Annotated in this window: 156 protein-coding genes, 1 tRNA gene and 1 riboswitch (1 of these 158 running past the window's edge); of the genes, 87 read left to right on the plus strand and 70 right to left on the minus strand. The window is 56.0% G+C overall.

The window, feature by feature from the left end:
* A protein-coding gene (gene nifM / locus OUO13_RS10605; RefSeq protein WP_283173860.1) for a nitrogen fixation protein NifM crosses the window boundary here: on the plus strand, window positions 1-663 show its 3' portion. 237 nt of this gene lie to the left of the window's left edge; the window shows 663 of its 900 coding nt (coding positions 238-900); its start codon lies beyond the left edge, outside the window; the stop codon is at window positions 661-663.
* A gap of 24 nt (window positions 664-687) precedes the next feature.
* A complete protein-coding gene (clpX, locus tag OUO13_RS10610) occupies window positions 688-2,016 on the plus strand; it encodes an ATP-dependent Clp protease ATP-binding subunit ClpX (RefSeq protein ID WP_283173861.1) in 1,329 nt (442 codons plus the stop codon).
* 119 nt (window positions 2,017-2,135) lie between these two features.
* Here the strand turns inward: clpX and OUO13_RS10615 are convergent, their stop codons facing one another.
* Complete coding sequence (locus OUO13_RS10615; protein ID WP_283173862.1) at window positions 2,136-3,089, minus strand: IS30 family transposase; 954 nt, start codon at window positions 3,087-3,089, stop codon at window positions 2,136-2,138.
* Window positions 3,090-3,261: 172 nt separating this feature from the next.
* Here OUO13_RS10615 and OUO13_RS10620 point away from each other — a divergent pair, with 172 nt between their 5' ends.
* Window positions 3,262-4,185, plus strand: a complete 924-nt coding sequence (locus OUO13_RS10620) for a helix-turn-helix domain-containing protein (RefSeq protein WP_283173863.1) — start codon at window positions 3,262-3,264, stop codon at window positions 4,183-4,185.
* Between the two features lie 56 nt (window positions 4,186-4,241).
* On the opposite strand, the gene OUO13_RS10625 is transcribed toward OUO13_RS10620, so the two are convergent.
* The 8 genes from OUO13_RS10625 to OUO13_RS10660 all read right to left on the minus strand — a co-directional run bounded on the left by OUO13_RS10625 (window position 4,242) and on the right by OUO13_RS10660 (window position 12,478).
* Window positions 4,242-5,210, minus strand: a complete 969-nt coding sequence (locus OUO13_RS10625) for a hypothetical protein (protein WP_283173864.1) — start codon at window positions 5,208-5,210, stop codon at window positions 4,242-4,244.
* A gap of 283 nt (window positions 5,211-5,493) precedes the next feature.
* Window positions 5,494-5,856 (minus strand): NIPSNAP family protein, encoded by a 363-nt coding sequence (locus OUO13_RS10630; RefSeq protein WP_283173865.1) that lies wholly within the window; start codon window positions 5,854-5,856, stop codon window positions 5,494-5,496.
* On the minus strand, window positions 5,837-7,582 hold the full coding sequence (locus tag OUO13_RS10635; protein WP_283173866.1) for an FAD-dependent oxidoreductase: 1,746 nt from the start codon (window positions 7,580-7,582) through the stop codon (window positions 5,837-5,839). Before OUO13_RS10635 ends, OUO13_RS10630 begins: the two co-directional genes overlap by 20 nt.
* A 17-nt stretch (window positions 7,583-7,599) precedes the next feature.
* Window positions 7,600-8,415 carry an SDR family NAD(P)-dependent oxidoreductase gene (locus OUO13_RS10640; RefSeq protein WP_283173867.1) on the minus strand — a complete coding sequence of 272 codons (816 nt, stop codon included), beginning with the start codon at window positions 8,413-8,415 and terminating at the stop codon, window positions 7,600-7,602.
* Between the two features lie 128 nt (window positions 8,416-8,543).
* Window positions 8,544-9,836 (minus strand): TRAP transporter large permease, encoded by a 1,293-nt coding sequence (locus OUO13_RS10645; RefSeq protein ID WP_283173868.1) that lies wholly within the window; start codon window positions 9,834-9,836, stop codon window positions 8,544-8,546.
* Entirely contained in the window at window positions 9,833-10,351 is a 519-nt protein-coding gene (locus OUO13_RS10650) for a TRAP transporter small permease (RefSeq protein WP_283173869.1), read from the minus strand. The genes OUO13_RS10645 and OUO13_RS10650 overlap by 4 nt, the downstream gene beginning before the upstream one ends.
* A gap of 123 nt (window positions 10,352-10,474) precedes the next feature.
* Window positions 10,475-11,509, minus strand: a complete 1,035-nt coding sequence (locus OUO13_RS10655) for a TRAP transporter substrate-binding protein (protein ID WP_283173870.1) — start codon at window positions 11,507-11,509, stop codon at window positions 10,475-10,477.
* A gap of 426 nt (window positions 11,510-11,935) precedes the next feature.
* On the minus strand, window positions 11,936-12,478 hold the full coding sequence (locus OUO13_RS10660) for a flavodoxin (RefSeq protein ID WP_283173871.1): 543 nt from the start codon (window positions 12,476-12,478) through the stop codon (window positions 11,936-11,938).
* 482 nt (window positions 12,479-12,960) lie between these two features.
* On the opposite strand from OUO13_RS10660, the gene OUO13_RS10665 reads away from it, so the two are divergent.
* Together OUO13_RS10665 and parC are read left to right on the plus strand one after the other, a co-directional pair.
* On the plus strand, window positions 12,961-14,841 hold the full coding sequence (locus OUO13_RS10665) for a putative bifunctional diguanylate cyclase/phosphodiesterase (protein WP_283173872.1): 1,881 nt from the start codon (window positions 12,961-12,963) through the stop codon (window positions 14,839-14,841).
* Between the two features lie 123 nt (window positions 14,842-14,964).
* Window positions 14,965-17,220 (plus strand): DNA topoisomerase IV subunit A, encoded by a 2,256-nt coding sequence (parC, locus tag OUO13_RS10670; RefSeq protein WP_283173873.1) that lies wholly within the window; start codon window positions 14,965-14,967, stop codon window positions 17,218-17,220.
* A 48-nt stretch (window positions 17,221-17,268) separates the two neighbouring features.
* Here parC and OUO13_RS10675 read toward each other — a convergent pair whose 3' ends face one another.
* Entirely contained in the window at window positions 17,269-19,269 is a 2,001-nt protein-coding gene (locus OUO13_RS10675; protein ID WP_283173874.1) for a sensor domain-containing diguanylate cyclase, read from the minus strand.
* A gap of 86 nt (window positions 19,270-19,355) precedes the next feature.
* Window positions 19,356-19,937, minus strand: a complete 582-nt coding sequence (gene rsmD / locus OUO13_RS10680; RefSeq protein WP_283173875.1) for a 16S rRNA (guanine(966)-N(2))-methyltransferase RsmD — start codon at window positions 19,935-19,937, stop codon at window positions 19,356-19,358.
* Between the two features lie 233 nt (window positions 19,938-20,170).
* On the opposite strand from rsmD, the gene ftsY reads away from it, so the two are divergent.
* The 4 genes from ftsY to rpoH all read left to right on the plus strand — a co-directional run bounded on the left by ftsY (window position 20,171) and on the right by rpoH (window position 24,198).
* Complete coding sequence (gene ftsY / locus OUO13_RS10685) at window positions 20,171-21,442, plus strand: signal recognition particle-docking protein FtsY (protein ID WP_283173876.1); 1,272 nt, start codon at window positions 20,171-20,173, stop codon at window positions 21,440-21,442.
* Between the two features lie 11 nt (window positions 21,443-21,453).
* On the plus strand, window positions 21,454-22,122 hold the full coding sequence (gene ftsE, locus OUO13_RS10690; RefSeq protein ID WP_283174011.1) for a cell division ATP-binding protein FtsE: 669 nt from the start codon (window positions 21,454-21,456) through the stop codon (window positions 22,120-22,122).
* A complete protein-coding gene (gene ftsX / locus OUO13_RS10695) occupies window positions 22,112-23,152 on the plus strand; it encodes a permease-like cell division protein FtsX (protein ID WP_283173877.1) in 1,041 nt (346 codons plus the stop codon). Before ftsE ends, ftsX begins: the two co-directional genes overlap by 11 nt.
* 176 nt (window positions 23,153-23,328) lie before the next feature.
* The gene (gene rpoH, locus OUO13_RS10700) at window positions 23,329-24,198 is read left to right on the plus strand and encodes an RNA polymerase sigma factor RpoH (protein ID WP_283173878.1); all 870 of its coding nucleotides are present in this window, start codon (window positions 23,329-23,331) and stop codon (window positions 24,196-24,198) included.
* 527 nt (window positions 24,199-24,725) lie between these two features.
* Here rpoH and rho read toward each other — a convergent pair.
* Window positions 24,726-25,991 (minus strand): transcription termination factor Rho, encoded by a 1,266-nt coding sequence (gene rho, locus OUO13_RS10705; protein WP_283173879.1) that lies wholly within the window; start codon window positions 25,989-25,991, stop codon window positions 24,726-24,728.
* Between the two features lie 261 nt (window positions 25,992-26,252).
* Window positions 26,253-26,579, minus strand: a complete 327-nt coding sequence (trxA, locus tag OUO13_RS10710) for a thioredoxin TrxA (RefSeq protein ID WP_283173880.1) — start codon at window positions 26,577-26,579, stop codon at window positions 26,253-26,255.
* Window positions 26,580-26,735: 156 nt separating this feature from the next.
* On the opposite strand from trxA, the gene ppx reads away from it, so the two are divergent.
* Window positions 26,736-28,241: an exopolyphosphatase gene (gene ppx / locus OUO13_RS10715; RefSeq protein WP_283173881.1), complete on the plus strand. Its 1,506-nt coding sequence runs from the start codon at window positions 26,736-26,738 to the stop codon at window positions 28,239-28,241.
* 452 nt (window positions 28,242-28,693) lie between these two features.
* Here the strand turns inward: ppx and htpX are convergent, their stop codons facing one another.
* The gene (gene htpX, locus OUO13_RS10720) at window positions 28,694-29,587 is read right to left on the minus strand and encodes a protease HtpX (RefSeq protein ID WP_283173882.1); all 894 of its coding nucleotides are present in this window, start codon (window positions 29,585-29,587) and stop codon (window positions 28,694-28,696) included.
* 252 nt (window positions 29,588-29,839) lie between these two features.
* A riboswitch (TPP riboswitch) is annotated at window positions 29,840-29,940 on the plus strand.
* Between the two features lie 89 nt (window positions 29,941-30,029).
* Here htpX and OUO13_RS10725 point away from each other — a divergent pair.
* Genes OUO13_RS10725 through OUO13_RS10740 form a run of 4 tightly spaced genes read left to right on the plus strand, consistent with a single transcriptional unit; the run spans window position 30,030 to window position 34,064 of the window.
* Window positions 30,030-32,180, plus strand: a complete 2,151-nt coding sequence (locus OUO13_RS10725) for a TonB-dependent receptor (protein ID WP_283173883.1) — start codon at window positions 30,030-30,032, stop codon at window positions 32,178-32,180.
* A gap of 57 nt (window positions 32,181-32,237) precedes the next feature.
* A complete protein-coding gene (locus OUO13_RS10730; protein WP_283173884.1) occupies window positions 32,238-32,507 on the plus strand; it encodes a hypothetical protein in 270 nt (89 codons plus the stop codon).
* Window positions 32,500-33,156, plus strand: coding sequence for a nicotinamide riboside transporter PnuC (gene pnuC, locus OUO13_RS10735; protein WP_283173885.1), 657 nt, complete (start codon window positions 32,500-32,502; stop codon window positions 33,154-33,156). Before OUO13_RS10730 ends, pnuC begins: the two co-directional genes overlap by 8 nt.
* A complete protein-coding gene (locus OUO13_RS10740) occupies window positions 33,141-34,064 on the plus strand; it encodes a phosphotransferase (RefSeq protein ID WP_283173886.1) in 924 nt (307 codons plus the stop codon). The genes pnuC and OUO13_RS10740 overlap by 16 nt, the downstream gene beginning before the upstream one ends.
* On the opposite strand, the gene OUO13_RS10745 is transcribed toward OUO13_RS10740, so the two are convergent.
* Together OUO13_RS10745 and OUO13_RS10750 are read right to left on the minus strand one after the other, a co-directional pair.
* Window positions 34,039-35,013 carry a homoserine kinase gene (locus OUO13_RS10745; RefSeq protein ID WP_283173887.1) on the minus strand — a complete coding sequence of 325 codons (975 nt, stop codon included), beginning with the start codon at window positions 35,011-35,013 and terminating at the stop codon, window positions 34,039-34,041. The genes OUO13_RS10740 and OUO13_RS10745 overlap by 26 nt on opposite strands.
* 6 nt (window positions 35,014-35,019) lie before the next feature.
* Window positions 35,020-35,313, minus strand: coding sequence for a DUF2782 domain-containing protein (locus OUO13_RS10750; RefSeq protein WP_283173888.1), 294 nt, complete (start codon window positions 35,311-35,313; stop codon window positions 35,020-35,022).
* Between the two features lie 129 nt (window positions 35,314-35,442).
* Between OUO13_RS10750 and polA the strand changes: the two genes are divergently transcribed.
* The 7 genes from polA to OUO13_RS10785 all read left to right on the plus strand — a co-directional run bounded on the left by polA (window position 35,443) and on the right by OUO13_RS10785 (window position 44,494).
* Entirely contained in the window at window positions 35,443-38,250 is a 2,808-nt protein-coding gene (gene polA, locus OUO13_RS10755; protein ID WP_283173889.1) for a DNA polymerase I, read from the plus strand.
* 182 nt (window positions 38,251-38,432) lie between these two features.
* Complete coding sequence (locus tag OUO13_RS10760; RefSeq protein WP_283173890.1) at window positions 38,433-39,737, plus strand: DEAD/DEAH box helicase; 1,305 nt, start codon at window positions 38,433-38,435, stop codon at window positions 39,735-39,737.
* On the plus strand, window positions 39,668-41,218 hold the full coding sequence (locus OUO13_RS10765) for a helicase-related protein (protein WP_283173891.1): 1,551 nt from the start codon (window positions 39,668-39,670) through the stop codon (window positions 41,216-41,218). Before OUO13_RS10760 ends, OUO13_RS10765 begins: the two co-directional genes overlap by 70 nt.
* Window positions 41,219-41,282: 64 nt before the next feature.
* A complete protein-coding gene (locus OUO13_RS10770; RefSeq protein WP_283173892.1) occupies window positions 41,283-42,563 on the plus strand; it encodes an RNA-binding domain-containing protein in 1,281 nt (426 codons plus the stop codon).
* Window positions 42,560-43,957, plus strand: coding sequence for a DUF6880 family protein (locus OUO13_RS10775; RefSeq protein ID WP_283173893.1), 1,398 nt, complete (start codon window positions 42,560-42,562; stop codon window positions 43,955-43,957). Before OUO13_RS10770 ends, OUO13_RS10775 begins: the two co-directional genes overlap by 4 nt.
* 188 nt (window positions 43,958-44,145) lie before the next feature.
* Window positions 44,146-44,328 (plus strand): hypothetical protein, encoded by a 183-nt coding sequence (locus OUO13_RS10780; protein WP_283173894.1) that lies wholly within the window; start codon window positions 44,146-44,148, stop codon window positions 44,326-44,328.
* Window positions 44,312-44,494: a restriction endonuclease gene (locus OUO13_RS10785; RefSeq protein WP_283173895.1), complete on the plus strand. Its 183-nt coding sequence runs from the start codon at window positions 44,312-44,314 to the stop codon at window positions 44,492-44,494. The genes OUO13_RS10780 and OUO13_RS10785 overlap by 17 nt, the downstream gene beginning before the upstream one ends.
* Window positions 44,495-44,843: 349 nt before the next feature.
* Here the strand turns inward: OUO13_RS10785 and yihA are convergent, their stop codons facing one another.
* Window positions 44,844-45,542: a ribosome biogenesis GTP-binding protein YihA/YsxC gene (yihA, locus tag OUO13_RS10790; RefSeq protein WP_283173896.1), complete on the minus strand. Its 699-nt coding sequence runs from the start codon at window positions 45,540-45,542 to the stop codon at window positions 44,844-44,846.
* A 174-nt stretch (window positions 45,543-45,716) separates the two neighbouring features.
* Here yihA and OUO13_RS10795 point away from each other — a divergent pair, with 174 nt between their 5' ends.
* The 11 genes from OUO13_RS10795 (at window position 45,717) to OUO13_RS10845 (ending at window position 62,383) form a co-directional block, all read left to right on the plus strand.
* Window positions 45,717-46,019: a c-type cytochrome gene (locus tag OUO13_RS10795; protein WP_283173897.1), complete on the plus strand. Its 303-nt coding sequence runs from the start codon at window positions 45,717-45,719 to the stop codon at window positions 46,017-46,019.
* A gap of 45 nt (window positions 46,020-46,064) precedes the next feature.
* Window positions 46,065-46,667 (plus strand): c-type cytochrome, encoded by a 603-nt coding sequence (locus tag OUO13_RS10800; RefSeq protein ID WP_283173898.1) that lies wholly within the window; start codon window positions 46,065-46,067, stop codon window positions 46,665-46,667.
* Between the two features lie 181 nt (window positions 46,668-46,848).
* Window positions 46,849-47,481 (plus strand): thiol:disulfide interchange protein DsbA/DsbL, encoded by a 633-nt coding sequence (locus OUO13_RS10805; protein WP_283173899.1) that lies wholly within the window; start codon window positions 46,849-46,851, stop codon window positions 47,479-47,481.
* 177 nt (window positions 47,482-47,658) lie between these two features.
* Window positions 47,659-49,314 carry a GGDEF domain-containing protein gene (locus tag OUO13_RS10810; protein WP_283173900.1) on the plus strand — a complete coding sequence of 552 codons (1,656 nt, stop codon included), beginning with the start codon at window positions 47,659-47,661 and terminating at the stop codon, window positions 49,312-49,314.
* A gap of 83 nt (window positions 49,315-49,397) precedes the next feature.
* A complete protein-coding gene (locus OUO13_RS10815) occupies window positions 49,398-50,201 on the plus strand; it encodes a DeoR/GlpR family DNA-binding transcription regulator (RefSeq protein WP_283173901.1) in 804 nt (267 codons plus the stop codon).
* A 13-nt stretch (window positions 50,202-50,214) separates the two neighbouring features.
* Entirely contained in the window at window positions 50,215-52,029 is a 1,815-nt protein-coding gene (gene glmS / locus OUO13_RS10820) for a glutamine--fructose-6-phosphate transaminase (isomerizing) (protein WP_283173902.1), read from the plus strand.
* Window positions 52,030-52,128: 99 nt separating this feature from the next.
* Entirely contained in the window at window positions 52,129-54,906 is a 2,778-nt protein-coding gene (locus tag OUO13_RS10825; RefSeq protein ID WP_283173903.1) for a type I restriction-modification system subunit M, read from the plus strand.
* Window positions 54,906-56,165 (plus strand): restriction endonuclease subunit S, encoded by a 1,260-nt coding sequence (locus OUO13_RS10830; protein ID WP_283174012.1) that lies wholly within the window; start codon window positions 54,906-54,908, stop codon window positions 56,163-56,165. The genes OUO13_RS10825 and OUO13_RS10830 overlap by 1 nt, the downstream gene beginning before the upstream one ends.
* A complete protein-coding gene (locus OUO13_RS10835) occupies window positions 56,165-58,432 on the plus strand; it encodes an RNA-binding domain-containing protein (RefSeq protein ID WP_283173904.1) in 2,268 nt (755 codons plus the stop codon). The genes OUO13_RS10830 and OUO13_RS10835 overlap by 1 nt, the downstream gene beginning before the upstream one ends.
* Entirely contained in the window at window positions 58,425-61,679 is a 3,255-nt protein-coding gene (locus OUO13_RS10840; RefSeq protein ID WP_283173905.1) for a type I restriction endonuclease subunit R, read from the plus strand. The genes OUO13_RS10835 and OUO13_RS10840 overlap by 8 nt, the downstream gene beginning before the upstream one ends.
* Window positions 61,676-62,383: a M48 family metallopeptidase gene (locus OUO13_RS10845; RefSeq protein ID WP_283173906.1), complete on the plus strand. Its 708-nt coding sequence runs from the start codon at window positions 61,676-61,678 to the stop codon at window positions 62,381-62,383. The genes OUO13_RS10840 and OUO13_RS10845 overlap by 4 nt, the downstream gene beginning before the upstream one ends.
* Before the next feature lie 12 nt (window positions 62,384-62,395).
* Here the strand turns inward: OUO13_RS10845 and OUO13_RS10850 are convergent, their stop codons facing one another.
* Window positions 62,396-62,569 (minus strand): hypothetical protein, encoded by a 174-nt coding sequence (locus OUO13_RS10850; protein WP_283173907.1) that lies wholly within the window; start codon window positions 62,567-62,569, stop codon window positions 62,396-62,398.
* 136 nt (window positions 62,570-62,705) lie between these two features.
* Between OUO13_RS10850 and OUO13_RS10855 the strand changes: the two genes are divergently transcribed.
* The gene (locus tag OUO13_RS10855; protein WP_283173908.1) at window positions 62,706-63,956 is read left to right on the plus strand and encodes a DUF3500 domain-containing protein; all 1,251 of its coding nucleotides are present in this window, start codon (window positions 62,706-62,708) and stop codon (window positions 63,954-63,956) included.
* Window positions 63,957-64,069: 113 nt separating this feature from the next.
* Here OUO13_RS10855 and OUO13_RS10860 read toward each other — a convergent pair whose 3' ends face one another.
* Window positions 64,070-64,498 (minus strand): PACE efflux transporter, encoded by a 429-nt coding sequence (locus OUO13_RS10860; protein WP_283173909.1) that lies wholly within the window; start codon window positions 64,496-64,498, stop codon window positions 64,070-64,072.
* A gap of 98 nt (window positions 64,499-64,596) precedes the next feature.
* Here OUO13_RS10860 and OUO13_RS10865 point away from each other — a divergent pair, with 98 nt between their 5' ends.
* On the plus strand, window positions 64,597-65,535 hold the full coding sequence (locus tag OUO13_RS10865; RefSeq protein ID WP_283173910.1) for a LysR family transcriptional regulator: 939 nt from the start codon (window positions 64,597-64,599) through the stop codon (window positions 65,533-65,535).
* Window positions 65,536-65,597: 62 nt separating this feature from the next.
* Window positions 65,598-70,013, plus strand: coding sequence for a PAS domain-containing hybrid sensor histidine kinase/response regulator (locus tag OUO13_RS10870; RefSeq protein ID WP_283173911.1), 4,416 nt, complete (start codon window positions 65,598-65,600; stop codon window positions 70,011-70,013).
* A gap of 27 nt (window positions 70,014-70,040) precedes the next feature.
* Here the strand turns inward: OUO13_RS10870 and OUO13_RS10875 are convergent, their stop codons facing one another.
* Window positions 70,041-72,767 (minus strand): S8 family peptidase, encoded by a 2,727-nt coding sequence (locus OUO13_RS10875; protein WP_283173912.1) that lies wholly within the window; start codon window positions 72,765-72,767, stop codon window positions 70,041-70,043.
* Window positions 72,768-72,959: 192 nt separating this feature from the next.
* On the opposite strand from OUO13_RS10875, the gene OUO13_RS10880 reads away from it, so the two are divergent.
* The 5 genes from OUO13_RS10880 (at window position 72,960) to OUO13_RS10900 (ending at window position 78,638) form a co-directional block, all read left to right on the plus strand.
* Complete coding sequence (locus OUO13_RS10880; RefSeq protein WP_283173913.1) at window positions 72,960-74,498, plus strand: YifB family Mg chelatase-like AAA ATPase; 1,539 nt, start codon at window positions 72,960-72,962, stop codon at window positions 74,496-74,498.
* Window positions 74,499-74,561: 63 nt separating this feature from the next.
* Window positions 74,562-74,756, plus strand: coding sequence for a hypothetical protein (locus tag OUO13_RS10885; RefSeq protein WP_283173914.1), 195 nt, complete (start codon window positions 74,562-74,564; stop codon window positions 74,754-74,756).
* Between the two features lie 68 nt (window positions 74,757-74,824).
* Window positions 74,825-76,855, plus strand: coding sequence for a DNA helicase Rep (rep, locus tag OUO13_RS10890; RefSeq protein ID WP_283173915.1), 2,031 nt, complete (start codon window positions 74,825-74,827; stop codon window positions 76,853-76,855).
* 121 nt (window positions 76,856-76,976) lie between these two features.
* Window positions 76,977-77,579, plus strand: a complete 603-nt coding sequence (locus OUO13_RS10895; protein ID WP_283173916.1) for a chalcone isomerase family protein — start codon at window positions 76,977-76,979, stop codon at window positions 77,577-77,579.
* Between the two features lie 156 nt (window positions 77,580-77,735).
* Entirely contained in the window at window positions 77,736-78,638 is a 903-nt protein-coding gene (locus tag OUO13_RS10900) for a hypothetical protein (RefSeq protein ID WP_283173917.1), read from the plus strand.
* 437 nt (window positions 78,639-79,075) lie between these two features.
* Here the strand turns inward: OUO13_RS10900 and OUO13_RS10905 are convergent, their stop codons facing one another.
* Window positions 79,076-79,351 (minus strand): accessory factor UbiK family protein, encoded by a 276-nt coding sequence (locus OUO13_RS10905; RefSeq protein WP_283173918.1) that lies wholly within the window; start codon window positions 79,349-79,351, stop codon window positions 79,076-79,078.
* Between the two features lie 315 nt (window positions 79,352-79,666).
* Here OUO13_RS10905 and OUO13_RS10910 point away from each other — a divergent pair, with 315 nt between their 5' ends.
* The 3 genes from OUO13_RS10910 (at window position 79,667) to OUO13_RS10920 (ending at window position 82,068) form a co-directional block, all read left to right on the plus strand.
* On the plus strand, window positions 79,667-80,338 hold the full coding sequence (locus OUO13_RS10910; protein ID WP_283173919.1) for a TorF family putative porin: 672 nt from the start codon (window positions 79,667-79,669) through the stop codon (window positions 80,336-80,338).
* A gap of 72 nt (window positions 80,339-80,410) precedes the next feature.
* Window positions 80,411-80,749, plus strand: coding sequence for a P-II family nitrogen regulator (glnK, locus tag OUO13_RS10915; RefSeq protein WP_283173920.1), 339 nt, complete (start codon window positions 80,411-80,413; stop codon window positions 80,747-80,749).
* Between the two features lie 50 nt (window positions 80,750-80,799).
* Window positions 80,800-82,068 (plus strand): ammonium transporter, encoded by a 1,269-nt coding sequence (locus OUO13_RS10920; protein ID WP_283173921.1) that lies wholly within the window; start codon window positions 80,800-80,802, stop codon window positions 82,066-82,068.
* Between the two features lie 108 nt (window positions 82,069-82,176).
* Here the strand turns inward: OUO13_RS10920 and OUO13_RS10925 are convergent, their stop codons facing one another.
* The gene (locus tag OUO13_RS10925) at window positions 82,177-82,368 is read right to left on the minus strand and encodes a PA3496 family putative envelope integrity protein (protein ID WP_283173922.1); all 192 of its coding nucleotides are present in this window, start codon (window positions 82,366-82,368) and stop codon (window positions 82,177-82,179) included.
* A 70-nt stretch (window positions 82,369-82,438) separates the two neighbouring features.
* A complete protein-coding gene (locus tag OUO13_RS10930) occupies window positions 82,439-83,338 on the minus strand; it encodes a MurR/RpiR family transcriptional regulator (protein WP_283173923.1) in 900 nt (299 codons plus the stop codon).
* A 113-nt stretch (window positions 83,339-83,451) separates the two neighbouring features.
* Here OUO13_RS10930 and uvrD point away from each other — a divergent pair, with 113 nt between their 5' ends.
* The gene (gene uvrD / locus OUO13_RS10935; RefSeq protein WP_283173924.1) at window positions 83,452-85,644 is read left to right on the plus strand and encodes a DNA helicase II; all 2,193 of its coding nucleotides are present in this window, start codon (window positions 83,452-83,454) and stop codon (window positions 85,642-85,644) included.
* An 18-nt stretch (window positions 85,645-85,662) separates the two neighbouring features.
* On the opposite strand, the gene OUO13_RS10940 is transcribed toward uvrD, so the two are convergent.
* Window positions 85,663-86,064, minus strand: a complete 402-nt coding sequence (locus OUO13_RS10940; protein ID WP_283173925.1) for an acyl-CoA thioesterase — start codon at window positions 86,062-86,064, stop codon at window positions 85,663-85,665.
* Window positions 86,065-86,367: 303 nt separating this feature from the next.
* Here OUO13_RS10940 and OUO13_RS10945 point away from each other — a divergent pair, with 303 nt between their 5' ends.
* The 8 genes from OUO13_RS10945 to OUO13_RS10980 all read left to right on the plus strand — a co-directional run bounded on the left by OUO13_RS10945 (window position 86,368) and on the right by OUO13_RS10980 (window position 94,086).
* Window positions 86,368-87,405, plus strand: coding sequence for a substrate-binding domain-containing protein (locus OUO13_RS10945; protein WP_283173926.1), 1,038 nt, complete (start codon window positions 86,368-86,370; stop codon window positions 87,403-87,405).
* A gap of 119 nt (window positions 87,406-87,524) precedes the next feature.
* Window positions 87,525-88,898, plus strand: a complete 1,374-nt coding sequence (pstC, locus tag OUO13_RS10950; RefSeq protein WP_283173927.1) for a phosphate ABC transporter permease subunit PstC — start codon at window positions 87,525-87,527, stop codon at window positions 88,896-88,898.
* Window positions 88,891-90,168, plus strand: a complete 1,278-nt coding sequence (gene pstA / locus OUO13_RS10955) for a phosphate ABC transporter permease PstA (protein ID WP_283173928.1) — start codon at window positions 88,891-88,893, stop codon at window positions 90,166-90,168. Before pstC ends, pstA begins: the two co-directional genes overlap by 8 nt.
* Before the next feature lie 51 nt (window positions 90,169-90,219).
* Window positions 90,220-91,023: a phosphate ABC transporter ATP-binding protein PstB gene (gene pstB / locus OUO13_RS10960; RefSeq protein ID WP_283173929.1), complete on the plus strand. Its 804-nt coding sequence runs from the start codon at window positions 90,220-90,222 to the stop codon at window positions 91,021-91,023.
* 16 nt (window positions 91,024-91,039) lie between these two features.
* The gene (gene phoU / locus OUO13_RS10965) at window positions 91,040-91,768 is read left to right on the plus strand and encodes a phosphate signaling complex protein PhoU (protein ID WP_283173930.1); all 729 of its coding nucleotides are present in this window, start codon (window positions 91,040-91,042) and stop codon (window positions 91,766-91,768) included.
* Window positions 91,769-91,839: 71 nt separating this feature from the next.
* Window positions 91,840-91,915 (plus strand) — tRNA-Thr (locus OUO13_RS10970).
* A 470-nt stretch (window positions 91,916-92,385) separates the two neighbouring features.
* Window positions 92,386-92,700, plus strand: coding sequence for a DUF3392 family protein (locus OUO13_RS10975; protein WP_283173931.1), 315 nt, complete (start codon window positions 92,386-92,388; stop codon window positions 92,698-92,700).
* A gap of 1,239 nt (window positions 92,701-93,939) precedes the next feature.
* Window positions 93,940-94,086 (plus strand): hypothetical protein, encoded by a 147-nt coding sequence (locus tag OUO13_RS10980; protein WP_283173932.1) that lies wholly within the window; start codon window positions 93,940-93,942, stop codon window positions 94,084-94,086.
* Window positions 94,087-94,389: 303 nt separating this feature from the next.
* Here OUO13_RS10980 and trmH read toward each other — a convergent pair whose 3' ends face one another.
* Window positions 94,390-95,091: a tRNA (guanosine(18)-2'-O)-methyltransferase TrmH gene (gene trmH, locus OUO13_RS10985; protein ID WP_283173933.1), complete on the minus strand. Its 702-nt coding sequence runs from the start codon at window positions 95,089-95,091 to the stop codon at window positions 94,390-94,392.
* 80 nt (window positions 95,092-95,171) lie between these two features.
* Between trmH and cysZ the strand changes: the two genes are divergently transcribed.
* Together cysZ and OUO13_RS10995 are read left to right on the plus strand one after the other, a co-directional pair.
* Window positions 95,172-95,891, plus strand: a complete 720-nt coding sequence (gene cysZ / locus OUO13_RS10990) for a sulfate transporter CysZ (RefSeq protein WP_283173934.1) — start codon at window positions 95,172-95,174, stop codon at window positions 95,889-95,891.
* Between the two features lie 102 nt (window positions 95,892-95,993).
* Window positions 95,994-96,893, plus strand: a complete 900-nt coding sequence (locus tag OUO13_RS10995) for a response regulator (protein ID WP_283173935.1) — start codon at window positions 95,994-95,996, stop codon at window positions 96,891-96,893.
* On the opposite strand, the gene phoR is transcribed toward OUO13_RS10995, so the two are convergent.
* From phoR to OUO13_RS11015, 4 genes are all read right to left on the minus strand, one after another.
* Entirely contained in the window at window positions 96,871-98,172 is a 1,302-nt protein-coding gene (gene phoR, locus OUO13_RS11000) for a phosphate regulon sensor histidine kinase PhoR (RefSeq protein ID WP_283173936.1), read from the minus strand. The genes OUO13_RS10995 and phoR overlap by 23 nt on opposite strands.
* 4 nt (window positions 98,173-98,176) lie before the next feature.
* A complete protein-coding gene (gene phoB, locus OUO13_RS11005) occupies window positions 98,177-98,875 on the minus strand; it encodes a phosphate regulon transcriptional regulator PhoB (RefSeq protein ID WP_283173937.1) in 699 nt (232 codons plus the stop codon).
* 114 nt (window positions 98,876-98,989) lie between these two features.
* A complete protein-coding gene (gene ubiA / locus OUO13_RS11010) occupies window positions 98,990-99,874 on the minus strand; it encodes a 4-hydroxybenzoate octaprenyltransferase (RefSeq protein WP_283173938.1) in 885 nt (294 codons plus the stop codon).
* Window positions 99,875-99,876: 2 nt separating this feature from the next.
* Complete coding sequence (locus tag OUO13_RS11015; protein ID WP_283173939.1) at window positions 99,877-100,458, minus strand: chorismate--pyruvate lyase family protein; 582 nt, start codon at window positions 100,456-100,458, stop codon at window positions 99,877-99,879.
* Between the two features lie 152 nt (window positions 100,459-100,610).
* Between OUO13_RS11015 and OUO13_RS11020 the strand changes: the two genes are divergently transcribed.
* The 3 genes from OUO13_RS11020 to OUO13_RS11030 all read left to right on the plus strand — a co-directional run bounded on the left by OUO13_RS11020 (window position 100,611) and on the right by OUO13_RS11030 (window position 101,749).
* The gene (locus OUO13_RS11020) at window positions 100,611-100,775 is read left to right on the plus strand and encodes a rubredoxin (protein ID WP_283173940.1); all 165 of its coding nucleotides are present in this window, start codon (window positions 100,611-100,613) and stop codon (window positions 100,773-100,775) included.
* Window positions 100,776-100,912: 137 nt separating this feature from the next.
* Window positions 100,913-101,185, plus strand: coding sequence for an HU family DNA-binding protein (locus tag OUO13_RS11025; RefSeq protein WP_283173941.1), 273 nt, complete (start codon window positions 100,913-100,915; stop codon window positions 101,183-101,185).
* On the plus strand, window positions 101,186-101,749 hold the full coding sequence (locus OUO13_RS11030) for a DUF1415 domain-containing protein (protein WP_283173942.1): 564 nt from the start codon (window positions 101,186-101,188) through the stop codon (window positions 101,747-101,749).
* A gap of 112 nt (window positions 101,750-101,861) precedes the next feature.
* Here the strand turns inward: OUO13_RS11030 and OUO13_RS11035 are convergent, their stop codons facing one another.
* The 3 genes from OUO13_RS11035 to OUO13_RS11045 form a co-directional block, all read right to left on the minus strand.
* Entirely contained in the window at window positions 101,862-103,169 is a 1,308-nt protein-coding gene (locus OUO13_RS11035; RefSeq protein ID WP_283173943.1) for an HDOD domain-containing protein, read from the minus strand.
* Window positions 103,170-103,344: 175 nt separating this feature from the next.
* Entirely contained in the window at window positions 103,345-105,444 is a 2,100-nt protein-coding gene (gene recG, locus OUO13_RS11040) for an ATP-dependent DNA helicase RecG (RefSeq protein ID WP_283173944.1), read from the minus strand.
* Window positions 105,426-106,325 carry a hydrogen peroxide-inducible genes activator gene (locus tag OUO13_RS11045; RefSeq protein WP_283173945.1) on the minus strand — a complete coding sequence of 300 codons (900 nt, stop codon included), beginning with the start codon at window positions 106,323-106,325 and terminating at the stop codon, window positions 105,426-105,428. Before OUO13_RS11045 ends, recG begins: the two co-directional genes overlap by 19 nt.
* A 206-nt stretch (window positions 106,326-106,531) precedes the next feature.
* Here OUO13_RS11045 and OUO13_RS11050 point away from each other — a divergent pair, with 206 nt between their 5' ends.
* Window positions 106,532-107,383, plus strand: coding sequence for an SDR family oxidoreductase (locus tag OUO13_RS11050; RefSeq protein ID WP_283173946.1), 852 nt, complete (start codon window positions 106,532-106,534; stop codon window positions 107,381-107,383).
* Between the two features lie 80 nt (window positions 107,384-107,463).
* On the opposite strand, the gene OUO13_RS11055 is transcribed toward OUO13_RS11050, so the two are convergent.
* From OUO13_RS11055 to rpoZ, 3 genes are read right to left on the minus strand one after another with little or no spacing between them, the layout of a single operon-like run.
* Window positions 107,464-107,844 carry a RidA family protein gene (locus OUO13_RS11055; protein ID WP_283173947.1) on the minus strand — a complete coding sequence of 127 codons (381 nt, stop codon included), beginning with the start codon at window positions 107,842-107,844 and terminating at the stop codon, window positions 107,464-107,466.
* Between the two features lie 20 nt (window positions 107,845-107,864).
* Window positions 107,865-109,976 (minus strand): bifunctional GTP diphosphokinase/guanosine-3',5'-bis pyrophosphate 3'-pyrophosphohydrolase, encoded by a 2,112-nt coding sequence (gene spoT / locus OUO13_RS11060; RefSeq protein WP_283173948.1) that lies wholly within the window; start codon window positions 109,974-109,976, stop codon window positions 107,865-107,867.
* 31 nt (window positions 109,977-110,007) lie between these two features.
* The gene (rpoZ, locus tag OUO13_RS11065) at window positions 110,008-110,235 is read right to left on the minus strand and encodes a DNA-directed RNA polymerase subunit omega (RefSeq protein WP_283173949.1); all 228 of its coding nucleotides are present in this window, start codon (window positions 110,233-110,235) and stop codon (window positions 110,008-110,010) included.
* A gap of 309 nt (window positions 110,236-110,544) precedes the next feature.
* On the opposite strand from rpoZ, the gene OUO13_RS11070 reads away from it, so the two are divergent.
* Window positions 110,545-111,384, plus strand: a complete 840-nt coding sequence (locus OUO13_RS11070; protein WP_283173950.1) for a dioxygenase family protein — start codon at window positions 110,545-110,547, stop codon at window positions 111,382-111,384.
* 76 nt (window positions 111,385-111,460) lie between these two features.
* On the opposite strand, the gene gmk is transcribed toward OUO13_RS11070, so the two are convergent.
* From gmk to OUO13_RS11090, 4 genes are all read right to left on the minus strand, one after another.
* Window positions 111,461-112,075 carry a guanylate kinase gene (gene gmk, locus OUO13_RS11075; RefSeq protein ID WP_283173951.1) on the minus strand — a complete coding sequence of 205 codons (615 nt, stop codon included), beginning with the start codon at window positions 112,073-112,075 and terminating at the stop codon, window positions 111,461-111,463.
* A gap of 64 nt (window positions 112,076-112,139) precedes the next feature.
* On the minus strand, window positions 112,140-113,033 hold the full coding sequence (locus tag OUO13_RS11080; RefSeq protein ID WP_283173952.1) for an AEC family transporter: 894 nt from the start codon (window positions 113,031-113,033) through the stop codon (window positions 112,140-112,142).
* A gap of 91 nt (window positions 113,034-113,124) precedes the next feature.
* Window positions 113,125-113,700, minus strand: a complete 576-nt coding sequence (locus OUO13_RS11085; protein WP_283173953.1) for a glutathione S-transferase family protein — start codon at window positions 113,698-113,700, stop codon at window positions 113,125-113,127.
* A gap of 152 nt (window positions 113,701-113,852) precedes the next feature.
* Window positions 113,853-114,710, minus strand: a complete 858-nt coding sequence (locus OUO13_RS11090; RefSeq protein ID WP_283173954.1) for an SDR family oxidoreductase — start codon at window positions 114,708-114,710, stop codon at window positions 113,853-113,855.
* A gap of 95 nt (window positions 114,711-114,805) precedes the next feature.
* Between OUO13_RS11090 and OUO13_RS11095 the strand changes: the two genes are divergently transcribed.
* Window positions 114,806-115,237: a winged helix-turn-helix transcriptional regulator gene (locus OUO13_RS11095; protein WP_346429351.1), complete on the plus strand. Its 432-nt coding sequence runs from the start codon at window positions 114,806-114,808 to the stop codon at window positions 115,235-115,237.
* A gap of 75 nt (window positions 115,238-115,312) precedes the next feature.
* On the opposite strand, the gene OUO13_RS11100 is transcribed toward OUO13_RS11095, so the two are convergent.
* On the minus strand, window positions 115,313-116,137 hold the full coding sequence (locus OUO13_RS11100) for a helix-turn-helix domain-containing protein (RefSeq protein ID WP_283173955.1): 825 nt from the start codon (window positions 116,135-116,137) through the stop codon (window positions 115,313-115,315).
* 246 nt (window positions 116,138-116,383) lie between these two features.
* Here OUO13_RS11100 and OUO13_RS11105 point away from each other — a divergent pair, with 246 nt between their 5' ends.
* The 4 genes from OUO13_RS11105 to OUO13_RS11120 all read left to right on the plus strand — a co-directional run bounded on the left by OUO13_RS11105 (window position 116,384) and on the right by OUO13_RS11120 (window position 121,754).
* Window positions 116,384-117,841 carry an alanine/glycine:cation symporter family protein gene (locus OUO13_RS11105; protein WP_283173956.1) on the plus strand — a complete coding sequence of 486 codons (1,458 nt, stop codon included), beginning with the start codon at window positions 116,384-116,386 and terminating at the stop codon, window positions 117,839-117,841.
* 206 nt (window positions 117,842-118,047) lie between these two features.
* Window positions 118,048-119,463 (plus strand): aspartate ammonia-lyase, encoded by a 1,416-nt coding sequence (locus OUO13_RS11110; protein ID WP_283173957.1) that lies wholly within the window; start codon window positions 118,048-118,050, stop codon window positions 119,461-119,463.
* Window positions 119,460-120,479, plus strand: a complete 1,020-nt coding sequence (gene ansA, locus OUO13_RS11115) for an asparaginase (RefSeq protein ID WP_283173958.1) — start codon at window positions 119,460-119,462, stop codon at window positions 120,477-120,479. The genes OUO13_RS11110 and ansA overlap by 4 nt, the downstream gene beginning before the upstream one ends.
* Window positions 120,480-120,827: 348 nt before the next feature.
* Complete coding sequence (locus tag OUO13_RS11120; RefSeq protein ID WP_283173959.1) at window positions 120,828-121,754, plus strand: porin; 927 nt, start codon at window positions 120,828-120,830, stop codon at window positions 121,752-121,754.
* Between the two features lie 48 nt (window positions 121,755-121,802).
* Here the strand turns inward: OUO13_RS11120 and OUO13_RS11125 are convergent, their stop codons facing one another.
* Entirely contained in the window at window positions 121,803-122,687 is an 885-nt protein-coding gene (locus tag OUO13_RS11125) for an EamA family transporter (protein ID WP_283173960.1), read from the minus strand.
* A 332-nt stretch (window positions 122,688-123,019) separates the two neighbouring features.
* On the opposite strand from OUO13_RS11125, the gene OUO13_RS11130 reads away from it, so the two are divergent.
* Genes OUO13_RS11130 through OUO13_RS11140 form a run of 3 tightly spaced genes read left to right on the plus strand, consistent with a single transcriptional unit; the run spans window position 123,020 to window position 128,845 of the window.
* Complete coding sequence (locus OUO13_RS11130; RefSeq protein ID WP_283173961.1) at window positions 123,020-124,213, plus strand: efflux RND transporter periplasmic adaptor subunit; 1,194 nt, start codon at window positions 123,020-123,022, stop codon at window positions 124,211-124,213.
* Window positions 124,214-124,215: 2 nt separating this feature from the next.
* Complete coding sequence (locus tag OUO13_RS11135) at window positions 124,216-127,365, plus strand: efflux RND transporter permease subunit (RefSeq protein ID WP_283173962.1); 3,150 nt, start codon at window positions 124,216-124,218, stop codon at window positions 127,363-127,365.
* 1 nt (window position 127,366) lies between these two features.
* Window positions 127,367-128,845 carry an efflux transporter outer membrane subunit gene (locus OUO13_RS11140; RefSeq protein ID WP_283173963.1) on the plus strand — a complete coding sequence of 493 codons (1,479 nt, stop codon included), beginning with the start codon at window positions 127,367-127,369 and terminating at the stop codon, window positions 128,843-128,845.
* An 86-nt stretch (window positions 128,846-128,931) separates the two neighbouring features.
* Here OUO13_RS11140 and OUO13_RS11145 read toward each other — a convergent pair whose 3' ends face one another.
* Window positions 128,932-129,504, minus strand: a complete 573-nt coding sequence (locus OUO13_RS11145) for a flavin reductase family protein (RefSeq protein ID WP_283173964.1) — start codon at window positions 129,502-129,504, stop codon at window positions 128,932-128,934.
* Window positions 129,505-129,609: 105 nt separating this feature from the next.
* Window positions 129,610-130,803, minus strand: a complete 1,194-nt coding sequence (locus OUO13_RS11150; RefSeq protein WP_283173965.1) for an MFS transporter — start codon at window positions 130,801-130,803, stop codon at window positions 129,610-129,612.
* A gap of 273 nt (window positions 130,804-131,076) precedes the next feature.
* Between OUO13_RS11150 and OUO13_RS11155 the strand changes: the two genes are divergently transcribed.
* Window positions 131,077-132,192, plus strand: a complete 1,116-nt coding sequence (locus OUO13_RS11155) for an SGNH/GDSL hydrolase family protein (RefSeq protein ID WP_283173966.1) — start codon at window positions 131,077-131,079, stop codon at window positions 132,190-132,192.
* A gap of 174 nt (window positions 132,193-132,366) precedes the next feature.
* On the opposite strand, the gene OUO13_RS11160 is transcribed toward OUO13_RS11155, so the two are convergent.
* On the minus strand, window positions 132,367-133,242 hold the full coding sequence (locus OUO13_RS11160; RefSeq protein ID WP_283173967.1) for a YicC/YloC family endoribonuclease: 876 nt from the start codon (window positions 133,240-133,242) through the stop codon (window positions 132,367-132,369).
* A gap of 128 nt (window positions 133,243-133,370) precedes the next feature.
* Between OUO13_RS11160 and rph the strand changes: the two genes are divergently transcribed.
* Complete coding sequence (rph, locus tag OUO13_RS11165) at window positions 133,371-134,087, plus strand: ribonuclease PH (protein WP_283173968.1); 717 nt, start codon at window positions 133,371-133,373, stop codon at window positions 134,085-134,087.
* 61 nt (window positions 134,088-134,148) lie between these two features.
* Here the strand turns inward: rph and OUO13_RS11170 are convergent, their stop codons facing one another.
* Window positions 134,149-134,925, minus strand: coding sequence for an exodeoxyribonuclease III (locus OUO13_RS11170; RefSeq protein WP_283173969.1), 777 nt, complete (start codon window positions 134,923-134,925; stop codon window positions 134,149-134,151).
* 199 nt (window positions 134,926-135,124) lie between these two features.
* On the opposite strand from OUO13_RS11170, the gene pyrE reads away from it, so the two are divergent.
* Together pyrE and OUO13_RS11180 are read left to right on the plus strand one after the other, a co-directional pair.
* On the plus strand, window positions 135,125-135,772 hold the full coding sequence (pyrE, locus tag OUO13_RS11175) for an orotate phosphoribosyltransferase (protein WP_283173970.1): 648 nt from the start codon (window positions 135,125-135,127) through the stop codon (window positions 135,770-135,772).
* Window positions 135,772-136,497, plus strand: coding sequence for a hypothetical protein (locus OUO13_RS11180; RefSeq protein WP_283173971.1), 726 nt, complete (start codon window positions 135,772-135,774; stop codon window positions 136,495-136,497). Before pyrE ends, OUO13_RS11180 begins: the two co-directional genes overlap by 1 nt.
* A 25-nt stretch (window positions 136,498-136,522) precedes the next feature.
* Here the strand turns inward: OUO13_RS11180 and slmA are convergent, their stop codons facing one another.
* The 4 genes from slmA to coaBC form a co-directional block, all read right to left on the minus strand.
* Window positions 136,523-137,128: a nucleoid occlusion factor SlmA gene (slmA, locus tag OUO13_RS11185; protein WP_283173972.1), complete on the minus strand. Its 606-nt coding sequence runs from the start codon at window positions 137,126-137,128 to the stop codon at window positions 136,523-136,525.
* 16 nt (window positions 137,129-137,144) lie between these two features.
* Window positions 137,145-138,047, minus strand: a complete 903-nt coding sequence (gene argB / locus OUO13_RS11190) for an acetylglutamate kinase (RefSeq protein WP_283173973.1) — start codon at window positions 138,045-138,047, stop codon at window positions 137,145-137,147.
* Between the two features lie 129 nt (window positions 138,048-138,176).
* Complete coding sequence (dut, locus tag OUO13_RS11195; protein WP_283173974.1) at window positions 138,177-138,632, minus strand: dUTP diphosphatase; 456 nt, start codon at window positions 138,630-138,632, stop codon at window positions 138,177-138,179.
* A 1-nt stretch (window position 138,633) separates the two neighbouring features.
* Entirely contained in the window at window positions 138,634-139,851 is a 1,218-nt protein-coding gene (gene coaBC / locus OUO13_RS11200; RefSeq protein WP_283173975.1) for a bifunctional phosphopantothenoylcysteine decarboxylase/phosphopantothenate--cysteine ligase CoaBC, read from the minus strand.
* Window positions 139,852-139,955: 104 nt separating this feature from the next.
* On the opposite strand from coaBC, the gene radC reads away from it, so the two are divergent.
* The 5 genes from radC to OUO13_RS11225 all read left to right on the plus strand — a co-directional run bounded on the left by radC (window position 139,956) and on the right by OUO13_RS11225 (window position 143,122).
* A complete protein-coding gene (radC, locus tag OUO13_RS11205) occupies window positions 139,956-140,630 on the plus strand; it encodes a RadC family protein (protein ID WP_283173976.1) in 675 nt (224 codons plus the stop codon).
* A gap of 200 nt (window positions 140,631-140,830) precedes the next feature.
* Window positions 140,831-141,067: a 50S ribosomal protein L28 gene (gene rpmB / locus OUO13_RS11210; RefSeq protein ID WP_283173977.1), complete on the plus strand. Its 237-nt coding sequence runs from the start codon at window positions 140,831-140,833 to the stop codon at window positions 141,065-141,067.
* A gap of 12 nt (window positions 141,068-141,079) precedes the next feature.
* Window positions 141,080-141,238, plus strand: coding sequence for a 50S ribosomal protein L33 (gene rpmG / locus OUO13_RS11215; protein ID WP_283173978.1), 159 nt, complete (start codon window positions 141,080-141,082; stop codon window positions 141,236-141,238).
* Between the two features lie 124 nt (window positions 141,239-141,362).
* Window positions 141,363-142,187: a bifunctional DNA-formamidopyrimidine glycosylase/DNA-(apurinic or apyrimidinic site) lyase gene (mutM, locus tag OUO13_RS11220; RefSeq protein ID WP_283173979.1), complete on the plus strand. Its 825-nt coding sequence runs from the start codon at window positions 141,363-141,365 to the stop codon at window positions 142,185-142,187.
* 119 nt (window positions 142,188-142,306) lie between these two features.
* Entirely contained in the window at window positions 142,307-143,122 is an 816-nt protein-coding gene (locus OUO13_RS11225; RefSeq protein WP_283173980.1) for an outer membrane beta-barrel protein, read from the plus strand.
* A gap of 73 nt (window positions 143,123-143,195) precedes the next feature.
* Here OUO13_RS11225 and ggt read toward each other — a convergent pair whose 3' ends face one another.
* The 3 genes from ggt to coaD form a co-directional block, all read right to left on the minus strand.
* A complete protein-coding gene (ggt, locus tag OUO13_RS11230; protein WP_283173981.1) occupies window positions 143,196-144,941 on the minus strand; it encodes a gamma-glutamyltransferase in 1,746 nt (581 codons plus the stop codon).
* A gap of 109 nt (window positions 144,942-145,050) precedes the next feature.
* A complete protein-coding gene (locus tag OUO13_RS11235; RefSeq protein WP_283173982.1) occupies window positions 145,051-145,308 on the minus strand; it encodes a YfhL family 4Fe-4S dicluster ferredoxin in 258 nt (85 codons plus the stop codon).
* Between the two features lie 61 nt (window positions 145,309-145,369).
* The gene (gene coaD / locus OUO13_RS11240; protein ID WP_283173983.1) at window positions 145,370-145,873 is read right to left on the minus strand and encodes a pantetheine-phosphate adenylyltransferase; all 504 of its coding nucleotides are present in this window, start codon (window positions 145,871-145,873) and stop codon (window positions 145,370-145,372) included.
* Between the two features lie 116 nt (window positions 145,874-145,989).
* Here coaD and OUO13_RS11245 point away from each other — a divergent pair, with 116 nt between their 5' ends.
* Window positions 145,990-147,078 carry a DUF3080 family protein gene (locus OUO13_RS11245; RefSeq protein ID WP_283173984.1) on the plus strand — a complete coding sequence of 363 codons (1,089 nt, stop codon included), beginning with the start codon at window positions 145,990-145,992 and terminating at the stop codon, window positions 147,076-147,078.
* Here the strand turns inward: OUO13_RS11245 and OUO13_RS11250 are convergent.
* From OUO13_RS11250 to OUO13_RS11265, 4 genes are read right to left on the minus strand one after another with little or no spacing between them, the layout of a single operon-like run.
* Complete coding sequence (locus tag OUO13_RS11250; RefSeq protein ID WP_283173985.1) at window positions 147,075-149,015, minus strand: M48 family metallopeptidase; 1,941 nt, start codon at window positions 149,013-149,015, stop codon at window positions 147,075-147,077. The genes OUO13_RS11245 and OUO13_RS11250 overlap by 4 nt on opposite strands.
* 29 nt (window positions 149,016-149,044) lie before the next feature.
* Window positions 149,045-149,641 (minus strand): LemA family protein, encoded by a 597-nt coding sequence (locus OUO13_RS11255; RefSeq protein ID WP_283173986.1) that lies wholly within the window; start codon window positions 149,639-149,641, stop codon window positions 149,045-149,047.
* Window positions 149,642-149,674: 33 nt separating this feature from the next.
* Window positions 149,675-149,998, minus strand: coding sequence for a YdbL family probable chaperone protein (locus OUO13_RS11260; RefSeq protein WP_283173987.1), 324 nt, complete (start codon window positions 149,996-149,998; stop codon window positions 149,675-149,677).
* A 9-nt stretch (window positions 149,999-150,007) separates the two neighbouring features.
* Entirely contained in the window at window positions 150,008-150,214 is a 207-nt protein-coding gene (locus OUO13_RS11265) for a YnbE family lipoprotein (protein ID WP_428982333.1), read from the minus strand.
* 143 nt (window positions 150,215-150,357) lie between these two features.
* On the opposite strand from OUO13_RS11265, the gene OUO13_RS11270 reads away from it, so the two are divergent.
* Window positions 150,358-151,092, plus strand: coding sequence for a substrate-binding periplasmic protein (locus tag OUO13_RS11270; protein ID WP_283173988.1), 735 nt, complete (start codon window positions 150,358-150,360; stop codon window positions 151,090-151,092).
* Between the two features lie 149 nt (window positions 151,093-151,241).
* The gene (locus tag OUO13_RS11275) at window positions 151,242-151,640 is read left to right on the plus strand and encodes a c-type cytochrome (protein WP_283173989.1); all 399 of its coding nucleotides are present in this window, start codon (window positions 151,242-151,244) and stop codon (window positions 151,638-151,640) included.
* A 505-nt stretch (window positions 151,641-152,145) separates the two neighbouring features.
* Here OUO13_RS11275 and speE read toward each other — a convergent pair.
* Window positions 152,146-153,018, minus strand: a complete 873-nt coding sequence (speE, locus tag OUO13_RS11280) for a polyamine aminopropyltransferase (RefSeq protein WP_283173990.1) — start codon at window positions 153,016-153,018, stop codon at window positions 152,146-152,148.
* Between the two features lie 196 nt (window positions 153,019-153,214).
* On the opposite strand from speE, the gene speA reads away from it, so the two are divergent.
* Both speA and OUO13_RS11290 read left to right on the plus strand, forming a co-directional pair.
* Entirely contained in the window at window positions 153,215-155,119 is a 1,905-nt protein-coding gene (gene speA / locus OUO13_RS11285) for a biosynthetic arginine decarboxylase (protein WP_283173991.1), read from the plus strand.
* 211 nt (window positions 155,120-155,330) lie between these two features.
* The gene (locus OUO13_RS11290; protein WP_283173992.1) at window positions 155,331-155,621 is read left to right on the plus strand and encodes a hypothetical protein; all 291 of its coding nucleotides are present in this window, start codon (window positions 155,331-155,333) and stop codon (window positions 155,619-155,621) included.
* Between the two features lie 18 nt (window positions 155,622-155,639).
* Here OUO13_RS11290 and OUO13_RS11295 read toward each other — a convergent pair whose 3' ends face one another.
* The 13 genes from OUO13_RS11295 to gshB all read right to left on the minus strand — a co-directional run bounded on the left by OUO13_RS11295 (window position 155,640) and on the right by gshB (window position 168,035).
* Window positions 155,640-156,362: an HAD family hydrolase gene (locus OUO13_RS11295; protein ID WP_283173993.1), complete on the minus strand. Its 723-nt coding sequence runs from the start codon at window positions 156,360-156,362 to the stop codon at window positions 155,640-155,642.
* 19 nt (window positions 156,363-156,381) lie between these two features.
* The gene (locus OUO13_RS11300; protein ID WP_283173994.1) at window positions 156,382-157,056 is read right to left on the minus strand and encodes a DUF484 family protein; all 675 of its coding nucleotides are present in this window, start codon (window positions 157,054-157,056) and stop codon (window positions 156,382-156,384) included.
* A gap of 25 nt (window positions 157,057-157,081) precedes the next feature.
* Complete coding sequence (gene dapF / locus OUO13_RS11305; RefSeq protein WP_283173995.1) at window positions 157,082-157,915, minus strand: diaminopimelate epimerase; 834 nt, start codon at window positions 157,913-157,915, stop codon at window positions 157,082-157,084.
* A 5-nt stretch (window positions 157,916-157,920) separates the two neighbouring features.
* Window positions 157,921-159,171 carry a diaminopimelate decarboxylase gene (gene lysA / locus OUO13_RS11310; protein WP_283173996.1) on the minus strand — a complete coding sequence of 417 codons (1,251 nt, stop codon included), beginning with the start codon at window positions 159,169-159,171 and terminating at the stop codon, window positions 157,921-157,923.
* Window positions 159,172-159,321 (minus strand): LPS translocon maturation chaperone LptM, encoded by a 150-nt coding sequence (gene lptM / locus OUO13_RS20060; protein ID WP_428982334.1) that lies wholly within the window; start codon window positions 159,319-159,321, stop codon window positions 159,172-159,174.
* Window positions 159,322-159,367: 46 nt separating this feature from the next.
* The gene (locus OUO13_RS11315) at window positions 159,368-162,163 is read right to left on the minus strand and encodes a class I adenylate cyclase (RefSeq protein WP_283173997.1); all 2,796 of its coding nucleotides are present in this window, start codon (window positions 162,161-162,163) and stop codon (window positions 159,368-159,370) included.
* A gap of 81 nt (window positions 162,164-162,244) precedes the next feature.
* Complete coding sequence (locus OUO13_RS11320) at window positions 162,245-163,513, minus strand: dihydroorotase (protein ID WP_283173998.1); 1,269 nt, start codon at window positions 163,511-163,513, stop codon at window positions 162,245-162,247.
* Window positions 163,510-164,523, minus strand: coding sequence for an aspartate carbamoyltransferase catalytic subunit (locus OUO13_RS11325; protein WP_283173999.1), 1,014 nt, complete (start codon window positions 164,521-164,523; stop codon window positions 163,510-163,512). Before OUO13_RS11325 ends, OUO13_RS11320 begins: the two co-directional genes overlap by 4 nt.
* A gap of 44 nt (window positions 164,524-164,567) precedes the next feature.
* Window positions 164,568-165,062, minus strand: a complete 495-nt coding sequence (gene pyrR, locus OUO13_RS11330) for a bifunctional pyr operon transcriptional regulator/uracil phosphoribosyltransferase PyrR (protein WP_283174000.1) — start codon at window positions 165,060-165,062, stop codon at window positions 164,568-164,570.
* A 4-nt stretch (window positions 165,063-165,066) separates the two neighbouring features.
* On the minus strand, window positions 165,067-165,540 hold the full coding sequence (gene ruvX, locus OUO13_RS11335; RefSeq protein ID WP_283174001.1) for a Holliday junction resolvase RuvX: 474 nt from the start codon (window positions 165,538-165,540) through the stop codon (window positions 165,067-165,069).
* Window positions 165,540-166,097: a YqgE/AlgH family protein gene (locus OUO13_RS11340; protein ID WP_283174002.1), complete on the minus strand. Its 558-nt coding sequence runs from the start codon at window positions 166,095-166,097 to the stop codon at window positions 165,540-165,542. The genes ruvX and OUO13_RS11340 overlap by 1 nt, the downstream gene beginning before the upstream one ends.
* Window positions 166,097-166,978: an energy transducer TonB gene (locus tag OUO13_RS11345; protein WP_283174003.1), complete on the minus strand. Its 882-nt coding sequence runs from the start codon at window positions 166,976-166,978 to the stop codon at window positions 166,097-166,099. Before OUO13_RS11345 ends, OUO13_RS11340 begins: the two co-directional genes overlap by 1 nt.
* A gap of 109 nt (window positions 166,979-167,087) precedes the next feature.
* Window positions 167,088-168,035, minus strand: a complete 948-nt coding sequence (gene gshB, locus OUO13_RS11350) for a glutathione synthase (protein ID WP_283174004.1) — start codon at window positions 168,033-168,035, stop codon at window positions 167,088-167,090.
* 191 nt (window positions 168,036-168,226) lie between these two features.
* Here gshB and pilG point away from each other — a divergent pair, with 191 nt between their 5' ends.
* From pilG to OUO13_RS11380, 6 genes are all read left to right on the plus strand, one after another.
* Window positions 168,227-168,610 (plus strand): twitching motility response regulator PilG, encoded by a 384-nt coding sequence (gene pilG, locus OUO13_RS11355; RefSeq protein WP_283174005.1) that lies wholly within the window; start codon window positions 168,227-168,229, stop codon window positions 168,608-168,610.
* Window positions 168,611-168,646: 36 nt separating this feature from the next.
* The gene (gene pilH, locus OUO13_RS11360; RefSeq protein ID WP_283174006.1) at window positions 168,647-169,012 is read left to right on the plus strand and encodes a twitching motility response regulator PilH; all 366 of its coding nucleotides are present in this window, start codon (window positions 168,647-168,649) and stop codon (window positions 169,010-169,012) included.
* Between the two features lie 3 nt (window positions 169,013-169,015).
* Window positions 169,016-169,540, plus strand: coding sequence for a chemotaxis protein CheW (locus tag OUO13_RS11365; RefSeq protein WP_283174007.1), 525 nt, complete (start codon window positions 169,016-169,018; stop codon window positions 169,538-169,540).
* 69 nt (window positions 169,541-169,609) lie between these two features.
* Window positions 169,610-171,658 (plus strand): methyl-accepting chemotaxis protein, encoded by a 2,049-nt coding sequence (locus tag OUO13_RS11370; RefSeq protein ID WP_283174008.1) that lies wholly within the window; start codon window positions 169,610-169,612, stop codon window positions 171,656-171,658.
* Between the two features lie 33 nt (window positions 171,659-171,691).
* Window positions 171,692-172,582, plus strand: a complete 891-nt coding sequence (locus OUO13_RS11375; protein WP_283174009.1) for a CheR family methyltransferase — start codon at window positions 171,692-171,694, stop codon at window positions 172,580-172,582.
* A partial coding sequence (locus tag OUO13_RS11380; RefSeq protein ID WP_283174010.1) for an Hpt domain-containing protein occupies window positions 172,579-176,864 on the plus strand: 4,286 nt, incomplete at its 3' end. The genes OUO13_RS11375 and OUO13_RS11380, both read left to right, overlap by 4 nt.

A 176,864-nucleotide genomic window follows, 5' to 3' on the forward strand; every position in this document is an offset into this window, starting at 1 on the left:
ATTTGCCGCCGTTACGACAGTGTGACCGAGTTTCACGCGGCACTGGCCAGCCAGCAGCTGGAAGAAGCTGACTTGCGCCGGGTGCTTGATCGTGACTTGCGTATGCAGGCGGTGCTGGAGCTGGTGGGCAGTCGCGCTGCCGCAGTCGATGAAACCGAAGCACGGCTGTTTTATTACCTGCATCCGGAGCAGTTTGTTCGCCCGGAAATCCGCACTGCCCGCCATATCCTGATTACCGTTAACGACGACTACGCCGAAAACCGTGCGGATGCCGCCCTCAAGCGTATTCAACAGATTGGCCAACGCCTGCGCAAACACCCGGAGCGGTTTGCCGAGCAGGCCCTGAAACACTCCGAATGCCCCACCAGCCTCAACGGTGGCCTGCTGGGCGATGTGCGCCGTGGCACCCTGTTTCCGGAACTGGAAACCCGTCTGTTCCGTATGGCGGCGGGCGAGATCAGTGAGCCGGTGGCCAGTGAAATGGGCTGGCATCTGCTGTTGTGCGAAGCGATCCAGACGGAAGAACAGCTATCGCTGACCAGCGTCTTGCCACAACTGCTGGAACAGCTGCAGGAACGCCAGCGCAACAAGACCCGCAAAGAATGGCTGCAGGCTCGCATGGCGGCCAGCCAGACCAGACAGCCCAGTGACACGATCGCCTGATCGGATACCAAGGAGAGAGACATCATGTGCAGCGCTTCTGCCAATCCCTGCTGTTCCTTCTGCGGAGTCGAGAAAACTCCGGAAATGCCGCTGATTGCCGGTAACAACGGCCATATCTGTGAGCAGTGTGTAAAACTTGCCTATCAGGTGGTGCACAGCTGGGGGCAACGCAGCGTCAAGGTTCAGCCGGAGTTAAAAACCCCGGCAGCGATCAAGGCCTTTCTGGATGACTACATCATTGGTCAGGACGACGCCAAACGCACCCTGTCGGTGGCGGTATTCAACCACTACCTGCGCCTGTTGAATCAGGGCAAGGGAGATACCCGTCTGGGCCTGGCCAATGACCCGGAAGCGGTTGAGCTGGAGAAATCCAACGTGCTGATGGCGGGGCCATCCGGCACTGGCAAAACCCTGCTGGTGAAAACCCTGGCGCGGATTATCGGTGTGCCGTTTGTGGTCGGTGATGCCACCACCCTGACCCAGGCCGGTTACGTGGGTGAAGACGTTGATACCCTGCTCAAGCGTCTGGTGGATGCCGCCGAAGGTGACGTGCAGCTGGCGCAGTGGGGCATTGTGTACATCGACGAAATCGACAAGCTCGCCAAAAAAGGCGCGGGTGGTGCCAGCGTACGGGACATTTCTGGCGAAGGTGTGCAGCAGGCATTGCTGAAAATGGTGGAAGGTTCGGAAGTGAAAGTGCAACGCTCCGGCCGCCGCGAGGGCGGTGACGATGCCGTCATCAACACCTGGAATATCCTGTTTATTGTGGGCGGCGCGTTCCCCGGCCTCACCGAGCTTATTGGTGGTCGCCTGCGTCCGAAAAAAACCGGTATCGGTTTCAGCGCTGCCCTGAACGACGATCAGCACCCGTCCAGCGCGCGTCTGCTGGAAGCCCTGCAACCGGATGACTTGCAGGCGTATGGCCTGATTCCGGAATTTATTGGCCGCTTTCCGATTATCACCTTCCTGCAGGATCTCGATGTCGCCAGCCTCAAACGGATTCTGACCGAACCCCGTAATGCCCTGACCCGCCAGTATCGGCAGCTGTTTGCGTTCCAGAATGTTGAGCTGGAGTTCAGCGACGAAGCCCTGACCCTGATTGCCGAAGAAGCCGTCAAACGTGGCACCGGCGCTCGCGGCCTGCGTTCGATTATGGAAAACCTGCTGCAAAACACCATGTTCGACTTGCCGGGCCGGCCTGAACTCAGCGCTTGCCGGGTGCATGTTCAGGAACAGGAAGACGGCCCACGGCTGGTGGTTGAGGAGGTGCTGGTAGCACTGGCGGGGGAGTCGGGTGATGTGCCGATGAGTATCAGCCCGGCGTTGTCGGAGCGGCTGGGCAGCGAAGCCTGACAGGGAGCCCTGACCTACATTCACGCTGTTGGTGCAAAGATGTCATCCGGGCTTGCCCCGGAATGACACGTCCATTGGTACTATTTGGTACTATTTGGTACTATGATTTCACATTCATCCTAGATGTCCAACATAAGTGACACACGCTCTTTGGCTAAAAACTCGTACGGACTCCAGTAACCCAGTGCCTTTCTTGGGCGACAATTGATCCTGAACTCCAGTTCCTTGATAGCCTTGGTTGTCAGCTTGCTAATCTCGCTGCCTTTTGGCAAGTATCGGCGTAACAATCCGTTGGTATTTTCATTCAACCCTCGCTGCCACGAATGATATGGCTTGGCAAAGTAGCACTTTGCTCCCAGCTTCCTCGCAATACCTTCATGGCCTGCAAATTCACCACCATTATCAAAGGTGATGGTCTGGCACAGGCTCTGATAGGGGTTCAGCAGTTTGATGATGGCACGACTGACCGAGAGCTTGGTTTTACGTGGCACTCTCGCCACCAGAAACAGCTTGCTCACACGCTCCACCAACGTCACCAGATAACCATCCGGTGCATGAACAGTGTCCGCTTCCCAGTGGCCCATTTCGATCTTGAGATCAACGGAGGCAGGCCGTTCATCAATATCAACCCGATTAGGGATCAGGTGAGCTCCAGCAGTGTCTCCAGGGCGCTTACGATAGCGCTTGCCAGATCGAGGGAGACGGCTCTGCTGACCCTTGGCATGAACCCAGCGATAGATTGTTTGAAGACCGATGACGTGCTCACCTTGTTCCAGCTTAAACCGGTTGGCTATTTGCTCGGGAGAGAGATCCAGGCTCAGCAACCAGTCTATCTGTTGCCAGAGCGGCCGACTTTTTACTGAAAACTTGTGTGCGGTCACCCGGCACTTAATTGCTCGCTGTTGTGCATCGCAAGCCCGGTAGTCTGAGTCTGAACGTTTAAGCTCTCTGGAAATGGTTTTGTTGGAACGATTGAGTCGAGCAGCAATCTTCCGTGCAGACCAATTCAGTTCATGTAGTGCCTGAATCTGATATCGTTCATCCAGAGTCAGTTGGTTGTAGTGGTTGCCCATAGGTCACCCAGGCTGTTTGTGTGAGAGCTCATAGCCTACGGCCAACTGGCTCTCTTCATTAACACCTGTGTGTCACTTGTTCTGGGAATCTAGGCATCACTTCTATTGCGCTCTGTAGCCCTTCATAATTTCGGATAATATAAGTGCACCTGAAACCAATAATAAAAAGCCAATGTCCACTATTCCCAAATATGCCCTTTACGGTGAGAATCCAGAGCAGCGCTGGGCGCAGTCATTACATTACGAGCGTATCGCCCGCCGGGCCCGCCATTATCAATGGAAAATCCATCTGCATCAGCACGAAACCCTGATTCAGGTGTTATACGTTGAGGAGAAACACGGCACGGTGCATATGAACGGCCAGGCCATCGAGTTCTGCGCGCCCTGTTTTATTATTATTCCGGCCCATGTGGTTCATGGTTTCGATTTTGCGCCGGATATCGACGGTTATGTGATTACCGCTCTGCAGTCGCCACTGGAGTCTTCGTTAAAAATTACCGCCGCCGGTGCCCTTTCCATTTTTTCCCGTGGCGGTGTTATTGATGCCCGTTCCACCGAGCGTTTTTTTACCGAATGTGCCAGCCTGTTCGATATGATCAGTCGCGAGGCATTAACCACCTCGCTGTATAACGCCTCATCCGCCAATCTGCTGCTGTCGGCACTGCTGGTGAAATTATCGCGTCTGCAACAGACCGAAGAACTACCGCAGAAAAACGCGCAGAGTTCCCGCAAGACTGAACAGATCGAACGTTTTCGTCTGCTGGTACGCAAATCCCTCGGCACGCTGGTCAGCGTCGAACGCTACGCGTCGGAAATTGGTATCACCGCCAGCCAGTTGCGGCGGGTCTGTCAGGAGGTGCTGGGGGAGTCGCCGCTGAATATCATCAACGCCGAGATTATCCATTCCGCCCAGCGCGATCTGGCTTTTTCGACCATGACAGTGCAGGAGATTGCCTATTCCCTGGGCTTTGATGACCCGGCCTATTTCTCGCGCTTTTACCGCAATAAAACGGGCCAGACTCCTTCGGAGTTCCGCGAGCAGGTGCAGCTGCAATTGGAACACAGTCGTCCGGAGGCTGGCCAAGATCCACTCTGACCCTGACAGGACCAGTCAGAGTGGATTGAGAGCGCGGAAACCGCGCTGCCGGACGATCAGAAGCTGTATTTCGCCATCAGCTCGATTTGCTGACGATCCTTGAAAGAATTGCTGGTATCCGTCGGGTCGAGATCCCGCTTGCGCCATTCCAGACCGGCTTCCATGCCCTTGAACAGGGTATGAATCAGGTTGGCGTGGATAGAACGGTAGGAGGTATCGGCGGCGTCATCGACCTGCACGCTGGTCCACTTCACCGAACTGCGCCAATCAGCAGCCCAGACGTGGCGATACGACAGGTTCCAGCCTTTCTGGGCAACCTTGTCGCCATTCTCGACATCCGCACCGACACCGGTGAAAACGGCCAGACCGTGACCGGCATGGGCGTTGAAGCGGAGGTCATCCTGACCCAGCATCACCTTGGCAGCAACGCCAATCCCGGTGCCGTTTTCGTCGTTTTCCATCTGCCGGGAGCTGACCAGCAGGTTGAGCTGGGTGCCACCATCAAGGCTGAAACGATGGCCAATGGCCATATCAGGATATTCGGCATTGACGTTGGCCGGGTTCTGCAGCGAAATCCGGGTACCACCAAATTCCTGATGCACCAGGGTGGTACGGAAGGATGCCGCCGCCAGACTGCCGACATCGCCAGAGAAGTCGAGCAGGTCCGAGCCGATCACCCCCAGAAACTGGCCGGTCCAGTACTGGCCCATGGTGGTGTTATCCACCTTGACGTAGGTGTGGCGCATACGCCAGGCGCCGTTGGTGCCGTAAAAGTCACCCTCAATAAAGCCCTTGACCTGGTGCCCTTCCACCTCGGACAGCAGGGTAAAATTGAAACGGCTCTGGCGGCTGGTGGCAGCAAAACTGGCGCTGCCGACTTCGGGCTGGGTTGATACTGCCTCGGTCTTGATATAACCACCAAACGCCAGACGGGTGCCGTTATATTCACCCAGATCCAGTGCCAGTGCCGGAATCGTCAAAACCGAAAGCGCAGACAGAGCTGCCATACGGGAAAACAGTTTCATATGGTTTTTTCCTCTTGTTTTTATGCCGGTTTACCGGTTTTTTTGTTATTACAGCGGTCGTTACACTGCATAATGGCAAGCCCCGATCCTTCCGGTATATGTCACCGGAATACCAGCAGCTGCCGATATTGCGAACCTGCGCGTTATCAAATCGCCCTGCTATATTGGCAACCGATATACCGAATAATGGCAGTAGTAATCCTTGACAGACGGTTGATTACCGCTACCACATCGCTATTTATTCGACGTATATAGTTGCAGGGTGAGTCGATCAGTCCTGTATTCAGAGTGTCCTTAATTGCCCGTTGTCGGCCATACCTTCAACCCAGCGATTGAGGTCGCCCGCCGGTCGCACCAGTGAATTCTGCTGGGCCACAATATAGTCACCGGATGCTGCCAGATAGGCCGGAAAATCCGGATGACCATCACGGGCGGCACTGCGCTGCTCATAATCGGCCAGCGAGGCATATCCCCACAGGTGCACAAACTGGTTGATATCGCCAACGCTGGTGACATAACAGCCAAGCGGATGGCCCAGCGTCTGTTTCAGTACCGGCATGGCGAGGCGATCAAATACCTCAATAAACGCCTGCATCTTGCGCGGTTTGATGGTGTAGATCCGGACATCAACCAGCGGCATGGTCATGAGACACCTCCCCGACCGGCTCTGGTAAATCGGCAATGCCACCGATATGACGGCCAGTGATGTAACCAAAGGTCATGATCGGCCCTAGGGTAATGCCAGCCCCCGGATAATTGCCGCCCATCATGCTGCGCCGGTCGTTGCCGACCGCATACAGGCCCGGCACCGGCGCCTGGTTATTGGCCAGCACCTCACCGTAAACACTGGTACGAATGCCATCGAAGGTGCCAAGATCCCCCATCAACACCTTGACCGCGTAATACGGCCCCTTGCGCACCGGTGCCACGCACGGATTGGGGCGATTTTCCGGATCCGCCAGATAGCGGTTGAAACTGGTGGTGCCACGCCCGAACTGCTGATCCTGGCCTTCACTCGCACCGACGTTGTACTCACGCACCGTCTGTTCCAGCGTCGCCGCATCGGCGCCAATGGCGGCCGCCAGCTGGGCCAGGGTCTGACCGCGTTTGAGGTAGCCATTACGCAGGAACGGAGTAATCGGCATCGGTGCCGGTTTGACAAAACCAAGCCCGTATTTGCGCAATGCGGTCTGGTCGCAGATCAGCCACATCCAGGTGTCCTTGCCACGACGACTGGTGCGAATCATGTCGACACCGACATCGTGGTAGGAATTCGATTCATTGCAGAAGCGCTGACCGTCCGGTGTGACACCGATAATGCCGGGTTTGTAGCGGTCCAGCAGATGCGGAAAAACCGCCGTCTGGCCGCCCTGGGTTGGCACCAGTGACACCGGCATCCAGGCCGCCGCCTCCTTGAACACACAGTCAACCCGCACGCCCAGTTGTTCCACCATGCGGGCGCCGTCACCGGTATTGGTGGCCGGTACCGGCGAATGGTGTTCGCCACCGGCGCGCAGGTGCGGATAGGTACTGGCGAGACGCTGAACATCGTGGGAGAAACCACCGCAGGCCAGCACCACCGCACGGCTGGCGACAATATCCCGCTCACTGCCGTTGACCTTGACCCGCGCCCCGGTGACCCGGCCATTCTGCTCCAGCAGGCGCACCACCGGCGTCGAGGTAAAAATCGGAATCCCCAGATCCAGCGCTGATTTCGCCAGCCGTGCCGCCAGGGCATTGCCACTGGTGACGTTGGTGCCACGTCCGTATAACAGCAACTCCTTGATATGCACCCCCAGACGCTTGACCACGTACAGGAATGAGGTCAGCGAGCGGGTCGCGTTAAAGAAGTGTTTGAGATCCGCATTCGACGAATTGAACATCATGCCGATAAAGGTGATGGTCTTTAACGGCGGCCGCATCCGCTTCATGTCCTCACCCAGCTCTCGAATATCGTAAGGCGCCGCCAGAATCGAACGACCGATATCAACACCGCCAGGGGCATCCGGGTGATAGTCCGGATACAGGGTCGGCACAAAGGCAACGCGGGTATGGTCCTCGAAAAACTCCACCATCTCCGGCCCCTTGGCCAGAAACGCCTCTACCTGACGGGCGTCATAAAACTCGCCGGTCTCGTGGCGCAGATACTGGCGGGCCTTGTCTATGCTGTCGTCGGGTGCCTGCTTGCGACCGTGGCGATTGCCCGGTATCCACAACACCCCGCCTGAAAAGGCCGTGGTGCCACCAAATACCGCGTCTTTCTCAACCACAACGACATTCAGTCCCAGTCGACGGGCGGTAATGGCGGTGGCCAGACCACCGGCACCGGCACCGATCACCAGCAGGTCACAATTGCCTGGAAGTTCACTCATATTGTTCTCCTTGCTGCTCAGGCTTTGGCACTGAAACCGGGACGCGGAATCAGGTGCATCAGCATGTTGTCGAGGCCACCATCCACCACCAGCTCGGTGCCATTGATATAGGATGAGCGTTCGGAGAGTAAAAACAGCGCGGCGTTGGCGATATCCTCAGGGCGACCGATACGACCGCAGGCGGTCATCTGTTCACGGGCTTCGGTAATACCGGGATGGGCGTAGAAGGGTTCTGACAAGGCGGTACGGATCATGCCCGGACAGATCACATTGCTGCGAATCCGCTGCGCTGCCAGCTCCACGGCCAACTGCCGCGACAGCAGCGTGACCCCGGCCTTGCTGGCGCTGTAGGCACCGCTGCGTGTTTGTGGCATCAGCGCCGCCACCGAGGCGATAAACACCAGCGACGCCGCCCCGGCCTGGGTCATCAGAGGCACCAGCGCACGGGCACACATCAGCGAACCGGTGAGGTTGACCTGCAACACCCGGTTCCAGTCATCCAGACTGACCTCCAGCAGCGGCCCGGCCCGCAAAATACCGGCGCAGTTCACCAGCCCGTCGAGCTGACCAAAACGCCCGGCAATGGCAGCAGCAGCACTGGCCACTGACGCTTCATCGCCAATATCACAGCCCAGCACCAGGCTGCGCTCGCGGGCAGTCTCCGCCTCGACCAGGCTCTGGCAACCGTCGGTATTGAGATCCAGCAGTGCCACCCGCGCCCCTGCCTGCAACAGCTGACGGGCGACTGCCGCGCCGATACCGCTACCGGCACCGGTCACGGCATAGGTGCCGGACGCCAGCCCCAGCCACTCGATCTTGTGTACATCACTCATGATTATTCCTCTTGATATGCCTTTGGCGGCCGCACGAATCCGGCACGCCTGTTGGAATGCACGACATTTTTTATCAGTGATTATGGATACCGGCCGTCAGGGCCGAATATATCCGGATTAAATACGGATCAGCGCGATAACATGCCCAGCGCCAATACCGGAAACATGACCAGCAACGCCAGCCGGACAATATCCGACAGCACAAACGGAAATACCCCCCGGAATATCCGTCCGACCGGCACATCCGGCAGCATGGATTTGATAACAAATACGTTAATACCCACCGGAGGGGTAATCAGCCCGACCTCAACGGTAATCACCGCCACAATACCGAACCAGACCGGATCAAAACCGGCATCCAGGATGACCGGCAATACCACCGGAATGGTCAGCAGCAACATGGCCAGACTGTCCATCACGCAGCCCAGAATCACAAACAGCCCAAGCACCATAAACAGCACGGCATACGGCGGCAGCCCGAGTCCGCCCACCCACTCGGCCAGGAAAAACGACACCCGCGACACCGACAGGAAATAACCGAAGATCTCGGCCCCGATGATCATGAAAAAGATCATGGCCGACAGCGACAGGGTTTCTTCCAGTGCCTCCATAAAACCGGGCAGACGGACGCCCCGGAACAAGGCGATCCAGAAGGTGATAAAGGCACCCACCGCCGCCGCTTCGGTCGGGGTAAAAATACCGCTGTAGATGCCCCCGATAATCAGGGCAAACACCCCCATAAAGGGCATCACACCGCGCAGGCCACGCAATTTTTCGCCCCAGCTGGTCGGTGTACCCGGTTGTGCCAGATGCGGATAGAAATACACCAGCAAGGCGATGGTGACACAGTACAGCAACAGCCCGACCAGCCCCGGAATCAGACCGGCCATAAACATCTCACCGACCGACTGCTCGGTAATCAGGGCATACAGCAACAGCGCAATACTGGGCGGAATCATGATGCCGAGGGTGCCACCGGCGGCCAGCGTACCGGTCGCCAGGGAGTCGGCGTAACCATGCTTGCGCATTTCCGGCAGCGCCACTTTCGACATGCTGGCAGCGGTCGCTACCGACGAGCCGGAGATGGCCGAAAACACACCACAGGACACCACCGCTGCCAGCGCCATGCCACCGCGCCAGCCACCAAACAGGGTGCGGGCAGCGTTGAACAGCTCACTGGACATATTGGCCTTGGAGGCCAGAATCCCCATCAGGATAAACATCGGAATCGGGCTGTAACTGTAGTTACTGAGCACCTCGAACGGACCCGCCTCGAGAATGGCCACCGCCGGTTCAAACGCGACGATCAGACCAAACCCCAGCAAACCGGTGGCCGCCATCGCCAACGAAATCGGACAGCGCAAGGCAATAAATACCAGCATCGCCGCCATACACAGCAGCCCCAGCAATGGCGCACTCATACATGCACCTCCTGATGGTGTTCACGATGACGCAGCAGACGGATACCGGCCAGCACCGCTTGCAGCGCCACCATCACCAGAATCAGCGCCGCCGGACCATACAGCCACTCCAGTGGCCACTGCAGATCCTGGGTTTTTTCGGCATTCAGGCGCGCCATTTCAGCAGCATCGGTAAAACGCCAGCACAGCAAGGCCGCCAGACCACCAAACAGCACCAGATAGATACCATCGAGAATATCCCGATAACGGCTGTTCATGGCCGCCGTAAAGATATCCACAATAATCTGGCCTTTATCCACGGCATGGGGAAACGCCAGCAACATGGCAAACATCAGGCCAAAACGGACCATTTCGATACCACCGGAAAAGGTCATATCAATGGCGCCATCGCTGATACCAAACAGCCAGCGCAACGTTACGTCAGCGCAGATAATCAGCATAATCACAACCAGTATCAGGGCCGCCAGCCGGTACATCAGTAAGGATATATATCCGGGTATTTCTGCAATATTCATTTGAATTCACTCCCGATATGGGCGACCACGCCAAAACCATTCCTGCCAGCCCGAAGGCAGCATAAATCACAAGGTTTGACGGGGTCGCGGGATCAGTTCAGGGAAATAGAACGGTCGCCGGTATCAGGACTCACAACGGTCCGACACCTGCAGGGCATGCTGGTAGATTTCACCCACCTTGATGCCCTTGCTCTCCAGCTCAGTGGCGTAATGTTTGACGGCAGCATCGACCACCGGTTTCCAGGCCGGATTTTCCACCCCGCCTTCAACGGTATGGATTTCGTGACCGAGGGCGCGCGCCTGCTCAACCCCGTTGATATCCAGCACATCGTAGGCAGCACCGAGCTTGCGAGACCACTCGACGCCGGAGTTACGGTCAATCACGGCCTTGAGATCGGCCGGCAGGCGCTGGTAGGTGCGGGAGTTCATGGTGGCAACAAAGGCCAGAGAATAGAGTCCGATTTCCGTGTGTTTATCGGCCAGCTCGTTCAGCCGGAACGACGTCATCGCCTCCCACGGCAACGCCACACCATTGATCACCCCACGCGACATGGCGCCGTACATTTCCGGTGCCGCCAGCCCCACGGGTTCGGCGCCCAGCCCTTTCAGCAGCTCACCGGCAACCACGGTCGGCCGCCGGATCATCATGCCTGCAACATCGTGCGGCTCCTTGACCAGTTTGCCTTTGGTGTGAATATGTCCAGGGCCATGGGTGAACATGAACAGCACATGGGCATCGTCGTATTCGCCCTTGAAAGTACCTTCCTGATACAGATTCTGGACCACACAGGAACCCTGCTCACCGGTCTGGACAATACCCGGCAGCTCGACAATCTGGGTGATCGGAAAACGGTTGGCGGTATAACCCTGAATCGACACCCCGACATCGGCAATACCCTTCACCACCGAATCATAGGTCTGCACCGCTTTGGCCAGAGTCTGGGCCGGGTACATTTCGACACGGATACGACCGTTGGAATCGGCCTCAACCTGTTTGGCCCAGGAATCCAGGGTTTTGGCAATACCTGAAGTTGCAGGCCAGAAATGGGCAAAACGCAAATTAACTTCCGCTGCCGTCGCCGCTGAGGACCAGCCAAAGGACGAAACCGACAACACCGAAGCAACCACGACCGACAGTTTTTTTATTGTACTTTTCATATGAGACCCCGCGCCCGATGGCCAGCCACCGGGACACTCTGATTATTATTCTGAAGCCCTGAAAACCGGGGCAGCCTTTTCGAGCACTCGAAAAACCCCATGAATACTGGACCAACGGAGACTGCTCACCAACATCAGCAACAAGTAGCGTCGGGCAGTACGGCTAATCTAGAGCCAGACAGCCAATAGCAAAATTCACAAACTACGCGTTCAACAGGATTTTTCGCGCATGGCTTGTTTTGATAACGATAACAGCTGGAAGAGATGCAACAGAACAGGCCAGCGAAAACTGGATAAAAGCCAGAGCGGGGCGGGAGATTGCTATGAGAGGGGCTTTGGCGGTTTCGGGAATACACTCTCACCGGCAAACACTGAATATCCGGCATTCAAAAATGAATGGCCGGTTTCCCGGCCCTTCAGGATAACTCAGGCGGGCAGTTTGAGGTCGGCGGCAATCATTTTGAGCCAGACGTCAAGGCGTTCTTCGGTCTGGCCGGACTGGTTGTCGAGGTCGAGGGCGAGGCCGACGAATTTGCCGTTACGGACGGCTTTGGATTCGTTGAACTCGTACCCTTCGATTGGCCAGGCGCCCACACAACGAGCGCCGCGTTCGCTGAAGAAATCGTACAGTTCGCCCATGCCATCCAGAAACTCGTCCGGATAACCGACCTGGTCGCCTAGTCCAAAAATTGCAACTGTTTTGCCCGTAAAATCCATGTCTTCGATTTTGGGTAGAAATTCTTCCCAGCTTTCTGCCTCACAGTCGGCAGACAGGCCGGGAAGTTCGCCTTCTCCGAGAGTAGGAGTGCCAATCAGCAGATAATCGTATGCCGCAAAGGCTTCCGCCTCGGTACGATTCACATTAAGCGGTGCGTCCATGATCTCGTCGTCGAACTTCTTCTTGATCATTTTGGCGACCTTGCGGGTTTTGCCGGTGTTGCTGCCGAAGAATAAACCAACCTGGGCCATGGCTAACTCCTTGTGATGGATTCAGAAACAAAAGCGGGAAAGACGCCGGTTAAACGACCAGTCTGTCATTACTCCCCGTGTGTAATCTGCTTTTGCACGTGCCATGCCACAATCTGACCGCATTGATCACTTATAAGTATCTGATTTATTTGTTATTTTGAGATTCGTTAAAAATATTTGTCGGTGATGCAACAAGCGCTGTCGCGGTGCCGGTGGCTTTCTGTGCGGAATACGACAGAAATCATGAGTTGTTGCGGATTTTCACAGTAAGGTGACCGCCATGTGCGCCACTCTCTGGTTATGTGTGCAAAATAGACACAAGAGTCGTAGGTTTAACCGGTTATTTTTGTCAAGATTCAGCATTCCTGTTACATAAGTTAACAAATAGCGCGTTAATATAAATGCCACATCTGTTCGCACATCAGGTCGTTTTGTTCCGATAGCTGAATACCCAACTGCAATACCCGTTGAAAGGAATCTGTATGACCAACTCTGTGTTTGCTGCCCGTCAGCGCTCCTGGTCGGGGGTTGCCCTGGTTTTATCCGGGTTGTTAGCTATTGCTTTATTGATACCCTCTACGCGCTTTCAGGCCTGGCATGCCTGGTGGCTACATCCGGTGCCAGCGTTCTGGATTCTGGTTGCGCTGCTGCCAGCACTGGTGTTGCTGGTGATCCTTATTTCCCATCGTTATTACGCTCTGCGCGACCGTGAACGGCTGGCACTGCTGGATAACATCGTGGATTCCATGCCGGATGTGGTGTTTCTGAAAGATCTGGATGGTGTTTACTGCATTGCCAACCAGCGTGCTCGCACCGGGACGGGCATTGATCCACTGAACAAAACCGATTTTGAACTGTTCGAGCCCGATGTTGCTCGTCGTCACCGCGATGTTGATCTGGAGACCATTCGTCTTGGCAAAGGTCATCGCAATGAGGAATGGGTCAGCACTCGAGATGGCAAAAAACTGCTGCTGGAGACCAGTAAAACGCCACTGTACAACGCTATGGGCCGTTGTATAGGTGTTCTGGGGGTCAGTCGCGATATCACCGAATTGCGCAAGGCCCAGAACAATCTGGAGCATATTGCTCATCACGACGCTCTCACCGGGCTCGCCAACCGTACCCTGCTAAGCAAGAAATTCGATTTTGCCTTGCGCCTGGCCCGTCGTCGCGATGAGCCGTTAGCGGTAATTTTCTTCGATCTTGATCGCTTCAAGGACATCAACGACACCCTTGGCCACGACGTGGGCGACCTGTTGTTGCAGGAAGTGGCGCTGCGTCTGCGTCGTAATCTGCGCGACTCCGACCTCTGTGCCCGTCTGGGGGGCGATGAATTTATTCTGGTGTTGCCAGGCTCGGGTGAACGAGAAGAATTGCAACGCAAGGCCAATCAGCTGCTGCGTGCAGTGTCGCGCCCGTATGAGATCAAGGGCCATGTGCTTACCGTGTTTGCCAGCGCCGGTATCAGTATCTTCCCGGAAGACGGCCGTGATGTTGAAACCCTGATCCGCCATGCCGACGCCGCCTTGCATCAGGCCAAGGAAAACGGCCGCAACGGCTTCTTCTTTTATGAGCGTTCCCTCACCGATAGCCTCTATTCCCGTATGACGCTGGAGCAGGACCTGCGCCACGCCCTGGAGCAACGTCAGTTCACCATGGTATATCAGCCGCAGTTCCGTCTTGGTGAGGCACGTCCGCGGCGTGTCGAGGCTCTGATGCGCTGGCACCATCCACGTCGTGGCAATATTTCACCGCTGGAATTTATCGCCATTGCTGAAACCACCGGCATGATCATCGAGATTGGTGAATGGGCGATGGAAACCGCCTGCCGTCAGTTCCTGACCTGGCGTCAGCAGAACGTGCGACTCGACAAGATTGCGATCAACGTGTCAGCCATCCAGATCAACTCCGGCTTTGCCGACCGGGTGTTGCTGCTGTTGAAGGAGCTCGATTTTGATCCGCGCAGTCTGGAGCTGGAAATCACCGAAACCGCCATGATGAGTGGCATCATCGAAGTGAACCGCCAGATCAACCAGTTGCGCGCTCACGGTGTTGAGTTCTCCATTGATGACTTCGGCACCGGTTATTCATCGCTCAGCAAGATCAAGTCGATGCCGGTCTCGTTGCTGAAAATCGACCAGTCGTTTGTGCGCGACATCAACGACGACATCAACGACTACGAAATCGCCCGTGCGGTGATCCTGATGGCCAAGAGTCTGGGTCTGACCGTGGTGGCGGAAGGGGTTGAGAATCAGGCCCAGGAAAGCACCCTGCAGCGACTCGGTTGTGACTGGGTGCAGGGTTATCTGTACGGCATGCCTCTGACCGGCGAAGCGTTTGTGGAAACCTATCGACAGAGCTGAGTGCAAACACACGCCCGTCGCCGCTACTTCCCCTGCGACCAACTGATTTGGGTGCAGTGATTGTCCTGATGGTGTGAGTCAGTCACAATCGCTGCAACTTCAAAGCAGACATATCCGAATTCCATGACGCAAATCCGTTACAGCGACGATGGTGTAGAACGCCAGACGTTGCGCCAGTACACCGAAAGCGCCTATCTCAACTACTCCATGTACGTGATTCTCGACCGTGCCTTGCCGCATATCGGCGACGGTCTGAAGCCGGTTCAGCGTCGTATTGTGTACGCCATGAGTGAGCTGGGTTTGCGTTCCACCGCCAAGTACAAGAAGTCTGCGCGTACCGTCGGTGACGTTCTGGGTAAATACCACCCGCACGGTGACAGTGCCTGTTACGAAGCTATGGTGCTGATGGCTCAGCCGTTTTCGTACCGTTATCCACTGGTGGACGGTCAGGGGAACTGGGGTGCGCCGGATGATCCGAAATCCTTCGCTGCTATGCGTTATACCGAATCCCGCCTGTCGGCGTTTGCCGATGTGTTGCTGGGTGAACTGGCACAGGGCACCGTCGATTGGCAGCCAAACTTCGACGGCACCATGGATGAACCGGCGACGCTGCCGGCGCGTTTGCCACATGTGCTGATCAACGGCACTACCGGTATTGCTGTAGGTATGGCCACCGATATTCCACCGCACAACGTGCGTGAACTGGCCAGTGCCTGTATTCATTTGCTCGATAATCCGGACGCAACTCTGGGGGAATTGTGCCAGCTGGTGCCGGGCCCGGATTATCCGACCGATGCCGAAATCATCACCCCACGTGACGAAATGCGCCGCATGTATGAGTCCGGCAAGGGCTCAATCAAGATGCGTGCCGTGTACAGCGTCGAAGACGGTGAGATCGTGATTACCGCACTGCCACACCAGACCTCCGGTGCGCGGGTGCTGGAGCAGATTGCGGCGCAGATGCAGGCCAAAAAACTGCCTCTGGTAACCGACCTGCGTGACGAGTCCGACCACGAAAACCCGACCCGTCTGGTGGTGGTGCCGAAGTCTGGCCGTGTGGATGTGGAAGCGGTGATGGCGCACCTGTTCGCCACTACCGATCTTGAGCGCAACTACCGTGTGAACATGAACGTGATTGGTCTGGATGGTCGTCCACAGGTGAAAAACCTGCACACCATGCTGACCGAATGGCTGACCTACCGTACTGCAACGGTACGTCGCCGCTTGCAGTTCCGTCTCGACAAGGTGCTGGCGCGCCTGCATATCCTCGAAGGTTTGCTGGTAGCTTTCCTCAATATTGACGAGGTGATTGCCATCATCCGTCATGAGGAAGAGCCGAAGCTGGAGCTGATGAAGCGTTTTGGTTTGAGTGAAACCCAGGCCGAAGCCATCCTCGAACTCAAGCTGCGCCACCTGGCCCGTCTGGAAGAGATGAAAATCCGTGGTGAGCAGGACGAGCTGGAAAAAGAGCGTGATTTTCTGGAGAAAACCCTCGGCTCCGAGCGCCGCCTGAAAACCCTGATCAAAAAAGAAATCAGCGCCGATGCTGAACAGTACGGTGATGATCGTCGTTCGCCGCTGGTGACCCGTTCCGAAGCGCGCGCCATGACCGAAGCCGACCTGGTCAGTAACGAGCCAGTGACCGTGATCCTGTCGCAGAAAGGCTGGATTCGTTCGGCCAAGGGCCACGATATTGATCCGGAAAAACTCAGCTACAAGTCGGGCGACGGCTTCCTGCAAGCCCTGCCGGGCAAAAGCAGTGAACAACTGGTGCTGCTCGATGACACTGGCCGCAGTTACAGCCTTGCTACTCATACCCTGCCGTCGGCACGAGGGCAGGGTGAACCACTGACAGGCCGCCTGAACCCGCCTGCTGGTGCCTCGTTTGTGCAGATGGTAATGGGTCAGGATGCCGACCAGTATCTGCTCTGTAGTGATGCCGGTTACGGTTTTGTCAGTACGCTCGGCGATATGCAAAGCAAGAACAAGGCAGGCAAGACCCTTATCAGCCTGCCGGACTTCGCGAAGGTGTTACCGCCGCTGAAAGTACCGGCGCTGGACGATCTGTGGCTGGCAGTGGCCAGCAACGATGGTCGCCTGCTGGTATTCCCGCTGGCGGATGTGCCGCGACTGGCCAAGGGCAAGGGCAACAAGCTGATGGCCATCAACACGGCCACGTCTGCCGAGCGTGAAGAATATCTGGTGGCAGCGGTGGTGTTCTCGGCGGCCGACACTCTGCTGGTGCATGCTGGCAAACGCCATCTGAAGCTGCGTCTGACCGATCTTGAGCACTATCAGGGTGAGCGTGGTCGTCGTGGCAACAAACTGCCACGCGGTTTCCAGAACGTTGAACGGATTGAAATCAGCAACGCTGAGTAATATTCGGCTCAGATAGGCAGGGCCGCCGGATCGGAATGATCCGGTGGCTCAGGCCAGATTCCCCAGATCTTCATCCATCCGGAACATGACCACCTGATTACGCCCGCTGTTTTTGGCGGTATAAAGGGCGGTATCGGCCTGGCAGGTTATAACATCGACTGACACCGTTTGGCGCAGTGGACTGATCGCAATCCCGGCGCTGATCGACATACGGATTTCCAACCCCTCGTGCTGTAACGGTGTGCCGCTGATATCGGCACGTAGTCGGTCGACATGTTCGTGTATCGATTGCAGATTGGCATCTGGGAAAATCAGGGCAAACTCTTCACCGCCGTATCGAGCGATACAGTCGCTGCTGCGCTGACACAGGCGTGACAGTTGATTGGCGATCCAGCGCAGGCATATGTCTCCTACCGGGTGTCCCCAAGTGTCATTCACCTGTTTGAAGTGGTCGATATCCACCAGAACCAGCGCCAGCCGATTGTTGTTGCGCCGCGCCCGCTGTAATTCCCGCTCCATATGCAGATCAAAATATCGGCGGTTGGCGACACCGGTCAGGGCGTCGGTGACGCTGAGATTGGCCAGTTCGCGGTTGGCTTGTTCGAGGCTGCGGGTCAGCTGTTGCAATTCACGAGTACGTTCACTGACCTTGAGTTCAAGCTCGCGTTTGGCCGTCTGTTCGATCTCCAGCATCCGCGCCTGGGCATTCAGTGCTGCCTCCCGTTTTTCACCAATTTCTATTTGTAGTTGGTAAGCCTGTTCGAGCGCGCTATCGCGTTTTGTGCGGTCTTCGTTGATGCGGGCTGCCAGCGCCACTGCCAGCAGGATACTTTCGGTCACGAATCCAACAATCACCGAATACTGCGTCAGTGTTGTATAGGGCAGGTACCCCTTGAGGCTTATCAGGGAAATAAAGGTGGTTACAATCAGAGTGATCCAGGCCACCATAAAATAGGTCGCGGCGATGATCCGACGGCGGATCAGCGTTGCAGTCATCACTAATGAAGCCAGTAATGACACCAGCGCCAGTAGATCAACGATACGAGCACTGAAGTCGAAGCCGACCAACAGTAACAGCAGGTTGAGACTCCATACCATTACAAACAGGTCATTGGTATTGAGCCAAAAATGGCTGTGCTGGCGCAAGTCGAGAAAATAACGGACAAACAGTGTTGCAAACAAAAAGCAGGCGTTGATACCAATATCGTATGCATGTCGCGACCACCAGTCGTGCCCGCCCCAGATCATATAATGGCCAATACCGGTGACGGCCAGCAGGTACAGCAGTACCGAGGCCATATAACAGCAGTAGAAGAAATAACTACGATCGCGGGTAAACAGGGTGACGGCAACGTTGTAGAAAAACAACGCCATAATCATTCCCAACGCCAGTACATAAAATGCCAGGTTGGACAACTGATAACGATTGAAGTCTTCTTCCGGCCACAGGTACAGGGGGGCAAATAGCAAATGGCTGGATTGTACTTGTAACAACACATCTCCGTGGCTCTGGGCATCAATCACTACGGGGAACAAAATCGTGCTGTTATTCATAAATAGTTGTTCTGGTGGTACGGAAACACCTGCCTGGTAATGGGCAACATCGGTTACCTGGTGGCTGTATGAGGACTCACTATTGGCGCGAAATGCCTGATAAAAATCAACCCGATAGAGGTTGTTCCAGCGTACTTCCAGTAACCAGGTCTGGCGCGTTGGCTGTGGGTTAAAAAATCGTAAACGCACCCATACCTGTTCATGACTATTACCAAAACTCAGGCTGGGGGTTTGAGGGGTTTGCCAGTTCATAAAGACTTCGTTATTGAAGATTTGCAGTGCTGATGTGCTCTCTTCAAACGAATACTGGACCTGGCTGGGGAGGATTGTGATCATTCCAGGCTGATTAACAGCAAAGGTCTGATTGGCCGTCGGAATATCCGGTAGCCCATCTTCCGGATGCTCTTCCGGATGCATTACCAAGGCCTGTACCTGCAGCACGCTTGTCAGCAACAACAGTAGCAGTGTTACGCTCAGGGCAGAGGGTCGGGTCACAGGATCAGCCTCTGTTCGGGACTCCTGATAGCATAGCCCTTTTGCTGTAATGTTAAATCCTCACCGACGGTTGGTCGGAATACAGATCACTTTTCGGTATCTGTGCCTGGTACTTTTGTTTCCTGTACTTCAAACAGGCGGAAACAGAATTCCTTGGTGGTCTTGTTCTTGCGTTCGTACCAGTTGGCCGGGATCACCAGGGTCAGCGCTGTTTCATGTTCCATATAGACGACGGCACCCGGCAGCAGGGTCAGCTGGTCAATCGCGGGTTGCAACAGGCCGCAGTTGAAGGGGGGGTCGAGAAACACCAGATCCCAGGGTTGTGGATGCTGGGCCAGCCAGTGCAGGGCATCACCAGCCCAGACCTGGGCATTACGCGCTTGCAGGGTTTGAAGGTTTTCCCGCAGCTGCAGGGCCGCTTTCGGGTGTTTCTCGAGGAATACCACCTCACGTGCCCCTCGTGACAGGGCTTCGATGCCCAGCGCACCGCTGCCGGCGAAGGTATCCAGCACACGTGCACCTTCGACGTCGAACTGTAACCAGTTGAACAGGGTTTCACGAACCCGGTCGAGGGTCGGACGCAGGCCGTCGATGTCGGGAAAACGTAACCGGCGGGAACGCCACTGGCCACCAATAATGCGCAACTGTTGGGAAGGTAGTTTGCTCAACGGAACACTCGTTTACTGCTGAAATCGCGATTTCGTCGAATGGTAGGGAAGCTGTATCGGAATGTCGAATCTTCCTGCACAGACTGTCCTGTTCCGACAGATAAAAAACCCGATGGCGTTCGAATGGTGGTAGCATACCGCGGTTTCGGAAAACCGGCCGTTTTGTACGGTAGTTTGACCGGATTTTCAGCCGTTCAGGACAATCTACACCATCCAAGCTGACAGAATTTATCATGTTCGATTTTTTCAAACGCAAGAAAAAAGCGGCCGCCGAAGCCGCCGCCGCGGAAGCTGCTGCCAAGGCAGCCGAAACCGCTGCTGCTGCTGAGCAACCGCAAGCGGATAACAGTGCTGCGGAAGAAGCCGCCGCCGCAGAAGCCGCCGCCGCAGAAGCCGCCGCCGCAGAAGCCGCCGCCGCAGAAGCCGCTGCCGCCGCAGAAGCCGCTGCCGCCGCAGAAGCCGCCGCCGCTGCAGAAGCTGCTGCCGCCGCAGAAGCTGCCGCTGCCGCAGAAGCTGCCGCTGCCGCAGAAGCTGCTGCCGCTGCCAAACCTCGTGTCGAAGAGCAGAAAAAACCGGGCCTGTTTGCCCGTATCCGCGCTGGCCTGAGCCGCACTCGCAGCAGCCTGACCGATGGTCTGGCCAACCTGCTGCTGGGTAAAAAGGTTATCGACGATGACCTGATGGAAGAACTCGAAACCCAGCTGATCATGGCCGACGTGGGGGCCGAAGCCACCGCTGCCATCATGGCGCGTCTGACCGAACGCGTCAGCCGCAAGGAGCTGGGTGATTCCGACGCACTGTACAAGGCCCTGATCGAAGAGCTGAAACAGAGCCTTGATGCCGTTCAGCAGCCGCTGGTGCTGCCAAAAGACAAAAAGCCTTACGTTATCCTGATGGTGGGTATCAACGGTGTGGGTAAAACCACCACCATTGGCAAACTGGCTCGTCAGTTCCAGCTGCAAGGCAAGAGCGTGATGCTGGCCGCTGGTGATACCTTCCGTGCCGCAGCGGTTGAGCAGCTGCAGGTCTGGGGTGAGCGTAACAAGGTGCCAGTGATTGCCCAGCACACTGGTGCGGATTCTGCGTCCGTACTGTTCGACGCCCTGCAGGCCGCGAAGTCTCGTGGTGTGGATGTTCTGATTGCCGATACCGCCGGTCGTCTGCATACCAAGGACAACCTGATGCAGGAGCTGGAAAAAGTGGTGCGGGTGATGAAAAAACTCGACCCGGAAGCGCCACATGAAGTCATGCTGGTGCTGGATGCCGGCACTGGCCAGAACGCCATCAACCAGGCGCGCCAGTTCCAGCAGATTGTCGGTGTAACCGGTCTGACCCTGACCAAACTCGATGGCACCGCCAAAGGTGGTGTGATTTTCGCTCTGGCCAAACAATTTGGTCTGCCAGTGCGCTACATTGGTGTAGGTGAGGGTATCGAAGATCTGCGTCCATTCAACGCCGACGAATTCATCCGTGCCCTGTTTCAGCGAGATACCCAGGGAGACTGATTACGGTGAGTATGGTGCGCTTCGACCAGGTTGCGAAACGTTATTCCGGTGGCAAGGAAGCCCTGGCTGGCGTCAGCTTCGAGCTGGAGCGCGGCGAAATGGCCTTTCTCACCGGCCATAGCGGGGCGGGTAAAAGTACGCTTCTGAAGCTGATGATGCTGATGGAGCGACCGTCCCGTGGCCAGATCTTTGTGGATGGCCAGAATCTCAACCGCCTGACCCCTTCCCAGATTCCTTACCATCGCCGCAAGATCGGTGTGGTATTCCAGAATCACCAGTTGCTGTTTGACCGCACGGTCTACGACAACGTTGCCTTGCCACTCCTGATTGCCGGTTATAACCATATGGACTGTGCCCGCCGTGTGCGTGCGGCGCTGGATTCCGTGGGTTTGTTGGGCCTTGAAGGCCGCAAACCGGTGGAGCTGTCTGGCGGTGAACAACAACGCGTGGGGATTGCCCGTGCGGTGGTCAATAAACCGGCACTGTTACTGGCCGACGAACCAACCGGTAACCTCGATCCTGATCTCTCCGAAGAAATCATGGATCTGTTTATGCGCTTCCAGCAGGTTGGTGTAACCGTACTGATTGCCACGCACGATATCAGCCTGATTGAGAGTATGAACAAACGGCGCCTGATTCTGGAGCACGGCATGATTCTGGAAGATCGCCATGTCTTCTAATCGTCGTAACGACCCGCGCGCGCAAGTCGGTGCATCACTGGCAGAACGTCCGGCAGAGACCCGCTCCCGTCCGGAAAGTGGCCCCGGTGCCTTGCAGCAGCACATCGGCTTCAAGGACAAGCTGGTTGCCGGATTCCTGCATCACCAGATGGTGGCGGTGGAAACCCTGTTGCAGCTGCTTGCGCATCCGGCTTCCAGCCTGATGACCTGGCTGGTGATTGCCATTGCAGTGACCTTGCCCGGAGCATTGTGGATGTCGGTCAGCAACGTTGAACAGCTGAGTGGCAGCATTCGCGAATCGGGTCGTATCACCCTTTATCTGAATGACACTGCGTCCAACGAGCAAGGTCGGCAACTGGCAGCTACGCTGGAACGGCTGGAAACCATCGACGAAGTCATTTTTATCAGCCATGAACAGGCGCTGGAGAACTTCCGACGTACCAGTGGTATGGCAGACGCGCTGGACCTTCTGCCAGGCAACCCGTTGCCGGTGACCTTGGTTGTACAGCCAGCCAGCTCCCTTGATGCGACCTCCATTCGGAGCTTGAGCGAACGCTTGCGTGAGTATCCGGATGTAGCGGCGGCGCAGCTGGATATGGCCTGGCTGGAACGTCTGCGCGCCTGGCTGGTGTTGGTGCAGCGTATGGTCTGGGTGCTGGGTGGTCTGCTGGCGCTGGCGATTCTGCTGGTGGTAGGGAATACCATCCGGCTGGCGATTGCAGCTCGGGTGGATGAAATCCGGGTCAGCAAACTGGTGGGTGCTACCAACGCCTGGGTGCGTCGTCCTTTCCTTTATACAGGTCTGTGGTACGGCCTCGTGGGCGGCCTGATGGCCTGGCTGATGCTGATTGTACTGTGGCTGTTGCTAAAACAACCGGCCGCTGATCTGGCCAGCCGTTATGGCTCCGGTTTTGAGCTGGCCGCACTGGAACCGGCAGCGGCCATGGTGTTGCTGATTGGCTCCATGCTGCTTGGCTGGGCCGGTGCATGGTGGTCAGTGAGCCATCATCTGGATGAAATTGAACCCTGATCAAGGTTTTTTTGCCTTCACTGTTTCATTATCGGTGTAAATAGGGAACCAGTGTGGCGCTTGGAAGTCTGAGCTTACGAGTGCTACACTGCATCGCAGCGTTTAACCTGTACAAGGTTTATTCAGCTGTTGATGCAATCGAAAACGTGAGATTTCATCTCTGGAGTGTTAGTTAAATGAGTAAAGGTTTGCTGGCCGTTAATGCCTTGTCTCCTGGTGCCAACCTCGAGGCGTACATTTCGACGGTTAATGCGATTCCTGTGCTGACTGTCGATGAAGAGCGCGAGCTGGCTGATCGTCTTCACTATCAGGAAGACCTCGAAGCTGCCCGCCGTCTGGTTATGGCGCATTTGCGGTTTGTGGTTCATATCGCCCGCAGTTACTCCGGTTACGGCCTGAATCAGGCGGATCTGATCCAGGAAGGTAACGTTGGCCTGATGAAGGCCGTCAAGCGCTTCAACCCGGAAGTGGGTGTGCGTCTGGTCTCCTTCGCGGTGCACTGGATCAAGGCCGAGATTCACGAATATATCCTGCGCAACTGGCGTATCGTCAAAGTGGCGACCACCAAATCCCAGCGCAAACTCTTCTTTAATCTGCGCAGCCAGAAAAAACGCCTGGGCTGGTTGAGTCTGGACGAAGCCAATTCCATCGCCAACGATCTGGGTGTTGAAACCCGTACCGTGTTCGAGATGGAAGGCCGTCTGCATGCTCATGATGCCGCGTTTGATGCCGGTGTGGATGACGATGACGAAACCGCCAGTCATGCGCCGGCGTATTACCTCGAAGACAAGAGCGCCGACCCTGCCTTGCAGGTTGAAACCGACAACTTCGAATCGGATGCCAGTGAGCGTCTGAGCAGCGCGCTCGACAAGCTGGACGACCGCAGCCGTGCGATTCTGCAGCAGCGCTGGCTGAATGAAGAAAAAGCCACTCTGCATGAGCTGGCGGCGATTTATAACGTGTCGGCGGAGCGTATCCGTCAGCTCGAGAAAAACGCCATGAAGAAGCTGAAAGATGCCATGGGCGGGGCGCTGGTTCCGGCATGAGCCGACCGTTGTCAGCCTGTGAATAAAAACCACCTTCGGGTGGTTTTTTTATGGGCGTTTGGTCGCGCTGCGATCAGATCGCTCGTGTTTCCATGCTCCCGCGTGGGAATGTCAGGCGCTGCTTTTCTGTCTACGCGGCTTGTTAACTGGCAACGCTGAATGCCCTGCCTGGGGGACCTTGTCCCCCGGCCGGGCGGCCGTCCCCCTGCTTTTGCCCGCTGGGCTCGTGACTCCGGGTTTCACACACAAGGCCGGTTCGACCCCGACCCGATGGCACGTCCCTGTGCCAACGGGTCTGGCGGGGCATCCATGCCCCGGCCGGGTCGGGCCTTGGTGCTCACCCCGGCTCGCCCAATGGGCATTTGGCAGCCAGCTGCGCTGGGTGGCGTTGTGCTGGAGGTTTGGTGCTGAATAGATGCTGCTCGCCCGACGCCCGACGCCCGACGCCCGACGCCCGACGCCCGACGTCACAAACAAAAAAGCCGCTCATCAGAGCGGCTTTCTGTTGTTGCAAGAAGACTGATAAATCAGTTCTTGCCACCACGCATGGAGTCGAAGAACTCATCGTTGGTCTTGGTCTGACGCAGTTTGTCGAGCAGGAACTCGATACCCTGTACGTCTTCCATTTCAGACAGCAGACGACGCAGGATCCACAGACGCTGCATAGCAGCTTCATCAAACAGCATGTCTTCACGACGGGTGCCGGAACGACGGATGTTGATGGCCGGGTAAATACGCTTCTCGGCAATCTTGCGATCCAGGTGCAGTTCCTGGTTACCGGTACCCTTGAACTCTTCGTAGATAACCTCGTCCATTTTGGAGCCGGTATCCACCAGAGCGGTAGCGATAATGGTCAGGGAGCCGCCTTCTTCAACGTTACGGGCAGAACCAAAGAAACGTTTTGGTTTTTCCAGAGCGTTGGCGTCCACACCACCGGTCAGTACCTTGCCGGATGACGGGATAACGGTGTTGTAAGCACGGGCCAGACGAGTGATGGAGTCGAGCAGGATCACCACGTCGCGCTTGTGTTCAACCAGACGTTTGGCTTTTTCGATAACCATTTCGGCTACCTGAACGTGACGGGCTGGTGGTTCGTCGAAGGTCGACGCAACCACTTCACCACGCACGGAGCGTTTCATCTCGGTTACTTCTTCCGGACGTTCGTCGATCAGCAGTACGATCAGGTCGCTTTCCGGATTGTTGCGGGTAATAGACTGCGCAATGGTTTGCAGCAGCATGGTTTTACCGGCTTTTGGAGGCGCTACGATCAGACCGCGCTGGCCTTTGCCGATTGGGGCAATCAGGTCGAGAACACGGGAGGAGAGGTCTTCGGTGGAACCGTTACCGGCTTCGAGTACAAAGCGCTGGTCCGGGAACAGAGGGGTAAGGTTTTCGAAGAGAATTTTGGATTTTGCGTTTTCTGGTTTGTCGTCGTTGATGTCAGCGACTTTCAGCATCGCAAAATAACGCTCGCCGTCTTTAGGAGGGCGAATCTTGCCGGAAATCTTGTCACCCTTGCGCAGGTTGAAACGACGGATCTGGCTCGGTGAAACGTAGATATCGTCAGGGCCGGCAAGGTAAGAGCTGTTGGCGCTGCGCAGGAAGCCGAAACCATCCTGCAGGATTTCCAATACACCGTCTCCATAGATATCTTCGCCGCTTTTCGCGTGGTGCTTGAGAATTGCGAAGATGATGTCCTGTTTACGGGTACGGCTTACGTTCTCGACATTCATCTCTTTGGCAATTTCAAGGAGCTCGGGAACGGACTTCAGTTTCAGGTCGGAAAGATTCATAGGAGAACTTGTTGCGTTATTTGGATGATATTGGGGCGGAAGCTTGATGAGGCATCAAGGAGAGAAGTGCGATGGAGACCCAAGGCGTAAAGGCACTATAGACCCAATGATTGGGGGTGTCCAGCCATTACAGAATCGGCTGTTACAATTTATGTCAAGCTTTGAAATGCCTTGAGGCAGATCAATAATTAAACAGCATTTGCTCAGCAGTCGTGCTGCTGGTGGGTAGAGGGCCGACATTCATCGACCCCCGACGAGCAATTACAGAGCCTGCTGAATAAACGCAGTCAGTTCAGATTTGCTCATGGCGCCAATCTTGGTGGCTTCTACCTGGCCGTTACGGAACAGCATCAGAGTCGGGATGCTGCGGATACCGTATTTAGGAGCGGTCGCTTCGTTGTTGTCGATGTTCAGCTTGGCGATTTTCAGCTGGCCTTCGAATTCTGCAGCGATTTGCTCCAGAACCGGGGCGATCATTTTGCACGGACCGCACCATTCAGCCCAGAAGTCCACCAGCACTGGCAGGTCGCTGCCCAGTACGTCGGTTTCAAAAGAGTCGTCACTAACTGTCAGAATGAGATCGCTCATGTTTTCCCCTGGTTGGATTCAAGCAATTGATCTTCATTGTACGCTGACGAGAAGGGGAATCAATCGCCCGGCTCGTCCAATATCTACTGGACGGACGCGCTTGTGCGCTGCATATTCCGGTTATAGCTGAAAAAAACGATACGCGGGACAAGTATTATGACAGACACCTCTGCCCCGGCTGGCGACCTGATTGCCGCCGTTGATCTGGGCTCCAACAGCTTCCATATGGTGGTAGCGCGCGAGTTTCTGGGCGAATTCCGAATCCTTGAACGTCGTGGTCAAAAGGTCCAGTTAGCCGCTGGACTGGATGATAAGTTCCAATTATCTGAAGAAGCCCAACAGCGTGGTCTGGAGTGTTTGCGCGAGTTTGGCCAACGTCTGCAGGGGATGGACCCGCGTCGTGTCAGTGTGCTGGCGACCAACGCCTTGCGTGCTGCGCGTAACCGCCAGGAATTTATCGACCGTGCCGAAGAAGCGCTGGGTTATCCCATCGAAGTCATTGCCGGTCGTGAAGAAGCCCGCCTGATTTATCTGGGTGTAGCCCACACGCTGGCCGATGACCTTGGCAAACGCCTGGTAGTGGATATTGGCGGTGGTAGCACCGAGTTCATTATTGGTGAGCGTTTCGAGCCGAAGGCGCTGGAAAGCCTGCACATGGGCTGTGTGTCCTACACCAAACGTTTCTTTCCGGATGGTCGTATTACTGAAGCGGCATTTGAAGATGCGGTAGCGGCGGCTCGTCAGGAACTGCTGAATATCGAAACCGACTATAAAAAGCTGGGCTGGCAAAACGTGGTAGGGTCGTCCGGCACTATTCGTGCGGTGGAACAGACCCTGTCGGCGTATGGCTGGCTGAGTGATGGCATTACGGCTTCTGCCCTGAAAAAGCTGCGCAAGCAGACTCTGCAATTTGCCACCCTCGATGACGTTAACCTGCCGGGCGTGAAGTTCGAACGCCGTCAGGTGTTTATTGGTGGCTTGGCTATTCTGGTGGCGGTGTTTGATACCTTCGGTATCGAGAACATGGTCTATTCCGATGGTGCCCTGCGTGAAGGTGCACTATGGGATCTGGTCGGTCGTTCCGACCACGAAGACGTACGCCAGCGCACCGTGCAGTCGTTAAAAGAACGTTTCTTTGTGGATCAGGAACAGGCCGAACTGGTACGCACCACGGCGCTGGAACTGTTTGAACAGGTGCGTGGCAGCTGGGGTCTGGATGAAAACTTTGCCGGTTGGCTCGGCTGGGCGGCTGAATTGCACGAAGTTGGTCTGAGCCTCTCGCATACCGGTTTCCACAAACACGGCGGTTATCTGCTGCAGCATGCCGATATGCTCGGTTTTACCCGTCAGGGCCAGGCCAAGCTGGCGGCCATGGTACGTTGCCATCGTCGCAAGTTGGCAGTAACGGAATTTGCCCGTATCACCAGCAGTCGTCGTCAGCAGATTCTGCATATTACCCGTCTGTTGCGTCTGGCGGTGGTGCTGAACCACAGCCGTGGCGCACATCCGGTGCCAACACCCGCGGCCCGGGTTCAGGGTGATGAACTGATTCTGAACCTGCCGGAAGGCTGGCTGGAAGCGCACCCGCTGACGGCTCGTGACTTGCAGATTGAAGTGCAGTTCCAGCGTGATGCCGGTATGGCGCTGACCATTGCCGGTTAAGCCTGCGGCTTGACGGTTACCGAAGCAAAAACCGGCTGTGGCTTAATGGTTAAGCAGCGGATTGCTGCACGATTTCCATGGCTTGTTAATTGGCACAGCCGGATGCCCTCTTGGGGGACCTTGTCCCCCGGCCGGGCGGGCCTCCCCCTGCTTTTGCCCGACTGGGCTCGTTTTCCCGAAATTCCCCGACAACGGCTTTTCGACCCCGGCCCGATGGCACATCCCTGTGCCAACGGGCCTTGCGGGGCATCCATGCCCCGGCCGGGTCGGCCGTTGCGGTGAATCCCGGCTCGCCCAGATGGGCATGGCGCAGCCAGCTGCGCTGGGCCAGTTCGGTAATCCATCCATGATGGGGCTATCGCTGCGAGAATGTATCGAGTACATCGTTGTATGCCCGGCATTCTCATGGGCATAAAAAAACCGGCTTGCGCCGGTTTTTTTATCACTGCGGTTTACACACCATAACGACGCTTCAGGGCTTCGATACGGGTTGGCAGTGGTGGGTGGGAAGCAAACAGGGCCGACATCTTGCCTTCGCCACCGATACCAAACGCCACCAGTTCACCATTCAGCTCAGAAGGCTGGTCGTAGGTTTGCTGCAGACGGGCAAGAGCGTTGATCATGGCTTGCGGGTTAACCAGATCAGCACCGGCCTGGTCGGCACGGAATTCACGGTAGCGACTGAACCAGGCCACAATCATGGAGGCCAGGAAGCCCAGAATGATTTCAGCGATAAAGCTGGTCACGTAGTAGGCGATACCTGGGCCGGTGTAGCCTTCTTCGCTGTTGCTGGACAGGGCGCGGTCAACGGCGTTACCGATGATGCGGGCGAAGAACATCACAAAGGCGTTTACCACACCCTGAATCAGACTCAGGGTGATCATATCACCGTTGGCAACGTGGCCAATTTCGTGGCCCAGCACCGCTTTGACTTCTTCACGTTCCATACGCTGCAGCAGGCCGGTGGATACTGCCACCAGAGCGTTGTTGCGGTTCCAGCCGGTCGCAAAGGCGTTTGGCTGGGCAGAGGCAAAAATCGCCACTTCCGGCATACCGATACCGGCTTTGTCAGCCAGCTCTTTGACGGTGCTCAGCAGCCATTGTTCGCCAGCGTTGTGTGGCGTTTCGATCATTTGCAGACCCATGGTCTTTTTCGCCATCCATTTGGACAGGAACAGCGAAACCAGCGAGCCAGCCATACCGAACACCAGGCAGAATGCCATCAGGTTACCGAGGTGCATGCCTTGAGAGTTCATGTAACTGCCAACCCCCAGCAGGGACAGCGTAATGCTGGCGACCAGCATGACCGCCAGGTTAGTGGCCAGAAACAGGATGATGCGCATCATGAAAGGATTCTCCTTGAATTCGTCAGGCGCTTTTTCTTTATCTACAGACAACAAGATTGAGCAATTTACTCAGTTTTTCAAGGTTCAATCCGATGGTTACCGGGTAACCTGCGACGTTTTACCGCAGGTTGTCAGTGTCAATCTGTGCCGGAGTTGATCCGTGTGTCTCAGAATCCAGCCTTTGAGCCTTGACAGATATATCCGACCAAAGTTCTCGGCCATTGGTTGTATAGAAAATATCCGTATAATAGCGGTCGTCCCAGGGGGTGGCCCAACAGGCCTGAGATGCGCAGCGCGAACCCCTCGAACCTGATCCGGTTAGTACCGGCGTAGGAATGGGCGAGAGCGGCACCTTGAAATAGCCGTCCCTCCGAATCCGGGTCTGGCATCACCAGACCTCTACGCAGTCGCCGGGTCTCCTTTGCAGTTAATGAGGAAACCCATGATCCACACCCGCAAGCCCCTTTTTCTGGCGTTGATGGCCGCATCCGCTCTGGTGCAGGCTGAGTCAGCCGCTGATTCCGCTATTGAAGAAGTCGTGGTTACCGCCGATTTTCGTCAGACCGATGTTCAATCCATTCCGGAAGCCACCAGTGTGGTCGGTGCCGATGTGATCGAGCAGCGTTCTGCTGACAACCTCGAAAACGTGCTGGCTCTGGCGCCGAACGTGAACTTTGCCTCTGGCGCATCCCGTGGTCGTTATATCCAGATTCGTGGTATCGGTGAGCGCAGCCAGTTTGTGGATCCGGTGAACCCGTCGGTGGGCCTGCGTATTGATGATATCGATATGACAGGTCTGGGCGGCGCTGCCACCCTGTTTGACGTACAACAGGTTGAAGTACTGCGTGGCCCACAAGGCACCCGTTTTGGTGCCAACTCGCTGGCCGGTATGATCAATATCGAAAGCAACGCGCCAACCGCTGAATCGGAAGGGTATGTGACCGGCAAGATCGGCAACTACAACACCCGTCAGGCCGGTCTGGCTGTAGGTGGTGCGCTGGCTGATGATCTGCAGGGCCGTATTGCGGTATCGAAAAACGTCTCCGACGGCTACATGCACAACACTTACCTGAACCGCGATGACACCAACAATATTGATGAAGGTGTGATTCGTGGCCGTCTGCACTACGACGCCAACGACCGTAACCAGCTCGACCTGACCCTGCTGCACATTCGTGTGGATAACGGTTACGACGGTTTCTCGCTGGATAACACTCGCACCACCTATTCCAACCAGCCGGGCCAGGACAAGCAGAAAACCACTGCCGCTGCGCTGACCTGGACGTCCGAAGTCAGTGACGCTGCCGATCTGCGCGTGCTGATGTCGGGCAGTCATTCCGATACCGATTATGGTTATGACGAAGACTGGGCTTACGGTGAATACATCTGGATGGATGACTCCGTCACCTACACCCCGGACCCATGTGATACCACTCAGGGGGCCTGTCTGGCCGATGCTGATGGTTACAGCTCTACCGACCAGTATCTGCGTGATCACGACCGTCGTGAGCTGGATGTGCGCCTGACCTCGGCTGAAGCCGGGCGCATCTTCAACAACAGCACCGACTGGGTGGTGGGCGTTTACCACATGCGTCGTGATGAAGACATGACCCGTTATTACACCTGGATTGATGGTCCGTTCAGCAGCCAGCTGGATACTGAATCACAGGCGTTTTACGGCGAGTTGTCATTCCAGGCGACCGATGATCTGGTGCTGACCGGTGGTCTGCGTACCGAACGTTGGGAAACCGGCTATGTCGACAGCAATGGCATTCGCAACGACCGCAGCGAAGACCTCTGGGGTGGCAAACTCACCGCCGAGCTGCTGCTCAGTGATGCCCACATGACCTATGGCTCGGTCGCCCGTGGTTACAAGGCCGGTGGTGTGAACACCGACCCGGATATCAGCGAAAGCCACCGTACCTTTGATACGGAATACAACAACGCCTATGAAGTGGGCCTGAAATCCAGCCTGCTGGATGACACCCTGCAAACCCGTGTCGCGGTGTTCTATATCCGTCGTCTCGACCAGCAGGTGAAAACCTCCTATGCGGTTGCCAACGGTCAGGGTGGTTTTACTTTCCAGGATTACCTCGACAACGCCGCGTCCGGAAAAAACCAGGGTGTTGAGCTGGAATCCAGCTGGGATCTTAACGAGCAGCTGAACTGGACCTTCAGTGGCGGTTATCTGAAAACTGAATACACCGATTACCAGTACACAACGGATGATGGTGTGGTCGATATGACTGGCCGCGCCCAGGCTCATGCACCGGAATACAGCTTTGCCAACGCCCTGACCTGGGCGGTGCTGGAACGTGTCAGCCTGACGCTGGAAAACGAAGCCAAGGACAGCTTCTACTTCTCCGATAGCCACAATGAAAAATCCCGCGCCTATGTGTTGTGGCACGCCCGTGTTGCTTACACCAATGGCCCATGGCAAACCGCCCTCTACGGTCGCAACCTCTCCGATGTGGATTACGAAGTGCGTGGTTTCCACTTCGGCAACGACCCGCGTGACGGTTACACCAACCAGCGTTGGGTGCAGTACGGCGATCCACGTCTGATTGGCCTGGAAGCCAAATACTCGTTCTGATCCTTCTTATCTGTGCCGGCCATCAGGGGATGGCCGGTCTGAACTCTGGAGCCTGTTATGGAACTTTCGGTAGAAATCAGCAAATACCCGCTGGCGGACGAATACAAACCTGCCATCAAGGACTTCATTGAGCGCCTGCAGCAGGTCGAAGGCCTGAGTGTGGTGTGTAACACCATGAGCACCCAGGTGTTTGGTGACTATGATCTGGTCATGAGCACCCTGGCCGCAGAAATGAAGCGTTCGTATGAAAACTGGGGCAAAGCCATTTTTGTCTACAAGATGATTCCCGGTGTGAATCTTGATCCGGCCCTGAATCCTCATGGCTGATCAGTCCGTTGTACTGGAGGCCGTGCAAGCGGCCTGGCAGGCCATGAGTGTGGCCGAAATCATTGCGGTGGCGCTGGGTCTGGCTTACCTGCTACTGGCGATGCGTCAGAACAACGCCTGCTGGTATGCCGCCTTTGGCAGTACTGCGATATTCAGCTGGCTGTTCTGGGACGTCAGCCTGGTGATGGAATCTGCCCTGAATGTCTATTATCTGGCGATGGCGGTTTACGGCTGGTGGGCCTGGCGTCATGGGCAGGACAGCGAACATGTAAGCCCGTTGCCGATCACTCGCTGGAGCTGGCATCAGCATCTGCTGGCCATGACCGCGATGATAGGCCTGACGGTGTGTAGCGGCTGGTTGCTGGAACAATTCACCGGTGCCGCGCGTCCGTGGCTCGACTCTTTCACCACCTGGGGTGCCGTGATTACCACCTGGATGGTAACCCGCAAGATCCTCGAGAACTGGTTATACTGGCTGGTAATTGATAGCGCCGCGATTGTGTTATACGTCGATCGTGAGTTATACCTGACCGCTGTCTTGATGGCACTTTACGTAATATTGGCAATTACAGGATGGTTTTTGTGGCTGGCCGAGTATCGGCAGCAGCAGAACAACGAGTCGCAGGAGCGCATTTGGCAACAAGCCTGAGTTGGCTGGATACCGTCTGGCGAAGTTTTATCTCCCGGGAGGGGCCCAGTATCAAACCGATTCTTTCCCAGTGGCAGCAGTGGGGGCTGTGCTCCCTGCCACCGGAAACCCATTCCTTGCTGCCGATGACGGGTGGCCTGACCAACCGTTGCTGGCTGTTACACCTCGACTCCGGTGAGTTTGTGCTGCGAGTCAGCGCTGCCAACCGCCGTGAACTGGCGATTGATCGTGAACAGGAGTTCCGCATCCAGCAGCGTGCTGCACATCATGGTCTGGCGCCTGCGATCCGTTTTCGCGCCAGCAACGACGAATACTGGATCATGGAACACGTGCGTGGGCGTCATCTGGCAGGGCCGCCACCGGTCGATGATCTGCCCGATGTCGCCAGTGCTATTCGCCAGCTGCACCAGCTGCCGTGGGGTTCTGACCTGCCGGAAATCTCAATCGCCGAAAAAGCCGCGCATTACTGGCAGGGTATTCAGAAGCGCTGGCCGGAAGATGACTGGAGCCGTTTACAACAGCCCTTGCAGGAAATGCTGGCGGCGGCACCCGGCCGGGAACGTTCGATCTGCCATATGGACCCCAACCCCAATAACTGGCGCAAGTCAGCTGCTGGTTGGCGTTTGCTCGATTGGGAATATGCGGGGATTGGCCATCCGTTATGGGACATCGCCAGTTTCAGTCTGATGGGGGAGTTGCCAACCACCCGCGAACGTTACTGGTGTCAGCTGAATCATGTGGATCAGCAGGGCACCGCGTGGATGCGGGCCCGGCTGCAAATGACCTATCTGAACGAACTCTGGTTCGGCGTGCAGGAGCTGCACAACCGCCAGCGTTTCCTCGACAGCATGAACCGTCTGATCGAAGACAGCCGGCTGCTGGTCAGTCGCGAGAATCCTGACGTCTGAGCTGCAGCTTGTGGCGCAGTTCGGCGGGGTCCTTGCTGATGGCCATTTGGCCACTGTTACCCGGCTGTAACTGCTGGGCCTGATGTTGGCGGGTTAACAGGCGGCTGAGCCAGAAGCGCAGTGCGGCGGCCCGCAGAGCGTTATGCCAGTGGGCCTGTTCCAGCGCGTTAAACGGGCGAACCGACTGATAACCGGCTAACAGGGCTTCACGTTCGGCCACTCGCCACTCGCCAGTCTTTTCACAACACCAGTCATTGGCGGTAATCGCCAGATCATAGATCCAGGCATCCTGACAGGCGTTGTACAAATCCAGAATTGCGCCCAGTACCGGCTGCTCACCTTGCTGATCAAACAAGGCGTTATCGTGGAACATGTCGCCATGAATCCAGCCGTGTGGCAGTTGTAACCACTCACTGCGAATGGCCTGCTGATGGGCCAGTTCGTCGGCCAGCAGGGCCTGCTCGTCAGCGCTGATCTGGCTGCTGACCTGGGCTGGCATCTGCAACCACCAGTCGTAACCACGATTGTTCGGACGCTCCAGCAGCAGGCTGGTGCCCGCCAGATGTAACTGCGCCAGCGCCGCACCAATGGCATGGCAATGGGCAAGAGCCGGACGTTCGACATGATCACCGGGCAGGCGATGGCAAATAATTGCCGGTTTCCCGGCCATTTCATGCAGCCATTGGCCACTGCGGTCGGCCAGAGGGCAGGGCACCGGCACCGGGCCGGTGTCGCCCAGATGGCGGGCGAACGCGACAAATTGTTCAACTTCTGCCGCCGGATGGTGCTCGAACAGGGTCAGTACCAGCTGTTCCTGATCGGTGGTGACAAAATAGTTGGTGTTTTCGATACCGGCGGTAATGCCGCGGTATTCAACCAGCTGACCCAGTTCAAACCGGGCCAGCAGTTCGACCACTTCTGTGGCGCTCAGACTGGTGTAAACCGACATTCACAATTACCAGCGGAAAATAACCCAGGACGGTACAACAATGTCCGGGTTGTCCTTGCGCATGAATTCAGTGCCTTCCGGGTTCGCTGGCACCAGGTAGTAGGTTGGGCCTTTTTTCGGCACAACCTTGATTTCCACCAGTTCGCCGTTGATGCGGAACTCGTAGAAGGTGTTATCGCCATCGTTACGGATGGTCACGGTTTCGCCGGTGATGTCTTCAGCCTGAACGGCTGGCACCAGCAGGGTGGTACTGCCCAGCGCCAGCAACAGGCTGGCAACCAGTACTCGGGAAGTCTTCATGCTAGACTGCGCCTCATTCACAAAATTTACCGAACCACTGCATGTCCGGCTCCGGAGCATTGTACGCCGCTGGCGCCCAATCCCCCAGTCTTCCGGCTATCCGGCATGCCCTGTCGCAAGGAATTCTCTATGGCCAGGCCCGTCGTCCTGATTGATGGCTCTTCGTATCTGTTCCGGGCGTTCCATGCCCTGCCGCCGCTGACCAACCCGTCCGGCCTGCACACCAATGCCATCAAGGGTGTGATCAGCATGATCCGCAAGCTGCAGAAGGATTATGCCGACGCCCAGCTGGTGGTGGTGTTCGACGCCAAGGGCAAGAGTTTCCGCAACGACATCTATGCCGACTACAAGGCCCATCGCCCGCCGATGCCGGAAGAACTGCGCGAGCAGATTGCGCCGATTCACGCGATTATCCGCGCCATGGGCCTGCCGCTGCTGATCATCGAAGGGGTTGAAGCCGACGACGTGATTGGCACCCTGGCCCGTCAGGCCGAAGCTCACGATTGTCAGGTGATTATCTCCACCGGTGACAAGGACATGGCGCAGCTGGTGGACGACCACGTCTCCCTGATCAACACCATGACCAACACCTTTATGGACGCCAGCGGGGTGGTGGAAAAGTTCGGAGTGCCACCGCAGCACATCGTTGATTACCTGGCCCTGATGGGCGACAAGGTCGATAACATTCCGGGTGTGCCGGGCGTGGGCGAAAAAACCGCTGTTGGTCTGGTGGCTGGCCTCGGCAGCCTTGAAGACATCTACGCCAACCTCGACAAGGTCAAGGATCTCAGCTTCCGTGGCGCCAAAACCATGGCCGCCAAACTGGAAGAACACAAGGACGCCGCGCTGCTGTCGAAAGTGCTGGCGACCATCAAATGTGATGTGGCGCTGGAGCAGAACCTGTCCGAGCTGGTCAGCCAGCCGGCTGATATCAACGGTCTGCTGGAGCAGTTCCGCGAACTGGATTTCCGCAGCTGGGTAACTGAGTTACAAGCCGATGGCGCTCAGGCTGTTATCGCGCCAACAGCCAAAACCGCCAGCCCAGCCACCAGCAAAACGGCCAGTGCGGACAGCGCAGCCACTAAAACGGCCGCTGTTACCGAATTCCCGCCGGTGTTCAGTGGCGACGGTGAATATGAAATCGTGCTGGAACAAGCCGATTTCGACCGCTGGCTCGAAGCCCTGAAAAACGCCGAGCTGTTCGCCTTTGATACCGAAACCACCTCGCTCAACTATAAGGAAGCCCGCATTGTCGGGGTTTCGTTTGCCGTCGAAGCGGGCAAGGCGGCCTATGTGCCACTGGCGCACGACTATCTGGGCGCTCCGGCCCAGCTCGACCGTGAGACAGTGCTGGCGCAGCTGAAACCCTTGCTGGAAGACGAAGCTGTGAAAAAAGTCGGCCAGCATATGAAATACGACACCCACGTGCTGGCCAACCATGGCATCCAGCTCAAGGGTGTGGCCTTTGATACTCAGCTCGAAAGTTACATCCTCGACTCGGTAGCCAGCCGTCACGATATGGACAGCCTGGCGCGCCACTATCTGGATTACACCACCACCAGTTTTGAAGACATTGCTGGCAAGGGTGCCAAACAACTGACCTTTAACCAGATCAACCTCGATCAGGCCGGTCCGTACGCCGCCGAAGATGCCGACATCACCCTGCGTCTGCACCAAACCCTGTGGCCGCGCCTGCAGGCCGAGGGCGCGCTGGCAGCGGTGTTCAGTGATATCGAAATGCAGGTCATGCCGGTACTGGCGAGCATGGAAAGCACCGGAGCCCTGATCGATGCCGACCAGTTGCACGAACTCAGCCAGCAGTTTGAACAGCGCCTGCAGCAGCTGGAGCAAAAAGCGCACGACGTTGCCGGTCAGGTGTTTAACCTCGGCTCGCCCAAACAGCTGGGCGAAATCCTGTTCGAAAAGCTCAGCCTGCCGGTGAAAAAGAAAACACCAAAAGGCGCACCGTCTACCGCCGAAGAAGTGCTGCAGGAACTGGCCGATGAAGGTTTTGAGCTGCCCGTATTACTCATGGAACACCGTGGCCTGTCGAAGTTAAAAAGCACCTATACCGACAAGCTGCCGACCATGATCAACGCGGTTACTGGTCGTGTGCACACCTCCTACCATCAGGCAGTGGCCGCCACCGGGCGTTTGTCATCGACCGAACCGAACCTGCAAAACATCCCGATTCGCAACGACGAAGGCCGCAAGATTCGCCAGGCGTTTGTGGCTCCGCAAGGCTACAAACTGGTGGCGGCGGACTATTCGCAGATCGAACTGCGGATTATGGCGCACCTGTCCGACGACGCTGGTCTGCTCAACGCCTTTGCGGGTGGCCACGATGTGCACCGTGCTACCGCTGCTGAAGTGTTTGGGGTTGCCGAAGCCGAGGTCAGCTCCGACCAGCGCCGCAGCGCCAAGGCCATCAACTTCGGTCTGATCTACGGCATGTCGGCGTTTGGTCTGGCCAAACAGCTCGGTATTGGTCGTGGTGAAGCCCAGGATTATGTAAACCTGTACTTCCAGCGGTATCCGGGTGTGAAAGACTACATGGACCGCACTCGCGAACAGGCCAAGGAGCTGGGTTATGTCGAAACCATCTTCGGCCGTCGTTTGTACCTGCCGGAAATTGGCTCCCGTAACGCCGCTATGCGCCAGCACGCTGAACGCACCGCGATCAACGCGCCGATGCAGGGCTCGGCTGCTGACATCATCAAACGCGCCATGATCAAGGTGGCGCAGTGGCTGCCGGAATCGGGTTTTGACGCCCGCCTGATCATGCAGGTACACGACGAACTGGTGCTGGAAGTCAAAGACGATCAGGCCGAAGCCTTTGCGGCGGCGCTGAAGCAGCAGATGGAACAGGCCGCCGAGCTGAAAGTGCCGTTGGTGGTCGAAGCCGGAATCGGCATCAACTGGGACGAAGCGCATTGATGGGGCAGACTGCGGACTCAATTAAACTGACATAATGGATTGGCTGATAACACGAATCGACAGGGTGGAAGAGTGGCTCAGAAGTTTCCGATTACCAAAGCAAGTACTTCGCTTATTGGTTGACTCAGGCGGGTCAGCAGCAGGATCGCATCTCCAAAACCATGGCGTCTGCGCGTGTCGATATGAACCCTCATCAGGTGGATGCCGCCTGTTTTGCCTTGAAGTCGCCGCTCCAGAAGGGGGTGTTGCTGGCGGATGAGGTCGGACTGGGTAAAACCATCGAGGCCAGCCTGGTTATTGCCCAGAAATGGGCGGAGCATAAACGCAATATTCTGCTGGTCGTTCCGGCCTCATTGAGGAAGCAATGGTCCCAGGAACTGGCTGAAAAATTTGAGCTGCCTTCCATCATTATCGATAGCAAGATCGCGGCCGATCTCAAAAAGGGCGGGGTCAATAATCCGTTCCGGCAAGAGGATCAAATCGTCATCGCCTCTTACGAATATGTCGCTCGCCAGAAAGATCGCTGCCGCTTGATTGACTGGCATCTGGTGGTGCTGGATGAAGCTCACAAGCTTCGTAACCTGTACCAGAAAAAAGGCAGTCAGCGTGCCAAAGACATCGTCGCCGCGACCGATGGCACCGACTTCCGCTTGTTGCTGTCCGCGACACCGATCCAGAATAACCTGATGGAGTTGTATGGTCTTAGCAAGGTCATTGATGAACATTACTTCGGTGACGAAAAGTCGTTTCGCTCCGCGTACATCAATCGTCGTAACGACGCAGCCGACCTTCAGGATCTGAAAGAACGGATCGAGCCCCTGTGTCATCGCACCCTGCGTCGTCAGGTCCAGGAAGAAGGCGGAATCAACTTTACCCGTCGTTATTCGTTGACCCAGGACTTTACCCCATCGGATGACGAATGGCAGTTATACCGGCAGTTTTCCGAATACCTGCAAGACTCCCAATCGCTGGCCATTGCGCCGCAAGCCCGGCAGCTGGTGTGTATGGGCTTGCGCAAGATTCTGGCATCGTCTTCGTTTGCCATTGCCGGAACCCTGGAAACCATGATCCGACGCCTGACCCTGGAGCGTCAGGAGGTGCTGGACGAAAGTCTGCTGGACGATCTGGAAGAGGCTGATGACTGGCTGGATGCCGGATTTTCCGGTGACGACGACCATGAGAACGACAGGGACGGTCTGGCCAGTCCATCATCGGAGCGGTTGGGTTCAGACATGGAGCCTCATGCCAGGGCACAACGCCTGGCTCAGGAAATTGAGCAGCTGCAAGACTTCCGGACTCTGGCAACCGGCATCTCCAGCAATGCCAAGGGAAGCGCCCTGCTGACCGTGCTGGATAAGGCTCTGACCATGACCGATAGCCTCGGTGGCCAGCGCAAAGCGGTGGTCTTTACGGAGTCTTGCCGCACCCAGATGTATCTGCACAGCTGCTGGAAGCCAATGGCTTTGCAGGCAAAACCGTTCTTCTGAATGGCACCAACAAGGATGCCAGCTCCAGCGCTATTTATCAGCGCTGGAAAAGTCGGCATCTGCATTCCGGGCGTATCAGTGGTTCCAGAACCGCTGATATGAAAGCCGCCATTGTTGAACATTTTCGCAGCGACGAAGCGCAGATTCTGATTTCCACCGAAGCCGGTGGCGAAGGTATCAACCTGCAGTTCTGCTCGGTTCTGATCAACTATGATCTGCCCTGGAATCCACAGAAAGTGGAACAGCGTATCGGCCGGGTCCATCGTTATGGCCAGAAAAATGACGTCGTGGTGGTGAACTTTGTTAACGGTAAAAACCCGGCGGATCAACGTGTGTTTCAGTTACTGAATGAAAAACTGAATCTGTTCGAAGGTGTCTTTGGGGCATCGGATCAGATTCTGGGCGCTATATCCGGCAACATTGATATTGAGAAGCGCATCTTTGCTATTTTCCAGAACTGTCGAAGTGACGAGGACATAGAGCGCGAATTTGATCGCCTGCAAGCCGACATGGCGCCCTTGCTCGAAGTTAAAGAAGAAAATGCCCGTCAGGCACTGCTGGATCACTTTGATCGTGACGTAGTGTCCAACCTGAAAACGTTGCGCGATGAGAGTAACGACTTCCTGCGAGAGTACGAACAGGTCCTGCTTGATCTGGCCTCTGCCGAGCTGGCGGATGCCGAGATTGGCCGCAATCATTTTTATTATGACGGCAGGCGCTTTGATCTGAGCTGGGCCAATGTCCAGAGCCATGACTCCGAATTTTTCCGGCTGCAGGCCAATGAACATCACCTGGCCTGGGAACTGATCCGGCGCGCCCGGCAGAGGTCTCTGCAGCCTGCCCGCTTGCAGTTTCATCATGAGCAGTTGCAGGGCCAATACGCCGACCTTCAACCCTGGCAGGGTCAGCGAGGAACCCTGCAGCTGGTTAATCTTTGCTTTTCCTTTAACCATGGGAAATCGCAGGAAACTCATCTGCTGGTTCTGGCCACCACTCACGATGGCCAGCATTTGCCACTAAAAACCGCGGAGCACCTGTTACGGGTTCCGGTAGCGGCTGTTGTTCCTCTGGAATATGTTGATGATTCAATATTCCAGGGCTGGCTGAACTTCGAGCAGGAGCGTTACCGCCGCCAAACCGAGCAACAACTGGACGAATATCTGGAGCAGGAAAGCTACAAGCTGGAACGCTGGGCCGAAGATAAACGCAAGGCATTGATGTGCGAAGTCGACGAGCTGGATGACAGGATCAAAGCCTTCAAAAAAGAATCCCGCAGCCTGCCTTCTACCAGGGAAAAAGTCGAAGCCAAAAAACACCTGCGAAAACTGGAACGCCAACGTGACTATGCCCTGAGCCGCTACCATCAGGCCAAAAAAGACATCGAACAACAGGAAGACGAACTGCTGGACGATGTCAGTGCCAGACTGGAACTGAACAGCCGTGCCGAGGTGCTGTTTACCATCGAATGGGAACTGCGATAATACGCGGTCTGGACTGCGGCAAGTTCGCAATGTTTATCTGAATCGCGTCACGAGAGCTGCTGCCATGATTAGCCGAGAACAACTGGCCAAAGATCTGCTGTATTACGTTCGACTGGGAGAAGACTCCAGCATCAAATTCAAGGCGGTGCTGTTTTCTTCGGATAACGGTAAGGGCAACAAGCCGGTCGCTCCGGATAAAGACAAACTGGCCAACGAAATTGCCGCTTTCGCCAATGGCATGGGTGGGCGCATGGTGCTGGGGGTCAACGATAAAACCCGCGATGTTGAAGGTATCGACGATGACAAGGTTGCGATGACTGAAGAATGGATCGTAACCATCAGCCAGCAAAAGATTGATCCACCGGTACGTATCCACACTCGTCGGGTGCAACTGCCGAACCGCGCAGGTGACATGAAAACCGTCATCTGTGTGGATATTCCACGCAGCATTTCGGTACATCAGAGCGCCGGTCGTTACTACCAGCGTATTGGTTCCACCAAGCAGGAAATGCGGCCGGATGTGCTGGCGCGCCTGTTTCAGCAACGCTCCCAGTCACGCCTGATCCGCTTTGATGAAACCCTGGTGACTGATACCAGCCTGGAGAATATTGACCCCGGCCTCAAACAGCGTTTCCTGCGTACCGGCACCCCGGAGCATCAGCAGTTTCGCAAATTGCACCTGACCGCCGAAGATGACTTTACCCCGCTTGACTCGCCAGAGCGCTGGGGCTTGTCGTTATGCGGCGTGCTGTTGCTGACCGCCAACCCGACGGAATGGCTCAGCAACGCTTACATTCAATGTGTTGCCTACTCGGGACGCGAACGCGACGCCAACGACCAGCTCGACGCCCAGGATCAAAGCGGCCCTCTGGATCAGCAAATCAACGCAGCCTTCGATTTTGTGCGCCGTAATATGCGGGTTGCTGCCACCAAGGAAATTGGCCGTATCGATATTCCCCAATACGATCTGGGCGCTGTGTTCGAAGCGATCGTTAACGCCGTCGCTCACCGCGACTATTCCATGACGGGGCGACGTATCCGTTTGCACCTGTTTGCCGATCGTCTGGAACTGTTCAGCCCCGGCGCATTGCCCAACAGCCTGACCCTCGACGGCCTGATGGAAAACACCGTTACCCGTAACGAAGCGCTGGTCAGTTTACTCAGTCGTTATTACAGCGCTCGGGAAGAAACGGGTCGGCAAGCCCTTATTGAGCGACGTGGCGAAGGCGTTCCGAAAATTATCAACAACAGCCTCCGACTCAGTGGCCGGGAACCGCAGTACCAGCTGATTGATGACGAACTTAAATTGACCATTTGGGCTGCTCACAAGGACATTCATTCATGAGTCTGCATACCCGGCTGCAATCGCTGAAAAAAAATGAACTGATCCAGTTGATCAAGGATATAGCCAGTCTCGATCCTGCTGTAGAGGAGATGATCCATGCTTTGATCAAACCGGTGGCGGACACACAGGAGTCAGAGTCGTTGTTCAAAGATGATCTGCCAGATCTGATTTTGCACGAGCTGGACTGTTGGCAAAACATGGCAAACGACCGCAGGCCGCGACGCAGTTCAGCATCAGACCTCCAGGCTCTTCATCGTTTACTTGATCAGATCAGCACCTTGTCTGATCAGCTGCAGGCTTTTAAGTGCATTGAACGCTTTTTGCAGCTGCAACATACCTTGTTTGCCCGCATGAATGATTCTGACGGCATGTTATTGGATCTTTTTGGCGACGCAGCGGATCTGTGGCTGGATATCGCTACCCGACTGCGCAAGATCCATCCGCAATCCATTGATTGGCAGGAGCGCGTTACCTACCACTTTGAGCATAACCCCTTCGGTTGTCTTGACCAGCTACTTCCCAACTCGGGCGGTTTGCTGAGCGTGGCTGAACTGCAACAGCTGGCATGGCGATTTGAAAAAGACCTTCGTGCATCTATCCGGAACTCGAACGCAGTAGATGATACGTCTCTCGATGAACTGAGTACGGCGATGATCGGGTTGCAGTCAGTTGGAATGGCCCTCAAAGACTTCTCGCTGGTTGAAAAATCCGTATTACTGTCTGGAATAAAACCCAACGACGAGCAATTGACCGTGTTGGTGCATACGGCGATTGCGCTGGGATCTCGTGAGCGAGCGGAATACTGGCTCAGACCTGAACACTGGCAAATGCAGCAGCAACGACAAGAAGCAGAAAAGCTGCTGCAGGTTGCGCAGGCTGTTGCGTGTGATGCCGATGAGATTTGGCATGATTTCGAGCGCGATCCGGAAACTGGCGTTTTGCTCTCATGGTGGGAACGAGTGGATGAGGAAACTCGCAAGGCCAGACAACCCGTGATCAACAAACATATACGGCAGCATTCTCTGTTAAGTGAAGCGGTGGATATGGCGATCGTCACCGGCAATTATCCGTTGGCGGCTGAGATCATGATTCAGCAAGACAAAGACATGGACCGCCTGCGTTATGCACAGGTACACATCTGGCGGGAAGTATTTGAGTATAGCCAATACTGGTTGGCAGCAGCGCTGTGTTATCGGATTCTGATTGATGACATTCTTCGTAATAGCCGAACCGCGGGTTATGCCCAGGCCGCCGGGTATTTGCTTAACGAGCAGAAACTGGCAAAACGTATCAAACGTTATGCGCAGCATCCGAATGACAAGAGCTATCTGGCGCAATTAAAAGATCAACACGGCCGCAAGAAAAGTTTCTGGAAGCATGTGCCGGGCTTGTAATTCAGGAAATGGATTGATTATGACGAACCGAACCGAACCGAACCGAACCGAACCGAACCGAACCGAACCGAACCGAACCGAACCTGTTTGACGGCTCTTCGCTGAATATCAGCGAACAACGCAAGCAGGAACTCAGGCAGCTGTTCCCGGGTGTCTTCACCGAAACCCGCAACGCCAGCGGCGAGCTGGTGCACGCCATCGACTTCGAGCGGCTGAAAGCTGAGCTCGGTGAATTCAGCGAAATTTATGACAACCACCGTGAACGCTACGGCATGGAATGGCCAGGTAAACGCGATTGCCTGAAAGTGATCCAGCAACCCAGTCTGGCCACGCTCAAACCCTGCCGATTGGGCTTTGGTTCTGGAGGATGACAAGAAGGTCTATCTGATTCGGGAAACCAAATCGACTCACGATGCTGACCTGCGGCGTCGCGATGAAAACCTGAAAATCCGCTGTGGAGAAGCACACTTCCGAGCATTGGATGCGGTTGATTACCGCGTTGCGACGTCGGTTGCGGAGGTTCTGGAGCACGGTTGAATGTACATCAAGGAGTCGAGAAGAATGCAAAAAAAGACCCGGACGTCATTGGGGGCAAACGGCCGGGTCAACTTCGGATTCGGGGGAATCATCGAAGGATGAACTACCTATGAAGAGATGAATGGCTACACCACTCGGTTCCAGAGGGAACACTTTTACTATAGTCGGTTTGCCAGAGTTGGCCGGGTTTGTGTGCAGTTTTTTCGGGGATTTTTGTAACGGGCTGCTTCGGTATGTGAACGATCGTTAAATTCACAGAGCGGCAGGTGAGGCGGAATAATTGCCGGGAGACGTGGTGGGGGATAAAACCGCACGGATAACACCACTAGCGATGTTATCCGTACAGGAATCAGGCTTCTGGAGTCGGATCGCTGTTGTCTGCGGCAGGTGCTTCCGCTGCGGCGTTGTCGGCAGCGGATTCTTCAGCAACGTCTTCCGCTGGAATAAACCAGCTGTTCAGGCGGGCAACCAGTTCCTGGGTACCATCACCGTCCTGTGAAGAGAAGGTTTGAACCGTGACCTGTTTGCCAAGAGAAGCCACTGCCTTGCGTACCGATAGCAAGGCTGCCTTGGCGGCACCGCGTTTGAGCTTGTCGGATTTGGTCAGCAGCAGGTGCAGCGGCATGCCGGACTTCTTGGCCCAGTCGATCATGGCGTTGTCGAATTCGGTCAGCGGATGGCGAATATCCATCAACAGAACCAGACCGACCAGCGCATCCCGTTTTTGCAGGTAATTGCTAAGCTCTTTTTGCCAGGCGTTTTTTACACCGACTGGTACTTTGGCATAACCGTACCCCGGCAAATCGACTAGTGCCAATGGACTATCACCCAATTGGAAGTAGTTGATCAGCTGCGTGCGACCGGGAGTTTTACTGGTGCGCGCCAGTTTCTTTTGGCCAGTCAGACGGTTCAGAGCGCTGGATTTACCAGCGTTTGAGCGCCCTGCAAAGGCCACTTCACGGAAAATTTCCGGCGGGCACTGGCTCAAGGTAGCGGCACTGCGCAGATAATGTGCCTTGGTATAAGTCAATGAATCCTGATTCGACATAGGGTAAACGTAATGACCGTCCGGTTTTTGATGATATATAATGCTGGGCCTTTGAAGGTGCGACCAGTCTAGCACAGGACGCGGATTTCAGGGCCGGACTCATTTTCAGCAGGTCGAAATGGTCTGCTCGAAAAGGTTTGTTCATAATTCGACCAAAAAAAGAGAGAGATTCACATGACCAAAACTTTGGCTCTGATGGCTGCTATGGCCGCTGCAACCCTGTCCCTGAACGCTAATGCAATCGACGCTGAAGCAAAATTCAATCAGGCTTGTGTATTCTGTCACGCTCAGGGTGTGGCGGGTGCTCCGAAAGCGTTCGACGCCGCTGCATGGGCTCCACGTCTGGAAAAAGGCATGGACACTCTGGTCGGTAGCGTGACCAACGGCCTGAATGCTATGCCAAAGGGCGGCATGTGTAATGACTGCACTGCTGACGATTACAAGGCGCTGATCACCTATATGTCTACTGCCAAATAATCGCCGAGCTGCGAAGAAGAATTCACTCACTAACTGGATCTGACGATGAAAAACCTGTTGATTAGCCTGATCGTATCGGCTGGACTGATGTCCGCTGCCCACGCTGGTGATGCCGAAGCTGGCAAAACCAAGTCTGCTCTGTGTGCTGCGTGCCACGGCGCTGACGGTAACAGCATGGCTCCGAACTTCCCGAAAATTGCCGGTCAGGGCGAACGTTACCTGATCAAACAGATCACCGATGTTCGTGAAGGTCGTCGTCAGATCCTGGAGATGTCTGGAATTGTTGCCAACCTGAGCGACGCTGATATTGCTGACATCGCTGCCTACTTCTCTTCCCAGAACGCCACTGGTGGTGGTGCCAAGGAAGAACTGGCTGAGCTGGGTGAAAAAATCTACCGCGCTGGTATTGAGTCCAAGGGCGTTCCAGCCTGTATGGCTTGCCACGGTCCAGACGGCAAGGGCGTAGCTCTGGCTGGTTTCCCACAACTGTCTGGTCAGCACGACGCCTACACTGCCAAGCAGCTGCATGCGTTCAGCATGGGCGAACGTACCAACGACGGCGACAACAAGATGATGCGTGACATCGCTTCCCGTCTGCACGAGAAAGAGATTCAGGCAGTTTCTTCCTACATCCAGGGTCTGCGTTAATCGTTTACCCTCGGTAGTATCAAAAAAGCGGCTTCGGCCGCTTTTTTTGTGTCTGTTCAATCGCAAAAATGCTCCTGCCGTTTGATCCTGTGCTTGCAACAGGCTGTCACTCGGGTGTGCGGCTGGGAACCTTTGTGGGAGAATGAATCCAATAGCCAACTGAACCCTTTTGGAGATTTGTATGACTGCGCTGCTGAAGCGATGGATTGCCGCCTCTCTGCTGCTGATTGGAAGCCAGGCGTTTGCTGAAGGTTCCCAGCCTTACGATGTATTGCCTGAGCCTGTACCCGTCATGGCCGACGGCAAGGTGCACGTGGAAGAAGCCTTCTGGTATGGCTGCCCGCACTGCTTCCATCTGGAAAGCACGCTGGAGCCCTGGGTAAAAAACCTGCCAGCGGACGTTGAGTTCACCCGTGTACCTGCCATGTTTGGCCGTGCCTGGGTATCTCATGCCCAGATGTTCTACACCGTTGATGCCCTGGGCCTGCAAGACAAACTGCATACCGCCCTGTTCCGTGCGCTGCACATCGACAAGCTGCGTCTGCTGACCCAGGAAGAACAGCGTGATTTCGTGGTGAAAAATGGCGGTGTATCAGCCGAAGACTTCGACAAGGCGTACAACTCGTTCACCGTAAAAAGCCGTATGAAACAGGGCGACCAGCGTATCCGTTCTTTCAACATCAGCGGCGTTCCGGCTCTGATTGTTCAGGGCAAATACGTTGTGAGCGCTTCTACTGCTGGTGGTCAGGAAAACATGACTTCTGTGGTCGACAAGCTGATCGAACAGGAACGTGCTGCCCTGAAAGGCAAATAAGCGCAGCGTTGTGCTTTGGAATGTTCCCGACGGGTGGCTCAGGCCGCCCGTTTTTATTTCCGCCATTCCGTCGTGGCAGCCCTGCCTGATGGCCGTCTTTTCCATTCCTGACGCTCACCGCCCGGCAGCCCCGCGACCAACTTCTATACTCTGTCTGAGTTCACACAGGCAGGTGGTATGGTGACCCGAAACGAGCCCGACCGGTGGCGCGACAAATATCTGGCCTTGCTGGAGCAGCAGGAAGCCTCGGAGCAACAGGTACAGAACATCCAGACCCGCTTACGGCGGGCCTTGATGATGGTAAGCCTGCTGGCCGAAGGCCAGGACGACCAGCTTGATACCCGCTTGCGGCAATTGCGTGACAGTCTGCGCCTGGACGGTTCCGACACGGTGCCGTTATTGCCCGATACCCTGCTGGAACAACTGGAACAACAGATTCGTCAGTCGGGTGAGCAGAGTGAACAACAGCATCAGCAACTGCTCGACTTCATTGATCGGGCCTGTGAACAACTGCTGCAGGCGCCACTGCCTGCTGCGCTGAAACGTCAGCTCAAGGGCATCCGTAAACGCGCTCGCCAGTGGCAGGGGGATGCCAATGGCTGTCGCCAGCAGTTAAAGGACTGGGTGAGGTTCAGTTGCCAGCTGGTGCGGCCGGAACAAGAAGGCGATGTTGCTGGTAACCAAAGCAGCAACGAGCAGGCTGATCAGAATGGTTGGCTGGAACAGGCCAGTGGCTGGTTCGGCCGCTGGTTAACCCCGCGCCCGGCTCCTGCTGGCCATTCACAACCGGAACCCGGTTTTTCCCGTATTGCCCGTGACGTCACCGCAACCTTGCAAGGCCTGATGCAACGACTGATCATTCCCGGCCATCAGCAACAACAGGCCAATCAGCTCAACCAGCGCTTGCAGCAGGATCTCAACTGGTACGAACTGGTGCCCGTACTGGAGCAGGCATCGGCGCTGGTCTTTGCCTGTATTGAACACGGCCAGCAGGGGATGGAGCATTTCCTGCAAAGTCTCGATCAGCACTTGCAACGGCTGCAAGGCCTGGTGGCGGACAGCAGCCATAACAGTGAGAGCCGGGTGCAGTTCAGTCTGGTGTTAAACGAGCGGGTGGAAGACATTCGTTCGCTGGTCACCGGTGGTGGTGATCTGGCCCTGATGGGCGCGCGGGTACAACAACAGTTGCAGCAGATTCTGCTGGCCATGAATGACTTCAGCGAGCAGGAACAGCAGCGCGAACAATACTGGGCCGGGCAGGTGGCGCAGATGCAGGAACGCCTGCAAAGCCTGGAGCAGGAATCCGGGCGTATTCGGCAGCAACTGGCGCGCCAGCGGCACCAGGCTCTGCACGATGCCCTGACCGGTTTGCCCAATCGGGCTGCCTGGCAGGAACGCCTGCGGCGCGACTGGTATCAGTTACAACAAGGCCACCCGCTGCGGATGGCCATCGCCGATATCGACCATTTCAAACGCTTCAACGATACCTGGGGCCACCAGACTGGCGACCGTGTGTTGCAACTGGTGGCGCGGACGTTACGCCAGCAGCTGGCTGACGGTACGTTTTTGTGTCGTCTGGGCGGCGAAGAATTCGCCTTGCTGCGGGTCGGTGGTGACAGCGCTGGGTTTACCGAGGCGATTGAACAGCTGCGGGCGGCTATCGAAGCGGTACCCTGGCATTTTCAGGGGCAGCGGGTCAGTCTGACGCTGTCGTTTGGTATTGCCCGCGCCCGTCCTGATGAACAGCCACAGCAGCTGTTCCAGCGCGCTGATGACGCTCTTTATCAGGCCAAAGCCAATGGCCGTAACCGCCTGATGGTGGCACCGGACTGATCCATCACTGCTGCCAATGGGCAGTTGTTGTAATGGTGTGCTCTGGTATGCTGTCGCCTTCTTTGAAACGAAAGAAGGCTTTCATGTCGAAACTTTCTGCCGCTGACCGCCACCAGTTTATTCTCCAGCAACTGCAACAGCAGGGACGAGTACAGGTGGAGTGGCTGGCCCAGCAGCTCAATACCTCGGAAGTGACCATTCGCAAGGATCTTTCTGCCCTGGAGCAACAGCGTCTGCTGGTGCGTCGCCATGGTGGTGCCTGGCCATGGCAACCGGCTGTGGAAACCCCGGCGTTGGCGTCTTTGGTCAGCGATATCAGCCCCGAGCTTTCGGCCCGAAAGTCAGCTATTGCAACCCTGGCGGCCAGTCTGGTGACCGACCGTCAGCGTATCCTGATCGACTTCGGCACCACCACCGCTGCCCTGATTCCACATCTGGCCAACAAACGTGGCCTGGTGGTGATGACCAATTCCCTGCGGGTGCTGAACCCGGTACTGGCGCTGGGTAACGATACCACCCTGTTGTTAACCGGCGGCACTTTTGATCCGCATTCCGAGTCTTTTCAGGGCCGTATCGCCGAACAAGTGCTGCGTTCCTACGATTTTGACCGTCTGTTTATCGGTTGTGACGGTATCGACCTTGAACGTGGCACCACCACCTTTAACGAACTGTTGGGGCTGAGCCAGGTGATGGCAGATGTCGCCAGAGAAGTGGTGGTGATGGCGGAGTCGGCCAAACTGGGGCGTCGTATCCCCAACGTTGAACTGCCATGGCAAAAAATTCATTGCCTGGTCACAGACGACGGCCTGCCCGAGGCAGCACGTCGTACCCTTGAATCCATGGGAGTGCGGGTACTCTGTGCCAGCATTTCCACCCAGTCTGCGTGAATGGAGTTAAAGCATGTGTGGCATTGTCGGGGCGGTTGCCCAACGTGATGTAATCGAAATCCTGCTGGAAGGTTTGCGCCGCCTGGAATATCGCGGTTACGACTCGGCCGGTGTGGCCGTTCTGGATAACCATGGCCAGCTGCAGCGCTTGCGCCGGTTGGGCAAGGTACAGGCACTGGCCGATGCCGCCGCCGAAATCGGCGTGCCGGGTGGTCTGGGCATTGCCCACACCCGCTGGGCGACTCACGGCGAACCATCGGAAGCCAACGCACACCCGCACGTGTCGGGTGACATCGCGGTTGTCCACAACGGCATTATCGAAAACCACGCCAGCCTGCGTGCCGAGCTGCAGGCGCAGGGTTACGTATTTACCTCCCAGACCGACACCGAAGTCATTGCCCACCTGGTTGCTCGTGAAGTCAGCGCCGGTGCCGATTTGCTGGTGGCGGTACAGAACGCCCGTCAGAGCCTGCACGGCGCGTACGGCATGGTGGTGCTGAATGCCCGTGAACCGGAGCGTCTGGTTGCGGCCCGTTCCGGCAGCCCGCTGGTGATCGGTTATGGTATCGGTGAACATTTTATTGCCTCTGACCAGCTGGCGCTGCTGCCGGTGACCCGTCGTTTTGCCTTCCTCGAAGAAGGTGACGTTGCCGACATCAACCGCAAGCAAGTCCAGATTTACAACCGCCAGAACCAGCCGGTCCAACGCGAAATCAGCGACAGTACGGTGGAACACGACGCCGGTGACAAAGGCGAATACCGCCACTACATGCTTAAGGAAATCCACGAGCAGCCACAGGCGATTATCAACACCCTCGAAGGTCGTTTGCACAACGGCCAGATCAACGCCGAACTGCTGGGTGACCTCAGTGATATTGATCAGGTCCAGATTGTGGCCTGTGGCACCAGTTATCACGCCGGTATGACCGCCCGTTACTGGATCGAAGCGCTGGCCGGTGTCGCCTGTAACGTCGAGATTGCCTCCGAGTTCCGTTACCGCCAGCCCGTAGTGCGCCCGAACAGCCTGCTGGTGACCATTTCCCAGAGTGGTGAAACCGCTGACACCCTCGCCGCCCTGCGTCGTGGCAAGGAGCTGGGTTTTGCCCGCAGCCTCACCATTTGCAACGTACCGGGATCGTCACTGGTGCGTGAATCCGACATGGCACTGATGACCCGTGCCGGAGCCGAAATCGGCGTGGCCTCCACCAAAGCCTTCACCACCCAGCTGACCGCCCTGCTGGTGCTCACCGGCGCTCTGGCCCGTGGCCGTGCCGGTGCTGAACAGGCCGAAGCCCGCATCTGCAGCGCCCTTGCCAGCCTGCCAGCGTTGGTGAAACAGGCCCTGCGTATGAGCCAGTCAATTGAACAACTGGCCGAACGTTTCGCCGAAAAACAGCATGCCCTGTTCCTCGGCCGTGGCGACCAGTACCCAATCGCCATGGAAGGGGCACTCAAGCTCAAGGAAATCAGCTACATCCACGCCGAAGCCTACGCCGCTGGTGAACTCAAACACGGCCCGCTGGCACTGATCGATGCCGATATGCCGATTGTGGTGGTAGCCCCCCACAACGACCTGGTGGAAAAGCTCAAATCCAACATCGAAGAAGTCCGTGCCCGTGGTGGTGAACTGTTCGTCTTCGCCGGCGAAGCCGCCCAGATCGAACCAGCCGCCAACATGCAGGTACTGGCCATGCCACACTGCGACGACCTCATCGCCCCGATCGTTTACACCCTGCCATTGCAGCTGCTGAGTTATTACGTCGCCATTATCAAAGGCACCGACGTCGACCAGCCGAGGAACCTGGCCAAGTCAGTGACGGTGGAGTAACCGCTTTTCAAAAGCCTCGACAGTCTGTTGTCAGCCGTTAAAAATAGGTGGTTTATGGCCGGGTCATTTACCCGGCCGCGCCTGTTTTGACGGAGTGTTATGAAACTTACTCTTGCCCGCCTTGAAAGCCTGTTGATGGCTGCCTGTGATGACCTGCGTGGCAGCATGGATGCCAGTGAGTACAAGGAATACATTTTTGGCATGCTGTTTCTCAAGCGTGCCAGTGACCTGTTTGATGAACGTCGTAATGCCATGCGGGCCGAGCTGGAAGCTCAGGGCATGGACGCCGACGACATCGAAACCGAACTCGATGACCCGGATAACTACTCCGGCAAATTTTTCTACGTGCCGCCGCGTGCGCGCTGGAATGAAGGCTGGACGGAAGAAGTCGTCGAAGGCGGTGGGCGCCGTCTGGTGCAGCGCCCGGCGTTGAAACACGTCAAAGAGAACGTAGGCAGCGCTCTTAACAAAGCCCTCTACGCCATTGAAGAAGCCAACCTTGATGCCCTGCAAGATGTTCTTACAGGCATTAACTTCAACCGCAAGATCGGCCAGCGCACCCTCGATGACGATACTCTGGCTGACTTTGTTCAGAACTTCGAAAAAATCCCCCTGCGTGATGCCGACTTTGAATTCCCGGATCTGCTGGGTGCCGCTTACGAATGGCTGATCAAATACTTCGCTGATTCCGCCGGTAAAAAAGCCGGTGAGTTCTACACCCCGGCAGAAGTGGTGCGTTTGTGCGTAGAACTTTGTGATCCTGACGAAGGTATGCGGGTTTATGACCCGACCTGTGGCTCCGGCGGTATGCTGATTCAGATGCGTGACTACCTGCTGGAAAAGGGCGGCAACGTCAGCCAGTTACCCCTGTACGGTCAGGAAAAGATCGGCACCACCTGGTCAATCTGCAAAATGAACATGCTGCTGCACGGCATCTCTCATGCCGATATTCGTCAGGAAGATACCCTGCGCGAACCGCAACACATGGACGACAACAACGAGCTGCGCCGTTTTGATCGTATTGTTGCCAACCCGCCATTCAGCCAGAACTACATCAAAAAAGACCTGAAATTTTCAGGCCGCTTTCCGGTGATGATGCCGGAGAAGGGCAAAAAGGCTGACCTGATGTTTGTGCAGCACATGCTGGCGGTGCTGAAACACGATGGCCGTCTGGCCAGTGTGATGCCTCATGGTGTGCTGTTCCGTAGCGGTGAAGAGCGCGAAGCGCGCCAGTATTTTATTGAGCAAGGCTGGCTCGAAGCCGTGATTGGCCTGCCATCCCAGCTGTTCTACGGCACTGGCATTCCCGCCTGTATTCTGGTGATGAACAAAAGCGGCGCGGCCACGCGGGATTCGGTGCTGTTTATCAATGCCGACCGTGAATACCGCGAAGGCAAGGCCCAGAACCATCTGCGCCCGGAAGACATCGACAAAATCATCAATGCCTACCGTAACGGTGGTGATATTCCCGGTTATGCCCGTGCTGTGCCGGTCTCCGAGATCAAGGCCGAAGGCTACAACTGCAATATCCGTCGTTACGTCGATAACGCGCCGCCGCCAGAGCCGCAAGACGTGCGTGCTCATCTGCACGGTGGTGTGCCAGTAGCGGAAATCTCCGCCCTGCAACACTACTGGGATAACTACGCTGGCCTGCAACATAGCCTGTTTGTGCCCCGTGATGGCCAGTATCAGGATTTTGCTCCGGCACTCACCGACAAGCGCGATATTGCCGCGCTGATCAACGACCACGACGGTGTGGTGATGGCCAACGACGCCCTGATGGCCCGGCTGGAAAGCTGGTGGCAATCCAGTTTGAAAATTGTTGAGGCGCTGGCACCGGATGCTCCGCAACAGCCGGGCATGCCGCGTAACGTCTATGTGATGCGCCGCCAACTGATCACAAGCCTGGAGCAGCACCTGCAAGGTCAGACCCTGTTAACCCCGTTCCAGATTCGTGGTGCCATGGCCAGCTATATGGACGACCTCAAGGCCGACTTTAAATCCATTGCCTCCAGTGGTTGGGGGCCAGAGCTGATTCCGGATGATGAAATCCTCAAAAGCCAGTACCCGGAGGTGCTGGAGAAGGATGCTCAGGATCGCAGCCGCCTGAACGAACTGGTGAGCCTGTTTGCCGCCGCCAGCGAAGAGGACTTTGAAGACAGCGACGACACCGGCGTATTGCCCGCCGACGAAGTGGCCAGCAAAAAAGACGAATTAAAAACCCTGACCGCCGACTGGAAAGCCCAGCTCAAACAGATCAAGGCACTGGCGGGTAATCTGTTTACCGAACTGAATAGCGCTGGTCTGATCCCGAAAGGTAACGCCAAAGGTTATTACTGTACCGAGGGTCTGGGCCTGAAAGACCTGCAATTCAGCAACGGCCTGCGTATCGCCGAGCTGGCTGAACAGAAGCTGTATCAAAGTGAATATGTCGCCCAGCTACAATTCGCCGTCGAACAAGGCCAGCGCGCTTACCAACGGGCACAAACCATCGAAACCAGCCTGGCTAACCACAAAAAGCTGGAAGACGAAGTCAAAACCCTGCGAGCCGATATCAAGGCCACCGCCAGCAAACGTGAAGAACTGGTGGATGCCGCCCGCAAAAAAATCAGCCAGGCCGAGGCCCAGCCACTGATCAGCGCCCGCCTGAAACGCCTGTTGCTGGCTATTTATCGCGACTACCTGAAAGCCGAACAGCGCCAGTGTATTCGAGCGGTGGAAAACCTCTGGAACAAATACGCCGTCACCGCCAAAACCATCGAAGCCGAACGGGATCAGGCATCACAGCAATTGCAGGCGTTTTTGCAGGAGCTGGGGTACGACGTGCAGGATGCACTAGTGCCGCGAGGGCAGGGATGCCCAGGAGCGGCGGAGTGATGAGGTTGAATACAATTTCGTTAGGAGCCATCGCCAATATTACGATGGGACAATCTCCAGACTCTCAGGATGTAAATCACGATGAGAAAGGTGTCCCATTCCTACAAGGTTGTGCGGAGTTCGGTCGGCAAACACCCGTTGCAGAAGCTTATTGTGCACCTCCATTGCGGACATCACAGCCAGATTCAATATTGATAAGTGTTCGAGCACCTGTTGGAACTCTGAACTGGGCTGAACAGAAATATTGTATTGGCCGAGGCTTGGCAGCGATTAAAGCTATCCCTGCTTTAGCTGATACCGCGTTTCTGTTTTATGTTTTGCAAAGCGATCCGTCATTCCTGCATCGCCGAAGTCAGGGATCAACGTTTTTAGCTATATCCAGCCATGATTTACACAGCTTTCCTGTTCCCGACTTTCCTCGGTCAACCCAACAAAAAATCGCCCGTATTTTGCAAACCGTCGATCAGGCGATTGAGAAAACCGAGCAACTGATCGAGAAATACCAGCAGATCAAGGCGGGTCTGATGAACGACCTCTTTACCCGAGGTATCGGAGCCGACGGCCAACTGCGCCCGCCACGGGAACACGCCCCGGAGCTGTATCAGCATACCCCGATTGGATGGATACCGAAGGAGTGGGAGTTGAGTTCAGTATTAGAGCTTTTCGAAATCGACTCTGGTATCACTCTTGGAGCACACCGTCGTCCGTCAAAAAGCCCTATGCCTTATCTGAGAGTGGCGAATGTATACGCAGAAGAGCTAAGACTAGATGACTTGGCCTTACTTGAAGCATCAAAGGACGATTTCTTACGGTATCGACTAAAACGGTTAGATTTATTAATTGTTGAAGGCCATGCAAATGTTCAGCAGATTGGCCGGTGTGCAATTGTTAACCAAGATGCAGAGGATTTGTTGTTTCAGAATCACCTGTTCCGTTTACGTAGTTCCGTAATGGCACCTATGTTTGCAATGTATTTTTTTAATTCCTTGTATGCGAGAAAGTATTGGGAAAGAAGTTGCTCGACTAGCTCAGGGCTAAATACGATAAATCGAACGATGTTAGGCTCGATGCCAATATTGCTTCCCTCGACTGAAGAACAATCAATGGTCGTTGCAGCTATAGAGACTTCGGTGAATAGAATCGAACGAGAAAAAGAGCTTCTTCAAAAACTCCTCAAACAAAAATCCGGCCTGATGCACGATTTATTAACCGGCACGGTTCCGGTTTCCATCGATTCCGCCAGCGAGGTAACTGCCTGATGACCACGCTGGATTCCACCCAGATACCGGACTGGCTGCTGGATTTATCGGAATCCAGCGAGCTGGAGTGCAAAAAAGCGGCGGGCAAAGACGGCCAGGGCCAGATTCCTCACGACGTCTGGCCGACCATCAGCGCCTTTGCCAATACCCACGGCGGCGTGATTCTGCTGGGTATCGAAGAAAAGCCCATCGGCACCTTTCGCCCTTATGGCATCGCCGAACCGCAAAAACTGATCACCGAGCTGTTTAATAACCTCAATAACCCGCAAAAAATCAGCTGCTGCCATCTGGTGACGGATCAGGATGTTGAGGTGATGGAGGTTACGGGCAAGTCGATTATCAAGATCACCGTGCGCCCGGCTACCCGCCATGAAAAGCCGGTGTCTGTGGGGCCGAATCCGCTGGGCCACACCTACCGCCGTTTGCAGGAAGGCGACCGCAGATGCTCCGACGAAGACGTGCGCCGCATGCTCGCCGAGCAGGTGGAAGACTCCCGTGATAATAAAATCCTCACAGGCTTCGGCCTCGACGATATCGACAAGCGTAGCCTGAATATCTACCGCCAGCGTCTGAGCGCCAGAAGTCCGGGGCATCCGTTTTTGAACGAGGATGATTTGGGCCTGCTAAAAATGCTCAAAGGCTGGCAGCGTGATCGCCAGACCGGTGAAGAGGGCCTGACTCTGGCCGGGGTGCTGATGTTTGGCACCTGGGACGCCATTCAGGATGCTGTGCCCCATTATTTTCTGGATTACCGCGAATACGCGGGTAACGACGAAACTGAGCGCTGGATAGACCGGGTGGTGCCAGACGGTACCTGGAGCGGCAATCTGTTCGATTTTTATCTCACGGTGTATACCAAGCTGACCCATCCGGAGTCGCTGAAAGTGCCGTTTTTGCTGAAACAGGGCCAGCGTCAGGACGACACGCCGGTGCATGTGGCGATTCGTGAAGCGCTGGTGAATACGCTGGTGCATGCGGATTACACCGGTACCGTGTCGGTACTGGTGGAAAAACACCCGGATTTCATTCGCTTCCGCAACCCCGGCAATATGCGCATCCCCCGCGAGCGGGCGCTGGAAGGCGGCGATTCCGACTGTCGTAACCGCACGATGCATCAGATGTTTCTGATGATTGGTTTGGGCGAACGGGGTGGCTCGGGTATTCCGAAAATCATTGAAGGTTGGCGCAGCCAGCACTGGCGCGCCCCGGCCTTGATGGAAATCGATAACCCGGCTCAGACCGTGTTGATCCTGAGTATGCTGGAGCTTCTGCCTGCTGGTGTGCTGGAGCGGCTGGCAGCGCAGTTCGGGGAGGCGTTTTTATCTCTGGGCGAGCTGGAGCGGATTATCCTCGCCACTGCCGCCACGGAAAAAACCGTTTCTCACAAGCGTATTACCGAAATCAGCTCGGATCATGGCCACGATATTACCCTCTGCCTGCGCGATCTGGTGCGGCGCGGCTTTTTGAGCATCGCTGGTCACGGGCGCGGTGCGGTTTACCACCTGACCGGCCAGGATCTGCCAACACCTGAGCAGGTGTTCGGCACTGCCGGGGCTTCGGGTGTGACCGCCGCCAATGATCTGCTACACAGCTCCGAAGGTTTGACGGTCAGCTCCGAAGATAACGAAAAAATCAGCAGCTCCGTAGATAACGAAAAAATCAGCAGCTCCGTAGATAACGAAAAAATCAGCAGCTCCGTAGATAACGGAAAAATCAGCAGCTCCGTAGATAACGAAAAAATCAGCAGCTCTGTAGATAACGAAAAAATCCGCAGCTCTGTAGATAACGAAAAAATCAGCAGCTCTGTAGATAACGAAAAAATCCGCAGCTCTGTAGATAACGAAAAAATCAGCGGCTCTTTAGCTAACAACGATTCGGTGTTCGAAAGTCAGTGGGATGAGTTCGGCAGGCTGGTTTCTGAATTATTGCCAGCTCCGGTTGTGTGCGACCTTTCCCGGTTGGAGCCTTCCTTGTGGTCGCGTCTTGAACAACAAGCGCAGTTACCTCGTCAAAAACAACGAATCAAGCCAGAACTGATGCAACGTGTGATTCTGGCTCTTTGTACCGATCAGTATGTCACCCGTTCCTGTCTTGCTGAGCTGGTTGCCCGAGAGCCCGATAGTTTGCGCAATCAGTACGTGAACCCGCTGATAAAGAAAGGCCATTTGTTAATGGCATTCCCACAGAATCCAACCGATCCAAGACAAGCCTATATCGCAAGTTCGAAGCCCTTGGCCGCCAATGATGAGGAGTTACCGGGTGTCTGAATACACGGAAGTTGAACAGCCCTTTTTGCAGCAGTTGCAGGAGCTGGGCTGGAATGTGATTGATCAGGGCCAGGAGATTCCTTCAGACCCATCAAAAAGCCTGCGCGGCAGCTTTCGGCAGTGGCTGTTGCCGGAGGTGTTTAACCGGGCGTTAGCAGCGATCAATCCGGGTCAGACGGCAGGCAAAACCTGGCTGACGGACAAACAATTACAGGATGTGCAGGAGCAACTGCTGCGCCAGCCCAACAAAACCCTGATGGAAGCCAACGAGGCGATCCAGAAATTGCTGTTTAAAGCCCAGGTCGACGTCAACGAAGAAACCGGCGAGCAGGACCCGGTGGTGCGTCTGATCGACTTCGCCAACCCTGAAAACAATCACTTTTGGGCGATTAACCAGTTCCGTATTGATACACCGGGGGCGGTCAAGCAGTTCATCATTCCGGACATCGTACTGTTCGTGAACGGTATTCCGTTGATTGTGGTGGAGTGCAAAAAAGGCGGGCCGACTTGCGCTAATCCGATGGCAGAAGCCTACGCACAATTGCAACGTTATATGAACCGTCGCCCGCAGACATTAAAAGATGGCCTGCGCGAAGGAGAGCCACGGCTGTTTCACAGCAGTCTGATGCTGATTCGCAGCTGCGGCTTACAAGCCGATTACGGCACCATTACCTCGGGGGAAGAGCACTTTTACCCGTGGAAAACCCAATGGCCGCAAGCAGACAGCACCGCTGACAACCTGAACCAGCAACAGCAGCTGATCAGTGGCATGCTCAACAAGCCCAATCTGCTGAACATTCTGCGTAACTGCTCGGTGTTTATGGATACCGATGGCGGGCCACGGATCAAGGTGGTCAGTCGTTATCAGCAGTTCCGGGCGGCCAACAAGATTCTGCAGAAGCTGCGCACTGGCAGCAACGCTGAAGAAAAAAGCGGTGTGGTCTGGCACACCCAGGGTTCCGGCAAGAGCCTCACTATGGTGTTTGTGGCGCGTATGCTGCGTTCCTCGAAAGACCTGCACGATTACAAGGTGGTGCTGATCAATGACCGCACCGATCTGGAAGAGCAGCTCACCGAAACCGCTGCCCTGATCGGTGGCCGGGTCAATGTGATTGAATCGCGTCATGCCTTGAGAACTGAGCTGTCCAGTGATACCTCTGATATCAATATGGTGATGGTGCACAAGTTTCAGCTGGCCGATCAGAGCCTGCCGCTGGCGGTGGCTGAAGCCCTGGGGACGTATCAGGCAATACCGGGGAAAAGCACCTTTGGTGTGGTGAACGATTCCGACCGCATTCTGTTGATGATCGACGAAGCGCACCGAACCCAGGGCTCGGATCTTGGGGAAAATATTTTTGAGGCATTCCCCAATGCCGCCCGCATTGCCTTTACCGGCACACCACTGATTACCGAACGCCACGGCGAAAAACGCACAGTGAAGCGTTTTGGTGAGTACATCGACAAGTACAAGCTGATGGACGCAGTGGAAGACGGCACCACCTTGCAGATTCTGTATGAAGGCCGCACAGCGGATACCGCGCTGAACGAAAAGCATCAGTTCGATACGGCGTTCGAGAATTTGTTCAAGGATCGAACCGATGAGGAGCTGCTGGCGATCAAGAAGAAGTACGGCGCCACTGGCGACATTCTTGAGGCGGAGAAGCGTATTGAATCGACTGCCAGAGATATGGTGAAGCATTATCTGGCGCATATTTTTCCGAATGGTTTCAAGGCGCAGGTGGTGTGTCATTCCAAGCTGGCGGCGGTGCGTTACCAGAAGGCGATTCATAAGGCTCTGGCTGAACAGGTCGAGGCCCTGAAGGCCGAAGCCGCGCCGGATCAGGAGCAAATAGGCAAGCTCGGTTTTCTGAAGGCGGCGGTGGTGATTTCCAGCGACGGCACCAATGAACCGGCCTATGTCACCGAGGCCCGCAAACAGGCCCGAGCCTGGAACGCGGTGGATAACTTCTGCAAACCGTTCGCCTTTGATGATCCTGAACAGCCGTATTCCGGCATTGCGTTTCTGGTGGTGTGCGACATGTTGCTGACCGGCTTTGACGCGCCGATTGAGCAGGTGATGTACCTCGATAAAAAGATTCGTGAACACACCCTGTTGCAGGCCATCGCCCGAACCAACCGGGTCAAAAAGGGCAAACAGCGCGGTTATGTGGTGGATTATGTTGGCCTGACCAACAACCTGACGGATGCCCTCCAGCTGTATGCCGCCACTGATGAACAGCAGGAGCTGGTGGATGGACTGAAGAATATCCAGTCTGAAGTGCCGGTGCTGCAAGAGCGTTATCAGCGCATTCTGACCTTGTTTTCACAGAACAAGGTGGCGTCGGTCAAAGAGTTTCTTGAAGGCAAACTGGCGGATGTCAAAGCCGACGCCGCCGTGGTGCATGCCGCTGTTACCTTGCTGAAAGACGAGAAGCTGCGGGCTGACTTTGATGTCTTCCTGAAGAAGTTCCTCAGCAGTCTGGATATCATCCTGCCGCATGTTGCGGGGCAGCCATATCGCGTTCCGGCCAAACGTCTGGGTTATATCCAGCGAGTCGCCAAAGAGCGTTACAAGGATTCATCGCTCGATCTCGGGGATGCGGGTCAGAAAGTCCGTGACCTGATCAATGAGCACCTGATCAGCCTGGGGATTAATCCCAAAGTGCCGCCGGTTGAACTGCTGTCGGAAGATTTTATTGAAAAACTGAACCAGCATGCTGGCGGTAACAGCCAGGCCAAGGCCAGCGAAATGGAACATGCCATTCGCAAGCATTGCACGGTTCACCATGACGAAGACCCGGCGTTTTACCAGAGTCTGTCAGAGAAGGTCGAACAGTTGATCGACCAATATCAGGAGCAATGGGACATATTGGCTGCCGAACTGGAGAAGCTGCGGACGGTGGCGATTCAGGGGCGTGCGCAGGGTGAAGGCGGCATGAGCAAGGAGGCGACCACCTTCTATGAACACATCGCCAACGAAGCCTTTGGCGGCACCGTGCCTGACGACGCCAGGGCTAAAATGAAAGCCCTGATGGAAGCCGTGGTTGAGGTGCTTCAGCAGAGCATTGGCAGTATCGACTTCTGGGAAAACAGTGATATGCAGAAGCAGGTACGCAGTGAAATCAAAAAGGCTCTGACGCTGACAGGGCTGGCTGAGTTAAAGCAAAACCGTGAGCGAGTGGCCGTTGAAATCATGAAGCTGGCCAAAAATCGTCACGATGAATTACTGAAAGGTTTGGGCACATGATCCGGCGACGAGTTCGGGATATTGATTACCAGCTGATGCCGGGGACTCCACGGCAGACCACTGACATTGTTATTGAACGAGATGGTTCGGTGGTGGTTCGTCCGCCACAGCACTATAGCCCGGAACAGGTGGATGCGGTCGTTGATAGCAAACGTCTGTGGATCTATCGTAATCTGGCGGAGTGGCGTGATCTGAATGCTGCCGCTGTCGCTCGCGAGTTCGTGGGCGGCGAGACGTTTTTATATCTCGGCAGTTCGTATCGTCTGGCGCTGGTGTCGGAACAGGATGCGCCGCTGATGCTGAAGGATGGACGTTTTTGTCTGAGCCGTTCATTGGTTGAGTCGGGTGGGCTGGAGCAAGCCCGCAAAGCGTTTCAGGATTTTTATACCGATAAGGGCGTTCAACGGTTTGAACAGCGGGTCGCGTATTTCAGCCCCAAAGTGGGGGTGACACACGGGTCTATCAAGGTGAAGAATATGGGCTTTCGATGGGCCAGCTGCGGCGCGGGTGGCTCTTTGAATTTTCACTGGAAGTGCATGATGGCCCCGCGCAAAGTGGTCGATTACATCGTAGTTCATGAGTTGTGCCATCTGCATCATCGTTCCCACAACGATGCCTTCTGGAACGAGGTCGATAAGGTTCTTCCCGATTGGCGCGAGCGCAAAAACTGGCTGCGTGACCATGGAGCAAGCCTGGATATCTGAGCGGGTTCTTCTTCACACTGAATACTGCTCCAATTCCTCCAGTGCGATATGCAGCCGCGTATCGTTTTTAAATCTCTCCAGCAAATATTCCACCGTGACTTTTACCCGTGGGGCGATGAGTGCCCGGTGCGGGTATTGGATCACCATGTCGAGGCTGCCGTGGGCGAGATGCTGGGCTCGTGCCATTGCTGCTGACGGCATCCTTACCTTTCTTTGCCTGCGGGTATGTCAACCGTTGCCGGTTTGTATCGTTAGTCTGTAAGGAGCCACGTATCCGCTTGTGCCGGATGTGGACGGAATTGACCTTGCAGGAGTCTTGCTAATGGTAAACAAGCAGTTGGAACTGTGGCGGCGGATGCTGCTGGCGTTGGTATTGGGCTGTTCGGTGGTGTTGTCGGCTTGTGGTGGTTCGTCATCCTCGACCTCGACGGTGAGCGAGGATTCGTCTTCTACTGATGATTCAACGACCACCGATGACTCAACAACGACCGATGACTCAACGTCTACCGATGATTCAACGTCTACCGATGATTCAACGACGACCGATGATTCAACGTCTACCGATGATTCCACCACTACCGATAATTGCAGCAGCTCGGTGTATGTAAACCAGCTGGTGTGTGCCGTAGATGCGTTTCTGGCCACTCTGGATAGCAGCGAACAGGCCAGTGTGCTGTATGACTGGTCGGATTCTGAAGCCCGCACCATCTGGTCGAACCTGCCTACCAATAGCGTGCAGCGTAATGGTCTGAAGTTCGGTTCCCTCAGCAGCACCCAGCTGGCAGCGGCGATGGCGCTGGCCAAGCTGGCGCTCAGTGATGAAGGTTATGAAGACCTCACCGGTATCATGACCGCTGATGATTATCTGCGCAGTCAGGGCGGCGGCAGTGTTTACAGTTCGGATAACTATTACATCGCCATTTTTGGTACACCGGCGGTATCCGGCAGCTGGGCCATGCAGATTGGTGGTCACCATGCGGCTTATAACTTCACCTGGTTAAGTGGCAGCGGTTATCCGATGCCAACCCTGACCGCAGCGGAACCAAAAGGCAGTTTTACCTATAACTCCGAAACTCTGGCACCCATGAAAGAAGAAGGTGATGCCCTGACCGCAGTGTTTAATGCTCTCAGCAGTGATGAGTTGAGCACGGCCTATCTGAGCGGCCAGAGTTTCAGTGATGTGCTGGTGGGGCCGGACAACGGCAGTGGTGAGTTGCCAACCGATTACCCGACTGGCAGCAAGCGTGATGGTTTGCTGGTGTCGTATCTGAGTGATAGCCAGAAGGCGCTGGTGATTGCGGCGATTGAGCAGTGGGTACGGGATTTCCCGGATGAGGTGGCCGATGACCTGATGGCAACCTATACCTCGGATGCGGCGTTTGCCGATACTTACATTGCCTGGGCCGGTTCCAGCTCGTCGTCAATCAACACCGACCGCTCCGGCACCTATATGCGGATCGATGGTCCGCGCTTGTGGATCGAACTGGCCTGTCAGGGCGGTATTGTGCTGAGTGGCACTCACTACCATACCATCTACCGCGACAAGTCGATGGACTACGGCAACAGCCTGTAAACCCTTGATCACACACAGGCGCTGGCGACCAACGTCAGCGCCTGTCTGCGGTTGTGTGGCTGTCTGCGGTTGTGTGGCTGTGTGCGGCTGTTAGGTGAATCTACCGGGCGGACTTACCGCGTCACACTGGCGGGTGGGCCGAAAATCTGGTCAAAACTCCAGCTGAATACCCAGCTGTACAGCAGGAAAAACAGCAACAGCCCTCCTTCCAGCAAAAACGCCTGCCAGAGGCTGATACCAAACCACCAGGCCATGGCCGGAACCAGAATCAGCACCAGTCCACCCTCAAAACCAATGGCATGGCCACAGCGACGCCAGAAGCTGCGCTGGCCGCGATGTGTTTGTGGATAACGACGCTCCCAGGCTTCAAAGATCAGGTTCCAGCCCCAGTTCCAGCTCACCGCCAACAGAGTTACCAGAGCGGCAGCAGCACCGGATTCTTGTGGGTTTTTGCCCATATAAAGGCACACGGCACTGGTCAGAAACCAGGCAATCAGTTCGTACAGGCTGACATACAGCAGTAAACGCAAACGGGAATTCATTCAGAGTCATCCATGGCAACAGGATCAGGGAGGTGCACTCTATGGCAGATTTTCTGATATAAAAAGTAAGAATCTTTCAATTTTTCTGATAGGTTGCCATGGCTTTTAATCGCGACAACGTGCGGGTCTTTCTGACGGTGCTGGATGAGGGCTCGTTTTCGGCGGCTGCCCGCAAATTGGGCAAGGTGCCGTCGGCGGTGAGTATGGCCATTGCCCAGCTGGAGGCGGAACTGGATCTGCAATTGTTTGATCGCAGCAGCCGTGAACCTCTGCCAACGGCAGCGGCCAGAGCATTGGAGCCGGGTGCTCGGCAGTTGGCGTGGCAATGGCAGCAGTTGCTGGTGCAGGCGGCGTCGTTACATGCCGGTCTGGAGGACTGTTTGCGGCTGGCGGTCGCACCGGAACTGATCGGCAGTGGCTGGGATGCACCGCTGGCCGAGCTGGCGCAAATGTATCCACAGTTGCCGGTGGATATTCGGCTGGCCCCGCAGGAAGATGCCTTACGCCTGTTACACGATGGTGAGGTGCAACTGGCGGTGGTGTTTGAACGGCCGCTACTGGATGAGCGGGAATGTTTTCAGGAAATCAGTCAGGAAACCCTGATTGCGGTTGTCGCTGCCAGTCATCCACTGGCGCAACGTTTGCTCGGCCAACAGGAATTGCTGGTCGAGCGTCAGGTGCTGGTGGCCGGACGTGACTTGCAGTTGCACCATCCTGTATTGCTGCAGTCGCGTTGTTGCTGGCGCAGTGATAGCCATACGGCGGCTCTGAAGCTGATTGAACAGGGGCTGGGTTGGGCGTTTTTGCCACAATCGCTGGTAGCACCTGGACTGGCGAGTGGTGAGCTGGAGGCGCTGCAGTTTGCCAATATGACCAACGCCATTCCGCTGTGGGTGGATCTGGTGTGGTTGCCGGAGTCACTGCAAGGTCTGGCTGCCAGTCATTTTGTGGCGGCCATGGAGGGGTTGCACGGCAGCAGGCCGCCGCGTGCGCCAGTTGGCAGTGCTGGATTGGCGGGGCCAACGGGCGCCGTCTAAGGTTATTCTGTTAAGGATGCAGGCTGCTCAGGAGGTGTGCTCTGGCTGGCAAGATTCGTTTGTTGTGTTCGATCTGTAATCGCTGGGCGCTATTGAGTCTGCTGGCGGGATTACTGCTGAGCCTGATGCTGGCCTGGCAACTCGAACTACGCAATAACGAGCGTATTCATCAAGCAGTCGAGACGGAAGCGCAGCGTGTGCTCGAGCAGGTGATGGAGCGCATTAATCTTTACCAATACGGCTTGCGTGGTGCTCGTGGTGCGGTTCAGACCGCTGGCGAATATGGTATTAACCGCGAGTTGTTTGTGCGTTACAGCCGCACCCGCGATATTGATACCGAATTTCCTGGCGCCCGCGGTTTTGGTTTTATTCGCCGAGTGCCGCCGACCTCTCTGGATGCTTTTGTCAAAAACGCCCAGGCCGATGGCTGGCCCGAATTTTATGTCCGTGAGCTGGGCGACCATTCCGGCGATCATTTTGTTATCCAGTATATCGAACCGGTGGAGCGCAACCTGCAAGCGGTCGGGCTGGATATCGCCTCCGAAGTGACCCGCCGCAGTGCGGCGGAAGCCGCTTTGCGTACCGGTGATGTGCAGCTCTCTGGTCCTATCACCCTGGTGCAGGCGACGGGAAATCCATTGCAGTCCTTTCTGATCCTGATGCCTATTTACCGGAATGGTATTACTCCACCGACCGAGGACGAACGTCTGCAACTGGGATTTGGCTGGAGTTACGCACCCTTGCTGATGAAAGAAGTGCTGGCTGACCTCAGTATCAATCCGGTGCTGGCGCATCTGGAGCTCATAGATATTACCGATCCCACTAATCCCGAGGCTTTTTTTCGCAGCGAGGATGTAGAGTCAGCAGATCTGCACACCCACATAGAACAGCATGCGGTGTTCGGTCGCACCTGGGAATCACGCTTCAGCGTTCATCCGGCGTTTATTCTTAACATGCATCTGACATCGCCACTGATCAGTGCGGTGCTCGGAGCGGTGATCAGTGTGCTGTTTGCTGCCCTGATTGGCACTATCAGTGCCGGTCGTCGTCATCGTCGTCAGATTCTGCAGGAGCAGGCCAAACTGGCGGCCATAGTGGAAGGTTCTGCCGATGGCATTATCGGCTGTGATCTCGGTGGTATGGTGACCAGCTGGAACCGCGGTGCCGAGCACCTGTTGGGCTACCGTGCAACAGAAGCGCTGGGGCGTCCGATTCTGGAGCTGATGGTGCCGTCAGAGCTGCAGGATGAAAACCTGGATATTCTGCGACGTATCGCTTCCGGCGAACGTATTCCACACTTTGAAACCGAGCGCCTGCGTAAGGATGGCTCACGAGTCAGTGTGTCGCTGACGGTATCACCCATACTCGACTCTCTGGGGCTGGTGGTCGGTGCTTCCAAAACCGTCCGCGATATTTCCCAGCAGAAAAACCAGGAAGCCTGGATCATCGAGCTGAACAGTCGCCTCGAAAGCCAGGTGATGGAGCGTACTGCCGAGCTGGCGCGTATGAACATGCTGTTTAACAACATCATGAGAGCGGCTACCGAAGTCTCTATCGTAGCAACTGACACTGATGGCGTGATTCAGGTGTTTAACCGTGGAGCCGAACGAATGTTGGGCTATTGGGCAGAGGACATGATCGGCCGTACAACTCCGGCGTTATTCCATATGCCATCTGAGGTTACTGCACGTGCCAGCGAATTGCGCAAAGAGCTGGGACGTGACGTAACCGATTTTGAAGTTTTCACACTGAACGCTGCCCGTAATGGATTTGAGTCCCGTGAATGGACGTTTGTGCGCAAGGATGGCAGTCATTGTCCCGTGTCGTTGGTGATTACAGCCATGCGCAATGATGGCGGTGAGTTGGTCGGCTATCTTGGTATTGCCGCTGATATCACTGCCCAGCGTCGTCATTCCGCGGAAATGCTGGCGGCACGGGATCAGTTGCAAATGGCTGCAGACATTGCCGAGCTGGGCATCTGGAGCTGGACGTTGCATGACAACCGCCTGCAGTGGAACGACAAGATGTTCGAGCTGTATCACCAGCCGCTCAGCTTGCGCGATACCGGTTTGCAGTATCACCACTGGAGTGAACGTATTCATCCGGATGATCGTCTGACGGTAGAAGATGCCCTGAATGCCGCCGCGCGTGGTGAGCGTGCCTACAACGCAACGTTCCGCATCCTGTTGCCAGATGGCACCCTGCGTTACATTCAGGCAGGTGGTTATTCTGAACGTGACGATACTGGTCGAGTCTATCGTGTCCTCGGCATCAACCGCGATATTACGGCTCAGCGTGAGTTGGAAAGCTGGTTACGCCATGCCAAGGAGCAGGCAGACGCTGCCAGTGCCGCCAAGTCCACCTTCCTGGCCAATATGAGCCACGAAATCCGTACTCCGATGAATGCCATTCTGGGAATGTTGCAACTGGTACAGCAGACTGACCTCAATAGTCGTCAGAATGACTACATAAGCAAGGCGCATACTGCTGCGCGTTCATTGCTGCGGCTGCTGAACGATATTCTCGATTACTCCAAGATTGATGCTGGCAAACTGCAATTGGATCGTCATCCGTTTGCGCTGGAAAGCCTTATGCAAGAACTTGGAGTTGTGCTGGCAGGAAATCAGGGAGATAAACCGGTGGAGCTGGTGTTCGACCTCGACTCGCGGTTGCCGGTGCGGCTGCTGGGTGACCAGTTGCGCTTGCAGCAAGTGCTGATCAATCTTGCCAGTAATGCCCTCAAGTTCACGGAGTCTGGCGAAGTTCGGGTACGGATCCAGCAGATGGGACGTGATGGTGGTCGTTGTCAGATACGTTTTGAAGTAGAAGACACGGGAATTGGCATCAGCGAAGCTCAACTGCAGCGCATTTTCGACGGATTCAGCCAGGCCGAAGCATCGACCGCGCGTCGTTTTGGTGGTTCCGGGCTGGGTCTGGTGATCAGCAAACATCTGCTGGCCATGATGGACAGCCAGTTGCAGGTACAAAGCGAGGTAGGTAAGGGCAGCTGTTTCAGTTTCAGTATGACTTTGTCGATGGCAGATGCCCGGCCGTGGCTGAATCAGCCTATTTATCCAAATCGGAGTTGGCGAGTTTTGCTGGTTGAGTCCAATGAAAATAGTCGCCAGGTGCTTTGTCGTTATCTGGCAGAACTGGGAGCGGAAGTTCTTGCAATGGCATCGCTGGATGATGCCGTGCACCTCTGGCAACAATCAGACCAGCAGACTTTTGAGCTGATGGTGCTGGATAGTGATGCAGTGCTGGCAGGAGTGGAGCCACTGGCCCATCGACTGATGCAGCAAGGGTGTGAACGACTGCTGCTGTTGAAGCGTAATGGCCGCAAGGAATGGTTGCTGGCGAATGAAGGTGTGGTGGAAAGGGTTCAGTATCGACAATTGTCGCGGCCGTTAACTCCAAGCCAGTTGGCGCGTTCGGTGAGGGCACTGTTACGTGGTGAGCAGGAAAACACTGATAATCAGGTTGGTCAGAATGAGTCGAGATTACCGGGGGTGCGCCTGTTACTGGTGGAAGACAACGCATTCAACCGTCAGGTTGCTGCCGAGTTGCTGAGTAACGAGGGCGCTGATGTCACTCTGGCCTGTGGTGGCCTTGAAGGCGTGGAGCGAGTCAGCGAAAATCCGGGCGGTTTTGATCTGGTGCTGATGGATATGCAAATGCCGGACATCGACGGCATGGAAGCGACTCGTCGTATCCGTGCACTGTACGATACTGCGACGTTGCCGATTCTGGCGATGACCGCCAATGTGTCGTCTGACGATGTGAATGTCTGTCTGGCCGCGGGTATGAACGATCATATCGGCAAACCCATCGAGATCAACCAGATGGTGCGCACCATCCAGAGCTGGCTGCCATCCTGTGCTTATCGTGGGCTGATGGAGGCTGGAGCCAAACCGGTGGTGTCATTGCCGGTAGACGTGGATGCTCATGCGGCTATTCAGGCAAACCTTGATGAAGAGGTGCGCGAACACCCGTCGACAGAGCCAATGCTGCAGGACTCCGCAGTCGTCAGCGAGGTCGAGAGACTGCCGCTGGCGGTTGCCCTGACGCCTCTGGCGGAACATCTGCATGCGGTGCTGGCTGAGTATTTCGGCGGCGATAGGGATCTGTTCTGTCAGATGCTGGAGCTGTTTGAGCCCAACGCCCAGGAGTTACTGGAGCAATTGCAGCGTGGGCGCCAGAACAATCAATCACAGGTAATGCAAAATGCCCTGCATACCCTCAAGGGCACGGCGGCAACAATGGGTGCTCGCCGGTTGGCGGCTATGGCTGCGGAAATGGAGCAGCGTCTGAAACAGGCGCAAACGCCCGATTGTGCGCTGGTGCCTCGTGTTGTTGATGGACTGCTGCAACAGCTGTTGCAGGAAGAACTGGTGGAGTTATCCGCCGCGATGGCGGATATCCTCGCCAGTGATGAGTCACTGGCGGCTCATAACGATGGGCCGGAGCAGCATTTTTGAAACACTGCTGATCCGGCCCATATGGGTTTACTCCGCCAGCGCTTTGGTGCCGGATTTGGCTTTGAGTGCGGCCAGAGCGGCCTTGCTCAGGGGTTTCATATTCAGACTGGTGGCAGCGGTTTCTGACACACTCTGGATGGCAACGGTAAAGTCGACACCCGTCTTGTCAGCGGTGGTCAATACAATGCCGGAAGGCTGTGCCAGCGATGGGTAGCTGCCACAGGTTTCGCCGCTATCACAGATGATGTTATCCACATCCACGTCCGAACCGGCGTACAGTACATAAGTACCCGGACTCAGTTCCAGGCTGTAGCTGCCGTCTTCCTCCGCAATCGCGCCATCCACATACTCACCGCTAGCATAGTCATAGGCCAGTACGTACTGGGTGGTTAACTCACGACTGTCACTGGCGCTGCCTACCAGCATGGTTACACCCACTTCAAGGCTGGTATCACTTTCGGTGCTGAAGGTGATGGTGGCACTGTAGCTACCGGCAACCAGATCGGTGCGGTCGGCAGTCAGTGTATAGGTCCCCAGTCCATTGGCGTTCACATCGGTGGCGGCAACGGTCAGCCAGCTGGCGCTGGAGACAACGCCGCTGATCAGCGGGTCACCACCACCGGTGTTGCTGATGGTCAGGCTTGAGGTGGTCGAGCTGCTGCCCAGACTGATACGGGCTGGTGAGGATTGCAGTACCACCGGCAGCTCTACTTCGGCACCACTGGCCAGTTGGGAGGCAATGGTCACAGCCTTTAGGGCGTTGATACGGCCATAACCGTACTGGATATCCTTGCCGCTGCTGCCGAGGTCGTCACTGATCGAGCCACTGCTGATCAGCGACTCGACTTCGGATGGCGTTAAAGCCGGATAAATCGCTTTCATCAGCGCCAGTACACCGGCTACGTGTGGGGCCGCCATCGAGGTGCCGTTGTAGTAGTAATAAATCGGCTGACGACTACCACTGGCATCACTGACCAGCGTACTGAGTACACCGTCACCGTTACCATCGTGGTTGAGGTCGGCACTGGTGTCACCACCTGGTGCCGCCAGGTCGATGTTGGAACCGTAGTTGGAATAGTCGGTGAGGTTATCGGCGTAATCCGTGGCAGAAACCGAAATCACATGGTTGTAGGATGCCGGGTAAGACGGTGAGCTGATGCCATCGTTACCCGCCGCTGCCACCACAATCACACCGGCATCGTAGAGTTCGTTCATCACGAGTTGTTCAGACGCCGAGTAACCGTACGAACCCAGGCTCATGTTGATGATATCGGCTTTCTGGGACGGCACGGTGCCGCTGTCGTTTTCAAGACCAGCGGAATAATACAGACCCTGAATAATGTCGTAGCTGGTGCCACCCCCCACACCCAGTACCCGCACTGGCAGGATTTTTACGCCCCACGACACCCCGGCCACACCCACGTTGTTGTTGGAGGTAGCACCAATGGTGCCGGCCACGTGAGTGCCGTGCCAGCTGCTGTAACCACGCTGGGTGCTGTCGCCCGGATCATCCGGATTGCTGTCGATACCGTTGCCGTCGTTGGACATGCTTTGTGATGACACAAAGTCATAACCGCTGAGCAATTGGCCGCTCAGGTCCGGATGCGCCAGATAAACGCCGGTATCCACCACCGCCACCACCACATCTTCACCATCACTACGCGTACCGGTGCTGATATCCCAGGCAGCAGGCAGATTGATATTGGTGTAGTGCCATTGACGGCTATAGTACGGGTCGTTCGGGGTTTTTAACGGCTGGCGAATATAGTTCGGTTCAGCAAATTCCACATCATTGCGAGCTGCCATGTCCTTGATGGTCATCAGGGTGGCGATTTTTTCCGCTGCAGTCGGGTTATGGCTGGCAATATCCGCCAGCATGGCCTGGCGTTCACTGGCTTTGCCATTGGCACTGGCGGTTTGGGCGGTGCTGATCGGACTGGCAAATTCCACCTTGGCCGGATGTTTCTGGCTGTTGCCAGTAACGGCACGAATGGCAATGCTCTGACCGTCAGCACTGCTGATACTGGCCTGGCTGCTGAGGCTCTGATCACGGGTGCGGACCAGCATCTGGTTCGGAACAAAGTCGGCGCTCAGTTTGCTGGCAATGCTGCTGGTGCTGTCGGCAGCCCCCAGTTGCAGAACGTAGCGAGAAACACCCGAGTAGGCGTAAACAACAACATACCAGGTGCCCGACTCGGGAACCGTTATCTCTTCATAGAGCCCTGCGCCTTGTGACGACTCAATTGCTTCGCCGGTATCCGACAGCAGATACAGATCCAGGTCGCCCGGATAGAGGTTGCGATTGCCGTTGGTATCGTAATCGCTGACTTCGAGACGGATGGTCTGGCCGGCTTGCAGGCTGGCACGGTAGTAATCCACCTGGTCGGCGCTGTTGGCAAAACGCTCCATGCTGCTGGCACCCGACAACTGGCCGCCGCTGGCCGTTTTCGAGGCGAAGCCATGAATCGTTACCAGGTTCTGGACATCCTGGGCATTGGCCATGGTGTTATTGCTGGCATAGGTGGCATACACGTCGTTGGTGTCGGAATCCACCGCCGTGGCGGCTTCGGCGCTCAGCGTGCCGGACAAGACCAGAGTGGTCGTACCACTGTTATTGCCAGAATCATCACCACCGGCATTATCACCGGAGTCATTATTGGAGCTGGACGAGGATGAACCGCCACCACTACAGGCGGTTAATAATAGCGATGCCAGCAGAACTGGCAGAGTCTTGCGTGGATACGGCAACATCATGATGCGAACCTGGGGATTATTGTCTTTTAAGGATACAGACAACCCTGTTGTCCTATCCGGGTATTTCACAAACGTTAACATATGGCCTGATACGAGGCAGGTACATTGATCAACTAATCAGAAAAATCGGCGAGACTTTTGGCAGTGGCGTGTCTTTGTGCGCCGAAACGGATATTTATGCAGGGAATGCCTATGTCACTCGCCCGAATCTACAGTCGTGCCCAGACCGGTGTTGAAGCACCGGATGTGCTGGTCGAAGTTCATTTGTCCGGTGGTTTGCCATCGTTGTCACTGGTCGGAATGCCGGAAGCCGCTGTCCGCGAAAGCAAGGATCGGGTGCGCAGCGCGCTGATGACTTCCGATCTCGAATTCCCGGCCAAACGTATCACCATCAGTCTCGCGCCTGCCGATTTACCCAAAGATGGCGGTCGCTTTGATCTGGCCATCGCCCTCGGCATTCTGGCGGCATCCGGGCAAGTGCCGCCGGAGCGGCTGGATAACTGTGAGTTTATTGGCGAACTGGGGTTAAACGGCGATTTGTTGCCGGTAACCGGTGCCTTGCCGACCGCGGTGCAATGCGCCTTACGTGGCCGCACCCTGATTGTGCCAGTGGCGAATGGTGGTGAAGTGGCGCTGTCGGAGCGTTGTAACAGTCGGATGGCTGCCAATCTGCGCGAGGTCGTGGCTTATTTGCGGGGTGAGGTTGAGCTGCCACTGGCGACGGCTGATGTGGATTCACCGCTGACTGCGCAGCGCAAACCTGCCGACTTGCGTGATGTCCGGGGCCAGCCGCAGGCGCGACGGGCGCTGGAAATTGCCGCCGCCGGAGAGCATAACCTGCTGTTTATTGGCCCGCCGGGCACCGGTAAAACCATGCTGGCCAGTCGTTTGCCGGGCATTCTGCCGCCCATGAGTGAAGACGAGGCGCTGGTATCGGCATCGGTGTATTCGGTGGCTGGCACCGGCCGTGACTGGTTACAGCACTGGCGTGAACGCCCCTTCCGGGCGCCACACCATACCGCATCGGGCGTGGCGCTGGTGGGCGGTGGCACCCGTCCACGGCCGGGGGAGATTTCACTGGCCCATGGTGGCGTGCTGTTTCTGGATGAGCTGCCGGAGTTTAGCCGGGCGGTGCTGGATGTGTTGCGCGAACCATTGGAAAGCGGGCGTATTGTGATCAGTCGCGCCCAGCGCACCCTGACCTTTCCAGCCCGTTTTCAACTCGTGGCGGCCATGAATCCGTGTCCCTGTGGTTATTTTGGTGATGCTTCCGGACGTTGCCGGTGCAACGAAGAACAGGTACGGCGTTACCAGAGCCAGACCTCCGGGCCATTGCTGGATCGCATTGATCTGCACGTGGAAGTGCCGGCCATTCCCACCGCGTTGTTACAGCAGTCACAACCGGGGGAGAGCAGTGCTGAAGTTCAGCAGCGGGTACTGGCGGCGCGCCAACGTCAGCAGCAACGTCAGGGCTGCAGCAACGCCATGCTCGAAGGTGAACAACGTGACCAGATGTGTGTGCTGGGCAGCGCCGAACAGGCCTGGTTGTTACAGGCCTGTGAGCGCTTGCAGATGTCGGCGCGTGGTTATCATCGGGTGTTGAAGCTGGCGCGCACCATAGCGGATCTTGCTGGCGCCGAATGGATCGGTCGTGAGCATCTGCTGGAGGCGATTGGTTACCGCAGCCTTGATCGTTTTTCCGCGCCAGCTCGTCAGGATAACGGTGGATAAGTGGCAGAAATACTGGTCCGGGGCCAGACTTTAATCAGCACGCAGCTGAATAGAGGAACGGCCATGAACAAGCCTCCTGCCGGAAACAACAAGGTCATTCTGGTCATAGTCCTGATCGTCATTGCTATCCTTGTGTACATCATGAGTGACTTTCACCTGTCGCGTGAAAGCCCATACCAGAATGAACTGTTTTTTGGCCCGATTGAAAAACCGGTGCCCGAAACGTCAGCCACGGCAGCAGGCAAAACGAAGCCCTGAGGTGCAGGCAAGTCCTGATTTCCCGAGCTGACTTGGCTAGAATACCGGGCCAGCTCAGAGGACAAGCCGTGGTCGATTTATCCCAACTTAATCCCCGCCAGAAAGAAGCCGCCAAATACGTGGAAGGCCCACTGCTGGTGCTTGCCGGTGCCGGTTCCGGCAAAACCAGTGTGATCACCCGCAAGATCGCCTACCTGATTGATGCCTGTGGTATCAAACCGCACCACATTGCGGCGGTGACCTTTACCAACAAGGCCGCGCGCGAAATGAAAGAGCGTGTGATGTCTCTGGTGGGCAAGGGTGGTGCCAAAGGGTTAACCGTATCGACCTTTCACAACCTTGGCCTCAATATCATTCGTCAGGAGCTGGAGACCTCCGGTTATCGCGCCGGTTTCTCGATCCTCGACCAGGATGACTGCAAAGGCATCATCCGCGATGTGATGCAGCGTGATCACGGCGGCGACGACGGCGATATGGTGGAAATGGTGCAGAACACCATTTCCAATCTGAAAAACGACCTGATCACCCCGGAGCAGGCCATCAATCAGGCCCAGAGTCCGCAGGAAATGCTGATTGCGCGCACCTATTCGGTGTATCAGCGCATGTTGAAGGCCTATAACGCGGTCGACTTCGACGACCTCATCATGGTGCCAACCCTGCTGTTCATGAATCACTCCGAAGTGTTGATGCGCTGGCAGCGCAAGATTCGTTACCTGCTGGTGGACGAATATCAGGATACCAACACCAGTCAGTACGAGCTGGTGAAATTACTGGTGGGGCATCGCAGTGGCCTGACCGTGGTAGGCGACGACGACCAGTCGATTTACGCCTGGCGTGGTGCCCGACCGGAAAACCTGGTGTTGCTGAAGCAGGATTTCCCAAGCCTCAAGGTGGTCAAACTCGAACAGAACTACCGTTCCACCGGCCTGATTCTGAACGCTGCCAACAAGGTGATCGACAACAACCCCCACGAGTTTGAAAAGAAACTCTGGTCCGACATGGGGTATGGCGATCCGATCCGGATTCTCAAATGCAAAAGTGACGAAATCGAAGCCGAGCGTATTGCCTCCGAGATTGTTGAGCGTCGTTTGCGTTATGGCTGTGGTTATCGTGATTTTGCGGTGCTGTATCGCGGTAACCACCAGAGCCGAGCCATCGAAATGAAACTGCAGACCTTTCAGGTGCCTTACAAACTCAACGGTGGCCAGTCGTTTTTTGGCCGCAACGAGATCAAGGATCTGATGGGTTATCTGCGTTTGCTGATCAACCCCAGCGACGACGCGGCATTTCTGCGGGTAATCAACACGCCACGGCGCGAGATTGGCCCAACCACCATCGAAAAGCTCAGTGAATACGCCAGTATGCGTGACACCAGCATGCTGGCGGCCACCACCGAAATGGGACTCGAACAGCTGCTGAGCCCGAAATCCCTCGATCGTTTGCGCCGTTTTGGCCACTGGCTGGAAAACATCACCCGCAACGCCTATACCGGTGATCCGATTGCCGCGATCAAGGAACTGATCTCGGATATCGACTACGAAGGCCACCTGACGCAGACCTCCAGTTCACCGGGGCAGGCCGAACGACGGATGAAAAACGTCTGGTTCCTGGTGGATTCGATTCAGAAAATGATCACCAAAGCCGAAGAACTGGGTGATGAATGCACCATCGAAGACGCGGTGGGCAAGCTGTTGCTACGCGACATGCTGGAGCAGCAGGAACAGGAAGACGAACTGGATCAGGTACAGCTGATGACACTGCATGCCTCCAAGGGTCTGGAATTCCCGCATGTCTACATCATGGGGATGGAAGAAGAGCTGATGCCTCACCGCAACAGCATTGAAGCCGATACGGTTGAGGAAGAACGTCGTCTGATGTATGTGGGGATTACCCGCGCCAAACGCACCCTGACTCTGACGTACGCCGCCAAACGGCGTCAGTATGGTGAATCAACAGACACCACTCACTCGCGTTTCCTCGATGAGCTGCCGCCAGATGACGTGGAATGGGAAGGCAAAACCGAGATCTCGCCAGAGGCCCAGCGTCAGCGTGGCCAGGAGACTCTGTCGAGCCTGAAAAACCTGTTGGGTGATTTCTGAGCGGTTAGCCGAGCGAAGCCGACAAAGCGTGTCGACCCGATTTGTGTCATTGTCGCCGCGACAGGCCTGTGCCTAATATGGATCACAGTTCTGTTGCAGCGTTATGACGCCGGAGGTGCGTATGAAGCAATTGACCCGAATCAAGGCGAAACTGGGTGCTGGCTTGTTGTGGGCATTGTGTTCCACGGTATATGCCGCTCCACCCGCCTGGTTATCTGCCGACGCTGCCAACGAACCTCCCCAATTGCTGGTGCAAGCTCAGCTACGCGAACTGAATTACCTTCCTGAAGCCTATGTGGCGATGTTTTACCGGCAAGCGGCTGCCAGCCCAGGCAGCGACAGTAGCCAGACCATCCAGTTGCAAGTAGTGTCCGAACGCATCAGTGGTCGTGTGCTGGCTATGAACCTGTTTGATAGCGTTGGCATTCTGGTGCCCGAGGAAGAGTTCCTGGCTCTTGAAAATCGTCTGAACGCCATGGTGCGCATGCTGGATGGCAAACTGGAACGTGGTGATGCCATTGAAATCCGTTACCACCCGGACCGTGGCTCCGAAATCACGGTGCGCGGTGAGTTCAAAGGTATGTTGGCAGGCAAGGACCTGTTCGATGCGGTCAGCCAGGTCGCCATGGTGAATCCGCTGGCATCCCTGATGGAGTCTGCTGACAACGGTAGTGTTGCTCCTGTCGGCAGCCCAGCCCCCGCCGACACGCCGACGAGTATCTGATTCTCTTTATTCCTGAGTGGGGGCTGGCAAACCAGCCCTGTCTTGTCACCGCCTGAACGCAGTTGTGGCCGCGCCTGACGGATTCTGATTGTGTTTCCCTTGCTGATAACCTACGTTTCCATACGGAAACTTACAGTTGGCAAGGACGTTCCCTTCATGTTCAAAACTTCTTCGGCGACCCTGCTCGCTCTGTGTCTGGCTGGTTGTGGTGATGGTGATCCGGTAGTTCCGGTTGGCCAGGACATTTCGATCACCACCAGTTTGCAAAATGCCTCGCCATCTCTGAGCCGTGTTGACTGGTCCGGTGATGATACGGATGTTGCAAACGGTGAATCCGCTCGTGGTTCCCTGCGCAGTGATGCCGAACAGCAGTGGTTATATACTGCCACCGCCAGCGGTTATCTGACGCTGGTGCTGACGGGGCCGGAACGTGCCGACTTTGACCTTGCCGTCGAAGACCTCGACAGTGACTATAACAATGACTCCCAGAATGACGGTGCGGATGAAACCCTGATTTTGCGAGCGATTGCTGGTCACCAGTACCGGATTACGGTGAGTTCGTATTCAGGCTCCGGTGATTACCAGCTGGCGGTAGCGGCTCCATCGCGGCGGATTTTGGGGATGCACGACAAAGAATATCTGACGCTGTTTTCGTTCAGCTTTTCCGGCACCTGTACCGACTCCAACAGCTGGTACGGTGCGTATTCTCCTACTGTGTGGGAAGCCAGCAGTACGGTATTCCTTTATATAAACTTTGCCGATGGTTATGTGCGCACTCTGGATGGCACTCGCCATGGTATGAGTCGTGTGAACGAACGTGAGATGGCTGGCACCATTGAGTTTTCGGGCGATGAAATCGTGACTGAAAATGGCACTCGCTACCGCGCCCGTTTTAATGACGAGTTCCGCTTTGGTGGCTCCTTTAATAGCAACCGTTCTCGCGCGGCTCTGGATACTCGTGAAATCTATTTTGACGAGTTTACCCGCCAGTCGGATGGTGCCTGGATTCGCAGCGATTGTGATGCCAGAGGTTCTGGCCGCGCGGATTTCCTGCTCTGAGCCTCGAGTGTGGCATTGATCTGAGGGAGCTCTTTCTTTGCGTTGCTGAGTGTTGGCACAGTGAAGTCGTGTATTAAAAATACGTTTGCACAAATCTGGTGCAATATCGTTCAGCTCCGGCGTTGCCCATGTTTCTGCCAGGGTAATATCCCCAAAAACAGCATCGAGGCCCGTACGCTGTTGTTGGCTTCTTGTGGGGCAGATCGAACGCGTATTGGTAGTTCATGGTGCATTTTTGCGGACCTGTTACTGCACAAGCGTTCCGCAAAAGTCTGACAGAATCAGGTCTGGTGGGGCGTTATCGGAATTGTCAGGAGTGCGAGCCAGCTCTCGGCAAGCTGGCCTGCTTCTTGCGAATATCAGGGTATGGGGCCGGTTTCGAGGGTTCGTCCGGTTCCAAACAGTTTCAGTCTAGCCGAAACGGATGTCGGCCCCCCTTATTTCTCCGCAGCTGGGTCTTCGGGAGCTGCCGGGCAGGAAGCCTGGTGATCGATCAGCGCATTCAGACGCTGTTCAAGCTCCTCGAGACGCAGGCGTGTGCGATTCAGTACTTCCGTCTGGGCTTCAAACTCTTCCCGTGAGACCAGATTGGCTTCCTGTAACAGTTGGCCGAGCCGTGATGTGAGCATCTGGCGGGCAGGTTGGCTGAAGTCTGCCAGTGGCAGCTGATCCAGCATCTGCTGGAAACGACCGATCAGATCTTTCGGATTCATACTTTTCTCCGTTCTGGGTGCTTCATTCTGCACCGCATAAGAGCCCGAGAAGGTGCATGGCACCGTCCTGGAACCTGTCTTTGGCTATTTTTGCCTTTTCATGGTGCATCACCCCTGTGTGTCGCCCTTTTTCTGAGCTGCCTGGGTCGGGTGGCAAGACACCAAAGGCTGCGATTCTAGCAGCAAAGCCCGTAAATGCGGGGTTTTCAGAGTTGGCACGCAGGATGCTAAGGGACTTTCACAGAATTAAAACGGTGCATAAGCCCTTCCCAGGGTTATATGACTCCGGACAAGAAAGTCTAGCTTCGCTAACCGATGAAGGAAAAAACGATGAAAAAACTGTCCCAAGCGATCGTTCTGGCCAGTGCTCTGACTGCCGGCCTGGCTGCAGTTCAGTCTGTTAACGCTGAAGTATCTGCTACCGCTTCTGTGGCTACCGAATACCTGTGGCGCGGCCAGAACCTGAGCGGCACTTCTGGTGCCCCAGCGTTCTCCGGTTCCCTGGATTACGCTCACGAGTCTGGTCTGTACGCTGGCGTTTGGGCTGGCTCAGGCGATGCGGCTCTGGGTACCGAAACTGACCTGTATGTTGGTTTCGCCAACGAAGTGGAAGGTTTTGGCTACGACCTGGGTTACGTAACCTACATCTACAGTGAATCTGCTGCTGATGAGTTCGATGATGCTGCCGAATTCTACCTGGGCTTCTCCTACGACCTGGCTGGCGTGAAATTTTACAAGTCCAGCGATTCTGACGTAGATGGCCTGTACACCCTGGTGTCTCTGGACTTCGATCCAGTTGGCGTTGCCATCGGTAACACCTCTGATGTGGAAAACGAATACACCCACATCGACCTGAGCTACGCCTATAACGACAACCTGACTTTCACCTATAGCAAGATTGTTGACCAGTCTGTCGATTTTGAAGATGGCGGTCTGGATAAATCCGGTCGCTTCGTAGTGGGCTACAGCCTGCCTATCGAGCTGTAAAAGGCATACAATGGTCCGTGCCCCCGCACGGGCCATTTAATCTCCCATAAGCACTTTAGTAAGGAGTTTTCCATGAAACTCATCACTGCAGTAGTAAAGCCGTTCAAGTTGGACGACGTGCGTGAAGCTCTGTCCGAAATCGGCGTTCAGGGTATCACCGTGACCGAGGTAAAAGGATTCGGCCGTCAAAAAGGTCACACCGAGCTGTACCGTGGCGCTGAATACGTGGTGGATTTCCTGCCTAAGGTCAAGATTGAAGTGGCCGTGGCCGGCGATCTGACTGACAAGGTTATCGAAGCCATCACCAAGGCTGCCAACACCGGCAAGATCGGCGATGGCAAAATTTTCGTAACTTCTCTGGAACAGGTAGTTCGCATCCGCACCGGTGAAACCGGCGCTGACGCACTCTGATTCCTGATTCTGTAACACTGTATTTTTAAGCCTGATGCGGGGGGCTTGGAATGGAAAATAACGTATACGAATTGCAATACGCCATGGACACCTTTTATTTCCTGGTGTGTGGCGCTCTGGTTATGTGGATGGCGGCTGGTTTCGCCATGCTCGAAGCTGGTCTGGTGCGTGCCAAGAACACCACCGAAATTCTGACCAAAAACATCGCCCTGTTCGCAGTGGCCTGTACCATGTACCTGGTGTGTGGTTACTCCATCATGTACGGCGGTGGTATCTTCCTGAGCGGTATCACCGAGATCGATACTGCATCTGTTCTGTCTGATTTTGCTGCTCGTGACGGCGGCTTCCAGGGTGGTTCCATCTACTCCGGCGCTTCTGACTTCTTCTTCCAGGTTGTGTTCGTTGCAACTGCCATGTCCATCGTTTCCGGTGCAGTTGCCGAGCGTATGACCCTGTGGGCTTTCCTGGCGTTTGCCGTGGTTATGACGGGTGTGATTTACCCGGTTGAAGGCAGCTGGACCTGGGGTGCTGAAGGTCTGTTTGGTATCAACCTGGACGACAGCTTTGGCTTCAAGGACTTCGCTGGTTCAGGCATCGTTCACCTGGCAGGTGCTGCTGCTGCTCTGGCTGGTGTACTGTTGCTGGGCGCTCGTAAAGGCAAATACGGCCCTAACGGTGAAATCCGCGCTATCCCTGGTGCTAACCTGCCACTGGCTACCCTGGGTACCTTCATCCTGTGGATGGGCTGGTTCGGCTTCAACGGCGGTTCCGTTCTGAAACTGGGCGATATCGCCAGTGCTCACTCTGTTGCTGTGGTATTCATGAACACCAACGCGGCTGCTTCCGGCGGTCTGATTGGCGCGATGATCATGGCTTTCGCCCTGTTCCGCAAAGCTGACCTGACCATGGCTCTGAACGGCGCTCTGGCTGGTCTGGTTGCTATCACTGCAAGCCCAGATACCCCAACTCCACTGGTTGCTACCATCATTGGTGCTGTGGCTGGTGTACTGGTTGTGATCTCCATCCTGAGCCTGGACAAAGCCAAGATCGATGACCCGGTTGGTGCGGTTTCCGTACACGGTGTGTCTGGTTTCCTGGGCCTGATGGTGGTTCCATTTACTGCTGAAGGTACTACTTTCTTCGGCCAGTTGGCTGGTGGTCTGGCGATCTTCGTATGGGTATTCGCTGCTTCCTTCGTCGTATGGCTGGTCCTGAAGGCTGTGATGGGTCTGCGTGTATCCGAAGAAGTTGAATACGAAGGTGTCGACATCTCCGAATGTGGTATGGAAGCTTACCCTGAGTTCACCTCCAAGAGCTGAGTTCAGCGGGATTCGATCCTGACACAAAAAAGACCGGCAATTGCCGGTCTTTTTTTATTGGTCTATTACAGGGTTTGCAACCTGCGCTGGCAGGTTAACTGCGCTGCATTACGGTTTGTCGTAGAGTGCGACGTCATCACCCAGCAGGTTACGCATGCGTTTGCGTTCCAGATGTTCTTCAACAGCCCGGCGAGCGGCCAGCTTGCGCTGACTGACACTGCGGGAGTCAGTGGCTGCACCGGTAATGCCGGTGGCGGTAGCAGTAAGATCGGCAATCGCGCGATTGAATTCGGTATTCATGTCAGCAAGCTCCAGTCAGGCCAGTGTCTGACCGGAGCTTGCCAGAGTGCTGTTGCAGGTGTGTGACAGCTCAGTGAGGTGCTTCACCGTTACGCGGTGGATAGCCGACAAATTCACTGCCTTGTTCGAGACGTAACTGTTTGATGCTGCGCTTGATGGCATTGAGGTGACGGGCGAATTCCGGACCGCGGCGCTGAGTTACGGCAACCGCCAGCATATCGATGATCATCAGGTGGGCAATCCGTGACGTCATGGGCGTGAATTGCTCGGTGTCTTCTTCAATGTTGATATGAATCGGCAGGTCTGCCGCCAGACTGACCGGCGTATTGGCCGGAGCCAGGCTGACTACCTGGGCGCCGTGCTGCTGGGCCAGCGCAATCGAATGCAGCAGATCCTTGGTTCGACCACTCTGGGAGATCGCCACCACCACATCGTCCGGCCCCAGTGTTACCGCTGACATGGCTTGCATGTGGGGGTCACTGTAGGCCGCCGTTGCAACCTGCAGGCGAAAAAATTTGTGCTGGGCATCGGTGGCAACCGCACCGGAGGCTCCAAAACCGTAAAACTCGACGCGGGTCGCGCGGCTCAGGGCGGTTGCTGCCTCACCCACCTGGGTGGGCCGCAGCTGGGATTTCACCTGATGCAGGCGCTGGATGGTGGTATCGGCAATTTTTGAGCAGATGTCTTCAATGTGGTCGTCATCGGCAATGGCGAACTGGCCAATATTATTAGCAATAGCCATTTCCTGGGCGATGCGAACCTTGAACTCCTGAAAGCTGTTACAGCCAATCGCCCGGCAGAAACGCACGATGGTAGGCTCGCTGACCTGGGCCTCCTGAGCCAGATCGACGATCCGCATATGCATAACCTGTTGGGGTGAGCTCAGCACGTACTCAGCTACCTTGACTTCGGACTTGCGGAGGCTAGGGATAGCGGCGGCGATCTCGGACAGAATCGGACTGTTTGGCACAACAATACATCCGTATACATGAATTTCAGGAAAAGATTATAGAGGCAACCGTAGCAGGCGTCGCTGCAAATCTATGCTCTCCCGTGGTCCGGTGAATCTGATAAACTGCCTGCATGGACATTTCACTCATCCTCGATCAGCTCAACGACGGCCAACGCAACGCGGTGGCAGCGTCATCTCCTCACCAACTGGTACTGGCTGGCGCCGGCTCGGGCAAAACCCGGGTGCTGGTGCATCGTATCGCCTGGCTTCTGAAGGTAGAAAACGTCTCACCTTTTGCGGTGATGGCGGTGACCTTCACCAACAAGGCCGCGCGCGAAATGAAAGGCCGTCTGGAACAGATTCTGGAAGTACCCGCCAATGGTATGTGGGTTGGTACGTTCCATGGTCTGGCGCACCGTTTGCTGAAGCAGCACTGGCGCGAAGCGCGCTTGCCGCAGCACTTTCAGGTGCTCGACAGCGACGACCAGCAGCGGCTGATCAAGCGTCTGATGAAAGACAACAACATCGACGACAGCCGTTTCCCGCCGAAACAGGTGCAGTGGTTCATCAACGCCCAGAAGGACGAAGGTCGACGGGCGGCCCATGTGATTCCATCCGCAGACCCGTTTATGGCGACCCTGCAGCAGCTCTACCAGTGGTATGAGGACAACTGCCAGCAGAACGGTATGGTCGATTTTGGCGAGATTCTGCTGCGCGCCCATGAGTTGTGGCTGCACAATCCGGAGCTGCTGGCGCATTACCAGCAGCGCTTCCGCAATATTCTGGTGGATGAGTTCCAGGACACCAACAACATCCAGTACGCCTGGATCCGGTTGCTCGCTGGCAACTCGGTATCCGTGATGGCCGTTGGCGATGACGATCAGTCCATTTACGGCTGGCGGGGTGCCAACATCGGCAACATCCGCGCTTTCCAGCAGGACTTTCCCGGTGCCGAACTGATCAAGCTGGAACAGAACTATCGTTCGACCGGCAATATTCTGGCAGCCGCCAACGCGGTGATTGCCAACAACCAGGGCCGTCTGGGCAAGGAATTACGCACCGACGGTGAGCCTGGCAGCAAAATTCTTCTGTACCGTGCCTTTAACGAGCAGGACGAAGCCCGTTACATCGCCGATCTGGTCGATAAATGGCACCGCAAGGGCCGTGAACGTCGCGAGATGGCGGTGTTGTACCGTTCCAATGCCCAGTCTCGCACCCTTGAAGAAGCCATGTTGCGAGCCGGTATCCCGTATCACATCTATGGTGGCCAGCGCTTTTATGAGCGTTTGGAAATCAAGAACGCCACAGCCTATCTGCGGCTGTTGCTGAACCGTAATGACGATGCCGCCATGGAGCGGGTGATCAACGTTCCGGCCCGAGCCATTGGTGAAAAAACCCTCGATATTCTGCGCAGTTTTGCCCGTGATCAGGGCTACTCCCTGTGGCAGGCCGCCCGCGACGTGGTGGATCGGGATTTGCTGCCCAAACGTGCCGGTGGGGCGGTGGCGTCCTTCCTCGATCTGGTTGATGAATTGGCGGTGGGTGCTGAAGAAGCCGAGTTACATACTCTGGTTGAGCATGTTATTCACCAGAGTGGCCTGATTGAATTCCATCGCAAGGAAAAGGGCGAAAAAGGTCAGGCCCGGGTCGAAAACCTTGAAGAACTGGTCAACGCTGCCCGCAGTTTTGCCAGCGAGGATAACGAAGACGGTAGTCCGCTGGCACAGTTTCTCGATCGTGCCGCGCTGGATGCCGGTGATGGCCAGGCCGATGAATACGAAGATGCCGTGCAGATGATGACCCTGCACTCTGCCAAGGGCCTTGAGTTCCCGCAGGTAGTGGTGTGTGGCATGGAAGAAGGTCTGTTCCCGCACAAGATGTCGATGGACGATGCCGATGGCCTCGAAGAAGAGCGTCGTCTGGCCTACGTGGGTATCACTCGTGCCATGGAACAGCTGATTATGACGTTGGCGGAAAGTCGCCGTTTGTACGGTCAGGAAAGTTTTGCCACACCATCGCGGTTTATTCGTGAAATTCCGACCGATCTGGTCGACGAGGTACGTCTGCGCAATAGCGTCACCTTGCCGTTGTCAGCGCGTGAAAAGCCAAAGATGACATCAATGTCAGGAAAACCGATTGTGGACCAGACCTGGCCGTTTGCGCTGGGCCAGCGGGTATTTCACGAGATGTTCGGGGAGGGCACGGTGCTGCAATACGAGGGGCAGGGCAACGGGCTGCGAATTCAGGTCAATTTTGATGACGCCGGCAGCAAATGGCTGGTAGCGGCTTACGCCAAACTCACAACACCGGACCAGTACTTCTGATCCGGCATCAGTGACCCATCAACGTGGCACCCGGCGGATTCGACCGTTATCGTCGATAGCCACGTACACAAATACGGCATCAACTACCTTGCGGCGTTCGTGTTCGTTGGGGTTCTGGGTCCAGACCTCAATCGCAATGCGAATAGATGAGGAGCCGATTTCCAGCAGACGAGTGTAGAAACATACGGCGGCGCCAATGCGAATCGGGGACATGAACACCACGGATTCCAGTGCCACGTTGGCAATACGGCCCTGGGCCACGCGGGCGGCAACGGTTTCAGCAGCATGATCCATCTGGGCCACAACCCAGCCACCGCTGATATCACCATGGATGTTTGATTCGCCCCGCGTGGGGATCAATCGTAACGTCAACTCCCCTTCGGGCGACGGCTCGCAATCATCTTTCGATTTGGCTCGCATACAGGTCAGACCTTGTTTGAATTATTTGGTCGCAGTTTACTGCTTTTTGCTCGTTGACAACACCAGCGTTTTGGGATTTGTGACCATGTGTTCGTTAATCGTCAACCTTGTCGGGCGAGATAAATTTCGCGCAACGGGGGCCTCAAAAAGAAAATTATGGCAGAATTGCGCCGCCGTCATGAAACTGAAACATTACTGCAATAAAAAGGCTGCGAGTCAGTTGATTTGCAGCATCCCATGTTTCGTTCAGGTGCTGTTATTCAACGGAGTTTGTTTACTGAATTTCCTGATTAGGGTAACTGTATGAAACACATTGTCGCCGCTGGTGTTGTGCTGCTGGCTTCTGCCGTAAGTTCCGTTGCTTCTGCTGAGCGTAGCTACATCAGCATCGTAGGCTCTTCCACTGTATATCCGTTCTCTACCGTTGTAGCTGAGCGTTTTGGCAAGGCTTCCGGTTTCAAGACTCCTAAAGTTGAGTCTACTGGTACTGGCGGCGGTCTGAAACTGTTCTGCTCCGGTGTAGGCGAAGCAACTCCAGACATCACCAACGCTTCCCGTCCAATCAAGGATTCCGAGAAGCAACTGTGTGCTTCCAACGGCGTGAAAGAAATCGTTGAAGTAACCATCGGTTACGACGGTATCGTGCTGGCCAACGCTGCATCTTCTCCACGTATGGAGCTGAGCGTGAAGGACATCTTCCTGGCTCTGGCCAAGGTTGTTCCATCTGCTGATGGCAAATCCCTGATCGAAAACCCATACAAAACCTGGAAAGACGTTAACCCGGCTCTGCCAAACGTTGCCATCAAGGTAATGGGCCCACCACCAACTTCCGGTACCCGTGACGCGTTTGCTGAACTGGCGATGGAAGGCGGCTGCTCTCAGATCCCAATGATCAAGGAAATGAAAGCAACCAACGAAGAAAAATTCAAAGCCGTATGTATGGGCGTTCGTGAAGACGGCGCTTACATCGAAGCTGGCGAAAACGACAACCTGATCGTTCAAAAGCTGGGTGCTGATCCAGAATCTTTCGGTATCTTCGGTTACAGCTTCCTGGAACAGAATGCTGACAAGGTACAAGGCTCCAAGATCAACGGCGTTGAACCAACCTTCGATGCGATCGTTGCTGCTGAATACCCGGTTAGCCGTTCCCTGTATTTCTACGTCAAAAAAGCTCACGTTGGCGTAATCCCTGGTATCCAGGAATACCTGGCTGAATTCACCTCTGCAAAAGCAATGGGTGAAGAAGGCTATCTGGCCGACAAAGGCATGATCCCGCTGACTGAAGCGGACCGTGCCAAGGTAGAAGCTTCTACCAAGGCTCTGCAGACCATCGGTATGTAATGTACCGATCCCGGTCACGGAAGTCCGGGTAATCTGACAGTCAATTGCAAGCCGCAGATCCATGTCTGCGGTTTGCGTTTAAGTGAGTCCCACAAAAAACGTTTTATCAGGCCGGAACTATGACCCATGGCGTCTTGCTGATTGTCGTATCCCTGCTGTTTGTAGTGGCCTATTGGCTCGGCAAACAACGGGCGCGAACCACTGCTGCTGAAGGTAGCAAACTGAACTCCCTGCCCGAGCACTACGGCTCGCTGGTTGCTCTCTGGACTGCCTTGCCTGGTCTGGTTCTGTTATTGCTGTGGTCCCTGGTTGAGGGCCCGGTGGTTGATAATCTCCTGATTAACAAGCTGCCAGCGGAAACCCAACAACAGGGTGGTACTGCCATCCACCTGGCCTTGAGCAAGGTACATAACCTCGCCAATGGTGCCCAGGTAGCGGAAGACCCACTGCTGATGCCGGCGGTGCAACATCTGCTGGATCTGCAAGAGCGTACTCTGCTGCTGAGCAGTGGTATCGTACTGGCACTGGCGCTGGCGGGTATGGCCATCGTCTGGCGTCGTATTCACCCGGACCTGCGTGCGCGTACCGAGGTGGAAGGCATTATTCGCGGCATGCTGTTCTGCAGCTCCGCCATCGCCGTACTGACAACTGTCGGTATTCTGTCCAGTGTTGTGTTCGAATCCTGGCAGTTCTTCGGCAAGATCAGTCCGATTGAATTCCTGTTTGGTACCAGCTGGTCACCACAGATTGCCCTGCGCCCGGACCAATCCGGCTCTTCTGGCAGTTTTGGTGCTATCCCGCTGTTCACCGGCACCTTGCTGATTTCCCTGATCGCCATGCTGATTGCTGTGCCGGTTGGTCTGATGTCCGCCATTTATCTGTCTGAGTATGCACACTACCGCGTACGTCAGTTCGCCAAGCCAGCTCTGGAAATCCTGGCTGGTATCCCGACTGTGGTGTACGGCTTCTTTGCGGCTCTGAGTGTTGCACCATTTATCCGTGAGTCCGGTGCAGGCATGGGCCTGGAAGTGTCCTCGGAAAGTGCGCTGGCCGCCGGCCTGGTCATGGGCGTAATGATTATTCCATTTGTGTCATCGCTGTCGGATGACGTGATCAACGCGGTTCCACAGTCCCTGCGTGATGGCAGTTATGGCCTGGGTGGCACTCGCAGTGAAACTGTATGGCAGGTGGTACTGCCGGCTGCTTTGCCTGGTATCGTCGGCGCCATCATGCTGGCGGTTTCCCGTGCGATTGGTGAAACCATGATTGTAGCGATGGCTGCCGGTCTGGCCGCCAACCTCACCGCTAACCCGCTGGACAGCGTCACCACGGTAACCGTCCAGATCGTAACCCTGCTGGTGGGCGACCAGGAATTCGATTCACCAAAAACCCTGGCGGCGTTTGCCCTTGGTCTGGTGCTGTTCCTTGTAACCCTGAGTCTGAACTTTGTTGCCTTGAAAGTGGTACAGAAGTACCGGGAGCAATATGACTGATCAACAACTGACAACCCGCGCCAAGGTTGAACGTAGTATGACGCGTCGGCGTCGTGCCGAAATGCGCTTCCGCGCCTACGGTGTGATGTCGATTGCGTTTGGCCTGCTGTGCCTGGTGGTTCTGTTTTCCAATATTCTTGGTCAGGGCCTGTCGACCTTCCGTCAGACCGTGCTGGAAGTAAACCTTCACATTGATGGCGATGCCCTGGGGATTTCCCGTCAGTCCAGCGAGGCTGAGATCTCGGCGGCTGATTATGAAACCCTGCTGAAGAATTTCATGCGGGAAAAAGCTGGCGCCACCAGCCGTGACGATCGTCGCCTGGCAGGGACGCTCGTCAGTGTCGGCGCGCCATGGCAGATTCGTGATGCCGTGCTGGCCAACACCGATGTGATTGGAGATCACCTGCGTCTGGAAATCATCATGGATGACGACGTTGACCAGTGGTACAAGCATGATCGTGATATCGGTCAGCCTGGTCGTCTCAAGGATAACCAGATCAAGTGGCTGGAAAGCTGGATTGCCGATGGTTCATTGCACACTCGCTTTAACACCACCTTCTTTGTGAATGGTGATTCCCGTGAGCCTGAGCTGGCGGGTATTCGTGGTGCGATAGCCGGTTCCCTGCTTACCATGCTGGTAACCTTCCTGCTGTCGTTCCCGATTGGTGTGGCGGCGGCGATTTATCTGGAAGAGTTTGCGCCACGTAACCGTATGACCGAGATTGTGGAAATCAACATCAACAACCTCGCAGCTGTACCGAGTATTACGTTTGGTCTGCTGGGTCTGGCGATTTTTATCGGTCTGTTTGGTGTGGCCCGTTCGACCCCTCTGGTGGGTGGTCTGGTGCTGACCCTGATGACCCTGCCAACCATCATTATTTCCGGCCGTGCCGCGATCAAGGCGGTGCCGCCGTCGATTCGTGAAGCCGCGTTGGGTCTGGGTGCATCCCGTATGCAGATGGTGTTCCACCACGTTCTGCCTCTGGCTCTGCCAGGCATGCTGACCGGTACTATCATCGGTATGGCGCAGGCGCTGGGTGAAACCGCACCACTGCTGATGGTAGGTATGATCGCGTTTGTGGTCGATGTTCCGAACTTCATCAGTGACCCGGCGACCGTGCTGCCAGTACAGATTTTTCTGTGGTCCGACAGCCCGGAACGTGCGTTTACAGAGAGAACCTCAGGTGCCATTATCGTTTTGCTGGCATTCCTGATCGTTATGAACACCGCCGCTGTTTGGCTGCGTCGTCGCCTTGAGCGACGTTGGTAAAAGTATTCTGGCTCTGGCCAGTGTCTGAGACAGGAATATCGGGAGCTTCTGATGCCGATTATCAAAGACCACAAGACTGACGGTTTGCCCTTCAGTGACAGTCCGAAGTTGAAAGCACGTAACGTCAACGTATTTTATGGCGAGAAACAGGCCATTTATGACGTTAGCCTCGACATCGGTGCCAATGAAGTTATTGCCCTGATCGGCCCGTCCGGCTGTGGCAAGTCCACGTTCCTGCGTTGTCTGAATCGCATGAACGACACCATCGAAATCTGCCGCGTGGATGGTCAAATCCTGCTGGACGATGACGATATTTATGGCTCAAAAGTCGACGTGGTGCCGCTGCGCGCTCGCGTGGGCATGGTGTTCCAGAAACCGAACCCGTTCCCGAAATCGATTTTTGACAATGTGGCGTATGGCCCACGTATTCACGGTCTGGTTGAACACCGTGATGAATTGCATGAGATTGTGGAAAACAGTCTCAAGCGTGCTGGTCTGTGGAACGAAGTGAAAGATCGTCTGCATGCGCCAGGCACCGGTTTGTCCGGTGGTCAGCAGCAGCGTCTGTGTATCGCTCGTACCATCGCTGTGGATCCGGAAGTGATCCTGATGGACGAACCGTGCTCGGCACTTGACCCGATCGCAACCGCCAAGATCGAAGAACTGATCGATGAGCTGCGCGAGAACTATACTATTGCTATCGTGACGCACTCCATGCAGCAAGCCGCGCGTGTTTCTCAACGCACCGCTTACTTCCACATGGGTCAGCTGATCGAAGTAAACCCGACGGATCTGGTCTTCACGACCCCTCAGCATTCCCTGACTGAGGCCTATATCACTGGCCGCTTCGGCTAATTTTGGAGGTACATGTATGGAAATGAACTTCAGCCAGCACATCTCCGGCCAGTTCAATACCGATCTGGAAGCCATTCGCAGCCATATGATGGCCATGGGCGGGCTGGTTGAACGGCAGGTAGCCAACGCCATTGAAGCCATCACCTCCGGTGATACCAGTCCGGCTGACGAAATCATTCGTCGCGAAGACGACGTGGATCGTATGGAAGTGGCGATTGATCGTGAATGCACCCAGATTCTGGTGCGTCGTCAGCCAGCCGCTTCGGACCTGCGTATGGTTCTGGCCGTATCCCGCGTGGTGCGTGACCTCGAGCGTATTGGTGACGAAGCCCAGAAGATCGCTTTCCACGCGCTGGAGATCGGTGGCAGCGCCAACTCCGGTTTTTGCCAGCAAGCGATCCGTTACATGGGTGCGGAAGTCTGCAAGATGATCTCCGGTGCTCTGGATGCCTTTGCCCGTCACGACGTGGATGGCGCGATTGACGTGGTTCGTCATGACAAGCTGGTCGACCAGCAGTACTCAGCCGCCCTGCGCGAACTGATTACTTACATGATGGAAGACCCACGTTCCATTGGCCAGGCGATCAACATCCTGTGGATCTTGCGCGCAATTGAGCGTATCGGTGACCATGCCCGTAACATTTCCGAACAGGTTATTTACGTGGTAAGTGGTGCCGACGTGCGTCACTCTTCCCTGACTGAAATGGAAGAGCGTGCACATCCGGATAACGCCGCTGAAGACTGATTTTGTGGGCGTTTTCTGAAAAAAGCGGTTGACCTTGATCGCTTTGATCTATAGAATTAGCGCCCATCAAAGCCGGTATAGCTCAGTTGGTAGAGCAACTGACTTGTAATCAGTAGGTCCAGGGTTCGATTCCTTGTGCCGGCACCAGATAAGTACAAAAGGCCCGTAGAGCAATCTACGGGCCTTTTGTCGTTTCAGGGCATCGTTTTTTCATGACGTTTTGCCGCCAGTCTGTCAACAGGTTCCATCTTTCTGCTACCGGTTTTACATCGGCTGTTTGCTAGGGACCCTCTGAATAACTCGGTGCCCGCTCTGGCTTATCGGGATGGCGATGAATCACGAAGCCGGTTTGATGGCATAGCGGGCTACGTCAAAAACCGGCGACACCGAGTCATCGCCATCCCGAAAGCCCCGAAGGGCGCGGGCTGCAGCGCATTTGAGCGGTGTTGACGAACTTGAAAAGGACTTGTCATTTCGCTGCGTTCGTCGCCTTGCTCACACGCGCTGCAGCGCTCGCGCAGAGCTGTGCAGAGTTATTCAGAGTGTCCCTAGCATTCAGGGCTCAATCTGCATGCATCGAGGATCGTGCAGGGTAAATGGGAGCAACAACCGATAGTATGTGGCAGACTCTTGCAGGCTTCTTACGCCCGTTTAACAGCGATATTGCCCTGGCATGGGTAGCAACCCTGCTGGTGATCTATGGCGACAGCATCAACGGCTTTGTACGCAATCTGGTTCGAAGGCAGATGGTGGTGGTACGGATTCTGGTGTTTATTGCGCTGTGTACGTTCGGGTATGGCGCATTAACGGTGTGGGTAGTGCCGTTTGTGGCCCGATTTCTGAGTCATCAGCCAGCGAATCTGTATGTGATTCTGGTGGTGGGGGGATTTGTGTTGCTGGGGATAATGGCGGAGCGTTTTAACCGGCGCTGAAAAAATTAAGGCGGCTGGTACATCCTGTCCGAGCCGCCGCAGCACCCTGGAATCATCCGGATTCCAAGCATCATCCATGGTCAATCCTTTGAAGAAATTCCCTTGGCGTCCTTCGCCAATGTCATCCGTGGCATTTCGATCAGCCTCCCTGGCTGACTCCTTCAATTCTGAAGTCCTTGCGTATCCATTCTGGCGATCCTGCCAGTCGACATCCTGTCGTTTGCTATCCCTGTCATCCTCTCATTCCCGTGTGTCACTCCTGTGACACCTTGCTTCATTCCTGAAGCGTCTTCCTTGCTGACCTCTCCTGGTCGGCTGTGCATCCTGCGCAGCCTTGCTATCCCTGCCGCCGACTTCCCGTCGGTGTTCCTCTCCTGTGGCATTCCGGTTGCCGATCATCCCTGGCGATCCGTGCGGCTCCTGCCTCCTGATCGTTATCCGTAACGCTCCTGTCCGATTATTGATCACCCTGACCATCACAATCATTCCATCTGGCCTCCCCGTCCGGGGAAGTTATCGTCCTGATGAGATAACTTTACCAAAGTAAATCGATGAAAAAGGGCTGTTACCAACCGGAATACTTGTTAACGTAATGCAATGAATTTATTAAACTGTTTAAAAACAATGGCTTATGTTTTTTGGTGGTAAAACAGGCGAGGATTTTGAGGTGATATGCCGATATTTCGCAGTTGCTTGTAAGACATGTCTTACAAGGATCGGGAGAAAAGTCTTACGGCAGGATTGTTGGACGATTTGCGCTTGTGAGACGCTGATTTCTGTAACGGTTTGCCCGCGGGAGGATTAAACCACAAATGCGGTATTCATCCGACACCGGAGTTTCGGAGTTGATCAGCTGGAGGGGAAGAATGTGAGCGCAAAAATGCCGACTCTGAAAAGAAATAAGGCGGCTGTACATCCTGTCCGAGCCGCCGCAGTACGCTGAAACCGGGAGATTTCAGTGATCTTCCGTGGTTAGTCCTTTAACAAATATCCCTTGCTGTCCGTTTCCTGTGTCATCCGTGGCGTTTCGATCAGCCTTCCTGGCTGTATCCTTCGATTATGAAGTCCTTGTTTATCCCTTCTGGCTACCTTGCCAATCGACATCCTGTCGTGTGAGTCTCTGCATCCTCTCATCCCTGTGTGTCACTCCTGTGACACTGCACATCATCCCTGAATCTGCCTCCTGGCTACCGTCCTGGTCACTCCTGTGACATCGTCCTGGTCGTCCCTGAGATTCCTGTGCCTGCCTGGCTGACCGCTCCTGGTCGGCTGTGCATCCTGCGCAGCCTTGCTATCCCTGCCGCCGACTTCCCGTCGGTGTTCCTCTCCTGTGGCATTCCGATTGCCGATCATCCCTGTACGATCCGTGTGGCTCCTGCCTCCTGATCGTCGTCCTGACGCTCCTGCCCGATTGCTGACCAGCCTGGCCATCACAATCATTCCTTCTGGTCTTGTCGTCCTGACAAGTCATCGTCCTGATGTGTGTTCACTTTACCTGAATGTAAGTATTTGTGGGGGGATGGCGTCAGCACTGAAGTCGCCAAAAACAGAGATGAGAAAAATAAAACCTATATAAATCAAATGGTTGCTATTTTTCTTGGTATAAAAAGGAGATTAACCAGAGGTGATAACACGAGATTTCGTATGCCCTTGTAAGAGATGTCTTACAAGGGCGAGGGAGACTGTCTGTCAGGGGAGCTTGCGGACGCTGCTGCGACCATTGATCTGGCGCGAAAATGCCTGTGGATCGAGCAGTTCACCGCCCTCGCTGATCGCAGGATAGGCGAGGTTGTATTTGCGGCAGAGCTTGGTCACGGTCGGCTGGCACCATTCAAAAAACAGTTGCTGGCGACGTTCTTCTGGCAAACGTGGCTGATCGAGCATGCCTGCACGCTGACGCTGGCGTAGTGCTTCTGACAGGATAATGGCCGCTGCTACCGATACGTTTAACGACTGTACCATACCACACATAGGGATGATCAGATGCTGGTCGGCAAGGTCGGATGCTTCCTGACTGATACCTTCCCATTCCGCGCCCAGCAGCAGTGCTGTTGGTTGGGTAAAATCGTAGTCGCGGTAATCTATAGCGCTGTCGCTCAGGTGGGCGGCACAGACGCGGAAGCCGCTGTCTTTCAGATGCTGGATGGCGGTTGGGGTATCCGGGTGACTGTTCACCGTTACCCAGCTGTCGGAGCCTGCAGCGGATGCTGATTTGAGGCGATATTCGGATTCTGGCGAAATGTAGTGAACGTCCTGGATGGCAAAGGCGTCACAGGTACGGGCAATGGCCGACAGGTTGTGAGCCTTGTAGAGCTGATCCATCACTACGGTCAGATCCGGCTGGCGCTTGTTGAGGGTGCTGGTAATACGTTCCAGACGCTCGGGTGTCATGAGCGGTATCTCTTGTCGTGTTGGAATAAGAAAGGCCGGTATTGTAGTAGAAGCTTTCAGGAGGTTGTTCAGGATTCTCTATGTTCGATCGATTTTTTAAAGGTGCAGGGTATTTTTTTCAGGGGCTGGGGCTTTTGAATCAGAAAGGCATTCGTCGTTACGTCTGGGTGCCGGTGCTGATGAATATGGCCTTGCTGGTAATCGCCGTGCGCCTGATACAGGGCTGGTTTGCCAACTGGCAGGGATTTGAACAGGGCTGGTTAAGCTGGGCATCCTGGCTGGTGGTGCCGCTGCTGGTGTTGCTGGTCATAGTGGTATTCGGATATTTCTTCAGTGTGCTTCTGGTGGCCATTGCCAGTCCGTTTTATGGCTTGCTGGCGGGGGAGATAGAGCAACGTCAGGGCGTTGTTGCGGCGGATGAACCACTGTGGCATCTGGTTGGCCGCACCTTTCAGCGTGAATGGAAGAAGATCCTCTATTTTATACCGCGTTATCTGCTGTTGCTGGTGTTGTCGTTTATTCCGTTGCTGAACCTGTTGATGCCGTTTCTGTGGTTTGTGTTCGGTAGCTGGACGCTGGCGTTGCAGTACCGCGACTACAGTCTGGATAACCTCGGTGTATCGTTCCCGGACAGTCGTCAGCAACTGGCCAGGGACCGTTGGGCCGCCGTTGGTTTTGGCGCAGTGGTATCGGTGCTGATGCTGGTGCCGATTCTGAATTGTTTTGTGCCTCCGGCTGCGGTGATTGGCGGCAGCTTGTGGGCGCTGGAGCAACGACGCGAAAAAGCCCTGCCGCAATAGCGGCCGCCAGTGCGTGCTGGCGGGCATGATGGTCGGGACTGGACTAGGCTGATAGCTCAGGCCCGGTTCCGGACCATCCTGACCATTGAGGCGAGGGTTTACATGGCAGAGCTGACTTTCCTGCTGGTTGATGATGCAGCGTTTATCCGCGATCTGGTGAAAAAGGCCGTGCGCAGCGTGTATCCGGGCTGTGAGTTGCTGGAGGCTGTTAATGGCCGCAAGGCGGTCAGCCAGATGAACAGCCATCAGGTCGACGTGGTGTTATGTGACTGGGAAATGCCGGAGATGTCAGGTCTGGAAGTGCTGCAGTGGATGCGCTCTGACGTTCGTTATAGCAAGACTCCTTTTATGATGATCACCAGTCGGGGTGATCGTGATCACGTAGTCGCTGCGGTAGAGGCTGGTGTCAGCGACTATATCGGCAAGCCTTTTACCCGCGATGCGCTTGTGACCAAACTCACCAAGCTGGTCTATCGACATCTGAAAATCAAACCACCAACCGGTGCCGAGGCAGGCCCGGCTGCGATTGCCGGTGATCGCAGTGGTGCATCGGTACTGATGGGAGCGGCGGGTGCCGCTCAGGCACGCCCGGCTCCACGGGTACAGTCGGTTGATATGGCCGCGGCGGCCCCACCATTACTGAAGAAAACGGCTCCCGCCAGGGCTCCGGCTGCGTCGGGAGGACGCACCATGGCACAGGCGACCGTACGTTTCGCGTCGGGCCTGGAAACCGCTCTGGTGATCAAGGATATGAACCTGCAGGAGCTGATCGGCATTTTCCGTCGCGAAGATCTGGTGCCACAGTTGCTGGAACAGGTGGTCGTAGACGTGCTGGACCCTGCGAAAGACTCGGTGGCGCGGGTAAACGGCTTTGTACGCATGATGCAGGCACAGGAGCCACATCCGGATGCCGAGACTATCCAGATCCGCATCCGTTATGTGGATGATGATCCGGACAAGCTCGAAACCCTGTCGCGTTTTATTGCGCGGATGGGGCGTTAAGCAGGCAACGGGCCGGGAAATCGCACAGGAATGTACTGCCTTTGCCGGTCGCGCTGGTGATGCGTAACTCGGCCTGGTGATGGCCCAGTACGTGTTTGACGATGGCCAGTCCGAGACCGGTGCCGCCGGTTTCGGCGTTACGGCTTGGGTCGACCCGATAAAAACGTTCGGTCAGACGCGGAATATGGTGTGGCGCAATGCCAATACCGTTGTCTTCAACACTGAAGCAGCCGTGATCCTGGCTCATGTACCAGCGAATCACCACTTTTCCACCTTCCGGTGTGTACTTGACGGCGTTAAACACCAGATTCGAGAACGCACTGCGTAATTCGTTATAGAAACCGCTGATGTCCTTGTCGCTGTCAATCTGCAGCTCTATCTTGTGGCGACCGCCGCTGAGTGCGACGGCATCGTTATGAATGGCGGTCAGCAGTTCGGATATCTGTACCCGCTTCGGTTTGTCGTTATGGGTGTTTTCGAGGCGCGACAGAATCAGCAGGTCCTTGATGATATTGCCCATCCGGTGGCTCTGTTCATACATTTGCTGCAGCATGCGTTTCCAGCGTGGTGGCAGTGCATCAGCGCCCATTTGCATGGTTTCGATATATCCCGACAACACGGTCAGCGGCGTGCGCAGTTCATGGCTGACGTTGGCGACGAAGTCCTTGCGCATCTGTTCAAGGTGTTTCAGACGGGTCACGTCATGCACCATGATCAACCGATCCTTGCGGCCGAACAGGGTGATATTGAACTGCAGGAACATGTGCGGATTCGCCGGGGAGGTAATCACCAGCGGTTCCTGATACTGGGCCTTGTCGAAGTAATTCTTGAATTCCGGATTACGGATCAGGTTGGTGATGGGCTGGCCAATATCCACCGGTGTGCGCAGGCCAAGATAGCCCTGTGCCGCTTCGTTCCAGAATTCGAGAGCACCGTTGGAGTCGACCATCAGTACAGCATCCTGCAGTGCAGCGGTGGAATCCTGAATGCGGTTGATGATGCTTTGCAGCTGTTGCTGGCTTTTGATGTTTTGCTGGTGACGGCGCTGGGCATCGCTGAACAGCTTGCCCCAGGCGCCCATGGCGTGTGGCAGACGGTTAACCTGTTCCTGGTCGAACCAGCGTTGCATTCGTGCGAGGTGGAGGATGTGCCAGCCGTTGCCGGCGACCAGGAGCAGTATCAGTGCTTCAATGGGATGCCCCAGATAATATCCGAGGCCTGTGCCAGCAATGGTAATCAGAACAAAACGGCGCAGTTCACTGCGCCAGACGGGATACATGTGTTCAGGACGCCTTGGTAGAGAATCGGTATCCAGTACCGCGGACGGTCTGGATCAGGTGCTCGTGAGATGCACCCAGGGCCTTGCGCAAGCGACGAATATGCACGTCTACGGTGCGTTCTTCAACATAAACATTGCCGCCCCAGACCTGATCCAGCAGTTGGGTGCGCGAATAGGCACGCTCCTGGTGGGTCATAAAGAACTGTAGCAGACGATATTCGGTTGGGCCGATTTCCAGCGGTACTTCGTTGGCGGTGACGCGGTGACACACAGGGTCCAGCAGCAGACCGCTAACTTCGATCGGATCTTCAACACCTTGAGGCGTGGTTCGACGCAGCACGGCTTTCAGACGGGCGACCAGTTCGCGTGGTGAGAATGGTTTGGTGATGTAGTCATCGGCACCGGCTTCCAGGCCTTGTACCTTGTTATCTTCTTCACCTTTGGCGGTGAGCATCACAATCGGAATTTCGCTGGTGATGTCGTCGCGTTTGATTCGACGGGCGAATTCAACGCCGCTGGTGCCAGGCAGCATCCAGTCCAGAATCATCAGATCCGGTTTGCGATCGACGATCAGCGAGTGGGCTTCCTGGGTATTGGCGGCTTCCAGGCATTCGTAGCCAGCCATTTCCAGAGCGACAGCGATCATTTCCCGGATCGGCGCTTCATCGTCCACAATAAGAATGGTTTTTCCTGCTTTCGTCATGGTTGCCCGTCACTCAATGGTCATAAACTGGTTTGCCCGGGTATTACACTGACGTAGTGTTACAGAAATGTGACATGCCTGTCCCCCCGTGGGAGACAGACAGGTCTTATTGGCTCATTGAATACCAGTACTGGCCACAATGCCCAGCAGAATGATGAATCCATACCAGTGGCTGAGACGGAATGCGCGGAAACAGTGCATGCGATCACGGCTGCGGATCGACCAGACTTGCCAGCCCATATAAGCACTACCTACCAGCCATGCCAGATAAAACGGCCAGGCCAGCTTGGCAAGGCTCGCCACCAACAGCAGACTGATAGCCGTTAATACGTACAGCAGGCCAATCATCAACAGATCCAGCTCGGCAAACAGCACGGCAGTGGATTTGATACCAATCTTGAGGTCGTCATCGCGATCCACCATGGCGTACATGGTGTCGTAGCCGACCGTCCAGGTCAGGTTGGCGATGTACAGCAGCCAGCAGATGGCCGACAGGGTTTCTGACTCCGCTGCAAACGCCATTGGAATTGCCCATGAAAACGCGGCGCCCAGAAATACCTGCGGCAAATGGGTGTGGCGTTTCATAAAAGGATAAATAGCGGCGAGAATCACGGCGCCAAACGACAGCAGGATGGTCATCAGGTTGGTGAACAGCACCAGTACCAGGCCAGTCAGGCATAACACCACAAAACCGGTGAGTGCTTCTTTCTCACTCAGACGACCCTGGGTCAGCGGACGCTGGCAAGTACGTTCAACATGGCGGTCAACGTGGCGGTCGGCGTAGTCATTAATGACGCAGCCTGCAGAGCGCATCACAAACACACCCAGTACAAAAATTACCAGATTGGCGAACGACGGCGTACCGTCCGCCGCAACCCACAGCGCCCACAACGTAGGCCATAACAGCAGGTAAGAACCGATCGGTTTGTCGAGGCGGGTCAGAAGAACCCAGTCATGCCACTTGGGCCAGAGGCGGTCGAGAGTCCGGGACAGGGACATGGTCATCTCCGGGAATTGCTGTGAATCCGGTGCAGTGGGCGCTGGCTGCGAGAAAAGCCGCTCCACTCACTATTAAAAGCTTCAGTAACCTGCAGTGGCTGGCCCTGAATGGTAAAAATAGAACGTCGTGCCCATTGCTGGCGATGCTGGCCATCGGCTGCCCAGCGATACAGACGCAGGGTAGGACGTTTCATACTGGGCTGACTGAACAGGAAGGTTCCCAATGAACGGTTGCCCAATCGGGTCAGACCACAACGACGCGCCAGCCAGCTGTTGAGCGGCACCACGGTGCGAGCCAGGACAACCTCCTGATCATCAATCAGCAAGGCGACTTCACGGAACCAGACGCTACGGCCATACGTCAGACCCAGATCCCGACATTCCATGGCGCTGGCAAACCCGTAACCCTGTTGCCGAAGTTGTACGCTAAAACGTCCAATGGATTGCAGGCGGCGCGTTAATGACCCTTTGTCTTGCAGCCAGTTTTTCCACAGGCGCGGCACGACCGGGCGGCTACACTGATAACGGTTGCTCCAGCACGGTGCCGACGGGCACAGACGGGAGCGCAGGGAAGTGGCAGGCATGTTTACAGGGTCTTTCGGGAAAAACAGGCGCCGGAGCATGAGGTAAATCGGGAAATCAGGCAAGCAGATGTGTCATCAGGCCTTGCATGGATTGATTTTGTTGGTGCTGATAAGTAGCTTTAGCGCCTCGCGATCATCGCAGGAGAAAACGGATGAAACGTTGGCAATGTGTGGTGTGTGGCTGGATCTACGATGAAGCCGAAGGGGCTCCAGAAGAAGGTATTCCGCCGGGTACCCGCTGGGAAGATGTTCCAGCCGACTTCATCTGCCCGGATTGCGGTGTGGGCAAGGACGATTTCGAGATGATCGAAGTCTGACCACTCTTCGAGCCGTTTGCCCCGGGGCCAATAACGGCCTTATGGGCGGCGGCTTTCTGTACCTGTGACTTCGATGGTCACAACGACCGACCAGGCTGGGCATCAAGCCCGATTTCAACATTAGAGGATGCATGAGAATGCGTAAACCTGAACTGGCAGCAGCGATTGCTGAAAAAACTGATCTGAGCAAAGACAAGGCAGCCGAGATCATCACCATCATCACTGATCGTATTGCCCAGGCTCTGAGCGAAGGCGACAGCGTAAGCCTGATCGGTTTTGGTACTTTTGAAGTACGCGAGCGTGCTGAACGTCAGGGCAAGAACCCACAGACTGGTGAAGCCATTACCATCGCTGCTGCCAAGGTTCCTGCATTCAAGCCTGGTAAAGGCCTGAAGGATGCGGTGCAGTAAGTGAAGGACGCTGCCTGGCTGACCCGTGAATGGGTATCCCGGCTGGTGGTGGGTGAGGGGCTTTGTCCCTTTGCTCACCCGGTTATGCAACAGCTGCGTATCGAGGTCTGTGAACTTGAAGACCTCAATCGGGTAACTGCCCGGTTTATGGAGTTGTTGGGTGAAGTAGCCGATGCTGATCCTGCCCAGCTGCCAACCGCCCTGTTTGTGGCCCCCAACGTGACCCCGGATTTCGATGAATACTGGAACTGGGCCATGATCTGTGACGAACTGCTGTTCCAGATGGGCTACGAAGGACAATTGCAAGTCGCGACGTTCCACCCGAACTATCGCTTTGAAGGTGAAGCGCCGGATGACGCCAGCAACCTGACCAACCGCTCACCATTTCCGATGCTGCACATCATCCGCGAAGCGGATATTGAAAAAGCCCTGGAGTCGGTCGAGTTTCCGGAACGTATTCCGGAGCGCAACCAGCGTCATATGCGACGCTTGGGCACGGACGGCCTGCTGGCCCTGATGCCTGAGCTGGCGGATACCGCCATTTTTCGCAAGACCCTGCCCTGAGCGAGCCTTCAGTAGTTTTAGCCTGATACGCTGTGCGGCCGTCTGACGGTCGTACGGAGTATTCCTCAATACGACGCCAAATTTTCGGTGCGGCTGCTGATTGGCCGGTATTTCAGTTGCCTAACGCCTGAATCAGCTCACTGAGCTCGTTCATATGATCGATCAGCTCATCGCAGCTTTCGGCAACCTGCTCCTCGGTCAGCGCCAGTGCTTCCAGAACATCCGCAGACGGGGTTTCCAGTGGGCCGTCACCATAACCGCGCTGACGCAAGGTTCGTGAGGCTACATAGAGAATATGAGCATATTGGCAATGCTGTTCATGATAGGCCGGATTGTGCTGCTGGCGAATGGCCGTAACCACTTCTGCGGGCATTTGCCACTGCTGTAACAGACAGGCTGCAATCTGTTCACGAGTCAGGCCCAGTAAATGACGCTCAATATAAAAACGGTTGATGTGCGGGTTGGCCTCGATGTGACGGTTGATCAGGGAAAACTGTGGTGGGAACACCTGACCCAGTACCAGAAAACCGAAGTTGTGGAGCAAACCACACAAATAGGCGATGCCGGTATCCGGACGTTTTTTCATCTTGCTGCGACGCGCCAGATCCTGGCTCAATGCCGCTATCAGAACCGCCTGATGCCAGAACGCGATATAACCGGCCGGGCCTTCGCGTGGCACACTCAGTAGTCGTCCCAACGACAACCCCAGCGCCAGATTCATCACCAGATCAAACCCGAGCACGCGGCTGACTGCGTCTTCTACGGAGCGGATTTCACTGCGTGAACGGTAATAAGGGGAGCGCGCCCAGCTGATGATCTGGGCGGTCATGGACGGGTCCAATTCCACGGCGTGTGCCAGCATCACCGCATCGGCATCGGGATCGAGGCGCAGGTCGATAATCCGGCGCGCGGTGTCCGGCAGTGGTGGTAGATCCAGAGTGTCTTGCAGGCGTTGCTGAATGCGCAGCGGCGTGAACTGTTTGACCGCCATATGGATATCGCCGAGATCCGCTGTCGTGGTCTGATGCAGGACATCCTGCTGCAGCGGCGAACTGAAATGGCCAACCAGTGAGTGTTTGGTCAAGGCCCGAAATTGGTCCGAGGGCAGGCGCAGCCAGGTACGATTACGACCCGACTGGATATACAGCTCATCCTGATCCAGCAACGAACGATCGACCAGGCTTTCAATACGGGTCAGCTGTGGCAGCGCCGGAAAGTCATCCAGCCCCAATGCCTGTTTCATGCGCATCAGCTCTTCCGGCGCCAGTGCCGTGAACTGACGACCAAACTGGTGGGCGAGCTGATTGAGATCCAGCAGGCGATTTCCCGGTACCACGACCTGAATCTTGCCGATGCTGTCCTTGAGAAACACGACGCGTGCGGTATTGGCAGCGCTGACGGGGGATCCGGTTGTGTTCATGATTCGCGTGGGTCCTGTTGCCTCAGTCATTGAGTACACCACATTCCATTTGGCCAGCACCTGCTGTACGGAGACCGGTAGTGCCATGGTCGCTCCCTGGAGAAATCGTTAGGTCTTTTCACTATAGACCAGTGCAACAGGTTTGCCGGGAGTCTGCACTCTGAGTGGAGCGGGGTTACACCGCCGCGAAACGTTCGGCGTCTCCCAGCCAGCGTAAAATCAGGGGATCCACCTGATTCCTGTGCTGATACCACAGCTGTTCTGCCATTTCGCGCACCATGGGAATCAGGTCGGCGTCGCGCTGCAGATCGGCCACTCGCAACAGCTGCAGGCCGGTCTGGCGAGTGCCGAGCATTTCACCGGGGCCGCGGATCATCAGGTCCTGCTCGGCGATATAAAAACCGTCCTGACTATCCCGCATCACTTGCAAACGCTGTTTGCTGGTGAAGCCCAGTGGTGTTTTGTAGAGCAAGACACAGCTGCTGCGGACGCTGCCACGGCCCACCCGGCCGCGTAACTGGTGCAGCTGGGCGAGGCCCAGACGTTCGGGGTTTTCGATAATCATCAGGCTCGAATTGGGCACGTCGACACCCACTTCAATAACGGTCGTAGCGACCAGCAAATCCAGCTCATGGGCCTTGAACGCGGCCATTACGGCGGCTTTTTCCGCCGCTTTCAGACGCCCGTGAACCAGCCCGATACGCAGGTGCGGCAAGGATTCACGCAGGTCCTGGGCGGTCAGTTCGGCGGCTTGGCATTGTAACGCTTCACTTTCCTCGATCAGGGTACAGACCCAGTAGGCCTGCGCGCCTTCACGGCAGGCGTTATCGACCCGCATGATGACTTCCGGCCGCCGGGTATCCGGAATCGCAACGGTCTGGATCGGACTGCGCCCCGGTGGCAACTCATCAATAATCGAGGTGTCCAGCTCGGCGTAGGCACTCATGGCCAGTGTGCGGGGAATCGGTGTGGCGGTCATGATCAGCTGATGGGGAGCCAGACCGTCGAGGTGGCCTTTTTCCTTCAGTGACAAACGCTGGTGCACACCAAAGCGGTGTTGTTCGTCGATGATCACCAGTCCCAGGCGCTGGAAGTGAACATCCTGCTGAAACAGCGCATGGGTGCCAATGATCATGCGGGCCTCACCACTGCTGATCTGCTCCAGACTCTGGGTGCGAGCCTTACCACGGCTTTTGCCGCCCAGCCAGGCACAGTTGATTCCCAGTGGTTCAAACCAGCGCCCGAGGTTCACAAAATGCTGCTCGGCCAGAATTTCGGTGGGGGCCATCAGGGCAACCTGAAAACCGGCCTCCAGCACCTGAGCGGCCGCCAGAGCGGCGACCAGGGTTTTGCCGGAGCCAACGTCGCCCTGCACCAGTCGTAACATGGGAAGTGGTTTGGCTAGGTCAACAGCTATCTCTGCGACCACCCGTTGCTGGGCGCCAGTGGGCGTAAACGGCAACCCCCGCAACAGCGCTGCCGGTAATTCACGGGCCGGTGGAATGGCCGGTGCCCCCTGGGCCTGAATGCCGGCACGCAGGCGTTGCATCGACAGCTGGTGGGCCAGCAGTTCTTCCAGAATCAGACGGCGCTGGGCCGGGTGCTGGCCGCTGGCCAGCTGGTGCTGCTGGACACTGGCCGGCGGCCGATGCAGGAACAGCAGGGTTTCTTCCAGCCCCGGCAAACGCCAGCGTGCCCGCCAGTCGAGTGGTAACAGGTCGGTCATGGGCAGTTCACCGGCTTGCAGCATATCCAGCGCCTGATCCATCAACTGGCGCAGACGCGGCTGGCTGATACCTTCAGTGGCCGGGTAAACCGGCGTCAGGCATGCTTCCGGCAGAGCTTCGTCTCCACTTTCGAGCAGGTGATATTCGGGGTGATAAATCTCCAGACCACTGGCGCCACGGCGGGCTTCGCCATAACAGCGGATCAGGTTGCCAGCCTTGAACTGGTTCTTTTGGGCGGCCGAGAAATGATAAAAGCGCAGGGAGAGGGTGCCGCTGTTGTCGTGTAATTTCACCAGCAGGCTGCGGCGTTTGCCCATGACAATATCGGCACTGCGCACCGCACCTTGTAACACCGCCGACTGGCCTGGTTGGAGGCTGCCGATGGGCACAATGCGACTGCGATCCTCATAACGGAACGGCAGGTGAAACAGCAGGTCAGCAATGCTGTTGATATGCAGACGCTGCAGCTGTTCGGCCAGTTTGGGCCCAACTCCCTTGAGACGAGTCAGGGCCAGCGGCTCGGCGGCGTTTATGGTTGAACCCGGCATTGGCGTGCGGTATCCAGCAACAGATCAACGGCCTGACCACGCGGGAAGCTGGCACGCCAGGCAAGGGCAACGGTACGGTAAGGTGCCGGACTGGCAAATGGTCGGGTAATCACCAGATTGAGATCGAGGTTACTGACCGCTGATTCTGGCAGTACGGTAATCCCAAGCCCCGAGGCCACCATGTATTTGAGGGTTTCCAGCGAGCTGCCTTCGGTCACACTGCCGAGACGGGTGTGATGACGACGGGCCAGCGCCGGGCAGTGTTCGAACACCTGATCGCGGAAGCAGTGACCTTCACCCAGCATCAGCAGGTCTTCATCGGCCAGCTGTTCAGGTTCGATGGTTTCCTGATTTTTCCACGGATGGTTTTTTGGCATCACCACCACGAAGTTTTCGTCGTACAGCGGGCGGGTCAGTACGTCGGGCTCGGTGAATGGCAGCGCCACAATAATGGCGTCGAGTTCACCGTCGCGCAGCTGGCGACGCAGCACACCGGTGTAGTTTTCTTCCAGATACAGCGGCATGGTGGGCGCGCGCTGGTGAATTTGTGGCACCAGATGCGGGAACAGATACGGGCCGATGGTAAAGATAGCGCCGATTTTTAACGGCGAGCTCAGCTGGTCCTTACCGGCGTTAGCCAGCTCACGTATAGTACGGGCTTCTTCCAGTACGCGTTGAGCCTGGGCCACGATTCGTTCGCCCATTGGCGTGACCGCAACCGAACTCTTGCTGCGTTCAAAAATGGCGATGTCCAGTTCGCTCTCGAGTTTCTTGATGGCCACACTCAGCGTTGGTTGGCTGACAAAACATTTTTCGGCCGCCCGGCCAAAATGCTTTTCCTGCGCCAGAGTCACAATGTATTTGAGCTCGGTCAGCGTCATGATTGTCTGCCTGTATGGTGGTCTATGATCCGATTTAGCTTACCTATGATTCGGCGTGAGTGAAAGCGCACTCAGTGCTGCGTTTTGACGCTGGCTCTGAAATACCTCCACAAGCTGTCGGATGTTCGGTAAGGCGTTGACTGAACCGCTATTCTGATAACAATGGTGGGGCCGGGCAGCCCGGTTCTGGAATTCAGGAGATTCTGATGGCACGTATTCTGATTGTGGGTGCGGGCGATGTAGGCGGTAATCTGGCCGCCTGTCTGAGTGGCAAGGGTCATGAAGTCTGGGGTGTGCGACGCACTGCCCAGACCTCGGCGGACGGTACGTGCTGGTTACAAGCCGACGTGACCAATCCGGAAACTCTGGTGAATTTGCCAGTGGCCTGTGATGTGGTGGTGTACAGCGTAGCGTCTCCGGTGTTTTCCAAAGAGGGTTACCACGCCTATTACTATCAGGGCCTGTGTAACGTGCTGGCGGCTCTGCAAGGCCCGGCGCCGAAGCGGGTGATTTTTGTATCGAGCTCCAGTGTTTATCACCAGACTGGTGGTGAATGGGTCGACGAAACCTCGCCAACCGAACCAACTTCCTTTGCGGGCAAGGAAATGCTGGCCGCCGAACAGGCGTTGCTGAAGCACGAATTCCCTGGCACATCCGTGCGTTTTACCGGTATTTACGGCCCTGGCCGTAACCGTCTGATTGAGCAGGCGCGCCATGGTGGTCATTGTGATCCGGAGCCACCAATCTGGACCAACCGTATTCACCGTGATGACTGCGTGGGCGTGCTGGATCTGATCATCAGCAAGGTACTCGCCGGTGAGCCGGTGGATGACCTCTATCTGGCCACCGATAACGAACCGGCACCGCTGTTTGATGTGCTGGAATGGTTAAAAGACCGTATTGGTGACGTTGATCCCGACCACGACATGCCGGAAACCTCGCGCCGCGCCAACCGTCGTTGCAGCAACAAACGCCTGCTGCAGCTGGGTTACCAGTTCCGCTTTAATCATTACCGCGAAGGTTACGATGTGCTGCTGACTGAAATGGGAATCGACTGACCCTGATCCTCTGTTTCGCACGCATAAAAAAACCGGTTGTGTTGCCACAACCGGTTTTTTTGTTTTCAGGCCAGAACGTCTCAGTCGACGATCAGGATGCCGTCCATTTCAACCGCCGCACCACGTGGCAGCTGGGCTACACCAATAGCAGCACGCGCCGGGTAAGGCTGTTCGAAGTATTCCGCCATGATGCTGTTAACGGTGGCGAAGTTGGACAGGTCGGTCATGAAGATATTCAGCTTGGCAATCTGCTGCAGGGAGCCGCCAGCGGCTTCACACACAGCGCTCAGGTTACGGAACACCTGATGAATTTCGGCTTCGATACCGGAAGCCATTTCCATGGTGGCCGGAATCAGAGGGATCTGACCAGACAGGTAAACGGTGTTGCCTACCTTGACGGCCTGAGAGTAGGTGCCAATGGCGGCTGGTGCGTTTTCAGTAGCAATGATTTCGCGGGACATGCTGATTCCTTGACGATCCGTTAGTGTTTGATACGGGTGATACGAATAACCCCGTTGAGCAGACGCAGCTTGCGGATAACGCGGGCCAGATGTTTACGACCACGGACACTGAGTTTCAGATGAAACACGCTGGTCCGGGCGTCACGTTCTTCCATACTGATCTTGTCGATACTGGCATCAGCAAGGTTAATGGCACCGGCGAGGTCGGCAATACTGCTGCGACGAACTTCCATGTACACCTTGAGGCTGACCGGAAATTCGTTCTCAGTATTTTTATCCCAACTCAGGGTTACGCACTTTTCCGGATTGTGCCGGAATTCTTCCATATTGCGACATGCTTCGGTATGAACCACCAATCCCTTGCCGGTACTGACGTGGCCAATGATCGGATCACCCGGAATTGGCGAACAGCAACGGGCAAAACTCACCACCAGACCTTCTGTGCCCTTGATGGCCAGATCTTCTTCACCAACGCTGTCGCCATTGGCTGGCAAGCTGCTGCCGGTCAGGCGACGCGCCAGCAGCGGTGCCAGGCGATTGCCGGTACCGACATCTTCGAGCAGGTCATCGAGGGTTTTCAGGCCGGTTTCGGTCAGAACCTGGGTCAGCAGCTCCGGACGGACGTCGTCGAGGGATTTGCTGAAGGCACTGAGGGCCTTGTTGACCAGACGTTCGCCCAAAGCGCGGGACTCGGAATGACGCTGGTTCTTGAGGTAACTGCGAATGTTGGAGCGGGCCTTGGACGACGCTACGAAGTTGAGCCAGGCCGGGTTCGGCTGGGCATTCGGCGCGGTCACAATCTGCACGGTCTGGCCGCTTTGTAGCTTGGAGCTGAGCGGTGACAGCTGGCGATCAATACGGCAGGCAATACACTGGTTGCCGACATCGGTGTGTACCGAGTAGGCAAAGTCGATCGGCGTGGAGCCGGCCGGCAGGGTCATGATCTTGCCTTTTGGTGTGAACACGTAGATTTCGTCCGGGAACAGGTCGACTTTTACGTGCTCAACAAATTCGAGTGGACTGCCCGCATTCTTCTGCAGTTCCAGCAGGTTCTGAACCCACTGGCGAGCACGCTGGGAACCGCTGGCCTGGTCGGATTCCGACTTGTAGAGCCAGTGCGCGGCAATACCGTAGTTGGCCATGGCATCCATTTCCTCGGTACGGATCTGGATTTCAATGGGCACATTACCGGCGTTGAACAGCGTGGTGTGCAGAGACTGGTAACCATTGGCCTTGGGAATGGCAATGTAGTCCTTGAAGCGGCCGGTCAGAGGCTTGTACAGCGCGTGCATGACACCAAGGATGCGGTAACAGGTATCAACGCTGTCGGTGATGATGCGGAAGCCGTAAACATCCATGATTTCATCGATGTCTTTTTTCTTCGAACGCGCCATCTTGCTGTAGATGCTGTACAGGTGTTTCTCGCGTCCTACCACCCGGGCCTGGATGCCACATTCGGCCAGACGGTTACGAATGCTGTTGGCGATCTGGCTGATAAATTCGATGTGACGACCACGGTGATGACGAACGGCCTTGCGGATCAGGTCAGAGCGCATGGGGTGCATGGCTTCAAAACACAGATCTTCCATCTCGACGCGCATGGCGTTGAGGCCAAGACGGTTGGCAATCGGGGTATAGATATCGAGGGTTTCGCGGGCGATACGGCGACGTTTGTCAGGGCGCAGGGAGCCGAGGGTGCGCATGTTGTGCATGCGGTCGGCGAGTTTGACCAGAATAACGCGGATGTCTTTGGCCATCGCCATCGCCATCTTCTGGAAGTTTTCGGCCTGCTGTTGCTCTTTGTCTTCGAAGTGGATGTTGGTGAGTTTCGACACACCATCCACCAGATCGGTGACTACATCACCAAACTGTGAAGCCAGAGCCTGTTTGGGAACACCGGTATCCTCGATCACATCATGCAGCATGGCGGCCATCAGACTCTGATGATCGAGGTGCATATCGGCGAGGATACTGGCTACCGCCAGCGGGTGAATAATATAGGGTTCACCACTACGACGGCGTTGGCCGTCGTGAGCCTGTTCGGCGTAATAATAGGCACGCCGAACCTGCTGTATCTGCTGCGGTGTCAGATATTGGGCCAGGCGTTCGGACAAGGCATCCAGTGTAGGCATGGTAGCGTCCTCCCGTTATGACCCGGATGGATCAGTAACGATCGCGGGCAGCTTCTTCCTGGGCGGCTACAGTCGCTGGAGTAACCAGCTCAGCAGCGATTTCGCGCAGGGCGATAACGGTTGGCTTGTCGTTCTCTTCCGGAACCAGTGCTTCTGCACCACCAACGGCCAGTTGGCGAGCACGTTTGGTAGCCAGCATGACCAGCTCAAAACGGTTATCAACGTTAGTCAGACAATCTTCGACGGTTACGCGTGCCATAAGGGTTCCGTATTGTTGAATTCGGTGGACCGGAAATACTACCTGATATTGGCTGAATTGGAAGTCCGGTTTGGTGCCAGTTGTCGTGTTGTCACTCTTTGACTCTCGAATTCCGGCCAGGTTTTGTCAGTACGGGTAAAAGTACGAAAAGTGAGCGCCGGGGGAGTTGCTGAGGCTGACAGTGGCTGCGATAAGCCCGGAAGGTAACCGTCTGTGGGCGGTTGCCGGTTTGCCTCACCCTGACATTATGGCAACTCCCGGAGCGTTATGCCCATGAACAAACTATTCCAACAGCCCGCCCAGAGGCTGATGCAACGCCGGCGTTTTTTAACCCTGGCAGGCCGCTATTTGCTGGCCACCCCGTTATTGTCGTTACCCGCTTGCGGCGGATCGTCGGGTTCATCGGTGGTGTCGTCGACATCCGATAGCAGTAGCGATACCTCAACCGACACCGACAGCTCAACCGATACCAGTACGGATACCTCCAGCTCGGGCTGGGCCACCGGTGGTACCTCGTCGATATCCGTGGAGTACGAGAATCCCTTTGCCGACGGCAATGGGGATGTCTGTGTGCTGACCGAAGCGACCACTGAAGGCCCCTGTTACTCCGGCACAGAAGACCGTGAGGATATTTCCGAAGGTCGTGACGGTTTGCCGCTGCGTTTGTGTTTCCGCATCGTCGACAGCAACTGCGAACCGGTGGAAGGTGCCATTCTGGATATCTGGCATTGCGACCCGTACGGGGTGTATTCCGGTGATGACATGACCGCGGTGAATTTCTGCACCGGTGGTGACAGTTATTACACCAGCAATAACTTTTTCCGTGGCCGTCAGACCAGTGATGCCGATGGCCTGGTGTGGTTCAGCACCTGTTTCCCTGGCTGGTATGCTAGCCGTGCCGTGCATATTCACTTCAAGGTGATGGTTGGCAGCCGCACCTGGGTAACCTCGCAGGTGTGTTTTGATGACAGTCTGTGTGACGAGATTCTGGCCAACGAGCCGGTGTACAGCAGCCATGGCGAGCCGGATACCCATAACTATGACGATACGGTGTTTCCGTCGTCGGGTTATGAGGAGTACATGATGTCGACCGAGCAGATGAGTGATGGCTCGATGCTGGCCTGGAAGGCGCTGATGATTAACGCCTGACACTGAAACACAACAGCCGTGGTTATTTCTGAATAACCACGGCTGTTTTTTGTTCGATCACCAAAAGGCGGGGTGATTACTCCGCCAGCAGGCCTGCCAGTGTATCGGCGTGACGTACCTGTTGGGCCTGCAGACGGTGACGACGGGCGATCACAATGGACTGCAACTCCAGCAGGGTGTTGTCGAAGTTGTCGTTGATGATCAGGTAATCGTATTCGCCGTAGTGGCTCATCTCGGAACGGGCATCACGCATACGGCGTTCGATGGTGGATTCATCGTCCTGACCACGACCTTGCAGACGCTGACGCAGGGCTTCGATCGACGGTGGTGCAATAAACACCGAGACCGCATCCGGCATCAGACGACGTACCTGCTGGGCACCCTGCCAGTCGATTTCCAGAATCACATCACGGCCAGCGGCCAGTTCGGACTCAACCCAGCGCTGCGAAGTACCGTAGAAGTTATCAAACACCTGGGCATGTTCCAGAAACGCGCTTTCACCCACCATGGTCTGGAATTCTTCAACGCTGACAAAGTGATAGGCGACGCCATCCACTTCGCCCGGACGCGGTTTGCGAGTGGTGTGGGAAACCGATACACCAATGTGTGGAGTGGATTTCAGCAGAGCTGTCACCAGGCTGGTCTTGCCGGCACCGGACGGGGCGGAAAAGATAAACAGGGTACCAATCATGGCGAGCCTACCTCAGGAATCAGAAAAAACAGGGGCGGTAGTATAGCGAACTTTCGCGCCCGGCTCAGCTGGTGGGCGCACCCAGCCACCACACCAGCGCACTGACCAGCAGGGATACCGGCATCGACAGCAGGATCATCATCGCCACTTCAGCCGCCGGGCCCTTGTAACGCACCGTCAGCATGTAGCTGATCACCGCCATTGGCATGGCGTGTTGTACCAGTATGGTCTGTTTTTCAACAGCTGTCAGAGGCAGCCACCAGACCACTGACAAGGCCACCAGAACCCCGGCTACGGGGCGCCATACCGAAAACAGCAGGGCACGGCTGAGCATCGAGCGATCGGTCATGGTCAGCTGTGCCAGTGAGTGGCCGAGCATCATCAGCATGATGGGCAGGGTAATGCCGCCAAGCATCTGCACGGTTTTCATTACCGGCGCGGGCAGTTGCAGGTTGAACGTCATCAGGATGGCACCGGCGATCAGCGCCAGCACCGGGCCGTTGTGCAGTATCTGGCGCGGCGCAAAACCGCCCGACATACAGCCAACCCCAAGGGTGAAATGGCTGATCTGCACCACCGACGAAATCACCACCGCTGCCGCCAGACCTTCGTTACCAAACAGTGCGTAACAGACCGGAATGCCGAGGTTGCCGGTGTTGGGGTTCACCAGTGGCGGCAGGTAATAACGCGGGCTGTGGCCCAGCAAGCGCAGGAACCCCCAGGTGACCAGAGCCATCAGCGCCAGAATCAGCACCGTGGTGCCAATCAGTTTACCCATACCCAGCACGTCCATATTCATGGTCAGCACCGAGTTCAGCAGCAGCGCCGGTACACCAATACTCGACACCATGGTGCCCAGTGAGGGGTTGGATAACCAGTCGGTTTTGCGGCTGAGCACAATCCCCAGCAGGATCAGCAGAAAGACCGGTGTGAGGGCGCTCAGCAAGGATTGCAGCATGGTAACAGCATCAGACCAGAAGACAGGAACAACAGCCGCCGGGCTGGCAAAGAGCCCGACTGGCAATCAACAGGGTATTACAGCGGCCGGATTACACCGGTTGGGTGGCCACCACGGACGGGCGTTCGGCAAAGCGGTTTACCGCCGCCTGCAGCGCCGGGTAGGTATTAAAATCCAGCAGCTGGCGGAAACGTGCCCAGTCGTACAGGCAGATCAGGCAAATGGTTGGGTAATGCCAATCATCAAAGGCACCGGTGCGGGCGGTTTCTTCCAGCCAGGCGAGGCTGTCGGTAATCCGTTCGCGTTGCAGGGTAAACATCAGGCGATCTTCCTGTACCGGCAGGTCGGAACGTTTGCCCATCAGCAATACCACCAGCGAGTCACAGACAGCGTCAATCACACTGATCTGGTTGTACTGATCAATGGAGAGATCTGGCAGGCCGAGGGTGCGGGACAGATGCAGTTGAATGGTGTGGGAGTCAAAAATGCGCTGGCCGTGGTCATCCAGTACCGGCATCTTGCGAATCGGCGTAATGGCGGCAAACAGGGCGCGGGTATCCGGCTTGAGAACATCCACTTCACGTAGTTCGTAGTCGATATTTTCCAGCAACAGACGAATGCGGCGGACAAAGGGAGAGGCCAGGGAACCGTATAACACACGCGACATTGTTCAACTCCTTCGACAAGACGACAGAAGTGACCACTGTGCCTGTGTTACAGGCCGCCCGTAAAGGGCGACCTGTGCAAAAGTGCGTTGGCAAAAATCGGGAAAGACAACGCACCTACATCGTTCTATCGGTCGTTCTATCGGTCGTTCGATCAGCCGGCGACGGCTGCTTTTACCAGTTCGCTCAGGCTGGTGGTCGGACGACCAATCAGCTGGCTCAGGGTTTTGCTGTCATCAAACAGGCCGCCATGGCTGGCACCGGTGTCGGACTCGGCCAGCAGGGTGGCCAGGAAGTCAGGCAGACCGGCATCCAGCAGCGCTTTGGTGTAAGCCTCTTGTGGCAGGTTCTGGTACGCCACCGGTTTGTCGGCCGCGGCAGCAATGGCAGCGGCGAATTCAGTCAGGCTGTAGGACTCGTCACCGGCCAGTTCATACACCTTGCCTGCTTGTGGTTCGCTGCTGGTCAGAACGGCAGCAGCAGCGGCGGCGTAATCGGCACGGGCAGCGGAGGCGATACGGCCATCGTTGGCACAACCCAGTACCACGCCGTATTGCAGGGCAACCGGTACGCTGGCCAGATAGTTTTCGGTGTACCAGCCGTTACGCAGGATCACGGCCGGAATACCGGCTTCGGCAATCGCTGCTTCGGTCTGTTTGTGTTCGAGTGCCAGTGGCAGCGGGCTGCTATCGGCTTTCAGAATGCTGGTGTAGGCGAGCAGACCCACACCGGCTTGTTTGGCGGCGGCAATCACGTTCAGGTGTTGGGTGTAACGCTGGCCCACTTCGCTGGAGGAAATCAGCAGTACCTTGTCGGCACCGGCAAACGCCGCTTCCAGGGTTTCCGGACGGGTGTAGTCCGCTTCTTTAACGGTTACACCCAGCGCCGCCAGATCAGCCGCTTTGGATGGGGTGCGCACGGCTGCCACGATGTCGCTGGCAGGTACGGTTTTCAGCAGTTCGTTAATAACCAGTTGGCCCAGTTGGCCGTTCGCGCCGGTAACTACAATCATGATCAGACTCCCGTTTGGGTGATGGGTATTGGTAGTGAATGACAACAGGCTACTACCCATGCTAACTTTTAGTAAGTAAATACAGAAAGGTAAGTATGAAAATGTCGGTCAACGTCACGATTCCTGTCTCCGAAGCGGAAACCCTGACCGAGCGGTTGCGGCGTGGCAACCTGTTCGCAGGTCCTTGTCCTTCAAGGGATATTTTAAAAAACGTCAGCAGCCGTTGGGGGGTGCTGATCCTGATTTCATTGCGCGATGGAACACACCGATTCAGCGAACTCCGTCGTCGTATTGGTGGTGTCAGCGAAAAAATGCTGGCCCAGAGCCTGCAAGCACTGGAAGCCGACGGCTTTGTGCAACGTATTGCTTACCCGGTGGTGCCGCCGCATGTGGAATACAGCCTGACAACCAGTGGAGAAGAGATTGCGCGGCTGGTGGCGGCGCTGGCAGACTGGATTGAGGTGCGGGTGCCGGAGGTGATGACGCATCGGGCGGAGTTTGAAGAGCGCTTGCAGGGCGGGGAGTGAGGGCCGGTTTTCCCGGATAACGCCTTCGGCTTTTCCGGGCTACGGCTTATATAAGTATCTATCGACTGTTCGATTTTAGATCGGCAAGCCGCGGAAGTGCCAATCGTGGCTGCCCATGCGGTTGAACACGGCTTCGCGCAGGGTTGGGTCGATGTCCGGTGAGTAGGGGTCGTAGAGGCCACACAGGCGCAGGGCCTTGTGAATATCGATCTGCGGGCCGAGGTATTCGTAAATCACGCGGGCGCAGCAGGGCATACGCTCACCACTGCCGGATACCCCAATACGCAGGCCCGACAGGCGGGTGATGCGGTTACGGAATGACGGGAACAGGATGGTCTGGGTCATTTCGTTGCCGGTGATGGTTTCGTAGTCCGACATAAAAATACGGTCGGTGAGGAAGTGCACCATGCCGAGATAACGGCCGTGGCTGACCTTGCCGTCGGTTTCTTCACGCAGGCGTTCGGTACGCTGGTAATAGACCTGGTCGCCCTGACGCTCGATGCAGATGAGGGTGCGTAGCAGTTTGCCGGGGCAGGCCATCGACAGGTAATACTCGAAGTAATAGCCCAGATATTTGTCGAGCGGCGCGCCGCTGTACTGGCGCAACGACTGCAAATGCGGGGTTTCTGGCAGCTCCTGTGGTGTATTGCTCTGTTGCAGCTGCAGTTTGGGACGCACCCGGATCAGGCGCTGGAACTGATCATGCGGCATGAGAATTTCGTGTTCCTCGACACCAAAAAAGTCACATAACTGGCGCATGGTACTGGTCGATGGTTTGCCTCGCCCGGCCAGATAACGGTTGAATTGTGGGCGATTAAGTTTCAGCAGCCGACAGACTTCCGCAATCGATTTGTAGTAGCTGCACAACAGTCGCAGGTTGCGGCAAAAGTCTTCATTCATGAGCAGGATTTCCCCCTCAGGCGTGGCAATGGTGGTTCTGGGAGGCTGTTCGTACTCGCGTATCGTCGCTGTCAGCGCAACACTCTGCTTACCTTAACACGACAACTGGCGCTACTTGATGCTGATAAAGCGTCTTTTTGCGTCAGATAGCATCAAGGCGACAAGTTTAACAGCAGTGCTGGCTTTGTTTGAATAATCGCATCCCAACAAGAACAAAAAACCGACCTGGATCGGATAGGAGGCGATATGCTCGACTTTCTCAATGATTTGCTGTGGGGCAAGGTGCTGATCGGTGTACTGATCGCATTAGGCCTGTGGTTTACCGTGGGTTCACGGTTTGTGCAGTTCCGTTATTTCGGAAAGATGTTTGGCATCCTGCGTTTGAGTCAAACCAAACGCGACAAGTATGGTCACCTCAGTTCCTTCCAGGCGCTGCTGCTGTCCGTTGCTGGTCGTGTGGGGGGCGGTAACATCGCAGGTGTGGCCGTTGCGATTACACTCGGCGGTCCTGGTGCAATCTTCTGGATGTGGATGGTTGGTCTGATGGGTATGGCAACATCCTATCTGGAATGTACCCTGGCCCAGGCTTACAAAAAGTCTGAACCGGATGGTACTTACCGTGGCGGCCCTGCTTACTACATTACCCGTGGTATGGGTGCCAAGTGGAAGTGGTTGGGTGCTCTGTACTCCGTACTGCTGCTGATCACCTTCGGCTTCGGTTTCACCGCTCTGCAGTCCTACTCGGTTGCGACTTCTTTCAATGATGCGTTCGGCATTCCTCCTATCTACACCGGCCTGTCTCTGGCCATGGTGGTGGGTCTGATCATTTTCGGTGGCGTGAAGCGTATTGCTCAGGCGTCTGAAGTGATGGTTCCGGTAATGGCTGTGGGTTACCTGGCGATTGCTGTGGTGGTTCTGGGTATGAACCTGGACCGTATTCCTGATGTGTTCGTCCTGATCGTGAAGAGTGCCTTTGGTCTTGAACCTGCTATCGGTGGTGGTATCGGTGCAGCAATCCTGATGGGTGTGAAGCGTGGTCTGTTTTCGAACGAAGCCGGTCTGGGCAGTGCCCCTAACGTGGCGGCGGTTGCTTACGTTCCGCATCCAGCCAGTCAGGGTATCGTGCAGTCTTTCTCGGTGTTCATCGACACTCTGATCCTGTGTTCCTGCACCGCGTTTATCATCCTGCTGAGCGGCATCTACGATCCTGCGACCATTGCTGGTCAGGGTGGTGTGGCGCTGACCCAGGCGGCTCTGGCCGATCACGTGGGTGAATGGGGTCGTGTATTTGTAAGTCTGGCGCTGTTCCTGTTTGGCTTCACCACCATTCTGTACAACTACTACCTGGGTGAAAACAGCCTGAGTTTCTTCCGTGGCAACAGTCAGAACCTGTTCAACGCCTACCGTGTTGCCAGCATCTGTCTGTGTGGCTGGGGCGCTCTGACTGACCTGGGTACCGTGTTTGCCTTCGCAGACGTCACCATGGGTCTGCTGGCACTGGCAAACCTGTTTGCTCTGGCCATGATGTTCAAGACTGGTATGCGTATCATGAAAGACTACGATGACCAGATTGCCGAGGGTATTGAGACCCCGGTATTTGATTCCCGCCGCTTCGCTGATCTGGATCTGGATCACAAGGCGTGGGACCTGGAGCCGGATCACAAGGCCCAGATCGAAGCCCGTAAACAGCGCAAGACTGCCTGATTACCCGCGGCTGATCGGCCGGTGCCCAAGGCACCGGCCAACCGACCCCGTATCGAGTTGAGATTATCCGTTGATTTGCCCCCGGAGGGCCCTGCTCATCCCGACGTTTATGGAAAACGCGGTAGCAGGGTGCTGGTGATGACGCTGAATCAAGCCTGATGCCTGCCAGGGTTCGCAGGTCTCTTACTGAGCTGCATGAAAATATTATGAATACACGTTTGGAACACGATCTTCTGGGTGACATGGAAATACCGGCAGACGCCTGGTACGGCATCCAGACCCAGCGCGCTGTGGATAACTTTGCCATTACCGGTGTACCGATCAGTCACTTCCCGGAACTGATCCGTGCTCTGGCACTGGTGAAGATGGCCGCCGCCCGCGCTAACCTCGACCTTGGCAATATTTCCGAAGCACGTGCTGACGCTATCATTGAAGCCTGTCAGGACGTTGCTGGCGGTTACCTGCACGACCAGTTTGTGGTTGACCTGATCCAGGGTGGTGCCGGTACCTCTACCAACATGAACGCCAACGAGGTGATTGCCAACCTGGCGCTGGAAAAACTCGGTTACGCCAAAGGTGACTACCAACACCTGCATCCGAACGATGACGTGAACTGCTCACAGTCCACCAACGATGCGTACCCGACCGCTGCTTGCCTGGCGATCCAGTTCGCCGCCGAGCCGCTGGAAAAAACCATCACCAGTCTGGTTGCTGCCCTGCGCGCCAAAGGTGAAGAATTTGCTGATGTTGTGAAGATGGGTCGTACCCAGCTGCAGGACGCGGTGCCAATGACTCTGGGTCAGGAGTTTGAAGCCTTTGCCGTTAACCTCAGTGAAGACATCGACCGTCTGCACGAAGTGTGTCGTCTGCTGTGTGAAGTGAACCTGGGTGGTACTGCGATTGGTACCGGCATCAACACTCACCCGGACTATGCTGGTCTGGCGATTGGTTACCTGGCGGAATTCTCCGGTAAACCAATGGTGCCAGCGGCCAACCTGGTAGAAGCCACCTCTGACATGGGCGCCTTTGTCATGTTTTCTGGTGTGCTGCGTCGTTTTGCGATCAAGCTCAGCAAGATGGCCAACGACCTGCGTCTGCTCTCCAGTGGCCCACGTACCGGTTTTGGTGAAATCAGCCTGCCAGCGATGCAGCCAGGCTCTTCCATCATGCCGGGCAAGGTAAATCCGGTGATTCCGGAAGCCGTAAACCAGACTGCCTTCCAGGTAATTGCCAACGATCTGGCCGTTACTCTGGCGGCCGAAGCCGGTCAGCTGCAGCTGAACGCCATGGAACCGCTGATTATTTATAACCTGCTGAACTCCATGAGAATGCTGGGTGCCGCCTGTACAATGCTGGAAGACCGCTGTATCAAGGGAATCGAGGCGAACCGCGAACGTTGTGCTGAACTGCTGAACATCAGCATTGGCAGCATCACCGCGCTGGTTCCACACATTGGTTATGCCAATGCCTCGCGTATTGCACAAACAGCCCTGCACTCCGGCAGCACCGTGCGTGAATTGGTGTTGGCCGAAGGCCTGCTCGATGAAGCTGAACTGGAAAACCTGCTCAGCCCGCAATCGATGCTGGCACCGCAAGGCCGAACCAGAAGCAAAAAGGCATGATGAAAAAACGCGTACTGATTGTGTATACCGGCGGCACCTTTGGAATGGTGCCTTCCGACCAGGGCTATGTACCCATGACTGGCCTGGCGGATCGCCTGGTCGCACGGTTGCAGGTGTTTGGTCTGGACGACTTGCCGGAGTTCGAGGTGCTGGAGTTTGGCAAGCTGATCGACAGCTCCAACCTGACACCGGCCGACTGGACACGGATTGGCAATTGCCTGCGTGACCATTGGGCCCAGTACGACGGTTTTGTGATTCTGCATGGCACCGACACCATGGCCTACACCGCTTCGGCGTTGTCGTTCATGCTGCAGCCACTCGACAAGCCGGTGATTATCACCGGCTCGCAGATTCCGTTGGCCGAATTGCGCAATGATGCCGATATCAACCTGATTACCAGCATGCAGCTGGCGGCTCGTGATGATATTCACGAAGTCTGCATCTGTTTTGGCAATCGTATTCTGCGTGGTAATCGTGCGGTCAAGGTCAATAGTATGGATCTTGCTGCATTTGATTCCCCGAATATGGCCTGGCTCGGTTCGGTGGGTATTGATATCAATATGCGTGATGATTTGCTGCTGGAAGCAGGTGTGCCCGATATCCAGGTACCGGAATATGATCCGGATGCGGTATTGGTGTTTACCCTGTATCCGGGTGTGAATCATCAACTGCTGCAAGCCATGCTGGATATCAGTCCGCGTGCGCGTGCACTGATTATTCGCAGTTACGGTGTTGGTAATCCGCCGGATGCCAACCAGGAACTGATGCAGTTGCTGGAGCAGGCCTGTGCCCGTGGTCTGGTGGTGGTCAATCTGACCCAATGCCAGCAAGGTCCGGTGGTGCAAGGCGCGTATGCAACCGGCGCAACCCTCAACCGCATTGGTGTGGTGGGTGGTTCCGACCTGACACTGGAAGCGACCTTTGCCAAGCTGCACTGGTTACTGGCAACCCGTTCCGACCCGCAGGAAGTACGTCAGTTAATGGCGACGCCGCTGCGTGGTGAATGCCGTTGCTGATACGGCACCGCTGAAATCTGATGGATTTCAGTACTCCGGAAATGTTTGTTCCGGTTATCTGATTTGCCCCCTGTTGCTGTTGTCCCGATACATGCGGGAGGGGATTGGTTTTGCTGCATTCTGTATATCCCGCAATATATGCAGGATGGAGCACATCGGGTAGTTCTGAGAAGGGACTTCGTCTCTCACCATTTGCCGTGCCGTTCCCGGAGGTATATCCGGGACGGCGCGGATTTTTTTACCGAATTTCTGATATTCGCACGGTGCGGATATTGAATGATCCGGCGCCCGCCGGAGGCTCGCCTGCGAGCCGCTGAAGTAAAAGCGTTGTCATAACGGAGAATAATTATGAAAAAACACCTGCTTGCGATTGCCGTTGCTGCCGTGACCGCCCTGCCAGCCGTGGCTGATATGAACACCACCGTTTACGGTTCCCTGCGTATTTACACCAGTGCTGGTGATCAACAGGATCTGGATATCTCCAACGATTCTTCCCGTATCGGTCTGAAAGGCACCGTGGATACCGCCCTGACCAACGTCAAGGCGCTATACCAGGTTGAAGCCCAGGTTGGTACTGACAACGGTGTGGACAGCAATGCCGCCCAGAACGAAGCATCGTTTGGTGTGGATGGTCGTCTGGCCTACGTTGGCCTGAGTGGCGATTTTGGCCAGGTGACTGCTGGTCAGCAGTGGACCACCATGTACGACATGGTTACCGGTACCGCCGACCTGACCATCAACGTCAGTGCGGAAGCCCAGCAGTTTTTCCGTATGGACAGCTCCGTTGCCTACGTTTCTCCGGAAATGAACGGCCTGCAATTCGGCGCGTCTGTTTACGCCGACAGCGAAGTGGACAGCGGTGAAGACACCGATCACTTCCAGCTGGCAGCCAAATACAACACCGGTAACCTGACGCTGGCCGCTGGTCTGGATCGCGCATCCGCACAGGAGCTGCCAGACGTACAGGCGCTGTCAGCCACTTACGTGGTGGATAACCTGACTCTGGTAGCACTGGCTGAGCGTCTGAAAACCGACCTTGCCGACTCCGAAGCCAGCTACCCGTTTGAACTGGGGGCTTCCTGGAACTTCGCGCCCGACCAGACTCTGGTGCTGACCCACTACAATCTGGACAACGCCACCGACGACAACGGTTACAACCTCGAGCTGCGCAGCGGTCTGGGTAAAGGGACTACCGTTTACACCAACCTGCAAGCCGATAACGTTGCAGATGAAGATGTTCTGGCTTACGGCCTCGGCCTGAAAGTCGATTTCTGATACCTGTTGATTCAGCCCCGGCAGTGACTGGCCGCCTGCCGGGGTCGATCAGAGTTTCGACAGGGTTACCAGCAACACGCTGGTGACAATCAGGCCGCCACCGATCCAGTGGCGGCGCTCCATCACTTCCCCGAAACGGGTTTTCGAAAAATACAGGGTGCCGAGAATCTCGACCTGCCCCAGTGTTTTCACCAGTGCCGGGTTCACCAGCGCAAAGCCGGTAAACCAGCCGATTGATCCCAACGAACTGAGAATCCCGACCTGTACCGACAGGCGACGATTACCCCGCAACGGTGCTAACCAGTCACCACTGCGAACCATCTGGATACCCGCCAGCAGCACGGCCTGCATACCCAATACCCATACCAGCGTTACTGCCGCCCGGCTGGCCACATGACCGTCGAGGCTATGTGCGGCCATCGCCGCGGTTACCGAGGTAATGGCAAAACAGAAACCGCTACCAAGCCCGGGCCACAACGAGGCATCACGATGCAACTGCCGCAAGGTGCCGGGTTTTACACTCATCACCAGCGCTCCACACATCCCCAGCACCACACCCAACCAGGCGCTGGCCGACAAGACAAAATCCAGCAACGGAATCGCCAGCAAGGCGGCCATCACCGCTTCGGTTTTGGCCAGCAGGGTGCCGAGCACAAAACTGCCGGATTCGAACACCCGTAACATCAGCCAGGTGGCGAGAATCTGGGCAATCGCACAGAGGCTGGCATAACCCACAAAGGCACCGCTATTGGCGACTGTCACTGGCCCGGCAATCAGCCAGCACAGCAGCAGATACAGCAACACCAGCGGCAAACCATAGAGCGAACGTGCCATGGTGGCGTGCAGGACACCCATCTCCCGTGACAGGGTTTTCTGGTACGCCGTACGCATCGACTGGCAGGCGGCGGCCATCAGGGTAACAACAATCCACATGACGATTTCCTTGGTAAACAAGCCGGGTTCCGGTTTGCCTGTCCGCCAGTCAAACGGTTGCGACTGAGTGGGCGGGGCCGGAACGAAGCGCCATCATGCGGTCTGGCGCTTTATGTGTAAAAGGAATGATTTTTATAAAAACAATTCCCAATGGGACTTTGTATGTCAGGCCCGTGTTTGCGACTTGTTTGCAGTTCCTTAACCGGCCGTTAACCGGGTTGTTGATAACCTGCTCGTATCATCACCCATTCCGGATAACGGCTGGAGCCGGAAGCCGGGTGACCTTTTCCATTTTTGTCCCACACCGGCCCCTGCAGAGGAATATCCTGGTTATGAAAGCTCCCCTCCTGCTCAGCACCTTGGTGGTGTCCCTTGTTCTCGGTGGCTGCTTCGGTTCTGAACCTCAGGCTGGTGCCAAAACCGGTGCGGCTGGTGCTGCCCCCGCCACCGAAGTAGGTGTGTTTACGGTCGAACATTCTTCCGTGCCACTGACCTCCGAACTCAAGGGCCGCACCGTGGCGTCCGGCACTGCGGAAGTGCGTCCACAGGTGGGCGGTGTGATCAAACAGCGTCTGTTTGAAGAAGGCTCGGAAGTGAAAAAGGGCCAGTTGCTGTATCAGATCGACCCGAAACTCTACGAAGCGGCGTTTAATCAGGCTCGCGCTAACCTGCGCAGTGCTGAATCCACCCTCGAAAGTGCCCGTCTGAAAGACACCCGTTACGCCAATCTGGTGAAAATTGAGGGTATCTCCAAGCAGGAGTCCGATGACGCCCATGCCGCCTATCTGGAAGCGCAGGCCAATATCGAAAGTTACAAAGCGGCACTGGAAACCGCCCGTATCAACCTCGCCTACACCAAAGTAGTGGCCGAGATTGATGGTCGTATCGGTATTTCCAGCGTAACGCCGGGTGCACTGGTAACCGCCGACCAGAGCACCGCGATGGCGACTATTCGCAGTTTTGACCCGATGTACGTTGACCTCACCCAGGCCAGTCGTGAACTGCTGAACCTGCGCAAACTGCTGGCCCGTGACAGCGTCAGTGCTGGTACTACCGACGTTACCCTGATTCTCGAAGATGGCAGCGAATACCCGCTCAAGGGCCAGCTGCGTGCCCGTGAACTGGCGGTCGACGAAGCCACTGGTTCGGTGACCTTGCGTGCTGAATTCCCGAACCCGGATGGCCTGTTGTTACCGGGTATGTTTGTGCGTGCGGTACTGAGCGAAGCGGTGGATAACCAGGCGATTGTGGTGCCACAGCAGGGCGTGGCGCGTGATAACCAGGGTAACTCCTACGCACTGGTTGTGGGTGCCAACAATCAGGTCGAAAAACGGGTGGTGAAAACCGAACGGGTGATCGGCAACAGCTGGCTGCTCAGCAGTGGTCTGCAGGATGGTGATCGTCTGATTGTGGAAGGCACCAGCAAGGTGAATCCGGGCAGTGCGGTGAACCCGGTGGCGGTAGCGGTGGATCAGGATGGTCGTATCCACGACATCGCCTCTGCCGATGACGAAGGAGCCCACTGATTATGTTTTCAAAGTTCTTTATTGATCGCCCGGTATTCGCCTGGGTGATCTCGATTGTGATCATGCTGGCAGGTCTGGCATCGATCCTGAATCTGCCGATTGCCCAGTATCCAAACGTGGCACCACCATCGATCCGGATTGGTACCACCTACAACGGTGCCGATGCCCAGACCGTTGAAAACAGCGTGACCCAGATTCTGGAGCAGCAGCTCACCGGTCTCGATGGCCTGCTGTATTTCTCATCCAGCAGCACCTCCGATGGCAAGGCCGATGTATCCGTGACCTTTGAACAGGGCACCGATGCTGACTACGCCCAGGTACAGGTGCAGAACAAGGTGCAGCAGATTACCTCGCGTCTGCCGGAGTCGGTGCAGTCACAGGGTGTTACTGTGACCAAGTCGCAGAGTGACTTCCTGCTGATCGTGGCGGTTTACGACAGCAGCGACAAATCGAATGCCTCGGATATTTCCGACTACATCGCTTCCAACATGCAGGACACCATTGCCCGTCAGGAAGGTGTGGGCAGTGTACGGGTGTTCGGTTCCCAGTACGCCATGCGCATCTGGCTTGATCCAACCCGTCTGGCGGCGTACCAGCTGATGCCATCGGATATCAGCAGCGCCCTGTCACAGCAGAACGTGCAGGTAGCGGCCGGTAACATCGGTGCCATGCCAGCCGCAAGCAGCCAGGAGCTGAATGCTACGGTCACTGCGCAATCCATGCTGCAGAGTGTTGACCAGTTCAAGAACATCATCGTCAAACACAACACCAAGGGCGCTGACGTCCTGTTGTCGGATGTGGCGCGGGTGGAAATCGGCAGTGAAAGTTACAGCGCGGTGCCCCGCCTGAATGGCCATCCGGCCTCCGGTATTGCAGTGATGCTGGCACCGGGTGCCAACGCGCTGGATACCGCCGAAGCGGTAAAAGCCACCGTGGAATCCCTGAAATCATCCCTGCCTGAGGGATACGAAATTGCTTATCCGCGTGACAGCACCCAGTTCATCCGTATTTCCATTGAGGAAGTGGTACAGACCCTGATCGAAGCCATCATTCTGGTGGTGCTGGTGATGTGGATTTTCCTGCAAAACTGGCGCGCCACCCTGATTCCGGCGATTGCGGTGCCGGTGGTTCTGCTGGGCACCTTCGGGGTGCTGGAGATCTTCGGGTTCTCGATCAACACCCTCACCATGTTCGGTATTGTGCTGTCGATTGGTCTGCTGGTGGACGACGCCATTGTGGTGGTCGAAAACGTTGAACGTCTGATGCGCGAAAAACACCTGTCGGCCCGTCAGGCCACCATCGAATCGATGTCTGAAATCAGCAGTGCGCTGGTGGGTATTGCGGTGGTGTTGTCGGCGGTATTCCTGCCAATGGCATTTTTTGGTGGCTCCACCGGGGTGATCTACCGCCAGTTCTCCATCACCATTGTGTCGTCGATGGTGCTGTCGGTGATTGTGGCCCTGACCCTGACGCCAACCCTGTGTGCCAGCCTGCTGAAGCCTGTGGATCATCACGGTCAGAGCCGTGGCCTGTTCGGCTGGTTCAACCGTAACTTCGACCGTATGAACAACGCCTACAGTGGTCGTGTGCAACGTCTGCTCCGCCAGCCGGTGCGCTGGATGCTGATGTACGCCCTGATTGTGGGAGCGCTGGCGGTGCTGATGACCCGTCTGCCGGGTGGTTTCCTGCCGGATGAAGACCAGGGTAACACCATGGTGCAGTACAACCTGCCAAGTGGTGCCTCCATCACCCGTACCACCGAAGTGGCCAAGAAAATCGAGGACTACTACCTCAACCAGCAAGCTGACAAGGTTGATGGCATGTTCACGATTTCCGGCTTCAGCTTTGGTGGCAGTGGCCAGAACGCCGGTATGGGCTTTGTTACCCTGAAACCGTGGGATGAACGTACCGCTGAAGGTACCAGTGCCCAGGAAATCGCCATGCGCAGTATGGACGCACTGTCGAATATCCGTGATGCCCGCGTGTTTGCCATGTCGCCACCGGCGATTCAGGGTCTGGGTCAGAGCAACGGTTTCACCATGGAACTGCAGGCTGCTCCGGGGACTTCTCGTGAGGAACTGGCGGAGCTGAAAGACCAGCTGGTGGCCAAGGCGCGTGACAGCAAACTGCTGAGCGGTGTACGTGAAGGTTCGTTGGCGGATACCCCCCAGCTGAAGATTGATATCGACAACGCCCGTGCCGTGGCTCTGGGCCTGTCCCTGAGTGACATCTCCAGCACCCTGAGTTCGGCCTGGGCAGGCAGTTACGTGAATGACTTCCTCGACCGTGATCGCGTCAAGAAGGTGTACATGCAGGGTGATTCCGAGTTCCGTTCAGCACCGGAAGACCTGTCGCGCTGGTATGTGCGTGGCACCAACAGTGACGGTGACACCACCATGACCCCGTTCTCGGCCTTCAGCAGCATCGACTGGAGCTCCGGCCCGCAGAACCTCAGCCGTTTTAACGGTATGTCGTCTTACGAACTGCAAGGTTCCGGTGCTGACGGTGTGAGTTCCGGCGACGCCATGGCGGAAATGGAACGTCTGGTGGGTGAGCTGCCAGCGGGCAAGGTGCAGTACGCCTGGAGCGGTTTGTCCTATCAGGAAAAACTCGCCAGTGGCCAGTCCTTCATGCTGTACGGCATCTCGATTCTGGTGGTGTTCCTGGCGCTGGCGGCCCTGTATGAAAGCTGGTCGGTGCCGTTCTCGGTGATTCTGGTGATTCCGCTGGGTGTGATTGGTGCGGCGCTGGCGGCGACCTTCCGCGGTCTGGAAAACGATATTTACTTCCAGGTAGCGCTGCTGACCACCATTGGTCTGTCGTCGAAAAACGCCATTCTGATTGTGGAGTTTGCCGAGGCGGCTTATCAGCGTGGTAGCAATCTGCTGGAAGCCGCTCTGGAAGGTGCTCGTCTGCGTCTGCGTCCGATCCTGATGACCTCGCTGGCGTTTGTGTTTGGTACCTTGCCACTGGCGATTTCCACCGGTGCTGGCGCCAACAGCCGTATCTCCATCGGTTCCGGTATTGTTGGTGGCACCATCACCGCTACCTTGCTGGCGATTTTCTTCGTACCTCTGTTCTTTGTGCTGGTACGCCGCCTGTTCCCGGCCCGCAAGCCGGTTTATGACGACATGGTTGCTTCAGGAGTCTGATATGCGTGTGATTTCATCTACTTCCAATCGCAACTCATGGCGTCTGTTACCGCTGGCCAGCCTGCTGTTGCTGGCCGGTTGCAGCACCCTGGCGCCGGACTACCAGCGCCCGGATGCACCGGTGCCACAACAGTGGCCAGAGGGTAAAGCCTATGCCGCCAACAGCGGTGATGCCAAAGCCGCTGCCGAGCTGCCATGGCAGGACTTTATTCGCGATCAGCGTCTGCAAACCCTGATTCAGCTGGCGCTGGATAACAACCGCGACCTGCGCCAGACCCTCGAAGACGTGCAAGCCGCCCGTGCCAGTTATCTGGTACAGCGTGGCGGCGAAATGCCAACGGTGAATGCCGGCCTGTCGGCCAGCCGTTCGAAGGTACAGGCGGGTACCACCTCCAACAGTGCCCAGGCGACCGTGGGGATGAGTGCCTATGAAATCGACCTGTTCGGCAAAAACCGCAGCCTGACCGAAGCCGAACGCCAGAGCTGGCTGGCCAGTGAGGAAACCGCGCGCGCAGCCCGCATCACCCTGATTGGTGAAATCACCAGCGCCTGGCTGACCCTGGCGGCCGACCGTAACCTGCTGACGCTGGCCGAGCAGACTGCCGAAAACGCCCGCCAGGCGATGGAAATAACCCGCAAGCGTCTGGAGATGGGCGTGGATTCCCGGGTCGATCTGAGCAGTGCTGAAACCACCTGGTATTCCGCCAAGGCCGATATCGCTTCCTACACCACTCAGGTGGCGCAGGATCGTAATGCCTTGTGGCTGCTGGTGGGGCAGAACTTCGACGACAGCCTGTTACCAACCGAACTGCCCGCCAGTACCGGGTTGCTGGCTGACATACCAGCTGGTTTGCAGTCCGATGTGCTGTTGCAGCGCCCGGATGTACTGGCCGCTGAACACAGCCTGCAATCGGCCAACGCCAGTATTGGTGCGGCCAAGGCAGAACGTTTCCCGAGTCTGAGCCTGACGGCTACCGGTGGTCTGGCCAGCTCAGCGATGGCGGATATTTTCACCGGTGGTGCCAGCACCATCTGGACGCTGGCACCGTCGTTGTCGATGCCAATCTTTGATGGTGGCAGCAGCAAGGCCCAGGTGGCTTACAGCGAAGCCGAATACCGCAAGGCGGTTGCGGCCTGGGAAGGTACGGTGCAGTCGGCGTTTGCGGAAGTGGCCGATGCACTGGCGCGGCGTGGCACCATCCAGCAACAGCTGGATGCTGAAACCTCGGTGGTATCCGCGGCCCAGCGCAGTTATGACCTGTCGCTGGCCCGTTACCAGAACGGAATCGACAGCTTTAACGATGCCCTCGACTCCCAGCGTACGCTGTACAGTTCCCAGCAGGGGCTGATCAACACCCGTCTGGAAGATCTGGATAACCGGGTCACCCTCTATCGGGTGCTCGGTGGCGGCCTGGCGGAACCCAACACCACCGCTGATTCAGAGCCAGCTGCAGCGGTCAACGGGGCAGCTGGCGGCTGATAATCTCCGTATTGGCACCCAACAAAAAGCCCGCGCTGGTTAAGCAGTGCGGGCTTTTGTGTTTCTGGCGAGGAAAAGCGTTTGGCTTATGCCACGTCGATGGCTTCACCAATCGCATAAAAACGGCCACCGGCAACATAGTGCAGGCTGCGCAGCGCCGGATCAGCGTCTTCAAAGTGCCAGTGACCATCGCGGAATACGCGGGTATCGGCCCAGGCCGCCACCACTTCACCAATAAACAGGTCGTACACGGCCTGATTCCACGGCTCATCGACTACCTTGCACAACAGCCAGCCGCTGCAACCATCGACCATTGGCTGGTCGTAGTCGGGCATACGGAACAGCTCAACACCGGCTTCGGCCAGCTTGTTGGGATGATCGGCCAGGCTTTCATGACCAACCTTGTGCACCATGGCCGCTTGCGCCACGGTCGGAATCTGCAGCACAAACAGGCCGCTCTGTTCGATCAGGGCCCGGGTACGGGTGCTTTTATCCAGAACCACAGTGACTTTGGCTGGGGAAAAATCGAGAGCACAGGCCCAGGCCGCCGCCATCACGTTATCCACACCTTCGTGGCAGGCGGATACCAGCACGGTTGGACCGTGGTTCAGCAAACGCCATGCCTTATCGAGAGCAACCGCTTCAACTGATGGATTCACAGCATATCCTCCGGAAAACGAAGCCGAGATGGTAATCCCGGCCTTTGCTGATCACTATCAAATTAAGCGGGAAAGACCGTTGTCTTGACCACGGTCAGGAACGGCTCAACCTTTGCGCACCCGCAGCAACACCAGCACTGCCAGCAGCAGTGGCGCCAATGACGCCCACAACACCGCATTCCAGCCCCAGGCGGTCAGGACGCCGCCAGACGACAACGAACCAATCGCCATCAGGCCAAAAATGATGAAGTCATTCAGGGACTGTACGCGGTTCTTTTCTTCTGCACTGTGGCACTGCAGAACCAGCGCCGACGCACCCAGAAAACCGAAGTTCCAGCCAACACCCAGCAGCACCAGCATGGCCCAGAAATGCATAATCTCGATACCCATCAGGCCGACACCGATCGAGCCGAGCGTTAACAACAAACCGGCCATCGACACTGGCATGGCACCCCAGCGTTCGATCAGGCGGCCGGTAAAAAAGCTCGGCGCGTACATGGCAATCACATGCCACTGGATACCGAGGTTGGAGCTGGATTGTGGATAACCGCAGAAGTGCATTGCCAATGGCGCAGCGGTCATCACGAAGTTCATGACGGTGTAAGCCACCGCGCCACAAATCACTGCGGTGATAAACAGCGGCTGGCGAATCACTTCCGACAGCGGGCGGCCCGCGGCGGTCTGACCGGCCACCGGGGCGGGTGTTGCTGGTAGTTGCACTCCGGCCAGCACCAGCGCCGACAACATGGCGACCAGTGCCTGAATCAGAAACGTGCCAGCAAAGGTATGACCCGGCCACAGGTTCATGGTGAAGGTCACCAGCTGGGGGCCAATCACACCGGCGGCGACACCACCCGCCATCACCAGCGACAATGCCCGCGCCTTGCGTTCCGGCGCAACCCCGTCAGCGGCAGCAAACCGGAACGACAACACCACGGCGGCATAGGCACCACCCAAAAAGGTCGACAGGCACAATAGCCAGAACGAGGTTTGCATCACCGCCAGTACGGCAATCAGGCCAGCCAGCGTGCCACACAGGGTTCCCGCCATAAACGCCGCCTTGCGGCCGTAATAACGGGCCAGTACCCCCATCGGCCAGATACAGGCGGCCATCCCCACCACAAAAATGGTCACAGGCAAGGTCGCCAGTACCGGCAGCGGCGCCAGCATACTACCGAGAATGGCTGCCGTGGCAAAAATCACGATAGCGTTGGCACCGGCCAGCGCCTGGGCAATCGCCAGACGCCAGATATTGCCCTGCTGTACGGACACCGGCAGAGTTTGGGAAGGGCTGTTCATGGCAGTATCCATTCAGGGAGACAGAAAAGGGTTGGCCTGTACCGGTGGCAGGTTCAGCTGCGACTGACAGGGCTGGGTATTCTGCAGGGGCGTTGTTGAGGTCACAATGGATATCTGATCATCATGATCATTGCTACGCAAACCTATTGCTTTGTCAATGTTCATCTATACCTGATCAGCCCTGCAGTATTATGATTTTGCAATTATGATGATATGTCTCCTGGCTCTGGTTTTCGCTTGATTGTCTGGATAACCGATACCGGAGCTTATTGAATGGAACTGTTTATATCTACGGAGCAGGCATTGCAACAACTCAGAATTGGTGTTATTGGCGGATCAAACAGCGCATTGAAAAATGGTTATGTTCCATTAATGGTAAAGATGCTTGAAGAGAGTGGTGTTGTTGTTGATCTGGAGAATCACGCAGTTGGTGCAACCAACTCTGTGAATGGATTGGCCGTTCTGAAGAATACGGAGCTGGCTGGCAATGTTGATATCTTGCTGGTGGAATATACGCTGAATGATGCAGCCAGCTTTTCACGTCGTCCACAGTTATTCGGATTCTGGGCAAAAGCATATGAGGGGATGATTCGCATTGCGCTGGATAAAAACCCTGATCTGATAATTATCCCGATAATATTGAAGATGCGAACCAGAGAGGGAGCTGGTTACCTTTGTCCTGTTTACAGCGGTAGTGTTGGACTGGCAGCCCGCTATCATCTGCAACTGGTCGACATGGTTGCGGAAGAGGCTGTGAGTGGTCCGGATCCAGAGACTCTCTATAGCGATGAAGCTCATTACTCCATCAATAGTGGTGCACCCTGGATTGCCTCACATGTTTCGCGAGTCATTCTGGAAGTTCTTCGTCAGCGGCCATGCCAGACAGTGACGAAGCCAGTTGATCCAACCTGCTTTTCGAATGTGAAGTACTGGGCTGATGTTTCAGCGCTGGTACCTGAATGCAAGACCAGGCATTTCATCAACTCAATGGTGGATGTAAATGCGTATGTGTTGGCTAATAAAGATCCGGTTCGATTCAGACTTTGGGGGCGTATCCTTGCGTTACAATTTGTTTCAACACCTGACAGTCCAGCGATCCGAATATCGGTAGGCAAGGAAAGCTATATCCAGAATACAGTGCGCTCAACATTCAGGAATAAAAAATTCCCTTTCTTGTTGAGTACTATTATTCCGGTTGTGCATACAGGCGTTGATTTGACCAGTAATGGTTCTCTGGTCTCGATTTCGCATACTCCGCCCGACAACAAGGATGATTCCTCCGCCGGGCTTTCCGAAGCGACAGGGGCATTTATACCCTCTGTTGAGCCAATTTCTGGTCCGTTCCATCTGGTTGGCATTTTATACTCGGGCGGAATTCAGCCCATGTAAGGACCGTCTGCCAAACCAGGAGGCTCACGCCTGTGAATCTCCAGGGACACTTTGAATAACTCTGCACGAGTGCTGCAGCACTTGCACGGGAGCTGTGCAGAGTTTTTCCAATTGTCTCTGCATCTGATGTTTGTTGGCTGTTGTCAGGAAAAATTAAAAGCTTCGTGTGATTACTCACTCAATATTCTGCACCTGCTCACGCATCTGCTCGATCAGCACTTTCATTTCTACCGCGGCCTGGGTGGTGACGCTGGTGAGGGCTTTGGATGACAGGGTGTTCGCTTCGCGATTCAGCTCCTGCATCATAAAGTCGAGGCGGCGGCCAATCGGTTCGTTGCGTTTGAGGATGCGGCCAATCTCGGTGATATGGGTGCGCAGGCGGTCGAGTTCTTCGGCAACGTCGGCTTTCTGGGCCAGAATCACCATTTCCTGTTCGAGGCGTTCCTGACTGGCGAGGTTTTCCTTGCCATCCAGCATGTCGGTCAGACGGTTCTGCAGTTGCTGGCGTTGGGCGGCGAGGGCTTCCGGCAGGTGAGTCTGTACATCCTTGACCAGTGCGGTCATGGCATCAATACGCTGGCGAATCAGGTTGGCCAGCTCTGCACCTTCACGGGCACGGGTGTGCTGGGCGACGTCCAGACACTGACGGAAACCGTCGAGGGCCTGCTCCAGCAGCATTGGCTGGTCGCTGCCTTCGTTGCGCAGAATACCGGGCCATGCCAGCAGGGCTAGGGCATCCGGGTTACTGCTGTCGGGAATGGTGGCGCGAATCTGATCAAGTGCGCTGGCCAGTTCATTGAGGCGATCAGTGTTCACCGACAGGCTCTGGTTGCTGTTGTCGGTCTGCAGTTTGAGGAAACATTCGATCTTGCCACGGCTGAATTGCTGCCGCAGGGCATCGCGCAGGGCGGGTTCCAGTTCTCGCAGGCTGTCGGGCAGACGGAAGTGGGGTTCGAGGTAACGGCTGTTAACAGTGCGGATTTCCCAGGTCAACTGACCCGCCTGACTGTTACTGCTGTGGCGGGCGAAGGAAGTCATGCTGTTAACCACGGGGCGCTCCTGTGCTGTCTCGAAATTGTCTCTCCATGATAACGGCGCAGGCCGTTAGTCGCTATTCCGATGGCGAATACCGCTATAATGGCGGCCATACCAAGACGAGATAGCAAAGAGGATTACCTATGAGACCGAGTGGTCGTGCCAATGATCAGTTGCGCGAAGTACGGATTCAGCGCGGATTTACCAAACATGCCGAAGGATCGGTGCTGATCGAGTTTGGTGATACCCGGGTAATCTGTACCGCCTCCGTGGAAGCCGGTGTGCCACCGTTCCTGCGTGGCAAGGGCCAGGGCTGGATTACTGCCGAATATGGCATGCTGCCACGTGCCACCGGTTCCCGTAACCAGCGTGAGGCCGCCAAGGGCAAACAGCAGGGCCGTACGGTGGAGATTTCCCGTCTGATTGGTCGCAGTCTGCGGGCGGCGGTGGATCTGAACGCGCTGGGTGAAAACACCATCACCATCGATTGTGATGTAATTCAGGCCGACGGCGGTACTCGCACCGCGTCCATCACCGGTGCCAGCGTGGCATTGGCGGATGCCATCAAATGGCTGAAAGCCAACGGCAAGGTCAAGGGTGAACCCCTGAAGCAGATGATTGCTGCGGTGTCGGTGGGTATCTACAAGGGTGAGCCGGTTCTGGATCTGGATTATGCCGAGGATTCCAGCGCCGAAACCGACATGAACGTGATCATGACGGACACGGGCGGTTATGTAGAGGTGCAGGGGACTGCCGAAGGTGAAACCTTCCAGCGTGAACAGCTCAACGCCATGCTGGCGCTGGCTGAAAAAGGCATCGCTGAACTGTGCGACATGCAGAAAGCGGCACTGTCAGCCTGAGTGGCTGAATCCTTTCAACAGCCCCGTCTGTGATCACAGGTCCGGCACTCGCCGGGCCTGCTTATTCGTCGTCGAACTCGTATTCCACCATCACCGCAGCGTGATCACCAAACTTCAGGCTGCTGGTTTCAATACGGGCATCCACCACAAACTGGCGTACGCCAGGGCTGCAGATCTGGTAGTCCTTGCGCCAGCCATTCTGATTACGACGGGCGTTTTCGGCATCTGGCCACCAGGTAAACTGGTTTTCACCAAAGTTGGCTTCGCGGAAGGCGTCGGTGTAACCGGCCGGACCAAAGATCTGGTCAAACCATGCACGTTCTTCCGGCAGGAAACCCGGTGTGTTCTGGTTGGCTTGCCAGTTCGACAGGTCGATGGTCTTGTGTGCGGCTTCGAAGTTGCCACAAATAATAAATTCGCGACGTTTGCGGCGGTTTTTCTGCAGGTGATCCAGAAACTGCTTCTGGAACGCCAGCTTGTCTTCGAGGCTGTTAAAGGCATCGACCGGCGGAAACATGATCGAACCCACGCTGACATGCGGGAAGTCGGCCTGAATGTAACGACCTTGCAGGTCGCATTGCAGGAATGACAGGCCGGTCATGATGGCCTTCGGAACTTCCCGGGTCAGAATGGCAACGCCGGAATAGTCGTCGGCGTCGGCATCAAAAAAGTAGGCGTTGTAGCCTGGCGGGTAAACCGCGGCATCAGACAGCTGATACTCTTTGGCACGGATGTTCTGAATGGCTACCACGTCGGCATCGGCGCTCGCCAGCCAGGTGTAGAGCCCTTTGCTCACCGCCTGTTCCAATCCGTTTACCTGTAAAGTGATAACTCGCATACGTGGTTCCCAACTGATGATGCGTGTATCATAACCCATCACTCTGAGTGCAGGTAAACAGCCAGCTGTTCCGTTATTTCGATTGTCGTCGATTTTTATGGGCAGAGTGGCCTTGTCGCATGATTTTGCCTCTCTCAACCTGCCACCAAAACCGTTTTTTCCCCTGCGCTGCCGCGCGATGTTGACCTCAAGGTGTTAAATGAAAGCTTATCAGCAAGAGTTTATTGAATTTGCCATTCGTCAGGGCGTACTGAAGTTTGGTGAGTTTACCCTCAAGTCCGGTCGTGTAAGCCCTTATTTCTTCAATGCTGGCCTGTTCAACACCGGCGCGGCGCTGGCTCGTCTGGGGCGTTTCTACGCTGCAGCTCTGCAGGATTCCGGTGTGGCTTACGATGTGGTGTTTGGCCCGGCGTACAAGGGTATTCCGCTGGCAGCCTCCATGACCGTGGCGCTGGCTAACGACTTCGATCGTGATGTGCCATACGTATTCAACCGCAAGGAAGCCAAGACTCACGGTGAAGGTGGCAATCTGGTGGGGGCACCACTGCAAGGTCGTGTGGTGATTGTCGATGACGTGATCACCGCTGGCACTGCTATCCGTGAAGTGATGGGCATGATTGAGGGTACTGAAGGTGCTCAGGCCGTCGCAGCCCTGATTGCTCTGGACCGCCAGGAAAAAGGTCAGGGTGAATTGTCGGCCATCCAGGAAGTTGAGCGTGACTTCGGTATCAAGGTAGTGAGCATTGTGTCCCTGAACCAGGTTCTGGACTACGTGCTGAAAAAACCTGAACTGCAAGTGTATGCGCCGGCTATTCAGGCCTACCGCGCCAGCTACGGTGTAGCCTGATGCGCGCTGCCAGTCTGCTGGTTCTGTTACTGGCCGGACTGGCAACCAGTCCGGTTGATGCCGCCACCAAAAGCGGCATGAAAATGTACCGTTACAAGGTCGATGGTGTGCTGGTAATACGCGATAACGTGCCACCGGAATTTGCCAAGCTCGGTTACGAGGTGATTGGCAAAAACGGTATGGTGATCGAAGTTGTGCCTCCAGCCCCTTCAAGCGAGGAACTGGTCAAACGCCATGCCGCTCAAAAAGCTGAAGAAGATCGTCAGGCTCGTATTAAGGTCACCAAAGATCGTGATAGCAACCTGATGCGTCTGTACGAGCGTCCGGAAGACGTTGAACGTGCCCGTTTGCGCAAAGCCGAGGAAGTGAACAGTTATATTGCCCTGCTGGAAAAGCGTCTTGATAATTTCCGTTCCAAACTCGAACCTCTGAATGCCCAGAAAGCCGGTGCCGAAGAACACCAGCGGCCGTTACCGCCGGGTCTGGCTGAAGAAATTGCCGGTCTCGAAAAGGGTATTGCTGATGGCGAGAAGGATATTCGTGATCGTCGCGATGAACTGAGCCGAATCACCCGTGATTACGCTGAACAGTATGAGCGGGTACGGATTCTGCAGGTGTACCCGGCAGGTACTCTGGAAGAAGAAGTAGACTTTCAGAAGCTCGATGCCGAGTTGGCCAAACGCCAGACGACTCAGCCGGGTAACGGCAACAAGCCGAAGCAGTAATCTCCGGAGTGTGTGGGGTGTCAGGTCAGACCTGGCGCTCGCGCAACAGGGCTGGCTGTAATAACTGCCACTGCTCATCCCAACGGCCGGTTGGCGGCTGTTTGAATTCGCTGCGAACATATTGGCGAATACGCCCTTCAACCACTGCCGTCAGCAGGTTGGCCGTGGCGCTGGCGGTAACCATCGTCAGCTTGCCTTCATGTACTTCCGCATCGCGCAGAATCTGGCGCAGCTGGGTTTCCAGACGTTCAAATACCTGATGAATACGATCACGCAGACGGTCGGTTTCGCCGGACAGAGCGTCGCCGGATAACAGTCGGCACATGCCGGGATTTTTCTCGGCAAAGGTCAGAATCAGGGTCAGGGTGTGTTCTATCCGGCCCAGCGCGTCAGGGACGTCGGCGAGAATGCGATTGATACGGGTGAAGATCACTTCTTCGATATAGCTGATCAGGCCTTCGAGCATTTTGGCCTTGCTCGGGAAGTGACGGTAGAGCGCGGCTTCGGACACGCCAACCTCGCGAGCGAGGTTGGCGGTGGTGATGCGGGCACCCGGTTGGGTCTCCAGCATGTGCGCCAGGGATTGCAGGATCTGGTCCCGTCGCGACAGCTTTTCTTCCAACTTGGTCATGCCCGACAAACTCCTGTCAGCCTTTACGATTGGTAATCAGTGTACCCACACCTTCGTCAGTGAACAGTTCCAGCAGGGTAGAGTGGGCAACACGTCCGTCAATAATGTGGGCGCTGGTAACACCAGCGTGTACGGCGTCCAGAGCACACTGGATCTTCGGCAGCATGCCACCGTAGATGGTGCCGTCGGCGATCAGGTCATCAACCTGCTTGGTGGACAGACCGGTCAGAACCTGGCCCTGTTTGTCCATCAGACCAGCAATGTTGGTCAGCAGGATCAGTTTTTCCGCTTTCAGGACTTCCGCCACCTTGCCAGCCACCAGGTCGGCATTGATGTTGTAGGAAGCGCCGTCTTCACCCACACCGATTGGTGCAATCACCGGAATGAAGTCACTGTTGGTCAGCATTTCCAGCACCTTGACGTTAATGCTGGATACTTCGCCAACGTGGCCGATGTCGATGATTTCAGGCTTTTCCAGATCCGGAGTCGCTTTGGTTACGGTCAGCTTGCGGGCGTGCAGCAGCTGGCCGTCCTTACCGGTCAGACCGATGGCATTACCACCGTTCTGGTTAATCAGGGTCACGATGCTCTTGTTCACCAGACCGCCCAGTACCATTTCTACCACATCCATTGTTTCAGTCGTGGTGACACGCATACCGTTTACGAAGTGGCTCTCAATGTTGAGCTTGTTCAGCAGCTCGCCGATCTGTGGGCCACCACCGTGAACCACAATCGGGTTGATACCGATCAGCTTGAGCATAACCATGTCACGCGCGAAGCTGCTCTTCAGCTCCTCGTCGATCATGGCGTTGCCGCCGTATTTGACCACAATGGTTTTACCAACAAAGCGCTGCAGGTACGGCAGTGCCTGGCTCAGTACGTTGGCGGTGTTGACGGCAGCATCACGGGTTAATGGCATGGTTGGCTCCTGACGAGGGGCAAAAGGCAATAAATCAATGCGGGCCGGAGTATAACGCGACCCTGAATGGGTCGCTATGACCCATGCCCGGCTTGCGAATTGGCAACGGCCGGGCGTTTCAGTCAATGCTCAGTGGCGACCTGAGTGGCCAAAACCACCGGCACCACGTTCGGTAGCGGTAAATTCCTCGACCATCTCGAACTGCGCCTGAATGACAGGTACCAGTACCAGCTGGGCCAGACGTTCACCGATATTGAGGGTGAATGCATCCTGACCACGATTCCAGCAGCTCACCATCAGCTGACCTTGATAGTCGGAGTCGATCAGGCCGACCAGGTTCCCCAGCACGATACCGTGTTTGTGGCCCAGACCGGAGCGCGGCAGGATCACCGCCGCCAGTGACGGATCTTCAATGTAGATCGCCATGCCGGTTGGAATCAGCACGGTTTCGCCCGGCTGGATCACCATCGGCTCATTGATGCAGGCACGCAGGTCGAGGCCGGCGGAACCCGGGGTGGCGTATTCTGGCAGCGGAATGCTGTCGCCCAGACGTGGGTCGAGAATTTTCAGTTGCAGCTTGTGCACATTAGTCTCCGAGAACGGCAGTGTAGCGTTGGGCAATGGCCAGGATCAGTTCACGCGCCAGTGCCTGTTTGCTCATGGCGGCAAAAGCCTGCTCACCATCGGGCCAGTACAGGGTGACGGCGTTGTCGTCACTGTTAAAACCGATGCCCGGTTGGGACACGTCGTTGGCAACGATCATGTCGAGATTCTTGCGCGCCAGTTTGCCTTTGGCATAGGCCGCAACGTCAGTGGTTTCGGCGGCAAAACCGACGGTAAAAGGGCGTTCGGCATGGCTGGCGATGGTGGCAACGATGTCCGGGTTTTTCACCAGCGTCAGCTGGATTTCATCACCACTTTTCTTGATTTTCTGCTCGGCCACGGCGGCCGGGCGATAGTCGGCCACGGCGGCACTGGCGATAAAAATATCGCAATCACTGACCACATTAAGCGCCGCATCGAGCATTTCCAGTGCACTGCTGACATTCACCCGCTGGCAACGATCCGGCGTGGTCAGGGTAACAGGGCCGCTGATCAGGGTGACCCGGGCTCCCGCTTCCTGGGCCGCACGGGCGAGGGCGTACCCCATCTTGCCGGAGCTGTGGTTGCTGATGTAACGCACCGGGTCCAGCGCTTCGCGGGTCGGGCCTGCGGTAATCACCACATGACAGCCATCCAGCACAGCGGATTCAAACTGGCGCTCCAGCAAGGCGGTAATGGCTACCGGTTCCAGCATCCGCCCTGGGCCAATATCACCACAGGCCTGTTCACCGGCGTCCGGACCAAACACACCCAGACGTTCGCCGCGCAGGCGGGCGAGGTTGGCCAGATTGGCCTGGTTGGTTTCGGCGGCCCACATTTGCTGGTTCATGGCAGGCGCCAGGAACAGTGGCGCCGGACTCGCCAGCACCAGGGTGGTGAGCAGGTCGTCGGCCATACCGGCGTTCAGACGGGCAATCACATCGGCGGTTGCCGGGGCGATCAGAATGGCATCCGCCCAACGTGCCAGCTCGATATGACCCATACCGGCTTCTGCCGCCGGGTCGAGCAGGGTGTGGTGCACCGGGTTGCCGGATAAGGCCTGCAAGGTCAGTGGCGTAATAAATTCCATGGCACCGGCGGTCATCACCACGCGCACATCGGCACCGGCCTTTTTCAGTAAGCGCACCAGTTCGGCAGACTTGTAGGCAGCGATACCGCCGCTGATGCCCAGCAATATGCGTTTGTTGACAAGTGTTGGCATGTTTTTCCCTGCGGAGGCTGACAGGCGGTTGTTAGACTGGCGCGCAGTATAACGTAGAGCCGTGCCGGTACGAACCGCAGCGGCCAACACAGGGAGGTGTGGAAATGGCGATTACGGATTGGCCGTTGCATGAGCGGCCGCGTGAAAAACTGCTGCATCAGGGCGCTCAGGCGCTATCCGATGCCGAGCTGCTGGCGATTTTCCTGCGTACCGGCTTGCCCGGCAAAAGCGCAGTGGATCTGGCTCGTGAGCTGTTGCAGGAATTTGGCAGTTTGCGCGGGTTGTTAACCGCCGATCAGCAGAGTTTCTGCAAACCGGCTGGGCTGGGCACGGCCAAGTTTGCGCAACTGCAGGCGGTGCTGGAAATGGCACGTCGCCATCTGGCCGAACAGCTGCAAAAGGGCGATGCCCTCACCAGCCCCGATCTGACCCGTCGTTACCTGAGTTCGCGTTTGCGCGATCGTGATCACGAGGTGTTTGTGTGCCTGTTTCTCGATAATCAGAATCGTGTGATCCGTTACGACGAGATGTTTCGCGGCACCATCGACGGGGCGGCGGTTTATCCGAGAGAAGTTGTCAAACGTGCCTTGTCGTTGGGTGCTGCAGCCGTGATTCTGGCCCATAATCACCCATCCGGGGTGGCTGAACCGAGCCGTGCTGATCGTAGTATTACCGAACGTTTGCAACAGGCTCTGGGGCTAGTGGACATCAGGGTTCTGGACCATTTGGTGGTCGGTGATGGCGAGGTAGTTTCGTTCGCCGAACGGGGCTGGATTTGATACGTGGCACCACTGGTCAGACATTGCAGAAAATATGATCGTTTTGTGAGCTCTTGCTTGCCTGCCCCTGCTGGTTCTGGTATAAAGCGCAACTCTTTTCAGCCCGGGCCGGAAAAGTCGCCGCTTGTGAGTGGTGGCCAACGCCCACGGTTGCTAACGAATTAGTGTTGTTCGAACAGAATAGAATCGGGGCTAGATCCATGTCTAAGTTTTGTCAGGTTACCGGCAAGGGGCCGGCAGTTGGGAACCGCGTATCCCACTCACAAATCAAAACCAAGCGCCGCTTCCTGCCCAACCTGCAATACCACCGCTTTTGGGTAGAGAGCGAGAATCGCTTTGTACGTCTGCGTGTATCCGCCAAGGGTATGCGTATCATCGACAAGAAAGGCATCGATGCGGTGCTGGTTGAGCTGCGTACTCGCGGCGAGAAAGTCTGAGGAGCCTGAATTATGCCACGCGATAAAATCCGTCTGGTGTCCAGTGCCGGTACCGGCCACTTCTACACCACCGACAAAAACAAGCGCACCATGCCTGAGAAAATGGAGATCAAAAAATTTGATCCTGTTGTTCGTCAGCATGTGATCTACAAAGAAGCCAAAATCAAATAAGGCTTGTTTGTTGCTTGAAAAAAACCCGGCTTGCCGGGTTTTTTTTCGTCTGTCGTTTATTCCGGCCGCTGTTTTTTGCACAGTTCAGGTCGTCGCCCTTATCTGTTTCAGTGGAGATCCGGGAATGCCTGAATTACCCGAAGTCGAAACCACCCGCCGAGGCATTGAGCCCTGGCTCGCCAACCAGACCCTGCAAGCCGTTATGATTCGACAGCCGTCGCTGCGTTGGCCGGTGGATGAAACCGCCATGCAGGCGCTGGTTGGACGTTCGGTGCAGTCGGTGCAGCGTCGCGGCAAATACATTCTGGTCGGTTTTGACAGTGGCACGGCAATCTGGCATCTCGGTATGTCGGGGTCATTACGATTGGTGCAGCAGGATGAGCCGGTGCGTCTGCATGATCATATCGACTGGCAGTTGGCGAATGGCATGACCTTGCGTTACCACGATCCGCGGCGTTTTGGTGCCCTGTTGTGGCAACCAGAAGGTGAATTGCTCTCGCAGCTGGCCAGCCTGGGCCCCGAGCCGCTGGAGCCTGCGGCAGACAGCGGCCTGACCGCTGACTATCTGTATCAGCGCAGTCGCGGCAAAAGCCAGGCCATCAAGACCTTTATTATGGATTCCGCCGTCGTGGTGGGGGTTGGCAACATCTACGCCAACGAAAGCCTGTTTATGGCGGGTATTCGTCCGACCGTAGCGGCTGGCAAGATCAGTCTGGCCCGTTACGAGCGTTTGCTGGACTGTATTCGCGACGTGCTGGCCAAGGCTGTCACTCAGGGGGGGACCACTCTGCGTGATTTTGTGAACTCTGATGGCAAGCCGGGCTACTTTGCCCAGCAGCTGCAGGTATATGGTCGTGGCGGTGAAAATTGCCATCAGTGTGGTGGCATTTTGCAGGAAATCCGGCTGGGCCAGAGGGCCACGGTTTACTGTGTTCGATGTCAGCATTAGTGGCCAATTGAGCCGTTTGCAAAGCGCCGTCTTTGCCGTCAAGGAGTGTCAGTGACGAGCCATATAAGGGCTGATATAGTCGCCGCAATTCTCACATGGAGCCTGGAAGAGGATTCATTATGGCGGCACATTTGACCCCTGTTCGCGCTGGACTTGCCACTGCCTTGCTGGTGCTTACCCCGTTTGTAAATGCGGAAGTTGTTGAAGACAAACCCAGCGTTGGCGCCATGGTGGCCGATGTGGTTCTGGCTCGACCTCTCTACTTTGTGATGTCCCAGGCAGGTGCCGTTCTGTACACCGTGACCCTGCCGTTTTCGGCCATGGGCGGTAACTCGGAAGAAGCCGCTGAAGCCATGGTGATTACGCCGCTGCAAGCGACCTATACCCGTTGTCTGGGCTGTGGCAAATCACCGAATACCGTGGGTGAGCTGAAAGAAGGCGAAGGCAAGGAAATCGACAGTTTTGTGCTGTTGTCTGGTGGTCGTGTGGCCATGAGTGCTGACGGTGATGACAGTTCCGATCTGGGGCTGGGGATTTATTACGGTTCGCATTTTGCGCTGGCAGACAAGAGCCGTTTTGATGTGATGGCCGGTTACAAGGATTTCGGTAGTGTGAAGTTTGATACTACCCTTGGTACGGCGTCTGAAGACCTCAGTTCCTGGCAGGTGATTACCCGTGTTGGTCGTGCGCTGGATGCCAAATCCGACGTGATGTTCAAGTTGGGTCTGCACCGTTGGACTCTGCGGGAAGAACTGGCAGGTACGTCTGAAACAGCAACCGGTTATGGTCTGCTGTACGGTATCGGTCTGGATCATGAGATTGACCAGAACTGGCGTGCGGGTGTCGACTTCACGTACTACAACATCGAAGACAGTGGTCTGGATATCAAGGCAACGGTCACCACGCTGGATGCCACCATCGGTTATTACTTCTGATCAGCCAATAACGGCTGCAGAAACCAAAACGCCCCGCATTGCGGGGCGTTTTGGTTGGTGCTGCCCAGAGCGGTTATTGCGCTACAGCCGTTGCCGGTGCTGGCAGTTTGGCTGCCATCCCAATACCACGAGGGTCTGACGCCGCTGTAACCTCGCCAGAGCGCTTGTCGAGCAGAATGGCCTGCATGTTGCCATACTGACGCCCGGCTGAGCGTAAAACGTGTCCCATGGCTTCCAGAGCCTTTTGTTCGTCATCACTGAAGGCGCCGGGTTCATGCTCCAGCACGTCGGGCAGATACTGGTGATGGAAACGTGGCCGTGCGACCCAGTCTTGTACCGGTTTGCCTTGCAGGTGTTCCAGCATTCCCAGCAATACCATGCTGATAATCCGGCTGCCACCCGGTGTGCCGATAATGGCAGCGTCATCATCGGATACCAGAAAGCTCGGACTCATACTCGACAGCGGACGTTTGCCGGGAGCAATGGCATTGGCGTCGTTGCCGGTCAGGCCGTAAGCATTGGCTGTCCCCGGACTGGCCGAGAAGTCGTCCATTTCGTTATTGAGCAACACCCCGGTGCCCGCTGCGGTAAAGGCCGAGCCAAAGGGCAGGTTGATGCTGAGGGTGGCGGATACCATATTGCCCTGCTGATCGATGACCGAGAGATGAGTGGTGTGGAAGCCCTCGTCCTGCTGCACGGGTTGTCCCAGCTGAACACTGGGGGTGGCCTGTTGCAACGGAAGGTCTTTCAGCCAATGACGAATATGGTTGGGCGACAGCAGTTGTGAGGTTGGCACGGTGACAAAGTCAGGGTCACCCAGATAGTGGGCGCGATCGTAATAACCACGGCGCATCACTTCGGTGAGCAAATGCACCTGCTGGATCGGGCTCTGATCCTGCCAGTCGAGGGCTTTCAGCATTTGCAGGGTTTCTCCCAGCACAATACCGCCGGATGACGGTGGTGGTGCACTGATCAGGGTGTGTTCACCGAGGCGCACAATAATCGGCGAACGCTCCACAACCCGATAACTCTGGAGGTCGTGCAGAGTCCAGTCGCCACCGGCATTTTGAACCGCGGTGACCATGGCTTCGGCAACCGGGCCTTCATAGAATCCGGCTTTGCCTTCGTCGGCCAGTCGCTGCAGGGTATTGGCCAGATCAGGCTGGCGAATGAGGCTGCCCTGAGGCGGAATACTGCCATCTGCCTGCATAAACTGGCTGACACTGGCCGGGTAACGGCGCAGGGCATCCTGACGGAAGCCGAGCATTCGTTGGTAATGTTCTTCTACCGTAAAACCGTCACGGGCTTGCTGGATCGCAGGTTGCAGACTGGTGGCCAATGGCAGTTTGCCCCAGTGGGTGGCCAGATAATCAAAGGCGGCAGCCTGACCGGGAATGGCAGCAGCGGTGGGGCCGTTGATCGCACGATCGCGGTTTACCTCGCCGTTGCTGTCCAGATAGTAGTTGGCATGGGCGGCGGCGGGTGCGCGTTCGCGAGCATCAAGAAAGCGGTATTCATGCTGATCCGCCAGATACAGCAGCCAGAAACCACCACCACCGATACCGGCACTGTAAGGCTCAACCACGCCCAGACTGGCGGCTACGGCAATCGCAGCATCAATTGCGTTGCCTCCCTGGGCCAGAATATCCAGACCGGCTTTGGTTGCTTGCGGGTGAGCGCTGGCAACAGCGGCCTGATTCGGGGTATGGGGTACCGTGAGGGTATCGTCGTTCATGCTGCAGGAGCAAAGCCCTGCGACGAACAGTGGCAGCAGCCACAGGCGTGAGGTCGTGCGGATCTTTCCGGCGAAAAGGGTCATGCGTTTCCGACTTCCCTTCGAGGGAGCCGCTCCTGTTTCGGGGGAACGGGCAGTGTGATGATCGGGCCTTGCAAGGGCAAGACCCGATATCTGAACAGACCTTTCGGTCTCAGGAAACTTTCTTGCCAGTCAGACGTTCGTACTTGGCTTCCAGTTCTTCCTGGGTTTCCATGCGGTCCGGATCCTGCGGAATGCAGTCTACCGGGCAAACCAGCTGGCACTGTGGCTCATCATAGTGACCCACACATTCGGTGCACTTGGATGGGTTGATTTCGTAGATTTCTTCGCCTGCGGAAATGGCCTCGTTCGGACATTCAGGTTCGCATACGTCGCAGTTGATGCACTCGTCAGTAATAATCAGAGCCATGGTGTTTCTCTCCGTCAGGGTTAATGCAATGGGACGCAGGCCTGCTGTCAGAACGGTCTGATCAGGCCTTTGGGGTTTGGGCCTTGTTTTCGGCTACTTGCCGTTGTAAGGCTGCCGCTACCAGCGGATGTACAAAATTGCCCACATCACCTTCCAGTGATGCAATTTCGCGCACCAGTGTGGAAGAAATATAGGAGTGTTTTTCCGCCGGGGTCAGAAACATGCTTTCGACTGTTGGCGCCAGCACGCGGTTCATATTGGCGAGCTGGAATTCATATTCAAAGTCCGAAACCGCACGCAGGCCGCGCAGAATGATATTGGCATTACGCTGACGTACAAAATCGGCCAGCAGATTGTTAAAGCCGGTGACTTCGACGTTTTTCAGGTGTGCCAGAACATCGCGAGCCAGATTCACGCGCGTATCCAGATCCAGCATTGGACGCTTTTTCGGATTATCCGCAACCGCCACAATAATATGGTCAAACATGCGGGCAGCCCGTTCTACCAGGTCGGTATGGCCATTGGTAATAGGGTCAAATGTCCCCGGGTAGACAACAGTATTCATGGCTCTGGCCTCTGAGGTTTCAGGGTGGCGGCATAGTAAACAAAACCCCGCCTGCTCACAATAAAACGGCGGTGGCTGGTTAAGCTTTCATTATCAGGATCAAGGTTGGAGCGGTTATGACAGACCACAAATTGACCTTTATCCGCAGCATAACCCGTTGGCGTTTGCCATTACTGGTGGCGTTGTTGCTGGTGGGGGTTATATCGGTGCTGGCACCGGTTCTGTTACGCCAATGGTCGGATCTGGCCTGGATGATGGAATACCAGCAACGATTGCAGCGCGTGCTGGAACAACCTCTGCCAGTTGTTGAGGTGGCCCAGCCGCCGTCGTGGCCGGGCAGTCGTGCCCTGTTATTGCCGCTGGCGGATGCTGGCACGATCAATCTGATCGAGTTGTTGGGGATTCGTGAATGTGAACTGGCGGAAGCACTGGGTCGCCATAACAGCAGTCTTGGCAAGGTCGCAGGCAGCAGTGAGCAGTGGCGGCAAGCTGCGGAGTTTATACGGCTGGCTCCGGCCTGTATCCATCAGCTGCAGGCGTCAGATCCGGCGTTGGCGGGTCGTTTGCAGCAGGCGCTGGAGATCAAGCAACAGCAGCGCTTGCAGTACTGGTGGAATGCCTGGATCGCCGGGCCGGAATGGCAGGCGGCGGCCAGCCTGGCAGTGCCAGTGATCAGTCGGGAGGAAGCACGCCGGGGGCATCTGGCGGTCACACTGGCGACGCTCGATCAGGCGTTGGGCCAACAACAGCAGTGGTTGCAGGGCCAATGGCATGACGACGGCAGTCTGAATGATCAGTTGCAGGCTCTGCGTGAAGGCGAATCGATCGGACGCTGGCTGGTAACACAGGCGGCGTTAATCCGCAGTCTGGTGCAGATCAATCGCTTGTTGGCGGAACAGGGTGAACAGGTCTGTCCGCGCGGGCAAAAGACACCGCAGGGGGAAATCCTGCACAACGTGTTGCTGAAATTCTACGTGGCGCAGCTGCAGCCCTATCTGAGTGCCAACGACCGTTTTGGCAGCGTCTTGCTGGAGCGTCTGCAACAGGTGTGGCCGGGACCGGGACAACCTCCCCAGGCCTGGTCTGACTGGCTGGCGGGGTTACAACAGGCGCGCCAGCAGATGCTGGCGGCCAGTCGTGAACATGTCCAGCGCATGAGTGCCATCCTCGGTCGTTGCCAGCTGGTACCAGCTGCCAGCGACTAGGCTGCCGTCATAACCTGTTTGAGCAATGCATCGGGCATGGGTGTTTCGAGAATGGCGGCTAGGGTGCGAATCAGGTCGAACTCGATATCGCGCACTTCACCATCGGCCATGGCGCACGCCACCAAGGTTTTCAGCAGGCGCGCTTTCAGATGCGGATAGGCTTCGCGTAGCTGGGTTAACGCCTTGTTGAGGGATTGCAGGTCTTCTGTGCGTGGTTGTAGCTCCAGCCCCAGCGGCCCGAACGCGCCGTTGGGCAGCGCACTCTTGAAGGCTTTTTCGGCAGCCGACAAACCGTCGACGGTATTGTCATGGCCGTAATGTGCCAGCCACGACAGTACACAGGCGATAGCATCGGCAATCTGTTCCGGTTTGCTGTAACGCGCCTGTACCGGCATCACCGGATCAAAATGGGGTGCCAGATACTGCAACAGCAGGCGATACAGGCACCACTCAAACAGGTCAACATGGCCATCGGCCTTGGCCAGTTGCAACACCAGACGGTGGAATTGCAGATACTGGTCTGATGACATCTGTTTCAGGGCCGGAATCGACTGCTCTACCAGCAACAGGCGCATCCGTGGTGTCAGCCCCAAAGGCTGGCGCAGACACCGCAAAACGTCACGATACAGCAGCTGATCATTGCTGCGCAGAATCAGGTCGAGCTGACGCTCCAGTACGGTGTTGTTGTCTTTCGACAACAGCATTACCAGCACCAGTGCTCGCGCCTCGCTGGTCTGGCGTGCCATTTCGTGCAGCTTTTCTGGCAAACCGCCCACCGAGGTGCTGTTGCTGACGGTGGCTCCCGCCAGAGTGGCGGTGATGGCCAAGGCTTCAGCCTGACGATCAGCGGCCGGTCTGGCTGCTGGCACCTGCGGTTTTTCCACCATCGGTCGGGGGGGCAGAAAACGTCCATCCCAGTTGGGCTGAATGCGGCGAATACGTTCTTCCAGTGGTGGGTGAGTGGCGAAACCGTCGAAGCGGAAACGCATCACCTCGCCAAAAAACAGGTGGGCGGTTTCTTCCCGTTGCGGGCTGCTGATATGTGTACCCGACCCATAACCGATCACCTTGAGGGCACCGGCAATACTGTCCGGATTACGGGTGAACTGCACGGCGGATGCATCGGCGAGAAATTCACGCTGGCGTGATACCGCCGCCTTGATCAGATTCCCAAAAAACACGCCGATATAACCCAGCACCATCATGCCAACACCCAGCAGCATAAACAGCTGGCCGTTTTTGCGGTCACGGCTGCCGCCGTCAAGCAGCATGCGGCCAATCAGGGCGATAAACAGGATGCCGTGGAGGGCGGCGATGAGGCGAATGTTGAGGCGCATGTCACCATTGAGGATGTGGCTGAATTCGTGCGCGATCACACCTTGCAGCTGGTCGCGGTCGAGCTGTTGCATACAGCCGCGGGTGACACCAATCACGGCATCAGACGGCTGATAACCGGCAGCAAAGGCATTGATACTGGTATCCGGCAGCACATATACAGGTGGCACTGGCATACCGGCGGCGATGGCCATTTCTTCCACCACGTTGAGCAGGCGACGTTCATCCGGGTTGGTGCTGTCCGGGGTCAGACGGCGGCCACCCAGTGACTCGGCAACCGCCCGCCCACCACTGCGCAGACTGACCCATTTGAACAGGCTGACCAGACCAATCACCAGTAGCACAGCGGCGGCAATGGTCAGCCATTGTTGCAGATTAAACAGTGCCCACAGGTCGGCCGCAGCGGGCATGCCACCACCCGGATTACCCGAAGCCGATACGTAACGCTGGTAGCCTTCAACCGTATGGCGGTTGGTAAACCACAGAGTGGCGGCAACCAGCAGGTTCAGCAGGACAATAATCCCCAAAACGGCCAGACCAAACAGCAGAACCAGGCGGCCCGTGCGTTTACGGGCCTCGTCCTGGTGATTGAAAAAATCCATAGCAGGCTCTCGCAGTCAGCTGGCCGGGTTCAGAAGGCAACCTTGGGAGCTTGCTGGATCTGGGCGCTGTCGGCGAATTCCAGCAGGCGGGCATTGGTCGGGTGGCCAAACGCCGACGCCAGCAGTACCGGTGGGAAGGACTGGCGGTAACTGTTGTAGGCGGTTACTGCATCGTTAAAGGCCTGACGGGCGAAAGCGACGCGGTTTTCGGTGCTGGTCAGTTCTTCCGACACCTGCATCATGTTCTGGTTAGCCTTGAGATCCGGATAGGCTTCCATCACCACACTGAACTTGCTCATGGCACCGCTGAGGGCGGTTTCCGCACTGGCCAGCTGTTGCATGGCGGCGGCATCGCCCGGATTGGCGGCGGCGGCCTTGAGTCCGGCGGTGGCTTCGTTACGGGCCGCGATCACGGCTTCGAGCGTGGTACGCTCGTGTTCCATGTATTTTTTGGCGACTTCAACCAGATTCGGAATCAGGTCGTAACGACGCTTCAGCTGGACTTCGATCTGGGCGAAGCCGTTTTCATAACGGTTCTTGAGGCTGACCAGCTGGTTGTAGATAGACACCAGATAAACTGCCACAACAGCAATCACTACCAGCGTGATAATAGTCGACATATCCATGTTTTCCTTGAAATAACAATAAGATGGCGATGATTACTTACGGTTCCAGCTGCCGCTGGTGTCCTGATAATAAATGCCTTCTCCCATCGCCTTGGTGACCAGCTTTTCACCGGCAATGCGTTCAATATTGCCCAGTGCAGTGTTCTGCTTGTTGGCAATTTCCTGGTAGTGCTGCTTGCGCTGCTGGTTGATGGTGACCACCAGAGCGGCGGCTTCCTTGTTGCTGGTCACTACCAGACCAACATAACCATCGGGTTTTTCACCTACCAGACCCTGCTCACGAGCCTGGTCCAGATCGAGAGCCTGACAACCCACAGATACCAGCAGGGCAGTAATAGCGATCAGCAATGCTTTCATGATGTTTCCTCAGAACAGGCCGTCTTTTTCTTCAAACAGGTTATCGAGGTCTTTTTCGACCTTCACCCGCACTTCGTGTTCGATCTTGACGTTCAGGTTGATCGTGATCGGTTTTTCCGGTGCTGCAACCTTGAGAGTACAGGCGCTGAGCAACAGAGCGGCACAAAGCACCGTCAGCGGCATAACCTTGCCTGGCAAACGAACTGATGTCGGCATGATGGCTGTTTTCCTTATTCGTGATGTTCTTACTGTAACGACAGACGGAGTCAATGCAAGGACATAGCACGCAAGCCGGTGCAGGTGGCGGCCGCTGAGGGGCTGGTCTAGGGTTTTGAGGTTGAACTGACGGGAATTCTGCCGTGTTTGCCCGATTTCTCTTGCTGTTATTACTGTTGTGGAATGCCAGTTCGCTGGCCGATGTGGTGCGGATTGCGGCCGCGCAATCGTTGCCGCCCTATATCATCAGTGAATCCAATGCCGGTGCCGAACTGGATGTGGTGCGGGAAGCTCTGGCGCTGGTCGGGCACGAACTCGACCTGGTGTATGTGCCGTTCGGGCGGCTGGGAGCAACCCTGGGAACGGGCAGTGTTCAGGCTGCGTTCCCGCTACAGCCGGGTATCGGGCACGAGAATTTCTATTTTTCTGATGTACACATGGTATACGCCAACGCGGTGTACGGGCGGGCTGACCGGGAATGGGTGATTCATAACATTGCCGATATGGGCTGCTGTTCGGTGCTGGCTTTTCGTCAGGCCAAGATCATTCTGGGTGACGATTTCGAGAAAATGGCTATGCAAAATACCCGCTATACCGAAACGGCATTACAGCAAAGCCAGGTCGAAATGCTGGTCAGTGAGCGTATTGATCTGCTGGTTATGGATGAGAATATATTTCATTATTATTTGCGCCAATATCAGCGCCGCCAGTTTGATAAACGTGCGATACCGGAATTGGTAAGCCTTTATCGCTTTGATCCATCCCCTTACCGGGTTGCCTTTCTGGATCTGTCATTACGCAACGATTTTAACCATGGGCTGCAAATGCTGCGGGATAGTGGGCGTTACGATCTGATTTTGCAGCGATATTTCCAGTAATCCAGGAGCCGTTCCGGCTGTTCGACAGAACTAATACGATCGTCTCTTGCTTGTGGTCATGGCCATTGATTTCAAACCCCCGACAAATACCGCTATAATCCGTGCGATTTTTTTACTCGTGCCTTTTTCGCATTCAAGAGGACAACCCTGTGAAACAACTGCAAGCACTGATCCTGGCAGCCGCTACCCTGCTGTCGGCTCAAGCCTTTGCCGCTACTGCGGACGAAAAAATTGCCGAGCGTATCAAGCCGGTAGGTGAAGTATGTGTGGGTGCCGAGTGTGGTGGCGCGGTAGCCGCTTCTGCTGGTCCACGTTCCGGTGCTGACGTGGTTGCCGGTGCCTGTAACGCCTGTCACGGTTCTGGTCTGCTGGGTGCTCCGAAGATTGGTGACAAGGCTGCCTGGGATGCCCGTCTGGAAAAAGGTCTGGACGCTACTCTGAAAAACGCTATCAGCGGTATCAACAGCATGCCACCACGTGGTACCTGTGCGAGCTGCTCTGATGACGAACTGCTGGCAGCTATCAAGCACATGGCTGGTCGCGATTAATTCGCCGGACTGCTGTACAGCTGTTTGAAAGAACCGCCTTCGGGCGGTTTTTTTATGGGCGGCGTTTGGGGAGTCTGGCTGGGCCTCGATCGGATCTGGCGTCTGGCGGTGACGCGGCTTGTTAATTGGCTCGGCTGTTTGCCCTCTTGGGGGACCTTGTCCCCCCGGCCGGGCGGGCCTCCCCCTGCTTAGCCCTGCTGGGCTCGTGTCTCCGGAATTCCCCCGACAACGGCGTTTCGACCCCGACCCGATGGCACGTCCCTGTGCCAACGGGTCTGGCGGGGCATCCATGCCCCGGCCGGGTCGGCCGTTGCGGTGAATCCCGGCTCGCCCAGATGGGCAATTAACGGTGGCCAGCTGCGCTGGGCTAAATCTGTGTTAATTGATACTGGTCACCCGACGCCCGACGCCCGACGCCCGACGCCCGACGCCCGACGCCCGACGCCCGACGCCCGACTTCAGACTTCAGACACCCGACACCCGACACCCGACACCAGACACCCGATCAGTCGTCTCCCATGCCGAGGGCGCGGCGCATGAACTCTGGTACGGCGAGGGCGGCGGCGTGGATTTCGGCGTTGTAGTACTCGGTGCGGAATGGTTTTTCAGCGGAGTCTTCGATGCGGAAGCTGGTGACGTCGAGGTCCTGGCTGGCCATGGTGCAACTCCACCATCCGGTCGGGTAGATCGGCTGCGGGAATGGCACGGTGTGGCTGCTGCCGGCTCCGGCGTTGGACAGGTCGATGTGCATCTGTTTGATGATGGTGTTGGTGTGGTACAGCGGTGACTCTGATTGCTGCATCAGCAGGCCTTTGCTGCCGAGGGCGCGCAGGCAGTCACGGTAGAAGTCTTCGGCGAACAGGCCTACGGCCGGGCCGACCGGGTCGGTGCAGTCAACAATGATCACGTCCAGAGAGCCGGCTTCGCAGTCCTTGATCCACTGGATACCGTCGGCAAACATGATGTTGGCGCGTGGGTCGTGGTTGGATTCACACAGCTCCGGGAAGTATTTTTCGGACATGCGGGTCACCATCTCGTCGATGTCGATCTGCCAGACTTTCTCGACGGTCGGGTGTTTCAGCACTTCGCGCAGGGTGCCGCAGTCACCACCACCAATAATCAGCACACGACGTGGATCCGGGTGGGTGAACAGGGCGGTGTGGGCGAGCATTTCGTGGTACAGGAAATTATCGCGGGTAGTAACCATGTTACTGCCGTCGATTACCATCAGCTTGCCGTAGGTTTCGGTATCGTAGATTTCAATCAACTGATACTTGCTCTGCACGGAGTCCAGTTTCGCGGTCACCTTCAGGGAAAATGTGGAGCCATGCTCATGCATGACTTCGCTGGACCAGCCTTCTGCAAATGGTTGTGTCATATTGATTCTCGTAACTGTAAATCGGTCGGTGAGTACTGCTGTGTTGCTGGCGCAGGATCAGGAGCGGTTTTTGACCGGGGCAGGTGATGCCGTTACCCTGAAATACATTCCTGAAGGAACCTCACCGCGTTAATCGGCCTCAAACCTTACCCCATGAGTCGTTGAGCGCCAAGCCATTCGCCGACCAGGAGGTCATATGTCTACTGCCAAACGTCACTCCCATCCCGATCGTTATAATCTGCCGTTCTGGAGCGAAGGTTACGTCCGTATCAACGATGGCGGACACCTGTGTGTGCATCCGGATACCTCGTTGAATGGTGGTCTGGAACTGACCGGACTGGTGCGGCAGATTCGCGCCAATGGCTTGCGTTTGCCGGTGTTAGTGCGTTTTCCCGGCATCTTGCATCACCGTGTAGGGGTGCTGGTGGAAGCCTTTGCCCGGGCTCGCAGTGAATTCAGTTATCACGGCCAGTTTACGCCGGTGTATCCGATCAAGGTGAACCAGCAGCAACCCGTGGTGGAGCAGATTGTGCGGGGCCAGCAAATGGCCGGTATCGAGCGTATTGGTCTGGAAGCCGGTAGCAAGCCGGAGCTGATTGCAGTGCTGGCGCAGGCCCGTGATCACAAGGCCACTATCGTCTGCAACGGTTACAAGGACGCCCATTTTATCCGGCTGGCGCTGATGGGTGAAAAAATGGGTCATCAGGTGTTTCTGGTGATCGAGAAAATGTCGGAGTTGCCGTTGATCCTGCGTGAAGCGGATCGCCTCGGGGTAACACCGCGACTGGGTGTCCGCGCCCGTCTGGCTACGGTTGGCAAGGGTAACTGGCAGAACACCGGTGGTGAAAAATCCAAGTTCGGCCTGTCGGCTTTCCAGATTCTGAAAGTCATCGATTCATTGCGGCAGTTGGGCAAACTCGATGCCCTGCAGCTGCTGCATTTTCATCTGGGTTCGCAGCTCGCCAATATCCACGATATCCAGCACGGCCTGCGTGAGTGCAGCCGGATTTTCGCTGAACTAACCCATCTGGGCGTCAAGGTTCGCTGGGTCGATGTTGGTGGTGGTCTGGGGGTCGACTACGAAGGCACCCACTCACGCAGTTATTGCTCGATGAACTACAGCATGGACGAATACGCCCGCAAGGTAGTGGCGGCCATGAAAGACATTTGCCACGAAATCGGTGCGGAAGAGCCCAATATCATCAGTGAATCCGGCCGCGCCATGACGGCCCATCATGCGGTGTTGCTGACGGAAATCATCGACCATGAACGCCCGGACGAAGGGGTGATCATTCCCATCAATGAGGATGATCCGGCCTGCCTCAAGGGCATGTATCTGAGCCACGATGCCCTCAAGGAAACTCGCAGTTCTGGCGCGCTGGTGGAGCTGTATCACGATGTTCAGCACTGGATGGCCGACGCCCAGGCTGGTTTCAGTGCCGGGGTGCTGAATCTGACCCAGCGTGCCCGTATGGAAACCCTCTACGCCCGTTCCAGCCGTTTGTTATTGCAGCATCTGAATCCGGCCAACCGTACCCATCGGCCGTTAATCGACGAGCTCAACGAACGTCTGGCCGAAAAGGTCTTTGTGAATTTCTCGTTGTTCCAGTCGCTGCCCGACATCTGGGGTATCGAGCAGATTTTCCCAATTCTGCCGATTGATGGTCACGGCCACACCATGCGTCACCGTGCCGTTCTGCAAGACATCACCTGCGATTCTGATGGTCGTATCGAGGCTTATGTCGACGCCGAAGGGGTCGGCAGCAGCCTGCCGCTGCCGAGTGTCAGCAAGGGGGAGGTACTGGCGTTTTTTATGGTCGGCGCCTATCAGGAAATCCTGGGTGATCTTCACAACCTGTTTGGGGATACCGATTCGGTCGACGTGGTGGCCGACGATGACGGCAACCCGGTGCTGCGTAACATCCTGCAAGGCGACAGCGTCGCCAAGGTGCTGGATTACGTGAATTTTGAGCCGGACGACATACGGGCTGGTCTGATCAGCATGGTGGCGGCCAGCGATCTGTCGGATGAAGACAAGAGCCTGTTCCGTCATGAGTTATCGGAAAGCCTGTCGTCCTACACTTACCTGCAGCCGCACTGACCGGTGTTGCCGGTGATAGCGGATCATCCGCTGATCGCTGAATATCCAACGGGCCGGAATAGTCAGAATATTCCGGTTCGGGGGGATTGACAGTCAGGACATTTCGGGAAAATGTAGCGCCGCCGGTCGCCCCGGTGGCTGGCAGAATTCGCTGTATGTTCTATATGTATTGGCACAGGACCCGTTTGGGATGCAAGAAGAGGTGAACACAATGTCTGATGATGAATTTGAATCCCCGGATGACGAGATTGAATCGGACGAAGAAGCCGTCCTTGAAGAGGGCGAAGAAGACGAAGGCAGCGAAGAGCGAAATGCTGCCGTGGTTGCTGCTGCAGAGCAGACGCTGACCTCCACCGCGGCGCATCGCAAGTTACGCGAATCGCTGGCGAGTGATATCGAAGCGTTCCTGTCCCGTGGAGGGCAGATTCAGCAGGTCGACGATAACGTGATGGCCGACCCGCCGAAAAAACCACAATCCAATTATGGTAGTCGCCCTATCTGAGGCGGCTGGGCCGGGTTGTCAGTCGTGGGTTTCCAGACTGGCAACCAGCCGGGACAGCAGGGAAGGCAGGTCTCGCCAGTGATCCAGTTGCCACTGCGGTGGCAGCTGGTTGTCAGGCCAGGACTGGCCAAGCACGTTGACCCACAGGGTTTGCATACCCAGCTTGCGCGCGGCATCGATATCCTGTTCAGGATGATCACCGATGTGCAGTACTTCGTGAGCTTCCACGCCCGCGTGTTGTAACGCGGCCAAAAACAGATCGGGTGCCGGTTTGGCCGCGCCGGTTTGTTCCGCATTAAAGTGTTCGACCAGCAAATGGCGGATACCGGCCTGTTCCGTGTTGGCGTTGCCGTTGGTCAGGGCAATCAGCGGATACTGGTCACTCATCAGCTGCAGGGCTTCCAGCGCCCCTTCAAACAGATCGAGACGGCTGCGTTCGGCATAGAACACGGCAAAAGCTTCATCGGCAATGCGGGCGGCTTCATCGCGATCACAGCCTATTTGCAGGCAGACCCGGCGCAATGTTTCGAGGCGCAGCTTGCTGACCTGATGGCGCAGTGACGGATAACACTCGGCCAGATCCTTGCGGTACTGGTTAAAAGAATCGGCGTCGTAGAGGTCGGCCACTGCCGGACAAGATTGCACCAGATAATCGAAGCTGGCTTTTTCCGCCCGCAGGATCACCGGATCGGTTTCCCACAGGGTGTTATCAAGATCCAGGGTGATGAGTTTCAGTGCCAAGGTATGCTCCGGAGTTGAATCAGCGAGCCACCGGGGTCTGTTGCAGACGCAAGGCGAGTACATCGCAGATGTAATCGAGGAAAAGGGTGTCCATTGAGGTGCGATAGTGGCCAGGGTTGCTGCTGCCGAGGCTCAGTACACCAAAGTTGTCCTGACCACGGATCTGGGCCGATGCCACGGAACGCATGGTGGTGGTGTCCTGACCGAGCAGAGTAGCGATATCGCGGTTGTCGAGCTGCCCACAGATGGCACGATGGCCCTTGAACAGACGCAGAACGGCGCGTTGTTGTTCGTGGCTGCGGATGCCAATCAGTGGTCGTTCGATATTACGTTCAGTGAAGTGCAGCATGGCCCAGCTGTCGACGCCAAAGTCATTACGCAGGCTGTCGTCGAGGGCCGCTTGCAGGGCAAGCCAGCTGTCAGCTCCAATCAGCGCCAGAATCAGGCGGCGTGTCTTGCTGAACAGCTGGTCGTTGCGGCGGGCGTTTTCCAGCAGATCTGACAGGCGCTGGCGCAATTCGATATTCCGATCACGATGCACCTGTAACTGGCGTTCGATCAGGCTGGTGGCGGCGCCGGTTTCGTGGGGAATACGCATGTCCGCCAGCAGGTCGTCCTTGCCGATGAAAAACTCAGGATGATCCTGTAGATACAGTTCAACGTCGGCGTCCGTGAGTCTTGGCTGCTGGCTCATGCTGATCTTCTACCCTGTCTGACCGTTAGAGGTTGATACGTCCTTCGAACACGGTGACCGCTGGCCCTGTCATCAGGACGTTGGCTGCATCACCGCTCCAGTTTATCGTGAGGTCGCCGCCGGGCAAGGATACCTTGACGCCAGGTTGCAACCAGCCACGCAATTGACCGGATACCACGGCCGCACAGGCGCCGGTACCACAAGCCAGGGTTTCACCACTGCCACGTTCGAATACGCGCAGACGGATATGGTGCGGGTTCACGATTTGCATGAATCCGACGTTAACCTTGCGCGGGAAATATTCACAGGCTTCGATAATCGGGCCCCATTTCTCCACCGGTGCCGTGTCGACGTTTTCAACGCGGATCACCGCGTGCGGGTTACCCATGGATACTGCACCAAAGCGCACTTCACCGATACCGTTGATTGGACGACGGTACTCCGGCAGAAATTCTTCTGCCAGGAACGGAATCGCAGATGGGGTCAGAACCGGCTTGCCCATGTCGACCGTCACCTGACCATCGTCGGTCAGGTGCAGCTCCATGATACCTGCAGCGGTTTCAACCCGAATGTCGCGCTTGCCGGTGAGGTTCTGGTCGTAGACAAAACGGGCGAAACAACGGGCACCGTTGCCGCAGTTTTCCACTTCGCTGCCGTCGGCATTAAAAATGCGGTAGCGGAAGTCGACATCCGGGCGGGTCGGGCGTTCGACGATCAGCAGCTGGTCGAAACCGATGCCGAAGTTACGGTCGGACAGTTCACGTACCCGTTCCGGACGTACACGACCGGTCTGGGTGACCAGGTCGATCACCACAAAGTCGTTGCCGATGCCATGCATTTTGCTGAATTTGATACGCATGAGAATCAGCCTGGCAGTACAGACTCGCCCTGGAACAGCGAGGTCAGGGTTTCACGTTCACGCACCACAAACGCCTGGTCACCATCAACCATGATTTCAGCGGCACGACCACGGGTATTGTAGTTGGAAGCCATTACAAAACCGTAGGCACCGGCCGACATCACCGCCAGCACATCACCTTCGGCGATGGCGAGGTCACGATCCTTGCCGAGGAAGTCACCGGTTTCACACACTGGGCCAACCAGATCATAACGACGCACCGGCGCAGACGATTGTTCGTTTACCGGTTTGATGTCCTGCCAGGCTGAGTACAGCGCAGGGCGGATCAGGTCGTTCATGGCGCCGTCGATGATGGCGAAGTTCTTGTGTTCGTTGAGTTTCAGGTATTCAACGCGGGTCAGGAACACACCGGCATTGGCGGAGATAGAACGGCCCGGTTCAAAGATCAGTTTGAAACGACGCTCGCCCAGACGCTCCTTGATGGCCGCGATGTATTGCTGCGGAGATGCCGGAGTTTCGGCGCGATAGGTAACGCCCAAACCACCACCGAGGTCGAGGTGTTCAATCTCGATGCCTTGGGCTGCCAGCTCATCAACCAGCATCAGGACCCGGTCGAGGGCATCCAGGAACGGGGAAATATCGGTCAGCTGGCTGCCGATGTGGCAGTCAACACCAACAATTTTAACGCCTGGCAGGGTCGCCGCGAGGGCGTACACGGCTGGCGCTTTCTGGATGTCGATACCGAACTTGTTGTCTTTCAGGCCGGTAGAAATGTACGGGTGAGTCTGGGCGTCAACGTCCGGATTCACACGCAGGGAAATGTTCGCCACCTTGCCGAGGCTGCTGGCAACTTCGCTCAGACGCACCAGTTCGGCTTCGGATTCAACGTTGAAACAGCCAACACCAACTTCCAGTGCGCGCACCATTTCGGAAGCCATTTTGCCAACACCGGAGAACACCACTTTGGAAGGTTCACCACCGGCGGCCAGAACCCGTTCAAGTTCCCCCTGGCTGACGATGTCAAAACCGGCACCCAGACGCGCCAGTACGTTCAATACCGCGATGTTGGAGTTGGATTTGACGGAAAAACAGACCTGGTGTGGCCACTCGCCCAGCGCTTCGTCATAAGCCTTGAAATGGGCTTCAAAAGCGGCACGGGAGTAGACATACAGCGGCGTACCATGCTGTGCGGCCAGACTGGCCAATGAGGTTTGTTCGGCGTGCAGGCTGCCCTGCTGGTATGTGAATACTGACATTTACTTCCGGGGTTCCGTAGCAGGTTGGTCGGGCAGATACAGGGGGCCTTTCTGGCCACAGGCAACTGTGCCCGCCGTGGCTGCCAGCACAATCAATAACAGGTACAGGGGGCGCAGTGACATATAGGGTATCTCCGTAATGCTGGCCATTATACGGTTACCTTGTCGTGCTGTCTGCGCTATCGCTAACAGAGCCTTAGTGGCCTGGCAGAAGGGGATGCTGGTTGCCGCGCAAGGCCTCTGCCAGCTGTTGTTCAACCTGCTGTTTGTGTTGCCAGAGCACCAGCAAACTGGCGCTGTGATTCAGTTGTACGTCACTGAGATAACAGGGATAGGTTTCGCGCTGGCTGCGCAGGCCGATCACTCGTTGCGCCACCGCTGGGTACAACTGCTGGCCATATTGCCAGATGCTGAATTCCTCATGATTACAGTAGAGGGTTGGCTGCTGGTCGTGATCAAAAATGGCCGTGAGTTCAATCGGGCTGCTGCGGCTGTCGAGGTCCGGTAATTGCCGTGGCAGGCAGGTCCAGCCATCGGCGGAGAAGCGCAATTCAAACAGGCGCAGGCTGTCGATACTGGTCTGGCGCAGCAGGGGCCAGCGTTGCTGCAGGCGCATCAGAAAGCGCAGGGTTGGTAACAACCAGTGGGTCAGTTCGTCGTAACGAACATACTGTCGTAGTAGCGAGCCACATTCATCGGCCAGATAAAACGTCAGCAGGGTGCCTTCGCGTTGGTAAAACAGTTGCCAGTGGCGGCTGCTCAGGTGCTGGCAAATGATAGTGACCGGCAAGCGGGTTTCCAGCCAGCGATCAAATGCCGGTGGATGAAAACCGCGACGCTGTTGCTGTTGCAGGCGTGGCCACAGGTCTTCTTCGGATTCCAGACGCTGGCACTGGCCAGCCTCCGGGTCGGTCAGGGATTCCAGAGAGCGGTTGTCGGCTGGCGGATTCAGGCACCACCAGTGTTGTCCCAGCGCAAATACAAAACGCCCGGCATGGCGGCGTTGATGGCCAAGAATACTGGTCAGCAAACCTAACACCCGTTGGCGAATGCGGGCTGGGCGATTGGGGTTAAAGCAGTGCACTTCCAGACTTGGGCGCGGACGGTTGGCCAGTGAAGCCATGACCATTGGCAAGGCATCGGCGAGGGCTTTGGGCCCTTCAAGGCGTTGTACGTGCCACTCGTTCCAGCTGTTGATACTGACCATGTCGATGCTGGCGACCAGATTGTGGTGGCTGGCTGAAAAATTCAGCGGATCGTCGAGGTCACTGAGTTTTTGCAGACCTGCCCGGCTGTATTGATCCAGAGGGTCGCTGGCAACGTTCAGAAACAGGTGCAGATGGCGCAGACGTGGTAATTCCTGCCAGTCGCCAGCACTGGTGTGACGTTGCACCAGTTGGCGCAGGCACAACAGCAGTTGTTGTAGTTCCGGCTGGGTAATGGCGTCCGCATTGGGCACGGTGTGCAGACTACTGCCGCGTTGCCACAATTCGTTATGCAGGCAGAACAGCAGTAACTCGACCAGGCTGGGTGACTGTTTGATGATCTGGCGGTCGGGTGGTGGGCTGTTCCAGCGCCCGGTGGCCAATTGCCAGACACCGGGATAACGCAGCAAGGTCAGTTGTGGTTGCTGCAGGTTGCGGCTGATACCCGGATTGATACGGGTGATCTTGCCCGGCCGGGCATCAAAGGCCGCCGCCAGACGGTTGCCGAGCAGGCGCAGGTCGGTGGCATTGATGTGTAATTGCAGCTGATGGCGTTGGCTGAATAACGATAACTGGCGGTACGTAGCGAGCATTTCCGCCACCAGTTCATTACGCTCCTGAAACACCCGTTGTGGCGACCACTGGTCACGGCAATCCAGCTCGGTGAGGTCGGCATCGCTCCATTGCCATGCACGGATCAATGCCTGCAAATGCGGGCGTCGCCAGTCATTCTGATCCTGTTGCTGGTTGCTGAGCTGAAGGCCTGTTTTGTAATAAAACGCCCGCCGCAGCAGGTTGTTGTAACGTTCGTTGGCAGGGTGGGACGCGGTAATGCGTTCAACCATCAGAACGTAAGCATCACACTCATACCATTCGGCATCAGGGTCGTTGCCGGGGTTCTGGATACGTTCCTTGAGGTCCCACGCCAGTGGGCGAATCTGGGGGTACTGCTCGGCATAGTGGCGACATAACGCCAGTTTCAGCAGCGACTTGTAGGGACTGCTGAGGCTTTTGCTGAGTTGCCAGAGGGCCGCGCCGATAAATTCATCGGCAGGAATACCTGGCAGATCGCCAATATCGAGCCAGTAGTCGGGGTGAGTCAGGTGGGCGTTCAGTAACTCGTCCCAGTATTCCTTGCCACGATGTTCCTCATGCACTGGCACCAGCCACCACCGTGGCCAGCGTCCGGCCAGCCACAGGGCGCTGCGGTAAAACTCATCCAGCAGCAGCAGGTACTGGCTGCTGCCGCAGTCTTCGCCGTCGGAGTCCTTGTGTTGGCCGAGCCGGAACTGCGCCAGATCCATCACAAACAGGTGCAGCTCCACGCCCTGGGTTATGGCCCATTGTTCGATACGCTGGCATTTGCGCTGCAGGCGTTGATGGTGCTCGGGTTGCAGGGCCTGTTGCAGACATACCCAGACATCGAGATCGCTGCTGCGGCTCTGGGCCAGTGATCCAAGGCTGCCCATCAGGAACAGGGCGCTGATGGCCTCTCGCGTTTGTTCCGATGGGCGGTCGAGGTTGGGGCTGTTGGGCAATAACGAACGGGCGGCGCGGATGGCTGCAGGTGGCGGGTTATAGCGTTCGATACCGGCCGGGGTTTCCCGGTCTACAAAGCCCGGCAATTGGGCGTGATTGACGTGCAGCAGTAATGGCAACAGCTCCAGAACACGCTGCTGTCGAGGTGGCATCAGGCTGCTGGCCTGAGACAGTCGCTGTTGATTCAGGCGCAGGAAGTCTTCCTGCCACTGGCGCAGCTGGTGATTGTCGGGAAGGAGGTTTGGCATTGGCATGACACCAGTATAGGAACTGTGTCGCCGTTTGCCGGATGCCGGATTATCCCGGGAGGGATAATCCGGCCAGGGACATCAGCCAGGCTGACGACGGTAGACCATGCGGCCATCCACGAAGGTGGCTTCCACGCGGCCTGCCAGTTCGCTGTGATCCAGTGGCAGGTTGCTGCCTCGGGACAGGATCTTGCCGCCAACGGCTTGTGGATCAATCAGGGTGGCACTGAAGCGGTGACCTTGTACCAGACCGTGTTCCAGACCCAGCACCGCGGCTGGTTGGTGGCACAGGGCGCTTATAGCCGCAGGCAGATGCAGTTCACCCTTGCGTACCAGTTCCAGCAGCAGAGGCATAAAGCAGTCGTACATGCTCATGCCGGCCGCTGCGTCTGCAAACGGTGCTTTTTTGGCCGAGATTTCGTGCGGCTGGTGGTTGGAGCAGATCGCCAGTTCACCACGGTTCACTGCAGTCAGCAGGGCCTGACGGTCTTTCTCGCCGCGCAGTGGTGGCTGCACGTGGAAGCGGCTGTCAAAACCGGACACTTCACGGGCGGTGAAGACCAGGTTGGCCAGCGCAACGTCAGCGGTTACACGCAGGCCACGGGCGCGTGCATCGGCCAGCATTTCGAGGCTGCGAGCGCAGCTGATCTGGCTGATATGGGCGCGTACACCGGTCTGTTCGATCAGCAGCAGCAGCTGGGCCAGCGCGATGGTTTCAGCGGTTTCTGGAATACCGGCCAGACCCAGACGGGTGGCGGTTGGACCTTCGTGCATGACGCCGCTGGCTGACAGGGCGCGGTCGTCCGCGCTCAGGAACAGCAGGATGTCGTAGGTCGCAGCGTATTCCATCAGACGACGCAGAACGTAGCTGTCCTTGACCGGCTGGCGGGCGTTACTGAGTGCACGGCAACCGGCATTACGCAGGCTCACCATGTTGGCCAGTTGGTCGCCATCCAGACCCTGGGTCAGGGCGCCAAGTGGCAGCACGCGGGCATAACCGGCGGTTGCTGCTTTTTCCTGAATCAGCTGGATAACTGCCGGGCTGTCAGCCACCGGTTTGGTCAGTGGCTGGGCACATACGTGGCTGAAACCGGCCGACGCGGCGGCGCGGGTTTCAGTCTGGATGCTGCCTTTTTGCAGATAACCCGGTTCGTTCAGGTAGGTGCTGAGGTCAACCAGACCTGGCAGCAGCCATTGGCCCTGGGCATCCAGGGTTTCTTCGATGGTGCCACCGGCCGGCTTCTGGCCAATCGCACGGATCTGGCCTTCAGCGACATAAAGGTCGAGAACGTCATCCAGCCCTTGTTGTGGATCGAGCAGGCGGGCGTTACGAATGTGCAGATATTTCATACCGGATCCTCCTCCTGGCTGTCCTGCTGGGCTTGCTGTTGCATGGATTGCTGGCCACTCATGGCCATCGCCATCACGGCCATACGTACGGCAATACCATTGCTCACCTGATTGAGGATCACGGATTGTGGGCCGTCGGCAACCGCGGATTCGATTTCAACACCACGGTTAATCGGACCCGGGTGCATCACGATGGCATCCGGTTTGGCCAGTGCCAGTTTTTCGGTGCTCAGGCCGTAGAGTTTGTAGAACTCGCTTTCACTTGGCAGCAGGGCGTTTTGCATACGCTCTTTCTGCAGACGCAACATGATGATCACGTCGCAGTCACGCAGGGCCAGGTTAAAGTCGTAATAGGCCTTGGCACCCAGTGCTTCGATATCACGTGGCAGCAGGGTCGCGGGACCAACAACGCGGACTTCGGCGGCGCCGAGGGTCTTGAGCGCGTGGATCTGGGAGCGGGCAACACGTGAGTGCAGGATGTCACCCACAATCGCCACTACCTTGCCTTCAATCTGGCCCTTGTGACGACGGATCGTCAGCATGTCCAGCATGGCCTGGGTCGGGTGCGCGTGGCGACCGTCACCGGCGTTGATGATGGCTACGTTCGGGGTCACCTGGCTGGCGATGAAGTGGGCTGCGCCGGAATCGGCGTGGCGCACCACAAACATGTCGCTGTACATGGCTTCCAGGTTCCACAAGGTATCCATCAGGGTTTCACCCTTGGCGGTTGCGGACTTGGAAATATCCAGATTCAGAATGTCGGCGGACAGACGCTTGGCTGCCAGCTCGAATGTTGAACGGGTACGGGTACTGTTTTCAAAAAACAGGTTAACCACGGTTTTGCCGCGCAGCAGAGGGACTTTCTTGACGTCGCGTTCCTGGGTACTGATAAAGGAATCGGCGGTGTCGAGAATTTCGGTCAGCAGCTCCTTGCTGAGTCCTTCGGTGGTCAGAAAGTGTTTCAGCTTGCCGTCAGGGGTCAGCTGGATCTGGCATGGATCTGTGTTCATAAGTCGCCGTTGATAGCCGTTTGAATCGCCACAGGGTTAAAAAATCAGAGCAGGGTCAGTTCCAGCGGATCGGGACCGCTGAGTTTGACCAGTTGGCCGGGTTCCAGATCCAGCACCAGACCACAGAGGTCAGGCTGGAGAGGCAGTTCCCGGCGGCCGATATCGACCAGAGCCACCAGAGTGACAGATGCCGGTCGGCCGTAATCAAAGAGTTCGTTCATGGCAGCCCGTACGGTACGGCCGCTCATGATGACGTCGTCGACGAGAATCACGTCGCGGCCTTCGATACTGTCAGGCAGGTCGGAAGACGCTGCTTGTGGATGCAGGCCACTGCGGGTGAAGTCGTCGCGGTAAAAGCTGATATCCACCGAGCCCAGCGGGTCGGTGAGTTCCAGACGTTTGTGCAGGTGTTCGGCAACCCAGACACCACCGGTGCGGATTCCGACCATTACAGGGGCGCTGATATTGCGATCAGACAGATAGGATTTCAGCTGCTGCGCCAGTTGCTCGCAGACCTGATTCATGTCCGGCAGTGTCATTCGGTTACTCTCCCTGCGGTGCAGAACCACTGGCTTCGGTCTGGCGCGGATGGGCTTCCATCCAGCTTTCCAGAATCAGCCGGGCCGCCAGCCCATCGACAGAATGGCGACCAAAGTCCCGCTCGTTGCTGTTGGCCATCACGATGCCTTTGGCTTCATAGCTGCTCAGACGTTCGTCATGGGTGTAAGAAGGTTTGTGCAAGCGGCCTTCCAGTTTGCGAGCAAACTTGGCAGCACGCAGGCTCATCTCACTGCTGGTTCCATCCATGTTGAGCGGCAACCCCACCACAAAGGCATCGGGTTTCCATTCTGCAACCAGCTTGTCGAGCACATCCCAGTCGGGAACGCCGTCTTTGGCCTTGAGCGGTGATAATTCACGGCTGCTGCCAGAAATGCGCTGACCTACCGCAACACCAATGCGTTTGGTGCCGAAATCGAAGGCCATCAGACTGAGAATACGATCAGGAATATGGCTCATCAGGCGTGTCCACTGAAGCTGTTAAGGGCGCTGGAGCTGATGCCAAGACGCGCCAGAGCGGCCTTGTACAGTTGCTCTGGCGGCGTATTAAACAGCAGTTCAGTATCCGCCGGTACCGTAAGCCAGGAGTTTTCGAGGATTTCACGATCCAGCTGGCCGCCTGACCAGCCAGCATAGCCAAGTGCCAGCCGATAGTGACGAGGACCGTTGGCAGCCGCAATGGCCGCCAGAATGTCGCGCGACGAAGACAGATGAACCTGTTCATTCACGCTCAGGGTCGAGCCCCAGATGCCCTGTTCCTGATGCAGGATAAAACCCTGTTCGGGACTGACCGGGCCACCATTCATCACGGCCGGATTAACACCGGACAGCAATGGAATATCAAGCTGTTCACAGACTTCTTCGAAGGTTACCGGCAGGTCACGGTTGAGCACCAGGCCCATGGCACCTTCTTCATTATGTTCACACAGATAGGTGACGGTTCCTTCGAACCAGGAGTCACGCAGTTGCGGCATGGCAATCAGCAGGTGATTGCGCAGGCTGTGCAGATGTTCCATCAGTTGCCTTCCGACAAGTAGCGGTTACCTTTGAACTGCCAGGTACGAATAATTTCAAGAATGTCGGTGGTGGCGCGCATTTCTTCAGTAAACGGAGCAAAAGGGGCAGCCATACGAACAATTCGCAGGGCGGCATCATCCAGAACCTTACGGCCCGACGATTCCAGAATCTGCAAATCGTTGATGGTGCCATTCGGGTTGATCGAAACCAGAACCCGCAGACGGCAATCGTTGAAGCAGTTTTCAGCTTCTTTCGGATAATTCAGGGTGCCCATTTTCTCGATCTTGTCGCGCCAGTTATTGACGTAATAAGCGTCACTGGCACTCATGGTGGAGGCCGCAGTCAGGCGTTGGACGCGAGGACGCTTGGCATAATTCTGGCGCAGAGAATCGAGTTTTGCCTCCAGACTGGCCATTTCGAGGCTGCGTTCGAGTAATGGCTGTTTCGGGCCTTCTTCAACGGGCACATCAGGAGTCTTGTCCGGGGCTGCCGTGACATGGGCGGTAGTGCGGGCTTGTGCAACCGTGGTGACTTCACGACGTTCAGTCGGCTTTGGTTTGGGTGCCGTCAACGGACGCTCCTGCGGCGACGCAGGATTGATGTCGTTGCTGTGGAATGGGGCCTTGACGTCCGTGGTCAGCATTTTGGCCTGGTCTTCAGTGCCACTGCCTTGCTGGTTGGACTGGGCCAGAAAATCGGCTTCGTCGGGAGCCTTGTTCTGTTTATAACTGGCCAGAGTGACTTCGAGAGTCGTGGAAACCTTGTTGCGGTCGTTTGGCGCAAAGGTTACTCCCAGCAGAATCACCGCGTGAACCAGCAGAGCCAGGAAAACTGCGAAGGTGAAACGGTCCGAACTGTTGACTACGGCTACTGCGCTCATCTCTATATCTGTATCTGCTGTTTCGGGTGGCTGTCCGTGGTCAAGCCGGAACTGCGCAAGTCTGCGCTGATCCGGCCAGTTTGTCCACCGCCAGCCCGGCAGACCCTGATCAGGTTCGCATTTGTAACAAAGTACTGATGAATTGGGCTGCTACATCAATGCCACTGTCGCGGGTGATTTCACGCACACAGGTCGGGCTGGTGACGTTGATTTCCGTGAGACGATCACCAATCACATCAAGACCCACAAAGTAGAGGCCACGGGCACGCAGCTCAGGACCAACCTCTTCGGCAATGCGACGATCAGCATCGGTGAGTGGGCGGGTTTCACCACGGCCACCGGCGGCCAGGTTGCCTCGGGTTTCACCGGAAGCCGGGATGCGCGCCAGACAATAAGGCACCGGCTCACCGTTGATCATCAGGATGCGTTTGTCGCCGTTTGTAATCTCCGGGATATATTTCTGTGCCATGATCTGCTGATCGCCGTGAGCGGTCAGGGTTTCGATAATGACACTGACGTTCGGATCGTCCTGCTTCAGGCGGAAGATCGATGAACCACCCATACCATCCAGGGGTTTGAAGATGACATCTCCGTGTTCGCGGTGGAATGCCTTCAGCAAATCGGCTCGGCGGGTTACCAGAGTTGGTGTCATCAGATGCGGGAAGCGGGTGGCAAACACCTTTTCGTTGCAGTCACGCAGACTGCGAGGGTGATTGGCAACCAGAACGCCGGCTTCCTGGGCCAGTTCCAGAATATAGGTGCTGTAAACAAACTCGCTATCGAACGGAGGATCCTTGCGCATTAGGATGATGTCGAGGTCGGCCAGTGGTCGGGACTCTTCGGAACCCATTTCGAACCAGTGCTCAGGATCCATGAAAACCTGCAATGTCGCCATTTGCGCCATGGCTTTTCCTTCACGGATATACAGGTCCTTCTGTTCCATATAAAAAAGCTCACACCCCTGCTGTTGTGCCGCGTTTAATAACGCCAGAGTGGTGTCCTTCTTGAAGTTTATGTCAGTAATCGGGTCCATGACGACCCCGAGTTTGATGGCCATTTACTGCTCCGGAATTAGGATGGGCGAGCATCACATTCTACATTATGCCCGGTTGCGTCAATGAAACAGATTTGCAAGATTATCGTCCTAGCCTGCTTTGATAATGTGTGATACAAAAGTGCACCGTAGTCTCACCAGCTTGCGGTCTAGGCCCGAACAGCAAACTCAGATTGGATGGTTAAGGCCCTTCTATGGACGACAATTTTCAGAATATTAAAGTGATGGTCATCGACGACAGTAAAACAATTCGTCGCACGGCCGAAACCCTGTTACAAAAGGTCGGCTGTGAAGTTATTACGGCCACTGACGGTTTTGATGCCCTGGCCAAGATTGCAGATACCAATCCTAATATTATTTTTGTCGATATCATGATGCCTCGCCTGGATGGTTATCAGACTTGTGCACTTATCAAGAATAATTCACGATTCAAGTCTACTCCTGTCATCATGCTTTCCAGCAAAGATGGTCTGTTCGACAAAGCCAAAGGCCGTATCGTTGGTTCAGATGAGTATCTCACCAAGCCTTTCAGCAAGGATGAACTGCTCGGCTCTATCCGACAGTACGTCAAGTCCTGAAATCGTAGTACGCGAAGCATTATCAAGGGGTAAATCATGGCTCGCATTCTGGTAGTAGACGATTCTCCAACCGAAACCGAAGTGTTTCGCAGTATGTTGGAGAAAAACGGACACGTAGTGCTGACCGCAGAAAACGGCGCTGATGGTGTCGCACTGGCGCGTCAGGAAAAGCCGGATGTTGTGCTGATGGACATTGTTATGCCTGGCCTCAATGGCTTTCAGGCAACCCGCCAGCTGACCAAAGATCCGGAAACTGAAAATATTCCGGTTGTTATTGTGACCACCAAGGATCAGGAAACTGACCGTGTATGGGGCAAACGTCAGGGTGCCAGTGGTTATCTGGTCAAGCCGGTTTCGGAAGCAATCCTGTTGTCTGAAATCAACTCGGTAATGTCCAGGTAAGTCATGAAGCCTTTTGAACTCCTTTCCGATATCGCGGCGCGCAGCCGTCGTAACGCCACTGACCTGCCACAGCAGATCGAAGCAGTTACCTATTGGCGGGGAGTAGGCTTTCAGTTAGGTGGCAAGGAATATCTGGCCGACATGGGCCAGGTCGCCGAAATTCTGCAACCCCCACGTGTTACCAAGGTTCCAGGCGTACGCAACTGGGTGTTGGGTGTAGCCAACATTCGTGGCCGTCTGGTCCCAGTGATGGACCTCGCTGGCATGCTGGGGCTGGTTTCCAAGGCCAGTTGGCGTTCCCGGCGAGTGCTGGTAGTAGAACAGGGTGATTTTCTGACCGGTTTGCTGGTAGATGCCGTTCTTGGTATGCAGCAATTTCCGGTCGACACCATGCAGGCTGTAGAAAATGCAGAATCTGCATTGGCTCCGTATGTCAGTGTTGGCTTCCGCCGCTCTGACCGGCTGTGGGGTGTGTTTCGTATCGACGAGTTGGTGCAATCCCCAGAGTTTTTACAGATTGCGGTTTAGCCGGATCTGTGGCGTAACGACAAATAAGGAAACGCCGTCCAAGGCATGCAGTGAGTTGGAGACAAGGGCATGAATGCGAAAGCAGGTAACTCCGTTTCGACGGTTTTTAAAAATGGGATCAACGGTGTACTGGTCGTTTTGCTGGTGTGCTCGTTCGGCCTGTTCCTTGGTTTGACGTTTTACGTTAACAGCCTTCAGGAGCGTGACGAGCAGTACGTTGAGCACGCGGGTGAATTGCGGGTTCTGTCTCAGGAAATTGCAACGAACGCGGTAGAAGCGGCTTCCGGTAACAAGGAAGCATTTGCCCAGCTGCGTACTGCTCGTGAGCGTTTCGACGAACGCTGGAATTTACTGGTAAACGGCGATCCGGAAACAGGTCTGGAACCTGCCGAAATGGCATCCATGACCAATGTTGCTCAGGTGTGGGATGGCGTTAAGCAAAACGTAGACCAGATCGTTCGCTCCCAGGACGTGATCCTGTCGCTGCACGAAGTAGCAGCAACCCTGTCTGAAACCATTCCTCAGCTGCAGGTTGAATACGATGAAATCGTGGAAATTCTGCTGGATAACGGTGCTACTGCAGATCAGGTTGTAGTTGCACAACGTCAGTCATGGTTGGCAGAACGTATTGTACGCTCCGTTGGTAAGGTACTGACCGGTGGTGAGGACGCGGTAATGGCCGCTGACGCATTCGGTCGTGACGCCTCCCTGTTCGGTCGTGTGCTGAACGGTATGCTGCAAGGCAACCAGGCAATGAACATTCAGAAAGTAACCGATGATGAAGCGGTTGCTGCTCTGACCGAAGTATCCGAACTGTTTGAATTCGTATCCGGCTCTGTAGACGAAATTCTCGAAACCTCTCCAGAACTGTTCCAGGTACGTGAAGCATCTGACTCCATCTTCGTAAACTCCCGAGTGTTGCTGACCCAGACTTCCAAACTGTCTGAAAGCATTATTCAGGAATCCGGTGCTCGTGACGTTCTGCGTGCAATCCAGTACGCCTCCGCACTCTTGGCTGTGTTGCTGCTGGCTGGTCTGGGTTACACCAACCACAAATCTACTCGTCGCGACCTGGCCCACACTGAATCCCAGAACCAACAAAACCAGATGGCTATTCTGCGTCTGCTGGACGAAATCGCTGACCTCGCGGATGGTGACCTGACCGCTTCTGCAACGGTAACCGAAGACTTCACGGGCGCGATTGCGGACTCTATCAACTACGCGATTGACCAGATGCGATCTCTGGTATCGGCGATTAACGAAACGGCAGTACAGGTATCGTCCGCGGCCCAGGAAACCCAGGCCACTGCGATGCACCTTGCCGAAGCTTCTGAACACCAGGCGCAAGAAATTGCCGGTGCTTCTGCTGCGATCAACGAAATGGCGGTCTCCATTGACCAGGTATCCGCGAACGCTTCGGAATCCTCCGCGGTAGCGGAACGTTCGGTAGCCATCGCCAACAAGGGTGCCGAAGTGGTACAGGCGACCATCAACGGCATGGATAACATCCGTGAGCAGATTCAGGAAACCTCCAAACGTATCAAGCGTCTGGGTGAATCCTCACAGGAGATCGGTGACATCATCTCCCTGATTACGGACATTGCTGACCAGACCAACATTCTGTCTCTTAACGCTGCGATTCAGGCATCCATGGCGGGTGACGCCGGTCGAGGCTTCGCGGTGGTAGCGGACGAGGTACAGCGTCTGGCAGAACGTTCAGCCGCTGCAACCAAGCAGATCGAAGCGCTGGTTAAAACGATTCAGAACGACACCAACGAAGCAGTAATCTCGATGGAACAAACGACCACCGAGGTGGTACGTGGTGCTCGTCTGGCGCAGGACGCCGGTGTGGCTCTGGAAGAAATTGAAAACGTATCGAAGAACCTTGCCGAACTGATTCAGAACATTTCCAACGCTGCTCGCCAGCAAGCTTCTTCAGCTGGTCATATTTCCAACACGATGAACGTTATTCAGGAAATTACCTCGCAGACATCTGCAGGTACTACTGCTACAGCGAAGTCGATTGGTAACCTCGCGGAAATGGCCAACAAACTGCGTGAATCCGTGGCGGGCTTCAAACTGCCGGAATCAGAGCTGGAGCAACATCAGGTTCTCTGATAGTGGAGTATCTGACAGCTATAGAGTCTCTGTATGAATCATCCGATTCGGCCCGCAATCAGCTCGTTATCCGCACTGGATAACGAGCAGTTCAGTCGCTGGCAGGCACTCCTGGAAGAGCGCACTGGCATGTGTATGCCAGAGCAACGCCGGACGTTTCTGCAAACCAGTCTGGGTATCCGGATGCGTGAAGTCGGGGTTACTGACTATTCCGAATATTACAATCGGGTAGTTGATGGCCCGGCAGGTGCCATAGAATGGAACACTTTGGTTGATCGGTTGACCGTTCAGGAAACCCGGTTCTTTCGCGATCCGGATGCGTTTGCATTTGTAGAAAATTTCATATGCAATCAGCGCTCGCAATTGTCGGATAAAAATCCTTTGGAAATCTGGAGTGTGGGTTGCTCGACTGGTGAAGAGGCTTACAGTCTGGCCATGCTGGCAGATCGTCAACTGACTCCATTTCACATCAAATATGCAGTTACTGGAACAGACATATCGACCTTTGCATTGCGCAAGGCCAAGTCGGCCAGTTATCCAGAAACTGCCATCAAATGGTTCCCGCAGGAGTTCCGGACCGATGCCATGTTGCATGCGGAGCACGGCAAAAAACTGCAGGTCAGTGACATCATTCGTCAGCGTTGCTGTTTTACCCAGGTAAATCTGCTGGACTTAAAAGCATTTCCTCTGCAGTCACAACACATTATATATTGCCAGAATGTGCTGATTTATTTCCGTCGCTGGCGTCGTCGCGAGATATTGAATGAATTGGCCGAACGGCTGGTACCGGGTGGAATTCTGGTGATTGGACTCGGAGAAATAGTCGACTGGCGTAATCCATTACTGGAGTCGGTCGGTGGCGGTAAGGTAACCGCTTTTGTTCGCAAGCAAACCAATACTAACAGGGAGACCGAAAGGCGATGAGTCAGGACTACATCGCCCTGGAATGGGTGAAAGGGGAAATTCAGGAAACGCTCCAGCAAGCCCAGCAATCTCTGGAGGCTTATGGAGAGAATCCTCAGGACAAGAGTCGGCTGAAGTTCTGCTTCAGTTACCTCCACCAGGTCCGTGGCACTCTGCAAATGGTCGAGTTCTACGGTGCTGCCCTGTTGGCCGAAGAAATGGAAGCGGTTGCCGAAGGCCTCTCTGAGAGTAGTCTCGCCAGCGAACATGACGGTCTGCAGGTATTGATGCAGGCGATTATCCAGCTCCCGCACTACCTTGATCACGTCAAGGTTGGTCGCCGTGACCTACCGATTGTACTGCTGCCAATCCTGAACGAGCTGCGTTCCGTGCGTGGCGAAGCACTGCTGTCGGAAACAGCACTGTTCAGCCCACGCATGGTGCGTCGTGCCGTATTGCGCAGCGATCAGCTCAAACGTTTCCGCACAGAAGAGTTCCAGCAGTGGATCCGCAAGGTCCGTCAGATGTTCCAGACGGCTACCTTACAACTGTTTCAGGGGAAAGATGCTGCGGCTGCGAAGGATTATCTGCGCAAGGTATTCGAACGTCTGCACACGACTCTTGGCCACACTCCAAACGGTGTTATCTGGCAGCCAGCCATGGCATTTGCCGAATGGCTGGTTGGTCAAAAATCCATTCCTGGCAGCGCCAAGCAACATCTGCGTGATATCGACCTGATGTTGAAAGCCCTGATTCTGGAAGGTGCTGATCAGCTGAATCAGCCAGCCCAGGATGAACTGGTCAAGAACCTGCTGTTTTTTGTGGCCCGTACCAAGGTTAATGGACCGGCGATTCGTGCCGTGCAGGAAGCCTTTGCTCTGGAGAATGCTCTGCCTAGCGAAGCAGAAATTCAGAAAGAGCGTGATGCCCTGGCGGGTCCTGACCGTGCCACCATCAGTCAGGTGCTATCGGCGCTGATTGAAGAAATTACCGCCATCAAGGATAAACTTGACCTGGCCGTACGTGATACCGGCTCTCGTGCCGTACTTTTGCAGGAAGCGCAACCGTCTGCCAAACAGGTCTGCGACACCATGGCCATGTTGGGCTTGGGTATGCCCCGTGATGTTATTCAAGAGCAGCTGAATACCTTGAATAGCATGATCGCATCTGGTAACAGCCATGATCAGCAGTTACAGGATATCGCTGGTGCTTTGTTATACGTTGAAGCCACGCTGGCCAATATGATTCGTGAGGGGCAGCTGGATCTGCGTGTAGCAGCTGGCTCCCTTACCGAAGAACAAAAAGCAGTTCTTCGTGAATCACGCAATGCGTTGGAGCAGGTAAAAGACGCCATTATTGCTTACGTTGCCAATCAGTGGGATGCCAGCGAGCTACGCTCTGTTCCCCAGCTGTTGCGGTCGATCGCTGGTTCGCTGGGGATGGTACCGCTGGACTCAGTGAGTTTTGTATTGCGCCATGCCGCACCGTTTGTTGAAGATATTATCCAGAACGGTACTCGTATCGACTGGACGACGTTGGATAACTTCGCCGACGTCTTGTCGGGTGTTGAGTATTATCTCGAGCGTTACTCTGAAAATCCGCACAATGCCGGTGAAGATATTCTGAGCCGTGCCAACGGGGCTCTGGCACGTTTGCCAGGCGTTCAGTTGCCTAAACCGGAGCCCGTTGCTCCTGCTGTCGAAACTGCGCCTGCAGAAAAGCCAACGGTAGCTCAAACGCCTGTTGCCGCACCAAAACCGGTAGTGGTTGCTGAAGAGCCAACTGTTGTGGTTGCTGAAGAGCCAACTGTTGTGGTTGCTGAAGAACCAGCTGTTGTGGTTGCTGAAGAACCAGCTGTTGTGGTTGCTGAAGAACCAGCTGTTGTGGTTGCTGACGAACCGGTTGTGGTTGCTGACGAACCGGTTGTGGTTGCTGAAGAGCCGGTTGTGGTTGCTGAAGAGCCAGCTGTTGTGGTTGCTGAAGAACCTGCTGTTGTAGTTGCTGAAGAGCCAGCTGTTGTGGTTGCTGAAGAACCGGTTGTGGTGGTTGCTGAAGAACCGGTTGTGGTGGCTGAAGAACCAGCAGTTGTGGTTCCAGCTCCGGTTGCTGCGCCAGTGCGTTCTGCAGCACCAGCTTACGACATGGTGAAAGCTCCTTCGGTTGCCGAACCAGAAGACAGTGATCTGATTGATGATGAAATCATCGAGATTTTCCTGGAAGAAGCCGAAGAAGTAACAGCAACTCTTGATGAATACTGGCCACAGTTCCGCGCTAATCCGCAGAACAATGAAGCCATGACCACCGTGCGTCGTGCATTCCACACTCTTAAAGGTAGTGGTCGCATGGTACAGGCGATGGTGATTGGTGAACTGGCCTGGTCCATTGAAAATATGTTCAACCGTGTGATCGATAAAACCATCAATGTTTCTGACAACATGATGGATATCGTTCAGCACGTTCTCGAAAATCTGCCGCTGTTGATTGATGATTTCCGATGCCGTCGTGGTACATCCATAAATACTCAGCCTCTTATGGATTACGCGTTTACCATTGCCGCCGGTAAGCCGGTTCCTGCTCTTGAGCAATACCTCAAGGTCGATGATGTACCGGTGGCAGATGCACCGGTTACAGCGCATGGTCGTGAATCAGCTACAGCATCAACGCGGCCCGATGGCAGCGGTGATGCCGAAGAGGACGATCGGACAGCTCAGTACGAAGGATCGTCAGATACTGATACTTCTGTCGTTTCTGTTGATACGACTGAGGCTGCCGCGGAATTGCCATTGGCGGAAGCCATTGTTGTTGATACATCTGTATCTGAGCCTGAAATCGTGGTGGGGCCAGAGGCTCTGTCTCAGCCGGTTGTTGAACAGGTTCTTGGAACGGAAGAGTCTGACGACGATCTGGCCCTGATCGACGTATTTGTCCAGGAAGCCAATGGGCATCTCGACGTAGTTAATCGCTTTGTTGCCGAGTCTGCGGCTGCCAACTATGAAAACCCGCTGGGGGATCAGGTGCAGCGCGCCCTGCATACTCTGAAAGGCAGCGCCCATATGGCGGGCATTTCTGCAATAGCCAACCTGGCTTCTCCATTGGAGCGATTAATCAAGGAGTTTCGTGCGTATCAGGTTGGTAACAGCCGTGACCTGACAGAGCTGGTTCGTGACGGTGCCGCGATGATTGGTTCTGCGCTGCGTGACAAAGTACGTTTGCACAGTGGCATGATTAGCGGTAATCAGACCTATCTACGCCGTATTGAACAGATTGAGCGAACTCTTCTTCTTCCTATTATGGAAGAAGCGGACCGTGCCGATAACGTTCCGAATCCACAGGCTATTGCCCAGTTTCTCGAGCAGGGAATGGATTCTTTGCTGGATGCCGAACAGCTGATCCGTCGCTGGCAAGAAATGGGCGATGACACTGTATTGTCTACTTTATGTTCTGATCTGGTAGCTGTGGCCGGTGGTGCGGAGCAAGCGGAACAACCTCGTATTGCTGAGTTGTGTAGTGCTCTGTATGAGTTCTATCGTGAGATATTGTCGTCTGGCCTATCGCCGCGTCCGGAATGGCTGAGTCTGGCCTTGAATGGCCAGGAAGAACTGTTGAACATGATGGACTGTCTGGCAGCTGGCCAGGTACTTGAAGTCCCGGAAGTTCTTGAGGCGATTCGTGCGGTTGCCAATCAGTTATCTGTTGAAAATCTGCTGAAAGTTCCAGCTCCGGCTATCTCCGAAGAGGACGGCCTGGACGTACTGAATGCCATTCTGGATGACAGTACCGACGATGGTGCTCATGCTGCACTGCTGGGTCTGTTGGATGCCGACGACGATCGTATTGCTGACGAGGCTGATTCTATCGGGCCTGATGCGCTTACCGAGAATAATCAGACATCTGACTGGACCATATCGGTTTATGACACGCCTGTATTGGGCTCAACTGAACCCGTAGCAACTCCTGCCAGTACAATTGATGCAGACATTCAGCGTTTGTTGGATGAGCAGGCTGATGGGCAAACAGATGCTGCTGATTCCCAGGTCGATGTGCAGACTTTTGATGCTATACATTTTCCTGATACTGAACCTGTTATCACCAACGAAGCAATCGTTCAGGAACCGGAGCAGATTGAGCTGGTATCCGACGAGCCTGAGCATGATCTTCCTGTCGGCATACTGACTCAAGAACTGCTTGTTGAAGAAGCAATGGTTCTGGAACAGCAGCCGTCTGACCTGATCGCCGATGAGCTGGTCTACGACCTGCCAGCCGACAACAGCGAGTTGCTGCTGCAAGAGCCTGTGACTGACGA

This window comes from Parathalassolituus penaei, from assembly GCF_026626885.1.
Classification (GTDB): domain Bacteria; phylum Pseudomonadota; class Gammaproteobacteria; order Pseudomonadales; family Oceanobacteraceae; genus Oceanobacter; species Oceanobacter penaei.

Bases quoted from the DNA above. Each gene is read 5' to 3' on its own strand.
- pyrE (WP_283173970.1), top strand. From the start codon at position 135,125: ATGAAAGCTTATCAGCAAGAGTTTATTGAATTTGCCATTCGTCAGGGC.
- OUO13_RS11345 (WP_283174003.1), bottom strand. From the start codon at position 166,978: ATGAGCGCAGTAGCCGTAGTCAACAGTTCGGACCGTTTCACCTTCGCA.
- OUO13_RS11375 (WP_283174009.1), top strand. From the start codon at position 171,692: ATGAATCATCCGATTCGGCCCGCAATCAGCTCGTTATCCGCACTGGAT.
- OUO13_RS11260 (WP_283173987.1), bottom strand. From the start codon at position 149,998: ATGAAAGCATTGCTGATCGCTATTACTGCCCTGCTGGTATCTGTGGGT.
- OUO13_RS11110 (WP_283173957.1), top strand. From the start codon at position 118,048: ATGAATACACGTTTGGAACACGATCTTCTGGGTGACATGGAAATACCG.
- OUO13_RS10835 (WP_283173904.1), top strand. From the start codon at position 56,165: ATGACCACGCTGGATTCCACCCAGATACCGGACTGGCTGCTGGATTTA.
- ftsY (WP_283173876.1), top strand. From the start codon at position 20,171: ATGTTCGATTTTTTCAAACGCAAGAAAAAAGCGGCCGCCGAAGCCGCC.
- rho (WP_283173879.1), bottom strand. From the start codon at position 25,991: ATGAATCTTTCCGACCTGAAACTGAAGTCCGTTCCCGAGCTCCTTGAA.
- phoR (WP_283173936.1), bottom strand. From the start codon at position 98,172: ATGTATCCCGTCTGGCGCAGTGAACTGCGCCGTTTTGTTCTGATTACC.
- polA (WP_283173889.1), top strand. From the start codon at position 35,443: ATGGCCAGGCCCGTCGTCCTGATTGATGGCTCTTCGTATCTGTTCCGG.
- OUO13_RS10625 (WP_283173864.1), bottom strand. From the start codon at position 5,210: ATGAAACTGTTTTCCCGTATGGCAGCTCTGTCTGCGCTTTCGGTTTTG.
- clpX (WP_283173861.1), top strand. From the start codon at position 688: ATGTGCAGCGCTTCTGCCAATCCCTGCTGTTCCTTCTGCGGAGTCGAG.
- slmA (WP_283173972.1), bottom strand. From the start codon at position 137,128: ATGACCAAGTTGGAAGAAAAGCTGTCGCGACGGGACCAGATCCTGCAA.
- gmk (WP_283173951.1), bottom strand. From the start codon at position 112,075: ATGATTGGTACCCTGTTTATCTTTTCCGCCCCGTCCGGTGCCGGCAAG.
- OUO13_RS11365 (WP_283174007.1), top strand. From the start codon at position 169,016: ATGAAGCCTTTTGAACTCCTTTCCGATATCGCGGCGCGCAGCCGTCGT.
- pstC (WP_283173927.1), top strand. From the start codon at position 87,525: ATGACCCATGGCGTCTTGCTGATTGTCGTATCCCTGCTGTTTGTAGTG.
- cysZ (WP_283173934.1), top strand. From the start codon at position 95,172: ATGTTCGATCGATTTTTTAAAGGTGCAGGGTATTTTTTTCAGGGGCTG.
- glmS (WP_283173902.1), top strand. From the start codon at position 50,215: ATGTGTGGCATTGTCGGGGCGGTTGCCCAACGTGATGTAATCGAAATC.
- pilG (WP_283174005.1), top strand. From the start codon at position 168,227: ATGGACGACAATTTTCAGAATATTAAAGTGATGGTCATCGACGACAGT.
- OUO13_RS10900 (WP_283173917.1), top strand. From the start codon at position 77,736: ATGTTCAAAACTTCTTCGGCGACCCTGCTCGCTCTGTGTCTGGCTGGT.
- OUO13_RS10655 (WP_283173870.1), bottom strand. From the start codon at position 11,509: ATGAAAAGTACAATAAAAAAACTGTCGGTCGTGGTTGCTTCGGTGTTG.
- OUO13_RS11120 (WP_283173959.1), top strand. From the start codon at position 120,828: ATGAAAAAACACCTGCTTGCGATTGCCGTTGCTGCCGTGACCGCCCTG.
- phoU (WP_283173930.1), top strand. From the start codon at position 91,040: ATGGAAATGAACTTCAGCCAGCACATCTCCGGCCAGTTCAATACCGAT.
- OUO13_RS10920 (WP_283173921.1), top strand. From the start codon at position 80,800: ATGGAAAATAACGTATACGAATTGCAATACGCCATGGACACCTTTTAT.
- lptM (WP_428982334.1), bottom strand. From the start codon at position 159,321: ATGGCCAGCATTACGGAGATACCCTATATGTCACTGCGCCCCCTGTAC.
- OUO13_RS10910 (WP_283173919.1), top strand. From the start codon at position 79,667: ATGAAGGAAAAAACGATGAAAAAACTGTCCCAAGCGATCGTTCTGGCC.
- OUO13_RS10830 (WP_283174012.1), top strand. From the start codon at position 54,906: ATGAGGTTGAATACAATTTCGTTAGGAGCCATCGCCAATATTACGATG.
- OUO13_RS11085 (WP_283173953.1), bottom strand. From the start codon at position 113,700: ATGTCGCGTGTGTTATACGGTTCCCTGGCCTCTCCCTTTGTCCGCCGC.
- OUO13_RS10895 (WP_283173916.1), top strand. From the start codon at position 76,977: ATGAAGCAATTGACCCGAATCAAGGCGAAACTGGGTGCTGGCTTGTTG.
- OUO13_RS11070 (WP_283173950.1), top strand. From the start codon at position 110,545: ATGCAACGCCGGCGTTTTTTAACCCTGGCAGGCCGCTATTTGCTGGCC.
- OUO13_RS11255 (WP_283173986.1), bottom strand. From the start codon at position 149,641: ATGGATATGTCGACTATTATCACGCTGGTAGTGATTGCTGTTGTGGCA.
- OUO13_RS11245 (WP_283173984.1), top strand. From the start codon at position 145,990: ATGACAGACCACAAATTGACCTTTATCCGCAGCATAACCCGTTGGCGT.
- OUO13_RS10845 (WP_283173906.1), top strand. From the start codon at position 61,676: ATGATCCGGCGACGAGTTCGGGATATTGATTACCAGCTGATGCCGGGG.
- OUO13_RS10660 (WP_283173871.1), bottom strand. From the start codon at position 12,478: ATGGCCCAGGTTGGTTTATTCTTCGGCAGCAACACCGGCAAAACCCGC.
- OUO13_RS11095 (WP_346429351.1), top strand. From the start codon at position 114,806: ATGAAAATGTCGGTCAACGTCACGATTCCTGTCTCCGAAGCGGAAACC.
- OUO13_RS10805 (WP_283173899.1), top strand. From the start codon at position 46,849: ATGACTGCGCTGCTGAAGCGATGGATTGCCGCCTCTCTGCTGCTGATT.
- OUO13_RS11035 (WP_283173943.1), bottom strand. From the start codon at position 103,169: ATGAACACAACCGGATCCCCCGTCAGCGCTGCCAATACCGCACGCGTC.
- gshB (WP_283174004.1), bottom strand. From the start codon at position 168,035: ATGGCCATCAAACTCGGGGTCGTCATGGACCCGATTACTGACATAAAC.
- OUO13_RS11150 (WP_283173965.1), bottom strand. From the start codon at position 130,803: ATGAACAGCCCTTCCCAAACTCTGCCGGTGTCCGTACAGCAGGGCAAT.
- OUO13_RS10975 (WP_283173931.1), top strand. From the start codon at position 92,386: ATGTGGCAGACTCTTGCAGGCTTCTTACGCCCGTTTAACAGCGATATT.
- OUO13_RS10730 (WP_283173884.1), top strand. From the start codon at position 32,238: ATGGAACTTTCGGTAGAAATCAGCAAATACCCGCTGGCGGACGAATAC.
- OUO13_RS11025 (WP_283173941.1), top strand. From the start codon at position 100,913: ATGCGTAAACCTGAACTGGCAGCAGCGATTGCTGAAAAAACTGATCTG.
- OUO13_RS10855 (WP_283173908.1), top strand. From the start codon at position 62,706: ATGGTAAACAAGCAGTTGGAACTGTGGCGGCGGATGCTGCTGGCGTTG.
- OUO13_RS10770 (WP_283173892.1), top strand. From the start codon at position 41,283: ATGATTAGCCGAGAACAACTGGCCAAAGATCTGCTGTATTACGTTCGA.
- OUO13_RS11320 (WP_283173998.1), bottom strand. From the start codon at position 163,513: ATGAAATATCTGCACATTCGTAACGCCCGCCTGCTCGATCCACAACAA.
- OUO13_RS10745 (WP_283173887.1), bottom strand. From the start codon at position 35,013: ATGTCGGTTTACACCAGTCTGAGCGCCACAGAAGTGGTCGAACTGCTG.
- OUO13_RS10940 (WP_283173925.1), bottom strand. From the start codon at position 86,064: ATGCGAGCCAAATCGAAAGATGATTGCGAGCCGTCGCCCGAAGGGGAG.
- OUO13_RS10810 (WP_283173900.1), top strand. From the start codon at position 47,659: ATGGTGACCCGAAACGAGCCCGACCGGTGGCGCGACAAATATCTGGCC.
- pstA (WP_283173928.1), top strand. From the start codon at position 88,891: ATGACTGATCAACAACTGACAACCCGCGCCAAGGTTGAACGTAGTATG.
- OUO13_RS10860 (WP_283173909.1), bottom strand. From the start codon at position 64,498: ATGAATTCCCGTTTGCGTTTACTGCTGTATGTCAGCCTGTACGAACTG.
- uvrD (WP_283173924.1), top strand. From the start codon at position 83,452: ATGGACATTTCACTCATCCTCGATCAGCTCAACGACGGCCAACGCAAC.
- OUO13_RS10850 (WP_283173907.1), bottom strand. From the start codon at position 62,569: ATGGCACGAGCCCAGCATCTCGCCCACGGCAGCCTCGACATGGTGATC.
- rpoZ (WP_283173949.1), bottom strand. From the start codon at position 110,235: ATGGCACGCGTAACCGTCGAAGATTGTCTGACTAACGTTGATAACCGT.
- phoB (WP_283173937.1), bottom strand. From the start codon at position 98,875: ATGACGAAAGCAGGAAAAACCATTCTTATTGTGGACGATGAAGCGCCG.
- rpmG (WP_283173978.1), top strand. From the start codon at position 141,080: ATGCCACGCGATAAAATCCGTCTGGTGTCCAGTGCCGGTACCGGCCAC.
- mutM (WP_283173979.1), top strand. From the start codon at position 141,363: ATGCCTGAATTACCCGAAGTCGAAACCACCCGCCGAGGCATTGAGCCC.
- rpoH (WP_283173878.1), top strand. From the start codon at position 23,329: ATGAGTAAAGGTTTGCTGGCCGTTAATGCCTTGTCTCCTGGTGCCAAC.
- OUO13_RS10815 (WP_283173901.1), top strand. From the start codon at position 49,398: ATGTCGAAACTTTCTGCCGCTGACCGCCACCAGTTTATTCTCCAGCAA.
- OUO13_RS10725 (WP_283173883.1), top strand. From the start codon at position 30,030: ATGATCCACACCCGCAAGCCCCTTTTTCTGGCGTTGATGGCCGCATCC.
- radC (WP_283173976.1), top strand. From the start codon at position 139,956: ATGGCGATTACGGATTGGCCGTTGCATGAGCGGCCGCGTGAAAAACTG.
- OUO13_RS11140 (WP_283173963.1), top strand. From the start codon at position 127,367: ATGCGTGTGATTTCATCTACTTCCAATCGCAACTCATGGCGTCTGTTA.
- OUO13_RS10875 (WP_283173912.1), bottom strand. From the start codon at position 72,767: ATGATGTTGCCGTATCCACGCAAGACTCTGCCAGTTCTGCTGGCATCG.
- ggt (WP_283173981.1), bottom strand. From the start codon at position 144,941: ATGACCCTTTTCGCCGGAAAGATCCGCACGACCTCACGCCTGTGGCTG.
- parC (WP_283173873.1), top strand. From the start codon at position 14,965: ATGACGCAAATCCGTTACAGCGACGATGGTGTAGAACGCCAGACGTTG.
- OUO13_RS11105 (WP_283173956.1), top strand. From the start codon at position 116,384: ATGCTCGACTTTCTCAATGATTTGCTGTGGGGCAAGGTGCTGATCGGT.
- OUO13_RS11250 (WP_283173985.1), bottom strand. From the start codon at position 149,015: ATGGATTTTTTCAATCACCAGGACGAGGCCCGTAAACGCACGGGCCGC.
- OUO13_RS11340 (WP_283174002.1), bottom strand. From the start codon at position 166,097: ATGGAACATCTGCACAGCCTGCGCAATCACCTGCTGATTGCCATGCCG.
- OUO13_RS10775 (WP_283173893.1), top strand. From the start codon at position 42,560: ATGAGTCTGCATACCCGGCTGCAATCGCTGAAAAAAAATGAACTGATC.
- lysA (WP_283173996.1), bottom strand. From the start codon at position 159,171: ATGTCAGTATTCACATACCAGCAGGGCAGCCTGCACGCCGAACAAACC.
- ubiA (WP_283173938.1), bottom strand. From the start codon at position 99,874: ATGTCCCTGTCCCGGACTCTCGACCGCCTCTGGCCCAAGTGGCATGAC.
- OUO13_RS10635 (WP_283173866.1), bottom strand. From the start codon at position 7,582: ATGAGTGAACTTCCAGGCAATTGTGACCTGCTGGTGATCGGTGCCGGT.
- glnK (WP_283173920.1), top strand. From the start codon at position 80,411: ATGAAACTCATCACTGCAGTAGTAAAGCCGTTCAAGTTGGACGACGTG.
- OUO13_RS10865 (WP_283173910.1), top strand. From the start codon at position 64,597: ATGGCTTTTAATCGCGACAACGTGCGGGTCTTTCTGACGGTGCTGGAT.
- rph (WP_283173968.1), top strand. From the start codon at position 133,371: ATGAGACCGAGTGGTCGTGCCAATGATCAGTTGCGCGAAGTACGGATT.
- OUO13_RS11370 (WP_283174008.1), top strand. From the start codon at position 169,610: ATGAATGCGAAAGCAGGTAACTCCGTTTCGACGGTTTTTAAAAATGGG.
- coaBC (WP_283173975.1), bottom strand. From the start codon at position 139,851: ATGCCAACACTTGTCAACAAACGCATATTGCTGGGCATCAGCGGCGGT.
- pstB (WP_283173929.1), top strand. From the start codon at position 90,220: ATGCCGATTATCAAAGACCACAAGACTGACGGTTTGCCCTTCAGTGAC.
- spoT (WP_283173948.1), bottom strand. From the start codon at position 109,976: ATGCCTACACTGGATGCCTTGTCCGAACGCCTGGCCCAATATCTGACA.
- ruvX (WP_283174001.1), bottom strand. From the start codon at position 165,540: ATGAGCCATATTCCTGATCGTATTCTCAGTCTGATGGCCTTCGATTTC.
- OUO13_RS10795 (WP_283173897.1), top strand. From the start codon at position 45,717: ATGACCAAAACTTTGGCTCTGATGGCTGCTATGGCCGCTGCAACCCTG.
- OUO13_RS10925 (WP_283173922.1), bottom strand. From the start codon at position 82,368: ATGAATACCGAATTCAATCGCGCGATTGCCGATCTTACTGCTACCGCC.
- OUO13_RS11325 (WP_283173999.1), bottom strand. From the start codon at position 164,523: ATGAACACAGATCCATGCCAGATCCAGCTGACCCCTGACGGCAAGCTG.
- OUO13_RS10885 (WP_283173914.1), top strand. From the start codon at position 74,562: ATGAACAAGCCTCCTGCCGGAAACAACAAGGTCATTCTGGTCATAGTC.
- recG (WP_283173944.1), bottom strand. From the start codon at position 105,444: ATGCCGGGTTCAACCATAAACGCCGCCGAGCCGCTGGCCCTGACTCGT.
- pilH (WP_283174006.1), top strand. From the start codon at position 168,647: ATGGCTCGCATTCTGGTAGTAGACGATTCTCCAACCGAAACCGAAGTG.
- trmH (WP_283173933.1), bottom strand. From the start codon at position 95,091: ATGACACCCGAGCGTCTGGAACGTATTACCAGCACCCTCAACAAGCGC.
- rpmB (WP_283173977.1), top strand. From the start codon at position 140,831: ATGTCTAAGTTTTGTCAGGTTACCGGCAAGGGGCCGGCAGTTGGGAAC.
- OUO13_RS10800 (WP_283173898.1), top strand. From the start codon at position 46,065: ATGAAAAACCTGTTGATTAGCCTGATCGTATCGGCTGGACTGATGTCC.
- dapF (WP_283173995.1), bottom strand. From the start codon at position 157,915: ATGCGTATCAAATTCAGCAAAATGCATGGCATCGGCAACGACTTTGTG.
- OUO13_RS10650 (WP_283173869.1), bottom strand. From the start codon at position 10,351: ATGAATATTGCAGAAATACCCGGATATATATCCTTACTGATGTACCGG.
- OUO13_RS11055 (WP_283173947.1), bottom strand. From the start codon at position 107,844: ATGTCCCGCGAAATCATTGCTACTGAAAACGCACCAGCCGCCATTGGC.
- OUO13_RS10995 (WP_283173935.1), top strand. From the start codon at position 95,994: ATGGCAGAGCTGACTTTCCTGCTGGTTGATGATGCAGCGTTTATCCGC.
- OUO13_RS10640 (WP_283173867.1), bottom strand. From the start codon at position 8,415: ATGAGTGATGTACACAAGATCGAGTGGCTGGGGCTGGCGTCCGGCACC.
- OUO13_RS11125 (WP_283173960.1), bottom strand. From the start codon at position 122,687: ATGTGGATTGTTGTTACCCTGATGGCCGCCGCCTGCCAGTCGATGCGT.
- OUO13_RS10825 (WP_283173903.1), top strand. From the start codon at position 52,129: ATGAAACTTACTCTTGCCCGCCTTGAAAGCCTGTTGATGGCTGCCTGT.
- ansA (WP_283173958.1), top strand. From the start codon at position 119,460: ATGATGAAAAAACGCGTACTGATTGTGTATACCGGCGGCACCTTTGGA.
- OUO13_RS10620 (WP_283173863.1), top strand. From the start codon at position 3,262: ATGTCCACTATTCCCAAATATGCCCTTTACGGTGAGAATCCAGAGCAG.
- OUO13_RS10750 (WP_283173888.1), bottom strand. From the start codon at position 35,313: ATGAAGACTTCCCGAGTACTGGTTGCCAGCCTGTTGCTGGCGCTGGGC.
- htpX (WP_283173882.1), bottom strand. From the start codon at position 29,587: ATGATGCGCATCATCCTGTTTCTGGCCACTAACCTGGCGGTCATGCTG.
- OUO13_RS11050 (WP_283173946.1), top strand. From the start codon at position 106,532: ATGGCACGTATTCTGATTGTGGGTGCGGGCGATGTAGGCGGTAATCTG.
- OUO13_RS11290 (WP_283173992.1), top strand. From the start codon at position 155,331: ATGTCTGATGATGAATTTGAATCCCCGGATGACGAGATTGAATCGGAC.
- OUO13_RS10665 (WP_283173872.1), top strand. From the start codon at position 12,961: ATGACCAACTCTGTGTTTGCTGCCCGTCAGCGCTCCTGGTCGGGGGTT.
- OUO13_RS10905 (WP_283173918.1), bottom strand. From the start codon at position 79,351: ATGAATCCGAAAGATCTGATCGGTCGTTTCCAGCAGATGCTGGATCAG.
- OUO13_RS10615 (WP_283173862.1), bottom strand. From the start codon at position 3,089: ATGGGCAACCACTACAACCAACTGACTCTGGATGAACGATATCAGATT.
- OUO13_RS11045 (WP_283173945.1), bottom strand. From the start codon at position 106,325: ATGACGCTGACCGAGCTCAAATACATTGTGACTCTGGCGCAGGAAAAG.
- ppx (WP_283173881.1), top strand. From the start codon at position 26,736: ATGACAGACACCTCTGCCCCGGCTGGCGACCTGATTGCCGCCGTTGAT.
- OUO13_RS10945 (WP_283173926.1), top strand. From the start codon at position 86,368: ATGAAACACATTGTCGCCGCTGGTGTTGTGCTGCTGGCTTCTGCCGTA.
- speE (WP_283173990.1), bottom strand. From the start codon at position 153,018: ATGACACAACCATTTGCAGAAGGCTGGTCCAGCGAAGTCATGCATGAG.
- OUO13_RS11090 (WP_283173954.1), bottom strand. From the start codon at position 114,710: ATGATTGTAGTTACCGGCGCGAACGGCCAACTGGGCCAACTGGTTATT.
- yihA (WP_283173896.1), bottom strand. From the start codon at position 45,542: ATGTCGAATCAGGATTCATTGACTTATACCAAGGCACATTATCTGCGC.
- OUO13_RS11015 (WP_283173939.1), bottom strand. From the start codon at position 100,458: ATGCCTGCCACTTCCCTGCGCTCCCGTCTGTGCCCGTCGGCACCGTGC.
- OUO13_RS11225 (WP_283173980.1), top strand. From the start codon at position 142,307: ATGGCGGCACATTTGACCCCTGTTCGCGCTGGACTTGCCACTGCCTTG.
- OUO13_RS11170 (WP_283173969.1), bottom strand. From the start codon at position 134,925: ATGCGAGTTATCACTTTACAGGTAAACGGATTGGAACAGGCGGTGAGC.
- OUO13_RS11020 (WP_283173940.1), top strand. From the start codon at position 100,611: ATGAAACGTTGGCAATGTGTGGTGTGTGGCTGGATCTACGATGAAGCC.
- ftsE (WP_283174011.1), top strand. From the start codon at position 21,454: ATGGTGCGCTTCGACCAGGTTGCGAAACGTTATTCCGGTGGCAAGGAA.
- OUO13_RS11180 (WP_283173971.1), top strand. From the start codon at position 135,772: ATGCGCGCTGCCAGTCTGCTGGTTCTGTTACTGGCCGGACTGGCAACC.
- OUO13_RS10880 (WP_283173913.1), top strand. From the start codon at position 72,960: ATGTCACTCGCCCGAATCTACAGTCGTGCCCAGACCGGTGTTGAAGCA.
- trxA (WP_283173880.1), bottom strand. From the start codon at position 26,579: ATGAGCGATCTCATTCTGACAGTTAGTGACGACTCTTTTGAAACCGAC.
- OUO13_RS11265 (WP_428982333.1), bottom strand. From the start codon at position 150,214: ATGCCGACATCAGTTCGTTTGCCAGGCAAGGTTATGCCGCTGACGGTG.
- OUO13_RS10630 (WP_283173865.1), bottom strand. From the start codon at position 5,856: ATGACCATGCCGCTGGTTGATGTCCGGATCTACACCATCAAACCGCGC.
- OUO13_RS11135 (WP_283173962.1), top strand. From the start codon at position 124,216: ATGTTTTCAAAGTTCTTTATTGATCGCCCGGTATTCGCCTGGGTGATC.
- OUO13_RS11300 (WP_283173994.1), bottom strand. From the start codon at position 157,056: ATGAGCCAGCAGCCAAGACTCACGGACGCCGACGTTGAACTGTATCTA.
- OUO13_RS10645 (WP_283173868.1), bottom strand. From the start codon at position 9,836: ATGAGTGCGCCATTGCTGGGGCTGCTGTGTATGGCGGCGATGCTGGTA.
- OUO13_RS10760 (WP_283173890.1), top strand. From the start codon at position 38,433: ATGAACCCTCATCAGGTGGATGCCGCCTGTTTTGCCTTGAAGTCGCCG.
- OUO13_RS11315 (WP_283173997.1), bottom strand. From the start codon at position 162,163: ATGCCAAACCTCCTTCCCGACAATCACCAGCTGCGCCAGTGGCAGGAA.
- coaD (WP_283173983.1), bottom strand. From the start codon at position 145,873: ATGAATACTGTTGTCTACCCGGGGACATTTGACCCTATTACCAATGGC.
- pnuC (WP_283173885.1), top strand. From the start codon at position 32,500: ATGGCTGATCAGTCCGTTGTACTGGAGGCCGTGCAAGCGGCCTGGCAG.
- OUO13_RS11100 (WP_283173955.1), bottom strand. From the start codon at position 116,137: ATGAATGAAGACTTTTGCCGCAACCTGCGACTGTTGTGCAGCTACTAC.
- speA (WP_283173991.1), top strand. From the start codon at position 153,215: ATGTCTACTGCCAAACGTCACTCCCATCCCGATCGTTATAATCTGCCG.
- OUO13_RS11080 (WP_283173952.1), bottom strand. From the start codon at position 113,033: ATGCTGCAATCCTTGCTGAGCGCCCTCACACCGGTCTTTCTGCTGATC.
- OUO13_RS11130 (WP_283173961.1), top strand. From the start codon at position 123,020: ATGAAAGCTCCCCTCCTGCTCAGCACCTTGGTGGTGTCCCTTGTTCTC.
- OUO13_RS11235 (WP_283173982.1), bottom strand. From the start codon at position 145,308: ATGGCTCTGATTATTACTGACGAGTGCATCAACTGCGACGTATGCGAA.
- OUO13_RS11155 (WP_283173966.1), top strand. From the start codon at position 131,077: ATGGAACTGTTTATATCTACGGAGCAGGCATTGCAACAACTCAGAATT.
- argB (WP_283173973.1), bottom strand. From the start codon at position 138,047: ATGCCATTAACCCGTGATGCTGCCGTCAACACCGCCAACGTACTGAGC.
- pyrR (WP_283174000.1), bottom strand. From the start codon at position 165,062: ATGACACTGCCGGACATGAATCAGGTCTGCGAGCAACTGGCGCAGCAG.
- ftsX (WP_283173877.1), top strand. From the start codon at position 22,112: ATGTCTTCTAATCGTCGTAACGACCCGCGCGCGCAAGTCGGTGCATCA.